Source organism: Thalassotalea marina (assembly GCF_014656435.1).
GTDB lineage: Bacteria > Pseudomonadota > Gammaproteobacteria > Enterobacterales > Alteromonadaceae > Thalassotalea_C > Thalassotalea_C marina.
The window spans coordinates 1-230686 of sequence record NZ_BNCK01000003.1; the positions used below are offsets into that span (position 1 = coordinate 1).

Below are 230686 nucleotides of genomic sequence, written 5' to 3' on the forward strand. Positions count from 1 at the left end.
GTATTGAATTCTATATACGGCATGTGCCGAAAAGTTAACTTCCATCCCTATAGAATACAGGCAAAGGAGTCATTCATCCACGGGCATGCCCGTGGTGTTCTGGTTGCTACGCAACCCCTAAGATAAAGTTGGCAAACACTGTTTGCCAATTAACACCTGTCTGAAATATTAGAATTTGTAAGAGAAGCTAACACCTAGTGCATTTGTTTCGTCAAATCTTTGATATGATGCTTCCACCGCAGTAGCCTCATTAAATTGGTAACCTAAGCCAAGGCCACCACCCAGTTCCCAGTCACTTTCAGACTCGCTAAAATACTGAAATTTTGCAGTATATTTAGCATTGGTATAAGAAGGTGTTAAGAAAAAATAAGCTTGCTCGTTGATGGCAAATTGAGCACGTAAATCAATCGAGACAAAGCGATCTAATTCAACATCAATTTCTGCGCCATAAGCAAAATCGAATTCATCATCTTGTATGCCAAAGCCATAACGCGCTCCAACTAACCATTCCACTTTATCTGTCTTGTGAAAACTGTATTTGGCTTCAGCCACCAACGCGGTTAACTTAATTGTTTGATCATCTTCACTATTTGATAACTGAACCAAACCTGCACCCGCTTGCCACTGCGCTGCAGAGGTAAAAGATGCAAGTGATAATAATGAAGCTAATACTACCTTTTTCATATTTATGTCCTTTTTATCATTATGTTTGAGTAAATTACTCATTTTTTATTTTGTATGCTTTATCCGTGGTGCTTAAAATATTTAAGCGCGCGGATTATGAACTTGGCGACATAGCCAATCAAATACTTTTGTTATATTTTTGTTAAATATCGTAACAATGATATCTAAAAAGCCTGAACTGTTGCTGAGCAAGTCGATAACTATGGGTACTAATAAGCCTTAATACGTTTTAAATAGATGTATAATTTTAAGATCTACAACACATGAAAAATGCAATTAAAGCAGAGCTATTAGAACAGCTTAAGTCTTCCCTAATAGACGCTGAGCTAGCGGCTAAAAATGCCAGATTAGCGTCTATCGATGAACAGTCTGTCGCTGAAACTCAATACGATACATTAGCAATCGAAGCTTCATATTTAGCCGAAGGACAATCACGACGAGTTGATGAACTAAAGTTAAGTATTGAATTGATCAACAAGCTAATAATCGATGGTGGCAATGATATCGTAGGTATAGCAAGCCTAGTCACATTGAGTAAAAATGAAAATTTGTTATATTTCTTAGCCCCGACTGCTGCAGGTTATCGGTTGAATGTCGAAGAAAAACAGGTAGTCGTTATTACAGATAAATCTCCAATCGGAAGAGCGCTATTAGGCAAGGGGTTGGGCGATGAGATTCATTTAGTCTTAGGTAAAAATGTTATTGATGATGAAATATCAGCTATTATCTAAGGCAAAAAATAAGGTAAGCATAATACCTACCTTATTCATATGTAGAGCTCTTTGGGTTAATTAGAAGAAAACTCTAAACTGCCTTCTCCCGCAACAAACTCAAATTTGTTACTTAAAAAGCCATCAGTACCAGGACAATTATTTACATCTGCTTTTAAAAATAATGTACCTGAACTAATATTGGCAAACTCTCCGGTACCAGCAACAATATTCATTTGCTCAACACCTTGTAATGGCTCACCTGCGCTGCAAAAAGGGTCGCCTTGAGAGGGAATTAGAAAGTCTCCTTCCGAATACAAGGTACCTGACTTATCTTTGTTTACCATAGTATGAGCTAATGTTTGATTACTCATATTCATTACGCCAGTGTATTCACCCTTGATCACCAAACGTTTACGAATTCGGTTTTTGTCTTCCTCAGACAGCGCCGCCCAACCTTCACGTTTGAATACAACTTTGAACTTACCAACTTGTTTAGGTGCTTCACCAAGTGATACTCGGCTAACTTCTCGCGAATGACTAAACCCGCTAACAGGTACATATTTACCTTCTAATACACCTTCATTCGCATCTGCATACGCCATGGAAGAGAGACTAGAAAATAAGAGAGCTGAAGCAGTTATCAGTAGTGTTTTCATTTCCTTAAATCCTTGCAAATTTCATTAAAATCCATTGTCTACAAAATCCGTTGTTTGTAGACGGACGTCCAATGTAATTCATCAATAAATTCAAGACAAGAAGATATTGACCTTTAGCTTGTAAGTGAAATGACGATGAAAGTTAAGACTTTAGCCACGCCACTTGCGTGATTGTCAGATAAATATGAAGTAAAGGGCCAAAACACAGTACAGTGAACAATCGCCGTACTGTGCCTTAAAAGCGGGAACTACTATTTAAGAAAGGGATTAACTCAAGTTGGGTTTAAGCAATGATTTTACTTTTTTAAAATCAACTGTTTTTTCATCAACTTTTAAGTAAGCAACAGATTCCGCGTGAACTAACGTAGCTTCAATAACGCCCGGCATATTGATCAATTGTTCGGCGACATCATCTGCTTGTTGCTCACATGTAATTGTGGTTTTAAAGCTAAAGCTTTTTGATTTTTTCAGCTGCTTCATGCCTGTAGCGGCAATAAACCATAATAATCCACAACAGGCCATCACTAAAAAGATCATCGACTCGCCAAAATTACTCGCAATAAGGCCACCTAATACGCCACCGGCAAAAGCGCCCATAAATTGGCTACTTGAATAAATGCCCATCACAGTGCCTTTTTTTCCAGCAGGCGCTAAGCGCGATAAAATAGAAGGCATAGTCGCTTCTAAGTAATTAAAAGCAGTAAAAAACAAAATAACCAACACTACTAAATTAAATAGTCCAAGAGGTAAGTACCATAGGAAAATAAGCGTCAGTGAAAACAGTAATACAGCTAAAGAGAACATCTGTTTTTCTTTTTGTTTTCGAATGGCAAAAATCATAAACGGCACCATCAAGAAAAATGAGCCTAAAAGACTCGGTAAATATAGCTGCCAATGATCTTCTAAGGCTAAGCCAGCTTCAACAAACTGTTTTGGTAAAGTGACAAAACAAGCCGTCAATGCCATATGTAAAATGAATACGCCAATATTTAAACGAAAAAGTTGAGGATCGCGAATCAACTTAGTGATTTGCTCTGGTAAGGCAACATTATCGCCTCTGGGCGCTTTATTGACTGAATAAGGCACCATAAATTGAATCATTAACATGGCGCCAATAGTAAGTGCGCCAGTAAACCAAAATAGGCCAGCTAAACCAAATGATTCTGCAACTATTGGTCCCAATACCATAGCAAAAGTAAAAGATAACCCAATAAACATGCCTATAGTTGCCATAACTTTAGGACGTTGCTCTTCACGCGTTAAATCGGCTGCTAATGCCAATATTGCACTAGCAATAGCTCCCATACCTTGTAGCGCTCGGCCAATGACCACACCATAGATAGTTTCAGACATTGCCGCGACTACGCTACCAATTAGAAATACAACCAACCCTGCAAGAATAACCGGTTTTCGGCCGAATTTATCGGAAAGAATGCCCATAGGGATTTGTAATAATGCTTGTGTTAACCCATAAGCACCAATAGCTAGACCGATCCAAATTGGACTAAAACCGATCAGTTGCTCACCGTAGATAGCAAAAACCGGCAAGATCATAAACAGACCAAGCATCCGTAAGCCAAATACCGCAGCAAGTGAAAATGCGGCTCTTTTTTCGATATGATTTAACCCAGAGTGACTCATAAAACGTGGATTGACCTAAACTAAACAACTGATAAAAACCGCGCTAGTTTATCACGCCATTACGCTGAACAAAAACGGATATTCTTAATGCAGATAGTTGATTAAATATGCCATAATGGTCGGCTGCTATTCACCGTGGGATCATTATGAAAAAAATAGAAGTTCGTGGTGCGCGTACCCATAATCTGAAAAATATTAGTTTAGATATTCCGCGCGATAAATTAATCGTGATCACTGGCTTGTCAGGCTCAGGTAAATCATCTCTCGCCTTCGATACACTTTACGCTGAAGGACAACGTCGATACGTTGAATCGCTTTCTGCTTATGCCCGTCAGTTTTTGTCCCTAATGGAAAAGCCAGATGTAGATCACATTGAAGGTTTATCGCCAGCGATTTCCATTGAGCAGAAGTCTACTTCTCATAATCCACGTTCAACGGTGGGTACTATCACCGAAATTTACGACTATTTACGTTTGCTTTATGCACGTGTCGGTGAACCTCGTTGTCCAACGCACAACCAACCATTGGCTGCACAAACGGTTTCACAAATGGTCGACAAGGTGCTAGAGCTTGAAGAAGGCACCAAAGTGATGGTGTTAGCACCGGTATTGCAAAACCGAAAAGGTGAACACGTTAAACTTTTGGATAACTTAGCGGCTCAAGGTTATATTCGCGCAAGAATTGACGGTGAAGTTTGTGACTTATCGGATCCTCCAACACTAGAGTTGCACAAAAAGCACACTATCGAAGTAGTGGTTGATCGGTTGAAAGTTAGAGATGATATTCAATTGCGATTATCAGAGTCTTTTGAAACAGCGCTTTCATTAACTGCTGGGACTGCTCGAGTCGCATTCATGGATGAACCACAACGAGAGGAGCTACTGTTTTCAGCCAATTTTGCTTGTCCACATTGTGGTTATAGCATGCAGGAACTTGAACCTCGTTTATTTTCATTCAACAACCCAGCAGGCGCATGCCAAACCTGTGATGGTTTAGGTACACAACAGTTTTTTGATCCAAGCCGCGTGATTGGTAATCCAGAATTAAGTTTATCGGGCGGGGCAATTCGTGGTTGGGACAAACGCAACTTCTACTACTTTCAAATGTTGCAAGCATTGTCAGAACACTTCGGATTTGCCATTGATAAACCGTTTGAATCATTAGATAAAAAACACCAAGACATTGTTCTTCGCGGAAGTGGCAAGGAAGAAATTGAATTTAAATATATGAATGACCGTGGTGACATTGTTATTCGAAAACATCCGTTTGAGGGCATCCTCAATAATATGGATCGTCGCTATCGCGAGACAGAATCAAACGCAGTACGCGAAGAATTAGCAAAATACCTCAATAGCCAACATTGCCCTGACTGTAGCGGCTCACGTTTACGTTTAGAAGCGCGTAATGTCTTTATTGCTGACACCCCTTTGCATGCAATTACAGAGAAGTCGATTGCTGACGCATTGGCATTTTTTGAAGGCTTACATTTAACCGGTCAAAAAGGGCAAATTGCCGATAAAATTTTAAAAGAAATTAACGATCGTTTGGGCTTCTTAGTTAATGTTGGTTTAAATTATCTAAGTATGTCACGTAGTGCTGATACACTCTCAGGTGGTGAGGCACAGCGTATTCGACTAGCCAGCCAAATTGGTGCTGGGCTTGTTGGTGTAATGTATGTACTTGACGAACCATCAATTGGTTTGCATCAGCGCGATAACGAACGTTTACTTAAAACGCTTATTCACCTTCGCGATCTTGGTAATACCGTGATTGTAGTTGAACATGATGAAGACGCCATTCGTGCCGCGGATCACGTGATCGACATTGGTCCTGGCGCTGGTGTACATGGTGGTGAGATTATCGCTAGTGGCAGTGTAGAACAAGTTTTAGCTTGTGAACAATCGCTTACAGGTAAGTATTTATCGGGCAGAGAAGGCATTGAAGTGCCCAAAAAACGTACGCCATACGATAAAAAACAAGTGGTAGAGCTTAAAGGTGCTCGTGGCAACAATTTACAAGATGTTGATTTAACGATTCCTATTGGTTTAATGACTTGTGTGACTGGTGTTTCAGGCTCAGGTAAGTCGACATTAATTAACGATACCTTATACAAGCTTGCACACACGGCGTTAAACGGTGCAACAACGTCTGAGCCAGCTGCGCACGATAGTATTAAAGGTTTAGATCAACTCGATAAAGTTATTGATATTGATCAAAGCCCTATCGGCAGAACACCACGTTCGAACCCGGCAACCTATACCGGAATATTTACCAATATCAGGGATATTTTTGCCGGCACTCAAGAAGCGCGTTCTCGCGGATACAAACCAGGTCGTTTTAGTTTCAACGTTAAAGGTGGCCGTTGTGAAGCCTGTCAAGGTGATGGCGTTATTAAGGTTGAAATGCACTTTTTACCGGACGTTTACGTGCCCTGTGATGTATGTAAAGGCAAGCGCTATAACCGTGAAACCTTAGAAGTTAAATACAAAGGCAAAAGTATTCACGAAGTACTGGATATGACCATTGAAGATGCTACAGAATTTTTCTCAGCGATACCAGCAGTAAAACGTAAACTACAAACATTGATGGATGTAGGCTTGAGCTACATTAAGCTTGGCCAATCGGCGACGACATTGTCTGGTGGTGAAGCTCAGCGAGTTAAGTTATCTAAAGAGCTTTCTAAACGTGATACAGGAAAAACTTTATACATCTTGGATGAACCGACAACAGGTTTACATTTCCACGATATTAAGCAGTTATTACAAGTAATTCACCGATTGAGAGATCATGGCAACACTATAGTAGTGATTGAGCACAATCTAGACGTGATAAAAACGGCAGATTGGATCGTTGATTTAGGTCCAGAAGGTGGCTCCGGTGGAGGACAAATTTTAGTGACCGGAACACCGGAACAGGTTGCTGACCATACAGTTTCTCATACCGCTAGATTTTTAAAACCACTACTTTAATTACTCTTTTCATGGCATGACGCTAAATAATGCGGCATGCCATGACTAATCCCCCTTACAACGTATACATTACTGTTTAGAACGCGTATCATCGCCTCCAAATTTAACAAAGTGTTAACAACATAAATAACGCGCTTTTGCCAGGTGTGATCACACTGTTGCACTGAGCAATATTAGTCGATGGAATCGATATAACCATGGACTTTCACTATGTCGTGTAAAATATATCGTCTGTCGAAATACGCTTAACCTTTAGGTTAAAAAATCGTTAAATACAATTATTCGTAAACTATAAGAGTAGGTATTACCATGATCTCTAAATTTTCAAAAATTGCACTTGGCTTATCAGTATTAGGTGCTTCTGCTGTCGCTACTGCAGAAAACTTTACTTTTGAGTCGTCGGTGAAAACATCAACCGATACTTTAGTGCTATTCCACGCTAAAGATAAAGCATCATCACCATTTCAAGATTTTGACGGCAAAACAAATGGTCAACTAACAAAAGCGATCAAAGCCGCTGACTTTTCAGGTGCTTATGGTGCAATGGTAGAAGTACTAGCTCCAATTAACATCGATTATCAACGCGTAATCATCGTTGGTACTGGTAAAGAAGCGCTGACAAAAAACAAAGCGACAAAACTAGGTGGAAACCTTTCTGGCAAGTTAGAAAAAGACTACATCAAGTCAATTACTGTCGCTGCTGACGGTTTAGGTGAAAATGCTGAAACAGCTGCCTTAATTGCACACGGTATTAACCTTCGTGCATACCGCTTTGATGAATACCGTAAAGAAAAGCGTCAAGAGAAGTCTTTCTACTTTGACGTAGACAACGGTAATGACACTAAAAATGCATACAAGCCACTTAGCAACATTGAAGCCGGTGTATTTTTGGCGCGTGATTTAACCAGCGAAACAGCAACGGAATTAACACCGGTAGATTTTGCTAAAGAAGCGAAGAAGCTTAAAAAGTTAGGCGTAAAAGTTACAGTTCTTGATCCAAAAGACATCAAGAAATTAGGCATGGGCGCTTTAGAAGCCGTTGGCCGTGGTAGCAAAGATGGCTCACGTTTAGTCATTGCACATTACAAAAACAGTGACGATGCACCAATTGCCATCGCAGGTAAAGGTATCACCTTTGATTCAGGTGGTTACAACATTAAAACCCATAGCTCTATTGCTCACATGAAAGTTGACATGGCAGGTGCCGCTGCAGCTTTAGGTGCAGTAAAAGCGTTAGCGTTAAACGAAGAAAAAGTTAACGTAGTTGCTATTATGGCAATGGCTGCCAACATGGTGTCAGAAAATTCAGTTGCACCAGGTGACGTATTACGCACAGCTGAAGGTTTAACGGTAGAAATCACAAATACAGACGCAGAAGGCCGTTTAGTGCTTTCAGATGCACTTTGGTATGCTCGTGAAAAATACAGTCCTAGAGTATTAGTTGATTTGGCAACTTTAACCGGCTCTAAAGTAGGTGCAGTAGGTAATGAATACGCAGCGGTATTTTCTGAAGACGACGAGTTGGTTAAACAACTTACCTTCGCTGGTAAACAAGTAAATGAAAATTTGTGGCGCTTACCATTAGGCTACGGCGATATGTTAAAAAGTAATATTGCAGATTTAAGAAATACTGGTTCAGGTGGTCCTGGTGCGACTACAGCAGCGGCTTTCCTACAGCATTTTACCGGCGATGTTAAATGGGCTCACATTGACATTGCAGGTAATGCATTATCACATTCAAACAAAGGCGAAGTGCCAAAAGGCGGCACTGGCTACGGCGTTCGTTTGTTGACAGAGTGGATCCAAAACAACAAATAACTTATGTTGTTTTCACAAGAAAAAGAGCGCTTAGGTGCTCTTTTTTTTATCTGTAAAAAAAAATATAGTAAGGCTGTCGGGGATCAGTTTAGTTAATCGTCTTATTATTGAGTACAACCAATGTACTCAATACTAAACAACACTTATGGAGAAGAAAAATGCAATATTTATGTTTAATTTTTGAATCGGAAGCATTAGCTGCTCAACGCGATGAACAAGCTAACATGGCATTAATTCAAGAATACGGAAAATTTACTGAAGAAATTGAAGCCACGGGAAATCATATTGGCGGTGAAGCCTTAATGCCGACGGAAACAGCAACAACAGTAAGAGTTCGTAACGGCGAAACATTAATAACTGACGGTCCATTTGCGGAAACAAAAGAACAGCTAGGCGGTTATTACCTGATTGAAGCTGCGACTTTAGATGACGCTATCAGCATAGCTGCTAAGATCCCCTCTGCAAAAGATGGTTGCGTAGAAGTTAGGCCGGTAATGAAATTTGAATAATGGCATCATTCGATACGGATGTTAATGCCGCATACGGGACCGCATTTGCGGTCCTAACTAAGCGTTTTCAAGATATCCAACAGGTTGAAGACGCTCTACAGCATGCCTGTATTAAAGCGATGGAAAAACAGCAATTTGAAACTATCGCCAACGTTAAAGCTTGGTTAATTAAAGTCGCCACACATTACATTCTTGATGAACTCAAAAAGCACAAACCCGATTATGTAGAACATCTTGATACCATTAGCCCTGTTGATACAGCCTATGAATATGACGATGCTACGCTAGGATTAATATTTACCTGCTGTCACCCTAGCCTATCCCAAGATAATCAATTAGCGCTTTGTTTAAAATGGGTGATGGGCTTTGACAACGCAAGTATTGCTAGAGCGTTACTAATTAGTGATAAAACATTAGAACAGCGCATTACTCGAACTAAGCGAAAGATTAAAGCAAATAATATAGAGTTTAGCTTACCAACTCAGTCACACTTAAATACCCGTATAGATGCGGTGATGAAAGTGCTGTATTTAATTTTTAACGAAGGATATTTTGGCAATTCTGGACAGGTGTTAGTTTCAAATACACTGTGCAAGCAAGCAATATATCTAATGAAGCTAATATGCCGCACATATCGAGATAACGCTGCTTCTCATGCGCTACTAGCCCTGATGTTATTTATTCAAGCGAGAACTCCTGCTAGAGCAACTGATAAAGTCACTTTGTTAGAGCATCAAGATCGTACTAAATGGGATAGAGCAATGATCAGCGAAGCTGACATGCTATTGCAAAAATCTCTCAAACAAGATCGACCTACCAGTTACCATATTCAGGCAGCGATTGCAGGACTTCACAGCTTAGCGACAACTTATGAAAATACAGATTGGCAACAAATTGTGCTACTTTACGACAAGTTACTCACTTATGATTACTCGACAGCGATCATTGTTAATCAAGCAGTAGCCTTGATTCAAATTGACAGGTTAGAGCAAGCTCAAACAAAGCTTGATAATGTAGCGCCACTACTTTTGCACTACCCTCCTTATTTTATTGCATATGCGCATCTACTTGAACACCAAGGGTGTTATGGTGAAGCCATTGATAAACTCAATCAGGCAGTTTTATTAAGTAAAAGCGAAGCTGAAATAGCCTTTATCAAGGATAAAATTCAGTATCTTAAACATTAACACCAGTTGTTGTTTTCGATAACTTTAATTACTTCTGCTGCCAAAGGTAAAAAGGCCGCTTGCGCGACCTTTTTCTAGGATACATGGGTATTTAAATTATCGATTATTATTCGGGCTATCCCTGCCCTCACCGCTTCGCGGCCGCACAAAGTACGTTCAAAATTATTCCAGATAATTTTGTCGATGCTTTTCTTGAGGCAAGTGCTGATACAACACCTGCACCTACTTCTAATACGCCTAAACGTAAAAAAGGCCGCTTTCGCGACCTTTTTCTAAGATAGGTGCTTATCTAACTTATCGATTAGGCGATACTTTTCTTGAGGCAAGAGCTGATACAACACCTGCACCTACTTCTAATACGCCTAAACGTAAAAAAGGCCGCTTTCGCGACCTTTTTCCTAGGATAGATGTTTATCTAAATTATCGATTACTCGATGCTTTTCTTGAGGCAAGAGCTGATACAACACCTGTTTCTACTTTTAATAAGTCCTAACGTAAAAAAGGCCGCTTACGCGACCTTTTTCTAAGATAGGTGCTTATCTAACTTATCGATTACTCGATGCTTTTCTTGAGGCAAGAGCTGATACAACACCTGCACCTACTTCTAATACGCCTAAACGTAAAAAAGGTCGCTTTCGCGACCTTTTTCCTAGGATAGATGTTTATCTAAATTATCGATTACTCGATGATTTTTGATACAACACCAGCACCTACTGTACGACCACCTTCACGGATAGCGAAACGTAAACCTTCGTCCATCGCGATTGGGTTGATTAGCTCTACAACAAACTTTAAGTTGTCGCCTGGCATTACCATTTCTACACCTTCAGGAAGCTCTACAGCACCTGTGATGTCAGTTGTACGGAAGTAGAACTGTGGACGGTAGCCTTTGAAGAATGGCGTGTGACGACCACCTTCATCTTTTGTTAATACATAAACTTCTGATTCGAACTTAGTGTGTGGCTTGATTGAACCAGGCTTACATAGTACTTGACCACGTTGTACTTCATCACGCTTAGTACCACGTAATAATACACCACAGTTCTCACCTGCACGACCTTCGTCTAGAAGCTTACGGAACATCTCTACACCAGTACATGTTGTAGTCGTTGTATCTTTGATACCTACGATTTCTACATCATCACCTACTTTGATGATACCACGCTCTACACGACCTGTTACTACTGTACCACGACCTTGGATTGAGAATACGTCTTCAATTGGAAGAATGAAGTCACCATCAATCGCACGCTCTGGCTCTGGAATGTAAGTATCTAATTGCTCTGCAAGTTCTAATACTTTTGCTTCCCACTGAGCTTCGCCGTTTAACGCGCCTAAAGCTGAACCTTGGATAATTGGTAAGTCATCACCTGGGAAATCGTATTCAGAAAGAAGTTCACGTACTTCCATCTCTACTAATTCTAATAACTCTTCGTCATCTACCATGTCGCATTTGTTTAAGAATACGATGATGTAAGGTACACCTACCTGACGAGAAAGAAGGATGTGCTCACGTGTTTGTGGCATTGGGCCGTCTGTCGCCGCTACTACTAAGATAGCGCCGTCCATTTGGGCTGCACCTGTGATCATGTTTTTAACATAATCCGCGTGACCTGGACAGTCTACGTGCGCGTAGTGACGGTCTGCTGTGTCATACTCAATGTGAGAAGTATTGATCGTGATACCACGCTCACGCTCTTCTGGTGCATTATCGATTTGTGCGAAATCGCGTACTTCACCACCGTGAGTTTTAGTTAATACTGCTGAGATAGCAGCAGTTAGAGTTGTTTTACCGTGGTCAACGTGACCGATAGTACCAACGTTAACGTGCGGTTTCGAACGTTCAAATTTTTCTTTAGCCATTTTAAAATTACCTTAAAAGAAAGTACTTAAATTTAAATTTAATTTTTTATCTCTCAGCGAGAGTAAAAGACACAAAGTTGAGGTGCTAGATTGTAGGCAAGACACGCGGTCTTGTCAAAAAATGTACACACTTTATGCCCTAACACAAACTCACTGGGAGCTTGTTGTATTGTGAGTCGCCAAAATTTCAGCGACTCAAACCTTTTTAACTCGATTAAACGATGCCTCCACGGCCTTCGATAATTGAGTTTGCAACGACTTTAGGTGCTTCAGCATATTGCTTAAACTCCATAGAGTATGAAGCTCTGCCCTGTGTTGCGCTACGTAAATCTGTCGCATAGCCGAACATTTCGGCTAACGGTACCATTGCGTTAACAATTTTTAAACCAGCAGGACCTTCATCCATACCGTCAATCATACCACGACGACGATTTAAATCGCCAACAACGTCACCCATATTTTCTTCTGGCGTAGTTACTTCAACTTTCATCATTGGCTCAAGTAATACAGGAGAAGCTTCTAATGCACCTTTTTTAAAGCCCATTGAAGCGGCTACTTTAAACGCCATTTCATTAGAGTCAACATCATGATATGAACCATCATACAATGTTACTTTTACATCAAGCATAGGGAAACCAGCTAAAACACCAGAATCCATTTGCTCCCTACAACCCTTTTCAATTGCAGGAATATATTCTTTGGGTACCACACCGCCAACAATTTCGTTAACGAACTCGAAACCAGCGCCTTCTTCAAGTGGCTCCATTTTAAGCCATACATGACCGAATTGGCCTCGACCACCAGATTGACGAACAAATTTACCTTCAACCTCAACCGTTGAACGAATAGTTTCACGATAAGAAACTTGTGGTTTACCAACGTTACAATCAACGCTAAATTCGCGCTTCATACGGTCAACAATGATATCTAAGTGAAGTTCACCCATACCCGAAATAATGGTCTGACCAGTTTCATCGTCAGTTTCTACTCGGAAAGACGGGTCTTCTGCCGCAAGTTTAGATAAAGCTACGCCCATTTTCTCTTGGTCAGCTTTGGTTTTTGGTTCCACAGCAACAGAAATAACTGGCTCAGGAAACTCCATGCGTTCCAGCGTAATAACTTTAGAAGGATCACATAATGTGTCACCAGTTGTTACATCTTTTAAACCAATCGCGGCAGCAATATCACCAGCACGAACTTCTTTAATTTCTTGGCGATCATTAGCGTGCATTTGCACGATACGTCCAAAGCGCTCTTTTTTACCTTTGACCGGGTTATAAACACTGTCACCCGTTTGAACGACACCTGAATATACACGGAAGAAGGTAAGTGTACCCACATAAGGGTCTGTTGCAATCTTAAACGCTAATGCGGCAAATGGCGCTTTATCATCAGCTTCACGTGTACCTTCAGATTCTTCTTTATCGTCGTTAATACCTTTAATTGCAGTAACTTCTGTCGGAGAAGGTAAGTATTCAACAACTGAATCAAGTACAGCTTGAACACCTTTGTTCTTAAAAGCACTACCACAGGCTGTTAATACAATTTCATTAGCCAATGTACGTTTACGAAGGGCCGCTTTAATTTCCGCCTCAGTTAAGTCACCTTCTTCAAGGTACTTTTCCATTAACTCTTCGTCAGCTTCAGCCGCTTCTGAGACAAGGTTCTCACGCCACTCATCAGCTAAATCTTGTAGGTCGGCTGGAATATCTTCATAAGTGAAGGTCATACCTTGATCAGCTTCGTTCCAGTTGATGACCTTCATTTTGATCAGGTCGATAACACCAGAAAATTCTTCTTCAGCGCCAACAGCCAATTGGATAGGTACCGCATTAGCACCTAAGCGATCTTTCATCTGTTTGACAACATTAAGGAAATTCGCACCCGCTCGGTCCATTTTATTAACAAAGACCATGCGAGGAACAGCGTACTTTTCCATTTGACGCCAAACAGTTTCAGTTTGAGGTTGTACACCAGAAGAGCCACACAATACTAGTACAGCACCATCAAGTACACGCAGTGAGCGCTCTACTTCGATAGTAAAATCAACGTGTCCAGGAGTATCGATGATATTAATGCGGTGTTCTTCAAATTGCGCATCCATACCACGCCAAAAACAAGTTGTTGCAGCCGAGGTAATAGTGATACCACGCTCTTGCTCTTGTTCCATCCAATCCATGGTTGCGGCACCATCGTGCACTTCACCGATTTTATGTGATAGGCCCGTGTAAAATAATACACGTTCTGTTGTTGTCGTTTTACCGGCGTCTACGTGAGCACAAATACCAATGTTACGGTAACGCTCTATAGGGGTTGTACGAGCCACTTATTATTCCTCAAATCTTTAAAGATATAGTCAAATAATCTCAAGCTTAGCGTAGGAAATGCCCATAATAAGACTATTTGACTAGTTCCTAGTGTAGAAAAGCGTAGTTACCGTTTTATGAACTTCGGTAACTACGCTATCCATTAGTTTACTATCGTGATTACCAGCGATAGTGTGCGAACGCTTTGTTCGCTTCGGCCATACGGTGAACGTCTTCACGTTTCTTAACCGCTGAACCTTTGCTTTCAGATGCATCTAACATCTCGTTAGCAAGGCGTTGAGCCATTGATTTTTCACCACGTTTACGAGCTGCTTCAACTAACCAACGCATGGCTAGCGCGTTACGACGAACTGGACGAACTTCAACTGGAACTTGGTAAGTAGAACCACCAACACGACGAGACTTAACTTCCACTTGTGGGCGGATGTTTTCTAAAGCTTCTTCAAAAAGCTCTAAGTGTTCTTTCTCGTTGTTTTTTTCCGCTAAGATGTCTAATGCACCGTATACGATTTTTTCTGCAACAGCTTTTTTACCATCAACCATAAGGATGTTGATGAATTTTGCTAATAGTTCATTTCCGAACTTCGGATCAGGTAAGATTTTACGCTGACCGACGACGCGTCTTCTTGGCATTTTAAATTCTCCGAATTAGCTTCAGGATATACCCAAAACAATTAATAAATAAAAGTTAGTTTGGCCTTACTTGACGGAGAACCGTTAAGATTTAGGGCGCTTAGCACCGTACTTAGAACGGCCTTGTCTACGATCGTTAACACCTGAACAGTCAAGTGCGCCACGAACAGTGTGATAACGTACACCAGGTAAGTCTTTAACACGACCACCACGGATCAAGATAACGCTATGCTCTTGTAAACCACGACGTTGCGGACATGCATCTAACGCTGGAACGTTAGACTTCGCAACTTTTCTGACACGCGGTTTGCGTACCAATTGGTTAATAGTTGCCATTATAGCTCCTGATTAATTAAAACTTGTGCTCAGCAAATCATGCTTTGCACTCTCTTAAACGTGAAAAATCAAACCTTTTAAACTGACGTTATAGCTAACACAGAATAAAAGGTCGCAGAATTCTAATGGTCAAGCTATGAACTGTCAAGAAAAACAGCAAAAGGATCCTTATCAGTTTATTTATGATCATTAGTAAATATTTGGAGGGGTAAAAATAAAAAAGCCGTAGCATGATGACTACGGCTTTATTTTAAAGATTTCTACAAGAAGTCTTATTCGTCTGCGCTACCAGCTTCTAAATCAGCATTTAACGCATCAGTCAAGGCTTGTGCAGCTTCATCAGCTGAAACAGTTACTTCTGGCTCAACCTCTGCAGCACGCTTACGTGCACGATCTTGGTGGTACGCATAACCTGTACCAGCTGGGATCAAGCGACCAACAATAACGTTTTCTTTCAAACCACGAAGTGAATCTTTCTTACCACTTACTGCCGCTTCAGTTAGAACACGTGTTGTTTCTTGGAACGACGCAGCTGAGATAAACGATTCAGTTGCAAGTGATGCTTTAGTGATACCCATCATTTGAATTTCGAATTCAGCTGGCTGTTTGCCTGCTGCTTCTAATTCACGGTTTGCGATGCGTACACGTGCTACTTCAACTTGCTCACCTTTCAAGAATTCAGAGTCACCAGCATCCATGATTTCACACTTACGGATCATCTGACGAACGATAACTTCAATGTGCTTATCGTTGATCTTAACACCTTGTAGGCGGTAAACGTCTTGTACTTCGTTTACGATGTAATTAGCAACAGGTGCTACACCACGTAATCGTAAGATGTCATGTGGAGACTCTGGACCGTCGGCAATAACTTCACCTTTTTGTACAGATTCACCTTCGAACACGTTAAGTTGACGCCATTTAGGAATCATCTCTTCGTATACTTCACCACTTTGTTGTGTGATTAGTAGACGACGCTTACCTTTTGTTTCTTTACCGAAACCGATAATACCCGTTTTCTCTGCAAGAATAGCAGGCTCTTTAGGCTTACGAGCTTCAAATAAGTCAGCAACACGTGGAAGACCACCGGTAATATCACGAGTTTTCGAAGACTCTTGTGGAATACGTGCTAACGCGTCACCGATGCTTACTTCCGCACCATCTTCTAGGTTAACAATCGCGTTACCTGGTAAGAAGTATTGTGCTGGGATATCAGTACCCGCAATCATCACATCGTTGCCTGCAGCGTCAATTAGTTTAACCATAGGGCGCATTTCTTTACCCGCAGAGCTACGTTGACCCGCGTCAGTGATTACGATGCTAGAAAGACCTGTTAACTCATCCGTTTGACGAGTCATTGTTAAACCTTCTACTAGGTCTACAAACTTGATCTTACCTTGTACTTCCGTAATGATTGGATGCGTATGAGGATCCCAGTTTGCAACGGTATCACCCGCTTCAATCGACTCACCATCAGCTTTGCTAAGTACAGTACCGTAAGGAACTTTATAACGCTCTTTCTCACGACCCAGTTCGTCAATTACTGTAAGCTCAGTTGAACGAGAGGTAATAACTACTTTGCCATCAGAGTTCGTTACGAACTTAGCATTTTGTAATTTCAATGTACCTTTGTTCTTAACTTGTACACTGTTTTCAGCAGACGCTCGAGATGCCGCACCACCGATATGGAACGTACGCATCGTTAACTGTGTACCCGGCTCACCAATTGATTGAGCAGCTACAACACCAATTGCTTCACCTTGGTTGATCAGGTGACCACGTGCTAAGTCACGACCGTAACATAATGCACAGATACCGTAATCAGTAGAACAAGTGATGATTGAACGTACTTTAACTTGGTCTACAGAATGCTCTTCTAACGTGTCACATAATTGCTCATCAATTAATGTGTTACGAGGAAGTAATACTTCTTCTGTACCAGGGATCATTACGTCTTCAGCTACTACACGACCTAAAACACGCTCACGTAACGGCTCAACAACATCGCCACCTTCGATTAGTGGTGTCATTAATAGACCGTCTTCAGTGCCACAGTCTTTTTCAGTAACAACCAAATCTTGTGCAACGTCTACAAGACGACGTGTTAAGTAACCCGAGTTAGCTGTCTTAAGTGCCGTATCGGCAAGACCCTTACGAGCACCGTGAGTAGAGATAAAGTACTGAAGTACGTTTAGACCTTCACGGAAGTTCGCCGTAATTGGTGTTTCAATGATTGAGCCATCTGGCTTAGCCATTAGACCACGCATACCCGCTAACTGACGGATCTGAGCGGCACTACCACGAGCCCCCGAGTCAGCCATCATGTAGATTGAGTTGAATGAGTCTTGCTCTTCCATCTCACCATCACGGTTTAATACTTGATCTTTCGATAAGTTATCCATCATCGCTTTAGAAACTTTTTCGTTAGCTGATGACCAAATATCGATAACTTTGTTGTATTTTTCACCTGCAGTTACAAGACCTTGCTCAAACTGAGCTTGAATTTCTTCTACTTCTTCTTCCGCAGATTCGATGATAGTGTACTTCTCATCAGGAATTACCATGTCATCGATACCAACTGACGCACCAGCTACCATCGCGTAATGGAAACCTGTGTACATAATGTGGTCAGCAAAGATAACTGTGTCTTTAAGACCCAAGTTACGGTATGCATGGTTAATTAAGCGAGAAATTGGCTTTTTACCCAACGGCTGATCAATTAAGTCGTAAGGTAAACCTTTTGGACAAACTTGCCATAAGATTGCACGGCCAACCGTTGTATCACGCAATGACGTATTTGCAATTAGCTCACCGTCACTGTTTGCAACATATTCAGTGATACGAATTTTAACGCGAGCATGAAGGTCAGCAACACCTGTGCGGTATGCTTTTTCAGCTTCTTTCGTATCAGTGAACACCATACCTTCACCCAACGCATTTACGCGGAAACGTGTTAGGTAATAAAGACCTAATACAACGTCTTGTGAAGGAACGATAATTGGATCACCGTTTGCAGGAGATAACACGTTGTTCGTCGACATCATCAACGCACGCGCTTCTAATTGCGCTTCAAGCGTTAATGGTACGTGAACAGCCATTTGGTCACCATCGAAGTCAGCGTTATATGCCGCACACACTAATGGGTGTAGGTGAATCGCTTTACCTTCGATTAATACTGGTTCAAATGCTTGAATACCTAATCTGTGAAGTGTTGGTGCACGGTTAAGTAATACTGGATGTTCACGAATTACTTCGTCTAATACATCCCATACTTCTGCGCCTTCACGCTCAACTAATTTCTTAGCTGCTTTAATAGTAGTTGCTAAGCCACGTGCTTCTAACTTGCCATAGATAAATGGTTTGAATAATTCAAGTGCCATTTTCTTAGGAAGACCACATTGGTGAAGACGAAGCGTTGGACCAACGGTAATTACAGAACGGCCAGAATAGTCAACACGCTTACCTAGAAGGTTTTGACGGAAACGACCTTGCTTACCTTTGATCATATCAGCAAGTGATTTTAATGGACGCTTGTTAGAGCCAGTGATTGCACGACCACGACGACCATTATCTAATAACGCATCAACAGACTCTTGTAACATACGCTTTTCGTTACGTACGATAATGTCTGGTGCTACTAGGTCTAAAAGACGCTTCAAACGGTTGTTACGGTTGATAACACGACGGTAAAGGTCATTCAAATCAGACGTAGCAAAACGGCCACCGTCTAGTGGAACTAGTGGACGTAAATCTGGCGGAAGAATAGGAAGAACAGACATGATCATCCATTCTGGTTTGTTACCAGATTGAGCGAATGCTTCCATTAACTTCAAGCGCTTAGTGATTTTCTTACGCTTAGTTTCTGAACCGATTTCAGGTAACTCTTCACGCATTTGTGAAATTTCACCTTCTAAATCGATTTGTTGAAGAAGTGCTAATACCGCTTCTGCACCCATTAATGCGTCGAACTCGTCACCGTGTTCTTCTAATGCATCTAAGTACTCTTCTTCAGTTAAGATTTGGCTCTTTTCAAGAGACGTCATACCTGGCTCTGTCACCACGTATGATTCAAAATAAAGTACACGTTCAATATCACGTAGCGTCATGTCTAATAAAAGACCGATACGTGATGGAAGTGATTTTAAGAACCAGATGTGAGCAACTGGGCTTGCTAGTTCAATATGACCCATACGGTCACGACGAACTTTAGTTAATGTAACTTCTACACCACACTTTTCACAAATAACACCACGGTGCTTCAAACGCTTGTATTTACCACAAAGACATTCGTAGTCTTTTACCGGGCCGAAAATACGCGCACAGAATAAACCGTCACGCTCTGGTTTAAACGTACGGTAGTTAATCGTTTCTGGCTTTTTAACTTCACCAAATGACCAAGAGCGGATCATGTCTGGTGATGCTAATCCGATGCGAATACCATCGAATTCGTCTGTTTGATTTTGTTGCTTAAGAAACTTAAGTAAATCTTTCACACTCTATCTCCTGTCGGAGTTAATCTTGAGAAGTAGGTAGCACAGCTACCTACTCCGTTTACTGACTATTACGCTAAGTAATGTTCAGTTAATCCCGTTCCAATTACTCTTCGTCTAATTCAATGTTGATACCTAAAGAGCGGATCTCTTTAAGTAATACATTGAATGACTCAGGAATACCTGGTTCCATACGGTGATCGCCGTCAACAAGGTTTTTGTACATTTTAGTACGACCGTTTACGTCATCCGACTTAACCGTCAACATTTCTTGTAGGGTATAAGCAGCACCATATGCTTCTAATGCCCATACCTCCATCTCACCGAAACGCTGACCACCGAATTGCGCCTTACCACCCAACGGTTGTTGAGTAACAAGACTGTACGAACCAGTAGAACGAGCATGCATCTTGTCATCAACTAAGTGGTTTAGTTTCAACATGTACATGTAACCAACAGTTACTGGACGCTCAAACTGACGACCAGTACGACCATCAGTTAACGTGAACTGACCGCTTTCTGGCATATCTGCTAGTTTGAATAATTCTTTGATCTCTTTCTCACTTGCACCATCAAATACTGGTGTAGCAATTGGAAGACCTGCACGTAAGTTATCAGCCAAGCGCATAACTTCATCATCTGAGAAGCTATCAATGTCTACGTCTTGACGTGACTCACCTAAGTTGTAAACCTCTTTCAAGAATTCACGTAACTTAGCGATTTCACGTTGCTCTTCAAGCATACGGTTAATCTTTTCACCGATACCACGAGCAGCCATACCTAAATGCGTTTCAAGGATCTGACCGATGTTCATACGAGACGGTACACCCAATGGGTTAAGTACGATATCTACCGGAACACCATTTTCGTCATATGGCATATCTTCCACAGGTACAACGTTAGAGATAACACCCTTGTTACCGTGGCGACCAGCCATTTTATCACCTGGCTGAATACGACGTTTAACCGCAAGGTAAACCTTAACAATCTTAAGAACACCTGGTGCTAAATCATCACCTTGAGTGATCTTACGACGCTTAACTTCATATTTCTTATCGAAGTCAGCTTTGATGTTGTCGTATTGCTCAGCAATTTGCTCAAGCTCAGATTGTTGGTCTTCGTTTGCTAGGTTTTGTAGTAACCAACGATCACGAGACATACCATTTAATTCAGACTCGTTAAGACCTGCAGAAAGAAGCAATTTCTTCGCACGTGCATAAATACCGTCTTCTAAAATAGAGAACTCATCACCTAAATCTTTCTTAACTTCTTTAAGCTGCATTTCTTCAATTTCTAATGCACGCTTGTCTTTCTCTACACCGTCACGGGTAAAGATTTGTACGTCGATGATAGTACCTGATACTGAGTTAGGTACACGTAAAGAGCTGTCCTTAACATCAGCTGCTTTTTCACCAAAAATCGCACGTAGAAGTTTTTCTTCTGGCGTTAATTGTGTTTCACCTTTAGGTGTTACTTTACCTACTAAGATGTCGCCACCTTTAACTTCAGCACCGATGTACACAACACCAGATTCATCAAGCTTGCTTAGTGCTGACTCACCAACGTTTGGAATATCTGAAGTAATTTCTTCAGCACCTAACTTAGTGTCACGCGCAATACAGCTTAACTCTTGAATATGGATAGTAGTAAAGCGGTCTTCTTGTACAACACGCTCAGATAACAACATTGAATCCTCAAAGTTGTAACCGTTCCAAGGCATGAATGCCAAGCGCATGTTTTGACCAAGTGCTAATTCACCTAAGTCAGTAGAAGGACCATCAGCAAGTACGTCACCACGAATCACTGGCTCACCCATACGTACTGTTGGACGCTGGTTGATACATGTGTTTTGGTTTGAACGTGTGTATTTTGTTAAGTTGTAAATGTCGATACCTGCTTCACCTGGTACCATTTCATCTTCATTTACTTTAACAACGATACGTGACGCATCTACGTAATCAATAACACCACCACGTTTTGCTACTGCCGTTACACCTGAATCAACAGCAACAATTTTTTCCATACCTGTACCGACAAGTGGCTTGTCTACTTTTAACGTAGGAACCGCTTGACGTTGCATGTTTGAACCCATCAATGCACGGTTAGCATCGTCGTGCTCTAGGAATGGAATTAGTGATGCAGCAACCGATACGATTTGTTGTGGCGATACGTCCATATATTGAACTTGGTCAGCCGACATTAACGTAAATTCGTTTTTGTGGCGACATGGTACTAGACCATCAACAAGCTTACCGTTTTCGTCAACTTCAGCGTTAGTTTGAGCGATAACAAAGTTACCTTCTTCAATTGCTGATAAGTAATCTACTTCGTCAGTTACCACACCATCAACGATTCTACGATAAGGAGTTTCTAAGAAACCGTAGTCATTAGTACGTGCATAACAAGAAAGCGAGTTGATCAAACCGATGTTTGGACCTTCAGGCGTTTCGATTGGACATACACGACCGTAGTGAGTTGGATGAACGTCACGTACTTCGAAGCCAGCACGTTCACGTGTTAAACCACCTGGGCCTAATGCAGAAATACGACGCTTATGAGTTACTTCTGATAACGGGTTGTTTTGATCCATGAACTGAGATAGTTGTGAAGAACCAAAGAATTCTTTAACAGCAGCAGAAATAGGCTTAGCGTTGATTAAGTCTTGTGGCATTACAGCATCAAGATCACCTAAGCTTAAACGTTCACGCACGGCACGTTCAACACGAACAAGACCAACACGGAATTGGTTTTCAGCCATTTCACCTACAGAACGAATACGGCGGTTACCTAAGTGGTCAATATCATCCACTTCACCTTTACCGTCACGAATATCAATCAATGTTTTCATTACTTTGATGATATCGTCGTTCGAAAGTGTACCTTCGCCTGTTTCTTCGTTGATGCCAACACGACGGTTGAACTTCATACGACCTACCGTTGATAAGTCATAACGCTCTAACGAGAAGAACAGGTTAGCAAATAACGCTTCAGCAGCATCTTTTGTTGGTGGCTCGCCTGGGCGCATCATACGATAAATTTCAACTAATGCTTCTAGGCGGTTAGTTGTAGTATCGATACGCACTGTATCTGACATATATGAACCAACATCAAATTCGTTCATATAAAGTGTAGAGATTTTCTTGTAACCAGCTTGGCTTAATGCTGCTAACAATTCTAAAGTAATTTCTGCGTTAGCGTCTGCAATCAATTCACCTGTTGACTCATCAACATAAGGCTTAGAAAGTACTTTACCTACGATGTAATCTGCAGGTACTTCTAACTCGCTAACATTTTCTTTTGATAAAGAACGAATATGACGAGCTGTAATACGACGGCCTTGTTCTACTAAAACGTCGCCATTTGGCATTTTAATGTCAAATGTTGCAGTTTCACCGCGTAAACGTTCTGGCACAAGCTCCATAATTAGCTTGTCACCTTTAATTTCGTAGTCCGTAGTGTCGTAGAACATGTCTAAGATTTCTTCCGTGCCATAATCTAATGCACGTAAGATAATAGACGCTGGTAACTTACGACGACGGTCTATACGAACGAATAAGTTATCTTTAGGATCAAATTCGAAATCTAACCAAGAACCGCGGTAAGGAATAACGCGAGCGTTATACAATACTTTACCAGAAGAGTGTGTTTTGCCTTTATCGTGATCGAAAAATACACCCGGTGAACGGTGTAATTGAGAAACAATAACACGCTCAGTACCATTAATGACAAATGTACCATTGTCAGTCATTAATGGGATTTCACCCATATATACTTCTTGTTCTTTGATATCTTTGACAGTACCTGCTGGTGCTTCTTTATCATAAATTACTAAACGTAATTTAACGCGAAGAGGCGCAGAGTATGTTACACCACGAATTTGACATTCTTTCACGTCAAATAGTGGCTCGCCTAGACGATAGCTTACATATTGTAATTCTGAGCTACCAGAGTAGGCTTTAATTGGAAAAATAGAACGAAACGCTGCTTCTAAACCGGTTTCGCCTGCCGGATCAACATCAATAAACTTACGGAAAGATTCGAGTTGGATAGATAACAAGAATGGATAATCCATTACTTGCGCGCTTTTACCAAAGTCCTTTCGAATTCGTTTCTTCTCAGAGTAAGAGTAAACCATGGGGTTCCTCAGCTTGCTGGTTATGGCCGAATCTGCCTAAAAATACCAATTGGACTAAATAATTGATCAAACTGACTTTTTGACCACTTATCTAATCCAATTGGTATCAGACAGGGTATTGCTGTAATGTTTTCACATCAAATAATGCACTGTTTTCGTTTAAAAAAAAACCTTTATGCTGTTGCTTTTTAAAAAACGATATTCTTTAGCGCAAAAAGGCCGGTGACGTTTAAATCACCAGCCAGTGCCTTTTCAGGCAAATAATCTGTAGCTAAACAGATTATTTAAGTTCAACAGTAGCGCCTGCTTCTTCAAGTTCTGCTTTAAGAGCTTCAGCTTCTGCTTTGTCGATACCTTCTTTAAGCGCTTTAGGTGCACCTTCAACAAGCTCTTTAGCTTCTTTAAGGCCAAGACCAGTAGCACCACGTACCGCTTTGATTACTGCAACTTTCTTATCGCCGAAACCAGTTAAGATTACGTCGAATTCAGTTTGCTCAGCAGCAGCAGCGCCAGCATCGCCAGCAGCAGCTACAACAGCAGCAGCAGCAGTTACGCCGAACTTCTCTTCCATTGCTTCGATTAGTTCAACAACTTCCATTACTGACATTTCAGCAATTGCGTTTAGGATATCGTCTTTAGAAATAGACATTTTCAATTTCCTGTTTAAATGACAGCCTTATTGGCTGTGTAATAACTATTAATACAAAAAGCTTGTGTTGTATAACAACGATTAAGCAGCTTCTTGCTCTTTCTGATCGCGGACTGCAGCAATAGTGCGAACAAGCTTGCCTGCAGATGCTTCTTTCATAGCGCTCATTAAGCGTGCAATAGCTTCGTCGTAAGTAGGTAGCGTAGCTAGTACTTCAACGTCTACTGTTTCACCTTCGTATGCAGCTGCTTTAAGTTCAAATGCTTCGTTTTCTTTAGCGAAGTCTTTGAAGATACGTGCAGCAGCACCTGGGTGCTCGCTTGAAAATGCAATTAGTGAAGGACCAACGAAAGTCTCAGTAAGACATTCGAAAGGAGTACCTTCAACAGCACGGCGTGCTAAAGTGTTGCGAACAACCTTCATCCATACACCGTTTTCACGTGCAGTAGCACGTAAAGTTGTAATTGCGTCAACTGTAACACCGCGTGAGTCGGCAACTACAGCTGATAGAGCGCCTTCGGCAGCTTCTTGAACTTCAGCAACAATTGCTTTTTTGTCATCAAGATTGATAGCCATTGGCTTTAACTCCTGGTTCAACCGGATAAACCGGTATTAACTTCTCCCCAAGTTTCCTTGAGGGCTTTACGGCGAAGCCAGAAATTTATAGGAAATATCTGGGTAATCACCATCTACGCAGGAAAAATATTAAGTGTTTACCACTCCTGCGGTCTTTGACGGGGCTGTATAAACAGCACCTACCAAAATTTAAGGGGCGAAAGTATAGTTTATAATTTCGCCCAAGTAAAGTTCCAATTACTTGGCTTTACTGAAAATTAAAGTACTAAGCTACTTTGGTCTACAGATACACCTGCACCCATAGTAGTAGAAACTGAAACTTTCTTAATGAATTGACCTTTAGCATTAGCAGGCTTAGCTTTCTTAAGCGCTTCTAATAATGCTTCTAAGTTTTCTTTTAACTTAGCGTCGTCAAAATCAACCTTACCGATTGTAGTATGGATGATACCGTTCTTGTCGTTACGGTAGCGAACTTGGCCCGCTTTTGCGTTGTTAACAGCAGTTACAACGTCAGGAGTTACCGTACCAACTTTCGGGTTAGGCATAAGACCACGTGGGCCTAAGATTTGACCTAATTGGCCCACAACGCGCATTGCATCTGGAGTTGCAATTACTACGTCGAAGTCCATTTGACCTGCTTTAACTTGCTCAGCAAGATCGTCCATACCAACGATGTCAGCACCAGCTTCTTTTGCTTTGTCAGCGTTTGCACCTTGAGTAAATACTGCAACACGTACGTCACGACCAGTACCGTGTGGTAATACAGTAGCACCACGAACGTTTTGGTCTGATTTACGAGCATCAATACCTAGGTTTACAGCAACGTCAACACTTTCACGGAAGTTAGCAGTTGCTAATTCTTTTAAAAGAGCTAAAGCTTCGTTGATTTCATAATCTTTTAATACGTCTACTTTTTCACGGATAAGACGAGCGCGCTTTGATAATTTAGCCATTGATTAGTCCTCTACCACTAAACCCATTGCACGAGCAGAACCCGCGATTGTACGTACTGCAGCGTCCATAGAACCTGCTGTTAAGTCTGGTTCTTTCATCTTAACGATTTCTTCAAGTTGAGCACGTGTAACAGTACCAACTTTTTCAGTGTTAGGACGACCTGAACCTGACTTGATACCAGCCGCTTTCTTAAGTAAGTAAGAAGCAGGTGGAGTTTTTGTTTCGAACGTAAAAGAACGGTCACTGTATACAGTAATAACTACTGGAACTGGAGCGCCTTTTTCAAGAGAATCTGTTTTTGCGTTGAACGCTTTACAGAATTCCATGATGTTTACACCGTGTTGACCTAGTGCAGGACCAACTGGTGGTGAAGGGTTTGCTGCACCAGCAGCAACTTGTAGCTTGATTAAAGCTTCGACTTTTTTAGCCATCTTTAATTACCTTACATTATGGGTAGTATCGCTAGTTCTTACGAACACGACGCCTTAACTATATTTAGATAAGGGTTAGCTCCCCGTGGATTAAAATTTCGCGTTTTTATCGCCAATAAATATCAGCACAAATAAAAACGGCAGCGGATTATAAATTAATCAACACTGCCGTTTCAAGATCTTTTTTAAATTGGGTAAATTTAATTAGTTACCCTTTTCTACTTGACCAAATTCAAGGTCTACTGGTGTAGAACGACCAAAGATAAGTACCGAAACTTTAATGCGGTTCTTCTCGTAATCTAATTCTTCAACTACACCGTTAAAGTCAGCAAATGGACCTTCGATAACACGAACCACTTCACCCACTTCAAATAACGTTTTCGGTTTAGGTGCATCACTATCTTCTAGACGCTGTAGAATACGATCAGCTTCTTTTTTAGTGATAGGCATTGGGCGGTCAGATGTACCACCAATAAAACCAAGTACACGAGGAACACTTTTCACTAAATGCCACGCTTCTTCATCCATCGCCATTTCTACTAATACATAGCCTGGGAAGAATTTACGTGCCGATTTGCGTTTTTGTCCTGCACGCATTTCAACAACTTCTTCTGTTGGTACAAGAATTTGTCCAAATTTGTCTTGTAAGCCATGAATTTCAATATGTTCAAGTAACGTTTTTTGAACACGACCTTCGTAACCAGAAAACGCCTGTACAACGTACCAACGAAGCTTTGGCTTGTTTTCAGTTAAAGTATCTTCAGACATAATTACACCTGTAAGCCGGTAATGAAGCCAACTACTTCAAATAAGATTGAATCAAGACCCCAAAGTAAAAGTGACATAATTAATGTAGCCACTAATACAATACCAGTTGTTTGCACGGCTTCTTGACGTGTTGGCCAAACAACTTTACGAGTTTCGGTACGTGCTTCTTTAGCAAAAGTAATAAACGTTTTACCTTTTTCTGTTTGTGCAGCAATTAAGCCAGCTACAGCAACTGCTACAACCACGGCAACAGCACGAACTAAAACAGATTGGTCACCAAAATAATAGTTGCCAAATACTGCACCAGCCAATAAAACGAAGACTAGGACCCATTTTAATGAATCTAGAGAACCACCTTGTGGGGCTTCTGTACTTGCATTCATAATTCTACCTGTTAAATATTTAATCCATGCTCTTATGACAACATAAGACTGAACAGAATCTTTTCAAGACTCAATTCTAAAATTTGGCAGGGGTAGAGAGATTCGAACTCCCAACCGTCGGTTTTGGAGACCGCTGTTCTACCAATTGGAACTATACCCCTTTAATTTTCAACCAAAATTAGGTTGCACTTGTCGGGTGATTCTTAGTTTGTTTGGGAAAATTAAGACTAACACGAGAAGTGAGGGGCTATTATACTGAGTCAATTCATATACTCAAGGTAATTTTTCATCCATTGGGCATTAAACTAATGTTCTCGTTAATTTAGTCAAAAATCGTACAATTTAAAAACACCCTACGTTCAGCATCAATTAAGCCTGATTTGATAGATTTTGTTTCAACAGCTACACATTTTTATAGACAAACATTAAGATGAAGCTGCTTTTAATCGCATTTGGTGATTTTGCAGTACATAAAAATGCCGTACCAATGCCATTACAAATAAAAGGTAACTATTATTATGCTCGCTAAAAAATTTATTATTCCTGTTATTTCACTTTCATTAATTACAACAGGTTGTGCATCAACCAACGCTGAAAAAGGCGCTGCTATCGGTGCGGTCGCAGGCGCAGTGCTAGGAAAATCAACAGGTAATCACAAAGATAAGCGACTAGTTTGGGGCGCAGCCATTGGCGCTCTAGCAGGTGCTGCCATTGGTGATTATATGGATAAACAAGAAGCTGAGTTTAGGGATGAACTTTCAGGATCAGGTATCGATGTTGTCCGCGAAGGCGACAATATCCGCCTCGTCATGCCTTCGAACATCACTTTTGCAACAAATCAGTCATATATTTCAACAGGGTTTCATGCAACTTTAAACGATATTGCTAAAGTGTTAACCAAATACGATAAAACGCTATTGAGTATTGAAGGACACACAGACAACACAGGTTCTGATAATTACAACCAAGAGTTATCACTTAAACGCGCTAACAGTGTAAAAAGCTATTTAGTACAACAAAGCATTATTGAGTCTCGCTTGAAAGTAACAGGTTACGGTGAAAGTATGCCAATCGTTGCTAACGATACAGCGCAAAATCGCGCATTAAATCGCCGCGTAGAAATTCAAATTATTCCTAATCGCGCTTAAAAAAAGCCAAGGTTGTTATTAAGCAAGCAGCCAATAGGCTGCTTTTTCAATAAGAGTTGATACAACACCTGCACCTATTTTTTACTACCACCAAACGTAAAAAGCCGCACAAGCAAAAAGAGCAGCCAATGGCTGCTCTTTTTAGGTTTTAGTGTAAAAAATTATCGATTACTCGATGCTTTTCTTGAGGCAAAAACTGATACAACACCTGCTCCTACTTTTAATAAGTCCAAACGAAAAAAAGGCCGCTTACGCGACCTTTTTCTAAGATAGGTGCTTATCTAACTTATCGATTACCCTATGCTTTTCTTGAGGTAAGAGCTGATACAACACCTGCGACTACTTTTAATAAGTCCAAACGTAAAAAAGGCCGCTTGCGCGACCTTTTTCTTGGATACATGGGTATCTAAATTATCGATTACTCGATGCTTTTCTTGAGGCAAGAGCTGATACAACACCAGCACCTACTGTACCACTCTAACTGCGTGCCAGAGGCACTTGTGAAAATTACTAAAAATAGTCCATTGGGACTATTTTCTTAACGTATTTGATATTTCAGGCTTCCTGCCTTACACCCTATGGGCCAAACTAACGTTTGTTCAACATTGTTCCTGACAATGTTGTCATCACGGAACACCGTGAAGCTGGTCGCACATACAAAAAGAGCAGCCATTGGCTGCTCTTTTTAGGTTTTAGTGTTAAAAACTATCGATTACTTGATGCTTTTCTTGAGGCAAGAGCTGATACACACCTGTACCTACTTTTAATAAGTCCAAACGTAAAAAAGGCCGCTTGCGCGACCTTTTTCTAGGTTAGATATTTATCTAAATTATCGATTACTCGATGATTTTTGATACAACACCAGCACCTACTGTACGACCACCTTCACGGATAGCGAAACGTAAACCTTCGTCCATCGCGATTGGGTTGATTAGCTCTACAACAAACTTTAAGTTGTCGCCTGGCATTACCATTTCTACACCTTCAGGAAGCTCTACAGCACCTGTGATGTCAGTTGTACGGAAGTAGAACTGTGGACGGTAGCCTTTGAAGAATGGCGTGTGACGACCACCTTCATCTTTTGTTAATACATAAACTTCTGATTCGAACTTAGTGTGTGGCTTGATTGAACCAGGCTTACATAGTACTTGACCACGTTGTACTTCATCACGCTTAGTACCACGTAATAATACACCACAGTTCTCACCTGCACGACCTTCGTCTAGAAGCTTACGGAACATCTCTACACCAGTACATGTTGTAGTCGTTGTATCTTTGATACCTACGATTTCTACATCATCACCTACTTTGATGATACCACGCTCTACACGACCTGTTACTACTGTACCACGACCTTGGATTGAGAATACGTCTTCAATTGGAAGAATGAAGTCACCATCAATCGCACGCTCTGGCTCTGGAATGTAAGTATCTAATTGCTCTGCAAGTTCTAATACTTTTGCTTCCCACTGAGCTTCGCCGTTTAACGCGCCTAAAGCTGAACCTTGGATGATTGGTAAGTCATCACCTGGGAAATCGTATTCAGAAAGAAGTTCACGTACTTCCATCTCTACTAATTCTAATAACTCTTCGTCATCTACCATGTCGCATTTGTTTAAGAATACGATGATGTAAGGTACACCTACCTGACGAGAAAGAAGGATGTGCTCACGTGTTTGTGGCATTGGGCCGTCTGTCGCCGCTACTACTAAGATAGCGCCGTCCATTTGGGCTGCACCTGTGATCATGTTTTTAACATAATCCGCGTGACCTGGACAGTCTACGTGCGCGTAGTGACGGTCTGCTGTGTCATACTCAATGTGAGAAGTATTGATCGTGATACCACGCTCACGCTCTTCTGGTGCGTTATCGATTTGTGCGAAATCGCGTACTTCACCACCGTGAGTTTTAGTTAATACTGCTGAGATAGCAGCAGTTAGAGTTGTTTTACCGTGGTCAACGTGACCGATAGTACCAACGTTAACGTGCGGTTTCGAACGTTCAAATTTTTCTTTAGCCACTTTTAAATACCTCTAGGCAGTTTATAAGCTATAAATTTAAGTAAATAGGATAAGTGAGAGAAGTCGATGTAGAAGTGGTGCTGATAGGCAGATTTGAACTGCCGACCTCACCCTTACCAAGGGTGCGCTCTACCAACTGAGCTATATCAGCACACGAGTTTACAAAGATTGGAGCGGGTGGCGGGAATCGAACCCGCATCATCAGCTTGGAAGGCTGAGGTAATAGCCATTATACGACACCCGCAGGTATTCAATCAGAATATCCCTGCAAAATATGGTGGAGGGAGGTGGATTCGAACCACCGAAGGCGGAGCCGTCAGATTTACAGTCTGATCCCTTTGGCCACTCGGGAACCCCTCCAAATTCTTTTCTCTTGAAAAGAGCGTTAATGGTGCCGACTGCCGGAATCGAACTGGCGACCTACTGATTACAAGTCAGTTGCTCTACCAACTGAGCTAAGTCGGCACTACATTAAGTGGTGCGAATTCTAGAGTAATGTTTTGCCCCTTGCAACAGAAAAAATGAAAAAAATGCATGTTTTTTTCCGTTTGCTGTTTTTTTATCCGACAATCGTGAACAAACTCAGCAATATTGCTGCATTCCGATGAAAATAAGCGCATTTATTAGACGAGATTTAACCGAAAGTAGCGATTGAATTTGTTGTGCATCTCCACCTGTTAGCACAATGACTAATTCGCCTCCTTGCTCAGCTGCAAATCCAGTGGCTAGGTTAATGGCTTGTTTAATGCCACCGATAGTTGCAGCATGCACACCTTGATTAACCGCTAACGTTGTGTTGTTAGCAAACATAAGCGATTGAATAGCTTGTTCATCACCTTTTACTTTTTCTGTTTTTCCATAAAGTGCGTTACGCATGAGTTGCAAGCCAGGTAAGATCCATCCCCCCTGGTGCACACCTTCTGCATTAATAAAGTCAACTGTTGTCGCAGTACCCGCGTCTATTACAAGTAGATGTTTATTGGTAAAACTGTGTTTTGCACCTAACATGGCAAGCCAGCGATCAACCCCTAGTTTTTCTGGCTCAGCATAGCTATTAACTAAACCATTAAAACTTGGTTGGCTTTTTAACATTTGCACAGGCACTTTGACGTCATTGAACAATGAAACAAGTTGCTCGACCATAATAGATTGGCCAACTGCAGCTATTATTACCTTTTTTATTTGGCACAACACTTCTTGAGTTAACAAATAGTGCAAATCATCTTTTTCAAGGTATTTGACCTCTGACAACTGACCTTTATTATCAAAAGCATATTTAATTCGTGTATTACCTACGTCTATCAATAGCTTCATTGCACACCTCTAAGCGATACTTCACCACCATAGATTGGCTTTATTTGGCCGTCTTGTTCCAATAAAAGTGCACCTTGACTGTTGATACCACGACAAGTGCCTAGAGTCTGTTTTTCGCCAGTAATTAATTTTACGGGTTTGTTCATGAAGACATCACGCTGATGCCAATCGTTTAGCATGGCATTCATGCCTTCTGTTGCATGTTGTCTAAGTCGATTGCGCAAACAATTTATAATAACTGCCACTAATTCATTTCTGTCTATTGGCTCTTTTACATGACTTTGTAAGTCTGTCCATGGCTGTGTAATATCTTCAGCGACATCCATCGGCATTTTAACGTTTAATCCAATGCCAATAATACAGTGGCACGGTTCCATGGCTTGCCCTTCAAGCTCAATTAAAATGCCCGCAAGTTTTACACCATTGATATAAATGTCATTTGGCCATTTAAGTTCTACATCAATATTATATAAGCAGTGGATAGCATCACTTACCGCTAACGCAGTTACCATGCTTAATCCCATAGCAGCGGACATGCCTTGCTCCAAATGCCAATACATCGACATATAGATATGTGAGCCAAAAGGAGAGACCCATTGGCGACCTCTTCGACCACGACCAGCCTGTTGTGATTCCGCAATACAAACTTGACCAACCTTCACTTGGTTTGGAATTCGCCTTAGCAAATAACTATTTGTTGAATCAATGGTGAAATGTACGTCAACCTTTGTATCTAACCAGTCGGCATCAAGGTGTTTAACAATATCTACTTTATTTAACAATGATATAGCTGCCGACAACTTGTATCCCTTGCCAGTAACACTAAAAATATCTAGCCCTAATTCGGTTAAATGCTTCACGTGTTTTGATACCGCGGCTCGGCTTATCCCCAGTGCTTCGCCTAAAGCTTGACCAGAAATAAACTGCCCATCAGCTAATGCTTTAATAATTTCTGATCTTATTGATTTAGACACGTTTGACTCGCTTTATCTATATCCGTTAACCCATGCTGATCAACAAAACGTACTTCTGGCTCAAGTAGTACATTAAATTTTTTGTGTACTTCAGTTCTAATTTTATTAGCCAAGGCAATAATATCTTTACCATTAGCTTGACCTAAATTCACAAGCACCAAAGCTTGTTGTTGATGAACGCCGGCTTCACCAAATCGAATTCCTTTAAAACCGGCTTGGTCGATAAGCCAACCTGCGGCTAATTTTTTAAAGCCTGACGCTGCAGGGTAACTCGGCATATTCGGGTTCAGTTGGATCAGTTGTTCAAAAACGCTATGCGATACTATCGGGTTTTTAAAGAAGCTCCCTGCATTTGGGATGTCATCGGGGTTGGGTAGTTTACTTTGTCTAATAGCGATAACCTGCTGATACACCTGTTCTGCACTAACATCAGCTGGCAATTGATTTAATCCAGCGTAACCTAGCTTAGCAACAAATTGTGTTGATAGTTTTAAGGTAACAGCAGTAATAGCTCCCTTACCTTTTAATTGGCGTTTGAAAATACTGTCGCGATACGCCAGCTGACACTCAGCTGCGGCCATTTCTTTCACATCGAACGTAGTAAAATCAAACCATTGAACACTATATAATACGTCAGACAGTTCAACGCCATAAGCACCAATGTTTTGCACCGGAGCAGCGCCTACAGATCCGGGAATTAATGCCAAGTTTTCCAGCCCGTGATAGCCTTGATCTTTACAAAAAGTGACTAACTCATGCCAATTTTCACCGCAGCCAACCGTTATAAAAACATTGTCGCCATCGTGTCTAATAGATTTTCCCATTAACTTTGGCTTAATCAACACTGGCGTTTGATCTTCTGTAAACAAGGTATTGCTGCCTTCACCTAAAAGATAAAATGGCGCATCTAAATCGCGGATAATCTCTTTAAGATCTGCAATAGATTCAGGCAAATATAAGGCTGGGCATTTTGCATTAATTGCCAAAGTATTTAATTGGCGCGTTTCGCTAGATTGTGCAGGTATCATGGATAAACGGTAGAGAAATTTTGACTAGTGTAATCAAAAAAGCCATTGCACGCACTATCCGTGTTTTCGTATAGGTAATTTAATAATGTTTGCTTTGTCAGCGTAATATTTATTGTGGTATTTATCAGTATCGATATTTTCGCTTTGATTTATCACTACTCCCTGTACTGGAGCGCCAGCTTGGCGTAGCAATCGTAAACCTGAGGAGATTTGATCCCGTTTGGTTTTACCGCCATGTACGATATAAAGCACACTATCAACGTTGCGCGAAATGATGACCGCATCGCTCACGGCGTTGACAGGGGGCGTTTCAATGATAATTCTATCGTAAAAATTGCCAAATACATTGAGCAACATGCTAAATCGTTTCATTGATAAAAATGCCAATGGGTTTGCCGGTGTTATTCCTGAGGTTAATACATCCAATTTGAGCTGCGTGTCTCTAAAAATACACTCATTGATTTGATGGGTCTTAGCTAATAAGTTTGAAAGTCCCGGTCGATACATATCTAACTTTAAACTTTTATACAGCGTTGGGTGACGCATGTCCGCTTCAATAAGTAGTACTTTTTCCATTTCACTAAACGAACGAGCTAACTGTAATGCAACGGTCGACTTACCTTCATTGGGCACAGATGAAGTAATTGCGATAACTTTAGGCGGCTTAGTTTCGTTATCAAATAGAATAGAGGTCCTTAATGTGCGTACCGCCTCTAAAAATCGGTTGTCTTGATAATAAGTTTTCTCTTGGCTTTTTGCCGGATTTGCTTTGAATTTGGGTAAAACAGCTAAAATTGGAGCTTCATGAAAGTTATCCAATTTGCGTCGAGAGTTTAGCGTATCCATTAATAGCTCTCGCATAATGACAACCACAGAACAAGCTGCTAACGCCATGATAAAACTAACCATCACGATCAATGTTCGGTTTGGTGCAAAGCGCGTTTTAGGCTGTTCGGCCTTATCAATAAAACGTACATAAAAGTTCGCTTTATAATTTCCCATTGCATCCGCTTCTTTTAATCTTACTAAATAATTGCTGTATAACTCTTGGTTAGTTTTAACTTCACGCTCTAGTTGTGAGAATTTATTTTGTAATCGTGTCAGGCGTAGATAATCTTGTTTTGCATCGGCCAAGCGAACACGCGTCGCTTTTTCCTTTTTGACAACATTAAGATAGTCCTTTTCTACGGATGTCACTATTGTCGCGATAGTATCGTCGACATTATCGCGGATTGAGTCTAATTCTGCTTGAGCGGCTATTCTTTTGGGGTGTTTTGGGCCGTAGCGTTTTGATAATTCATATAGTTTACGCTCCGCTTTTTCTTCATTTAACTTCAGCTGCCGATATGCAGGTTTTTCACTTATTTCTTGTAGTTCTTTAAGACGTGCTAAATTGTTTTTATGTTGCTGGATGTATTGATAAGTAACTTTTAAATCATCTTGTTGTTTTTTTGCTTTGATAGCTTCAGAGGTTAGCTCGGTAAGCTCTGAAGAAACTAAGCCTGCCACCCCTTGGATATCAACAAGACCTTGCTCTTCTCGATATTGCTGTAATGCTAATTCCGAGGCTTCTAGCTTTTTCCCTAACTCTGCTAATTGGTCGACTAGCCATTGCGAAGTTGATTCTTTGGATGCGCTGTGTATTTCATCCTGATATTGCAGATAAGTAAAACCTATTTGGTTAGCCACTTCTTTTGCTAATTCAGGTGAGTAGGAAATAAAAGAGATTTTCACCAACTCTGTGCCTGCTATAGGCGTTATGATTAACCGCCGTTGAAACGCGGTGATCACTTGCCCAATACTAGGTGACGAATCTGACTTGCCCCAATTGCCTAATAACGGGATTTTGTTATTGAACTTCCCACTGTTGAACTCGTCATGCTCTATTAAGTTCAAACGTGTGATAACCCGCTCGGCAAACTTTCTAGATTTTAATAACTCGTATTGAGTTTGTATCTGTTCATGACTTGCACTTGCTTCATTAAATGCATCATTAATTGATAGCGTCTTTTTAGGTTTATTACTGCCAATTTGCAAAATTGCCGTTGCCTGATATGACGGTTTGAGCAAGGTAATATAAAAAGCGACAATAAAAGTGATCAACAAAGTGAAAAACAAAATTTTCCAACGACGAGTCCAAAGCGGCCTTAGTATTTCTTTTAATGCTACCTCTTCTTGGTTTATGGTCATTGGATTTACGTCACGTGTTGTCAAAAGAAACTTTGCTCTATTTTAATCATGTCATCGGGTAGCACTAACGTTGAGACATTCCCCTGAATAGTCGTCGTTTTACCATCAATAATTCTTATAATTTTCCAATCATTATTTGACGCTCTTGCGGCAAGTCCTCCTGCTAAGGCTATTGCCTTGTCTAAGGTTAAGTCCTCTTGATAAGGGTAGCCACCGGGCCTTTTGACTTGGCCATGTATAAAAAACGGACGATACTCAACAACAGACACCGCCACCTGAGGGTCAACCAAATAGTCTCCAAGCAACCCCTTGGTGATCACACCTTCAAGCTGTTTTGGTGTTAAACCTATTACTTGAAGGTCTTCCAAAAATGGGTAAGTGATCAGCCCAGTTTTATCTATTTTCACCCGTGTCGTTAAATCTGGCTCGCCATAAACCGTTATTTCAATTTTATCACCAGGTCCTAGATTATATTGGTCAGCCATAACAATATGAGGACAAGCAACTAACATAAATAAAACAACAATTCGAATCACGTTAAATTAACCTCACAAACTGACCTTTACACCAAAAGATATATTTTCTCGTTGATGCTCTAAATACTCTTGAGAGGCAGACAAGTCTCGATATTGATAACCTAAGTAAAAGCGCGTACGACTGTTTAATTGATACGCCAGTTTTGCATCAACATTGAGATAATCTTCCGAGGTTTGCTGTTGTTCAAAAAACACTTCTTGTTGCACAACACCTGCACTGGCTTCAACACTAAACCTATCATTAAATTGCTTTGATAAAGTAAATTGATGAGTGTCAACCAATCGGTAACTGTTTACTAAACGATTAGCTTCGGCGAAATCACGGCTAGAATTAAAGGAGAAGGATGCTGAAGATAACGGCTGCCAGCGCCAACTAATTCGCCATTTGGCACTGCTATCGTCGGCAAACAATGACTCTTGAAAAGAAACTTTTTGATACCCTACCAAAACATCAAACTGATTGATTGAAGATAATGCCCACTTCACCCCCAGTAACGCTGTACTTTTATCTTTGTCGTAAAAAGGTTGATGTTTAAATCGCACTTGCTCTAACGATAAATCTGTCGCTATGTAAGTAGTTGTCCCATATAAATAATCAAATGTTAGGCGAGCAGTGTTGCTTTTTTGATCTAATATTCTCGATTGAGAACGTCTCGTTTCATATTGTTGAGATTGATGACCCAGTTCAAATGACAGTTTAGCGATAGAGTCATCACTGCCATATCTATAACCAATAACACCACTATGAGTTTGTCTTTCGTCCAACTCATTTATAGCAAGCGAATTGCCAATGGACAGCCCGGTTCCTCGTTGCTCAAATTGTGTTTTCCAGTGTAAGTTAACATAAACACCCTGATTAACTGACCATTTGTATTGATATCTAGGTGATAGATCAATGTCAGTATGATCGTCTTGTGAATAGTCTTTAAAACTTACATGGCGAGCATTGGCAGTAAAAACAAGCTGTTGTTGCCGAGTTTGCATTTGGAAATGCATTGCTGGAGAAATTTGCCAAAACTGGTTGGTCTGCTCATTTGTTGGCGTAAGTAAATAGTTGTCGGTAACACCATAACTGGTATCAAGCGAAAAATTCAGCTCATTAGCTGCTCTTTCAACATCGCCTTGTTGTGCATGCACATTGAGCGATAGCACCAATATACTCATGGCGACCGCTTGCGTAAATTTGTTCATTATCTAGCTGCTTTTAAATTATTATTTTTTAGCTTAAATCGAATCGATTAATAACCATCGGGCGGTTATATCCTAAATCAAAAGGTAGAAATTTTAGTCCGACGGTATATGTAACGCACAAATGTTACACAAATTTTACACATTCGCCAACCAGCATAGCGATAAAAAAACCGCCAGATGGCGGTTTTTTACGTTAAATTAACTTGACAAAAACTTGGGATTTTCGCTGATAGTTATACATTTGCTTCTTACCTTCGGGCAGATTTTCCAAACCTTGCTCAGTAAATCCTTGCTCCCGAAACCAGTGGCCGCTTACGGTTGTTAGTACAAACAATGCATTAAGGCCAATGCTTTTAGCCTTCTCTGTCAGCTCATCCATTAGACGTTCACCACGATTTCCTTTTCGGTAATCCGGGTGAATCGCTACGCAGGCGATTTCTCCCATTTTGGCTTCTTCATATGGATATAAAGCTGCACAAGCAATAATTGCGTCTTCTTTTTTAAGTACGACAAAACGGTCAATTTCTACTTCCAACAGCTCTCTAGATCGTTTAACTAATATACCTTCTTGTTCAAGGGGCGCTATCAACTCCAAAATGCCACCAACATCATCTATGGTCGCAGTAGACAGTTGTTCTTTGTGATCTTTAGCGATTAGTGTCCCTGCACCATCACGGGTAAACAATTCTTGCAATAATGCGGTATCGCTTTGATAACTGATACAGTGACAACGCTCAACACCGTTTTCACCACATTGAATGATCGCTTTTAATAACTGCTGTCGAATATAGCAGTTGTTCTCATTGACCAACTCTTTTACTCGTCTAACACTGCAGCTTTTGATCAATTGCCCTTGTTGATCCGTTAACCCCTGCTCTTCCGTAAAAGTAATTAACTTATCTGCTTGCAATGCTATCGCTGTTTGCGTTGCAACGTCTTCTAACGCCAAATTAAATACTTCACCAGTAGGTGAATAACCGATAGGTGACAATAGTACGATAGAGCCATAATCAAGCTGACGTTTTATACTTTCGGCATCTATTCTTCGCACAGAGCCCGTATATTTAAAATCAACACCATCTCTAACACCTATTGGTTTAGCAATAACAAAATTGCCACTACTGACTCGAATTTGTGAACCATGCATAGGTGAATTCACTAATCCCATGGTGAGTAACGCTTCAATTTGCAAACGCATTGACCCTGTGGCGTCTTTAACTGCCACTAAGGTATCTGCGTCAGTAATCCTGACATGATTTTCGATTGCTTGCTCAATACCGCGCCTTGCCATACGGTCTTCAATTTGTGGTCTTGCGCCATGCACGACCACCAATTTCATGCCTAAGCTTCGCATTAAAGCAATATCGTGAATAATATTAGCAAAGTTAGGGTGAGCAACAGCTTCACCACCAAACATCAATACGATGGTTTTACCTCGATGAGCATTGATATAAGGTGCTGCATTTCTAAACCACTTTACGTAGTTTTGATCGTCAGTTGATTGCATCATCTGTTTATCTCTGCCCTACAATATATTCCATTGCCACTTCATCATCAGGGTTTTTGTGCGGACTTGGTTCACTGTCTTCAATAATGTTGTCCGCTAAAGAAGATTTATCAATGACCTTAAAACCTAACTTGTCAAAATACTTTGGAATATAAGTTAAAACAATGATGTGTTCTAATTCCATTTGGTGAGCAAATTCTAACAAATATTGTACAAGCGCTTTACCTTGTCCTTCACCATGTACTGACTGTTCAACCACAACCGACCTAATTTCAGCCAAACCTGTTTGGTAGATATACAAACAAGCAGTACCTACTAGCTGACCATCAATTTCAGCCACTACAAAGCTTTGAATATCATGAATAATATTGTCACGTGAACGAGGTAGAATCTCGCCTTTATCTGCCCAAAAGTTTACCAAGCGATCAATACCATCAACATCAGACATTTTAGCTCTACGTACCGACATTGCTGCAGCACGCTGAGCATTTAAGCGCTGTTTAACCTGCTTTAAAGCGACATTAATTTGCTGTTTACCTGGCGCACCAACCACTTGTTCATTGAGAATATCTGCTTTACCTAACTCTAAAGAAGCTAATGCTTTTTCGACTTGAGAGCGTGATGTACCACCCAATGCTTCACGCTTATCTAAGGTCGACTCTATCGATAAATGTTGATAAACATCTTGCTCAATCTGGTCACTAAAAGTTTGCAACTGCGCTAAGGTTAGATCTTCTAAAGGTACACCTTTATCTATGGCAGCGAGTACCACTTCACCAACAATGTGATGCGCCTCACGAAACGGGATATTTTTACCGACAAGATAATCGGCAAGCTCTGTTGCATTGGCGTAACCTTGCTGTGCTGCAGCTAAGGTTCGGGTGCGATTCACTTTCAGGCCGTCAGCAACTAAAGTTGCCATTTCCATGCACTCAAGCCAAGTATCCATAGCATCAAACAAGCCTTCTTTGTCTTCTTGCATATCTTTATTATAAGCAAGTGCCAAGGCTTTCATTGTAGTCAACATACCGGTTAATGAACCAAAAACACGGCCAGCTTTTCCACGGATCAATTCACATGCATCAGGGTTTTTCTTTTGTGGCATTAATGACGAACCAGAACTGACAAGGTCACTCATTTCAACAAAGCCGGCTTCACCCGAGTTATAGAAAATCAGATCTTCTGCAAAACGAGATAAATGCATCATAGAAATACTTGCTGCGGCCAACAGTTCTATTACATGGTCACGATCTGACACCGCATCTAAACTATTCATGGTTGCAGTACGAAAGCCTAAACGGTGGGCTAATGCATTGCGATCAATAGGATAAGCGGTACCGGCAAGCGCACCTGACCCTAACGGCGACACATCCAACCGATATAAAGCGTCTTTCAATCGTCCAATATCACGATTAAACATTTCAACGTAAGCTAAACACCAGTGACCAAAGGTCACTGGCTGTGCACGTTGCAGATGGGTATAGCCTGGCAACACGGTATTTTTTTCACGTTCCGCCAAGTTCATCATTGCCTGTTGCAAGTTGACCAAGGCAAACAATAAATCACCGCCCATTTCTTTACACCAAAGCTTAAGATCAGTGGCAACTTGATCATTACGAGAACGGCCTGTGTGTAATTTTTTACCTAGATCACCTGTTTTCTCAATTAATTGCAGCTCTACCCAACTATGAATATCTTCTGCGTCAGACGCTAGAATTTGTTTTGGGTTTTGTTCAACCGATTGTTTTAAATCATTCAACGCCGCTGTTAACTGTGTTACTTCTTGCTCAGTCAATACACCGACTTCGTGAATTGCCTGTGCCCAAGCAATTGAGCCAACGATATCTTGCACCGCCATACGATAATCAACCGGTAAAGAGTCGTTAAACTTTTTAAACTGTACACTTGCCTTTTCTTTAAAGCGGCCGCCCCATAATGCCATGTGAAATACCCTTATGACTTGTCTTGTTGTGAAAGTGCTGTGATTCTGCTTGATAAACTAAACAAGCGGATAAAGCCTTCTGCATGTTTTTGATCATAAACATCATCAGCACCAAAGGTAGCAAACGCTTCTGAGTATAAGCTATTAGGTGAACGACGTTGGGTAACTGTTGCTGTACCTTTATATAACTTAACTACAACATCTCCTGTCATCTTTTCAGCAAACGATGCAGCTGCAGCTAACTGCGCTTTGGCAAGTGGTGTAAACCAGCGGCCATCGTAGATAACATGAGAAAATTCTAGACCAACAGATTCACGGAATTTAAGTGACTCTTTATCTAAAATTAAACTTTCCAAGCCTTTATATGCAGCCATTAATACAGTGCCGCCTGGAGTTTCATAACAGCCTCTTGACTTCATACCTACTAGACGATTTTCCACGATATCAATACGACCAACACCATGTGCTGCTGCTTTATCATTGAGATACATTAACGATTGGTATGGTGAAAGCGCTTTACCATCTACGGCAACCAATTCACCATTTGCAAAGCTAAGCTCAACTGTTTGTGGTGTATCCGGCGCATCCATTGGGTCAACAGTCATCGTCCATACTTCTTTTGACGGCTCACACCAAGGATCTTCAAGTTCACCACCTTCATGTGAAATGTGCCACGCATTAGCATCACGTGAATAAATTTTTGTTAGTGATGCCGCACATGGAATATTGCGCTCTGCTAAGTAATCAAGTAGGTCTTCACGCGATACCATATCCCATTCACGCCACGGCGCAATAACCGTTAGTTGTGGAGCTAAAGCAGCAAAACAAGACTCAAAACGTACTTGATCGTTACCTTTGCCGGTACAGCCATGACATACGGCATCTGCCCCTACTTTTAATGCCACTTCAACATGCGCTTTGGCAATCACTGGACGTGCCATTGAGGTACCTAATAGGTATTGCCCCTCATAAACAGCACCAGTTTTTAAAATAGGGAAGATATACTCTTTAACAAATTCTTCCTTTAAATCGACGACATGGCATTCAGAAGCGCCAGAAGCAATGGCTTTTTCTTTTATGCCATTAAGTTCTTCTTCGCCTTGTCCAACGTCAGCGCAAAAAGCGACAACTTCACAGCCGTCATAATTTTCTTTTAACCATGGAATAATCGCTGATGTATCTAGACCACCTGAATATGCTAATACTACTTTTTTAATCTGTTTTTTTGCTGCTAAAGCCATTGTTTGTTACCTATAAATAATCTGTTTTAAAAGGGTTACGATGCTAATGCGTCAACTAAAACGGCACATTGCGCCCACATTCTGTTTTCTGCCTGTTTGAAGACTATTGACTTGCTTTCGTCATCAAACAAAGCGGTTGTAATTTCTTCCTCAAGATGAGCTGGTTGACAATGCATGACATAACTAGCCTGCGTTTTTTCCATCAATGAGTGGTTCACTTGAAATGGTGCAAATTTGGCAAGTAACTGAGCTTTATCTTGTTCACCTTCATTGCCCATTGACACCCAAGTATCAGTGTAAATAACGTCTTGTTGGCCAATTGCAGTAACATCTGAAGTTAAACTAAAGTTTGTACCTGTTTGCAGGGCAATTGTTTGCACTTTATCTATCATCTGTTGTGACGGGCCATGCCCCTCTGGACAAACTAACGTAAAATTAACACCTAGCGTTGCTGCGGTGATCATCAATGAATTCGACACATTATTGCCATCACCCACATAAGCTAGATTTAATCCATTAAGCACATCAAAATGCTCTGCTAATGTGACAAAATCAGCTAAGGATTGACATGGGTGATACAAATCACATAAGGCATTTACTACCGGTACTGAAGCATGTTCTGCCAATTGATCTATTGATTGGTGAGAAAAAACTCTAGCAACAATCGCATCGGCATAGCACGATAAGTTTTTTGCGTAATCTGACACGCGTTCACGCTCACCAAGTTTTCCGTTTTGTTGCCCTAAATATAGTGCATGTCCACCGAGTTTATTGATGCCCATATCAAAACTGACATGTGTTCTTAATGATGGTTTTTCAAAAATCATGGCTATCGACTTTCCAGATAAAGCGTTTGCATAATTTTCAGTATTTTTTTTAATATCGATTGCTTGAGCAATCAAATGTTCTATCTCTGATTTCGTTAATAAATCATCAGCAACAAAGTGTTTAGCTGTCATCATTCAATTCCTATCGTAAAGTATCTAAAGAGGTTTAATTCGCTTCAATGCGGGTACCGATTGCTTGGCCAGCCAGTAAATGCATTATTTGTTCTGGCTGTTGCCAACTGGCAACCGCGATACTTCGTCGTAATTGATTGGCAGCATGCAGAGCAGCTTTAACTTTAGCGGTCATTCCACCAGCAATAACCCCTTGTTCTATCAGTTGGTCGGCTTCATTTGCGTCAAGTGTTGATAAATAATCACCATTAGCACCTTTGACGCCATTAACGTCGGTTAAAAGTAAAAGTTCAGCATTTAACAACTGACAAATTGAAACTGCTGCGTCATCTGCATTTACGTTGACTAACTGCCCCGACTTAAGCGCTCCAATTGAAGAAATAATGGGTAAAAAGCCACCATTTAATAAGCCATCTAATAATTTGCTACAGTGCGGATAGGGTTCGCCAACACAACCGAGATCCAATTCAGATAAGCGACAGGCAACCATATCACCATCAGTTAATGACAAACCAACAGCAGGAATGTTAAGTGCGTTAGCACTAGCGACTATCGATTTGTTTACTTGACCCGCTAACACACCTGCAATGATCGGCATTTGTTCTTTCGGCGTGACACGTAATCCATGTTTTTTTTCTGTACTAAAACCCGCATTCGCCAACATATCGTCAACGACACAGCCTCCGCCATGAATCAACACCATATGGCGGTGTTTCACTTGCGCCATAACCGTCAGTAACTTTTGTAGTGCGCCGTGTGTTTCTAAAATAGCACCGCCAATTTTTATGACTAAGGGTTTTAATTTTGCTTTATCCATTACCTAACTCCGAAGCTGTGGTAGGTAATAAGGCATAATGACTCGGTAAACCTAAGCTGATGTTAGCGCATTGTATTGCCTGAGACGCCGCGCCTTTCAGTAGATTATCGATGGCACAACTGACTACAAGCACCTGTTTTTCTTCGTCAAACTGCCAATGAATATCAGCAAAAGGTGTATAGGCAACATTATCAATTTTTGGCCAATCCGCACTTATTCTAACTAGTGGCGTATCTTGATACGCAGTATTAAAAGCGTTATCTATATCTGCGACAGTTACGCCTGATTTTAACGTCAGAGTTACAGTACTTAGTAGCCCACGTTTATACGGTGCCAAATGTGGATTGAAAATCACTTGAGCTTGAGCTTCTTGACTAATTTCCGGTTGATGTCTGTGTTGCAAAATGTTGTAGGGTGTCAGGCTTACCTCATTAAAACTCGTGGCCATGCTCAGCTTTTTACCTGCACCACTAACACCACTAATACCATTAACAACGATCAAACTGTTTTCGGCATGTAGCTGATTATTAGTGATAGGTTTTAACGCTAGTAAACTCGCCGTTGGGTAACAACCTGGGACTGCAACTAGCTTAGCTGTTGCGATTTGCTGACGTTGCCATTCAGCTAACCCATAAACCGCTTGATTGATTAAGTCGTTGTTTGGATGTTCAAATCCATAATATTGTGGATAGTCTTGTGGCTGATTTAGACGAAAACCACCAGAGAGATCAAAAACCTTAATGCCATGCTGTAAAAAATGAGATGCCCACTGAGCACTATATTCATGTGGGGTCGCAAAAAAAACCGCATCTAGGCTATCTTTCACTTGCTCTAGCCAATGAGAAGAAAAAGCGATAAGCGGAAGGTCACAGATGCCTTGATATCTAGGATGAAGTTGCGAGAAGGATTTGCCAGCTGACGTTGAGCCTTCCGAAACAACAAGGTACTCGAGTGACAATTTATCATGGCGACTAAGTAAAAAAACTAACTCAGCCCCTACATAACCACTTGCACCAATAACCGCCACTTTCATAAACACCCACCATAAAATGCATTTTTATTCACAGCTAAATATTAAAACACTCATTTAATTCATTTAGCTTGCAAGAAATAATCAACAATAAAAATCTAGCACCAACAAACACAAGCAGCCATATAAAACAAAAGTTTTAAACAAAGTTTAAAAAAACCATAATTTTTATATAGCCAAGTGATTGACGCTTATTTAAACTAGAAGCGCATTCTATTTTAATATGGGTAGATATGCAACCATTATGAATTTCTACCCGCAAAAACACAATGAGATTAAATATATGGTAAACATTCCTAACTTTTCTCAAGTATTACAGGAACTTATTTCAACCCCCTCTATCAGTTCAACACTTGAAAGTTGGGATCAAGGTAATCTACCTATTATCGAAAAACTCGCTGCATGGTTTGAATCTTTAGGTTTTCATATAGAAATTCAATCCGTTCCACATGCCAGAAATAAATATAACCTATTGGCAACTTTGGGCTCTGGTACTGGTGGGTTACTACTTGCAGGACACAGTGATACCGTACCTTATGATGAAAATAAGTGGCAAACTGATCCCTTTAAAATACAAGAAAAAGACAACAAGTTTTTTGGACTTGGTACTTGTGATATGAAAGGATTTTTTGCTTTTGTTTTACATGCGTGCAAACAAATAGAGCGCGACAAAATAAAAAAACCGCTTTACGTATTAGCCACGGCGGATGAAGAAACCACTATGGCTGGTGCTCGTTTTTTTGCCGATGAAAACAAAATAACACCTGATGTTGCTATTATTGGCGAACCGACAAATTTAGTACCTGTGGTAATGCACAAAGGACATATGTCACATCGAATCACGGTTGAGGGGCAATCTGGCCATTCAAGTAAACCTGATTATGGGGTTAATGCCATAGAAATTATGCATGGTGTTATCGGCGCATTATTGGAACTAAAACAAAAGTTGTTTAGTCATTATCAAAATAATGCATTTGATGTAGCAGGACCAACGTTAAACTTAGGTGCGATTCAAGGTGGTGACAATGCAAATAGAATTTGTGGACACTGCCACTTAGATATAGATATGAGAGCACTGCCAGGTATGACTGATGCAGAGCTTATTTTATTACTTTCTGAAGCACTAAAACCTGTCGCAACCAAATACCCTGGCCGAGTCACTTTTGATGAACTTCACCCAAGCTCACCAAGTTTTGAGCAAGATGCTAAAGATGATTTTGTAGTGCTTGCAGAAAAAGTAAGTGGTCATGCATGTTGTGCGGTCAACTACGCAACAGAAGCCCCATTTATTCAACATTTAGGCTGTAAAACCATTGTCATGGGGCCGGGCTCCATTGCACAAGCACACCAACCTAATGAATATTTGGCACTTTCTGAAATAGATAAAACGAATAAGCTACTGCAAACCATGATCCAACATTATTGCTTTTAAGGTTTAGCTAATTCCAATAACCGATAAAAGCAAAAAGCCGCAGCAAAAGTAATTTGCAATGCGGCTTCCCACACAAAAACCATCAATAGGTTAAATGGCCACTAATCACTCATTTAGATATGCAGTTAGTATCATTTAAACAACCAATGGTTTTTGGGATTATTGTCACATTAGACAAATAAGTCTGGTAAAAATCGCAGCCAAAGTGTCGTAGAAACAAAGCCCCCACCTTGCTATAACACACCTGAAAAGCGATGTTTAGTACCCATTAAAACTTCCTAATGACACTTCAATCCGAAACACAATATAGGCAGGAGTTTGATTATTAAGGCTGGAAAAACATTAAATATATGTTGTATCTGAGTGTCTAGATAGGAAGATAGATCAGGTTAAGAAGTTTTATTCCAAAGCTTTTGGTGATTACGCATGCCAAAATAGTCATTAGCGTGCCAGCACCGAGGCAACAAATCTAACTTTTTACGCTCTTGGTAATTTGAGGCAAGTTTTTCTAAAATTTCGTTTAATCGATCTTTACTGATCGTAGCAAACTCCTTTGCGGTATCGGTATTATAAAGGTTTATACCATCTTTAATAACAATGTCCTGCCCATGAGCAATAAAGGTTAAACCGCGTGTCGCCATCCGGCAAACTGGGTGTTTAGGATTTTCAGGATACAACTGTGTAACAATGGCATACTCATAGTGCTCACCTTTTTTTCCGTCTGAATCTGTCGGAATGTAAGTAACACCATAGCCCTGTGGGAAATCTCCGGTAATTTGTCGAAGTGTATCTACAGCAACTTGGCAAATAGTACCTCGCTCAGCATTCTGATTCAGTGCCTGATACACCTTAGGTAATAATTTATAGTTGTAGCTTGATTTGGTTGATAGAATTATCGACGCATATATCTGCGGCACTTTTAAAACGTTACCTATCCCTTGCTTAGGCGAGATTGCATTTTTAAGCAGATGTTTGATAAACACTAATTTTCGATGTTCCGAAACATTAAACTTATCGCGATCCGCTTTGGAGTTGCCAATGTATAAGGGGACTCCAATACCATCAACTAAAAACTTAATAGTTTCTCGGTAATTAACTTGTAGTAGCGCTTTACGCTCCTCAACTTTCAGCGTTCTAAAAGGGTCTAATGTACCGTCAGGGCCACAGACAATTTTTTGCGCTTCGGGATGAAAATGCCCAATGTCTTGAATAAGCGATGCCATTAAAAAAGGAATTTTTATGTCTTCTATAAGAGACTTATATTTTTCTTTGTCTAACGATTTAAGATCTTGAAACTGTTCGCTATCAACACCTTCAAGCACCTGTTGTACGTATTGATCTTGAACACAAACCTCATTAGCTATGAAAAGCTGATCAAGTAATCTTAAGCTTAATACCGCTTTGTACAATGGTTTTGAACGTTCATTGGCTTCTGCTACTCGCTTACCCTCAGTTGGACTCAGTAGCTGAATAGTGCCTAATAGCTGCGCAGATTTGCGAACACTGTCTTTAAAAGTACTTCCTTCACATAAATCAATAATGTCTTTACACAATGTGTATAAAAACTTATGCCGCTCGTTACTTTCAAGTTTTAACTCTTGTTTAAAATCTCGATAATCGCGCTCAATCTTTTCTATGTGACGTTTTACGTTATCATCGTCTTTTTGTGTTTCAAGCTCAACGATACGCTGTTGTAATTTATCTAGTTTATTTTGATTAAAAGGCTGATTTTCATAAAAAGAAATTGCCCGTTCAAGCAATGAATCTTTTAAAACACTTCTTCCATAAACTTTATTTAGTATGGTTTTAACTTGGGAGGTGAAGTGCGAATCTATTTTTGCAGCCATATTTTGTTAATAAAAAGGTATGTAAAGGAGCTTCAATAGCCCGAGCCAATAATTGACATCGGGCCATCAGGTTAATTTAGTATTTAACGGTAAAATAGTTGCGAATTTTTCTAATAAATATTTAACGGTTAAACTACTCTAGTCCCTTTATTTTAACTACCGCTTGCTTATTTGCCAAATTTTGGCACACAGTAACGAGATCTGAGTGCAAGCCACCGGCTGTTACATCGCGTCCAGCACCTGGTCCTCTGATAATAAGTGGATTTTCTTGATACCAAAGACTTCGAATTTGGAAAATGTTGTCGCAAGGGGTAATCGTTGCAAATGCGTCATTTTTCGATAAACATTCCAACGATACTTTTGCTTTAATCTTACCGTCTTTTACGTTAAAACGGGCGATATAACGAATACAGGCTTGAGACGTTTTTGCCTCGTTCAACTGAGTTGCAAAAAAGTCATCTATTTGGCTAGCATTTGCTAAAAACTCTTCCGTCGTCATCGCTTGTAATTCGTTCGGTACTAAATCTTGCCTTTCAACATCTTCAAGTGATAATTCAAAACCAGCCGCTCTAGCTAAAATAAGCAACTTACGTTGAACATCACGCCCAGATAGATCTTCTCTTGGATCTGGCTCAGTAATGCCCTGTTCAAGCGCATCTAACAATAAGGTGGAAAACGGTACTGAACCATCGTAGGTTTCAAAAAGCCAAGACAATGTACCCGAGAATATGCCTGAGATCTCACAAATTTGGTCACCGCTTTTCAATAAGTCTTGAATTGCATAATTAATTGGTAAGCCAGCACCAACAGTAGTACTGCCTAACCACTGGCTGTTATTTGCTTTAGCTTCAGCTAATAATTCATTGTATTTTGGCGTCGGCGCTGATGCTGCCCACTTATTTGCACAAATTACGTGGATCCCTTCTTTAAAGAATTCCAGATACAACTGACTAAACTTCTCACTAGGCGTGATATCGACAACGATTAATTCATCATACGGATGGCTTTTTAGCCATGATGATAAAAGAGCTTTATCAAAAGATACTGCATGTTGCTCAAAGAGGGAAAGTGCGTGAGATGCATCAATGCCATCGGTGTTAATCAAGGCTTTTTTTGATGTCATCAACCCTACTAAGTGTAAGTTTTCAAGTGCCGGAATTCTTGCCAATTGTTTCGGTAACATTTCCAAGAACTTCACTCCAATGTTACCAAGACCAGCAACAACAAGACCTATATGTTTTGCGTCCTTAGTCATGTCATGATGCACGTTATTAAGCAATTCTACCGAACACGGCTCACTTAAAATGGCTATCACACTGTGACCGCTCCAAGCATCTACTACAGCCAACACCTTTTGATGTCTAAGAGTACGTTTAAACTTAGCTTTCACATTTCCTTGACGGGTCACTTTATGCCCTACGGTGGCCAAAATAGACACTGGGGTAAATGCGACTTCTGTATCATGAGCTGCAAGCCATTGGCTTACTGCTTTTTGCTGCTCTTGACGAATAACAATCAGGCCTTGTGTTTCATCAGCGCATAATGCAGCAAAAGTTTCTCCGGCTTCTCTACCTAAATCACCAATAAAACTTTGAGACTGAGCAAGGATTAAGTCATTCAAATAAGTAACTGAGAGTTCTTGTTTAGCCAATTGACCAAACCGCCCAATTTCGGTACCTGGTACAGAAGGATCAAAACTGCTTGCAACATGTAAATGAGTTTTGCCATCAGCCAATGGCTTTAAGGTATTTGCATGAAGTACAGGGTTGCCCAAACGGCCGAGTTCTTTAGCTACACCATTTGGTAGTCGGTGAAGTTTCCTTGATTGAGGGACAAACCTTGGATCGGCACTGTAAATGCCATCTACATCAGTCCATAAAGTGACTTGGTTGGCGTGACTTATTGCGGCCATAATAGTGGCAGAATAATCACTGCCATTTCGGCCCAGAGTGCGTGTTACACTTTGGCTGTCTCGACAAATATAGCCTGTTACAACAGTTAGATGGTTAGCATGAAGCTTGGCTTCAAAACCAGGACGACTAACAGAATAATCAACATTGTATTCTTGTTCATTGTCGATCACTAAAAAATCACGGGCGTCCATAAAGATTGCCGGACAAACTCGCTCATTAAGCACGGATGACAACAATCTAGCAGACCACAACTCACCAAAAGCTAAAATATCAGCATGATGCGTTTCAGGTTGGTCTGATAACCATGCCTTCATCTGCTTAATATCTTCCGTTAAATAGCTTTGTAAACGTGCAGCACTCGCCGCATTTAACAAACTATTAATTAACTCTGACTGCATGTTTTCTAACTGCGTAATTTTTTCTTCCAACTCAGGAGATTGCTCAATGGCACACTGGAAAATAGCAAACAAAGCGTCTGTTGTTTTACCATTTGCAGATACCACAATAATGTCATTGAGCTGGCAATGTTGGCGAATAATATCAACTACACGTTCAATACATTGAGTAGATGCAAGCGAGCTTCCACCAAATTTATGCACATTGGTAGCGTGTTTAGCTAGTTGGTTATGAGCAACCGTCAGCTGCTCAACTAAGTTATCTTGGGTCATATATTTCTCAATTACTGGCTTTCTACTGCTGACTTGCATTTAGTCCTGTATTTAAATCGGCGATGATATCGTCAATATCTTCAATACCAACGGAAACTCGAACAAGCGATTGGCTTATACCTGCTTCAATTTGGGCTTCAATTTCCATACCTGCATGTGTCATTGTTGATGGGTGGCTTATTAAGCTTTCAACACCACCTAATGACTGCGCCAAAGTAAACAATTGTAGATTATCAAACAATTTAATCACGGCAGCTTCACCGCCTTTTAATTCAAAGCTCATCATCGAACCAAAGTTTGCTTGTTGTTTTTTAGCTATGTCATGTCCTGGGTGATTTTCAAAACCAGGGTAATACACCTTTTCAATTGCTGGATGGGATTGTAAAAATTTCGCTAACTCATCTGCATTTTCTTGATGTTGCTTCATCCGAACAGGTAGGGTTTTAAGCCCCCGTAATGCTAAGTAGCTGTCAAACGCCGAGCCAGTAATGCCAATACAGTTGGCCCACCAAGCTAACTCTTCACCTAGTGCTTGCTCTTTTGTTACCAGAACACCACCAACAACATCACTGTGACCGTTGATAAACTTAGTCGTTGAATGAAAAACAATATCAGCACCAAGTGCTAATGGTTGCTGAAGTATTGGCGAAAGGAAAGTGTTATCGACCGCAACTAATGCACCGACTTGATGGCTGGCTTTAACCACTTTTTCAATATCAACTAAACGCATTAACGGATTGCTAGGCGTTTCAACAAGCACTAGTTTAGGATTTTGTTCTAAAGCTTTGGCAAGTGCTTGCTCGTCGTTTTGATCGACAACTGCCAACTTAAATTGGCCACGCTTTGCTAAATGTGTAAATAAACGATAGCTGCCACCATAACAATCGTGTGGAATAACCACCAAATCATCAGTTGATAACAATTGGCAAATTAAGTGTACCGCTGACATGCCCGTGCTAGTCACTATACCTAAAGCACCGCCTTCTAAGTCGGCAATAGCTTGGGCAAACGTAGCACGAGTTGGGTTACCCGTTCTGGAATAATCAAACTGACGTTTATTGTTAAAACCCTTTAATGCATAGGTACTCGATAAATGAATTGCGGGTATAACAGCACCATGATGTTCATCAGAATTAATCCCAGCTCTAACCGCTGTGGTGGCGAATTTGTTTTTTGTCATGGTACTCAATTTCCTCATCAGTAGGACGAAATCATCAAATAGATGTTTGGACGTCCAAAAGTCTATACGTTTTAAAAAAACGGATCAAGCGCTTTAGACATCTAAACTTCTACACATTCATTGTTGACTCATAGCAGACAAACAGTAAAATCTGACATATCAAGATTATAGGTAATTAGAGGTCTCTATGGCACAGTGGAATGGCGAGTATATTAACCCATATGCCGAACACGGTAAAAAGAGTGAACAGGTTAAAAAAATCACTGTATCTATTCCTTTGCGTGTGTTGAAGGTATTGACGGATGAACGCACTCGACGCCAAATAAACAACTTAAGGCATGCAACCAATAGTGAATTGCTGTGTGAAGCCTTTTTGCACGCATTTACTGGTCAACCATTACCTTGTGATGACGATCTTGCAAAAGATAATGAACATAAGCTACCCAAAAGTGTAAGGGATGCATTAGAAGCTAGAGGCATTACCGATTTTAGTCAGTTTGAAGATGATGAAGACTAAGGTGCATTACCGCCTTAGTATCACTTTTTGTTTTTTACTGTCATACCGTCAATTATAGCGACCAACCACACCGATAAAATAATTATCATTAATTGCTGCCCAAGCACTAAATCAAAATAAATTGGGTTTTTCGACATTTCATCGGCAATTGCTTGCTGAGTTAGCATCAGTTGTCCTGCCATTACTTTATCAACTAAAGGCTGAATTTTACTGACAATAGTTGAGAAGAAATAAACAACTGTGATTAAAAATATGGTGATAAAAAGTATTGCCCGTTTAAAACGCTTTAAAACGAGTTGTCCTGCTCCTGGACAAAGAAGCAAATTCAAAATTAGCGCTTTCTTTCTATTGTTCAACACTTAATCCGATCATCAATCTTGTTAAAATTGTAGATTTCCTCTACTAATGTTCACGGTTCTAATGAAAAAAGATCAGCGGCTTATTCAGAGCCGCTGAGCTATTTTATTTAACTAACTAGGTTAGTCTTGATATTTTTCTGGCAATTCTAACCCAGCAACTCCAGAATCAACCGCTGCTCTTGCTACTGCTTTGGCTACTCGATGACATAAACGAGGATCCATCGGCTTTGGAATGATATAGTTTTTACCAAAGTTTAACTCTACATCACCACTTGCAGCCAATACTTCTGCTGGAACTTCTTCTTTAGCAATTTCTCGGATGGCATGCACACATGCAACCTTCATTGCATCATTTATCGTTCGAGCGCGAACATCAAGAGCGCCTCTAAAAATAAAAGGAAAACATAGCACATTGTTAACTTGATTTGGATAATCAGAACGACCTGTTGCTATGATTAGGTCATTTCTAGCGGCCAAAGCAACCTCAGGTTTAATCTCAGGATCAGGGTTAGAACAAGCAAAAATAACAGGGTTTTCAGCCATCAGTTTTACGTGCTCAGCCGTTAATAAATCTGGTCCTGAAACACCAACAAAAACATCCGCGCCATCAATCACATCTTCCAATGTACGCTTGTCCGTATTATTGGCAAAAAGCTTCTTATATTCATTAAGGTCATCACGACGAGTATGAATAACACCCTTAGTATCTAACATATAGATTTTTTCACGTTGTGCGCCACAACTGATTAATAACTCCATACAAGCAATTGCAGCGGCACCAGCGCCCATACAAACGATATTAGCTTGTTTTATGTCCTTGCCTTGTATCTCTAGCGCATTAATCATACCTGCCGCTGTAACTATCGCTGTACCATGTTGATCGTCATGAAATACTGGGATTTTGCAACGTTCAATTAGGGCTTTTTCTATTTCAAAACATTCTGGTGCTTTAATATCTTCTAGGTTAATGCCACCAAAACTATCGGCAATGTTTGCAACCGTATTAACAAACTCTTCAACCGTTTTGTGTTTTACTTCAATATCAAAAGAATTAATATCAGCAAATCGCTTGAATAATAAGGCTTTACCTTCCATTACCGGCTTAGCTGCCATACCGCCCAAGTTACCTAAGCCAAGTATTGCTGTACCGTTTGTGATCACCGCAACTGTATTTCCTTTACCGGTATACTGATATACCGCATCAGGGTTCTCGGCGATTTCTCTTACAGGCTCTGCAACACCTGGGCTATAGGCCAGAGATAAATCTTGGCTTGTCTCTGCAGGTGTTGTTAATTCAATACCAATTTTTCCTGGACTAGGAAATTGGTGATAATCCAAAGCTTGTTGTCGAAAATCTTTCATGGGTGTGATCCTAATGCGTTAATCAAATTAATGTGGTGTTGTTATTTTTGCCCTATGTTATGGGAATGTTATAGCAAAATTCAACCCTGACCAGTTAAGCTAGAACACCCGTTTTATCTGGAAAATTTAGCTAATTTTGCAATAGAATTCACATAACAAATAATGATATTCGTTATTCATTCAACATTTTCCCTTAACAAACTTTAGTTATATCGACACCAATTGTTATAACATTTGGGAAATTAGCCGCAGATCGATGAGGTTTAACCATCTAAAAGATGATGCGAAATGTTTAGATTATTTGAATAGATATTCGTCAATTTTTCTTTGAAAATATTTGAGACCAATTGAATTGACGGTTAAATAAAATTGCAGACATAAAAAAACCACCTTCGCATGAGGTGGTTTTTATAACTCACTAGTTTAGTTATTCACTAAATGGATTAACTAAAATAATGGTTTCTACACGATCTGGACCAGTCGAAATAATATCAACAGGTACACCTGTCACTTCTTCAATACGCTTAATATAAGCGCGAGCGTTTTCAGGTAATTGTTCAACTGAAGTAACACCAACAGTAGACTCAGTCCAACCAGGTAATTCTTCATACACTGGTGTAACTTGTTCATAACCTTCAGCGGCAGTTGGTGGAACGGTAATCACGTCACCATTAGCTGTTTTATAGCCGGTACAGATTTTCAACGTTTCTAGTCCATCTAAAACATCTAGTTTAGTTAAACAGAAACCACTAATTGAATTAATTTGCACTGCACGATGCATAGCAACAGCATCAAACCAACCACAACGACGCTCACGTCCAGTTGTTGCACCAAATTCATGACCAACTGTACCTAAGTGGTTACCAATTTCGTCATTTAATTCAGTTGGGAACGGACCTGAACCTACGCGCGTTGTGTATGCTTTGGTAATACCTAACACGTAATCTAAGTAGCGAGGGCCAAAACCACAACCGGTTGCCACACCACCAACTGTCGTGTTTGATGACGTCACATAAGGGTAAGTTCCATGGTCAATATCAAGTAAAGTACCTTGAGCACCTTCAAACATGATAGAGTCACCACCCTTGCGAGCTTGGTCTAATAGCTCAGGAATATCAGCAATCATGCCTTTGATAATTTCGCCAACTTCTAGTGCATCAGCTAATACTTGATCATAGTCAACAGCTTCTGCTTTGTAATAATTTACTAAAGCAAAATTGTGATACTCAACGATTTCTTTAAGTTTAGCGGCAAAGGCTTCAGCATTTAATAAATCACCTACACGCAAACCACGACGAGCAACTTTGTCTTCGTATGCAGGACCAATACCGCGGCCTGTTGTACCGATTGCTTTGCTACCACGAGCTTTTTCACGCGCAGCGTCTAATGCATTGTGATAAGGAAGAATTAATGGACAAGCATCACTGATCAACAAACGCTCACGAACCGGAACACCGCGTTCTTCAAGCATTTTGATTTCAGTCATCAATGCTTTAGGGCAAAGTACTACACCATTACCGATTAAACATTTTACGTTTTCACGTAACACACCAGAAGGAATAAGGTGTAATACAGTTTTTTCACCATTAATCACCAAGGTATGACCAGCATTGTGACCACCTTGGTAGCGAACTACATATTTGGCTTTATCAGTAAGTAAGTCTACAACCTTACCTTTACCTTCGTCACCCCATTGGGTGCCGAGAACAACGACGTTTTTACCCATATTTACATATTGGAAAGAAAATTAGGCGGGGATTCTACCAAAATCCAGTATTGAGTCCAAGCAAATATTTGGTCGATTTTAAGACGATTTAAAAAATGAAAGAGGATGAAAGACTTAGCAAGTCAGAATATTCATTAAATTAACCACAAAATAAGCGCACCAAAACATACACCAGTTAAACCAATAGTACGAATGTTGTTGGGGCTTTCTTGGGCTATTTTTAATACGTAGCTTCGCCACTTATTTGGAAACAAAGCTGGGATTAGTCCTTCGATGATAAAGGCGATTGCAACAGCAGTTAATAACAACTCCATAGTCATATTTTATTTCTCATATAAAAAAGCCACGATTAATATAAATTAACCGTGGCTTTAACAAAATAGTATTTCGCCGTTATTTAGGCTTTGTACTTTCTTTCATATAATGAAAGAAGTCGTTATCAGGTTTAACTACCATGATATCATTCTTGCTATTAAAACTGTTCTCATAAGCCATTAGACTTCTATAGAAAGTAAAGAACTCAGCATCCTTCTTATAGGCATCTGCATAAACTTTTGCAGCTAGAGCATCTCCTTCACCACGAATTTCATGCGCTTGTTTTTGCGCATTAGCTAACATAACAGTCACCTTAGCATCAATTGTTGCTTTGATAATTTCAGACTGCTCTTGCCCCTTTGAACGGTGCTCTTTAGCTACTGCGGTGCGTTCTGCGCGCATGCGGTCGTAAATTGAATTACTGACTTCGGTAGGTAGATTAATTGCTTTTACGCGAACATCAATTACCTCTATTCCCAAATCTTCTTTACTGCTTTCAGCACTTTCTAATGCTTTAGCCATAATGGTATCACGATCGCCAGAAACAATTTCTTTTATGGTACGAGAACCAAATTCTGTTCTTAAACCATTATTGATTTTTTGTTTCAATAACGCTCTAGCATTTTCAATTGAGCCTGATGTTCTCAAGTAGTATGTTGAGAAATCAACGATACGCCATTTAGCATAAGAGTCGACCATCAAATCCTTTTTCTCAGACGTTACAAAGCGGTCAGGTGCTTCATCAAGTGTTTGAATACGAGCATCGATTTTACGAACGGTTTCAATAAAAGGTAACTTAAATTGTAATCCCGGCTCATATACGATCATTTCACCTGCGTCATCACGTTTAATTTTCGAGAACTGGAATACAATTCCTCTTTGTCCTTCAAAAACCACGAACACACTCGAAACAGTCAACACAAATAGTGCGGCAACAATAGCAATAATTAGGTTTTTCATCGCTTAGTCTCTCCCACTATTAAATCTATCTGAACGACCACTAATCGCCGGAGAAGAAGGCGGGTTAGTGTTTGTATTATTCAACGTCGAGTTTGGTATGGTTACCGAACGCTGTTGCGTTGAATGCTGCTGGATGATTTTATCAAGTGGTAAATACATCATGTTATTACCGCCATCAACATCAACCATCACTTTGCTGGTATTGCTATACACTTTTTCCATGGTGCCTATATATAAACGCTGACGAGTAACTTCTGGTGCAGCTTGATATTCTGGTAATATTTTTTCAAATCTAGCAACAGCACCTTGTGCGTCTAATACCGTTTGCTCTTTGTAAGCTAGAGCTTCTTGCTCCATACGTTTAACACGACCACGAGCTCTTGGCTCAATGCCTTTTGCATAAGCTTCTGCTTCACGAATAAAGCGAATTTCATCTTCTTGTGCAGCAATTGCATCATCAAATGAGTCTTTGACCTCTTCTGGAGGACGTGCATCTTTAAAGTTAACATCAACAATGATGATGCCTAAGCTGTAACGCTCAATAATACTTTCTAGCTCACTCCAAACCGCTTGTCTTACTTGTTCACGACCACTAGTTAACACATCATCCATTCTTGAATGACCAACAACGTAACGTAGTGCGCTGTCTAAAGATTGACTTAAACTGTCATCAGCATTTGTAACGCTAAATACATAGTCACGAGGTTCAACAACACGATACTGGATTTGCATTTCAACACGAACTACATTTTCGTCTTGGGTCAACATAAAACCCGAAGCAGGAAGATCACGTGTTGTTTGCACATCGACGGGAATAATACGGTCGATAAATGTCCACTTCCAACGAAGCCCCGGCTCCACAGTACCTGCAAATTGACCAAATCTTAATACGATGCCTTTTTCAGCCTCTTTAATGGTATAAAAACCACTAAAAGCATAAACAAGTACGGCAACAACTAAAGCTAAGCCAATACCAACAGATGAAAAACTCTTACCGCCACCGCCTGATGACTTTCCACCAAATACACCACCAAACTTATTACCTAAATCCTTTAGTAAATCGTCTAAATCTGGCGGCCCTTGATTATTTCCACCTTTATTTTTCCAGGGATCTTTATCGTCTTTCCCCGGTTCATTCCAAGCCATAACGCTCTCCGTTACTAATACTGAATGTCAATCATGACATATTAAGTCAATAATCGGCTTAATATATCAGTCTGTTAACTTTCGATAAAGCGCTCAATTGCATCTTCATCTTGTTTTATGAATTTATTCCATTGCTCAATAGGCATTTTTATCTTTAATAAGCAGTTACCTTGCTCGTCATACTGCTCATCAGAAATACAATTTAGTTGATACAACTTACCACGCAACCTACCGAATGCTGGTGGTATCTTCAAGTTATGCTTGACTATTTGCTTTGCCAAACGCTCTGTTAATGCAGCAAATAACAAATCCGCACCTGTACCTTGCTGTGCCGACAACCAAACTCGTGAAGGCAATTGGTTATCATCTCTGTCTATACGAGGTGAGAAGTCTTCTAGTTTATCTATTTTATTACAAACTAGGAGTTGCGGTACGTCACCGGCTTCAATTTCATTCAATACCGCTTGTACTTGCTCAATATTTTCAGCGCGCCTTTCATCTGCGATATCAATGACGTGAATAAGTAGGTCTGCTTCTCTAGTTTCGGTTAATGTCGCCTTAAACGCGGCAACTAAGTCGTGAGGTAAGTGACGAATAAACCCAACAGTGTCCGCTAGAATAACAGGCCCAACATTTTCAACCTCTATTCGACGCAATGTTGGATCTAAGGTAGCAAATAGTTGGTCGGCCGCATAAACGCCAGCCTCAGTTATCTGATTAAATAAGGTCGATTTGCCAGCATTGGTATAGCCAACAAGTGACACAGTAGGTATTTCTGCGCGATTACGTGCTCGTCTGCCTTGTTGACGCTGTTTTTCAACTTTCTCTAAACGTTTGCGAATATTAACCATCCGCTCTCGTAATAAACGTCTATCGGTTTCAAGCTGAGTTTCACCAGGACCACGAAGGCCAATACCACCTTTTTGGCGTTCAAGGTGAGTCCAACCTCTGATGAGGCGAGTGCTAATATGTTTGAGTTGCGCTAACTCTACTTGTAATTTACCTTCATGAGTGCGCGCTCGTTGCGCAAAAATATCAAGAATAAGTGTAGTCCTGTCGACGACTCGACATTGACACAAAGCTTCAATATTTTTTTCTTGAGAAGGCGATAGGCTATGATTAAACAGGATAACGTTAGCATCATATAGCTTTACCGCCTCGGCAATTTCCTCTGCTTTACCGCTACCAACAAAATACTTTGGGTGGGGGCTATTTCGTTTACCGGTAATCACACACAGGGAATCAATACCCGCAGAACCAACAAGCATTTCAAATTCTTGAAGGTCTTCGCGAGCATTTTCATCTGGAAAATCTACATGAACAAGTATCGCCTGCTCACCTGCTTGAAAACGATCAAACAAATGAGCAACTCCAAACAATACTTTGTTTAGTCATTAATCTTGACTTTCCATTGGTTGGTTAAAACCACCTTGTGGTGTTTGAGGTGCAGTATTCACTGCGCGAGCAGGAACAACTGTAGAAATGGCATGTTTGTAGACCATTTGACTAACGGTATTTTTAAGTAAAATAACGAATTGATCAAACGACTCTACTTGTCCTTGTAATTTAATACCATTTACTAAGTAAATTGCTACAGGTATGCGATCGCGACGTAACGCATTTAAAAATGGGTCTTGTAAAGATTGCCCCTTTGCCATTATTAGGCCCCTTTTGTTATTGTTGTCAAAATAAAATGTATGTCATTCTGGATAGTACAGCGAGCTTGAAGTAACTAACCATTAAACCTAATTATACATTAATGTTTATAGTTTGCTTAACGCTTGAACAATTTGTTGAAGATTGTCTTCACTTTCCATGTCAAGCCATTGCAAATTTGGCCAATTACGCAACCAGGTTAACTGACGTTTCGCTAGTTGGCGTGTAGCACAAATCCCTTTAAACACCATGTCTTCGTGACTATATTCACCATTTAAATATTGCCACATTTGTCGATAACCTACACAACGAATTGACGGTAAATTTTCATGTAAATCATTTCGTTGTTTAAGTTTAACAACCTCTTGTTCGAACCCCTGAGCGATCATTTGTTCATATCGCAATGCAATTCGAGCATGCAAATCCGCCCTTTCTTTTGGCGCAATTGCAAATTGTAGTACGTCCCCCTTTAAGGTTTCTCCTTTTATATCAGTTAACTGTGTTAGTGTTTTTCCAGTAAGTCGAAAAACTTCTAAAGCACGTGTTAACCGCTGAGGGTCGTTCGGGTGAATTCGCTTTGCCGATACAGGATCAACTAAACCCAATTCATCATGTAAAGCTTGCCATCCTCTATCTTGCGCTTGCTTCTCTATTTCAGCACGCACATTGGCATCTGCTTCAGGTAGTGGTGATATTCCCTCTACCAAACTTTTAAAGTACATCATTGTACCGCCAACAAGCAGCGGAATTCTGCCTTTTGCACGAATCTCAGCTATTTCAGCCAAAGCATCTTTACAAAATTCGGCAGCCGAGTAGCTCTCGCTAGGGTCTTTGATATCAATTAATCGGTGCGGGTAAGATGCCAACTCTTCCTGAGTGGGTTTTGCCGTACCAATATCCATATCTCGGTAAACCAAAGCAGAATCAACACTGACAATATCGCATGGCAGTTGATCATGCAACTGAAATGCTAAAGCCGTCTTGCCTGACGCTGTTGGCCCCATAAGGCAAATCACTGGCGGTAGTTTTTGTTCAGACGACGTTTTTGCCACTTTTATTTAACTATCTAACTGCTGTATTGACGATGTAAGGTCAATTATAGTTGAATTCAAGGTCAATTCTTCGTTTATTTGTTTTTTATCCAGCAATCTGCTCTCCTGATAAAGCATGAGCATATTTTGCTGAGTAAACTCTGATGTCGCTAATTGACTTGCCAGTGCTTGTTGTAAATAACTGTCGTTAAGCCCATCTATTTGTGTAAGTTGATACAAACACTCAACTACTGCAATAAAACTAGAGGTTACGTCTTTTTGTCTTAATATGGCAGGATATTGCCTGATGATTAGTTGGTTTTTTGCAACAACTTGTAAATGAATGCCAATCTTCTGCATTTCTAACTCATGTGTTTTAACAAAGTTAACTAGCTCAGCACTAAGGTTAAGTTTTACTGGCAGCAATAATGGTTGACTGGTAATGCCTGTTGGCCACATCTGTTCAATGCGTTTTATAGCTATAAATTGGCTCAACTTTTTTAGTGATAAAAGACGACAGTTCTCTTCATCTGAATATATGGCATAACAAGGTGGAAAAAGCACCCATGGGCAGCTTTGTGAATTGTCATTGTGATCACTTTCCCGCCCAAGTGTAAAATAAGGCGTGCTCATTAACGCACTATATGCTGTTTTCTCTTGCGAGGACGGCTTACTTGCATCAAAGTTGCCTCGATGCGAGCTCGCTGATGAATAGCCACTGGCAAAAGCAGCGTTACTTCTAAGCGGTTGAATATAATCTTGAACTTGTTCAGTTGCTTGTGCAACAGCTTGATATTCAGCAGAGGTTGACTCTTGCGCTAAATAATCACTAGTCGAGTGTTCAACCACTTCTGCAAAAGCAGGCATTGCTTGCTCAACTAAGGTTTTGTGACAAATAGAATAAATAAAGTCGTGAATATAGCGGCCATGATGAAACCTGACCTCATGTTTTGCCGGATGCACATTGACATCAACATCTTTAACATTTAGCTCCAAAAACAAGACAAAAGCAGGGTAATGGTCAGCCGGCAACATGTCTTGATAAGCTTGCCGTATAGCATGATTAATCAGCTTATCTCGCATCATTCGGCCATTTACGTAGCTATAACATAGATCATTTTGGCTGCGACTAAATTGTGGTGAAGCGATCCACCCAGACAAGGTTAACCCATCATGTTGACAATACACTTCATGTGCATGTTCGATAAAACCATTACCACATACTTGAGCCACTCTTTTTGCCTGCTTTTGAGGTGTATCAGCCAAGCGGAACTGTTTAACAACTTTACTGTTATGAACTAAGGTAAATGCGACATTGAACTTAGCAAGCGCGATGCGCTTAATCACTTCTTCAATATGAGAAAACTCGGTTTTTTCCGTCCGTAGAAACTTTCTTCTAGCAGGTGTATTAAAGAACAAATCGACCACATCAATTGTTGTTCCATTACCATGAGCTGCTGGCTGCACAGTTACTTCCATATCTCTGCCAAATGCTTGAGCCTGCCAAGCTTCCTCTTGCGCTTCAGGTTTTGATGTTAAAGTCAGTCGAGAAACCGAGCTAATACTGGCTAGTGCCTCACCACGAAACCCTAGCGATGAAATTCCCTCTAAGTCGTCTAAATCTTTTATTTTACTTGTAGCATGGCGACTTAGAGCAAGTGTTAATTCATCTTTAGCAATGCCTGAACCATTGTCTGAAATTCTTATTCGTTTTGCGCCGCCTTTTTCTATTTCTATTTTGATAATAGTTGCGCCAGCATCTAAGCTGTTTTCAACAAGCTCTTTTACTACAGATGCAGGACGCTCTACTACCTCGCCAGCGGCTATTTGGTTGGCGAGACGAGCAGGAAGAATTTGAATGGTCATAACTTAATCCGCGCGGGGAATTTTTAATGTTTGTCCGATGTGAACAACGTCAGATGATAAATTGTTTAGCGATTTAATTTTACCGACGGAAACATTATACCGATGAGCAACGACAGAAAGAGACTCACCACGACTAATTTTGTGCTGACGGTACCCTTGCGAAGCATAATAAGTACCACTTGGAGCGTTGGAGCTAAAGTAACTGTCGATTGAGTTAAAAATAGCTCTGGCAAGCTTTTGTTGATGAGCGCTTGAGTTTAATCGCTTTTCCTCGCCAGGATTTGAAATAAAACCTGTTTCGATCAACACGCTAGGAATATCAGAAGACTTCAAAACAGCTAAACTTAAACCTTCTGGCCTTTTTTTATGCAGTTTAGTCACTTTTTTCAGTTCTCGTAAAACATGCTCGGCAAAGGTGTAGCTACTTTCCATAGTGTATTCTTTTTTCATGTCTGCTAGTGTTAGCGCAAGGTTATGATCTTCTGTCATTTTGATAGTCTCACCTGCTCCACCTAACAATTCAGACTCTTCTTGTCTATTAGCGATCCAACGGGTAAATTCTGAGTGAGCTCTGCGACTCGACTGTACTAGCACAGAAGCACCACTAGGTTGAGGAGACGTAAAAGCATCGGCGTGTATTGAAACCAATAAATCAGCTTTATGCTTTCTTGCAATCACCGTTTTACGATTGTGGTTAACATAGTAGTCGCCCGTTCTCACCATTACAGCTTTTAAACCCGGTTGTTTATTAATAAGCGCAGTTAACTTTTTAGCGATCTTCAAGGTTACATGTTTTTCATATGTTCCACGAGGTCCAATGGAACCTGGATCTTCACCACCGTGCCCCGCAACAACTGCAATAACAATATCTCTTTTGTTGTTTATTGTTGGAGTATCTTTTTGAGCTACTCGATCTTTATCGTATAAATCGACTACTAATCGGTCACCGTACTGCCCTGCTGGCGCCAATGCAAACACGTTTAGTTGATATGCTTCTGTTAAGTCGAGCACCAAACGTGTTGAATTTTTCTCTTTAGGTGAAGACAAGCGAATATTTTTAATGCGTTTATCTTTTGCAAGTAAATTTCTTAGCGATGCAACATTTTGTGTATCTTTAAAATCAATCACCAACCGCTGAGGGTTGGTCAGCGAAAAATATGTAAACTCGGGGGTTGATTTTAGGTCAAATACCACACGGGTGTTTTCGGGTGAAGGCCAAACCCTCACACCATCAATTGAGTTCTTTGCAAACGCATACTGACTAATCGCTAACGCAATTACTGCGATAAAAATACGTAGATGCGCAACACACAACTGCATCGGTAACTAATCCTCGTTTTAATCTTGCTCTAATAGTGCCAAAAGACTTTGTCCTTTGGAAGTGTGGGCTAACATTTCAACAGCCCGGGCTTGTCCTTGGTAACTCAAGTTCAATGTAATATCAGCATTTGGCAATACGCCAGCACCTTTTTCAGGCCATTCAACAAAACACGAAGCTTGTGCTGAAAAATAATCGCGAATTCCCATGAATTCTAGTTCCTCAGGATCAGCTAGCCTGTACAAATCAAAATGATAAGCCTGCCATTGCCCTAGGTCGTATGGCTCTACTAATGTATAAGTTGGACTTTTAACCTTACCTGAATGCCCTAAGCCCTGTATAAAGCCGCGTGTCAGCGTGGTTTTTCCGGCCCCCAAATCACCATTTAAATAGACGACAATCCCCTGTTTTAGTTCATTTTTAATAGCATTAGCGATGCGATTACCCAAATTCACAGTAGCGTTTTCATCCGCCAATGATTGGTTAAATTCGGCTAGAATATCACTCATAGATTACATTTCATTTTCGTTTAAAAGTTGTTGAATATAAGGGTATAAATCACTGGCTAACATACCAATTTTCCCTTTTTCCTTTGCCACTTTGTCAGCAGCTTTACCATGCAAAAATACCGCGAGTCGAGTAGCATCAATAGCATGATCTAGCTGCATCATAAGCGCGGCAATTATACCTGACAATACATCGCCCATGCCACCTGTCGCCATGCCTGAATTACCAGATGTATTAATCCATAAGTTGTTAGCATCAGCTATCAAAGAGCCTGCTCCTTTAAGAACGCAGATACCACCGTACTGCTCAACAATACGATTTATCGCTGCAAATCGGTCAGATTCAATTTCTTGAACAGTACAGCCTAATAATCTTGCGGCTTCTCCTGGATGTGGTGTTAACACCCAGTCATCACGTTTATGAGGGTGTTGTGCTAAAAGTTGAAGTGCATCGGCATCAAGCACTAGTTGCTTGTTGCTGTTGATAACTAGATCAAATAAAGCTTTTGACCACGGAGATTGCCCTAAGCCCGGCCCAATTAGTAGTACTTTAGCCTTTTCAAAAAACGGACTGTCTAATAACTTATCTGCACTATCAGGTGCTAACATCAACTCAGGACGCCCGTTTAACACCAATTGTTGATTGTCTTGATGACAACTCACGGCAACCAAAGCCGCTCCTGAACGCAATGCAGATTCACTCGCCAAGCGAATTGCACCTGGCAAACCTTGGTTGCTACCAATGGCAAGTAATAAACCGATATGCCCCTTGTGACTTGCTTCATTGCGCTGAGGCTTTTTAGGAATAAATTCGCCACCTTGAATGGCGGCACTTTCAAGTATACTGTACTGAAAATCATCGTTGAGTGACAATGATGATAGGAATAGTTCACCAACATGTTTAGCGGCTTGTCCAGACAACAAACCTTGTTTAGCAACAATAAAAGTGACGGTTTGATCAGCTATTACAGCAGTTGTTGGTACGTGCCCGGTACTGGCTTCTAATCCTGATGGTACATCCACACTAAACACTGGAATATCAACGTGATTTAGTACATTAACCGCTGTCGCTAGCGGTTCAGCCATATCTCCTTGATAGCCAATACCAAACAGTGCGTCGACGACAAGATCAAAGTTGTTGTCGGATAAAAAGTGTGGCGTTAGCTGCATTTCACTTTGATAAAGCACGCTAATATTGGTTTTTTGCAATTTTTCAAAGGCCTTGAGCGCATCACCTTTTAATTCATCGGCTTCACTGCAGAAATAAACAGTCACTTTTATTCCAGCTTCATATGCTAAACGAGCAATCACAAAACCGTCGCCACCATTATTTCCTTTGCCACAAACAACTAATAAGTTAGTTAAACCTGGCATCATTTTTCGCACATGGTTAAAAAATGATGAGCCGGCTTTTTCCATAAGTCGGTAAAGCGAAATCCCTACTTTTTCGGCTATTTCACCTTCGTGTTCTAGCACTTGTGTCGCGCTGTAAGCGCTTTGTGGTAAACTGTCTAATAATTTACAAACTGGCATAATATTTTAACTTTTAGATGGCAGTATCAACTATCAACTATCAAGAATTAGCGGAAAAAATCAAGTGTTGGGGTCAAGAACTTGGCTTTGCCGATATTGGGATAAGCGATATCGATCTGTCTGAACATAAAGACGATTTTACCAGCTGGCTGAAAAATAACTACCATGGTGACATGGAATATATGTCTCGCCATGAAGAAATGCGTTTTCACCCAGAGCAACTTGTTCCGGGAACACTTCGCGTGATCAGTGTCAGAATGGATTATCTACCCACTGATGCTAAATTTGCAGCTACGTTAAAAAACAAAAATAAAGCCTATGTTAGTCGTTATGCTCTTGGACGCGACTACCATAAGTTAATGCGTAAACGACTAAAACAATTGGGCGAGAAAATAAAGCTACACTGCGATACTTTAGAGTACCGTCCGTTTGTTGACTCAGCACCAATCCTTGAACGCCCTTTGGCTGAAAAGGCAGGTTTAGGCTGGACAGGCAAACATTCGTTGATACTGAGTAAAGAGGCTGGCTCTTGGTTTTTTTTAGGTGAACTGTTAGTTAACATTCCTTTACCCGTTGACGCACCTGTTGCTCATCAATGTGGCTCATGTGTCGCGTGCATAAAAATTTGCCCAACCCAAGCCATTGTTGAACCTTATGTAGTTGATGCACGAAAGTGTATCTCTTACCTTACTATTGAAAATAGAGCATCAATTCCAGAGCAATATAGAGCACTCATAGGCAATCGAGTATATGGCTGTGATGATTGCCAACTGATCTGTCCATGGAATAAATTTGCCAAACTATCAGTAGAAAGTGACTTTCAAGCTCGACAACAACTCGACGATACCAGCTTGTTAACCCTGTTTCATTGGAGCGAAAAAGAGTTTTTATCAAAAACCGAAGGATCTCCGATCAGAAGAATTGGCTTTGAATGTTGGCAACGTAATATTGCTGTGGCGATTGGCAATGGTGATTACTCTGAGCAGGCCTTAACTAGCTTAACATCAGCACTAAATAAAGTAAGCCCTATGGTTGATGAACATATCCAATGGGCAATTGAGCAACTAAAAGCGAAGCAGCAACTGATTGATGTTTCATTAAATGAACGGCTCACCGCAAGACTTGTGCGCTCAATTGAAAAAGGATTGCCAAGAGACGCTTAGTTGCCCCCGAGTTATTTTTCATTTTGGTTATCTTGTGGGTTTCTAAAAAAAGCCAACCAAGCTTCTTTCAATGGCTTTATCACTTCCTCAGTTTTGCCATCAATCTTGGATTTATCAAACAGAGCAAGCGCCTTATCAGCATATTGGTAATCTTGCTCTGATAATACATCTTCTTCTTTAAGTGCGATCATAATTTTTAATAAACTGATCGAGAATCTGACACTGTTTGGCGCCAGCTGAATTGCTTGTAAAACCGTATCGAGTGCTGGTTTTGCACGTCCTTTTTGAAAATGCTCAAGCGCCATTTCGTGCAGCTGTTTTGGCGTGAAATGGATTTGACTGCGCTCGTCAATTTCCTGTTCAACATACCGACTAACCACCAAACTTGTCAACGAGTCACCCGAGATTTGATTCTTAATTGCCTCGAGCAAAAACATCGCCTCTTCACGCATACCCAACTCATGAAAAACCTTTACTTTATCTAAGTTATCTTCCAAATCAGGTGTCGGCCTGAGTGATACTTGATTTTCAACCAAGCGCAGTGCAAGCTTGGTTTGATTCCGAGCTTTAAGTAATCGCGCCTTTACTACCGTAATTTGTTCTTTAAATTCGCTGGCTTCTTTATAATCTTCACACAACTGTTGAATATAATGATCAGTTTGCTGAAGCAATTTGTCGGCACTTCCATCGGTAATAGTCAAAGCCAAATCAATACCAGCTCTTATCACATTAAGCACTAACATTGGCGATTCATGAATCGAGTTCTTAGCATTGCTCACAATGCTTTTTGTCGCCTGATATTGACCTATATGATCATGGTTTAGCCTAGCAAGATCCCAAGACTTTTTATTTCGGTCAATATTACGAGGAGAAAGTGCCGCCGCCTTTTTAATTTCTTCGTACGCTTGCTCAAATTCTTCATGTTCAATATGGTATTGAGCAAGCAGATCGTGCATAGCAAATCGAGTATCCGGTTTATCAGATAACGTCTTTATTAGGTCGTTTATTTCATCGATTCTGCCCTGTTTTAAAAGTGCACGAACATAACCCAAATAGACCCAACCAAACTTGAATTTTTTTAACAAACTTTGGTAAAACTTCTGCGCCTCTTCAAATTCTAAAAGGCTTTGTAAAGCTTCACCCCGCATTCTCAAAATATTTGGATGTAAACTTTTTATCGCTTTATTTTGCAAATGCCTGTCAGCAAAATAAATAACTTTCGAATACTCTTTACGGTCAATAGCTTGGTACATGTTGTACAGATGACTTTTAACTTTTAAGGTTTGTGCTAACCGCTCTTTAACGTACTTAGGTGTTAAAGGTTTCACCCAAAAGTCATCAGGTTGTAACTCAATAATTGAGTTAACGATTGCTTCACTCGTTTCCGTACTTAAGAAAATAACTACTGTTCGTTTAGTAACATGTCCTTTAAATTTAAGTTCTTCCAGCAGGTGAAAACCATCTTTGTCACTGTTGACATTAAACGCACAAATCACCACTTGAAACTGCATGTCATTGCAAAGCCTCAAACCATAATATGCATTTTGTGCACAACGAACTTCTCTTATTCCCACGTCATAAAAAGCTTTTTTCATGGTGTCATGAATCAATGTATTGTCATCAATCACCAATACCTGCAGATCTTCGTAGCTATCAAAAAAGTGTTTAACAGATGGTTCCATACTTTTTGCTTATATTATTAGACACATTAAGTGTAGTGTTATTTTTCTTTTTGCTCACGCAGATTACAATTTTCGATAATCTTACGTTTTTCTATTTCTGTCATTTTGCTCCAGCCGACAATTTCATCAATGTGGCGAAAGCATCCTAAACATATGTCGTTTTCATTTAAGCAACATTTACGCACACAAGGGCTGGGAGTTTCATTCTCTAAATTCATAACTTCTATATAGCCAAACTATAAGCTTGTATTAATCCTAACTCTGCACGCAGCTGCAGCGTGGCATGTTCAAATGCTGATTGATTTGCATCATTTAATGTTTGCTGACATTCATTTACTGCAAGTTTAAAATCTTCAGCGGTCAAAATGCGCGCAATGATGCGCAGTTCGTCAATATGTAATTGAGCTTGCTCTACCTGCTCAACACTAGTTTCTTCTAGCTGCGACAATGTCTGTTCTAACTGCAATAAATATTCATCTAACATAAAGGCCGCTAGTTCAGCTGAGCCTTGATTCTTAGCAAAGCCTGCTAAATTAAATGCTTTGTCGTTAGTTTCCTCATTATGCGCTGGATCTAGTTCTAACGCTGCTAATTGCTTTTCCGCAGGCTCATTTGTTGAAATGCTAGGCTGATGAACTTTGACTTTATTGTCAGTCAATACCGCTACTTGAGATAATTTAGTTAACCAAGGTTGTAATACATCGACTAGGCTGTCCACTTGATTAATACTTGGTAAGTGCTCAATCTTCCAGTGCGCTAGGTGCTTCGGTCGTTCTTTAATACTCAGTTCTTCATTGAGTAAAAACACACCTCGATAAAGCGGTTTACCCACATTCATATCAACAAACGGATCAAATTCAAGGTCGGTCACTAGTAGTTGATAACGGCCACTTTTCCACAATTGTTGCGCCATGTCAGTATCAACTTCAACATTAACTTGCAGTCCCAACCAATGTAACTGCGCAATAAGTTCACTATGTTTTGTAACGTTTTTGATGACCAATAACAGCTGAATGTTGGATTTTCTAAAATGATAATTTTGGTAACTTTGTTCAAAAATTACTTTGTTATTTATAACATCGCTTTGAATCAAATTATCGAGCGCTAACGCAAATTCGTGCAGATAAAAACATGAATCTGGAAAGCTAAAAACCCCCTGTCTCGAAATATGCTTTCCAAAGAGTGACTGAAGAACAAATAGTTTTGGTCTTATAGCGCTTGGCAGCCCTTCTAAATGCTGAACAATGCCATCTTGATCTGTTTTATAAATCTCGGGAGCAACAACAACGGCAGCTACCGGTTGAGCTTGCAGCGCTTTAATATGCAATGCCTTGAGCAAATGTTCAGCACTAAAAAACTTTTCAACTCGACCATTATTAGCGTTGATCTCATCACTAAGTGATTCTGCCAATTGCTCGTTGGGCGCAGCTAAGAATATTTGTCTATTGGAATAATCGACAGAGGGTAGCTGTTTATTATCTTTTTGCTCTGAAATTGCTATCGGTAATTGGCAAACGACTTCATAGCCATAGTCTTTAGTTTCTGTTGACTCTACTTCGCCATGGATAAGTTGCAGCCCAGTAAACAGAGATTTAATTAGCATTGGACTTTGAGCATATTGAGGCTTCAATAATAATTGAACTAATTCAGGAAGAGCGCCTTTGTTATATTTTTGCATTACTTGCAAAGACAACTTAACACGTTGTTGGCCTGGGTTGACATCAAGCAACTCTGCTTTAACCACTAGGGTTGCCGCCAGCTGCTCTTTCAACACAATATTCATCAAAGTGGCAATACAATAACTAAAATAAGGCTGAGCAACTTTTACATTTGTTTTTAAATCCTGCTCAATCTCAAATAAAATTCTTAACCGTTGAGATTTAAGTGCAGCTACCGTGTTGTATGAGCACACCTGTAACAAGTCCATCAGATTAGCATTTAATAAATTTGCCGCTGTTGGTTGTTTTGCTTTTGCCAATAAAAGTGCCTGTTCACTCCATTCAAGTAATTTTGCTTGCTGGCGATAAGATTGCTGACAAATATCTTCAAAACTCTTATTTGGATTTTGAGCTTGCACCATAGCTCTCGATATTGCTTGATTTATCTCTTCGAGTTGCATCAAGTTATCTTGGTATAAAGAAACTTGGTTTTCTCGTGCAACTTGCAGTTCTTGTCGTATTGGCTGAAATTCTTCAATCATTGATCTTTGATCAATAATCACACCATGGACCTGGTTGGCCTTTAATGTTAGCGATATTTGTAGGGGAGACGACCACACATTTTCAACAAAACAATGTACCTGTTTCTCGTTATTTAACGCACGACGCAAACATTGAAAAATTACATTTCGTGCATTTTTATCAAATGCTTTTCCCCAATTATCTTTAACTTGAGGGGCACCAGAAAAAAGTAATTTCTTTGCATTATCATTCAAAACTATCGGTAGGGAGGACGATGTAAATAAAGCTATATGAGCCAGTTCATACAAGTCTTGTGCTGATTGCTCAAATTTATCGGATAACGATTGATATTCAACTTCAGTATGTTCGGGTTGTTCGACAGTCTTTATGTTTTCTGCCAACTCATTTAAATCTCGATTCCACAATACACTGTCATCTAAAGCCTCTTTAGTCAAAAAGCTCCCTGTTACTTGTCTCATCGATTCACCATGACGTTTAATAGACAAGTAAATTCTATAAGCTAACAAACAACCTAAAAGGAAAAAGACACTCGCCAAGGCCAAAGTAGACATATAATACATTTCCCTTGAATGTCGGCCTGAGGTGTAAGGAATGTCGTTCAATATGCCTGGCAAGTTTTGCAGCTCAAAATCAGCTGCCTTCATCTTACCAATCACTTGGTTTATATCATGATAAATGCTTTGCATTTCTCCAAAATACTCGCTTGCGACGCGAATGTGTCCTCGCCATTTGGCTATAGTATGTTGTTCTTCAAACAATAAGCCTTGCAGTGTTGAAAATACCAATAACAATTTATTATCAGCGTCAGTTAACTGCTGATCATTTTGCCAATGTGCCATCCAATTTAAGAGCACTTGCTCAATTTGCTGGCTTTGATAGTTAAATTCATCGAGGTTAGTTTGTAGATTGAGGTTATCAAAAGTGACCAGCAAGTTATTTAAAGCTTCACGCGTGGATATTAGGTCGGTTAACTCTTTAGATAACACTAAATGTGCTTTTGCACGTGAAACTGTCACGCGGTCTGACACCTTATCAGTGATAATTTGTTGATATAACTTTTCGGCCTGAGGTTGTTTTTGTTTAATTGACAAGTCAATTTCGTTTAGTGACAAACGTAATTGCAACAAAACGCTTCTTTTAAGCAAAGCGTTGCGTTCAGAGTTTTCAGCTAATCCATTTACCGATAAATAAAGTTGTTCAAGACGATCATCGATTTGAAGGAGTTCAGACTTACCTATAGTAGATAAGTTTTTAATATCTAAGCTGTTCGCTTGTATTTTTTGGTGCAGCACTAAAACATCTGGAGCGCTAGTACTTGTAACAAGCTGCGAGTAATCTGCATTTATTTGCCATGCTCGTCGATTCAATTCACTATACGATCTAAGCTCAGGCTGGATCTGCATAATAAACTTGTCGACATCTAACTCTCGGGAATATAGCAGATAACATAAAAACGCGATAACTGAAGAAAACAGCACCAAAATAACGCCTATTTTGCTTGATAGCTGTTTATGTAAAGGAATAGAGGGATCCATATTTCTATTTATTGACCCATTATAAGTGGGCAATTTAGTGAGTGTTATTTTTAGCTTACAGTGTATGGAATTCTATTCGATTATCAAAGCCTTTTATCTGTTCACCTATATTTAACGGCGTTTTTCTATCCAAGCCCATTCCATGTGGCACTCTAACGGTTGCTCACCTGACTCATCATGAATTTCAACTTTAATGAGCATTTCCCCCTTAAGAGATGACGATAGCTGTTGTTGCTGTTCGCCTGTGATATGAGCTATTGCGGTTAGATCTCCTTGCATGCGACGCTTGTAATTGATAGTCATTGTTTTTAACAGCGGTAAACAATCATCTCGGACATTCATGCCAAAAACAACACCTGTCGCGGATTCAGCAAGTACAGCGGCAGCAATAGCGTGAACACCACCAATGTGGTTTTGTACTTTTTTTCTGTTCTTTAATAAAAGTATTGCCTCATTTACTGTCAATTTTTCAATGACGATACCCGTTGTTCCAGCATATTTAACTTTTGAACAAAAAGCTTTAGTTACTAGAAAGCGTCTTAGAGAAAACGGCAGTTTGTTGAGTCGATTAATTAACCTTGCAAGTTTATTAGTCATGATATTTTTTCTTTTTACTGGTCTGACCTCTAAACCCTATCAAATAAAAAAGCACTTGTCGTGCTTTTATTATCAAGTGCTATTAAAGCTACAGCTTAAAAAAGTGTTCTCTATATACTTTGAGCTCTTCGATAGATTCTCGAATATCATCTAGTGCTAAGTGCACACCTGATTTAGACACCCGATTCAAAACTTCGGGCTTCCAGCGTCTTGCTAACTCTTTAACAGTACTCACATCTAGATTTCTATAATGAAAAAACTTTTCAAAATCAGGCATGTATTTATTAATAAATCGCCTATCTTGGCCAATGCTATTACCGCACATCGGTGAAGCACCTGCAGGTACATGTTGCAATAAAAAAGCTAACGTTGCTTTTTCTGCCGCAGCTAAACTGACATCGCTTTCACGGCACCTTTGAGTTAAACCTGACTTACCATGAGTTTCAATACACCATGGGTTCATATTATCTAACACATCGTTGGACTGATGAATGGCAAACACTGGTCCTTCAGCAATGATATTTAAATGACTATCTGTCACTATGGTGGCAATTTCTAAAATAACATCGTCTTCGGGATCTAACCCTGTCATTTCCAGATCCAACCAGACCAAATTTGTCTCATTTGAAGACATACACTTCCCTTAACTTCTACACTGGTCAATTTATCAGTTGTCGACAAGTGATAGCTGAAATATAAAATTCTACGTATAATACGTGACAAACTGTTTTGATTGAAACACTTTGTTCTCTAATCAACTATATATTAACTGCAACCATAATGAAAAATTCTAGTGGCAAAAGCTAAAAAACTCACAAAAGGCCAACAGCGTCGAATTAAAGCCAATCAGGCCAAAAAAATCAGACAAAGAACAGAATCAGTACACTGGCAAGATGATGAGCTTGGCAGTGCACAGCCTGGCGTAGTGATCAGTCGGTTTGGCCAACACGCAGACGTAGAAGACGAAAGCGGGACTATTTTTCGTTGTAATATTCGACGCTCTGTCGATTCCCTTGTTTGTGGTGATCGTGTGATATGGCGCCAAGGCAAAGAAACACAACACACAGTTTCAGGCGTTATTGAGGCCGTGGAAGAGAGACATTCAATGCTGTCTCGCCCAGATGTTTATGATGGCTTAAAACCTATCGCAGCTAATATCGATCAAATCATTATTGTTAGTTCTGTATTACCGGCATTTAATGCCGATATTATTGACCGCTACTTAGTTGCTGCCGAACAAACAGGCATAAAGCCATTAATATTATTAAATAAAATAGACTTACTTTCTGATGAGTTAGAAGAGCTAATTGAAGAACAGTTACAAATTTATCGCGATATAGGCTATCAAATACTGTATCTTTCAAATCAAACAAAGCAAGGTATTGAGCAACTAAAAGAAATTTTATCAAACAGTACCAGTATTTTTGTTGGTCAATCGGGCGTTGGTAAGTCAACACTTACAAACTCTTTACTACCAGAAGCACAAGTTATTACGCAAGAAGTATCTGAGAATTCAGGGTTAGGGCAGCATACAACAACGGTAGCTCGCTTGTATCATTTTGAAAATGGTGGAGATCTAATTGATTCTCCTGGTATTCGGGAGTTTGGTTTATGGCATTTAACCCCAGAACAAGTGTATCGAGGTTTTATCGAATTTGCCGATTATTTGGGCGGCTGTAAATTTCGCGATTGTAAACATCAAACAGATCCCGGTTGTGCACTTGTTGCAGCCGCAGAACAAGGGCAAATACACCCCGAGCGATTGGCAAGTTTTCAACGAATTCTCGACAGTCTCAACAGTAATACATTAACTTCACGATTTAATTAACCTAAGGAAAAAATGCGTGTCATTAGATAAAGTAAAAATTGCCTTGCAATACGCCATGCCAAAACATGCCTTATCTCGTTTAGTCGGCAAATTTGCCGCGGCAGAAGCTGGTTGGTTAACCACTAGAGCTATAGAGTGGTTTATTAAGGCTTACAATATTAATATGGCAGAAGCCAAGCTAAAAGAAGCAAAAGATTTTAAAACGTTTAATGACTTTTTCACTCGAGAGCTGGAAGAAGGCGCTCGAAGCATAAATCCAGATCCTAAAGAAGTGTGTTATCCAGTTGATGGTGCTATTAGCCAGCAAGGAGATATCGTTGACGGTCAGTTGATTCAAGCAAAGGGGTTTAATTATAGTCTAGCTGGCTTACTAGGCGGTGATGAACAAACAGCGAAACCTTACCAAAACGGTAAGTTTTCCTGTATTTATCTTGCTCCCAAAGATTATCACAGAATTCATATGCCTATTGACGCGACCTTACGTGAAATGATTTACGTACCAGGCGAGCTGTTTTCAGTAAATCCATTAACGGCGAAAAATGTACCTAATTTGTTTTCTCGCAATGAACGAGTTGTTGCTATATTTGACACAGCACATGGTGAAATGGCAATGGTGTTAGTTGGTGCTACTATTGTTGCTAGTATTGAAACAACTTGGGCTGGAACCATCACGCCACCAGCAGGTAAAGACATCTTTAAATGGCAATACCCTGCTGATGGGCCAACGGCTATTCACTTCAAAAAGGGAGATGAAATGGGTCGATTTAAACTGGGTTCAACTGTGATCACAACTTTTGCACCTGGAATGATTGATTTTGAGCCCAATGCTGGTCCTGAAACAGTAACTCGTCTAGGCGAAACTTATGGATACATTAAAGAGTAACGCTCTTTCTGTAAAAATAATTGCTCATCGTGGAGCAAGCGGTGAATTTCCTGAAAATTCATTGCTTGCTTTTGAGAACGCGATCTTACAACAAGCCGATGCCATAGAGCTGGACGTGCATTTTCATGAATCCAGTGGTCAATACGTTGTCATGCATGACCACTATCTACCTAATGAATCTAATAATAAGAGACCTATTCAATCTTGTACCATAGATGAAATATTAAACTACTCTTTAGGTCAAGAACAGTTCATTACAAACCTTCAACAGGTATTACAATGCATTGCAGGCAGAGTACCGGTAAACATTGAACTAAAATCATACAACGCTGATAGTCACGTTATTGATAGTGAACTGACCGCATTAAAATCGATTTTAGAAAAATATAGTAAGAATTTTAATTTACCGAGTCGTGACGTTATTATTTCTTCTTTTAATCATAAGCTGCTTGTCCATTGTAAACAGCTAATGCCTACCTATGAATACGGCGCCCTCATTGCTCACCTGCCAATCAATGTTATTGGCTTGCTAACCGCCTTACCCGTAAACTACTTGAATGTTGACATTAGTGCAGTAAATAGCGAGTTGGTGCAGTCGGCTCAAAACATAGGTATCAAGGTAAACGTGTATACTGTAGATGAAAACTACGATATTCAACGTTGTATTGAGTACGGCGTAGATGGGATTTTTACTAATTGGCCAGCCTCAATCCGACAGAAATTACAAACATTCAAATAAAAGTAGGTCATTGTAAATTATTAATTTTTTTACTTTGATTAACTGAACATGAAAAATTTATGAATATTTTTGCACATTTTAGGTTGCTCATTTATTCCACAAGAGATACGATTATATTCGTAATAAAATAAGATTTAATATATAAGTTTTCGTAAAAATAATACGTGTTAAGGACTATCAATGGCTCATGAAACTAATGGTGTTAAACCAACCGAAGCCGAATTAACGTTATTAAATATTTTGTGGAAAATAGGACCTGCGACAGTAAGGCAAGTGCATGCTGCCGTTAGTGAAACCCAAAAAACGGGTTATACTACTGTACTAAAAATTCTACAAATCATGCACGACAAATCTTTAGTTATTCGTGATGAAACAAACCGCGCACATGTTTATGCTGCGGCAAATAGTGAGACACATACACAGTCTTCCTTAATAAAAGATTTGATTACTCGCGCTTTTGGCGGTTCAACGTCAAAACTAGTTATGCGAGCATTGAATGAGAACACCAGTAAGCAAGAAATCGAAGATATTCGCAACTTACTAAATCGATTAGAAAAGCAGGACTAGTACCGCAAACTAAATTTGCCCAATGAGTACAGAGTTAATAGAAAACAGCGCAACGCTATACCATTTAGCCCTAACTTTGATCCATTTCATATGGCAAGGTGGCTTGATCGCGTTTGCTCTAAAGCTGACCTTGCTCTTTACATCTTTTAAACAAGTACAGTTTAGATATTTTGCCTCATGTACAGCAATGTTGGCTTGCCTTCTTGCCCCTATCGCTACTTTTACTTACATCTACCAGCCAGAGATTAATTCGTCTGCGTTGTTTTTAAGTAATAATCTTTTTGTCGATCTAGAAAATGCAGCATTACATTCAACCCAATCAGCTTGGTACGATGAATTTGTGATCACATTGCCTTATGTGTCGATAATTTGGCTAACCGTTGTTTTGTTACTGAGCAGCAAGTTGCTGACTGAGCTACATCAAATAAAACGTTTATCTCAAGTTGGTACAGTTCAACCTTCAGATCAATTACAACAGCGATTTGAACAACTCATTGAAAAAGTAGGCGCCAGCAAAAATACCCGTCTGTTCATCACACTAAAAACTAGTGTACCTATGGCTTTAGGTTGGTTAAGACCAGTTGTACTTATTCCAGCGAGTATGGTGACAGGCTTAACACCACAACAGCTCGACATGCTGCTGTTGCATGAACTTGCCCATGTTAGACGCCATGATTATCTAGTTAATTTTATTCAAACTTTGGTAGAAACCTTATTGTTTTTTCATCCAGCGGTACGCTGGATATCCAAACAAATAAGAAATGAACGTGAATATTGTAGTGATGATATTGCCGTTGAACATGCAGGGTGCGCAGTTGCTTATGCACATACCTTAGCTGATACCGCAAGCTTATGCCGTCAACATAGGCATAACGCAATACCATCAATGGCCATGGCAGCTTCTGGTGGCGACCTAAAACAACGAGTTGTTCGACTGGTTGACCAACATCACTGTTCTACAACAGACGATTCAGGCAAGTTTTTAGCTTCAAGTTTAATTATTATTTCAATGTTAGCTCTTGCAGCCAAACCATACATAAACTTACCATTTATCGACTTGTCATCAGGTTATATTTTCTTTTCAGATCAGTCTAAAGATCAGGTACTAGCGCCTAATTTTGACAAAGTATCTGTATCTGACAGTTCTTTAGCTAGCTTGCTGTTAAATCAGGAAAACCCCTTACAGCAAGAACAACATAAGCCTGAAAAAATAGAAGTTTCTGTGCTTAATCGACCGGAAAAAAATCCTTTTGAACTTCAAACAACGGCCCGTGCACAGCAAACAATATCCGAGAAAAAAGCGACCTTGTTGAAATCAAGCAACGTCGTAGAAAAACAATTGGAAGTTAAGGTTACAAGTAGAAAAAGCAATAGCGTTAATAAATTAGCTGCAACAAATAACACCGTTGTAGCAAATAACAAAGCACCACATATCGTATTGGACAAACCGATGTTGGAAAGAAGCAGTTCTGATATTGCTTTTGAAAAAACTGACTCAGCAAATTCAAATTCAGGTTTGAAAAACCCATATGCAAATGATATTGCTGCACTTATAGAAGAGCCACAAGCTCGTATAGTTGACGAATATAATACAGATTGGGGTCAACCTGCTAAGACTGCGGAACCAATAGCTATTAAATCTAAGGCCAATAACCAAGATCATGCGCTGATAAATGCTAAAGCTATTGTGTCGCCAGATCCTCGCTATCCATCAACTGCAAAACGCAGAGGATTAGAGCTAGATATCAAGGTACACTTCACTATTGATGAAAATGGCCGTGTTAAGAACTTAGAGTTCGAGAAAAAAAGTAAAGTAAACTATTTTAGAAGTGCAATTAGAGATGCCATGTCAAAATGGCGCTTCCTACCGGCTAAATTAAACGGCCAGCCGGTAGAGAGCCATATGTCGAAGATATTTTCATTTAACCTAATGCAATAAAGCTCTGCGCTTCCCTTTAGCGCTCTTCAGTTTTTCTCTTTGCTCTTCAGTTAACGTATGATATATCGCATGTTTTGTTTTTGCTCTGGATAGAGCAGCCTCACTAAATGTTACCGCATAAGTTTGACGCAATGATGCAAACGCTTCTTCATCAAAATCTTTTGCAGCCATGATTTGCTCCAATTGTGTTTTATAAGCTTGACGACTTTCTTTATAAACAACATTATCTTCACGTGCTTGCTGATAGATATCCTTAATCTTGGTTTTTTGTTCGTCACTCAACTCTAAATAGCGTGCCATCTTATGCATACTGCGATGTTTCTTATGTGACTTTTTCACCTCGCTTTTTCCAGCTTCATTTAGCAATGGATTGGCATTTACATTCATTACCTGCAAGGGTAATGATAAACCTAAAAGTATCACAAACGTTTTGGTAATTTCTCTCATGTCATTTCTCCATTTCTGATTGACAGCTTAATCTTAACCAACCCTACGCAAAGAAACGCAAAGCAATGTAAATGTTGTGTAAATAGTAAATTTTGCGCATTAGGCTAAGTTATGATAAATACCATGGGTACAGAAAAAACGACCAGTAACTTATGACAAATGCTCCTTCACCACACATTCTTATCATCGACGACGATAGAGAACTTACAAGTTTGCTAAAGGACTACCTTTCACTTGAAGGTTTTATCATTACTACGTGCCATGACGGCATGACAGGTCTTGAACAAGCAAAAGATAGTCGTTACAACCTTATCCTGCTTGACGTTATGATGCCCGGCTTAACTGGATTTGAGCTGTTAAAGTCACTAGGTGGAAAACATACAACTCCTATTTTAATGTTAACGGCTAAAGGTGATGCCGCTGACAAGATACTTGGCTTAGAACTAGGTGCAGATGACTATTTAGCCAAACCTTTCCAACACCGAGAGTTACTCGCTCGTATTAACGCTATTTTAAGGCGAATTGAAATCATCAAAGGAACTCAGCATCAAGGTCACCAAGACGAGATAAACCACATTCTCATTAATCACGCCATACGTGAAGTTCAGTGCCATGGTCAGCATGTTGAACTAACAGGCACAGAATTCCAAGTGTTAACACTATTAACGGCCAATGTAGGCAATATCGTCAGCAAAGAAGAAATCTCTGAACAAGTGCTTCAACGCAAACTCAGCCCTTTTGACCGCAGCATTGACATGCATGTCAGTAATATACGACGCAAATTTTCAGCGATTAATGACAGCGATAAAATTAAAACTGTTCGCGGCGCTGGTTACATTTTCTTATCGGGCGAGTAGCATGAAGTTGCAAGTTGCAAAACGTTTTTTTTCATCGGTTGGCGTAAAGCTATTTTTATCTTTTTGGCTGATCACTATCACCTCGATTGCGATCACTAGTGCAGTGACCTACCAACTTGCCCAAGAGAGCATTATCGTACCTCTAGATCACAAAGATATTAAACGATTAGAGTTTATTAAGAACAAGCTCATGTCTGATAATCCACAATCAATCAAACGCGTACTAAAACGCAGTGCAGAAAGAATGAACGCGGTGTTATTTATTAAGCACGTGGAGTCTGGTGAGGTTTTGTATCACCACAAACAGTTTTTTAATCCGTTTGGCACATTTTTGAAAAAAAATGACTTTTCGAATCAAACAACCATTCAATTTCCATACTTTAGAATTACAGGCCCTGCACATGCTGAAGTTGCAGGCCAAAATTATCAATTATTTATTGGCAATAAAACACACCATGTAAACTTCAGCTCGATCATTTTACAACTACCAAGGTGGGCACGGTTTATTATACCGATTATCGTCAGTATGCTGCTTTGTTGGTTATTGGCAAAATACTTAACAAAACCAGTGATGGCGATAAAGTTAGCCGCGCAAAAAATTGGTGATGGTGACTATAAAACCCGAGTAGATAAAGACGCTAATCGCGAAGATGAATTAGGTCAGTTAGCGCGAAGCTTTAACTTAATGGCCGAAAAACTTGAGAACAATATTCATGCCCACCAAAGGCTAATGGCAGATGTATCACACGAATTAAGATCTCCTCTAACGCGACTGCACATCACGCTTGGTTTAATGGAAAAAACATTACCAAGCGATGAAAAATCACAAGCCCTGTTAGAGCGATGTGAACGGGAAATTTCTCGCTTAGACGACATGATAAATAACGTGTTAACACTTTCAAAGCAAGAAAACAGTATTCAAACTTTATCGCTTCAACAGTGCAATTTATCAAAATTATTGGTAGATATCTGTGATGATGCCAAACTCATCGCTAATGACAAACGAGTCTCTATCAGCATAGAGATTGAAGAAGATGTGATAATCGACGCTGATGAAGCCCTATTAGCTGGCGCAGTAAACAACGTGTTAACCAATGCCATTAAATACAGTGAACAGGATAAAAACGTACTGTTAACTTTGACTAAGCAAAACCACAACCTGTTAGTTCAAGTCATTGATCAAGGCATAGGTGTTGAACCTGCACATTTAAGCAAACTTTTTGAACCCTTTTATCGTGTATCAGATGCAAGAGACAGAGAAAGCGGTGGAACGGGCCTAGGCTTAGCCATAGCCAAACAAGCTATCGATGCACATAAAGGTGAAATCAGTGCAATGAATAACAATTTAGGTGGCTTAACGGTTGAAATTAGGCTGCCTCTATAAAAGGTATGAACAAGACTGAATTTAAAAATGCAAGGTTTGTTCATGTGGCATAAAATAAAGCCGATGCTAGCAACTCGTAATTTACTTGATGACACAAAAAGGTAAAACAACTTTAGTAACTGCCCAAGCGATAAGTGAAATATGGCAGCATGGCGAATTCTCTACCCTAACCACACCTGATGGTGTGCATATAGCCTATTGCAGTTTTGTTCATGAAAAACCAAAGGCTGATATCGTTATTTCTTCTGGTCGATGTGAGAGTTATTTAAAATATCAAGAGCTCATTGTTGAGCTCTATCAGCGGGGATGTAATGTATTTGCGCTTGATCACAGAGGGCAAGGCTTATCTGAACGCCTATTGAACAATCCACACAAAGGCTATGTTAACCATTTCGATGACTATGCCAACGATCTAGGAATGTTTGTCTCACAGATAGTTAAACCTCGTTGTTATAACCAATCAAAGCTAATTGCACTAGGACACTCAATGGGCAGTGCTATTGCTATTAGGTTAATGCAGAAAAAGCCTTCGCTCTTTAAAGCCGCGTTATTGTCTTCACCAATGATAGCGATAAACACCGGAAAATTACCTTTTAAGATGGCCTTACCCATTGCAAAATCCATACGCTTTATCAATAACCTGTTAAGCAACACTCCGTGGTATTTTTTAGGCCAGAATAACTACCAAGCAAAACCCTTCGATAACAATCCATTGATGGCAGATCTGCACAGGTATGAGAATTTTATTCAGTTATATCAAGTTAAACCAGAGTTGCAACTAGGTGGAGTGACGGTTCACTGGCTTGTAGAGGCGCTCGAAAATACAGAACGCTTAATGAGAGATCTAACGAAATTAAAAACAAACATCGTGCTACTACAAGCAGAATTAGACACCATAGTAGAAAATAAGGCGCAAGACATTTTTTGCCAACAGCTGCACCGATTAAGCCCTCACCTAATCAACAAAAAACCTGTCGTTATGGCTAGAGCAAAACACGAGATATTGTTTGAAACTGACGATATTAGAAGCACTGCACTTTCGGCGTTAGATCAACTAATAAAGCAAACCACAGACGACAACATTTAATGTTTATGTACAACTCTACACCAAGGGTCAAGGTGCACCAGTACTTCACACGGCGATAAAGCCTCTTCAATTTGGTGCTTTATCTGCTCTCCTATGTCGTGAGCTTCAACCAAATTTAAATTATCATCGAGCTCTAGATGAAACTGAACAAACTTGACAGGCCCTGACTGACGAGTTCTTAAATCATGTAACCCTTTAACATCATTATGTGCATTAACAATATTTTCAACCAATCGTGTTTCAGCATCATCAAGCTCGTGATCCATCAACTGATCTACACTTTGTTTTAAAATTTTTACCGCGCCAGAAATTAAAATTACAGCCACTATGACAGTAAATACACCATCGGCTTGAGGAAACAAGTAAGTCGTTGCAGGTAAAGAAACTAATACGCCCAAATTAAGCAAGATGTCTGACTGATAGTGAAGTGAATCTGCCTCTATTGCGACAGACTTGGTTTTATGGACGACAATTCGTTGCAGTATCACCAATACAATAGTCAAGACTAACGAAATGATAGTGACATAAACCCCTAACTCCATTTGTTTAATTTCTTTGGGATTGATCATTTGCTCAACGCCTTGCATGACCAACAACATAGCTGCACCAAAAATAAAGGCAGATTGAAAAAGTGCAGCTAAACTTTCAGCTTTGCCATGACCAAATTTATGGTTGTCATCGGCGGGTAGCAGGGCAATAGATAACAAAATTAGATTGACGGATGAAGTTGCTAAATCAAGTAATGAGTCAGTAGCTGAGGCTAAGAGCGCACTTGCTCCGGTTTCACTCCAAGCAAAAAACTTTAAAACGATTTGTACTAAAGCAAAAGCAACAGCGCTATATGCTGCCGCTTTAACCAAAAAGCGATATTGATGTTCCGCCATAGTGGGAAAATTTAGAAAATAGTGACCAATTGCTGGCTATCATATCGATTTCAACGCTCGATTTCATCAATGTAGTTAGTATAAAATTACCTTCTTGTTAATAAAAAGGTGTTTCATCATGTTAGATGTTGTTTTATTCCAGCCGCAAATTCCCCCTAATACGGGTAACATTATCCGTTTATGTGCCAATACAGGCTTTCGATTGCATCTAATAGAGCCACTTGGCTTTGATCTTGATGATAAAAAGCTCAAACGAGCAGGCTTAGACTACCATGAGTTTGCTGCGATCAAACGTCACGCTAGTTACGAAGATTTTGTCGCGACAGAAAAGCCAAAGCGCGTTTTAGCCATTACAACTAAAGCAACAAACTATTATGGCGATGTGAGTTTTCAAAAAGGTGATTATATTTTGATGGGGTCAGAAACTGCGGGTTTAACTGAAGAAGTTAGGCAACAAATTCCAGACGAAGACAAAATAAGGATCCCTATGTTACCAGACAGCCGCAGCATGAATTTATCAAATGCTACGGCAGTAATTGTATTTGAAGCATGGCGTCAATTGGGTTTTCAGCACGCGATCTAAGTAAAACTCTTACTCGCCTTTTCGCTCGCGAGATAAGAGATCTGATGCAGCTAATTTAGCATCTTTACCGCAATAAAGTACTTGATATACTTGCTCGACGATAGGCATTTCTACACCAGTTCTTTGGGCAAGCATATACACTTCTTTGGTGTTGCGATAACCTTCAACAACTTGACCTATATCTTTCATCGCCTGCTCAACAGAGATACCTTGGCCCAATGCAAGGCCAAATCGACGATTTCTCGATTGATTATCGGTACAAGTCAGCACCAAATCGCCTAAACCAGCCATGCCCATAAACGTGGTTGGCTCTGCATTTAAGGCTGTTCCTAACCTAGTTAACTCAACTAACCCACGAGTGATCAAAGCCGTTCTAGCGTTGGCACCAAAGCCAATGCCGTCAGCCATTCCAGCACCTATTGCGATGACGTTTTTTACCGCACCACCGAGCTGAACCCCGATAAAATCGGAATTAGAGTAGACTCGAAAAGACCTTTCGCAGTGTAATAATGCTGATAAATCATTAACAAAATCATCATCAGTTGAGGATAACGAAATAGCCGTTGGCATACCCGCCGCCATTTCTTTAGCAAACGTTGGACCCGATAAAACCGCTAAAGAAAAACTATCGCCTAATATTTTTTTAGCAACGTCTTGCAGTAAACAGCCGGTATCAGGATCTAAACCTTTGGTTGCCCAAGCAATACGTTGCGAGCTGTTTAAATCAGACTTAATCGACTTTAGTAGGTCGCCAAATGCGTGACTTGGCACTACCACCAAGACATCTTTTGCGTTTTTAACTACCCAAGATAAATCGTCAGCTATTTCTAGAGTATCTGGAAACTTGGCACCAGGAAGATATTTTTCATTGGCACCTTGCTGCTTGAGTTGTGCCACATGCTCTTTATCGCGGCCCCAAAGAAGTACACGATGGCCATTACGTGCCAAACAAATAGCAAGGGCGGTGCCATAAGACCCCGCCCCTAATACTGCAATAGCTGCTTGCGCCGCACTAGTCATTAGTGAGTTTCTTGGCTCGCAGCCGCTTGTTGAGCTTCTGCAGCACGTTGTTGCATGTAAGAAGCAAATAACGCATCAAAATTAACTGGCGCTAAGTTTACTTGTGGGAATGAGCCTCGATTAACTAAACTTGCCACGGCTTCACGCGCATATGGGAACAATTGAGTCGGACAAAATGCTCCAACAGTGTGAGCAAGTTGTGCTTCTGGCAGGTTACCAATAGTAAAAATACCTGCTTGTTGAACTTCTGCTAAAAACGCAGTTTGGCCTTCAACTGTTGCTGTAACAGTTAGCGCAAGTACTACTTCATAAGTGTCTTCACCTAACTTAGAAGAACGAGTATCTAAGTCTAACTTTAACTCTGGTTGCCATTCTTTTTGAAAAATTGCTGGTGAATTTGGTGTTTCAAAAGATACGTCTTTTACATATACACGTTGAATTGCAAATTGTGGTGCCGCTTGTTGTTCACCGGCTTCTGTGCTGCTTTGATTTTCATCAGCCATAATATTTTTCCTTAGTTTTATGCGTTAAGCATGTATAGTAATCAATAAAATTAATTATTATTCAATAGATTGTCTAGTTTACCCTGCGCATGTAATGCAAACAAATCGTCACAACCGCCCACATGGTGATCATGAATGAATATTTGCGGCACAGTGTAACCACCGTTGGCGCGTTTTATCATTTCCTCACGCTTATCAGCATCACCATCAATTTTAATTTCATGGTAATCAACCTGCTTTTGATCTAACAACATTTTTGCACGCATGCAAAAACCACAGGTCATTTTGGTATAGATTTCAACTGCCATTACAATACCTTGATTGAGTTACAAGATTATTTCTTTGCTACTGGCAAACCTGCACCAGTCCATGAGTTCATGCCACCTTTAAGTATGCTAACTTTTTCAAAGCCTGCTTTTGATAACTTAGTAGCAACCCCAGATGCAGAAACGCCAGCAGCGCATACAACGATAATGGGTTTGTTTTTAAATTTTTCAAGGGTAGAAAACTCTCCCTTGTTGGCTTTATCGCTTGGTAAGTGTTTTGCGTCAAGAATTCGCGCCGTGCGATACTCTTTTTCTGTGCGAATATCTACCACAATCGCATCTTCTTTATTCATAGAAAATGTCACATCTTGTGGCGATAACTGTTTGATTGGAGATAGCTTAATGCGAACACTGATCACAATAATAGCGAAAAATATACCAAACCAAGCAGCCGTCAATAATGGGTTGTTGGCAAGAAACGCAGTAAATTGGTCCATAACTGTTTATATATCTAAATAAAAATTTTGCCGACAGTATACATATTACCAGTATTTTTTACAGAGTTTATTGGAGTGAATACACAAATCTATATGCAAAAATGGCAAGATTTTTTGTACAACTACTTATGAAATACAACTCAAATTATGTAGAAGGTAATAACCAAACCAAATCACAAGCAAACTTGCTATTTTGATAGAACGATTTTGTCTAGTTTGTTTGCAGCTTTTCTTATTCGCTATTGATATACTTGCGGTTATTATGAGCGCCACTAATGGCTGTTGTTAGATTAAGTTAGGACGTGATATGTCGAGCAAAAAACCTACTGTATTGATCATTTTGGATGGCTGGGGCTATCGAGAAAATGAAGAGTCTAATGCAATATTTCATGCTAATACCCCGGTGTTAGATAACTTAAAACAACAATACCCAAATATGTTAATTAATACTTCTGGTATGGCAGTTGGCCTACCAGATGGGCAAATGGGTAATTCAGAAGTAGGACATGTCAATATTGGTGCAGGACGTATTGTTTACCAAGACTTTACTCGCATTACTAAATCAATAGAAGATAAAGAGTTTTATAACATTTCGGCTTTTACTAAAGCAATCGATGCATCTGTTGCTGAAAATAAAGCGGTTCATATCTGCGGCCTTTTATCGCCTGGTGGTGTTCATAGCCATGAGGATCATATTTTCGCCATGATTGACTTAGCTCATCAACGTGGTGCTAAACATATTTATTTACATGCCTTTTTAGATGGCCGCGACACTCCACCTAGAAGTGCAGAAGCATCTTTAAAAAGGGCACAAGAAAAATTTGCTCAAATAGGTGTTGGTCAAATAGCGTCAGTTATTGGTCGTTATTATGCGATGGATAGAGACCAGCGCTGGGATCGTGTTGAACAAGCGTACAATTTGATGGTTGACGGAATAGCAAATTATCAAGCAAATGACGCCGTTAGTGCACTGCATGCAGCGTATGAACGTGATGAAAACGATGAGTTTGTAAAAGCCACAGCGATCGTCAATTCCGATGGTAATGCTATTACAATCAACGACGGCGACACTATGTTGTTCATGAACTTCAGGGCTGATAGAGCAAGACAATTTACCCGTGCTTTTGTTGATTCTGATTTCAAAGGATTTGCCAGGAAGCGTACGCCTGCATTAACAGATTTTGTCATGTTAACGGAATATGCTGCCGACATTAAAACAACCTGCGCTTATCCGCCAGTTGAGTTGCGCAATGTTTTAGGTGAATGGTTAGAAAAGCAAAACAAAACTCAATTGCGAATTTCTGAAACCGAAAAGTATGCCCATGTAACCTTCTTTTTTAGTGGTGGTCGTGAAGATACCTTTAAAGGTGAAGAGCGTGTTTTAATTCCTTCACCTCAAGTGGCAACTTACGATTTGCAGCCTGAAATGAACTCAACGCTATTAACCGACAAACTGGTTGATGCCATTGAAAAACAAGCATTTGATTTTATCGTTTGTAACTACCCTAATGGTGATATGGTCGGCCACACTGGTAAATATGATGCTGCTGTTAAAGCTTGTGAAGCTGTTGACAACTGTATAGGTAGAGTTATTGCTGCACTAGATAAAGTAGGCGGCGAATGTTTAATCACAGCAGATCATGGCAACGCGGAACAAATGGTCGATAACTCGACAGGCCAAGCGCATACCGCACATACCTGTGAACCCGTACCACTAATTTATTACGGCCGTTCAGCAACACCTGCTACGTCAGGATCTTTGCAAGATTTAGCTCCTACCATTCTTAATTTAATGGGGCTTGAACAACCTGCAGAAATGACCGGTTCAAATTTAATGGAGCTTACTTCATAATAGTCTCGATTGATTTATCAACGAGTTATAAAAATGAGTGGTCAAATAACAAGAACATTAACCCAAGGCATGGATGTTTTCTCCATGCCTATTGTTGGCATTGTTTTTCTGATCGCTTTTCTCTCTTTTGACTTACATGCACAAGAGCAAGCAACTGATAAAAAGTTAGATGATGTTAAAAAGGCGATTGTCTCGGAACAATCATCAATAAAACAAACTAATCAAAAGCGACAACAACTACTTGACCAGCTTAAACAAGACGAACTGGCGATAGCTTCAAATGCTAAAAAACTAAATCAATTGTCGGGCGATTTAACAGCAAGTGAACAAAAGCTCAATCAGTTAGCAAAAGAGAAAGTATTGCTTAATAAACAAAAAAAGCGTCAGGAAACCATCCTCGCTGATCAACTACGTGCAGCCTATAGTTCAGGCCATAATGATTACTTAAAACTTATACTCAACCAACAAAAGCCAAGTACAGTTCAGCGCACAATCAGTTATTATCAATATTTAAATACTGCACGAATTAAAGAGATAGAAAACTTTAAAGAAACTATCGCACAACTCACAGAAAATGAGCGTTTACAAGCTGTTGAAAATGAAAAGCTAACCGTTTTAAAGCAACAGCAACAACAACAATTAACCTCACTTGAGCAAAACAAAAATCAACGAGAAAAAACCGTTGCGGTATTGAGTAAAGAACTATTATCTTCGCAGCAATTGCTAGAAAAACTCCAGCAAGAAGAAGCAAATTTAAAAGAAGCCCTTGAACGCTTAGCGAGATTGCGTAAACAAGAATTTGATTTAACGGGTTTAAAAAACTATCGTAATAAACTGAATTGGCCAGTTAAAGGTAGAGTTTTACGTAATTTTGGCTCGGCAAAACAGGGCTACCTCAAATGGAAAGGCATGCTAATTGATGCGCCTATTGGTAAGACGGTTACTACGGTACACAATGGTGTTGTTTTATTTTCAGATTGGTTAAAAGGCTACGGCTTAGTTACCGTCATTGACCATGGAGAAGGTTATATGAGTTTATACGGACATAATCAGGCATTACTTAAATCAGTGGGGGAGCGAGTGGAAACCGGTGAGCCTATTGCTTTAGTTGGACAAAGTGGTGGGCAATCTAGACCTGCTTTATATTTTGAAATCCGCCATAATGGAAAAGCGGCTAACCCTAAACTATGGCTCAGATAGCCACATAATGTGTTAACTAACTTGTACTTTTCTATCAAACGCCGCTACGCTAAAACATTATCAATGCATGTTGTAACTAAAATTGCGACTGCGTTACTGACTTTATTGATTGCAACCACTTGTTTGGCCAATTCAGCCCAAGTTGCCATTATTATTGACGACATTGGTTATCGCAAAACAGACAGTGACGTATTAAACCTGCCAGGCGATATCACATTTGCCGTATTACCTCACACGCCATTTGGACAAACCATCGCGAATCAAGCACACCTCGCCAACAAAGATGTCATCATTCATATGCCGATGGAAGCGAGTTCAGGTAAAGCGCTTGGTCCTGGCGGGCTCACTAGTTCAATGGATGAAGGAGAAGTAAGACACGCCCTATTGCAGGCCTATCAAGAGTTACCTTTTGCCATAGGTTTAAATAACCATATGGGCAGTAAATTAACGGCACAATATTCCCCCATGGTTTGGACGATGCGTTTTTTAAAAGAAAAACAGTTAATGTTTATCGACAGCGTGACCACGGAACGTTCAAAAGCGAGACAATTAGCAGAGCGATTTGATGTACCAAGTTTAAGCAGACATTTGTTTCTTGATAATGAACTGAGTTCTGAATACATTGGTCAGCAATTTTCATTGTTAATTGCACAGGCCAAAAAAAACAGGCGTGTAGTAGCCATTGCACACCCTCACCCCGAAACCGTGAAGGCTTTGTTAGAGTTAATCCCGCTGCTAAAAGAACACGATATTGAATTAGTCAGCGTGTCTGATATGTTAGACGCTAAGAAGTCAGCATCAAACCTCCAACAACACGCCGTAGAGTAGTTCCATCAAGGGGTAAAGCTATTTGACTTTATTTTTTTTCAGCAATGCCAGTACATGTTTAACCGGAATTGCGTAAGTGATACCACTTGGTTTACTTATCACCCCTTCTTTAGTTTCTTGAACAAACACTTTATTAATAACGCCTATTACAACACCTGTGTCAGCTTCATATAGGGCGCTACCACTGTTACCAGGATAGGCAGTGGCGTCTAGTTGGTAAACTAAATAGGGATCTCGTAATCTTTTTAACATGGCTATGTTAATTTGTTTAGCAGCATCTACTGGCGTAATTGTTGGAGTTATTGCGGCGACAATACCCCTGTGTGTCGCGGGATAAAGACCAAGGGCAGCACCAATTGGAAAGCCAGTAAATGCGATTTCACTCCCTTCATCAATAAACTTTTCACTACCTAACTTCATTGCCGGTAAAGCTTTACCCTCAATTTTTAAGAGCGCTAGATCATATTTAGCTGACCAGTCAATCAAAGTAGCTTTGCGCACTATAGTCTCTTTACCAGCAACAACAAATACCGCAAGTTCCTGTAACAAATCACGCTTTAGCTCTTTAGGCACAACATGATGATTGGTAACAATAAACTGACCATTTCCTACAACAAATCCTGTGCCATGAAGGGTATTTTTAGGGCGCCCCGTTGGAGTATAAACACCTATGCCGACCACGGAAGGTTTTATTTTTTTTATTGTTTGAATCAATTCATTAGCAGAAAGATTACCAACAAAGAAAAAGCAGCAAAGTATGAGCAATTTTTTCATTATTTTTTCCAAAGACTATTGTTTGAGCAAAATCAAACTATAATTTGATAAAGGTATTATAGTGGGTATTATCCATAATTATACGGATAACAATAAGTTAGTTTTTGATTTAGCACTATGACAGCAAATAAAATAGTTCCAATATTAGCAGGCGGTGGCACTCGCTTACCTGCACACGTAGGCATATTACAAGCGCTAGACGAATACAACATTCCCTTCGACACTATAGTTGGTGTATCGGGAGGTAGTATTATAAGCAGCTTATTTGCTTCAGGCTTGTCATTAGCCGAAGTTAAACACATTGCCTTAAACACAGACTACTCTCAGTTTAGAGGGTTTTCTCTGGTCAAATTGATACGAAATGGCGGTTTAAGCTCTGGAGATGTGTTTGAACGATGGATAGATCGTTTATTAAATGGCAAAACCTTTAAAGAAATGAAATACGATTTACACGTCGTGGCAACTGACGTAGCACGAGGTAAACCTGTTATTTTTAACAAAGAAAAAACGCCAGACGTGAAAGTATCGCTTGCCGTTAGGTTTTCTATGTCTATTCCTTTAGTATTTAGCTTCAAAAAATTTGATGAACACCTGATGGTTGATGGCAGTATTTTGTCAGAAGATGCTTTACATCGAGACTGGGCAAATGATGGCACTCCTGTTATTTGTTTTCGCCTAAAAGGTGACTATGAATATGACGATATTAAAATTAAAGGCTTATTCCCTATAGTGCAATATGTGAGCCTATTGATCAGAACTTTTATGACAACGATTTCACGGGAATATATCAACGAAGCGTTTTGGCACAATACCGTGGTAGTTAACACTGGAACATCTTCAGCAGTAGACTTCAATATGACTACAGAACAAAAAGAAGCTCTGTACTTTAAAGGCTATCATACGGCATTAAAAATACTGCCCATTAAAGTTAAAGCGCTTAATATTGATAATTTAGCCGCTAAAACGATGTGAGCTTCCTTGCAAAGGTTTGCAAAAATAAACATTTATTAAACATTCTTGTTCTGGCAAACGATTGTTGTTTCATATTAACATGTGCAAATAAAACGTTACGCTACTTTCAGGATGAATAATGATCAACCTCGTGCATCAGCTTATCGAAGATAGTGTTAAACACTACCCGGATAAATTGGCGCTTATAACTAATAAAAAGTCCACTACCTACCAAGAACTCAACACAAATGTTGAGCAAATAAGCAGAGGTTTGCAGCGCTACACTACCGGCCGTCACGCTCGCATTGGTATTTATCTACACAAAACCGAAGAAGCTGTTATTTCTATGCTGGGAACAAGTCGCTGTCAGCGAATATTTGTGCCTATTAATCCGATATTAAAGTCAGCTCAGGTATCACACATTATTAATGACTGTGATATTGAATTATTAATCACTAATAAAGCACGGTTAATGGCGCTAGAGACAATGTTGACTCAACTACCATCATTAAAGTTTATTATTTTAATCGATGATTTTGATAGCAAAATAGCATTACCAGCAAGTATTCAAATAGTAACTTGGTCTTCGCTGCTAGTTGAACAAGGAAATAGTCCGTCAATCACATCAACAGGAAGTGATGTTGCTGCTATTTTTTATACCTCCGGTAGTACAGGAAAGCCTAAAGGTGTGGTGTTATCTCATCAAAACATCGTATTAGGTGCAAATTCTGTCGCAACCTACTTAAAAAATACAAGTGATGATACTATCCTCGCCGCACTGCCCTTTAGTTTTGATTATGGTTTTAGCCAACTGACTACCAGCTTACTTGTTGGCGCTACCTGTGTGTTATTAGATTACTTATTACCTCGAGATGTGCTTAAAGCTATTGATAGCTACAAAATTACGGGGTTAGCCGCTGTTCCGCCATTGTGGGCGCAGCTTTGCAGTATTGACTGGAACAAATACGATGTCAGTAGCGTAAGGTATTTTACAAACAGTGGGGGTGTGTTAGCTCAAGCCAATCTCAATACCTTAAGACAGCACTTACCAAATGCCAAGCCCTATTTGATGTATGGCTTAACTGAAGCATTTCGCTCTACTTACCTTTGCCCTGAGCAGATTGATCATCGCCCAACCTCCATAGGTAAAGCCATCCCCAATGCGGAAATTCTTGTACTCGATTCAAATGGCAACGAGTGCCCTGCAAATCAGCCTGGCGAATTAGTGCATTTGGGGCCATTGGTTTCTCTTGGTTATTGGAACGACATTAAACGCACAGAAATAAGATTCAAACCAAGTCCGCTGCAACCCAGCGGTATACCAATTAATCAAAAGGCGGTTTGGTCAGGTGACTCTGTGTACAGAGACGAAGAAGGCTATTTGTATTTTGTCGCTAGGCAAGATGAAATGATTAAAACGTCAGGTTACCGTGTCAGCCCTGCTGAAATCGAAGAGTGCATATATCAACATCCAAACATCGTCGAAGTAGCGGTAGTCGGCGCATACGATGCTGATTTAGGGCAGGCGATTTTGGTGTTAGTTTCAACAAATAATGAACAAAGCGTAGAATCGATTAGCAATAACATCACGCAGCTTTGTTTAAAAGAATTACCCAACTACATGAAGCCTAAACAAGTGCTTGTAGTTGATCAGCTTCCTAAAAATGCTAATGGGAAGATTGATCGTAGTTTGTTAAACAGCAAATATAAAAACCATTTTTTGGATAAAGAAACGCATGATTAATCATCACGAAAAACAAAATCACTTTGGCAGTCTCAACAACCAATTAATGGTGCAAGATAAAAACTTAACAGACATTGACGCGATCGTCGGGCAGACACCTTTTTACGTTTATGATTCCAGTATTGTTCAACAGCGCATAACAACACTGGTTGAGCAGTTGCCAAAACGCATCAATCTACATTATGCAATTAAAGCAAATCCTTATTTACCTTTGGTGCACTTTATAAAGCCTTTAGTTAAAGGGTTTGATGTTGCATCTAAAAAAGAAATGTTACTGGCATTAGAGTCAGGAATGCCAGCAAACCACATTAGCTTTGCGGGCCCTGGTAAATCTGATGGAGATTTAACAGCGGCAATATTAACAGGCGTTATTTTGCATGCAGAGTCGCTCAACGAAATAAAACGCGCTATCGCTATTGGCAAATCTGTCAACCGCAAGCCTAATATCGCTATTAGAGTCAATCCAGCATTTGAGTTAAAAGCTTCCGGCATGAAAATGGCGGGCGGTGCCAAGCCTTTTGGTGTTGATGAAGAGGTCGTGTTATCCGCTCTGCCTTCGCTCGACTATGAAAATATGACCTTCAAAGGTTTTCATATTTACGCAGGTTCACAAAATCTAGACGCAAACGCTATCATCGACATGCATAATCAAACTTTTGAACTTGCCCTGAAGCTTGTTGATGCAACACCTGTCCCAATTTCACACATTAATTTAGGTGGTGGCTTTGGTGTTCCTTATTTTGCCAAAGAAAAAGCACTAAACATTGATCCAATCGCAAATAACTTACATAAATTATGTAACAATAGCGATAAATTGGCAGGCATAGATTTAATTGTTGAATTAGGTAGATATTTGGTGGCAGAAGCTGGGCTTTATGTCTGCAAGGTCGTTGATAAGAAAGTCTCTCGTGACAAAACTTATTTAGTATGTGACGGAGGCCTACATCATCATTTGGCTAATTCAGGTAATTTTGGGCAGGTGATCAGAAAAAACTACCCTCTTGCCATAGGTAATAAGCTAGTAGATACAGCTGAATCTCCTATGGAAAAAGTAGATATTGTGGGCCCACTTTGCACACCTTTAGATATCATAGGGCAAGCGGTTGAGCTACCCAAAGCTGATGTTGGCGACTATATAGTAGTATTCCAATCAGGAGCTTATGGAGCTTCAGCTAGCCCAAAAGATTTTCTTAGCCAGCCACATTTAAGTGAAATATTATTTTAACGAAAAATTAACATTGAAATAAGTAATGAAATTTCACCATATGCTGTTATATTTAATGATAGGTTTTACAAGGCGCAAATAAAAAAAATGAGTGGATATTCAATAGCTAAGAATTTTGATCAATATTTTAGGATCAAATTCGCCAGTACCAAGGAGCTACAGCAGGAAGCTTACAAAATAAGGTACAGTGTTTATGCCGACGAACTCGGCTGGGAACCTAGCAACGACGATAAGATAGAAACCGACGAATGTGATGATTATGCGTATCACTGCTTGTTGGAGCATAGACGAACTGGTACCTATGCTGGCTGTATTCGTTTGATTATTCCACCTGGTGAAAACCCACAATATTTATTGCCATTTGAACAACACTGCATGGACAGCTTAAAGCGCGAAGTGTTAGATACCAATACCTTACCGCGAGGTGGCTTTGGTGAAATCTCGCGACTTGCCGTACTTTCTTCGTTTAGACGACGTGAACAAGAAAAAAACAAACCTTATATCTTGGCTAATGTAAATCCAGATACCATGTATTCAGAGGAAGAGCGCCGAAACTTTCCTAATATTGCCATCGGCTTGTATTTAGGCGGCTTAGCGCTAGCAGCCATGTGCAATCACGTGGGTATAATGGTGATGATGGAGACTCGCCTAAACCGGAGACTACAACGATTCGGTCTTCCCTTTGACCAAATTGGTGAAGAAACTGATTATCATGGGCGTCGTGCTATGTTTTATTTGCGCAAAGAAAATTTCTACCGAGAACTCAATGAACAAATGCGCGAACTTTATGACATCATAGAAAAAGAGCTACTCACGCAAATTTCACTGCATGATTATAGTGCAGATAACACATTTAAAATTCCTGAAATTTATCGAAACCCTAAATAATAAGGCTTATACATGTCACATCAATTTGATTACGACCTGGCGTTTTCTCGTAATATTGGGTGGTTTACAGAAGAAGAACAACATCAACTTAAAAACAAATGTATTGCTATTGCTGGAATGGGCGGAGTTGGCGGAGATCATTTTTTAACGCTAGTAAGAATTGGCATTGGCAAATTTCACGTATCAGATTTTGACGAATTTGGCTGTGAAAACACAAATCGCCAAGTTGGTGCCAATATCAATACTTACGGTGCACCTAAGTTAGATACTATGGTGAAAATGGCATTGGACATTAATCCAGAGCTAGAAATTAAAACGTTTGAACAAGGTATTAACGAAGATAACATTCACGACTTTTTAGACGGCGTTGATTGTTATGTTGATTCGTTAGACTTTTTCGCTGTAGATGCTAGAAGACTGGTTTTTGATCAGTGTGCTAAAAAACAAATTCCTGCCACTACAGCTGCACCTATTGGTATGGGCACGGCTTATCTAAACTTTCTCCCCGGACAAATGACCTTTGAAGAATACTTTAGGTTAGAAGGTCACACAGAAAATGAACAATACTTAAAGTTTTTCCTTGGCTTAACTCCTGCTGCTTTACAAAGTAGCTATTTAGTTGACCCAACAAGGTTAGATCTTGCCAATAAAAAAGGCCCATCAACGTTTGTTGGCTGCCAATTAGCTGCAGGTGTTGCCGCAGCTCAAGTGGTGAAAATTTTTCTCAATCGTGGTGATGTATTAAACGTGCCTTGGGGTTTACATTTTGACGCCTATCGTAATAAATTCAAAAAAACTTGGCGTCCGGGTGGCAATAACAACCCTATTCAAAAGTTGGCTTATCATATTGCTAAGCGCAAAATGGGAATTTGATTTAAATCTTTTAGTTAGGATGTTTAGCTATGCTAAGTCAACAAGACGTAAATGCCATTATTGAAGCGGCGATTTTTGCTCCATCAGCCGACAATAGTTTACCTTTTTTATTTGATTACGATGGTCAAAACACAATAAAGTTTTTTACCGATGAAACACGTTCGGGAAAAGCGACAGATCAAGGTTTTGCATTATCTGATATAGCACTCGGTGCAGTGCTTGAAAATGCGATTATTAAAGGTAGCTCGTTAGGTTATGACTGTGATATTCAATATTTTCCTGATATCGAACATCAACCTAGACATATAGCAAACGTCACTTTTACCAAAGCCGCAACACCCATTCAGCCAAACCCGCTTGTTCAAGCAATTACTGAGCGCTGTACCGATCGTAGGTTTCCTTTTAAAGGCCCAGTTCAACAAGAGGTAATAACTCGCTTACAACAAGCTGCCGAGTTTCATCAATGTGAGCTTGCCATTTATGACAACAAGGCAAGTAAACAAAAGGTGTTGCCTGTCATTCAAAAAGCGGAAACCATCCGCTTTGAGAGCCAGTTACTTCATCAAGAGCTATTTTCAACAGTCGACTTTGAAAATCCAACACCCGCCGAAGGTATGCCAGTATCAACCTTAGCCATTGAAGCGCCAGCCAGACCATTTTTTAAGTTAATGTCTAAATGGAAATATATGAACTTCTTTAATAAATTAGGCGGTTCAAAAATGTTAGGCTTGCGCTCGGTTAAAGTACCAATTGCATTCTCACCGTTACTTGTATTATTAAAAATTCCAAGTAATAGCCGTCGTGATGTAATTCGTGGTGGGCAAGCGCTTCAGCGTATTTGGTTACAAGCAGCTGCAGATAAGCTAGCGGTGCAACCTTATGCTGCTCCGGGCGTATTTTCATTAGGGCATTTACAAATTGAAGAGCCCTTGATGCCAAGATTAGCAGCGGTTCAACAGGAGATGGCAAACATTGTAGAAAACAAAGGTTATGGCTTAATGTTTTTGCGCATGGGCTATAATTCACCAGTGACTAATCGTACCTTACGCAGACCACTCGAAAGTTATCGAATGACGCAAAGTAACAGCTAACAATTGAATTACAACTTTATACTTCCAAAGAAAAAGGTAGCTTATGAGCTACCTTTTTTAATGCATCTGTCTTAGATTGTTATCTTATTAAGGTTTGCCCACAAAGCCTATTGCATCGTATACCGCTTTAAGAACTCCTGAAGCACGTTCTGAAGCTTTATCAGCGCCGTTACGCATCACTTCATTTAAATACGCCTGGTCATTACGGTATTGATTAAATCGCTCTTGGATAGGTTCTAACATTGAAACTACCGCGTCGGCAACATCACCTTTTAAGTGGCCATACATTTTATCTTCATATTGTGGTACTAATTCAGCGACAGATTGATTTGTCGTGCACGACAATAGCGATAATAGGTTTGACACACCTGGTTTTTCTGCGACGTCAAAGAAGATTCGCGCTTGCTCATCTGAATCAGTCACTGCACGTTTTATTTTCTTAGCGATCTTTTTCGGATCTTCTAACAAGCCAATAAAATTGCCAGGATTATCGTCTGATTTAGACATTTTCTTCAGCGGATCTTGTAGGCTCATAATACGAGCGCCAAATTCTGGAATATGTGGCTCAGGCACTACAAAAATGTCACCGTAAAGGTTATTAAAGCGAGTCGCCACATCTCGCGCTAATTCTAAGTGTTGCTTTTGATCATCGCCAACAGGCACATGGTTTGCTGCGTATAACAGTATATCTGCCGCCATCAAAACAGGATAAGTAAATAAACCAGCATTCATATTTGCTTCTGATTTTTGTGACTTATCCTTGTACTGCGTCATGCGGTTTAATTCACCCATTTGCGTATAGCAATTTAGTACCCAGCTCAATTGTGAGTGCTCAGGCACATGAGATTGAATGAAAATAGTACTTTTTTCAGGGTCCACACCACAAGCAAGGTACAAGGCTAAACCATCGAGTGTTGCTTTATGTAGTGCTGCAGGATCAGGGCGAACTGTAATTGCATGCTGATCAACCAGCATGTAATAACAATGATGGCTTTCTTGCATATTGACCCACTGTTTCAGAGCGCCTAAATAATTTCCTATCGTTAGTTCACCTGAAGGCTGACAGCCACTTAATACAACGGGTTTATTCATTATTAATCTACCTATAACTCTCTTTTTAAATGCTAGCTAACGCTTGACGCATTTCGTCAATCGCTACTTTGTAATCTGGTTTTGAGAAAATCGCAGAGCCGGCAACAAACATATCGGCGCCCGCCTTGGCAATTTCAGCAATGTTGTCTGCTTTGACACCACCATCAACTTCTAAACGAATATCGCGGCCACTCTCTACAATGCGCTGTTTTACTAATTTTATTTTATCGATAGTCCCCGGAATAAATGACTGGCCACCAAAACCTGGGTTTACCGACATTAATAAGATGACATCGACTTTATCCATGACAAAATCTAAGACAGACAACGGCGTTGCAGGGTTTAATACTAGCCCGGCTTTACAGCCACTATCTTTAATCAGCTGTATGCTGCGATCAACATGTTCACTTGCTTCCGGATGAAAGGTGATAATGTCAGCCCCTGCTTCGGCAAATGCAGGAATCAGTGTATCAACTGGCTTAATCATTAAATGAACGTCTATTGGAGCCGTAATACCGTAGTCACGCAACGACTTACATACCATAGGACCAAAGGTTAAGTTTGGTACATAGTGATTATCCATTACATCAAAATGAATAACATCTGCTCCTGCGGCAAGAACGTTATCAACGTCTTCCCCAAGTCGAGCGAAATCTGCGGATAAAATAGATGGTGCAATTAAAAATGATGACATGCTGATTTTCTCTTAAAAAAACAGCGCTACTTTATACTAAATGTTCAAAATAATCGACCACTACTAGCTGCACTTTTTTTGAACAACACAGTTTATTTTTGCACCAAACTTGTTCGTGTATTTAACTGCCGCCGCTTACCAATTAATCCACAACACCCTATCTAACTGTTTTATATAGCTTTAACAAGAAACACAGTGAATTGTCTATAACAGGCATTGGTTTTGCAACTGCCAATTGTACCCTCTGTAACTACACAACCAAGAAGAGTAATTATATGAAATACAATAAAAATACTTTAACTGTTTCCACGCTTATATGTTGTTCTGCTTTACATATGAACTCAGCCCTTGCCGGTGAGCTAAGTGCCAATGTAGCTGCGACCAGCAATTACCTATGGCGAGGCTTAGAGCAAACCCAAGGTAAAGCTGCTATTTCAGGAGGCTTAGACTTGTCCTATGATAGTGGTTTTTACATGGGCACATGGGCGTCGAATGCTGACTGGGCCGAAGGAATGACCTATGAGCTGGATTTATATGCCGGCTTTAGTGGTAGTTTAAACGATAGTATTGGGTATGATTTTGGATTTATTTATTTTGCATACCCAGATGAAGCTTCCGGCGATGCCGATTTTTCTGAAATTTATGCTAACTTTTCTATTCAAAGGCTCAGCGTCGGCGTCGCTGTATTAGCAGATGGCGAAGGTGGTGATTTTGGTGATTCATTGTATGTTTCAGCAGACTACAGTGTTCCTGTCGCTCATGATGCTGAATTGGGTTTCCATGTAGGATCGTACACTGGTGACTGGCTGGCCGAAGAAACAATGGATTTTGGCATAAATCTAAACAAAAATGGATTTACGTTTGGTTTATCAAAAACTGATGCCGATGGCTCAGCAGGTGATCTAAAAGTATATTTAACCTACGCAATTGATATTTCGCTATAGAATCCCTAGCAGGAGTTGGTTATTTTTTTACCAATTTCTACATTCTCATGTTAGGGTATAGGGAGTGTCATTGAAGGATTGATAACTATGTTTCTTGCGCTCCCTATTAAGGATACCATTAAAAGTGTTGCTTCGGCTTTACTTGGCGTTCAGAGCAACAAAAATAGGCAAAGAGATTTTTCGTCTGGAAAGTTTTCCCATTTTGTTATTATTGGGTTAATTTTTGTTGTGCTTTTTGTACTAACATTAATGGCAATTGTTTCGCTGGTTGTCAGCTAACTCAATTAGTAGTAGTTGTTTAACCTCAGGTTTATTTCAGAAATAGTACTACATCAAACAAAATAATAACTTAGCAAACTCTTATATTTCTAACTCGATATTGTTGTCTGAATTCGAGGCATTTTGGAGCTGGATTAATTAACTATTTCGCTGGCTTATACAAGGCTAATAGTTCACCAACTTTTTTTCGATTACTGCCTTTTTGGCTAATCGTGCGGGCAACTTGTATTGCTTTACGTTTGTTTGCGCCTTGATAAATCTTACGCGTCCATATGGTATTGTGGTTACTGATCAGCACGGTCGCTTTTTTATCGGCTACCGTTTCTTCCGCCGCATTTGCCAAGTCGGCTTGTTCATCTAAGCCAAAACCATTACCTGCATAGCTAGTAAAACTTGCCGTTTTGCTTAATGGTACATACGGTGGGTCACAATAAATAACATCATTATTTTGCACACGAGCAAAGGTCTGGCGATAGCCTTCACAAATGAAGATAGCTTTTTGTGCTTTTTCAGCGAAGAATTCAATTTCTGCTTCAGGGAAATATGGTTTTTTGTATTTACCAAAAGGTACATTATAACCACCTGACTTGTTATAGCGGCATAAGCCGTTATAACCGTGACGGTTCATATAAAGAAATAATAACGAGCGGTAGTAACTATCAACACTTGCATTAAATTCACTTCTTAAATGGTAGTATGCTTCTGCTTGATTACATTGCTCAGTAAAAAACGCTTTTGCGTCTTCGATAAAAGACTGTGGTTTCTTTTGTATAGCTTGATAAAGGTTAATTAAATCTTTATTGATGTCATTCAATAAATACTCATCATAATCGGTATTCAAAAACACTGAGCCAGCACCAACAAACGGTTCAATTAAACGATCGCCATCGGGCAATAGTTTATTGATTTCTTCAATTAGGCTGTACTTTCCTCCAGCCCATTTTAAAAATGCTCGTTGCTTTTTTACCATTTAGAAAAATAACCCTAACATGGCAATAAAGCCACCTGTGTTTAAGAGGTGGGGATTGTAACTTGATTTGCGTCAGATTGGGAGCGCTCAAAGGCACTGATTTCAGCTTTTATTGCGCTTAATGACTTAATAAAACCACCACCCGATGCAAATTCCTCAGGTAATGTTTGACGAAAGCTTTCCGCCTGTTGACGAGTCTCAAATACTGGAGAGGTGAATACCGTCATCGTTTTATTACCAACTAGCTTGTCATAAGTTAAAACACCATAAACCTTTAACCTAGAACGCAGTTGCTCAATTACTTTACTATCGCTCACTACGCTTAACTGTATAACAAGTCCTTCTTGATTAGCAAAAGCAGAAGGCTCTTTTACTTCTTTTTGTTCAGCTATTACTTCTTGTGAATTTTGACTAGGTGAAATTTGAACTTCACTTTCAGTGTCTAATGTCGTTTCAATTGGAGTAACAGCAGGTTCTGGTTGCGCAAAAGACACAGATAAGCTTTGAATTATGTCAATCGGAGCCGCTGGAAGCTCAACCTTTTCCGTAATAGTGTTATCCACACTTTTTTGCAATTCTTGGCCATTTACACCTGATAACGCTTGATAAATATCTATTGGGTTTGCTTTACTGCCTACAACATCGATTTGCTCTTCCTTTTTAGTAATAGCTTTATCGTCAGTGATAGTTAAAGCAGCTAAGTCGCTTATTTCTACAGATTTTGATTGCACTGTCGTTTCGGCAGCTACTGGAAGCTGACTAAATTTAAAGGTTTCCATTTGATAAAGCTGATAAATTACTACCGCTGAAATAACCACTAGTAACATAAACGCCGCAAGCCATTTCAACAGCACGGCGTAGCGCTCGCTAGACTTTTTATACTGGAAAGACTTGTCAGATAAAGGAATTAGTTGTCCAGATACTGCAGAAATAATAGACAACTTCTTATGAAACAGCAGTGTATGCTGGTTCATTTTGATTGCCACTTCAGGTTGAGCCAACATAACAACCTGAATATCCAAACTTGCCTTTTTACCTATTTCAGCAAGCTGACACAACTCATGAAGTAGCTGGAAAGATAAATGATGTGCGTGTTCTACAACAATGGTTAACGGTTGTTGATGTTGTTTGAGTAAATTTACTACACTAACCGCTAACGACTGTTCAGGGTCAAACAAAACTTGTCCAAACAATTGCTCAACTAAGCGACAACGAATTTGAACGTCGTCTAATTTAGTTGATACCGTCAAATAAGCGGCGTTTCGTTCAACTGATAAATTCGCTAGAAATTGGCTACCAACCGCAGAATACTCTGAATAATTTTCATCAACAACGACCACGGCATGTTTAGAAAACCTGAGAATGTAATCTACACGTGCTACAGAACTAATTGCTGTAACTTGTGAGTTGTCGGATTGTTTAGTTTGAAGAGATTGTGCCAATGCTGACATGTTTCACCTACTCTGCGATTTACAGAATTTGCTGAAGCATGTCCTCACTGATGTCATCATGCATAACCGCTTGGCCAATTGCATGAGGGACAATTAAACGTAATTTACCTGCTACGTTTTTCTTATCGCGACGCATATGTTTGATAAAACTATCAAAACCCATACTTTCCGGCGCTGATAATGGTAAATTGAACGAAGATAATAAATCTTCAATTCGTCGTAGTTCTGACACTTCCAGCAAATTCAACTGAACTGCAAGTTTAGCAGCAAGTACCATGCCAGTTGCTACTGCCTCACCATGGAGCCAGTTGCCATACCCCATTTCAGCTTCAATTGCATGGCCAAAGGTATGCCCCAAGTTGAGTAATGCTCGTATGCCAGCTTCGGTTTCATCGGCAGAAACAATGTCTGCTTTACATTGACAGCATCGCTCGATCATCGCAATTAATGTGTCTTTGTCAGCAGATTTTATTTGTTCTTGATTTTGCTCTAACCAATCAAAAAATGCAGCATCACCTAAAATGCCATATTTAATAACTTCTGCCATGCCTGCTGCAAATTCGCGAGCTGGTAAGGAAGACAGGCTATTAATATCTATGATAACCGCTTTAGGCTGATAAAAAGCGCCAATCATGTTTTTGCCCAACGGATGATTAACAGCAGTTTTTCCACCCACTGAAGAATCTACTTGTGAAAGCAAAGTTGTTGGTATTTGAATAAAATCAATACCACGTTGATAACATGCTGCTGCAAACCCTGTGATATCGCCAATAACACCACCACCTAGGGCAATAAGTGTTGAGTCTCTGCCATGAGTATTTGCAAGCAAGTGTGACATAATGCGCTCAAAATTAGCTAAGCTTTTTTGTGCTTCGCCATCGGGCAATATGATTACGTCAACGTCAAAATCAGTGAGTTGCAATTGCAACTGTTCAAGATACAGCGCTGCAACAACATCATTCGTGACAATACACACCCTTTTACCACGAATATGTTGAGACAATAAGTCACCTGAAGTTAGTAGGTGACTATCTATGTAGATGGGGTAGCTACGCTCTGCGAGGTCGAGCTGCAATGTAGCCATTTTAGAACTCTAAACGCTCAACGATTTTGTTAGCAACGATTTTAGCACTCTGATCATCTGTTTGAACGATCACGTCAGCAACCTCTTCATAAAGAGGGTTGCGCTCAACGGCTAATTTTTCCAATACGCTGCGTGGCTCTTCCGATGTTTGAAGTAATGGACGACGACGATCTCTCTGTGTGCGGGCGACTTGTTTGTCGATAGTTGTTTCTAGATAAACAACGATTCCGCGAGCAGATAAACGATTGCGTACATGGTTACTAATCACTGAACCACCACCTGTTGCTAATACAATACCTTGCAACTCGGTTAAATCATCAATAACTTGCTCTTCTCTTTTGCGGAAGCCTTCTTCACCTTCCAGATCGAAAACCCAAGAAATATCAGCACCTGTGCGACGCTCGATTTCCTGATCTGAATCATAAAAATCTAAATGAAGTTTATCAGCTAACTCTCTACCTATGGTGCTTTTACCGGCGCCCATAGGGCCAACCAAGAAAATGTTACGTTTTTCTGCCATGAGACTAACTTAATACTCGTTAATAAATAGGTTTACGGGTAAGAGGGAACCTCCCTCGAAAATTTTAAGGGCGTAATTATCGCAATTGTTAGCAGCAGATTGCAAGTAAGCAATGTACAAAAACATAGCTTACTCGCAAAAATCTTTTAAAATCTTTCAGTTACGATCCTAGGTGTAACGAAAATAAGCAGCTCTTTTTTCTCATTAAAGTTATTACTGTTACGGAACATCCAACCAAAATATGGAATATCACCTAAAACAGGCACTTTAGACACGCTGTTTATTACCGATTGTTGATAAATTCCACCTAGCACAATGGTCTCACCATTATTAACTAAAACTTGTGTACCGATGCGTTGCGTATCAATTGCGGGTGCAGAACCATTAGTAACTTCTGAAACTGTATCCTGCGTAACCACTAAATCTAAGATTATGCGATTATCTGGCGTAATTTGAGGCGTTACCTTTAAACTTAATACCGCCTTTTTAAACTGGGTTGACGTTGCACCACTTGATGCAGCCTCTTGGTATGGAATTTCCACACCCTGTTCAATATATGCTTCTTTTTGATTGGCTGTGGTAATACGCGGACTAGCAATAATTTCGCCTTTGTTTTCCTTTTCTAAAGCACTTAACTCTAGATCTAAGATAGTGCCATCAGCAAGTCTAGCTACTTGAAACGCTAAGCTACCTGCAGGACTAGCGACTGGTAAGTTTACATTCAATCTATCATTTAAATTAGGAACAACACCTGTTCTTGCCGTGTTACTCCCCGTTAAGTTTCCTGAGGTTGAATATTCGCCATCAGTATCGGTAACACCCCAACGTATACCTAACTCTTCGTTTAGGTTGTCCTTCACAGTGACCATTCTAGATTCTATGACCACTTGTCTGACTGGAATATCTAACACCGTTACCATGCGTTTAATGTCTTCAATACTCTGTGCGGTATCTCTCACTAAAAGCGTATTTGTGCGTTCATCAACACTGACACTGCCACGCGGCGACAAAATACTGTTGTCTTCATTTTTAACTAAATCAGCAAATTCAGACGCTTTGGCGTAGTTAACTTGAATATACTCTGAATATAAAGGCGCAAGTTCTGCAACTTGCTGCAAAGCTTGTAATTCCTTAGCTTCTCTGGCGGCCAATTCATCGCCAGGAGCAACCATCAAAATGTTACCTTCCATGCGTTTATCTAACCCTTTAACTTTCAGGATAATATCCAAAGCCTGATCCCATGGCACACCATCTAATCTAAGAGTTATATTACCGGTTACGGTATCACTGGTTACTAAGTTAAAACCATTAAGATCGGCGATAATTTGTAAAACCGTGCGCACCGAAATATCTTGGAAGTTTAAAGAGATAGCTCGACCAGAAAAATCTTCAGCGTCACCTAAATATCCCGGTGTCTTAACATCTTCGGTCACAGTCAAAACAAACACATTATTTCGTTGTTCATGATCAAAGGTAAAGTTACCTTCAATATCTATCACCAATCGCGCGTTATTGCCTTCTCGAAATGTTTCTATCGACTCCACTTTTGTTCCGAAGTCAGTAACATCAAGAGTGTACAGCATATCTTCATCAATCTTAGTATTATGAAATTCGATAAAAACTTTACCTAGCCTATCGCTAACATCAACGGCTACCATACTATCGTTCAAATCGACCAAAATCTGAGCTTCATCTTTGTTGTTACGACGAAAATCAATTTTCTCGATACTATTGATAAACTCACTATTGACTGGCATGAGGTTGCCAAGTGCCTTAGGTGTGTTGTTTTTATTTAGGATTAAAGAAAATGCATTATCTTTAGAGCGGACGTCAAATACAGCTAAACGATCTAAATGAACCGTAGCGACAACTTTTCCTGCAAGCTTCGTCACAGTAACTTTTTCAACACCAGCATGCGCTATGCTAGTTTCGGCGAGGCTTTGAGCAAACACCTCAGCGTCAAAGGTGATATCTATTTTTGCAGGGTTCATTGAAGTTTTCACTTCAGGTTGAGACGAAATTTGATCTTTCATCAGAAAAACCAGTTCTATTTCATCATTTTGAATAGTGTTGTACCGAATCGTCGTAAGTTCTTGAGCAAAAGAAACTAAAGATATTAATGATAAAACAATCCCAATGGTTGCCTTTGTCAAAACGTTCATACACTTCTTATTAATATATATAAATTGCAGCATTGTTTCCCTTACCCCTCACTATTTGCTTCGACCATAGTAACGGTGGTTTCTCGTTCAACCCAGCAGCCTGCGCCATCAGGAATTAGCTCGATTACTTTTACTTGGTTTTGATTCACTTCAGCCACTCGCCCGTTGTACAGCCCAACATAGTTGCCAACACCAACTCTATGTAGTGTAGCATCTGACGCCTCAACGAGCGCCCAGATAATGTCTAGTTCTCCGAGTGTTCCACGCATCGTTAGGTCACTCAGTGCATATTTCTCAAGTGGTTGTTTTCTACGCCTTGGGTCTGGGCTTAAGCACCCTGACATCTGTTGAATCTTTTCTTGGATCGCTTCCGGTTTAGGTGCGTCAAATGGGCTTCTTAACGAAGCTGCCTCATAATTTATGTGATTGAACACCGGAACCGCTGGCATTGGTTCAATGGTATTTGGTGTGTTTGCCTTTACTTTGTCAATATAGGCATTGAGATCACTTGTATCATCGAAGCAACCTGCTAAACAACACGCCAACGATACCGAAATGACTAACTTTTTCATTGTTCACTTGTCTCCCGGTATCGATAAGTTTTTGCTTGCAACTTCAAGTTTAACTCACCATTTAGCCCCTGGGCCATGTTGATATCAAAGTCATGTAGCGTCACAATTCTCGGTAGCCCCGCAATTTTACTGACAAAATTACCAAAATCGTGGTAGGTACCTATAACTTCAATATCGATAGGAAGTTCAATATAGATTTCTTGAACAATTTCTGGTTGCCAATTGAGTTTAACAAAGTTCAGCCCACTGGTGGTGCCAACAAAAGTAATATCATCAAGCAAGCCTGGTGTTTCGTGGCTTTCAGGTAAGCTCTTTAATTGTTTGGCAAATAATGATTCCGCTTCAATCATTTGTTGTTGAAACAGCTCCAAATTTGCTGCGACGTAATATTTACTTTGATATTGGGTTTTGAGCTCTGATTCCTGAGCAACAACTCGGTTTAATTTATCTATTTTATTGCTTACGATTAGCACGTAACCTAAACCTAACACAACAATAGACAGAAATATCGCAAAGACGGCTTTTGGTAGAAATGGCCAATTGCCAATGTCGTCAAGCTCAAGGTTATCAAATTGGGAAACGTCTATTTTCATTTATTTTCCCCTGACTCATTCGTTGGTTGCGCTACTAAACTTTTAATCGTGACACGCATTTTGAAATCACTTAATAGTTTACTTTGTGCATCGGTTGCAGTGATCGATTCCAGTATTGCATTAGAAAAAAAGTCAGAGTTTTCGATTTGTCTGATCATGTTTGCTAAATGGTTATTAGATTCACTTTTACCAATCAATTGAATAATGCCACCTTGCTTTTCCATTTTCACTAAGTAAACGCCTGAAGGGACAATTTTAGCAATTTCATCAAGAACTTGAGTTCCAACGTTACGTTGCAACTGTAGCTGTTCAATTACTGCGATTCTGGTTTTTAGCTCTTCTTTCTTTTCATTAAGTGTTTTAATTTCACTTATTCTAGCGTCAAGAATAGTGATCTCATTCTGCAAATATTGGTTTCGTGCAACTTGTCCATCAATACGTAATTGATAAAATTGCCCAACCAAAAAAACAACGGCAAATGTGGCTAATGCAACAAAAGCAAGCAAGGTAAAATATGCACGCTGTTTTGTTTTTTCGGCCTCTTCACGCCATGGAAGCAGGTTTATATGTGCCATGGTGTAAAACTCCTTAGTGCCAAGCCCGCGGCAACAACAAACTGAGGTGCAGTTTTAGCAAGTTTTTCACTATCCACACTTGGCGCGATTTGCATGTGCTTAAACGGATTAGCAATAACCGTATGAATACCGAGTTCTTCATTCAGCAGCTGTTCAATACCTTCAACTTGCGCACAACCGCCAGAAATCAATAAATAATCAATTCTTTCTTTGCCACTTGAAGTTAAAAACATTTGAATTGCTCGTCGTATTTGTTGAACAAATATCGTATGAAACGGCGCTAAAACTTCAAAGGTGTAATTAGGAGGGAGCTCATTAGCAACTTTTGCAATTTCTGCTTCTTCAAAGGATTGATTGTAATACGAGACAATCGAGCGAGTGTACTGTTCGCCACCAAACAATTGGTCACGACTATACAAGTGTGTACCTTTCTCTGTCACAGAAAAAAGCGTCATTGATGCTCCGACATCAACCATGGCAACCACTTTTTCACTTGCATCATCGGGTAATTGGGCAAGCAAAAGGTCATATGAGCGACTAATTGCGTAAGATTCAACGTCGATTACTTTTGTCGTAAAACCACCGGCTTCAAGAGCGGAGACTCTAGCTTCAACCGATTCAGTCCTCGCCGCACTGAGTAATACATTTATCTTAGAGGGATCAGATTCGTTCACTTCTAAGGGTTCAAAATCAAGACTAACTTCATCAAGAGGGTACGGAATCAAACTATCCGCTTCAATTTCAATCTGGCTAGCGAGTTCTTGCTCAGTGAGCGCTACGTCCATATAAATAACTTTAGTGATAACTGTTTGTCCTGAAACAGCTGCTGCAGCCAGAGAGGCAGAAGACGAAATATTGGTGCGAAGTTTCGCGATCACTTTACCCACCGCTTCAATATCTTGAATTTCTCGGTCAATAATAGCGCCACGAGGCATTGCTTCACTAGCAACTGCTTCTAGCAGATAACCATCAGCACCTTGACTGATTAATACAGCTTTCGCTGCATGTGAACCAATATCAATTCCGACGATCAGTGATGTTTTCTTTTTCCATAAGTTACTGAGCATAACTTCTCACTAAATCATTTTGTTATAATAATATAGATATAATTTCCACATAAATACATTTATTACATGCTTTTAAAGGATATACTAGTAGTATTATCTATTTTTGCTAATTTTTATTGGGTCTTGATCATTGTTGTCATTAAAGAAAACGTTTAAGTTCGTTACCGTTGCTTTTGTTGCAGGTGTTTTGCTATTGATTGGCCTATACCTTGCTCTACGCAGCGATTTACCAAGCGTTCAGTCGTTAAAAAATGTCCGTTGGCAAACGCCAATGATGATTTATAGCGCTGATGGAAGATTAATGAACCAATTTGGTGAAAAAAAACGTTTACCTCTTCCATTAAACGAAATGCCACAACAATTGATAGATGCAATTCTAGCCACGGAAGATGATCGCTTTTACCTTCATTTTGGTGTTGACCCTATCGGTATGAGTCGTGCTGTACTTGGCCAAATTATCGGTCAAAACAAAGGCGGCGCTAGTACAATCACCATGCAGGTTGCACGTAACTTTTTCCTTACCCGCGAGCAAACCTATATCCGTAAGCTTCGAGAAATTTTTACAGCCTTTCATATTGAATATCTGTTAACAAAAGACGAAATTTTAGAGCTGTATCTTAATAAAATTCCTTTAGGACATCGGTCCTTTGGTTTTGGTGCTGCCGCACAAGTGTATTACAACAAAGATCTCAAAGATTTGACCTTAGCACAAATTGCAGTTTTAGCAGGTTTACCTAAGGCACCTTCTACTCTTAATCCAATCAGTAATCCTGAGCGGGCTAAAGCAAGAAGAGCTGTTGTATTAGGTCGTATGTTAGCCACAGGTTACATAACACAAGAAGAATATCTAACAGCAAAAAATGCCCCTATTACTGCGCAAAAACATGGCGCAGAAATTGAGTTAGACGCGCCTTACGCTGCAGAAATTGCCCATCAAAAGCTAATTGAAAAGTACGGTTCAGAAGAAGCGTATACAGGTGGCTATAAAGTATTTACTACGGTTACTTCCACGCTACAAAATGCTGCCAAAGCCGCAGTTATTGATAATTTATTAGCATACGATCAGCGCCACGGTTATCGAGGGCCAATCCAGCAGTTACGTAAAATTACGGAAGACGAATCTGCAGAAGAGGTTGATCCACTCACCAGTGAAGAGATTAGTAACACACTTAAAACAGTCGAGCATTATGACCCTCTTATTCCGGCCGTGATCACAAAAGTAGATATGCAATCTGCAGAAGTCACTTTTGAAAATTTAGAAAAACAAACAATTGATTGGACTGGAATGTCTTGGGCCAGAGAATATTTTACCGACGATAAACAAGGTGCAGCTCCTGAAACCGCAGCAGATGTGGTTTCATATGGCGATGTGGTCTATGTGACGCTATCAGGTGAAGGCTATCGACTTGCACAACTTCCATCAGCTAGCTCTGCTCTTGTATCTCTGTCGCCAGATGACGGCGCTATGCTTGCAGTTGTTGGTGGCTTTAGCTATAAACAGTCGCAATTTAACCGTGTAACTCAAGCTAAACGCCAAGTCGGTTCAAATATAAAACCTTTTGTTTATTCTGCAGCGTTAGAAAATAATTTTACCTTGGCTTCTTTAGTTAATGACGTACCTATCAATCAGTGGGATAGAAGCACAGGCGTGGTTTGGCGCCCTAAAAACTCGCCCGAAGAATATAGCGGAGAAATTCGTGTAAAAAGAGCTTTAGCCCAATCGAAAAACGTAGTTGCTGTGCGTTTATTGCGCTCTGTTGGCTTAGACAAAGTAGTCAATCACTTGGCTAGTTTTGGTTTTGCGCCAAGCGACTTACCTAAAGATGAATCATTGGCGCTAGGTTCAGCCTCTTTAACCCCACTTGAAGTAGCGACTGGGTTCGCCGCTTTTGCAAATGGTGGTTTTCTTGTAGAGCCTTATATCGTAGAACGAATTGAAGATAGTTTTGGCAATATTGTTTACCAAGCTAATCCTAAGATGGCGTGCGACCCGTGTAACCAGTTTGAAAATGATCCAACACTTACTGCTGATACTCAACCGACAAACCAACTTATCAAACAATCCGATTTTAAAGAGGAAATTCCGCGCATAAAAGCAGAGCGAGTCATTAGCCCACAGAATGCTTTTTTAATAACACAGGCATTGAACGAAGCAATTTGGGGAGCAGACTGGTCGATTAAACCTGGTTGGCAAGGCACTGGCTTTAGAGGCCGAGTACTAGAACGTCGTGATATTGCAGGTAAAACAGGTACTACAAACGAAGCTAAAGATGCTTGGTTTTCAGGATACAGTAGGCGCTTAGTTACTACCTCATGGATAGGTTTTGATGACCCGTCTCGAAACCTAGGAAAAACAGCATGGAACAAAAATTTAGGCAAAGACCAGGTCATTGGTAAAGAGTTTGGTGCAAAATCAGCTCAGCCAGCTTGGATCTCGTTTATGGATGTTGCCCTAAAACAGTATCCTTATGAGCCGTTTATGCAACCAGAAGATGTTGTCTCAGTTCGTATAGACAAGGCAACCGGTAAGCTGACAACACGCACAGACAAAAGCAGTACTTTTGAGTTTTTTAAACTAGGTACAGCGCCAACAGAATATGTGACCAAAGACAATAGTCATGAAATTTTCGACAGTAAAACCTCTGAGTTAAGCGAAATTTTCTAATTTACCGTTTCAGTTATTCAAAATGTTTTTTGTCTGGTAAAAGTTTCTTTCGTTTCGACACTTTGATTAAAAGAAAAGCGATACATTAAACATAATGTATCGCTTTTTTTGTATGAATTCCTACATTTCCAATTACTTTTCTATATTGGCTGCCCTAATAAAATCAAGCTCTGCCAAGAATAAGCTATATTTTTCTCTTAAATCTTTAGCGCTTGGCACTTAAAAAATGAAAGTTATTATGAAAACTTTCAGATCGAAAGAAATAATCCTTTAGTTTTGTTTCAGAATCGCCTAAAATTGCGCCCGAATTCTACTTTTGAACACTTTTTGATTATAACGTCATACTTTCAGGAGCTAACTTGCTATGACTGCTTTGAACAAAACCATTGATTTAACTCAATATGGCATTACAGATACAACTGAAGTGGTTTATAACCCTTCATATGATGTGCTATTTGAAGAAGAAACTAAAGCAAGTCTAGAAGGCTATGACAAAGGTGTTGTAACGGAATTAGGTGCCGTTTCAGTAGATACTGGTATTTTTACAGGCCGCTCTCCAAAAGATAAATACATCGTTCGTGATAACACGACACGTGATACGGTGTGGTGGTCTGATCAAGGTAAAAATGATAACAAACCAATGTCCGAAGAAACTTGGGCACACCTTAAAGGTTTAGTTACTACACGTCTTTCAGGTCAACGTCTTTTTGTAGTTGATACTTTCTGTGGTGCCAATGAAGATACTCGTTTAAAAGTTCGCTTCATTACAGAGGTTGCTTGGCAGGCTCACTTTGTTAAAAACATGTTTATCCGCCCAACGGATGAAGAACTTGAAAGCTACGAGCCAGATTTTGTTGTAATGAACGGCGCTAAAACGACTAACGACAAGTGGCAAGAACAAGGTCTTAACTCTGAAAACTTTGTTGCATTTAACTTAACTGAAAAAATGCAGCTGATTGGCGGTACTTGGTACGGCGGTGAAATGAAAAAAGGTATGTTCTCAATGATGAACTACCTTTTACCATTGAAAGGCATAGCGTCAATGCATTGTAGCGCTAACGTTGGTAAAGAAGGCGATGTTGCTATTTTCTTTGGTCTTTCTGGTACAGGTAAAACCACTCTTTCAACAGATCCAAAACGTGAACTTATTGGTGATGATGAGCACGGCTGGGATGACAATGGTATTTTTAACTTCGAAGGTGGTTGTTATGCAAAAACCATCAATTTGAGCAAAGAGAACGAGCCTGATATTTACAATGCAATCCGTCGTGATGCCTTATTGGAAAACGTAACGGTTGACGAAAACGGCAAAATTGATTTTGACGACAACTCAAAAACTGAAAACACACGTGTTTCTTACCCAATTCATCATATTGACAACATTGTTAAGCCAATTTCACGTGCAGGTCATGCTAAAAAAGTGATTTTCTTAACAGCTGATGCATTTGGTGTTTTACCTCCTGTTGCCAAGTTAACACCTGAACAGACAGAGTATTATTTCCTATCTGGTTTTACAGCAAAACTAGCTGGTACAGAACGTGGAATTACTGAACCAACACCAACTTTCTCTAGCTGTTTTGGCGCAGCGTTTTTAAGTTTACATCCAACTCAGTATGCTGAAGTATTGCGCAAACGCATGCAAGCTGTTGGTGCAGAAGCTTACTTAGTCAATACAGGTTGGAATGGTAGCGGTAAGCGTATTTCAATTAAAGCGACACGAGCCATTATTGATGCAATATTGGATGGCTCTATTGATGATGCAGAAACTCACGTTTTACCTATGTTTAACTTAGATATTCCTAAGCACATCGAAGGCGTTGAAGACGGTATATTAGATCCTCGTGATACTTACCAAGAAGCTGCTGAGTGGCACACTAAAGCGGTAGATTTAGCCAATCGCTTTGTAAACAACTTTGATAAGTTTACAGATACTGATAACGGCAAAGCTTTAGTAAAAGCTGGCCCAATACTTTAACAAACAGTATTACTAAAAAACCGGACATTAGTCCGGTTTTTTTGTTTTTAACAATTAAATTCGAGTCACAGGAAGCCGAACCTTCGCCGACAAGCCCCCTTGCTCTCGGTTACTTAACAGAACTTGCCCACCATGTGTATCAACGATACGTTTGATAATTGCTAAGCCTAAACCGCTTCCTTCTGCCCCCCTCGCTTTATCACCTTGAACAAAGGGTTGAAACAACCTATCTATATCAGCTTCAGGAATACCGGGCCCAGAGTCGTCAACGGTTATTTCTACAAACTGCTTACTAGCATCTAATCCAGTACTAATAAGTATGTCTCCTTCAGAATAACGTACCGCATTTTCGATTAAATTAGCCATTACGCGTTTTATTGCTACATAGCGAATGGGAATTTCAGGTAACGTCCCTGCAGTAAAAGTAATAATGCGTTCATTAATTGACTCTGCATTGACCACTTCACTTACTAAAACATTTACATCTGCTGGTTCAGCTTTGTCTTTACCATCTTGTCGAATATAGTCGATGAATTGATCGATAATAGTATTCATATCGTCAATATCACCTTCTATGCCTTCTTTTAAAAATTCATCTTCATGAGACATCATTTCTGTCGCTAAACGAATTCTGGTTAATGGTGTTCGAAGGTCATGCGATATGCCAGCCATGAGCAGGTTTCTGTCTTCCTCAAGCTGCTTAATACCTTTAGACATATGATTAAACGCTTGGGTTACTGCTACTATTTCAGTGGTTCCACGTTCCCTAAGTGGCTCAGGAAACTCACCTCTTCCGACTTGATGTGCAGCAGATTGCAAAGCTCGTAATGGCCGATTTAACTGTCTGACGAATAGCCATCCACCAATTACACTTAATCCCCCAAGAATCATCAATACAATAATCAAAGGTGTATAATTGGCTTCTTCTAGGCTATTGAGTGGAATTTTTACCCAAAGATCTGGTGCTTGTGGAGGGCGAATCCAAAATAGAAACTCGTCACTTTGCGTAAAACGCACTTCGGCAGGTCCACCTAGCAACGCTGACATATTACGTGAACTCATTTCACGGTAAATAGCACCATCTAAGCCTTCTTGCATGGCATCTTTTTCTAGATAGACGCCAATTCCAGTTTCTTTCTGGAAAGCCTTGACCATTTTAGTGCTGACAGCAGGCTCCTCAACTTCAATGAACATGACGCGGATCTGCTTGGCGAGTAATTGTTCAACCTGATCTGAATTAGGTTGAACAATATAAATCATGATAGATATCAGTGATACAGCCTGATTGATCAGTAACAAGACACCAATCAATAAAATGGTTTGCCCAAATGCACTTCGTGGCAAAATTCTCATATAGATTTAAGCAACAGCCTTACCTTCAGGAACAAATACATAACCAAGCCCCCAAACAGTTTGAATATACCTTGGCTTAGCGGGATCTTCCTCAAGCATTCTACGTAAGCGAGATACTTGTACATCGATACTGCGTTCAAGCGCTGAATAATCCCTTCCTCTAGCTAAGTTCATTAGCTTATCACGTGAAAGAGGCTCTCTTGGATGAGTGATCAAAGCTTTTAATACAGCAAACTCACCACTCGTTAATGGCATATTAAGATCGCCCTTAGTCATTTCACGAGTTGCTAGGTTTAAGCGGTACTCGCCAAATTCAACAATATTTTCTTCTTGTGATGGAGCACCTGGCGCTTCTGTTACTCTTCTACGTAATACTGCTTTTATACGCGCTAATAACTCTCTTGGGTTAAACGGCTTAGGCATATAATCATCGGCACCTAACTCAAGGCCGATGATTCGGTCTACTTCATCACCTTTTGCCGTTAACATAACAATTGGAATATCGTTGTTTGTTTGACGTAACCGTCGGCAAATAGATAATCCATCTTCACCGGGCAACATGAGATCTAAGACCAACAAATGAAAATTTTCACGCTCAAGTAAACGATCCATTTGCTCTGAATTTGCAGCACTACGAACAACAAAACCTTGTTCAACAAGGTAACGCTCTAATAAAGCTCGTAAACGCATATCGTCGTCAACCACGAGCACTTTAGGTGTTTCTTGTCCCATACATCACCTTTAATTTATTTTTTGACTGATGACTACTATAAGCCAATATTGGCAAATTTCACAAAGGAAGTATGTGACATTTTTCCTCGTTTTGTTACAAATTATGATATTTCATCATTAGGACGCTTATTATTTAAACCATTGTTTTTAGTAAGTTACCCTCAGCTTATCTTCGATAGAATTAAATGACGATGAAGTAATTCAACATGTTATCGTTACTAGTGACTATTAAAATATGAATTTCAGCACGTCACATATACAAAGGTTTCATCTGTATAGCACCAATATTTTAATTTATGACAAAAGAGTAATATTTAACTGATAGTAAAACATACGAAAAACAGGGTAGAATGGCGACATGAAAATTTGGACCCATTTTTTTAAAGCCCCTATCAGGGTGCTTTCAATCTCTCGTCGCCAGCATCTCAGTAAGCTCAAGCGACAGTTAGTGCTGATTAAAAATGCGCTTGCCCAAGAAAAAAATGGCACGAAAGAAATGCTCGCCATTTATCGTAGATATACTTTACGCCAAGCAACGATTGAAGAGATGAAACAGGCGAACAAACAATTTGTTGATCTGTTAAAGGGATTAGGGCTAGGGGTATTTGTGGTGCTGCCTTTTGCACCAATTACCATACCTTTGGCGATAAAATTAGGAAAATGGGTTGGTGTAGATATTTTGCCTAAGTCTTTTAGTCAGCTGGGTAACAAAGCAGTAAAAGTTACTTTAGATAAGAAACTGCCTGATCAGTCACGCAATGAGTAAAGGATTTTTGTCTATCTTGTTTTGAAAGCTTAGCTATCGCTTGTACTACCAGCTTCTTTTTGACTTTTAACTCTTCAGCAGGTAACCCTTTTAACTGCTCATGGAAGCAACCTATTAATCCAAAGTTTAATGCCGTATCTGAGTTAGGTGGCTCGCCTTTTAAACATTCTCTAAGTTTGTCGGCTAATGCTTGTCGATCCATCACAGTTATCATCTGCTTAACCGACGGATTACTTGCATCAATTTTTCGCTCCAAATTACAACCATAAAACATATCAGCGACGGCGACTACGGGTAGAAGTTGTTCATGTTGCTTTTTGAACTTATCTTTTAGCCACTGATCGTAATCCACCCCTTGTTCTTGAGCAAAACTCGATAAAGATATGAAACCAATGAGTAGAGCAACAGCGCTTTTCATGTTTTAAAAATCTCTGTTTGAAAAATAAGCATTGAATAATTGTAATATTCTACACATTGTTGTCAGGCCAGTAACTATGTTTTGTTGTAAAACATCGTAATCAACTGTTTAGAATATTGTAAGAATACGTAAATTATATTTACTAGAGTTTAACTGAATATAGATAAAAGCCCCCGCTAAGGGGCTAGTGTTTATCAAAACTAAATTGACATTGGCTTAAATGGTAAGTCTCTGTAACGTTTTCCAGAAGCAGCATAAACAGCATTACCTAACGCGGGAGCAAAAGGTGCTACGCCAGGTTCTCCAAGTCCAGTAGGTTTATGGCCAGAGTTATGTATATGAACATTAACTTTAGGCATTTCGTTGATGCGAAGTACTGGGTAATCATGAAAGTTAGAGTTTACCACTGCACCATCTCTGAAGGTTATTTCTGTGCGTAGTGCTAAACCCATGCCCATCACAACAGCACCTTCCATCTGTGCCGTGGCACCATTGATATTAAGTACTTGACCACAATCAATCGCACAATCAACTTCCAGCACCTTGATGTCTTCACCATTCACTTCAACCTTTACAGCCATCGCCACATAAGTTGAAAAACTAAAATGAACCGCTAAACCTATACCTTGATTTTTAGGCAGCTTGTCACGATTGTGCCAATTGGCTTTTTCTGCGACTAGATTTAACACAGCCTTCGAACGTTTAGCTTGTTCCTGCTGATCCGGATTATTATTTGCGTCATAAAGCTGATTTAAATAGCTCAATGGATCTTTATTGGCAGCATAAGCCAATTCGTCAGAAAATGAACTAAAGCTAAAGCCATAAAAAATGGCATAAACCGCACGGTACCAACCGATACGGGTATGGGCTGGCGCCTCACCACTTTCGCTACGAAAATTTTCAATGCCGTACGGATAATTATCTACCGCACTGAGCTCTCCCTTGCCAGCGCGTTGCTGCGCTGGGTTAAACAAAGTACCAATCGCTGGAAACGCTACTCGATGTAACCACCCTTGAATAGCACCGTGTTCATCAATCCCCGCTTCAATGTGCTGAGCGCTAATCGAGTGGTAATAACCCGTGCGCATGTCTTCCTCACGCGTCCAAGTTAATTGAACAGGAGCATTGATGTGCTGTGATATAACGGCAGCTTCATGTACATAGTCACATTTAAACTTACGTCCAAAAGCACCACCGGCCATTGTGACATGAACAAGAATATCTTTTGCATCTCGTTTTAGATATGCAGCCAGCGTATCTTGAATTGCTTTTGGTGCTTGTGTAGCAGCCCAAACCTCACAGCTGTCTTTTTGCACCCATACAACACTGGCATTTGGCTCCATAGGGGAATGAGCGATGTGCCCTCCGGTATACGTGGCTTTAACCACCTTACTGGCATTTTTTAGGCCAGTAGTAACATCACCTCTCTCAGAAACAAGCTCTGCTGGCGATTCAACGTTCTTCACTAGCTGAGCTTTATATGACTTAGTGTCATAACTGCCATGAGGCCCTCTTTCCCACTCTATTTTTAGTAATTTAGCTGCCTTTTGTGCCGTCCATGAGTTGTCTGCGACGACTGCAACGCCACCAAGTGAGCCGAAAGGCATTTCCAAACGCTCAATCACGATAACATCAAGTACACCTTTAATAGCCAGTGCTTCACTTTTGTCTAATGATTTAAGTTTACCGCCATAAACAGGGCAATGGACAACACTCGCATATTTGAGCCCTGGCAATTTGGTATCAACACCGTATGTCAATTCGCCTTTGATTATTTGGTGAATATTTTGGTTAGGAATAAATTTACCGACATATTTAAAATCGTCTACTGACTTTAACGTTGGTTTAGTTGGAACTTCTAATGTAGCTGCTATATTCGCTAACTGTCCAAAGGACAATTTTTTGCCTGATGGTTGATGATAAACAAAGTGATTTTCAGCCTGGCACTCCTCAGGCGGTACCTTCCATACTTTAGCTGCTGCAGCAATCAACATTAATTTTGCCGAAGCTCCTGCCTTTCGCATCGGTTCAAACATAATGTTGATACTTCGGGAACCACCAGTGCCCTGTGGACCGTATTTCTCTTCATCGCCATCAGCTTGCCTAACAGTAACTCTTTGCCAATCAGCTTCCATCTCATCAGCAACCGCTGCTGGCAAAGCGGTATTGATCCCTTGTCCCATCTCACAGCGCCCACAATAGATCAGTAAATCACCGTTATCTTGTAAATGAACAAAGGCATTAGGATTAAATGTAGCATTGTCGACATGAGCGTCTGATGCGCTAGCCATTGGTGGTAAAGTGACACCAATGATTAAGCCACCTGTGGCGAGGCCGGAAGTTTTAATAAAATCTCTGCGCGATACATTGGCAATAGTCATTATGACACCTCCTTGGCAAGCTCATCTGCCGCCTCAGCAACCGCTTTTTTGATACGTTGATATGTCCCGCATCGGCAGATATTTCCTTGCATGGCGTTATCAATATCGTCAGCAGAAGGATTTGGATTTTGCTTTAAAAAGCTAGCCGCATTCATAATTTGGCCAGCTTGACAGTAACCACATTGTGGCACGTTGTTAGCGACCCACGCTTTTTGTAATGGGTGATCACCGTTTTCAGATAAGCCCTCTATTGTCGTAATAGCTCTGCCCGCTAAAGTGCCAACAGGTGTTATGCACGCTCTGGTAGCAACACCGTCTATGTGCACAGTGCAAGCTCCACACAGACCAGCACCACAGCCAAATTTAGTACCAGTCTTTTCTAAATGATCGCGTAAGAACCACAATAACGGCATGTCGCTCTCAACATCAATCGGATATTTTTCACCATTTATAATTATTGATTTATCCATAATAGCCACTTGATTGTTGTTTGAAATTTCAGCATATGTAATATAGCAAATGTAAGTGTTTTCGTTACGACTAACTGCTTAATTAATGCGATGAATACCAATATTTTTATATCTTGTTACACAGGGAAACAAGATATACGAATTTCATCGTATCAAATCCATAGTACATCAAAGATGTCTAACATCAAAATGCGCACACTTTTGTTAAACTATTTGATAAGCTATTCCAGTGTGCACAAACCTATATTGAGATTATGGAATATGTTAAAAAAGTTAATGGTAGGTACTTTATTGGTTTTTAGTCTCGTTACTAACGCGAATGAGACATTAACTGAGTTTGATGCACTGATTCAATCGAACAAAGGGAAAGTGATATACGTCGATTTTTGGGCCTCTTGGTGTATACCATGTAAAAAGTCATTTCCTTGGATGAACGAAATGCAGGCGAAGTATAAAAATACCGATTTTACCGTATTGAGCGTCAATCTTGATGCCAATAAAAGCCACGCGTTGACGTTTCTTGAAGAAATACCTGCGACATTCCCAGTATTTTATGATCCCAAAGGAAGAGTCGCAAAAGCGTTTAAATTAAAAGGCATGCCTAGTAGTTTTATCGTTGATAAAGCAGGAAACATTGTGAGCTCACATGTTGGTTTTAATGAGACAAAAAAAGTTAGCTATCAAACTGAAATAGAAGCGCTTATTAAACAATAATCAAAAGTTGATCAAAACAGATAAGCTTTAAAGTAACATCACAAAACCAAAAATGACAACCACCAACTGAAGTAAGTGATGTAGAACCAAAAACAAAAAGGCCCTGCTATTGCTAGCAGAGCCTTTTCTACGTATTTATTGTGACGTTAAATCAGCTATTAAGCTTTTTCAACTACGTCTACTAATGTCCAAGACTTAGTCTTAGAAATTGGAGCGCATTCACGAATAGTTACGATATCACCCAAGTTACATACGTTTTCTTCATCGTGTGCTTTCAACTTAGTTGAACGCGAAATGAATTTACCGTAGATAGGGTGCTTAACACGACGCTCGATCAGGACAGTGATAGACTTATCCATTTTGTCACTGACAACGCGACCTTGTAGAGTACGAATTTTATCGCTCATTACTTACCAGCCTTCTCAGTTATGATAGTCTTCACACGTGCAATATTGCGACGTACCGTTCTTAGCAAGTGAGTTTGTGCTAACTGACCTGTGCTTGCTTGCATGCGATAGTTAAACTGTTCGCGAAGAAGCTCAAGTAATTCAGCATTTAACTCTTCAATGCTCTTTTCTCTTAAATCGCTAGCTTTCATTACATCACCGTTCTAGTTACGAAGGTTGTTTTGAACGGAAGTTTAGCAGCAGCTAAAGCAAATGCTTCGCGAGCTAAATCTTCAGAAACACCTTCCATTTCATAAAGAACACGACCTGGTAGAATTTGACATACCCAATATTCTACAGAACCTTTACCTTTACCCATACGAACCTCAAGAGGTTTCTTAGTAATTGGCTTGTCTGGGAATACACGGATCCAAATTTTACCTTGACGCTTAACGTGACGTGTCATTGCACGACGAGCAGCTTCAATTTGACGCGCAGTCATACGACCACGTTCAACTGATTTTAAGCCGTAAGTACCGAAGCTTACAGTGCTACCAGTGTTCGCAAGACCACGGTTACGCAATTTAAATTGCTTACGGAATTTAGTACGTTTTGGTTGTAACATTACTTATCCCCTACTTGCTCTTACGGTTTGATCTTTTCTTAGGCTTAGCTGGTGCTTCAACCTGTGCAGGCATACCACCGATAACTTCACCTTTGAAGATCCACACTTTAATACCGATAACACCATAAGTAGTGTCAGCACGTGCAATTGCGTAATCGATATCAGCGCGCAATGTGTGAAGAGGTACACGACCTTCACGATACCACTCAGAACGAGCGATGTCTGCGCCGCCTAAACGACCGCTAACTTCTACTTTGATACCTTTAGCACCTAAACGCATAGCATTTTGTACTGCACGCTTCATTGCACGACGGAACATAACACGACGCTCTAATTGGCTCGCGATGCTGTCAGCAACTAATTGTGCATCCATTTCTGGCTTACGTACTTCTGCAATGTTAATTTGAGCAGGAACACCAGCAATTTTAGATACTTTTACACGTAATTTTTCTACGTCTTCGCCTTTCTTACCGATAACAACACCTGGACGAGCAGTGTGAATAGTTACACGGATAGATTTAGCAGGACGCTCAATCACGATTTTTGATAATGATGCACGCTTAAGCTTTTCAGATAAAAATGCACGAACTAAGTGATCGCCGTGTAAGTTATCTGCAAATTCTTTGCTACTTGCATACCAAGTAGACGCGAAAGGTTTAGTGATACCTAAGCGAATACCATTTGGATGGACTTTTTGACCCATTCTAATATCTCCTAGCTATCAGCTACAATCACAGTGATGTGACTTGTACGCTTAAGGATACGATCCGCGCGACCTTTCGCACGAGGCTTAATACGCTTCATTGTCGGACCATCGTCAACAAAAATTGTTTTAACGAATAATTCATCAATGTCTGCACCTTCGTTGTGCTCTGCGTTAGCAATAGCTGAGTTAAGTACTTTCTTAACTAAAACAGCAGCTGATTTGTTGCTGAATTCTAAGATTTCAAGTGCTTTCTCAACGTGTAAGCCGCGGATTTGATCCACAACTAAACGTGCTTTTTGAGCAGAACCACGGGCAAATTTATGTTTAGCAATAGCTTCCATTTAACTTCCCCTTACTTCTTCTTCGCTTTCTTATCAGCAGCGTGGCCGCGATAAGTACGAGTTGGTGCAAATTCACCTAATTTGTGACCGATCATTTCTTCAGTAACAAATACAGGAACGTGTTGACGACCATTATGGACAGCGATAGTCAATCCGATCATGTTAGGGATGATCATTGAACGACGGGACCAAGTTTTAATTGGCTTTTTCTCCCCGCTTTCTACCGCTTTCTCTACCTTCGTCAACAAGTGTAGGTCGATAAAAGGACCTTTCTTGAGAGAACGTGGCATGGTAATTCCTCTTAATTAATTAAGTACTAATTACTTAGTACGACGACGTACGATGAACTTGTCAGTACGCTTGTTCTTACGAGTCTTATAACCCTTAGTAGGTACACCCCAAGGTGTAACTGGGTGACGACCACCTGAAGTTCTACCTTCACCACCACCGTGCGGGTGATCAACTGGGTTCATGGCAACACCACGAACAGTTGGGCGAACACCTCTCCAACGCTGTGCACCAGCTTTACCCAATGAGCGAAGCATGTGTTCTGCGTTGCCAATTTCACCTAAAGTTGCACGACAGTCAGCTTCGATTTTACGCATTTCGCCTGAACGAAGACGTAAAGTTACATAAGCGCCATCTTTAGCAACTAGCTGAGCGTAAGTACCCGCTGCACGAGCGATTTGAGCACCTTTGCCTGGCTTAAGTTCGATTGCGTGAATAACACTACCTAATGGTGTGTTACGTAATGGTAACGTGTTACCTACTTTAATCGGTGCATCTACACCTGACTGGATTGAATCACCAGCGTTTAGGCCTTTCGGCGCTAAGATGTAGCGACGCTCGCCGTCTGCATATAATACTAACGCGATGTTAGCAGAACGGTTTGGATCATATTCCAAACGCTCAACTTTTGCAGGGATACCGTCTTTAGTACGCTTAAAGTCAATTACGCGATAGTGATGCTTGTGACCACCACCAACGTGACGAACAGTAATACGACCCGTGTTGTTACGACCACCTGACTTAGAGTTTTTCTCTAAAAGAGGTGCGTAAGGCTTACCTTTGTAAAGGTCCGGGTTAACCACTTTAACTACGTGGCGACGACCCGGAGAAGTTGGTTTACATTTAACAACTGCCATTTTGCTTCTCCTATGCTTCTGCGCCAACGAAGTCGATGTCGCTACCTTCCGCTAGAGTAACGTAAGCTTTTTTCCAGTCGCTACGACGACCCATACGCATACCAGTGCGCTTTTGCTTACCTTTAACGTTAAGAGTACGAACACCGTCAACTTTTACGTCGAAAAGTTTTTCAACTGCCGCTTTGATTTCAGCTTTCTTAGCGTTTGTTGCTACTTTGAAAACGATCGTGTTGTTCGCTTCAGCAGTCAACGTTGCTTTTTCAGAAATGTTTGGTGCTAAAAGCACCTTTAACAAACGTTCTTCGTTTATCATGCGAACATCTCCTCAATTTGCTTAACCGCGTCAGCAGTCATTAATACTTTTTCGAAACCAACTAAAGAAACTGGGTCGATACCTTGTACGTCACGCACGTCAACTTTGTATAAGTTGCGAGAAGACAAGAATAAGTTCTCATCAACTTCAGGTGTAACGATAAGTACATCTTTAAGTTCTAAACCTTTAAGCTTAGCAACTAATTCTTTAGTTTTTGGCGTTTCTACCGCAAATTCGTTAACAACCACTAGGCGGTCTTGACGAATTAATTCAGAAAGGATGCTTTTGATCGCACCACGATACATTTTACGGTTAACTTTTTGGCTGTGATCTTGAGGACGAGCAGCGAAAGTTACACCACCAGTTCTCCAAATTGGACCACGAGTTGTACCAGCACGTGCACGGCCAGTACCTTTTTGACGCCATGGCTTCTTGCCACCACCGCTAACTTCAGAGCGAGTCTTTTGCTTAACAGTACCTTGACGAGCACCTGCTGCATAAGCAACAACTACTTGGTGTACTAAAGCTTCGTTGAACTCACGTCCAAAAGTTGCTTCTGAAACTTCAAGAGCGCCTGACGCGTCTTTTAATGCTAATTCCATCAAAATTCTCCTCAGACGTTAGGCTTTTACAGCTGGCTTGATGATTACGTCAGCGTTAACGTGACCAGGAACTGCACCTTTAATAAGAAGCAAGTTACGCTCAGCATCAACACGAACTAACTCAAGGTTTTGCGTAGTAACTTTCGCAGCACCCATGTGACCAGACATTTTTTTGCCTTTGAAAACGCGACCTGGTGTTTGACATTGACCGATTGAACCGTTTGAACGGTGAGACAATGAGTTACCATGAGTCATATCTTGAGTACGGAAATTCCAGCGCTTGATACCGCCTTGGAAACCTTTACCCTTTGATGTGCCTGTCACGTCAACTAATTTAGTTTCGTTGAAAATTTCAACAGTAATTTCACTACCTGTAGCTAATTCAGCACCTTCACCGTCGTTAAGGCGGAATTCCCACAAACCGCGACCTGCTTCAACACCTGCTTTAGCAAAGTGGCCAGCTGCCGGCTTGTTTAAACGGTTAGCTTTTTTAGTACCAGTAGTAACTTGAATCGCTGAATAGCCGTCGTTGTCTACAGTTTTAACCTGAGCAACGCGGTTGGCTTCAACTTCTAGGACTGTAACTGGAGTAGAAACGCCGTCTTCAGAGAAGATACGAGTCATACCAACTTTACGTCCGACTAGACCGATAGTCATGTCTAAAACCCCCTATTAACCCAAGCTAATTTGAACGTCAACACCAGCTGCTAAGTCAAGACGCATAAGTGCATCAACAGTCTTATCAGTAGGTTCTACGATATCAATTAAACGCTTGTGTGTACGAATTTCGTACTGGTCACGCGCATCTTTGTTAACGTGTGGAGAAATCAAAACTGTGAAACGCTCTTTACGTGTAGGAAGTGGAATTGGACCACGAACCTGAGCACCAGTACGCTTTGCAGTGTCAACGATTTCTGCTGTAGATTGATCAATCAAACGATGATCAAACGCTTTCAAACGAATGCGAATTCTTTGATTTGACATTTATCAAATCCCCTAATAAAAGAACGAACAAAGTACAGCCCATCTCCTTTCTTTTTGGGAAAGGGGGGAGTACCGATTAATCATTCGACCCCCAATCGGGGCCGCTGTAATACTGCGCTTTAAACCATGTTAAAACGCCCTTTTAAGTAGGCTAGCTACAAAAAGGTTGGCGTATTATACATAAGCACAAAAAAAGAGCAACGATTAATTTACGTTACCCTTTTTTGTATTGGTCCAGTTTATTTACGATGCTTTTTCTTAATGACTTTCCTTAGTTTACTTTCCTATTGATATCTCGTTCTAGGTCTTTCTCTTGTTTGATGAAGCTATAATCGTTTTTTGTATATCGTCTTTGCATTTTACGGTAAGGGATATCAATAACCGTTTGCCCGTAGTTAATTCTTTGTAATGTTTTTTGCTCTGCTTTTTGTTGTGCCAAATAGATTTCTTGCTGCTGATTGTTTATAACAAGCTTTACTTCAGGTAGCTGTTTAATAGTAACAATATTAGCTAACCTCATCACCTTGCCTTGGCGATAAATACTTGCCTCTAGGTTTTGTTTACCCTGTTCAAAATGAAGATCTGTGTCAGCGCTATTTAAGGGTGTTCCATTTATTGACACCAATAAATCATTTGGCCTAAGCCCTAATTGTTCGCCAATACTTCCAACCCCAACAAAAGTCACTCGGATACCATTGGACTCTCTTACCCCTCCAATACCTATGTTATCGTCAGATTTCGTAGGGATATGTATCAACAAATTGCCGAATTCTTGTCTTTGAGTTTTATAATTGCTCAAAATGGACATCACCTTACGATCTAGTTGATAAAGTGCAGAACTAGATATATGTGTATATTTATATATGTTTTGACTATTCACCCTAGGGTTAATCACAAAGCTAAATCTTGGTACAAATATTGGTTCAATTGCAGTTTCTATTGTAAGCGGCTGCCCATGTCGAATTAACTTTAGAGTGGCATATTTAGCTTTTTCACTCGAGATGTTTACATTAAATAATTCTATTTGTTCGTCAAAAGTGCCAATTAACTGTTGATTGTTAATTGCCACAATGCGGTCTCCAGATAATACTCCCATTTTATGAGCATCAGAATTAGGTGTTACACTTAATACGGCAAGACTTTTGGTTTCCTTACTTAATGTTTTATCAAACCTAATCCCGATATCTGTCCTTAACCCCGCTGGCATCACTCCTCGAATTTCAGGATTTGGATGTCCACTTTCATGGGCGATTTGTGCAAAAACATGTTGAATGTCCGCTTGTTCTTTTTCTGAAATACTGATTGAAGTTATGCTAGGGTCTGTTGTTAAGTATTCAGCTACGTCTAACCCAGAAACATCTCTACAGCTTGAAATTGGTTGCTCTTCAATAAGAATATCGACAGGTTTGCCTTCATGTTCTTTAACCTTTAACTCAACACGTTGCAGATTTTTTAAATCCAAAGAAAAATATACAAGGTCACTCTTACTTTTATTATTTTCTGAATAGATAGAGCCTAAAATTTCGTAGCTGCCAGGGGGGAGCTTAAATGTTGAAGTTTCGCGCCAACGAGCAAGACTTTTCGCCCCCGAAAAAAGTAGATCACCATTTATTTTTTCTAATCTAACTTGGTAGTCCTTTGATTTATCGACGCTCAGTAATGCACACTTTTCAAATTGTTCTGCATATACATGACTAACCGTTAATAAAGAAAACCCAATTAACCCCAATAGCTCTCTATAAAAAGATAACTTCATTTTCTTTCTCCATTTGCTCAATTTCAAGGATTGCTTTCATTGCCACTTGCCTGTGTTTTAATAACTTCAATAACTCTTTTTTGTCGCTGGCATATTGCATCTGCTGCTCAGTAAATAGAATTTGCCTCAACATTTCTGACGTTACTTCTCTGTCTTGTTGTATGTTATTGAGTTCATATTCAAGTAACTGATTTGATAACCGCAAGTCTTCCAGCTCACGCTGGATACTGACGTTCTGGTAAGTGATAAAAGTTAAGAAGCACAGAAACAAACTTGCAGCCATCCCACCAAACCAAAGGAACAAAGGTGAACGGCGATTTTGACGATTAGCTATTGAAGTTTCGAGTTGTCGCCACACCTCAACAGGAGGAGACATTAATTCCACATGTTGTATCGATTGTGAAAGAATCTCTAACTTTTGTTGTTCCAGCGCAGTTGGAATTTCCTCTATCGCTACATCTTTTTTGTGATTTTCATTTTTTCGTCTATTAATAGGCATGTTTTTTTACTTCCGAAAATAATCGAATTCGCTTGAGGGTTCTCGACACTATTGATTTAGAAAAACTTGGAGATTTAGACGCCAACACAGCAATTTCCTCATGACTATATTGCTCGACAATAAATAGCCACAATATTAACCTTTCGACCTCAGTACACTTATCCAAGACACTGTCTAACAACCTGCAATCATGAACTGCGTCGCCATGATTAAAATCAATGTATTGCTCTTCAACGTTAGCATCCTCAATAAAAACAAATTTTTTATTTCGTTTAAGAAAATTAAACGTGTTGTTAAAGGCAATTCTTTTCACCCACCCCTGGAAACTACCCTGCTTTTTATAGCTATGTATGCTTTCATATACATCTATAAAAGTATCGTGTAGTAGCTCTCTAGCAGTATCTGAATTTTGACAAATTTTATAAATCGCTGTGTAAATTTGAGGAGATAGCTGCCGATAACATTGCTCAAAAGCATACTTATCACCACTTCTCATATTATCGATCAACTTATCTTCCCAGCTGTCCAAAAATTCCTTTCCTTATTTTGCTGTTATTTTTTTAGTTCAAATCACTTTGTTGTTAATCAAGTAAACAATTGGCACTTAGATTTCGTCGCAACAATTAATATTTATTTTAAAAACACACTGTACTCCCAGGTCAGCTAATCATGTTCTTTACCAAAATTGAAGGGCCAATTAAATTAACAATAGTTATTTTTGTTTGTTCTAACATCTGGTATACTCGCGCGGTTTTTATTCACTAACCCTTTAGAGCAAAGCAATGTCAGATTTAAGCAAATACAGAAATATTGGTATTTTCGCTCACGTTGATGCTGGTAAAACAACAACAACTGAACGAATTTTGAAACTTACAGGTAAAATCCATAAGTTGGGTGAGGTTCACGATGGTGAGTCTACTACTGACTTCATGGAACAAGAAGCTGAGCGCGGTATTACAATCCAGTCAGCTGCTGTTACTTGTGAGTGGAAAAAACACCGTTTTAACGTAATTGACACTCCGGGACACGTTGACTTCACAGTTGAAGTATACCGTTCATTAAAAGTTCTTGATGGTGGTATTGGTGTATTCTGTGGTTCTGGTGGTGTTGAGCCTCAGTCAGAAACTAACTGGCGTTACGCTAACGAATCAAAAGTAGCTCGTTTGATTTTCGTTAACAAGTTAGACCGTTTAGGTGCAAACTTCTTCCGTGTTAAAGATCAAGTTAAAAAAGTACTAGGTGCAAACCCACTTGTTATGACTTTACCAATTGGTGAAGAAGATGATTTCGTAGGTGTTATCGACGTACTAGATCAAAAAGCATACATCTGGGATGACTCAGGCCTTCCAGAAAACTACGAAGTACAAGATATTCCTGCTGATTTAGCAGATCAAGCTGCTGAGTACCGTGAGCAATTAATCGAAACTGCGTTAGAAGCAGACGAAGATATGCTAATGGAATATTTAGAAGGCGAATTAGACCCTACAATCGAGCAAATTAAAGCGTGTATCCGTAAAGGTACTAACGAGTTATTATTCTTCCCAACATTCTGTGGTTCTGCATTCAAAAACAAAGGTATGCAGTTACTTCTAGATGCTGTTGTTGATTACTTACCGTCTCCGACTGAAGTACCACCTCAGCCATTAACAGATGAAGAAGGTAACCCAACAGGTAAATTCGCTATTGTTGACGCTGATGAGCCATTCCGTGCATTAGCATTCAAAATTATGGATGACCGTTTCGGTGCGCTTACCTTTATCCGTATCTACTCTGGTCGTCTTAAGAAAGGTGACACAGTACTTAACTCATTCACAGGTAAAACTGAACGTATCGGCCGTATGGTTGAGATGCAAGCCGATGAACGTACTGAATTAACCGAAGCGCAAGCGGGTGACATCTTAGCTATCGTTGGTATGAAAAACGTTCAAACTGGTCACACATTATGTGATGTTAAGAACGAATGTACACTTGAAGCGATGGTATTCCCTGAGCCAGTAATCTCAATTGCTGTTGCACCAAAAGATAAAGGTTCAACAGAGAAAATGGGTATTGCTATCGGTAAAATGGTTGCAGAAGATCCAACGTTCCAAGTTGAGACTGATGAAGAATCAGGTGAAACTATCCTTAGAGGTATGGGTGAACTTCACTTAGACATCAAAGTAGATATCCTGAAGCGTACTTACGGTGTTGAACTTGAAGTTGGTAAGCCACAAGTGGCATACCGTGAAACAATCACTAAAGAAGTTGAAGATTCATACACGCATAAGAAACAATCTGGTGGTTCTGGTCAATTTGGTAAGATTGATTACCGTATCCGTCCAGGTGAAGTTAACACTGGCTTCAAGTTCAAATCAACTGTTGTTGGTGGTAACGTACCTAAGGAATTCTTCCCTGCTATCGAAAAAGGTTTTGCTAGCATGATGCAAGAAGGTCCAATTGCTGGCTTCCCGGTATTAGACGTTGAAGTTGAATTATTCGACGGTGGCTACCACGCAGTTGACTCGTCAGCTATTGCTTTCGAAATTGCTGCTAAAGGTGCATTCCGTCAATCAATGCCAAAAGCTGGTGCACAACTTCTTGAGCCAATCATGAAAGTTGACGTATTCACTCCAGAAGATCACGTTGGTGACGTAATCGGTGACCTTAACCGTCGTCGTGGTATGATCAAAGACCAAGAAGCTGGTACAACTGGCGTACGTATTAAAGCCGACGTACCATTATCAGAAATGTTTGGTTACATTGGTCACTTACGTACAATCACTTCTGGTCGTGGTCAATTCTCTATGGAATTCAGCCACTACTCTGCAGCACCACAAAACGTTGCTGAAGAAGTTATTGCAGAAGTTAAAGCACGTAAAGACGCTAAGTAATTTAGTTTTCTAAACACGCTTAAAAAGCCTTGGTTTTTCTGTTAAGAATGCCAAGGCTTTTTTGTATCTGCTAGTTTTTAAAGCTACTGATATGTTGCTAGCGCAATGGAATTCAGCCAGCACATATAACCCAAGCAGCACCACAAAACGTTGCTGAAGAAGTTATTGCAGAAGTTAAAGCACGTAAAGACGCTAAGTAAATTAGTTTTCTAAACACGCTTAAAAAGCCTTGGTTTTTCTGTTAAGAAAGCCAAGGCTTTTTTGTATCTACTAGTTTTTAAAAATACTGATATGTTGCTAGCGCAATGGAATTCAGCCAGCACCTATAACCCAAGCAGCACCACAAAACGTTGCTGAAGAAGTTATAGCGACGTAAAAGCACGTAAAGACGCTAAGTAAATTAGTTTTCTAAACACGCTTAAAAAGCCTTGGTTTTTCTGTTAAGAAAGCCAAGGCTTTTTTGTATCTACTAGTTTTTAAAGCTACTGATATGTTGCTAGCGCAATGGAATTCAGCCAGCACCTATAACCCAAGCAGCACCACAAAACGTTGCTGAAGAAGTTATAGCGACGTAAAAGCACGTAAAGACGCTAAGTAATTTAGTTTTCTAAACACGCTTAAAAAGCCTTGGTTTTTCTGTTAAGAATGCCAAGGCTTTTTTGTATCTGCTAGTTTTTAAAGCTACTGATATGTTGCTAGCGCAATGGAAATCGGTCAGCACACTAGATTTGCTACCAATCCACCAGAGTTATAAAACACTAAAATTAGAAAAATTAAAAACGCTGCTGTAAATAACGTAGTGAAAAAATCGACAATAAAATCGCAACATTAATACAACCGATAAAGTTTAAAAATAAAATCAACCCCTTAACACTAAAAATAGCGATTAACAGTTTAGCCTTACTTGTGTCTTACAGTTGCGCTGCTAGCTTTATTCAATCAATTTAATAGATTAGATAAAGGAAAGAAAACATATGGAGTTTGCATCATCAAAGCAAAGGTTAACAAATTCTTGTGCAAAATATTCACCCTACCGGCTTATATTGTGTTGTCAAAGCGCAGTCTTGTCTTGCTGCTTATTAATCTCTGCCAATAGTGTATTTCCAGTCTTTGTGGTCACTCTATCTTTATTAGTTTTTACGTTATTTTTTCACTCTCATATAACTCAGTCGAGGTTCACTTTTAACATCGGTGAAGTGTTGCTTTATTGCCTGTTATTTTTGCTTTATCCCGGCCTTAAGGCCTTGCACACTCTCCCTTTTTATATCGTTTACGGATTAATTTTCATCGGGTTTGTCACGTTATGCCATAAAGTTGTGACGATTGAGCACTTTAAGGAACAGTCATGAATATTAGTGTCACCTTTAGAATTAATCATTTAGTAAACAGCGTGCTCTTACTTTGTCTCGTTACTTTGTTGTCGCCAAACAACCCATTCTATTTCTTGGGTTTAGGTGCTTGGCTATCTATTACCATGCTCGATGTGCTACTTGTGTTATATAAACCAACGAGATTAATTTGCACTAGATTGGCACATAAAAAATACATAATTCACCTTAATTTTGGCAAAGTATCTTTGTTGGAGAATGCCCTAATAGAAGTGTCACAATTTCTTTGTATTTATCGACTAACGTTTAAAAGTGACGACAAAAGCTACCAATTTTATTTTTTAACAAAGCCCAAATTTACTTTTGATTATTCTCCTTGCAAGAGCGACTCCTTTTTACAGTTATTCAACAGTTAAAGTGTTGCACTGAACTTTGTACTTTGAAAAATATTGTGAACGCCATACAACATTTTAAAAGCTTAAAAACAATAATAGATTAATCCCTTATATTCATAATCTTAGAGAAAATACCACGTAAAAATAGAAACTCAGCATGGTTTCAAAAAATAGCTTTTGCTAAGTTTACTATTCATTCTTTACGACATGTTACAAGGAGGAACAAATGTCGATTGTAAATGTATTATGTGTACTGTTAGTCATTGCGCTATCTCAGTTGATGTTTGGGCAGAACAAGCTCATATTATCAACAACAAAATTGTCTGCTACCGATATTGCCTTAAATACATCAATAGACAATTTATCGCTAACTGATAGCTGCTTTTTAAAAGCACAGCCGCCGAAAATATCGTTGTCTCCGGCGGCATTACTTGAGCATCAATTAAGCGCTATCATGCCAAATAGATTAAACGACGTCGAACAACTCATGGCATTTTATTTGGATCATAAAAACACGCCGTTAGTGATAATCCCACAACAAGTTTTTAATTTTCCATTGACCGTTAAGTTTAACTAAGTGCAAATATTCAACCCAGTTGTCAGAAACCATTTTAACGGTAGCCATGTTACGGTGTTTATCTAACACTGTTACATCAATATTCATGGTCGGCGGAAAGCGAACGCCATTTAGGTTCCAACTTTTAGCGAATTCTAACATCTGCTCATAAGTCGTTGCCCGAACCTCATGTTCGCCATTAGGGCCAGGAAAAGGTGGTATCGTGTGTTTGGCTAAATTGGGATGTAAAACTTCTATCATCAATGCAGGGTTCCTATCTCGCAACGCTTGGATATACCCTTTGGACACTCTGGTAATTTCATTGTCATCTTCGGCAGTTGCCTTGATCATGTTAGGCGCCATAGAAGGAAGCTTTTTAGCTTGAGCATCAAAGATATCTCTACCTTTATAATAACCTTGCTCATCGTATTGTTTTACTCCATAGGCAAATTGCCATTGATTAAGCGTTAACTTTTCCTCGCTGTCATAATATGCATACTTTACATGTTGTCCTATACCGTCATAGGTGTCTTGATAAAATGCAATACCATGTTCATTTTCTACAACCTCAAATTCACTGTTAAGATTATAGTGACGATACGGTTCATTATTAGCGTTGTATTCAATGGCAGTATCATTAAAAGGAAAATAAGGAGATAGCGGTTGTTTCTCGCCCTTTAAATTAAAGCGTTGCTCTATCACCCAATCACCTTTTATATGCCAGCGATATTCATTGATATTCCAACGAGATTCTACTGGTTGATTTTCCTTATCATAAAAATTTAACTGGTAGACAAAACCACTTTCGTCGCGGTGGTATACCTCTTTCTGTACACCGCGTATATTGATCATCGGTTCACGATTGACATCATAGAACTCTCGAATTTGACGTCCATTTTCGTCGCTAAATTTGACATATTTAACGCCAAAATTTGTCAGCGGATGAAGCCGTTGGTTGTTATAAAAGTTGTTTTCTATTTCAACAAGCCTACCGTTTTCACCGTAAGTAAAAACATAATGGGGTTGTTTTGCAGCTTGTTGCTTGTCAATCGGGTGAATACCTTTTATCTCGCCATGTAAAGATACATGATTGTATCGTAAAGAAGAAAAGTACTTAGTACTCTCCTGTGCTGTTACTAGTGAGTTCATCATCATAGATAATCCCAATACGAACCAAGTTAATGTCCCAATTACTGTTAAATGCTTTTTCATTATTATTTTTCCGCCAAAGTAGTTTTGATTTTCCATAGAATCTAAAGTGCACTAAACACCTTAGTAAGTCGTGAAATACTGGGGAAAAAACATGAAAAAAAGGTGAATTCTCCACTAAATACCCCCTTTTTTTGCCTGTAATTAAGTGATTAGGTTTTAAACTACGAAGGTTTTCTGTCAAAATCTCAAACATTAATAATAAAAAAGAAAAACAATCGTATGTTACGTTTTGGTCCATTTCAGCTTGATACATCACAAAAAAGACTTTTTGAAAAAGGGATCGAGCTGCCTATCGAACCAAAACTGTTTGATTTACTGATGTTGTTAATCACCCACACTCATCAACTGGTTTCGCGAGAATTTATTGTTGAATCCCTTTGGTCAGGACGTTATGTCACTGACAATGCAATCAACAAACAAATAGCTAACCTACGTAAACTACTTAATGATGACCCTAAGCAATCTAAATACATTCAAACTGTTCCTAAGCTCGGATATCGCTTTATTTGCGACGTTAGTGAGGTTAATAACAAATCACGTAATAACGACAAAGCCGCAAGCTTTTCTTACAAATACGTGGGTTTAGTATTCCTCGGAATATTTAGTGTATGGCTTACAACTAACCTTGTTATCGGTCACAAAACTCAAGTTGCAGAACTTCGACAAACCACGGAAGTTACACGACTCAACGGTATTGAATGGTCCCCCGTCATCTCTTTGGACAACACCACCATGTTTTTTCTGCACCAACAAGCGGTTGATAGCAGCAACGAGCTTTGGCACAAAGATTTGATAACCAATCAACTTAACAAAGTAAAAACGACCAAAACTATAGGGCAGTTGCTTCAACTCATTGAAGATAAAGACGCCCCTGAAACATTTCATATTTATTACCGACAATTTGGCGGTGAAAGCTGCGGTATTTACCAAGGTAAAACTGACAAACAACAACTGCATAGTACAGAAACCGCACTTGTCAGTTGTAACGAACAAGAGATCATTGACGCTGTGGTCGATCCTAACCGAAAATTTATAATTTACAGCGCAAGGTCAATTTTCAATCAAGCTGGGCAACTATATTATTTAGATTTGACCACAAACAGCACCAGTGTATTAAAGCAGCCAGTTCCAGCGGGTAATGGTATTGTGTCGCTTGATCTGGCTAGTGATGGCAAATCACTGCTAATGATGCAGTCAAACAATAATCGACATTCAGATTTATATACATTAGCGTTAGATACCAACACCTTAACTCTACAAATGAGTTTCGATTATTATATGGCCAAGGCCAGTTTTGATCATGATGCAACAGGGGTTTACTTTTTTGCGCCGCTACCTTCCAATCATATTAAACACCAACCATTTGGCTCAAAACAAATATCTACTGTGGTAAGTGCCTCAGATTATTTGACAAGAGATATCAAGTTGGGCCCAGACAACACCTTATATTTTGCAACTCGAAATAGAAATTTTGACAACGTTTTGCTCGACAACAACCAAAAATTAAAACTTAATAACTCGTCTGTTTATGACATTGTGCCAACACTTTTACATCAGCAAAATAAGTACTTGTACGTTTCAAAGCGTACTGGACAATGCCAGATCTACCTAGCAGATTTAGACACGGGTGATAGCAAGATATTGTCTAATTTCAGTAATTATTTAGTCATTCGTCATTTACAAATATCTCCTGACGATAAGTCTCTGTTGTTCGCCGATCATAACAATGTTTGGCGCATAAATTTATCAACACAAGCAAGTGCTTCAATACCATTTTCCCTTAACAACGCCGAACTAGTACATAAGAGCAACGACATCGTCATCAATTTAGAGTGGCTCAATGAAAGTCATTATGTCATTTCAACTTTAAATAAAGAGAAGCGTAACGTTTTACATAGTGTATTGGATGCCCAAACTACCGTACTGCCCTCAACATGGCGTCACTATATTACTGACGACCAAGATAACCGGCAGCTGCTTGTTATTGATGCTGAAACTGGCAATGCTTATTTCACACAAACTCAACTGATTACGTCTGGCGCTTCCCTAGAGCCAGAACATTTACAGAAAGTAGCAATAAATTTACCCAATAAGCTGCTTCACCCTAAGTTAATAGGTAATAAGTTAAATTTTGTTACCCACGAATCGGGACAAACCATTTTTAACCAGCGTTCTTTAGACGACAACAACGATAAAATGAACAAGTCACTAAACGGCTACTATACCTATGATGCTAACCATAAAATGGTTGTGATAAGCGATTTGCATAGTATTAGCGGAGATATTCATAAAGCGAGTTTATCACTTGATTAATGTTGAAAATAACCAAGCGAGTAGGGAATTAAATGAGCTTGAGATAGGTGATAACGTTTTATATGAAGTGTTCAACAATTTAGCAAATAAACTTCAATAAATAGAAACTCGGCTAACTATACATATGATGTATAAGAATAGCCGAGTTTAATTAAGCGTTAGTTACAACTACTACAACTACAGTAGTTTTAGCGCTTTTACGCAGCGTTGAACACCTTGGTGTCTTGCTTTTACGGTTTTAAGTACTTGTGGCTTCATATCTTTATATTCTTCCACTAGTTTAGCTAATTCAGCTTCACTTTCTGCAGTACACTGTGATGGCAGCATGCTACCCGTAAATGAATCAAGTAAGCTCAGATCGTCACCTGCATTTAATTTTGGAATTTGAGCCAAAATACGATCTTTATAAGGCGCTTCTAAAGCCGATTGCTCTGCCGGGAACAGACCCCACATGATATAACGCAATGTAGAAAGCTTAAGCTTATCTGGGTTATTGATAACCACGTCAAACCACTTGGCTTTAACTTCAGCTTCCGGTCTTACAACTTCAGCATAAATGGCATTTTTAACACCAGTATCAGAGTTATCTTTTGCTTTTTCTGCCGTCAGTAATGCCGCGTAATTACCGTATTGATAACGATTTAATTGGCCGACAATACCCCAACGCTTGTCTTGATCAATAGTTAAACCTTCAAAGCTTTTTTCACCTTGTAAAATAGCTAAAAGATTTTTTAAGTGGACATCTGACTTGCTGAATGATGCATAACGACCGTACCACATTTTTTGTAAATCTGAACCCGCTGGCGCGTTTTCTAGTAGTCGTAAATAAAGATTTTCAACGTCTTGATATAGCGCAGAATAGTCTTTTTTACCTAAACGCGTCGCCGTTGATAAATACCCCATAGCTGAAGACAAGCTAGATGAAATCTTACGGATCACGTTATAGTCTTGCTCGCCCTCAAGGTTAGCAATAGCAAAATGCACAAATTTGTCCGCGGCTAAATTAGCATCACGCACACTATCTGCTAGGCTTTGCCACAGCATTAATCGCATAGTGACACTTTCAACTGCATTAATGTGTTTCTCTACTGACTGCAAAGATTTTTCATCTAGGTCAACTTTAACAAAGCCCCAATCTCCCTCATTTGGATACACAAGATCTGGACATTGTTGGCCAACAGCATCAGTTACTTGTGTAGACTCACCGTTATACATAACAGGAATTGCAGAAGATAAGGTCATTGCCTCGTCATTAAAGTTATATAAACCTACTTGGACACGCTGTTCACGTAAAGTTGGGTAATCAGCTGGAGCACTCTGCAAAATTTTCATTTCGCTGATTTTACCCGCTTCACATTGGTAGCTGACTTTAATGGTATTTAAACCAGCATGATACAACCAATCTTGTGTCCATTGGCTCATATCTTTACCCGCTGCTTTACCAAGCTCACCGATAAAGTCATTTAACTCAGTATTTTTATATGAAAACTTCTTCAAATAATTGCTAACACCAACTCTGAAGTTTTCCTCTCCTAAATAATACGGTAATTGTTTTAGTACTGAGGCGCCTTTACCATAGGTAATCCCATCAAAGTTTGTTAACGCATCACCGGTCGTTTCAACAGGAAGTTCAATCGCATGGGTATTTACCGAGTCATCACTACGATACGCCCATTGCTTTGTCCCTGAATAAAAAACATCCCAAGTATTTTCAAAATCACTGGCTTCAGCAACTTCCAAATTGGCCATGTAAGTTGCAAAGCTTTCATTTAGCCACAAGCCATTCCACCAACGCATAGTAACTAAGTTACCAAACCACATATGTGCCATTTCATGCGCAATTACATTGGCAAGGCTCATCTTAGATAACGTCGATTTTTCACCGCGTGAAATATAGTTTTCATTGAAAGTTACAGCCGCAACATTTTCCATCGCCCCCGCGTTGAAATCTGGCGCAACAACTTGGTCATACTTACCAAACGGATAGCGAACATCAAAGTATTCATTAAAGAACTTAAAACTTTGTTTTGTTGGTACAAACCACTCTTCTGTGTTGACATATTGCGCAAGGCTTTGACGGACAAATAGTCGTAGCGGAATATCTTCAAACTTGTCTTCCCACACAGCATATGGGCCAGCGTGAAGCGCAAAAATATACGACGAAAATTTAGCAGATTCAGGGAAGTGCCAAACTAAAAAGTCACCTTTTTGTTCTTTTTTGCTTTCAAGCGTTGAAGAAATAATTTGCCAATGTTTAGGGGCTGTTACCGTTGAAGCATACGTTGCTTTTAAGTCAGGCTGATCGAAATGCGGGAATAATCTATTGGCATCATATGGCTGGAAATCTGTGTATAAGTATACTTCGCCATTTTCTGGATCGACAAAACGGTGAAAACCAGAACCATCTGTTGAATACGGGCGCTCATAAGCGATGGTGACTGTTTGTCGACCTTGAGCTAATTGGTTTTTAGGGATAGTAATAAACCATTTTTGGTAATCAAATTCTACGTTTTGTCCATTAACCTGCACACTAATAATTGTGCCTTCATCAAAATCAATGGTCAGATCATTTTGATTATCTTTGCTTAAGTCAAAATGAATTTGAGTCACACCAGAAAATGACTCTGATTTATTATCTAAGTTAAAAGCTAAGTCATAATTAACATTACTGACCTGCTCCGCTCTCAATTTTGCATAATCTTCATGCAGTGATTCACTTTGCTGGCGAATCATTGACGATGCTTGTGGCGCTTCTTTTACCGTTTTTGTGGTGCTATTATCTACACTTTTTTCGCATGCACTAAGCAATACCAGCGATGCAGCTAGCGCCGCTGTCATCGCTTGATTTAAGCGAGTTTTCTTTAACTTCATGGGAATTTGACCTTTGTCGTTATTGTTATATTCCAACCAACATAGCACTGCCATGTTAATGATTTGTTATACCACAGGAGACAAACAAAAATCTTAACGATTTCGACAATAAATCAAAATATTGAGACAAAAGGAAAGTATTAAAAGGTGAGCTTCAGCAACTAGCACTTAAACTAGTTGCTGAAACGATAATCTTAAGGGTTTATCGACGATACGGTTGTTGCGCTATGATTTGCAGCTTTTGGCTGAACATCTTCACCGTAACCGAAGGTTACCGCGAGTACCAGCACGATCGATGCTGCTAACATAAGCTTTGCAATTAACGGTAAACAGAATCTAAACCATAAATGATAAGGCACACCAGCCATACCAATAATACCCATTAATACAGCATTGGTTGGTATGATCATATTCGAGAAGCCATCACCAAATTGGTAGGCTAATACCGCCACTTGACGATATACCCCGATAATATCTCCCACAGGCGCCATTAATGGCATAGTAACGTAGGCTTGACCACTACCAGAAGGGATGAACAAGTTCAGTAAGGTTTGCATCAAGAACATACCCACCGCAGCCATTTCCGCACCTAAATATGACAATGGTGTAGACATACCATAAACAAGCGTATGTAAGATTTGGCCATCTTCCATAATCAGGGCAATACCACGTGCAATACCAATTAATACACAAGTACTGGCAAGGTCTTTAACGCCCTCTATAAATTCATTTGCGGCACGGTCTGCACCAATTTGGCCAACGATAGTTGTGAAAATACCCCATGAGATGAAAACAGCTCCCAGCTCATACAAATACCAGCCATTTTGTGAAATACCCCATACCGCAGTGGCAATCGCAGCAACCAATCCAAATAAGATCATCTTATGACGAGCATTAAGTTTTGGATAATCTGCCTGCTCAGCACCAGCTAAAGGACAAGGCAAACCTTTAGTCATTGATTGCTCAGGATCTGCATGTACTTTTTTAGCGTAACTCCACACATGATGAAATCCGATTAAAACGAAAGGTACAAATATAGCTAACCTAAGTTCAATACCTGAATAAACAGGAATTTCAGCTACCTTCTGTGCCACCATAACAGTAAAAGGGTTAAACGCCGACACACCATAACCAATACCGTAACCGGCTACAACCATACCAACGGCAGTCATCGCATCTAATCTCATCGCCTTACAAAGGCCAACGAGAATGAGTACAAAAGGAATATATTCACCTGCTGTACCTATTGCGCCAGATGCCATAGCAAAACAAAAAACCACCATAAATATTAATAGGTTAGGTTTATGGCCAAAACGTTCTAATAAATTGCCAATTAAAGCGTCAATCGTGCCTGTGGCTCGAGCAATCGCTAAAACACCACCAACAATAAAAACAAAAAAGATAACATCTTGAGCGGCAGCAAAAGCACGAGGAATTGCGACAAGAAAATCCATTGGAGATAATCTGGTTTGTTCTTCAGCAAGAGCATATGTACCTGGAACAACAGCTTGTCTACCGTTATCGAGTGTAGTGGTTTCGAAAAAACCTTGTGGTACTAACCAAGTAGCAATGTAGGCGACTAACATCATACCTAACAGCAGTATGAGCGTATGTGGTACTTTGAATCCTTCTTTCATGGACCTTTACCTTGATAAAAATTTGGCGCAGTTTACTAAAAACTGGCTATGCAGGGCAATTGTTAAGCGATAGTTAGTTAAAGTTTTCAGATTAGTTAAAAGTTTCACCATCGCTAACCTTACAGATCAAATACATTCAACATTTGAATGTATTTAAAAAAATTTTTCCGTTACTTATTTTCTTCACTATTTTCTATAGTAAAGAAAAACAGTTAATTAACCGTTATGTACCGAAATTTTGATTTAGCAACGCTTGAAAAAGAATATTCACCTAGTAGCTGCGTGGAGGATATCAATGTTTACATTGAACAATACATTGAACAAAGCAAAAAACAAAAACAACAGGCTAAATTAACTAATAGTTTGCGTGAAAATCTATCGTATGGTGCAAGCCCTGAACAAACATTAGATTTGTTTATTCCAAATGCGAACGTCCAATCTCAACACAAATTAATGGTGTATATTCACGGCGGTTATTGGCAAGAACTAAGTAAAGAAGAGTCATGTTTTGCAGCAGGTAACTTTCAGCAACATGGCATACATTTCGCCGTAATTAACTACACCCTCGCTCCTAAGGCAACGCTTAGCGAAATTGTTGCAGAAAATCGTCGAGCGCTTGCTTGGTTATTTCATCATGCACACGAGTTTGGTTATCAAGCAGATGAAATTTACCTAGCGGGAAGTTCTGCAGGTGCACATCTTGTGACTTTAATGGCGCTCACCGACTGGCATCAACACTTTGGTATTGAGTCGCAATTTATCAAAGGCATTTGTGCCGTCAGCGGTATTTATGACTTAACTCCAATTCAGCAAACATACATCAATGAACCATTGCAGCTTTCTCAGCAAGACGTATCTGTTTTTAGCCCGCTGTTAACAAAGGAGTTTTTGACAAAGTTTACGCAATGTAAAACCATCATTGCTTTGGGTGAAAATGAAACTCAAGAGTTCAAACGACAATCTTTAGAGTTCTATCAAATGGTATGTACGCAGCAGAAAAACTGTGAATTTAAACAAATCGCTAGCCGAAATCATTTTGACGTTATTTTAGATTTGGCTGACAGTAAATCTTGGCTATTTCAACAAGTGCTAAAACAAATGCAATAACAAAAAGGCGCTTTTAACAGCGCCTTTTTACCAATTATATGCAACTAGTTTTAATTAAGCTTTTCTGCGTCTTAACGCTAAGCCAAGTACACCTAAACCTAATATTGCAATTGACGTAGGCTCTGGAACACTCACTGAATCTGCGCGAGTAAAAATAAAGTTGTCATACTTAGTTGAAGTATTAGCACCGCCATTGCCAGCATCATCATTAAACGTTACTGAACTAATTGGCCCAGTTGCAGTAAAACCAAAGAAGCCTGCGCTACCAGAAGTGCCAACATTGTATGAGTTACCATCAATTGTGATCACAGTAAAATCACTTGTTGGATCTTCATTTGAGAAGTCAAAACCAAATGCTGAAATACCAAAATCAAAGTTGATTTTCATCGTATCTGGAACGTTACAACATTCAGTGTAGAAGTCTAAATGATTTGAATTGAAATAAGATGACGAGTTGCTAATTGACGTTTCAATATCAAAGCCATCCGCTGTGATTGAAAAGTCACCAAAATCCATATCAGTAAAGTTGCTTGTTGCGTCACCATCAAAGTTGTAGCTGTTTGAGATAGATGTTGCTGCTAAAAAGTCAGCTTCATTGTCATAAACAGTGATGATACCTGCGTTTGCAGTTGCAGAAAGGCCTAATGCTAATAGTGGTAAAATAAGTTTTTTCATTGTGCTACTCCTCAAAAACACTTAAATCAGTTAATGCTAGATATATGCCAACATTAATTAAGCTCATGAATTCATAAACTTACAAAAGGAGGAGTTTATTGCTCAATATCTAGTGTAAAAAATATAGACAAAGCGCTGGTTAAATTAACACAGCGCTTTAATGCAACAATCTTTTGCTTAGCGACTCTGCTTCATACAGGTATCTAACAGTCGTTCAGTAAACAAATTAGTTGCGATAATAATTTCACTGACCTGATTATGCCACCCTCTAAGTTTAGTCTTGATGCGCCTTGCTTCAGCGCGAGACATCTTAACGTTTGCTTGACAAGCCTGTGCAATCGTCAATGCAATGGTGTTAATTTGACGGGCTTGACGTGCAACCGGTAAAACTTGCTGTAATTTTGGTGCCCCTTTGATCAGCTTTATCACCGGCTTGTAATTGAAGTGCCATGCTCTAAGGGTATTAATGATAGCCTGCATGCTCGCTTTATCACCCTGTTTAAATTTTGTTAGCAAATAATCTAGCTGTGTTATGGTCAAGCTTTCCGCAGGTAAAAAATCAACAAAATAATTCAACTTTGCTCTTTGATGATACAGATCTTGCTGATACTTGATGTGATGTCGTGTGTAATAATTTGCCGGTTCTAACTGCTCAACTAACGACAACAAAGGTTTAATATCTGAATTAGCAAACGCTAAGCTTTGTAAACCATCTCTTAATTGCGCTTTATGTTTCAGCCCTAATTGATCTGCGAATTTATCCATAATGACAAGGCGTCGAAACATTTCGGCTTCATTAGTCATCGCCTTTTTTGACCAGAAGCGCTCAGCAATAACAAATAACCTTGGCCACGCTCTTAAATCCGTATTTTGCTCAGTGAGCAACTCAGCCCAGAGTGTTGCTTCACCACCTAAAATATTTTTTTGTTCCGTTGGAGCTATATTTCGCAGTAATTCAACTTGCTGAAAATCAAACTCTGGCAATACATTAATCGTTAATGGGTAAAACGTATTACCAATCAGCACACGCCCTTCTACTATTTTGTTTTTATTGGTGTTTAACTCAAAACGAGTAGGGCCCATCCAGCTATCAATACTAAGATTAATATCTTCTTTATTAAGCGCCATACGTTTATCTAATGTCGCTTTTTTAAACTTATTGTTATTTAATTTAACATAAGCATGTAATACATAATCATTGCGCTTCACCATAACAAGTTGCCCCGTTACAGCGCTGCCTTTTAAGCGAGGAATTTTGACACTATATGCCGTGACTGTATCCGCTGAAGTTAGTGCAACTGGTGCATCTGCTAGATTGCTGATTAATTCGTTACGATAATGATAGCTACTGCTTTGAGGTTGGTCGATGTAAAAGCCTGTCGATAATAATCCTTGATAACCTGCACTGGCAATAGTATTTAAGCTTTCCATGCCTCGCCAAGACTGTACCATAATATCTTTGGGTAAATCAGGGTGGAAAATTTCATCCCAGCCCATCATTTTTCTATCGTATTTGTTTAAGATATTTTGTACTTTTTTATTGAAATACACATGTAAATCATGCTCATCTTTAAGCTGGTGCTCTTGCATATAAGCTTGAATTTTTTCACTTTCTTGCCAGTGTTTGGGGTTAACTTCATCACCACCAATATGCAAATACACATCTGGAAATAAGCTCGTTAATTCTTTAACAACTTCTTCTACAAATATATAGACATCAGGGTTACTTGGATCCAATAAAGGTTCAAATACTCCCCAGCCATCTTCCATTTCATAGTTAGTATTTTTGCTCATCAATTCAGGATACGCCACAGCAATAGCTGACGCATGGCCTGGCACATCAAATTCAGGTACCACACGAATGCCTAGTTTACTGGCGTAAGATACCACATCTTTAATTTCTGCTTGTGTATAGTACTGACCGTCTGAGGCTTTTTGATGTAGCTTAGGATAGCTATTCAGTTCAATTCGCCAACCTTGATCGTCTGTTAGGTGCCAATGAAAGACATTAAGTTTTGCTGCCGCCATACCATCTAATTGACGCTTTACCGTATTAATCGATAAAAAGTGACGCACACTGTCCAACATAAATCCACGCCAAGGAAAGCGCGGAAAATCATTGATATTTAGTTCAGGCAAACGCTTTGAAATATAAAAGCTGTATAGCAACTGATGTAAACTCGCAATCCCCTGCAGCGCACCAAAATCGGTTTGCGCATAAATTGTAATGCCTTGTTGCTCTACTTTTAACTGGTAACTTTCATCCTGATGTAATTTGGGTAATTGATAACGAGTACTATTGCCTTGATTAACATTTATTTTAATCAAGGTTGCATTATCTGTGTTGTCGCTGGAAGGCCAGCCCAACGATGAGAGTTGCTTTGAAAATCGCTGGTGCAACGCAAGTGCTCTTTGTTCACTCATCCCCTCAATTTGCAAATTAAAGTGGCTTTTAAGCACTACTTCATTAGCCGATGTTAAAACCGACTTGGGGTATGGCATCAAAGGCAACAAGTTATTTGATGAAGCTTTGACAAAAAAAGACAAAACACCAGACAACAATAAAATACAGGTTAATAAATGCTTATTCATATGTCTTCTCAGTTAAAATTGGGCATCAAATCTGACATCGACTGACGGTCAATGATGGCGCCGGGGAATTGTATCACTCTTGCAGCCAATTGATGACCTTGTTGTGCAGAAACCTCTATCGACTCGCCAAATAAGCGTTTACTCAAATATCCAGCAGCAAACGCATCACCTGCGGCACAAGTATCAACGATTTGTTCAGCTTTTAATAAAACCGTGGGGACTTCAAAACAATTATCGCCATCAAAAACAACACAAGCCTGTGCCCCCTGTTTGATAATAGTTTCCCTTGTACCATATTGAAGAGCACGCTCAATTATCCCTTGAAAACTGCTATCGTTATAAATGGAAAATTCATCTTCATCAGTTAAAAATGCAATGTCTGCTAACGACATCGCTTGTTTATATGCGGTTAGATAATCTTTGCCCTTCCAGAGTAAAGGTCTAAAGTTATTATCAAATATCACCTTACCACCATGCGATTTAAACTGCTCTAAAGCCGAAAACAACGAGGCTCTATCCTGCTCATTAGTAATGGCTAAACTAATACCGCTAAAATAAAAATAACTATCAACGGGATACTTTAGAAACTGCTCAAAAGCTCCTGGATATGCACCTAAATAATAGCGAGCGGCACTGTCATCTCGTTGATAAACAAAACTGCGTTCACCAAACCTGTCGGTTTTTATACGATATCGTCCTGGCATGCGATCGACAATTTGAGTGACATAACGGGTATCTATACCTTCTTTTTTCCATTGAGCAATTAACAAACTGCTGTCGTGATCGGAACCCAGTGCCGTGGCATATCCTACCGCTAATTGGTTCGACATAGTTAGGCGGGTTAAATAAAGTGCAGTATTTAGCGTATCACCGCCAAAGCGGAACAAGCCATCTGCATGATCCTCCATCATGCATTCACCAAAACATACTAAAGTTTTCATACTACTCCATTAACTCTCGCTCACGAGACAATTTTTCTAGCGCTTGTTGTTCAGACAATTCGTCGGCTGGTGTTAATAATGTGGCCATTACACCTGCAATAAATCCTGCCAGTAACGCCGGTAATACGGGGTTACCCCAAAAAGCTAACCAGCCACTATGTAAACTAATCGCCAATGCGGTCACAGCAGCACTGAATAAACTCGCTAAAGCGCCTTGCCAGTTATACCTTGGCCAAAAGCGACCCAGCAAACCACAAACACACATACCTGCCATTAAAATAGAAATCATTTTAGTGATGTATGAAATAATATCGTCTGACAACAGAGCAAAAACCAAGGCAATCGCGATAGTTAAAACCAATGATAATCGTGACAGCCAAATCACTTTATTTGGAGGTGGCATTTTTCCGGTAATCATGCGGTATAAATCTCGTAATGCGACACTAACGCCAGCGATAGCATCAGAGCTAGCACTAGAAAGTGTTGCAGATATTCCCGCAATAATAATGAGCACTCCTAGCGCCAAAGGCATAACATGCAAGGCAATATGCGGAAAGGCAAATGAAGCGTTATCAAGTTCAGGCGCAATCGCAAAAGCTGCCATACCAATGATCGCAGGAATTATCGAAAAGCCTAAATATAAGAGTCCCGAATATACAAACGAACGGCGAATTGAACTTACATCTTTGCCAGAATAAATACGTTGGCGAAATGAAGGCGTTGCCAAAATACCCACTAAAATTGCCATCGCTAGCGATACACCGTGTAACAATCCAATTTTATCAATGGCAAACCATGAAAGGTTAGCGCTTGGCTGCGCGGCCATCAGTGCTTGCCAACCACCGACGTATTCAACAGAAAAATACGCCATTAATATAAAACCGGTAAACAATATCAGCGCTTGAATTGAATCTGTCCAAACAACCGCAGTATAACCACCTATCACCACATAAATAGTAAAACTTATCGCAATAAGCATTTTGGCGTAGGTAATATCAATACCAGTAAGCCAAGACAAATACATACCACCACCAATAACATGGGCACCAAGCCAGCCAATACAGGCAATATAAATAATGATGGCAAGTAAGTTTTTAATTAGGGGATTTGCGCCAACGTAGAAGGAGATTTCTTCACTCATGGTCATAAATTGGTATCGTCTTACTGGTGCAAATATCCAGGCCAACAATAAAATACCAATTGAACCACCAATACCATACAGGGTACCAGCCCAGCCATTTAGATAAGCAAAACCAACCGCTCCCATCGAGGAGCCAGTGCCAACCATAGTCGCTACCGTAGTTCCTAATGTCAGCAATAAAGGTAAGCTTCGACCTCCTAGTAGAAAATCTTCACCAGACTTTTGTCGTCTTGAAACCCACCAACTGAGTGTGATCATGGCCAGCACATATAGTGCAAAAGCTAGAAAAAAAATGCCTTCCACTGCAAATCCCCCCAGCGTTTGTTACGGCGCTTTGTAACAGGTAACGTCAACTTCCACTTTTACATCAACCACTAAGTCAGCAACCGCACAAATACGTGCTGGTGGATGTTCACCAAAGTACTCTTTGAACACTTTGTTAAATGATTGGAAATATCTGGCATCGGTTAAAATAACCTTAACGTGTACAACATCTTCTAAGCCGTAACCCGCGTCTGTCATAATTTTAACGCAGTTATCGATGGCTAAACGAGACTGTTCAACAATGCCACCTTCAACGACTTCACCATCTGTCATCGGTGTTTGACCAGAAACATATAACCAACCGCCAGCTTCAACAGCGCTTGAAAAAGGTAAATGCTGACCGCCTGTGCCAACGCCACCGTCGGCGCCATAACGTGTAATAGACATAATAAAAATCCTCTAATTAGAATAAGAATGTGTTAAAAATTTTCCGGGTCTTTTTTCATTTGAAGTGAGTACCCCCAAACTTTCCAGGTAGGTCATTTTGCCATTCACCCAAACGGAGTTAATGCCATCGGCTGCTGCAATTGGGTTGATAAAATTCGCTTTATCAATGATACGATTTGCATCAAAAAGCACTAAATCAGCAAAATAACCAGGGGCTATTAGCCCACGATTTTCCAGCTTAAAGTTATGCGCAGAAAGGCCGGTCATTTTATGCACCGCTTGCTCAAGACTAAATAATTTTTGCTCTCTGGCGTAACGCCCTAACACGCGAGGGAAAGCTCCCCATAGTCTTGGGTGTGGGTGTGGATCACAAGGCAAACCATCAGAGCCAATCATGCTTTTATCAAAGGCTAAAAACTGTTTTACGTCGTCTTCATTCATACCGTGATAAACAGCACCGGCAGGCATTAAACGCTTGGCGGCATCCATTAAACTGACTTGCCACACCTTAGCAATTTGCGCTAATGTTTGCCCCGCCATATCAGGCTCAGGGTCAGACCAAGTAATAAAGATCTCAAAATCCTCAGTCACTTGCCCTAGATCTAAGGTGCTAGAACTGGCGTGATAGGGGTAACAGTCACAGGCAATGTTTTGTTTTTCGCTAGCGTGTTTCACATGTTCAATGACTTCTCTTGCACGGCCCCAGTTTTGTTTGCCTGCACATTTTAAGTGTGAAATCACTACAGGCGAGTTGACCTTTCGGCCAAGGGTAAACGCTTCATCAAGCGCACCAATAATGCCATCAAATTCTGTGCGTAAATGGGTTGTGTAGATTGCATCAAATTCAGATAACAATGCTGCTAAGGCTTCGGGTTCTTCACTTAGTGATGCATTGGCATTTTTATAAGCAAGGCCTGTACTTAATCCTTTTGCACCTTGTTGCAATGCTTTATGCAGCAAGGCTTTCATTTGTTCTATTTGTTCAGGCGTGGCAGGCAACGACAAATCATCCATGACTTGGGCACGCAATGCGGTGTGACCAACTAACGCAACAACATTGACGTTAGCAGGATACTCTCTTAAATAAGCAATATATTCGGCCAGCTCGGCAAACTTAAATTCATCCACTTTACCCAGTAAGTTTATCGGGTCAACCGGTGGTGCCTGATGCGTGTATGGACTTGCACTAATACCGCAGTTACCAACTACCACAGTCGTTACACCTTGCGATAATTTGGCCAACATATTTGGGTTACGAACAACTTCTAAATCGTCATGGGTATGAACGTCGATAAAGCCAGGTGCTAAAACCAAGCCTTTAGCATCAATCACTTGTGTTGCTGGCATCTGAGCTAAGCAACCCATTGCTGTGATATATTGCCCTTCAACACCAACATCACATTGTTGAGCAGGTTTGCCTGAACCATCAATCACTAAGGCATTTTTAATTATTAAATCAAACATCTAATTAATCACCCAATGGCATACGGCCATTACTCTGGCGATGTTCATCTAAATGCAATTTTAATCGGCGTAACTTTTCACGAGACTTACGTTGATTTAACACCGCAAGTTCACTGGCTAAAATATCGATAGCTGCTAACATGGCATAACGCGAGGCACTGGGTTTAAAAATATAGTCACTTTCATCGGTGCAAATCGGTAAATGAATATCAGCGCTCCTTGCTAAATCACCGTCTGGGCAGATAGCGATGACTTTAGCACCATATTCTTGAGCGATATTTGCTGAGGTCAGCACATCTGGACTAATACCTGACAGTGATAAACATAAAATCACATCTTGTTCATCAACATTGGCTGCGGTCATACGCATCAGCATAGGATCAGAATAAGCATTTGATCTGACAGACAAACGGAAAAAGCGATGTTGGCACTCTTGTGCAAATACTGTGCTACCGCCGCCAACACCAAATACTAAACAATGCGCAGCACCGCTAATTAATTGGGCTGCAGCTTGTGCCACTTCAGTGGAAATCAAGCCGGCATTAAGTTGCAAAATCTGATGAATGGACTGGTAAACTTCTGGAATATGCTGGGTCTCTGTTTGAGCATCTTGATTAAAGCGCTCCCCTACTGCCGCCGACTGCGCCAACTGCAGTTTTAAATCCCTTACATTTTGACAATCGAGTGTTTTAGCTAAACGGGTAATAGTGGCATTACTCACCATGGCCTGCTGTGCTAAATCTTGAATGGAAAGACGACTGGCTAAGTCAACATCCTGTTGGATGAACTGCGCCACTTGCTGCTCTGCGGGGCGCATATGTGGCAAGCGTTGTTCAATTCGAGCAAGTATATCCATTAGAAAAATGTCTCGATTTGTTGATGAATAACATAATTCTCATCGGCAATATTAATAAAACGCCACTTGTCCATGGTTAAACAAGGGTGAGAAGTGGAAAAGACAATGATATCACCCACTTTCACATCATCATCAGCATGGGTTTTCACCATTAAATGTTGATCCATAATTTTTACTGACTGCCAATGTGAAGGTACTGTTTTAGGCGCACTATCACCGGACCTGAAATGTAATTCAGGGGTAGGTAAACCGGCATCAAAAGCCGCATCTCGTTTACCAAAACCAATGATCATTAACCCCGGCTCTGGCACTGAATGCACATAGGCCCAAATGGTTAAACTTGACACTAAATCACCACCGATATCACAAGCCAGTTGACTGCGCGACATCACACTCTGCTGTGCATCTTGATAAATGCCAGTATCGTGAATTAAGTAACAGCCCGGACGGATAACAGGCACAAAATCTATCGACGTATCCGTTGTTAGCTCTTTAGCAACTACATCATACCAAGCCGAACCAGCGCCAGTGATCAGCACCTGCTCAGCATCAAACACCTTTTGACTAACAAGCTCCTGACAAAGCTGTTTTATCTCAGAAACAAATTCAACAATTTTTTGCTCAGCGTTATCGCCATGAATAACACCTTCATAAAAGCTAAGGCCAGCCAAGGAGATACTTGAATACTTTGTTATCACATCAACAAGCGCACTGACATCTTTGAGGTCTCGCCAGCCACAACGACCACCAGGCACACCTATTTCTAACAGTACATTTATCGTCACTTGGTGTTGCTGGAAAAATTCGCCAAGCCAACGCAGATTATCAACAGAATCAACAAAGCAATAAAACTCAAAACTAGGATCTCTTAGAAGCTCGACTAGTTGTTCACAGTGATATTTACCAACCAACTGATTGGCCATAATCACGCGTCTAACACCATGCTGATAAGCAGAAATCACTTGAGGAATAGTCGCCAAACTGATCGCCCAAGCGCCGGTATCTAATTGTTGTTTAAACAGCGATGGCGACATAGTCGTTTTACCATGTGGCGCAAGCTTAACACCCGCTTGTTGACTAAAACGCTGCATCCATTGTGCATTTTGTTCTAATGCCGACTCACGTAGTACTGCTGCAGGTAACCCGACATCTTCCGCCAATAAATTCCAACCTTTATCGGCCAGCAATGTTTTATTACCAGTACCTTTATGGCTGTTAAACGCTCTATTTGAAGACACTGTCACTATCCTTTCTAAAAAATGTTACTTTTTATCATTAGATATGATTTATATTTGGTAATTTATAACATTCTTTATTTAGCGCTGTCTAGTTAGTTAACTTAAGGTTAGCAATAGAAACAGAGACAAACCATATAAAACAATAACTTAGATTTTTCTACGCCAATAGAATTTGCGTTAACTGGTGAGTTGTGAGGTAAGTAATTTGGCAAACAAGTTTGCTGGCTGTTCGATATTAATATGATTGCTATAAACTAAGTGCCAATAAACTTTTAACCCTTGTTTACCCAACGGAATTTGCACCACATCATCAGCCTTTGATTGACTCAAAAAGCTAGATAATTGTCGTTTTGAAAAAATAGATAAACCCAAGTTTTCTTTTACCAAGGTTAAAATGGCGTCATTAAACCCCACTTGTAATACCTTTTTGGGCAATATAGCCGCTGGTTGAAAAAACAGCTCAAACTCTCGATCTTTTTCGGGCACCGTTGAATTAGTCACATATGTTTGATCAGCAAAGTCCTCTGCGACTAAAAACGCTTTGTTAGCATCCTTATGATGTTTAGAAACACAAGCAACCAACTCATCTTCAACAATTGCAACTGTGGTGAATTGCTGTCTGTCGACATCAAACTGTGGTTTTCCCGTTGATAGTATCGCCATATCAACTTCGTGTTCTGCCAATGCGGCCAATGGCCTAATTGAAGACTGAGAAGTAATTTCCACTTCAATATTCGGTAAGGTTTGATTGAAACCTTTTAGCACCCCAGGCAACCAAGAAAACGACGCATAATGAGGTACACTAACACGCAATACTTGCTCCACACCGTCGGTTAACCTAGAAATATCATGTTCAGCAATGGCGAGCTCTTTTAATATTTTTTTCGCCGACACTAACAAACGCTGCCCAGCATTAGTCATAAAAATACGACGACCACGTCGATAAAATAACTGGGTATTTAAGCGGCGCTCTGCCTCCCGAATACGATTAGTTAATGCGGGTTGGGTAATAAAAAGCGCTTGAGCGGCTTCCTTGACCGTTTCGTGTTTTTCTAGCTGACAAATCATCTTTAAATGACTAATTGAAAGCTGACTTCTTGATATATCCATGGCGCTCAAATTCATTCAAACATTGAATGAGTCTACCTTAAAAAAATAGTTTTTTATTATCTTTTTTTACGTAGATTATAAATGAGTACGCAGCTCAAATAACTCAGGAAAAAAGCTTATATCTAGCGCTTTTTTCAAGAAACTCACCCCACTTGAGCCACCGGTCCCCATTTTATTGCCAATGATCCGCTGCACTGTGTACATATGTTTAAAGCGCCACTGTTGAAAGGCATCTTCAATATCTATGAGCTTTTCAGCCAGTTCGTAGAGTTCAAAATGTGTATCGGCTTGACGATAAACCGTTAACCACGCTTGCAGCACTGATTCATTTTTTTGATAAGGCTTGGAAAAGTCACGCTTTAATACGCAGTCATCTATTTTCATACCTTGTTGTGCCAGCACGTTAATGACTTCTTCATATAAACTCGGCGCTTCTAGTACCGCTTTCAGTTCTTGATACACTGGCTCGTTTGACTGGTGTACTTTGAGTAGATCAGCATTTTTATTGCCCAGCAAAAACTCAAGTTTGCGATAACCATAAGATTGAAAACCCGATGAGTGACCCAAGTCATCACGAAATTGCAAATAATCAACCGGGGTTAATGTCGATAATATTTGCCAAGATTGTGTTAACTGGTTAAGGATCTGTTTTACCCGTGAAATCACCTTAAACGCATGACCAAAATCGGCTTGTTTGATGTTTTCAAGCGCCGCGGTTAATTCGTGCCCTGCGAGTTTTAACCAAAGTTCGCTAGTTTGATGAATAGTGATAAACAACATTTCATCATGTTGATTTGATAACGGTTTTTGTGCCGACAATATTTGGTCTAAATGTAAATAGTCGCCGTAAGACATGTCATTGTTAAAGTCAGTATGAATTGATTCTTCTAACTCGCGATAATTTTTATTGTGATGCGGACAAGACATGATGTTCTCCTAGTAGCTTAACTTAAGCGCTGATTGGCAAGGGCAAATAAATGTCGATATACACCGTCGTCTTGCCAACATTCATGGATGTTAGGCATCGCCATGATTTGATCCATAATGTCATTTTGTATATCACCAACAGAAAGTGCGGTTTTATAGGGTATATCAGGTGAGAAAGTCACCATAGAGTATAAAGGTACCCATAATTCGGGATGGCGACGTTGAAATTCCGCTTCAATTTTTTTACGTAATAAAAAGTTAGCATCACCCGCTTTATCACTCATCTCGGTAAAGTTACGTTTGGCTAATTCAATAATGGCATCACCATTTTCTTTGCGCTCAAGTTGATACGCCGCCAAAATCTCTGGCCAGTTATCTTCATATTGATCAACTAACTCAGCCAGTACACGGCAATCCTCAAAACCGCAATTCATGCCCTGACCATAAAAAGGCACCATGGCATGGGCTGCATCACCGATTAATGCTACGGCATCATTCACCACCCAAGGATAAATATGAACCAAACACAGTGGCGCTGCCGCTTTTGCCATAAACTGCTCAACAGGGTTTTCTAACAAACCCATAGCATCAGCAAAATACTGATGAAAAAAGTCACTCACTTGTGACTTGTCTTGTAATGAACTAAATGACAGCGGACCTTCTAAATCCATAAACAACGTACAAGTAAATGAACCATCAGGGTTAGACAGGGCTATTAACATAAAGTCTTTTCGCGGCCAGATATGCAGGGCATTTTTATCCAACTGATGCTCGCCATTCTCACCTGCGGGAATAGACAACTCGATGTAACTGGTTGGCATATATTGCAAACTATAACTGATACGTTGTTTTGGCAGCTCCTGCATCAACCGCCTAACTTTTGAAAATGCACCATCAGCACCAAACATAATATCGGTTTGATGATTGATCTGTTGATTTGCATCATTCAAATAAAGTGCAGTGTTGTTATCAAAATTGTACTGTGTCAAACGGTGTGAAAAATGCACACGCACCTTATCTTGTTGCTCTGCTAAGGTAATAAGTTGTTCATTGATACCAGAGCGAGATACCGACCAAATCGCTTGGCCTTCTTGGCCATATGGTTGTGTGGTTAAGTTACCTGCCAAGTCATGCATGACTCGGCGATACATAGGAATAGCGTTATCACGAATTTCTTGGTCAATACCAACCGCATTTAACGCTTTCCAGCCACGGTCAGACAAAGCCAAGTTGATCGACTTCCCCTGATAGATATTGGTTTGTCTAGAATCAGGACGAGATTCAAATAAGTCGATCGCATAACCTCGCTTAGCTAACATTAATGCTAACAGCGCACCAACAGGGCCTGCGCCATTGATAGCAATATTCGGTTTAGCGCTCATGTTGATACTCCCTCAGCAAGGTGTTTAAACGACAGCCAAATTGATAGACATCTTCAAACGAGTTATACAGAGGTACAGGCGCTAAACGCACCACATCTGGCTCACGAAAATCGGCAATAACGCCGGCATTGGTTAACGCTTGGAAAAATGACTTATCAGTGCCAATAAGTTTTACCGATAATTGACAGCCTCTTTGCATAGGCTCAATAGGTGTAATAATTTGCAGCTTAATATGCTCAAACTTTGCCACGACATCATTAAAAACAAATTCTAAAAAGGCAGTGAGTTTTAAACTTTTTGCCCGTAAGTTTTCAATGCCTGCTTGGGCAAAAATATCGAGTGAACTTTTTAACACCGCCATGCCCATAATCGGTACATTACTCAGTTGCCACCCCTCTGCCCCCGACATAGGTTCAAAGGTATTTTCCATTAAAAAGCGACGCTCTTTGTTGTGTCCCCACCAGCCGCCAAATCGAGGAATGCTTGTATCTTGTCCGTGCTTATCATGAACGAAAATACCGCCGACATTACCTGCGCTACCATTTAAATATTTGTAGGTACACCATGCAGCAAAATCTACCTGCCAATCATGTAAATGAAGTGGCACATTACCAACGGCGTGAGCTAAATCAAAACCAGCCAGCGCACCAACATCATGGGCTGCTTGTGTCAGTTTCTTCATATCAAACAGCTGACCGGTAAAATAATTCACCCCACCAAAAAACACTAAAGCCAACTCATCTTGGTGCTCAGCAATTGCATCTAAAATATCTTGTTCGTCAATTAGGTGCTGACCTTCACGTGGCGCGATTTCAATAATGGCATCATCAGGGTCAAAACCGTGGTGTCGTACTTGCGTTTCTAACAAATAACGATCTGATGGAAACATCTTTGCTTCGCTGATGATCTTGTATTTTTGTTTGGTCGGGCGATAAAAACTCACAAACAGCAAATGCAAATTGGTGGTCAGTGAATTCATACACACCACTTCGCTGTCATTAGCACCAACAAGCTGAGCGCTGGCTGGAGTTAATAATTCATGATAACTCACCCATGGGTTTGTACCATAAAAATGTCCTTCAACACCCCACTTTGCCCAATCATTTAATTCTATGTCGAGATAATCTCTAGCCGCTTTGGGCTGTAAACCTAACGAATTACCGGTGAAATACAACACTTGTTGATCATTGATGATCGGGTGCAAAAATTGTTCACGATAATCGGCTAAAGTATCTTCACGGTCGAGTTGTTGCGCAAAAGCCAAAGTATTTTCAAAGGTCATGATAAGTCTCGTATCAATTAGCTTGGGGAAGTGAAAAAAACTGCCTAGCATTGTCAGCCAGTAATTGCTGTTTTTGTTGCTTGGATAAATCTGGTGCGGTTTTAATTAACTGCCCCATTTGTTGTTCACCCAGTGGGAAAGGGTAATCTGTGCCAAACAATAACTTGTCTGTGGTCATTTTCTTAACCAATAGGGTTAATGCATCATGGTCGAACACAGCAGTATCTAGGTAAAAACGGTCAAGGTAATAACTGGGTGGATGCGCTGATTTACCCCGTGCAATATCACGATGTAACCAAGCATTTTCTAATCGCCCTAACAAAAAGGCAAACGCACCTCCGCCGTGGGCAAAACATATTTTCAAATCTCGGCTGACTCGGTCAAACCCGCCACCCAAGATCATAGACACAATAGACAATTGTGTTTCAGCTGGCATGCCAACCGTCCAGCCCATCATATAATCTTTGGTGCGCTCTGCTGCCATCATGTCCCAAGGGTGGACAAATACAGGAATATGCTCAGCGGCACAATGCTGCAAAAAAGTGAGCACTGCTTCATCATCCATGTTTTTATTACCGACATGGTTGCCAATTTGAATACCAACATGGCCAGATGCCATCGCTCTGCTCGCTTCTTTACATGCGGTATCGGCACATTGCAAGGGCACTTGTGCCATAGCGAATAGCCGCCCTTGCCCTTGTTGACATATTTCAAGCGCCGCGTCGTTAAATAACTGAGCGCAATAAAGTGCTTGTTCAACCGGTTTTTGGTAAGCAAATAAAATGGGCGTGGCAGAAATAATTTGTTGGCTGACACCTTGAGCATCCATTTCAGCTAATCGAACTTGTGGATCCCAGCAAGCAGCATAAATAGGACGAAAAGCTTTATCCCCTTTCATCAACATGGCTTTGCTGTAACCGCTTTCATTCTTATCATTGTCGCTGTGTTTTAGCCATGGCCAGTCGTCACCACCAAACTTGTCTTGCAGACTTGGCCAAGTTTTTGGAAAAAAATGAGAGTGAATATCTACCACTTGCATTATGCATTATCCTCAAGTGTTACCCAGCCCGCAGGCGGCTCTTTGCCAGGATGTAATCTGCCACAATCCGGGCAAGTTCTTGCAGCTTCATTTTGGTAAAACGCTTGATAGACTGGCGGTAAATCATCAACAATTGATTTTAATGTCACCTCAGTTCTATGTACTAACGCACCGCAATCAAAACAATACCATTCAAAAGCATCTTTAGCGCCATCTGGCCTTTTGGGTTCAATCACCAACCCAATACTGCCGGGCATTGGGCGCTGTGGTGAATGCCTGACATGTTTGGGTAAAAAGAAAATATCACCTTCGCGAATAAACACATCTTTGCACTGTCCGTCTTCAATCACTTTCAGCACCATGTCGCCTTTAAGTTGATAGAAGAACTCTTCAACGGGATCATCATGAAAATCCGTTCGTTGGTTTGGCCCACCAACGACAGTGACCATCATGTCGGTGTCTTGCCAAATTTGTACATTACCTACAGGTGGCTTAAGCAGGTGTTTATGCTCGTCAATCCACGCTTGAAAATTAAACGCTGCAAGATTCGCTTTCATTGGTGACTCCTGTTACTTTTCACTATTTAACGGCTTATAAGCCACCGCTTTGCACTCAATAAGTAAGTGTGGATGTGGTAATTGATGCACGGCAACGGTGGTTCGAGTCGGCCCATCAAAGTCAAAAAATTCAGCATAGACTTCGTTATAACCTTTAAAATCGTTCATGTTGACCAAGAAGGTACTGATTTCCACCAAGTCTGATAGCTTTGCATCAACTGATTGTAAAATGTCGCGAATGTTTTCGATCACCGCTTTGGTTTGTGCACGAATATCTAAATTAGTCGCGCCAAATTCATCCACTTCGACACCAGCAAAACTATTATCTGGCCTGCGCGAACTGGTACCAGAAATATAGATAAAATCACCCGCTCGTTTGACGTGAGGAAACTTGCCTCGTGGCACAGCTTTTTCTGTTAATACTTTACTTTCAATTGTCATAGATTATTCCTCATCAACCTTGATGCAGATATTGACTGGTTCGCTGTAAAAGCGCATCGAATGCATGCCACCTTCTCGACCAATGCCAGATAGTTTCACGCCACCAAAGGGCGTTCTTAAATCACGTAAAAACCAGGTGTTGACCCAAACAAGGCCAACGTCTATTTGTGGCGCAACTCGATGAGCGCGAGATAGGTTTTCTGTCCAAATGGCACACGCTAAGCCATAACGTGAGTTATTGGCACGTGTTATCACTTCTTGTTCGTCATCAAAAGGCGAAACGTGGCAAATCGGGCCAAAAATCTCCTCTTGGTTTATCGGGTCATCATCCGATAAACCACAGATAACGGTAGGTTCAATAAAACAACCGTTATCTCGTTCATCATCAAAGCGCGGCACACCTCCCCCGGTAATGACCTCTGCCCCTTTTTCTTTTGCTTGTTGGTAATAAGACAGAACCTTTTGTTGATGATGTTTAGAAACTAATGGCCCGATAAGCACGTTTGGCTCTTTGGGATAACCTATTTTTATATTTTCTGCGTGTTGTTTAAGTTGCTCAATAAAGCTTGTGTAAATAGAGCGATGAACAAACACTCGCTCAGTACACAAACATACTTGCCCACAGTTGGTAAACGTAGAACGGGCAACCCCAGCAACAGCTTTGTTTAAATCGGCGTCTTCAAAAACGATAGCGGCATTTTTGCCACCAAGTTCAAAAGAAATAGGCTTAACACTAGGCGCTACCGCTCGCATAATATGCTGCCCAGTGGCAGATGCGCCGGTAAAGGTAACGGCATCAACCCCTGCGTGTTGGGTTAACATATCGCCAATATTTTTGCCTCTGCCTAAAATTAAGTTAAATACCCCCGTTGGTATACCAACGTCATGCATGACTTGAGCAAGTAAAAAAGCAGTTGATGAGGTTTCTTCAGACGGTTTTAAAATGACACAATTGCCACAAGCTAATGCGGGAGCGACCTTCCATGTCGCTAATAACAAAGGTAAATTCCAAGGTGAGATCACAGCGATAACACCTAAAGGTTTATTCACTGAATAGTTGATCGCTTTCTCGCCTGTCGCCGTTTCTGTGACAAAGGTTTCACCGTGATCAAATTTCACCATGTCAGCAAAGGTTCTAAAATTTGCTGCTCCCCTTGGAATATCAATGGTTTGTACTTGGTGCATCGACTTACCGGTGTCGCTAATCTCTGCTTCAATAAATTCGTCAATTCGCGCTTCAATGCCATCGGCGACCTTATGCAATAACGCACTGCGTTGATTAACCGACATTTTTCCCCACTCGCCAGTTAGCGCTTGACGAGCGGCCGCAACCGCTTGGTCAATTTGATCTTGATCTGCTTCGGCAATATCAGCAATTTTTTCACCATTAACTGGGTTAATATTGTCAAAATAACAACGACTTGAGACAAATTGTCCAGCGATATAGCAATCAAGTTTATCCATATTAGGATCCCAAGCTCCCAGCAAGTGGCAGAATTAAGTGTAGTAGCTCAATGTAACCGCAACAAACAATCAATAAAAATAGGTAAAAATAAACATTTACATTCAATTAATGAATGCAAATGATACCCAAACACACCACTTTGATACCTTTACATACCTTTATGATACCTTAAGGTAACAAAAAGGTTTGACTTGATGATACCTTAGGGTTACATTGATACCCAGAGGTATCAAAAATCCATTTAAAGGAGTATTTATTATGTGGAATGCCAATTTACAGGAAAAACATATTGCGATGATTGCAAAATCAAATGTGTGTTTAGGAGTAGCCATACTGTACTACCCCTTTCGCCATTATGTTGAAGCAATGATTGTCCCTGCTATTTCATCACTGCTGCTATGTGCTTTGATCATCTTAGGGCTATTTTGGGCATGCAAGTCATCATCAAATCAGCCTTCAATGTGCGCACAATACACAGATGAGTATGTCAAAGGTGTACTGTTGCGATCATACTACTGGACACTAAATGCAATTATTCCCTACTTAGCCTTGTTATGGTTTTCCGAAGGCTGGACGTATTGGTTAGGTGAGCCTGATATTTCGTTGGCAGGACAAATTGGTTTTGGCTTAGTGTTATTGGTTCAAGGCAGCACTGCTTGTTGGTGGTTATTTAGAGATCAGCTGTCTACCAAAGAAGAATAAGGAGCGATTAAAATGTCATTTATTTCAAAACAAGAGAGAAACTTATTAATTACAGCAAAAACTTTTTTGGCCGTCGGATTATTTAATGCTGTAGATGCAATTTACACCAGTTTTGATCTGCCTGTTAATGCTTTTATGGGGCTTTTAGGCGCCGCTTTACTGTTACTGGCAATATACTGGACGTTTAAAAACCTACAAAACGTTACCGATAAATACAGTGATGAATACCTCAAACATATTTATCAACAATCATATAGTTATGCCGCTATTGGTGCTGCTATACCTTTATTTACTTTTATACTGTTTGACGATTGGTTGGCACACTACTTTACCATCAAATACTCCGCAAAATTATGTATCGGTACTATGTTATCTATGCAAGGCGGCTATATTTTATGGCGTAACTTTATCGATAATCGATCGCTAAACAAAGATGAGCTACAAGACGGGGCGTAACTATGAGTGAAGTCAATAATCGCATTGCCGTGCTTCGCGCTGAGTTAAAAATATCTCAACAAGAATTAGCCGATGCCATTGATGTATCAAGAAAAACCATCAGTACCATAGAAACTGGGCGCTTCACTCCCTCGGTTACCATTGCATTAAAACTCGCCGGTTACTTTAATGTTGCCGTTGAGGAGATTTTTAGCCTGAATTAACGATGTAGTTTAATAACAAAAGAGAAAGATTAAATAGCTTTCTCTATTTGTTATGCATAATTTCAACTTTTTGCCATACTTTGTTGAATTAGCATTAAAGGATTGTAGACAGCGGGATGCTTATGGATTCATCAAAGTTTAACTGGTTAAACGTACTTTTGATTGATGATAGTTCAACCATTTTGAATTATGTCACCACCGTATTAGAAAACGAATATCAAATTGAGCACATTTATCAAGCTTCCTCAGCTTCTGAAGCGCTTCAAGTACTGAAAAATAACAACTGTTTTAATTTGCTTTTTGTCGATCTCAATATGCCTAATGTTGACGGCATTCAGTTGTTAAAGCAGGTCAGTGATTTACATTTTAATGGCTACGTTGTGTTAATGACTGGGGTTTCCAGCCGCATCGTCGCTTCCGTTGAATCGCTAATTAGCAAATACCACTTAAACTTTGTTGGCTCCCTAGTAAAGCCCATTCACCTTGATGATTTTATTCCCATCTTTGAAAAAATCGGTAATTTCACGCCGCCGAAACCTAGGCCTGAACCTTTAAAAACCTATGAAATTATTCGGGCGATAAAAAACAATGATCTTAAAGTACATTACCAGCCTCAAGTTGAAATAAGTGAACGAAAGCTTGTTGGTGTCGAAGCATTATGCCGCCTAGAACACCCAAGGCTAGGCATGGTTTCTCCCGATCGTTTTATCGATAAAGCAGAAGGCAGCGAGTTAATATTACACATTACGATGGCCGTTATTAAACAGGCAATGAAAGATTGGGCCAAGTGGCACCAGCTTGGATTAACCATTAACCTATCGGTCAATGCTTCGCCTTCTAGCTTACAAAGTGATGACTTTGCTGACAGTATTTTAGCGCTTTTAATTGCCTACAATATGCCCGCTGAGAATCTTTGTATTGAAGTGACTGAAAATATCCTCGCACGCGATGATGCTCAAGAGCTAGCGACAATTAATCGATTGAATATGCGTGGAGTTAAAATTGCCTTAGATGATTTTGGTAAAGAGCACGCCACCATAGACAGAGTACAAAAACTGCCGCTAAATACGGTGAAATTTGATAAAAGTTACTTTTTGTCATTCGAAAAAGACAGACAATATCGCAGTGCTCTTAATACCAGTGTTGCCATTGCTCAACAATTAAATTTGCGCACTTGTGCTGAAGGTATCGAGTCAAGAGCATCACTTGAACTAGCGTCAGAATTGCGAATAGATATTGCCCAAGGTTTTTTTATTGCCCGGCCCATGCTGGCCAAAGAAATCATACCTTGGGCAAATAAATGGAAAAATAACAGCTAACTGGCCGCTTGCTCTAAGTCTATAACATTCGACTGTTTGGCTGACTCAACATATAAATAGGCAGCGCCCAATAAAGCGGCGTTGTCTAACTGACCTTGCATTATCGTTAAGCCATTGCGTACTTTTTTATACGGAAAATTGTCTAACGCTTTTTCTAATGGCGCTATAAAAACATCAAATGACTTGGCGACAGAGCCACCAATCACGATCACTTTAGGGTTGATAACAAACATTAAATAACTAATAGCTTTTGCTAAGTGTTGGGCAAAGTCATTAAAAATCGCCAAGGCTTTTTCATCACCTTGCCTAGCAAGTTCAGCCAACTGGCCTCCATCAACACCATGATGTTTTTTGAAAAACGACCCAGAACAATAGTCATCTAAGGTACCGTTTAAATAAGGAATCCCCCCTAGTTCACCTGCGCAACAGTCTTGGCCAGTGTAAAGGGTATTATTGAGCATCAAGCCAGTTCCAAAACCTGTACCTAGACAGATACCCGCAACATGTTGCCCAAGGTTTGCCGCGCCACCATAAGCGTATTCACCAGCCACAAAACAGTTAACATCATTGTTTAAATACACATCAATATTAAAAATTTGTTCTAGTTCAGCTTTTAAAGGGTAATCGCGCCAAACTGGGATATTAACAGCGTCACACACATGGCCCGTGTGTAAATCGACAATGGTTGGCACGCCAATCGCTATTGCCACGGTATCGTCTTGCAATTGCTCACGAATACCTTCAACAAGAAACGCTAAAATACTTGAAGCATCGGCATGGGCGTCAAACAACTTAACGCAGTTTTGTTCAATTTGACCTTGGCGAAAACGGCCAAAGTTAACTTTAGTGCCGCCAACATCTAGCGTCACGATAGAATTTGATTTCATTGAAAAACCTAAAACACCAACCGAGCAAAAACGCTCGGTTGGTTATTGCTATTTACTTAACCAGTAAACTTCGACCAGCACGGTCACCTGCGGCATTTCTAGCACGCACTTCAACTTCACCAGTCACTTCAACAGGTTCGTTGTAACGTTGCCAGTTACCGCCATCTACACGATATTCAAGAGGTAAACCCGGTAATGAATTATTGATATGTAATTTACCTTCAATAATTTTGGCGCCAACCGTAGGTACACGATAAAACACACCAAGTTTATCTAACTTGATTAATTCTTTATGACCGAGGGTATTAGCAAAAACTTGCCAAGCTTGATCACGTTGTGCTTTTAACTCGTCAGTAAATACACCAGTATCCTTGTTGTATTTTGCACCGTCATAGTTGTACGGTACTGCCCAATTAGCTTGATGCCAAGCGCGTTCGGCAAGTGCAATCATACGTGGGTAAAGCATGTATTCAGCTTGGTCTTCACTGCGAATGGTTTCACTCCAAATTTGCCCTTGAACACCAGCAACCTGGTAACCTTTTGGCAGTGGTTGATGCAGGATTTTACCGTCTTCATCTTTGTGTAACGTGTCATCTATTTCAAAGTGATGGCCTTTGGTATCTACCCTAAATTCTGCATGAATTGGTAAGTTACCCGGCATAAAGTTAAATACGTTGCGGCTGTCGATACGACGAGATGCCCAGTTGTAACCACGTTCTTTAGGGTCAACTTCATAGGGGAAGTCAAAGTAGAATACATCAGGAGTCGATAATACGACGTTCCAACCACGATGCGCTTGCTCACTTGCCATCGCTTGTGCACCAGAAGCAAAGTGACCACCTGCTGGTAACGGCCCCCAAATATACGAATAAACGTCTTTTGGCATATTCTCTTTGTGTGTTTGACCTAAACCATCATTCCAACCACCAACAGCTATGCCTTTAGCTGCGATCATGTTAGACACTCGCTCGATAAAGTGTGCGCCTAAATGTTTGTAGTCAGTTACATCGTTATCTGGATTTTCAACCAAGGCTTTACATTCTGGCGAGTCAACCCAAGCACCTGCCGTTTCATCAGCACCGATATGGTAAGTGGTTAATGGATGATTTGCCTCTTTGTGTAGCGTGATCAAATCTTCTAATACACGGTCAACAAAGGCGTAAGACGACTCTAAACAGACGTTAATGGTATTGTCATTGTAGTTTTGAATTGAGCGATATTCTGTTTTGTCATCTAAGTCTGATAACAAATAACGCTTGGCTTCCACTTCGTTTTCTTGCGCCATAAAACGACGGTATCTTGCTTCCATCGCTTTTACTGCAACACGTGAGTGACCCGGCATATCAAGTGATGGGATCACTTGGATATGATGTTTAGACGCATACGCTAAAATATCTTTGTAGTCTTGTTCACTGTAAAAGCCATCGCGATCTGATGAATCAGCGCCACCTAATTGTGGTTGCATACAGGCTGTGTCAGTTAAATCCATACAACGTACTGCACCTATTTCCGTCAGCTCAGGAAAGCTTGGCAATGCAATACGCCACCCTTCATCTTCCGCTAAATGCATATGAAGTTTATTTAATTTGTATGCGCCCATTTGTTCAATAAGACGGAAGATCATTTGCTTGTCATGAAAGTTACGTGCAACATCCATGTGCTGACCACGGTAGCCGTACAAAGGCGCATCTTCAATGGCAGCAAATGGCACGGTCAATGAATTCACCGATAGTAAACCCGCTAACGTTTGCACACCATAAAACGCACCAGCTGAATCAGCCGCTTTAATTACCACACCATTTTGATCAATATTAAGCGTGTAACTTTCTGCATCTTTTAGCGTTTCATCAAGACTGATTGCAAGATTTACGCCTTGCTCAGACTGCACCACACCCAATTTAGTTAAACGCTCAAATGCTGCACTGACATCGTCACTTACAACATTAGATAACGATACCTTGATACCATTTGAAAGATCTAACGTTTCACCGCCAGATGCTACTTTAATCGTGTTAGGTGTTGGGATAACCGTATTAGCCACTTGGCTGTTATCAACGGCTATATCTTGATTGTGCTCATACAACCAAGTAGTGCCTGCGTATTGGTTGATATCTTTTGGTGTCGCCTTAATTTGTTTTTCGATGTTAGTGTAAGGCGCAATCCAAGGGGTTAGCTCTAGCTTAGACTCAGCATCAATTTGTGTTCGTGTGCTGTCAATCACTGCTGGCTTTAAGTTATCCGCTGCGATCCAATAATTTGGCATCAGCTGAGAGTGAGTGAGCACCGTTGCCGCCATAAACACTTGAACCGTTTGTGTCTCACCCGCTTTAAAGCCTTTAAAGCCGTCAGTTGGTGATATTTGATGAATATCACCGTTATAAAAGTCTACCGACAAAGTGTCAGATTTGCTGGCATAAATAGGATATACCTGAGAGTAGTAGATGCTCCAATCATTAACGGCCATATCTTCTGGCATAGTGAAATCAATGTATGCACTAAAACAGTGTTTAACTTCTTTGCCGTCTTTATCTGGACAATCGGTTTCAATATTACTCAATACTCGATATTTAACATCTAAGTTTGAAGCAATGTTGTCTAAACCAGCTTGATCAAGTGCAACCAAAGGCGAAGCCAAATTTGCTGGCTTGCTAGGTTGTGGATCACTACAGCCTGACAGCGCTGTCATTGCGACGCCGCAAGCAAGGAACAATCTAGATAATTTCATGTAAGATACACCCTGTTATTATTATTGCCAGCATGACCATCATGCTAACGAGATTTTTTACGCCGGATTATTCGCCGACGCTTTATTGAAAAGCTTCACTGTTTTGTTTGTGACTAAAGGTTTAGCCCAGTAACCAATGGCGAAAATATAACCTAACGTTATATAAACTACGACCATACCAATTCTTAGGTCGCCTGTCATGTCTGCAATTAAGCCAATAATGGGAGATGCTAAACCACCACCCACAATTCCTGTACATAAAATACCGGCAAATGAACCATGATGTTGTGCCACAGAGTTGAGTGCAAGTGAAAATATCACCGACCACATAACAGACAAAAAGAAGCCTACCATAGGAAAGGCCATAACTGAAATATCTGCACTACCAAATAACGCAGCGGTGAGTGAAATCATCGCACCGGCTGAAAATAATTTAAGTACTAACCTTGAATCTAAAAGCTTGACCAATAACAGACCCAAGACACAACCTATGGTTAACATTAGCCAAAACTCACTGACGGTATTGGCGCCAACAGTAACGGGATCTAAACCGTGATATCTTTCTAAAAACAAAGAAATAGCATTGGCAACGCCTTGTTCAGTACCAACATACGCTGCTATGCCGATAAAGAATAAAATCACCGATTTATTTTGTAGTAACTGGCCATAAATACTCAACGCACCTGAAGTCTCATCTTCTTTTCGCTCAACTTTAGGCAGTTTGATCAACGCGATTAAAATAATCATCACGACTGACACTGCGGCAAAAATCCAATACATAGACAACCAAGTCATCTGCTCAGGCACATTTGCACTAAAGAAATTAATTAACGCCGACTGCTCACCTGCCGCCATCGATTGCACGACATGACTGTAGACAATTGGGCTGAGTGTTGCGGCACCGCCAAACAATAATTGTGCTAACACAGAATAAAACGCAAAATGCTCTTGCCCGCCCGAAACACGCAATAGTGGGTTTATTGCCACTTGCAACATCGCCATGCCTGAGCCAATTAAAAACAGTGAGCCCATCGCCATAAAAAAGCTCGGCTGCATGGCAAACAAAAATGAACCGCTAGCCGCCATAACAAACGCAACTAACATGACAAATTTTTCGCCGTATTTATCCACTAACATGCCTGATGGGATCGACATCACCCCATAAGCGGCAAAAAATGAAAAAGGTAAAAAGCCAGCAACAGCTAAGCTGATGTTAAAGTCTTCAACCAACGAGGGAAATAGCGGCCCCAAAATATTGGTTATAAATGAGATGGCGAAAAATGTGACTAGCACAAGTAATACCGCCGTGTAGTTTGTTTTCATTAAATTGTCCTTAGTGTTGTTGTTTTTTACTTCCGTTAAATAGCGCACAAAATTTACACAAATTTAAAGCGCACTCCTTTTTACTTGATCAATTACTTGTTCACCAGCAAAAAAGTTTTCACTGCATATTTCATAAATTCATTGGTGGTAAGTTAAGGCTTAAGTACAAAATGAGCGCAGTATGTATCGTTTAAACAACATCAATCTGCGCTCACTGAACTTTAATTGGCTAAATTTTGATGAAAATCTTTCTTTCGTATAGCCATTTTGAACACCACCAAAAGAAAGCGACATGAGCAAAGGCAAAGACAAAAGAGGCGAATTTTTCTGGCATCACACTAGCAAGGGAGGTAAACATGAAACTGTGTAGTCCTTGATCACCAACAGTGAAAAAGCCATAACTTGCCCCCCATACCCATGACAACACATAGATAAATAGTGGATTAGTTCCATAAACCAACAACGGCGTCACTTGCTTTTCTACTTTCTTGATATCAATCAGAAAAACAAAAAACGCTAAGGTTAAACAGGCATAACCCGCCGTATAAATAACATAAGAACTGGTCCACAACGCTTTGTTAATTGGAATGATAAAATCAAGAAGCAAACCAGCTACTAATCCTAAAACACCCAATTGGATTAATTTAACCATAGACTCTTTTTTATCAGCAATTTGACTGATAAAACGTGTTACTTCAAAGCCAAATAAAACACTGACAATCGACGGAATAGTACTTAGAAGGCCTTCAGGATCAAAAGGTACACCAAAACCACCATAAACATGATTAGCACCTAAAACGATTAAATCGACCTGGCGCACTAGGTTAGTTTCCAATGCATAAGCACCATCACCTACACTTATCATCATCAAGTGATAGCCAATTAAAATCGCAGCTGAAACCAACAAAACTCCCATTCGACTTAACGTCAATACAATAAAGGCAGCAAAAATATACGCTAAGCCAATGCGCTGTAATACCCCCATAATCCGCCAAGTATCAGGATCACCAGTAAATGGGTAAATATTCAGTAGAAAGCCTATTAAAAATATCAAAAAACCACGTTTGATCACTTTAAACGCTAAGGCGGCATCAAGTTGAAAGTTTTGCTTTTTAAAAGCAAAAAACATCGCTGAGCCAACAATAAACATAAAGAATGGAAACACTAAATCCGTAGGTGTTAGGCCATGCCAACTGGCATGCAGTAATGGTGGATATACATATGACCAAGAGCCCGGGGTATTCACTAAAATCATCAAGGCAATGGTTAATCCCCTCAACGCATCTAAAGCAATATAACGTTGCACTATTATTCTCCGTTGTTGTCATTATCTTGGATGATACCTATGCCAAAGGCATAACAGGAAATTCCTTAGTAACATTGCCAACAAGCAAACGTAAATATTTGCTCCATAAACTCACTTAATGGTAGCTGTTAACAACAGCTCAATAAGCAGCGTTCAGCCCGTCCTTAGAAAGATTAAAATATCGTTAGTAGAGGTTAGTAACTTTGTGTATCGTCATTATTTTTTATCACTAACCCAAGTGATTGCGCATTAGCCCATTTAGTGTGAAGTTAAGCGCAGCACCATTGATATACTTTTCTATCAACTTATAATACTTTTCTATCACTCCTTAACCGGTGACTGTCTGTTGAAGCTACTGTTTGAAAAAATTCTGCCCTCTGAAAACGCCTCTTGGCGGTACTGGCTTTATCAGTCAAAAAACATTGGGTTTAGCTGGCACTACCATCCAGAATATGAAATTGCTCTTACCTTAGACAGTGAAGGACAGCGCTACGTGGGAGATAGCATAGAAAACTATGATCAATTGGATTTAGCCTTACTCGGGCCACGCTTACCGCATACCTGGTGTTCAGCACCGAGTGTTGAAGGCAAACCACAGCAGGTTTATGTCGCGCAAATTCCCGCACCTTGGTTAGAGTCTTTAATTTTAGGTATGCCCGATTTAGCATCACTTAAATCACTTTTAACCATGGCCAAAAGAGGCATAACGTTTAGCCATACAACAAAAACTCAGGTAGCCACGCTATTTGCCGAGATGGAACAAGCGAATGCAACCGAGCGTTTTATCGGCTTATTGCAAATATTAACGATAATGGCTCAGGACAAAGACAAAAAAGCGCTTGCCACCAGTGATTATCAAGCGGTCATTCCTGCTGATCATATATCTAAAAAGCTTGATACTGCCATTCGTTACATTCACCAACATTACACTCAGCAATTAAAAGCACAAGATGTCGCCGAGTTGTTACATATGAGCACCAACCACTTTCACCGCTTTTTTAAAAGCGGTACCGAACAAACTTTTACTCAAGTGGTGAACCAAGTACGTATTAGTAAAGCCTGCTCATTGTTGGTTAACACTCGGATGCCAATCAATACCGTCAGCGATACCTGTGGTTTTAATAATATTGCTAATTTTAACCGCCGCTTTTTGCAGTTCAAAAACATAACGCCGAGTGACTTTCGTAAAATTTACGCCAGCTATGTGAGCTAATAAAATTTATTCTATTAGCGATTTAACAACGTTTGGTAAAAGGTCAGATATTGCTCAACACTAGATAGTTGCTGATGATATTGCACAGTTTCTAAGTGCAGCGCATCATCAATTTTTTGTAGAAAATCATTGCCATCTAAATAGCGATAAGTCATTACCCCATCAGCGCGCTCAACAACATCAGATGCTACAACAGGCACATTGAACATAGCTGCCTCACGTATCGCAACAGAGTCACCGTCTTTACTGGTGGGCCTTAAATACACATCAACTTCCGTTAACAGTTGCTTAAAATCAACAGCCGACGTTATATGGATTACCTCTGTGCTAGCAAACTGCGAAAATTCAGGGTAGGCATGACTCAAATCAACCACCACTAATTGATAACACTCTACTAACTGAGGTAACACGCTTAATACAAAGGGCACACCATAAATTGGTTGCCCTGAAAAGCTATTCCCATGTTGTGCGTACAGCAACAGCCTAGGTTTTTCTTTGACCTTGGGCAGCAAACAAGTATTACTGGTATTGTGATTAAGCCCTTCTTGAAGCAAGGAGCTTACTTTTAGCAACGGCAGTGTTTTTAAACTGGGAGCTTGAATTAAAATATTATCGTTTAATATCACAGCGCCATCAGATAGTTTTAACGTTTGACGATTAAACCAATTATTTTCATCAAAATGCATTCCGTGTATGGTAAAAACCACGCGTTTAGCAAATATTTTTGCCAACACTGCCAAAAGAAAACGTTTCTTGGCGTCGTAGGCATGAATGTGTGCAATATCGTAGCGCCGAGTTAAGCCAGAAAATAAAAAGCCCACCTCAACTTTTCTAGACACTAGGGCAAGAAAAAGATTTTCTACACTGATAGTCACCCCACCGATAGGTGGTGGTAAACGACCTAACATCAATAGCGCTAATTTACCTTGCTTCATCACCGCCCCTATGCAGCAATAATTGCAAATAACTGTCGGCCGCTTGGCTGATATCAAATAACTGCTCGCGCGCTTGTTTTGCACCTTGCTGCCACGCTACTTTTTGCTCGGTAGAAGCCTCAACAAAGCTTTTAATCGCGTTAGCTATTGAGACAGGCTCGTTGACATCAAATAACACGCCGGGCTTAAATTGTTCCATCACCCAAGGTTGGTCACCAATATTGCCAAGTAGCAATGGTAGCTGATATTCACAAGCTTCAATAACCACGTTAGAAAACCCTTCAATTTTTGACGGATGGATCAACGCATCAGCGTGTTGATAAAACGGTTCTACCGATTGGCTTTCACCGTGAAACACCAAGTGTTGTTGTAAATTGTGCTGTGTCAGTAATTGTTGCACCCGCTTAAACACCACATCATTGTTGCCATGTCGAAAAATTTTACCGACCCAATCAACACGTGGTGGTATTCCCCAAGTATTTTTATAATGCACTAAGGCTTTAGCTAAATTTTCATAGTTTTTATAATCCACCACCCGAGCTACCGTTAATAGGCGTGGAGGTGTTTCACTTTGCGACTTAGCCTGTTTAGCTTGTTTAACCCCCAAACCATTGTAGATAGTTTTCAGTTTAGGCTGCATCCAAGGAAAATATTGCAGCATTTCTTGGTGCTGGAAGTGATTATTGGTGACGATAAAATCACATATACGGTGATTTTGTTGGACTAACTTAAACACCAGCGATTGCTTTTCATGTTCAAAATAATTTAATCGTTCTGAAAATACTACTGTCGATTTTGGCGCACCTTTTAAACGAGCCAATAAGTAACCCCATTCCATATACACAGCAGGGTTACGTAAAAATGCTAATATTCCTGTATACCTGTGTTTACTTATTAAGGATGCCAACTGAAACACTGGTTTGATTGAAAAGCGATGCGTCTTTTTTGAATAGAACACGTTAACGCCAGCAGCTTTAACATCTTGCTCAAAATGATTCAGTTCAGGAAAATAGCTGAACAAATCCACTTGATGACCACGCTGCACCATCTGCTTGGCAATCGACACCAACTGACGTTGCGCACCACCGGATCCTAAACAATCAATTACGAGTAAAATTCTGGCCATTATTTTTTCCAATATTTCTCAACACACCAGTTCAGCAGCTGCAAATACACCCAAAGTTGGCCACTCCAGTCAAACTGTTGGTTTTGATGCTGATGCCAATAACGCAAATATTTTGCATGATCAACAAAGGGCAAAACCTGCTGGAGTTGTTTATTGGCAATAAGTTGCTGAGCCCATGGCTTGAGCTCTTGGGTTAGCCAATATTTCAGAGGTACCGCGAACCCCCGTTTTGGACGCTCAACAATTGCAGGGTCGATAAACTGATAAAGCAACTCACGCAAAGGCCATTTACCTAAGCCCTGTTGCACTAACTCGCCAGTTGATAACGATTGACTATAATGCACAATATCATTGGCTAAAAATGGCACCCTAATTTCCAAAGCATGTGCCATCGAAGCACGGTCGACCTTAGTTAATATTGCGTCGGGCAGATAACACAAGGCATCTGTTGTCATTAATTGCCTTAGCTCATCTGGTTGTTCAACATTATTTGCTAATAAATTTGCCTGCGTAATATCTTGCTGCCAATCGTAACTGGTGCTGTATCGATAAAGAGACGCTAGCGTTGAGCAAGAGTAATAACCCAGTGCCCGGCGAGCCTTTTCACACTGACTTACCGCCAAATTACTTGACCGTAAAACAGGCTCAAAAGCGCGATAAAGCCCAGCAGTTAATCCCTTGCTCATCTTTGGCCATTGCTTTATTTTGTGCCAACGTTTAAGTGTTGTGTGATAACGACTGTAACCGGCAAACAACTCGTCACCTGCATCCCCTGATAACGCCACCGTGACATGTTCACGTGTTTTTTGACACAACAAGTAAGTTGCCAACTGTGACGCATCAGCAAAAGGTTCGTCGTAGGTGTGCACCATATTGGGCAATACATCAAGCATGTCACGCTGGGTAAAGGTATGCACATGATGGTCAATCCCCAACACACTAGCGACTTCACAGGCATAAACTGATTCGTCGAACTCTTTTTCTTCAAAGCCAATGGTATGGGCTGACACGTTTTTGCCTAAGGCTTTTTTCGTGATGGCACAAATTAAACTTGAATCTATGCCGCCCGATAAAAATGCCCCTACCGGCACATCTGCATCTAAACGCTGCTCGACACTAGCCACTAACAAATCATGTATTGACCTGTCTGGCTGTTGTTCAGGCGGTAAATTTTGTTGGAAATTATAATACTCTGTGGTGCTCAGCTGGTAAGCATCTTCACCTAACGAAAGGGTTAAGTAATGGCCTGGTAGTAACTTAAATACTTGCTGATAAATGCAATATGGCGCGGGAATATAACTAAAGTTTAGATATAAATTTACTGCTAGCGGGTCAATATTCAGCGGCGCAGTGACGCCTTGTTCAACTCCTTTTAGTTCAGAGGCAAACACACATTCAACGCCATCATTAAAATAATATAACGGCTTTTCACCTAAACGATCACGAGCAATGATCAGTTGTTTATTTGATTTTTGCCAAAGAGCAAAGGCGAACATTCCATCAATACGCGTTAAGGTTTTATCAACACCCCAATTAACTAAACACGCCAATAATACTTCGGTATCACTGTGCCCAGTAAATTGTTGTCCTTGCTGCTCTAAACTGCTTCTTAGCGCTCGGTAATTGTAAATTTCACCATTAAAAACTAACACATATTGCCCACATGCAGATTGCATCGGCTGATGGCCATCTGCTGACAGATCATGAATGGCCAGACGATTATGCCCTAAGGTAATACCATGATCTTGCCATACACCTTGGCTGTCAGGACCACGCGATTTAGTTGCGGCTAACATCTGCTTTACTCGAGGTAAAACATGATCAAGTTGGCGATATGAAACAATGCCGGCTAAACCACACATATCAGACTAATCCTAATCGTTGTTTTCTTTGTGCCATACACAAAAAGCCTAAAGAAAGACCGAGTAAAAAGTTATGAAACCGCAATAACTCAACGTTATGGGTCACCATACAATCGAGGGAAAAAATAAAGAAATAGAAAAAACTAAATCTGGCATGAAGGTCTTTTTTTGCTAGTGCAAACGACTGGTAAAACACATAACAAACAAAGGCTAAAAACAACACAAAGGCAACAATACCCGCATCACCAAATTTCAACAAATAGCTATTATGCACACCTTGTGCATGACCGCCATTGACCGCCGCTGTCGCGCCTTGCATCGAATGTAATGCACCTAATCCGTTACCAATAACTGGACTATTGGCAATTTCATTTAACCCAAGCAACCATAAATCGCCACGTGACGATTTAACCGATTCTGTTTCCGGTACAAACGCCAAAATATTTAAAAATTGTTCAATCCTCTGTGCTTGTGTGCCATCAAACAAGGCAATAATGTCAGCTCTAAATATCACCAAGAGTAAAGAAACCGTCAGAAACAGTATTAACAGACGGACAAAACTGGTCGACAAACGCCCTTTAAATAGCTGATTTAACATAAAAATGACAAAAACCATAAACAGCACAGCTTTAGAAAATGTCAAAATCGCCATGACGATAAAAAATGTCGACAAAAGCAGTGCGGTGCTTTTTTGTCTTACGTACACTAATGTCACTGCTAACCCAATAGCGGCGATAATACCTGCTTCATTTGGGTTACCAAACAAACCAGCACCACGCTGATTATCGACAACTATTTGACCACTTACGTTAAGTACATGACCAAAGGGAATAAAAAAGCTCGCAACAAAAGCAAAAATTAACAGCCACTTTAGTGGCTCAATTTTTACGCTATAACAACAAGATACGGCATAATAACCGGCCAAGGTGATCAGCAGTCCCGTTGAATATCGAAACAACAAGCCAGGTACAGAGCTGGTAAGCGTGTTGTCAGTAAATAACACCGCAATACCACCGATAACTAAATAGGCGACAAGTGACATAAGGTAAAAAAGTAGCGCCCTAGACAGTGTAACGTTTTGCTGGAACCCAATGATTGCCAGTGCAAAGGCAGACAAAAGTAATAAGGGAGAAAACAGCTGATTGATGCCCAACAGCATCACACCAACACCATTTAGATTTAATAGACAAATGGCCATTAAAAGTAGCACTAAACCGCTAATAGCAAGGCGATCAATTGCCGACATCATGAAATACGACCCGCCTTTGATGACGACACTAAAATACCTTGTCGTTTGGCGATGAGATAAAACAGCACATTTTCTAATACCACAGCCACGGCGGTGGATATGGCCGCGCCTTCAATCCCCCAAATGGGCACTAACACATAGTTGCCTAGGGTATTTATCGCCAAAGTAACGGCTGACCAATACAGTACTTGTTTTTCTTTACCCACAATGGTGAGCATCACACCTATGGGCCCAAAGGCGACATTAATTAATTGAGCTGTTGCTAAAATTAAGGTTGCTTGATTTGCCGCGATAAACTCTTGCCCCCAAACCGCCATGATGTAGCCACCTGCCAAATACAACACCAACACCACAGGCACAGCCAAACTCAGCGCCAATAAACGAGTTTTAATAATTAACGTATTTAACTGCTCGACCTTACCTTGGCGATACAAAGTGGCAAATTGCGCCATAACCAAAGAGGTAGCAATCACTAAACCAAATTGCACTAACGAAGAAAGTTTCAGCGCAACGTTATAGTAAGCCAGTTGTTCAATAGGTAAAAATTGGTTCACCATAATACTGTCGATACTGGTATTTAGCGTGGTTGTACCAAAGATCAAAATAAAAGGGAGCCCGTGTTTAAATCGCTCAACTAACGACTTGATACTACATTGGGCATGATACAAAAAGTGTTGCCTTAATGTACTCACAGACAATAGGGTAACCAGTGTTGAAACCAATAAATACCACCATAAAACTTGTTCGGTGGTTTGCGTCAGTTGGCTTAATGCAATACCTAACAACACCAGTAAAAAAAGTAAGTTAAAAGGCACACTTTCCAAGAAATTGGCCAAGGTCACCCTTTCTTTTGCTCTAAGAGCTGTCACTACAATAGTTTGTACCGCACGGGTCAATAACACTGCCGTTAAACAGGCTAAAAACAGAGTACTAGAAACCGTTGATGGGATATTAATCAGGCCAAAATCGTAAAACAAAAGTAAAAATAGCCCGGCGATTATGCTTAAAACGGCACTTAATATTACTGCGTCAAATAAAGCTAAACCTTGGGCTTTAGCGGTAGATGACTCTTCACTTAATTCTTTGAGTAACACGCGATCTTGGCCACCACGCGTAAACAACAACAATAAGTTAAGCCAAGTAATAAAGAGGGTATAAATGCCCAGTGTTGCTGCACCATAAAAATTAGACAGCACAACGCTTATCACAAAACCAAAGATAAGTGATGATGATTTAACACTTGTATTGATGAAAAACAGCAGCTTCATAACACTGTTCTAATTGTTGTTATTCTTCATTGTAACGCAGCGAAAAAGCACTTAAATGAAAGTATTAGACATTGCCTGACCATGATTTGTATTCTTATTGTTAGTCATTTTGCATTAACCTCGGTACTATAGTTTTATATAACAACACCTAAACACCTATAATGCAAAGGTTATTCGCGCGGATCAAAACATACTACCAATTAGGGTTTTTCAACATACTTAACGTGGCGCTTTATCGGATAAAGCTTAAACGTAAGTTTTTTGTAAGCTCAATGCCGATTCAGTCTCCGCCATCACATGAGGTTCAATATTTTAATGCGCCTGAACATCAACAAATAAGCGATGTTCAAGTCCCTGAGCTAAAGGCATTTGGCTGGCTTCCAGTAAATACAGATACTCCACCCAACTGGCTTGCTTCAATTACCAATAAACAAGTCATTAAAAACAACCAACACCATTGGTCAACCCTCAGCGATTTTGACTTAGACATTGGCGATGTAAAAACGGTTTGGGAACATTCTCGATTTAATTGGTTATTCCCGTTTGTTCTCAAGTTTTTAAAAGATGGTGATAAATGCCAGCTTGATAAACTAAATCAATGGCTTAACAACTGGGCCAAGGTTAACCCTACTCATCAAGGTGTAAACTGGAAATGTGGCCAAGAAGCATCTATTCGTGTCATTCATTTAGTGGCGACACATCGTTTATTGTGGCGAGATTCCCCCGCCAGTGAAGCACTGGCAATACTTATTTATCAACATTTGCTGCGCATCGCGCCAACCATGAGTTATGCCATCGCCCAAGACAATAATCACGGCACGAGTGAAGCGGCAGCACTGTTTGTTGGCACCTTGTTGTTACAACAATCAGCCAACAAAAATAAATATCCAGCATTAGCTAATTGGTTAACATTAGCACGAGATACCATTGAAAACCGATGTACCAAGCTCATCGCATCAGATGGCTGTTTTAGTCAAAATTCAACTAATTATCATAGGTTGATGTTAGACACGCTAAGTTTTTGTGAATATATCCGGCAAGTTTATCAAAACCCGGCATTTAGTGATCATTGCTATAAAAAACTGCAACTTGCTACAACTTGGCTTGCCAAGGTCGCCAATCAAGCTGACGGACAAAGTGCCATGTTAGGGCTAAATGATGGCGCTCAGTTGTTACCGGTAACATGCTGTGACTACCTTGATGTTAGACCGAGTGTGCAGTGGGCCTGTCAGCTGTTTTTAGGTAAATTATTGTATCCCGCCGATGCTACTGTGGATCAACTAAGCACCTTGTTCCCTGCGCAAAATCATGCTCGGGCCGTTAAAGCAACTTTACCTTTAACGATGAACTCAGATTATCATAGTATTGAAGCACCCCCATGGCGTGTATATTTGCGCACTCCAACCAATAAATTTAGACCGTCACAATGTGATGCACTCCACCTCGATGTTTGGCACAACAATAACAATTTGCTGCTAAGTTCTGGCAGTTATAGCTATAACGATAAAAAGTGGCAGCACTATTTTCCTAGCACATTGGCACATAACACCGTTTGTTTTGACGACGATGAACAAATGAGCAAACTGTCGCGTTTTTTATATCGTGACTGGCTCAAAGTTCAAGTGCATCAACACACAGATCAGCGGTTATCTGCCAGCTACCTTGATAGCAAAAAGCGACAACACCTGAGAAAAATTGAAGTAAAAGACCAGTCATTGCTCATTCAAGATACCGTGAAAGGCTTTAAAAACAATGCTGTACTGCGTTTTCATTTACCAAAAGATGATTGGCAACTTACCGATAACAAACTGGTGTCTGCGCAGTATATGATTAACGTTAACGCTGATATTGCGCTCAAAAAAATAGCACTTGTTGAGGGCTGGCAGTCACGTTACTATCAAAATAAAACACCTATTTGGGTATTAGAGGTTACGGTAATTAAGCAGGGAACTATTTCTACTGAATTGACGGCAAGACTATGAAGTTTCTCTATTTTCATCAACACTTTTCAACACCTGAGGGCGCAACAGGCATTCGCTCATATGAAATGGCCAAAGCCATGGTGGCAAAAGGCCATAAGGTCACTATGGTTTGTGGCAGCTATCAAGGTGGAAATACCGGATTAAAACAGCCCTTTATTAACGGCCAGCGACGAGGTCATGTTGATGGTATTGAGGTGATAGAATTTGAACTCAATTACGCCAATGCTCAATCGTTTTCACAGCGCAGTTTAACATTTTTAAAATTTGCCTATCGCAGTGTAAAAATCAGTTTAACCCATGACTATGATGCAATTTTTGCCACCACAACCCCACTGACCGCAGCTATACCTGGCATTATCGCCCGTTGGTTTAAAGGCAAAACCTTTATTTTTGAAGTCCGTGACTTATGGCCCGAATTGCCCAAAGCAATGGGCGTAATTAAAAACCCGGTAGTGCTTTTAATGATGTCAGTATTGGAATGGTTAGCTTATAAATCTGCTCACGGACATATTGGCTTAGCACCTGGCATAGTCACGGGCATCACAAAACACCTAAGCCAGCAAAACAAGGTGGCGTTAATTCCCAATGGTTGCGATTTATCAATTTTTGCAAACACCAATGAAGCCATTAACATCAAAGGAATTAACGATGATGACTTTGTCGCCGTGTTTTCCGGTACTCACGGTAAAGCCAATGGTTTGCATGCACTGTTACCAGTTGCCCAATACTTGCAAAAGCACCAGTATCAGCAGATTAAAATATTATTGATTGGTCAAGGGCAATTAAAAGCAGAGTTAATTGAGCAAGCTAAGCAACTGTCGTTAAACAATATTATTTTCCATGATGCTGTTGATAAACATACCTTAGCCAAGATCTTGCAACGTGCCGACGTTGGCTTACAAATATTAGCGAACATTCCCGCATTTTATTACGGCACTTCACCCAATAAATTTTTTGATTATTTATCTGCCGGACTTCCTGTCGTCAACAATTACCCCGGTTGGGTCGCCGAGCTTATCGAACAGTATCAATGTGGTATTGCCGTTGCCCCCGAACACAGTGAAGCCCTGGCGTCAGCTTTAATTGAGTTAGCACAAAACCCGACACAAAAGCAGAAGTTCGGGCAAAATGCACAGCGTCTAGCGCAGCGTAAATTTAACCGTGAAGATCTCGCCAAACAGTGGGTTGAATACGTGGAACAGGTAGTGGCAACTCATGATTAAACGCCTTTTTGACTTTGTGGTCGCATTAGCCTTGTTGATTATGTTATCTCCCATTATCGCTTTTGTCGCATGGAAAGTGGCAAAAAACTTGGGAAAACCTGTGTTGTTTACTCAGCCCAGACCAGGGTTAAACGGCCAGGTGTTTAATATGTATAAGTTTCGCTCTATGCGTGATGCAATAGATGATTTAGGTAATCCTTTACCCGATAGCGAACGCTTAACACCATTTGGTAAAAAACTTAGAGCGTCCAGTTTGGATGAATTACCAGGTTTATGGAATGTATTAAAAGGAGATATGAGCTTGGTTGGCCCTAGGCCACTGTTAGTAGAATATTTGCCCTTATATTCCGACGAACAAGCCAAACGGCACAATGTCAGACCGGGCATCACAGGCTGGGCACAAATTAATGGCAGAAATGCTATCGACTGGCAAAGTAAATTCCGTTTAGATGTATGGTATGTCGAGCATCAATCATTTTACTTGGATTTAAAAATACTTTTTCTTACTGTCAAAAAAGTGTTTACTAAAGCTGATATAAACGCTAAAGATGAAGTAACAACAAGCAAATTTACAGGAAATCATCATGAGTAAATTATTAATTATCGGCGCAGGTGGTCACGGGAAAGTGATCGCTGATTGTGCAGAAGCAAGTTGCCAGTTTTCGGAAATAGCCTTTCTAGATGATAGCCACCCTGAACGCGACACAAATCTCGCTTGGCCAATTATTGATAAGTCATCTGCCTGGAAAATTTACAAAGAAGAATATGATTTTGCCTTGGCACTTGGCCACAACAAAAGTCGCTTAGCTATGTACAAAGCATTACAAGACTCGAATGCAAGAATGCCTAATATTGTGCATCCACGCGCGGTGGTCAGTAAACATGTATCACTTGGTGCTGCTAACGTTATATTTGCTGGCGCAGTAGTAAACCCAGGTGTTTCCATCGGTAATGCTTGCATCATTAATACCGGAGCAACGGTTGATCACGATTGTACTTTAGGTGACGCTATTCACATCTCACCTGGAGCGAACCTAGCAGGCACAGTATCTGTAGGCGATTTAACTTGGTTTGGTGTTGGCAGCTGCTCAGTACAAAGCATCGACATTGCATTTAACACACAAGTTGGCGCTGGCGCTGCTGTTACTAATTCTACGCAAGCAAGTGGCTTGTATGTTGGTGTTCCAGCGAAACGCATTAAAGATATCGATTAAACATTAAGGGTGGTGTGTGCTAAATACTGAATTTGCTCCTTGGCCAAGCTTTACTCAAGAAGAAGCTGATGCCGTATCACGAGTACTCCTGTCTAATAAAGTTAACTATTGGACAGGTCAAGAGGGCCGACAATTTGAACAGGAATTTGCCCAATTCAGTGACTGTAAGTATGCCATAGCGGTTGCTAATGGCACACTGGCGCTCGATTTAGCACTACATAGCTTGGGTATTTCGGCGGGGGACGAAGTGATCGTTACCTCTCGTACCTTTATCGCCTCAGCAAGCTGCATTATTAATGCTGGTGCAACCCCGGTTTTTGCCGATGTAGACTTAGACAGCCAAAATATTAGTGCGCAAACCATTGCGCCAAAAATCACAGCCAAAACAAAAGCGATTATTTGTGTACACCTCGCTGGATGGCCCTGTGATATGGACGATATTATGGCGTTAGCTAATAAACACAATTTGTTTGTTATTGAAGATTGCGCTCAAGCTCATGGCGCAACATACAAAGGCCGATCAGTTGGCAGCATAGGGCATGTTGGTGCATGGTCATTCTGCCAAGATAAAATCATGAGTACTGGTGGTGAAGGTGGCATGTTAACCACCAATGACGAAACCATTTGGCGTGATGCTTGGGCTTTTAAAGATCATGGTAAGTCATACGCTGCCGTTTATGAAAAGCAACACCCACCCGGCTACCGTTGGCTGCATGAATCGTTTGGTACTAACTGGCGTTTAACAGAAATGCAATCTTGCATTGGTCGCATCCAACTTAAACGTATGGCTGATTGGCAGGCAAAACGTAAACAACATGCACACGCTATTTTAAACGCTTGCAAGCCTTATCACTTTGTCTATGTGCCAGATACACCTGACGATATAGAACACGCTTATTACAAATGTTACGTTTTTATTAGGCCAGCGTTACTGCCTAAACAATGGCAAAGAGACGATATTATTAACTCTTTTAATGAAATGGGCGTACCTTGTTATTCCGGCAGTTGTTCAGAAGTTTATTTGGAAAAGGCCTTTGAAAATACGCCTTATAAGCCAAAAGCTGCGTTACCCAATGCCAAGTTGCTCGGCGACACTAGTTTGATGTTCCTTGTTCACCCAACATTAACTTCTCAAGATATATCAAAAACTTGTGACGTAATTACACAAATTTTTAACAAAATAGCAGACAGTGTCGAATAAACTGGTATGATAAATTCAATGTAACAAATTGTGTCAAATAATTCGGCGAGTTATCTGCACCCCATCGTGTGGTGGGTTGTTTTTATAGGGGGCTAGATGATCAGAAAAATAGACTTGATCCCAAGTTCAGCAAAATTGTTTTTTGCCCTTTGTTATGATTTTAGCGCTATTGGACTCGCCTTTTTCCTCGCTTATTTTTTGCGTCTTGGTGCAAGCCATCTAGACATTACGACAGCAGAATTGTCGGTATTTACTTTTGTGCTATTAGGCACCATGTTGATGTTTTATTGTCTTGGCACCTATCGCACCGTTGTCAGGTATTTTAGTGCCAAAGAAACGTTAAAGGTTGTTGGCATATTACTCGTCTCTTGCGTACTTTTTTATATCGCAGGCCATTTTTTCAACGCCTTTGTGCCCCGCTCTGTCCCTATCGTATTTTTTGCCATAGCTGCACTGTTAGTCGGTGGTGCTAGAGCGGCATTTGCACTCATCACCAATGATAAGTGGTTTGATGAACGAGAACCTGTTGTAATTTACGGAGCAGGTAATACCGGACGCCAGCTGGCACTTACCCTAATCAACGGTAATAAATATCAACCCATTGGCTTTGTTGATGAAAAAAGCCGTTATCATGGCCGTGAATTGATAGGCTTAAAAATCTATCCATTAACTCATGTCGAAAAGCTAGTCACACGTTATGGCCAGTTTAAAGTATTACTGGCTATCGAAAATGTCAGTAAAAAGCGCCTGCAAGAAATTTTAGCCACCATTGAACCACACGCTTTAGAACTGCTTGCCGTGCCAGATATGGCCGATATTGTTTCTGGCAAACGAAAAATTGACCAACTGAGGGAAGTGTCAGTTGATGAGTTATTAGGGCGTGAACCTGTTGCCCCTATACCCGAGTTACTCAGCAGCAATATTAAAGATAAAGTGGTTATGGTTTCAGGTGCGGGGGGCTCAATCGGCAAAGAACTTTGCCGACAAATTATCCTACAGCACCCTAGTAAACTGGTATTACTTGACGTTAGTGAAGCGTTTTTATACGAAATTCATCAAGAGCTGAGCCATTTTCTCAACGAACTTAACAGCGATATTCCACTCATTCCCTTAATTGGTAACGTGCAAAATGGCATATTGATGACCACAATTTTCCATACTCACCAAGTACAAACGATATACCATGCAGCGGCATACAAACACGTGCCCTTAGTGGAAAACAATGTGATTGCGGGTATTTCAAACAATGTACTTGGCACCTATGAAATAGCACAAGCAGCCATTTATTGTGATGTCGAAACGTTTGTGTTGATTTCGACCGACAAAGCCGTTAGACCAACCAATGTCATGGGCGCGACAAAACGATTGGCAGAGTTGGTATTACAATCACTGGCGCCGCGCGATCACAATACACGTTTTGTTATGGTGCGCTTTGGTAATGTACTTGGCTCCTCTGGCTCTGTTGTCCCCCTGTTTAAGCGCCAAATCAAAGCAGGTGGACCGATCACCATTACGCACCCAGATATTATTCGTTACTTTATGACCATCCCAGAAGCTGCACAATTGGTTATTCAAGCGGGGGCGATGGGCAAAGGTGGCGACGTATTTGTGCTGGATATGGGCAAACCAGTTAAAATCGTTGATTTGGCTTACAATATGACACATCTGATGGGGTTAACCATTAAAGATGATAATAACCCAGATGGCGACATTGAAATTCACTATACGGGTCTTAGGCCAGGTGAAAAATTATATGAAGAATTGCTGATTGACGATCACGCACAAGCTACCAAACATCAACGTATTATGACGGCCAATGAACGTGCATTAAGCTGGCCTGATGTCAGTAAAATCCTCAATGCGATTAATGACGCAATGCGCGCTGAAGATACCGTTACCCTGCGTAAAATACTAATGGAAGCGCCACTAGAATACCGCCCAGAGAATGAAACAACTAATCAAGCAACCAATCAAGCAAATAAGGTTGAACCGTCTACCAGTGACAACGAACAAGCCGCTTTAGTCAGTAGCTGTTAGCTTTATTTACTGTCGGCTTTTTTTAGTAACAGCCAAGCCTTTGCATAATCAGGGAAATGTTTATTGGCTTGAAAATAGTCTTTCCAGCCAAAGTAACTGCTTTTTAACCAATCAAGCTGGAACAAATTATTATCAAATGCACCACCTTGATCGGCTAATACACCCAAATGCACACTAGGTGTTTTACTTGTTTCAAACTGGATCAAAAATAGCTTACCCAAACCAAGCTGTTTAACATTGCCAGCAAACGCGACATCTGCAGCAATAGGAATTTTATTTTCAATATCAGTGCCATAACCTAAAACGCCTTCAACTTCAGCAAAATACCAATATCTGGCCTGCTCAGTTTTACCTAACGTATAGTCATAATTGATACCGTTATTGCGATGTACATTAAAGTATCGTCGTTTGCCGTTAACGTCTAATACTCCCGTACCTTGCAATAGTACGTCATGTAACGCCTGCTCACTGATCCACACCAGTGGTTTTGCTAGTTTTTGTTTATTTAATACGCCGCCAATTATTTGCTGGCGTGTATATTTAAATCGTGTCAGGTGATCTTTTTGTTGCAGCGCTTGTTCAATTGTTAAACCTTGCTCGTCAAACGGCAGTGCATACAAGGCTTGATTAAACTCTTTTGTTTGCACTTCACTGCCTTTTAACAGCTTTGAGTAGTACTTAGTTAAAAAGATTTGCTGTTCAGGGATTTGCGTTAACAAGCGTTTCTTTACTTGATTATCGCTAGCCTTAGCCAACTTATTGGCCTGTGTTTTGTCAGGTAGCCAATGATAAAAATCAAAATGTTGTTTTAAGCCATCAAGGGTCAATGACTGCAGAGGCATTTGGCAAACATAGCTTAAGGTTTTTTTCACTCGTGCCAGTGTCGCTTGTTCGATCACTTGATTGCCAGCATGCACGGCAAATGAATCTTCAGGGTATTGTTGCATATAGGCAACCGTATTTTTTGCGACTTGGCAAAGTGCTTGGCTATCTACTGAAAAACTACCGTGTAAATTAGGGGACTTATCAAGAACAAACTGTGCTTGAGTACTAAAGCTCAAGCACAGTAAAAGGTATAAATATTTCATTAAGTATTGTTGTTCATCAGTGCTTCAATAGCCTGAATAAACTCTTCAGAATCTGGGTCAACTTTTGGACTGAATACTTGCACATTTTGTCCGTCGCCGTCGACTAAATATTTATAAAAATTCCACTTTGGCGAAGAAGATTTTTCTGCCAAGTGTTTAAACACACTGTTGGCGTCACTGCCCCTTACCGCACTTGTTGATAACATGGTAAAGGTTACGCCGTAGTTAACGTAACACACCTTGGCTGTCTCTTTTTCATCATCCTCTTCTTGGAAAAAGTCATCTGATGGGAATCCAATAACCACCAAACCTTTGTCGCGATATTTCTTATGAATCGCTTCAAGTTGTTTAAAATGTGGGGTGAAGCCACAGTTACTGGCAGTGTTAACAATTAACACAGGTTTACCTTGAGTTAATTCACATAAATCTACTTGTTTTGACGAATGCAGCTTTTGTTTAGTGACTTGCAAATAACTAGGGCAAGCGCCTTGCTCTGTGGCATTGGCATTCGCCATAGATGATAGAGTAATGGTGGCACATAACGCCAGCCAAGATAAAAATTTCATCGTGTTAAATCCTCTTGAAATACTTAGTTAAAATTTACGCTGCTCAGCACGAAAAAGATCAAGTACAATGGGCTAAAATAACATCAATAAAGAGCGCTATTCATGAAGAAAAAACTTGCACTTGCTTTACTATCTGCCCTGAGCATAAATTACTCTGCTTATGCTGGCAACAATGAACCATCAGAGGTTTATCAATATCTACAACAGCTTGCGGTACCTGAAAAAGGCATTGGCGCTCGAGAAGCAGGCACAAAAGAGGAACAGCGCACCGCTGATTTTATTGCTAAGGAATTAGAAAAATTTGGCTTAGCTGTCACTTATCAACCTTTTGTTTTTGGTAAAAATTCACTTAAATCCACCAACATTATTGCCGATTCAAATCCAAAAGCGAGCAAGACAATTATATTGGGCGCTCACTACGACTCTACGGGGGCTGAAAAAGGGTCTTTAGGTGCCATAGATAACGGCGCAGGTGTAGCTGCAATGTTGGCGATTGCCAAGAAAATGGGCAGCACATCAAACCAAGATATCAACTTTCGCTACATTGCTTTTGGCGCAGAAGAAACCGGGTTAGAAGGCTCTCGTTATTATGTTAAACAACTAAAAGCGTCACCTGATGAGCTTGCCAATATTAAAGCGATGATCAATTTTGATACTATTGCTGGTGGCGATATTGTTTATGTTCATAGTGCACATACGAAACCTTATCGTTGTGCGAGCAAAGAGTTCCCGTACAACAGCGATACTAGCATCAGAAATGCGCTATTGAGTGCTTCAACTAAAGTGTTAGGTGAAAAAGACCAATACACAGTGCACCCTGCCTACCCAGGCTACCCTGAGGGAGTTACAGGTTCTTGGTCTGATCACGCACCGTTCGCTTGTGCTGGAATTCCAATTGCTTACGTTGAAGCAACTAACTTTACCATTAACGGTGAAGAAGGCTACGATGGCTATTCACAAACCACGAACCCGACCACATGGAGTTGTTTTGATAGTAAAAATCTTTCTGCCTGTGACCGCAAAGACGAAAAACACTGGGGCAAAATTTGGCACACTAAATTTGATAACCTAGAGACGTTAAACCAAATGTTTCCTGGCCGCATTGAACAGCAACTTGATCAAACCGTTGCGGTGTTTGATGAGCTGTTTAGCAACATTAATAAATACATGAAATAATTGACCATAAAAAATGGGATTCATATGCAAATTAGCCTGCAAGCAAGTTGTTAGTAATCCCGTTAACATTTTGTAAAATCAGTAATTTAACGTGCTTTCTAAGCGAGCTGACGAAAGCACGTTGCAACATCTCACACGCTAGTGCACTCTTTATTCTGGATAAAACTAACTCAGCAGTTTTATTGCATTGTTAAACCTTATCGTGTTTAAGTAATAAAACTCATTGTATGCAGGTCTACTCCAGCAAGAATAAACAGGAATTTTTGTTAAGTTAGCATACACTTTTGTTAACGGAATATAGAGTATCTCAATCATCATGAAAAATTTTCACCAGCAGTTCATTGCTACCGTCGCCGTTTGTTTATCGTTTGCTTTTTTTGTTCCGCACAGTGATGCAAGGCAAGGCTTTCCAGCCAATGTCAATGTGACTGAGGTGAAAGAAACTCAATTATCTCCTGTTGCTTGGGTAACGGGTACCGTGGTCAGCCGAAACAATTCGCAAATTGCCGCTGAAGTGTCAGGGCGACTGATCATGCTTGCCGATTTAGGCGCTCATGTTGAAAAGGGACAAGTCATTGCAAAACTAGACCCTCAACCGTTAACGCTGCAATTACATGAAGCTCAAGCCAATACAGAAAGCGCAAAAGCGACCGCAGCATTCCAAGAATCAGAAGTAAAAAGAAAAAAAGCACTCGTCGATAAAAAATTAATTGCCGAACAATCACTAGAAGAAACGATATCTTCTTACCAAAGAGCAAAAGCCAACTTAGCCGCTGAACAAGCAAAATTGGCACAAATTAAACAAGACCTTGCTTACACAGAATTAAAAGCCCCTTTTGAAGGTATTGTTGCTCAGCGCTTGCGTAACCAAGGGGAGTTTGTCAATAACGGCAATGCCATCATTCGTTTGGTAGAAACGGCCAATGTTGAAGCCTCTTTATTTGCACCATTAACCGCATACCGCTTTTTACAACAAAGCGACGACTTATTAATTAAATCACCACTTGGTGAAAACAGAGCTCCCATTAAAACCATTATTCCAGTTGCTGATACACGTTCACATTTAATGGAAGTCAGGCTGGACATGTCAGCAATTGACTGGCCAATTGGTTTAGATATTAAAGCCGCTGTAGCTAACGGCGCTAGCAAACAAGTAACCGCAGTGCCACGAGACGCCTTAGTGCTAAGACGCAATGCGACCAGTATTTTTATAATCGACGCAGAGAATAAAGCTAAACAGATCCCAGTGACGATTGGCATTAGCGAAGGACAATTAGTCGAAGTGCAAGGCGATGTTCGCCCTGGTCAATTAGTTGTTATTAGAGGCGCTGAGCGATTACAGCCTGGTCAGGCGGTCAACATCAAACAGAATAACCAAGCCTTGGTTTCTGGCAGCGACTCAGCAGGTAATCGATAATGACGCTAACTACCGCATCACTGAGAAATCCCACAGCCGTTGTCGTCGCGGTATTACTTATTGCCCTATTTGGTGCAATCAGTTTATTTAAGCTTCCCATACAATTAACACCTGACATCAGCCAGCCACAAATTGTTATCTCTACCAGCTGGCGTGCCGCCGCTCCTGAAGAAATAGAAGCAGAAATTATCGAACGTCAAGAAGATGTACTAAAGGGCTTACAAGGCTTAGAGCTACTTGAGTCTGCATCAAATCAAGGACGTGGTAGCATTACTTTACGTTACAAAACCGGCGTTAACCTTGAACGTGCATTAATTGATGTCATGAATGCACTGAACCAAGTCCCCAATTACCCACCTGATGCCACTGAGCCAGTGATTGCTGTTGGTGGTGCCAGCACTTTTGAAGCGATTGCATGGTTTGCGTTAAAGCCGACTGAGGGCAATACCCGTGACATAGTGTCATACCAAGATTACGTGGAAGAAGTTATTCAAACCCGTTTAGAACGTGTTGAAGGCATTTCTCAAACCAATGCATTTGGTGGCCTACCAACAGAATTACGCATTACCTTTGATCCCTATAAAGCGGCAACACTGGGGTTAAACATTCCTTTTATCGCCAGTACCTTAGCGCAAAATAATGATACTTCCGGTGGCTTTAATGATATTGGTCGACGTAAATATACGCTTCGCTTTTCCGGTAAATACGGGGTTGAACAATTACAAAACATGGTATTGGATTGGCGAGATGGACAGCCAATTTTACTTAAAGATGTTGCCAATGTAGAACTAACCTTAGCCGATCGTGTTGGCATTCTCACCTTAGACGGCGAGCCAGCAATCGCAATGAACGCGCAAGTTGAGCAAGGTGTTAATGTGATGCAGGTGATGGAAGGTTTGCAAGCCGCCATGACCGAATTAAATGAAGGACCACTTAAACGCGCCAATTTAAAGCTTATTCAAATGTACGATGAAACCATCTACATTGGCCGCTCAATGAGTTTGGTACAAAACAACCTGATGTTGGGTATCTTCTTAGCGGTCATCGTACTTTGGTGGTTTTTAAGAAAATTCCGCGCAACTTTAATTGTTGGTTTATCAATTCCCATTTCATTGATTGTCACTTTAGTGGTGATGTACAGTACCGGTCGCACGTTAAATATTATTTCCATGGCAGGTTTAGCCTTTGCCGTAGGTATGGTGTTAGATGCCGCAATTGTGGTGCTTGAAAACATTGTTCGGCTGCGAGAAAAAGGCGAAAATTCACACGATGCATCACTAAAAGGTACAACCCAAGTTTGGGGTGCACTGATGTCATCAACTGCAACCACGGTTGCCATCTTTTTACCTATCGTTTTTCTGGAAGAAGTATCAGGACAATTGTTTGCGGATCTCGCCATCACCATAGCTGTTGCTATTGTGGCTTCGCTATTAATCGCAGTCACAGTATTACCAACAGCAGCGCGAAGATTATTAAAAGAAATCAACTCAGACGATCCACATGAACACTGGTGGAACAATATCACCAATGGTGTAATGCGTATTACCTCTACGCCGACCAAACGTTATGCATGGGTATTTGGATTAATGTTGTTTTCATTTGTTGGCAGTTATTTATTGTTTCCCAAAGTAGATTATTTACCTAAGGGCAATCAAAACTCTTTTAACGCCTTTTTACTGCCACCGCCTGGGCAAAGCTATCAAGCGGCACGCGTAGAAATGAGCGACGAAATCAACCGTCGATTAATGCCGTATTTGCAAGGTGAAAAACAGCCGAAAATAGAACATTCATGGTTGGGCTTTTTTGGCAATTTTGGTTTTATGGGTGGCCGTGCAGAAGACGCCGACCACATCAAAGATATTGTCAACGTCATTAATGGTGAAGTATTAGCTGGCTTCCCAGATACCATAGCTTTTGCTTCTCAAGAAGAGCTGTTTGGTAATTTAGGTGGTGGCCGACGCATCGATATTGACATCCAAGGTAATGAAGTTGACCAATTATTAATGGCCGCCAGAGTTGGCTTTGGTGCTGTTTCTCAGGCGCTGCCCGGTGCACAAGTTCAACCAACCCCAGGTTTATCTTTAGCAGAGCCTGAGCTTAGAATGATCCCAGATGAACGCAGTGTGGCAGAAGCGGGGTGGACTCGCCAGCAAATGTCCTCTATCTCTCGCGCTTTAGGACAAGGCCTATATGTGGGTGACTATTTTAATGGTCAAAAACGTTTAGATGTATTTTTACGCTCAACCGATTGGGACTCTCCCGAGGAGTTAGCATCAATTCCATTGTTTACACCACAAGCAGGTGTGCAACCTGTAGGTGAATTAGTTGATGTAGTCAGAACCGCAGGACCTAGTTCAATCCGACGTGTTGATCGCAAACGTACAATTACTTTGCAGGTGACTCCACCTGATGAAGTGAGTTTAGAAGAAGCTATCAATAGAATTAAAGAACAAGCAGAGCCCGCTATTATGGCGCAATTATCAGAAGATGGCTCGGTGAGTTATCGAGGCTCAGCTAAGGCGTTAACAACCGCACTGGCCAATATGAGTCAAAGTTTTATTCTCGCTTTGATCATCTTGTACTTGTTAATGTCAGCGTTATTCCGCTCATTCAAAGACAGCTTATTAGTTGTGTTAACCATTCCACTGGCAACCGTTGGTGGCTTTGCGTTATTACAAATGACTAACTTCGTTATATTCCAACCGCTAGATTTATTAACCATGATAGGTTTTGTTATCTTGCTAGGTTTAGTGGTTAACAATGCAATTTTATTGGTGTACCAAACGCGAATTGGTGAAAGTGAAGGCCTTTCTCGACATGATGCTGTTCAACAAGCCGTAAGATTAAGGTTACGTCCTATTTTAATGAGTACCTTAACCAGTATTTGTGGCATGTTGCCTCTGTTAGTGATCCCAGGTGCGGGTGCAGAGCTATACCGCGGTATTGCGGCTGTAATTGTTGGTGGTATGAGTGTTAGTACAGTATTTACCTTGATATTTTTACCGAGTTTATTGCAAATGGGTAAAACAAGATCTGTGCATAACAATGAATTTGCACCCGCGAAATAAGTGCATGTATAGAATAGGATAAAGAAAGCCTGCTGCTATCAGGCTTCTTTTACTGAGGTTTATTTATCTAGCAAAAGTTCGATCAAACGTTTAGCCACTGGCAAAGCCGATTTAGGGTTTTGCCCAGTTAAAATACCTTGATCAAAAACGACATATGGCTCATCGGGCGCAGCAAATGAAAAGTAAGCGCCTTGAGCTTTAAATTTATCTTCCAATAAAAACGGGTAGTTTTCTCTCGGCCAACTACCTTCCTCGGCATTTGATTTTGCCGTCATCTTAAGACCTTCAACCAAGTATTTACCTTGCTCATTTTTAATATCAACAAACGCGGCAGGACCGTGACAAACAGCGGAAATAATTTTGTTTTGTGCTAAAAAACTTAACGATAAACGTTTTAGCTCAGCATGTTGAGCTAAGTCGAACATTGGGCCTGATCCACCTGGCACGTAAAAGGCAACATAATCGTCAGCCCGCACGTCGACTAGCGGCTTTGGTGTTTTAATATTAGTTGTTGATAACATGCCTTGATAAATCGCTTTTTCTTGTTCGGAAAGTCGGTTTAGAGCAGCAGGAAATCCTTCACTCCCTCCTGGGCTAGCAAACTCAATATCAAAACCGTGCTTTTTAATATGCTCAAAGGGGGCGACGACTTCTGGTAAATAATAACCATGTTTATCGGCAGACAAAATGAATAACACTTTATCATTAGCCCAACTGGCATGAATAAAGCCAGTTGTGAATAAGAGTACGATAATAAAAAGTTTAATGGTGTGCATCTATAGCTCCTGTAATGTAACTGTCAGCAGCACTATCAGATGTTTTCACACCTTATTCATTACTCAATCATGAACATTTATGACTTTTTATGATTTCTCGTTAAAAATTGGTGCGGATCAAGTCACTCACATTGGAAGAAACATACCATGTCGCCCAATTACCGTTGGATACGCTAAAATGATAAGGCATTCCTTCAGTGTGTTGGTAAGTTGTGACGCTACCGTTTTGATCGATGCGTAAAATGGCACTTTCTTTTCGGCTGCGGCAATACACAACGCCATCAGACAATTGATAACTTAACCTATATCTCACTAACACATGTCCGCAGTGAGTATTTGTTAAAGGCTTTTCTCGCCAACTTGCTGATAATGTCTGATCAAACCAAACATAATCTAATTTTCCTTGATGATAATCAGCGGTTAAGAAGGCTTTTTGACGATCTAATCTTTGCGTTACTTTTCCATCAAGATCAACAACCACAACTTGCCATTGCTCATCTTCTTTTACACTGTAATGTATGTGATTAAAGTCATACCATCCCGCCCCAACAACGGTTGAAGGCATATCAAAAACTTGCTCGACTTTCTGTTGCTTTAAGTCATAAACAATAATGCCTTGATTAGTGTTAGCCAGTAACTTGTTATCATCAAATGACCATACCAGGTCATAAAACAGCCGCCCTTTATCTGGCAGCTCAATTGAAGTGAGTGACTGTTCACCAACTTGCATGATAAACACCTTACTGTAACCATCTCGCTTTGAAACAATAGCCAGTTTTGAACCATCGCGTGACAGTGACGGTAAATAGTCCATGACCGACGAGTTCGTTAACGGGTCGATATCGCCATTTAAACGAATATCCCGGTTATAGATGTAGGAGGTAAACAAATAATCCTTTTGATTTGCCATTCGATTAATATCAGCCACTCGCCTAGAATCCGTGACCAGCAATTTAGCTCTGCCAGTCGTTAAATCGGTTTCCATTAAGTGGTAAGAAGGGTGCTCACTAGGGTGCACAACCCCAGTTGCATTATGGTTCCATAACGCCGATGTAACGTTATAAGGTAAGGTGAGAATTTTTGTTGCTAAGCTTTTATCTAAATCAAGTTCAAATAGCGCAGTTTTACTGGGTATAGGGTCATGTAATAGCAACAATTTATTCGATTGACGGTCACGATCAATGTAATGGTTACCTATTCCAACTGCCTCGGGCTGAATTAGTTTTCGCTTTTGTTTGTCGTCTAACGACAAGCCAAACACTTGAAACGGTGTATACATTTTGTTGCGTTCAACAAGGATTAACTCGTTTGTTGGTGGATGATACAGCACATTTTTAATGTCATGCCAACCACAGTCATATATCACTTTAGGCAGATTAAAACTTGCTTGCTCCACCTCAACTAGATGAATTTCACAGCCTCGTTCAGAATAATAAAGATAATACAGTCCACTATTATCGTCGGTCCAATAGGGACTTGTGGCATCACCTTCACCAGGACTAACCGAATGAGTCACACCAGAAATAGTGTCTTTAACATGCAGTTGATAAGCGCCATGACTGCTCGGTGCAACAAAAGCTAAAAACCGTCCGTTAGTTGATACAGCACCTTCAGATTGTGTCATCGATAAACGTAACAATGGCGAAACTTTGGCTTGCTGCTCAGGTTGTTCAAGTTGCTGTTCGCCAAACGGGAAGAGAAAAAAAGCCAACAACACTAACATAGCAATTAGCAAAATAACGGGAAATATAACCAGTGGTGATTTTTTCTTATGTTCAGTCAAAACCGCCGCGTCTGTTAACGGCGTTTGTTCAATCACTGAGACACTGGCAGCAAAGCGATAACCTACTTTAGGCACGGTAACAATAAAATGTTTTATCTTGTCATTATCACCTAATGCTTTTCTTAGCTTAACGATAATTCGATTTATCGCACTGTCGCTGACAATATGGCCTTGCCAAACTTGTTCCATTAACTCATCACGACTGATATCTCGTTGTGGATTGAGGCAAAAAAAACGTAACAGATCCGCCACTTTAGGTTCAAGTATCGTTACCTGATCGTTAAGTGTTAATACATTGGTATTTGCATTGAAGCTGTATTCACCTATCTTCCAGTGCATAGGTCATTTATTCCGTGAACATAAGTTATTGATAAAAAAGGAAATCATAAAAAGTCACTTTTGGTCATGTCATGTTAACGACCTAGTATAGTTTCGCCATTAACATAAAAACCTGCATCACAATCTTTTTTCATTAGTAACACCGAACAAAGAGAAAATACAAGTTAAATTAGGAGAAAACATGAAGCGACTAACATTATTGATCACCCTACTTTTGTGCCAATTCAGTGTCATTGCCTCTGATGGCAAAAACGATGATGTTGCACAAATTAAACAAGTGATTCAGTGGTATTTTGATGGCACCTCGCAAGGTCAGCCTGAGTTAATTAAAAAGGCATTTATTCCGACGTTAGAACTGCAGTTTGTTAACGATCAAGGTGAATTTAAACGCTGGTTAGGGGTGAACTACATCAGCGGCTTCGAACCGGGTAAAACCAACGACCGCGTAGGAAAAATTCTCAGTATTGATATCACAGGAGATGCCGCTATCGCTAAAGCGACCATCACCACTAAAAACAGAGTATTTACTGACTACTTTTTGTTATTAAAACTCAACTCAGGCTGGAAAATAACCAATAAAATATTTACCAAAAAACAAAGCCCCCAGCAGAGCTTTTCGCAATAAATTCAACGTAATAGCATTTTCCTAAAGCAACAAAGGCTAACCATTTAATCACAATACTAGGCTGTTTATTTTTGCAGCCTAACAATTAAACGTGTGAACAAAAGAACGAATAAATATTTACAGTAGGTGTTACTTCCCAGTAGAACGAGCATGAATTGCACTGATAACAACTGCTGACTTTGCGTTTTTACAGCTGACTATTTTAGCTTTATTACAACGCCAACAAATAACCAACATTTCTTACCGTTTTTATAATATTAGGCTCTTTTGGATCGTCGCCTAACTTCTTGCGAATTCGGGATATTCGAAGATCAATGGAGCGGTCTAAACCATCATAAGGTAATCGGAATATTTGCTCATGTAACTCTTCGCGCTTAATGATTTCACCTACCTTTAACGCCAGTTGCCACAATAGATCAAACTCTGCACTAGATAAGTTAACCTGTTGTTCGTTTACCGTTACAACACGTTTGCTATTATCAATGACTATTTGCTCACCATAAAATTTAATGGACGGAGATTTATTGGTTGGCATCAACTTGGATTGTCTTCTAAGTTGAGCTCTTAAATGGGCCAAAAGTACTCGAGGTTTAACCGGCTTTGCTAAATAATCGTCGGCACCTACTTCTAGCCCTGTGACTTCATCAATTTCATCACCAAGAGCCGTCAACATGATGATGACACCAGCAAAACTATCTCGAATAGATTTACAAATAGTTAAGCCATCAACATCCGGCAACATCAAGTCTAATAAAATAACATCTGGATTAAACTCTTGAATTATAAGCTCTATATCACCGCCATGATGGAAGCAATGCACCTCAAAGCCATTAGTTGTCAGATACTGGCTAATAAGCTCCGTTAATTCAACATCATCATCGATGATGACTACTGTATTTGGCATTGGATAATTCCTAGTCGTTATAATTCGTAGCCTACAATTGGGTTTTGTAACACAAAAGGGAAAGTTGCATCTTTTAACTCAAATGTCAGCCAAACTAAGTGTGGCATGCGCCTGCAATTATCGGGCTTTTCTCTGACAATAATTAACTGCTGCGCTGACCACAGTAAGTTAAATTTGTCATTAGTAGAACAGCCATTAGATTTCACTTTAATAGCAACCTTATTATCGAGCAGTTTTACTCCATACAGAGATTCAATAACAGGTTGTTGCTCAGCCAATGCAGGCAGCGTAAATAAAACTAAGCACAATAAATACTTCATATTTCTCATTACCTTCATCTCCGATTAAAATCGATAATCAAAACTTGCTTCAATACGCTGCCAGTTATCTTCACCCATCATATTTTCAATGCGGTTATCACCAATATTGCCCGATAAAGAAAAAGACACTTTGCTGTTGTATTGATATTTAATACCTAAACTTAAACTGCGTTTTGTTTCATTTGACCAATTAACAATTTCAGGATCGTCGATTTCATAATGAAGCTTATAGTGATTATAGGAACTATAAAAAACCAGATCGGGGGATGGAAAATAATACAAGGCCAAATAGGCTTGTTTGTTTTGGTATGAAAGAAAGTTGTCTTGGGCATTTAGGCGATGAAATTTGCTGCCAATTTGCAAGCGAATTTCTGGAGAAAATATATAGGTATATTCTATCCAAGGAGCATGAATCGTTGCGTTGTAATCACTGAGAGTATTGCGATAGTATTTTTGCGTGACGTCGTAAGCGAATTTCAACTTAGAAGATGAAAATGGCAAGCTAAACGCAAGGCGGTAACGCATTTTATTAACCAGCTTTTCGTTGTTGGCATAATCCAACCGCGCCATGGTATTAAATTCCAACAGCCATCGATCTATTTGCAATAGGTAGATGGAACTATCTAAGTTGTAACTCAAATATCGATCATTATCTTTTCGGTCAAATTGTTTATATTTGAGCTCTGCATCCACATCAAAAACCAACTGTGTTGGTTGCTCAAACAAGGTAAGAAATTGCGCAGGACGATATCGATAATTCGCTTCTAGTGCTTGGCTAAAATAGCTAACTTCTGTACGTTCTGTGTCTTGATCACGCACATCAAATTGCTCATCTAAGCCATCATCCACATAGACAAATTCACTACTAAACCACACATCGTCTAATTCTTCATCTAAAGACCAAAACTCAGCTTCTTGGGCAGTATCATCAAAAATATAAACAGGATATTTATTTTGCATAATATCCAAACCAACAGCCGAAACTGCGTTTACCGTGAAGGAGTGGGTCGTTAGACTGCGCTTTAACTGAGCAGATAAAACCTGTTTTAACTTTGCAACCACGCTCTGCTCCGTTGTACTTAACGGTAAAGATTCAAGGTGCAATACTAGCTGTTCTGCTCGGTCAAATTGTCTTAATTTGATGTAATTTAACGTTAACTCTATGTTGATCCTTTTATGGTTTACATAGATTGCTCTAAGCGGTGTTAACAAACCAATCGCGTGGCTAAAATTGCCTGACTTTCGATTAACAATAGCCTGTTGTAGCTGCTCTTTTGCACTAGCGTGTGTGTTGGTTTGAGTATTGGCGTACAAAGCAGTACTAAACCCAAATGGCCAAGTGATAATAAGTGTTAACAAGTAACTTGCGGCTTTATTCTTCATCAATACGCGGCCCTTTTACTTTGGTTTTTAACTGTAATTTTTTCTCAAGCTTTTCTAGTTCCTTATCAACGTTGAGTAAATTGCTGCCATCAAGAGTGTTAATGATCGATTCTTCTTTGTTCTGGATGTTCCCTGGCTTTGTTTTAATATTCTTTTTGAGCAATGTTTGCCCTGATTGATTTGAAATATCATCAATATCATCTTCGGTAGCAAAGTTTTCCAATAACTTAAGCTCTGACGATAACGTTGTTTCTAAATCAAGTGCCTCTAGATTGTCCTCAAGCAGTAGCTCTTGATAACCCTTTTCTATAGGCTTTTTAGTATTTTTGAGTGTTTTGTCAAATTCAGTACGTTTTACTGGTTCAATTGGCAAGTCATCTAACTGTTTATCGAGCTGATCAATTAGCTGTAGTATTTCTGCATCACGCTTCTTATCCGTCAGCGATGTTACTGATTTTTCTTTTTGTTGTCGGTCAAATTCATCAGCACTTGCTGAGTAGCCAAACAACAACATAGCCATGAAAATGCAAACGTTATGAAATTTGGTCATTTTCACTCCACGGTATTGGCCAACTAAATAACATCAAGCTACCACCAAGAGCACTTTCTTGAATTTCGACTTCTCCTTGATGCCATACCGCCACTTGTTGAACAATAGAAAGGCCTAAGCCGTATCCCCCAGATTGACGAGCTCTACTTGCATCTAATCTCTTAAAAGGAGTAAACACTTCACTTCTTTGTTCAACAGGGATACCTGGGCCATCATCTGCTACCCATATTTGAAAGCGCTGACCTTGAATTCGGTAACCGACTTCTACATTCGCGTCGGCATATTTCAGTGCGTTGATCAATAAATTAGCGATTGCTCTATAAAGATATCGCCGATCAGCAACTAAAGGCTCTGCAGCCTTACATTTCATGGTGATATTGATATCGGGATTAATATTGGCATGCTGTTTTACTAAATAGGTAAGAAAAGTTTTGCCATCTGTGGCCTCTGCTTTTAGCTTTGGCTGACAACTCTTTAGTTTTAAAAAAGTTAAAACCTCGTCAATTAAATGCTCTAACTCGTCTAAGTTTTTTTCGATGCCATTGGCGTGTGATTCAGTATTTACTTCATCCTGCATCACCGCTAATTGAAACCTGATGCGAGTAATTGGCGCACGAAGTTCATGTGAAATAGCTCTAACCATATCGGTTTGAGCAATCAACAAACGTTGGATCCGATTTGCCATACTATCAACAGTATTGGACAGTTTAGTAATCGCATCAGGGGAGTTGCCAATGTTAGCAACAATTTCTTGGTCTTGTGCTATAGCGACAATTTTATCATCAACTTCGGCCAGTCGATTCTCCAATGGTTTTACAAGATAAAAAATAGCCGCAGCCATCATGGTTAAGGTAAATAAAATCACAGCGATAAGGTGTGAAAGCGGCAACCATTCAAACAGGGGGATTTCCCCTAACTGCAAGACATAACGGCTGTTACCAATAGGTGCATAAGCCATCATATTTGATTCAGTGGCACCAGAAATATTTAAAACAACCGTGACCTCACCTTTTTTGATACTGCGTAAATTGGCGGCACTAGTCTTTATTTCAGACTGTTCCATTAAGGCAATGGGGTAGCGATACAAAGATCTTAAATGACTCAGCGCACTCAGTTTAGCTTCGTTGCGGTGTCGCCCAAGTTCATTGAGCATTAAAAAAGCACTTATCCTGACCAAAGAAGTACCATAATCATCAACAAGAATAGATAAATATTGTTGCTCTTCTGGTAATAAAATATAGGCGCGACTCGTCACTAGCTGGTTATCAACTAGAAATAAGAATTTATCATTGATTAATTTACCTAGGTGTCCTTTGGATAATAACTGTTCGTCAAATCGATGGATCTCAATATCTAAACCACTTAAGCGCTCAATAGCCGATAGCCACTGTTCACGCTCTTGATTTTTATGACGAGCAACACCTTCACCAATTAACTTAAAGGTACCACTGTAATATTGATAAATGTGATCATTGATCCTGTATTTACTAACGGCATACCCAGAGACTGCAACCACCAAAGCGATACTGACAATGGCAAGTAACATTCCCATATAAATTCTAAAAAAAATGTTATGCATTAATCTAAACTTCGCTGAACTTCACTGAAAATAGTACGCCAAGGCTCAGCATGCCTTAGCTTTGTGGCGCAAACTAGCTGCGTTTTTTGTCGATTTGTATCTAATTGTAGCTGCTTGTAGAGAGCTTAGCGTCCTTAATAACAACCAATAAAACAGTTTTGCCTTTTACCTTAATCACCAGCACCAGTTTTTCATCGGTATTCGCCCAATTTACTCATTACACCTTGATACACGCTGAAGTAATTCACTACTACCAAGGCGCTAAGTTTGCTGTCGATAATGTCCTCGCTAGAAGGCAAATACCCAACACTCTCTATTGAGGAATAAATATGTTAAAACAATCAATAACTGCAATTGCCATTATGGTTAGCTGTTCTGTATTAGCTAATCCAGCGGGTACCAAGCTAAAGTCACAACAGTTTTCAGATACTATTCGTATTGTAGGTGGTTCTGAAACAAAACCCCATTCAAGACCTTATCAAGTGTCACTGCAAACATTAAGTGGCGGTCACTTTTGTGGCGGCTCTATCATCGCTGAAGACTTAATATTAACAGCAGCTCATTGTCTTGAAGACGTAGACGGAGAAAATCCAGGCTTTCAAGTCAGGGTTGGTGCACATAGCCTGTCTGATGGTTCAGGACAAGCGATTGAAGTAGATAAAACCTACACCAATCAAGAATACCCTGATCTATCAAAAGATATTGCGGTATTAAAACTAAAATCAAAAATTACAGACGAAAACTCAGCTGTCATAAAACTTGCTGATCAAAGCTTTTTCGACGCAACAATCGCACCTGGTACTCCGTTATATGTATCAGGTTGGGGAACATTAAGCTCGGATGGCGATAGCCCAGACAAACTGATGGAAGTTAAAGTTCCTTTTGTTTCAAATGAAGTATGTAACCAAGCAGAAGCCTACAATGGCATAATTCAAGACACCGAAATTTGTGCGGGTTTACAAAAGGGTGGTAAAGACTCTTGCCAAGGCGATAGTGGCGGACCACTTGTTTTTCAACGAGGCAATGAATTTGTTCAAGTGGGCGTAGTTAGCTGGGGCGACGGATGTGCATTGGAAGATAAATACGGTGTTTATGCTGATGTAGCGGCATTACGAGGTTGGATTGACAATGCGGTTGCCGGTAACGAACCAGCGTCTGGCATGGTCAGTAAACCAGATGATGGTGACCAAGATAACAGTGATGAAAACAACTCGGACAAAAGCTTTTTGGCGATTCAAGAAACTATTAGCTTCAACGAAAATGATCAACCTCTAGTGTTAGTGTTGGAAGTACCAGAAGGGGTTAATGTTTTATATATTGCAACGAGTGGTGGTACGGGTGAAGTTGATATTACAGCTGAACATGCTGATGCCGCCAATGAACCAGAAACAGATAACGGCAATTATTGGTCTTTTGACGATGACTATTGGACAGAGGAACCAGTTAATCTGTTTTTATCAGAAAACATAGGCACTAAAGAAATGATCATTATCAATACGCCAAAAGCAGGTGAATGGACAATTAAGCTTAGTGATTACAGCGCCTTTAACAACGTAGAGTTCACTGTTTTCTCCCATTAAAAAACATGAGCTTTATCTAGTTGAGCCTGCATTTGCAGGCTTTTTTTCGTTAGGGGCAAGTTAAACTTTCTATTTCGCTGTAAAGCTTTTCACTTTTAACGGGTTTAGGAATATAAGCATTCATCCCTGAATCGAAACATTTTTGTATGTCATCATCAAGTACACTTGCGGTTAGAGCGATTATGGGAGTTTGTTTTAAACCTAATTGTTGTTCAATTTCTCGAATCTCGTGACTAGCGGCAAAACCGTCTTTAACTGGCATCATTAAGTCCATTAATATCACGTCAAAATTTTGCGAGGTACGAAATAGATCCACTGCTTCTTGGCCATTATTCGCCTTTTGATATTGGTAACCCGCCCGCTCTAACAATAACAATGCAACTTTTTGATTAATCGGATTATCTTCTACTAATAATACGTTTAATCTGTCCACTTTTTCGTTGTTATAATCTGGCGAGGTTGTCTCTATCGTCGTTGCTTGAGCAAAATCGACAGTTAAGCGTTCCTGACATATCTCTAATGCTTTTAGTAACCGATTACCTAACAAAGGAAAAGTCACTAAACCGGCAATATCAATATTAAAACCTAGTTCAGAGGACAGATGTCGGACTAAACACACTGAATGATTGTCACGCCCTAAACGGATGAGGTCACGCTGTACAGATTTACTGTCTTGCTGTTCGTCAACGACATAAATCACTATCATTTTTTGATTAACTAAAGCCTTGTCGTCAACCAATTGCAAAAACTCATCAACACGTTCAACTAAATCGGTCACTTGCATACCAAAGTAATTGATTGTTTCAGTTAAACAGGTTGTTACATGCTCGTGTGGTGATATCACATAAAGAGCTGAAAAATCGGGCTTATTGATATAATGATAATCTTGTTCTATCGGCGAGAGCGGTAATGTAAAAGAAAAATAACTGCCTTGACCTTTTACCGAGCTAACAATTAATTCTCCGCCCATCAAACTTACTAATTGATGGCTAATTGCAAGCCCTAGACCTGTACCTTCAAATTTACGTGTAATTGAATCATCTTCTTGTTCAAACGGGAGAAAGATCTGTTTAAGCTGACTATTGTCTATGCCAATGCCTGTATCTGCGACTGAAAATGCAACTTTTGCATGTCCTTGATGTATGCCCTGATAATCAAGTGAAATAGTAATGCAACCTTGGTGAGTAAACTTAACGGCATTTGACATTAGATTCATCAACACTTGACGAATACGATGATCATCGGCCAACACTCTGGCAGGCAACCTTTGATCTATGTCTACACGCAAATTTAAACGCTTTTCTTTTATCTTTGGAGCAATAATCGCAGCGATATCATAAACCGTTTCTCTCAACGCTGTAGAGTGCACGTTGACCGTTAATTTACCTGATTCAATTTTAGAAAAGTCCAAAATATCATTGATCAAAGAAAGTAAAAGCTGAGATGAGGTTTCAATCGTATCTAGATAGTCTTTTTGCATCGCATTTAGTTGTGTATTGGCTAATACTTCAGACATCCCAATCACTCCATTAAGTGGGGTGCGAATTTCATGAGACATATTGGCCAAAAAGCTACTTTTAGCTCTGCTTGCACGGATGGCAGTTTCTTTGGCTTTTAACGCCTCATTTTTTGCCTCCAGTAAACGTTTTTTGCTCTGAGCTTGTTCGTCGGTTAGCCTTTCTACTTCATATGCAAATCGACTTAATTCATCATGACCGTCAATTTGCTCAGTTAACGATTGCTCATCATGTTCATCTTTGGACAGATAATCTAACACCAAGCGTAAATTCAAATTAATACGTTGTGCTAGGCTTACACCAGCAAACACAAGTAACAAAAAGGTTAATGTGATCATCAGATACATGGACAGTCTTTGCTGACTATAGCTTGCAGCTTCCATTTGAACTTGATTAATTAGTTGCTCAGCGATGACATTGGCAACCTGCTCAAACAATTGAGCCCGAGTAGCCATGGCCTTTAAGCCAGCGTCAATTTGGTCGGAAGAAATGGAGGCACGCGGTGAATTGTGTATAAGTTCTCGAAAATTTTGGCTTTGTTCAAAGGCTGGATTTGAAAACACATTTATCATTAATTGAACTTGCTTCGGCTCAGCATTCATCACAATAAAACGTTCAAAAATAAGTTGTTGTTTTTGATTTAACGCTCGCGCAAGTTCACCATGTAAATTCGAACTTTCGTCACTTGCTTCGAGATCTGTTAAATACAACTGTGTTTGCCACCTCTCTTCACTCGACCAGAACTGCACCCAATTTAACTGCAGTAGCGCATTTAAATGGCTGGTTACACTGGTTGAACTGCCATTGACCACCAGTTTTTCCACGACATACAACATTTCTTGATAGGTTTCGACTAACCAATCGACATACTCAACTCGGCTTTCATTATCAGTCTCTGCAATCAGTGATTCATGTGCATCCCGATATTGCTCAACCAAAGGGCCTATTGATGCATACATTTTTTGTTGATCAGCTAATGTTTTGGCGTTTTCTAATAACTTGATGAACTCAGCCTGAGCTTCTATGGAGTTTGCGTGACGAATATCAAAAGCATGTTGGTGCAATAAGGCTAATTGGCTCAACATATCGACATGCCAAGTTGCCAATTCCAGATCGGCAACTTGCTTATTTATAGAAACAATTTTTTGACTAGTAAAAAAAACAATGACAATTAAAGGCACGGTAACCAAAGCCCAAATTTTGTGTTTAATACTAAGGTTTTTCCATCGTTTCAATCTTAGCGTCCTTTCTACGGAAGAGCTTGCTGTTACTGACGTTCAGCATTCACATTTGAATAACCCAAATACTCTATTCGTCGTTACTCTATAAAAGTGATAGAGGATATCATGTTGGTATTTACGGTTTTCACTCGTTCAACAGCAATACAAATATGAATTGTTACTAACTAAGTATAGATAAAGATAGCATATTGCTAGTAACAGAATACAAATTCGTTAAAAATTGTTCAACTTGCCAATTTTGTAATTTCAGCTAGGCTACTTTGTAGTGCAATTTTATAAGCTCGAAAAGGATGCAACCAGCTTTGCCTTATCCATACACGGCAGTTAACAAAAACAATCTGTTTAAAACTTTTAGCCTACTCTTAATGCTAACAGTTGCTTTTGCCTTTTCTTCAATTACTTATGCCTTTGAAGGATACGCTATCATCTCCCTTAATCCTGATTTTAAAACCTTGTCAAAAGGCAAAGCTCGTATGTTGTACAGAGGAAAAATAAAAACATTGCAAGGACAAATCATCGAGCTCTCAGATTGGCCAAGTGAAAATGAGGTGAGAACAACTTTTTATCAAGAATTGCTAGGTAAAGATTTAGCACAGATGAATGCTCACTGGGCTGGCTTGTCTTTTTCAGGCAAAGCAAGAGTACCAAAAGAAATTGATAATGCTAATTTAGAAAGCTTATTACAATGGCTATCAGAAAAAGATTCTCGTATTGGTTACGCACCATTGGCTAATTTGCCAAAACACGTTAACGTATTGTATGTCGTTGAAAAGGAGAAACAACAATGAGCAGGAAGCTGATTTTTGTTTTGGCACTTGTCACTAGCCAATACGCATACGCATCGGTTGAATTGTCAGACAAGTTATCATTAAGTGGATTTGGCTCAAGTTCTGTGACTAAATCAGATAATGAAACACCGTTAATTATTAACAGAAGAATTGTTGATCAATGGTGTTGGGATTGTGACACCACCTTTGGCTTACAATTAGATTACTACAACGATGCATTTAAAGCCTCAGCTCAAGTTGTTAAAAGACCTCAAGACAAATGGTCCAACCCTGAACTAGAGTGGGCCTATTTGGGTTATACTCATGAAAACTTTGAATTTCGAGCCGGTAGACTAAGACTGCCCGCCTTTTTAGCCTCTGAATATTATTTTGTTGGTCACGCATATAAAACTGCACGTCCGCCAGAAGAACTTTACAACTCAATACTGGGTATTACGGCATACAATGGGATTAATTTAGTTTGGAACTTTGAACTTTTTGATACCTATCAAGTAAATGTTACGCCATTTATCGGGTTTGAAGATGAAAATACCTTAGAAATAAGTAAATCGTTCCATGTAGACGTTGATGTCAAAGATATACTGGGCTTTTCAACCGAGTTACACGGAGACTTTTTCAAGTGGAAATTTACCTATTTCGACGCCGAATATGACCAAGTGTTTATCTTCAACAATCCAGCCCCCGGCGTTGCTAAACGAGAAATCGATTTACCCGATAGACGTTTTGAACTCTATTCTTTAGGCGCTGAATATGAATTAAATAACTGGACATTAACCGCTGAACGCCAAATAGGTAATGTTCGCTCCACTTGGTATGCGAGCCTTGCTTATCGAATGCATAAATTTACCCCTTACATTCTATATGGCGAAACTAAAACGAAAAAAACAGATGTAACCCCTTTTGATGGTAAATCTGGCAGCAGTTCAGTAATAGGCATTCGCTACGATATTTTAAATAACTTGTCGGTCAATATGGAACTGCAAAGCTTTAAAAGCTTTGCAGGTGAACGAGGCTCATTTACCACAACCCCACAAGACAGGGATGCCGATTTAGCTACTGTCATGTTTAACTTTGTTTTTTAGACTGACTTAGCAAAACGATTAAGCTCCAAAGTTGGAGCTTTTTTATTTTTACAGCCTTCGTTGAATCAATCAGTTGTTCCATGAAGGTTAGTTATTCTATATCAGTATTAAAAAAGCTAAACATGCTAAAAAGTCAGCTAAAAAGTAGAGAAATGTTCACAAAACCATGCAATGTGAATGAAAAAACTATGCAAGGCAAGAAAAATAGCTATACTTGCCCGCTCAAATCTTAGGGGTGGATAAATGAGCAAACTTTACGTACCCTAAGTACATGCTTAACAACAAGCAAATTTTTGATTTCAGGCGCCAATGTCGCCTTGTTTTTGAAGGTTTTTACCACTATGACGCAAACTCAATTAACACCCAATACTGTCTACGTTATCGGCACAGGTGAAGTCGCTAAAGCTGCCCTGTATAAACTGGTAAAACTCTATCCAGAACAAGCCATTACGGTTGTTGCTTCAAACCGTTCAGGTGGATTGGATTTACTTAAAGAAAATGTCAACAGCGACCTTCATGCTGGTCACATTAATTTCCGTCAACTTGACGTATTTAATAAAACCGATGAATTAGCTGAGCTGATTCAATCAACGGCGACTGATACACCACAAGTATTATTTAATTTAGGTTCTCCTTACCTAGACATGAAACTAATGCAAGTGGCATTAGATACTCATAGCCATTATGTTGATACGGCATGTTATGAAGAATTAGATACAAAAGGCTTTAGCTACAAGCAACAATTAGCCTTAGCACCAGAATTTGAAAAGCGTGGCTTAAAAGCGCTTCTTGGTGGCGGTGGTTCTCCAGGCATCACTAACTTATTAACGCGTTTTCACGATGCTAAACGTGCATGTGAAAGTGTGAAAATTTTTGACTACAACGGTGGTTTACAAAATAAGTACCCTTGGGCAACTAACTTTGCTGCTGAAGATAACTTAAAAGAATTAGACAACCCGGCGAAGTTTTTACGCGATGGTGAATGGACTGAAGCGCCAGCATTTTCTGAGCGTTTTCATATCGTTGATCCATTAAACATTGGTGACGATGTTGAAGTGGGCTTTAATACCATTTATCACGAAGAGCAAGAAACCATTAATATGGTGTTTCCACACATTAGAAACATCTATAACTACATGAGTTTTGGTGAAGATTACATCAAATATTTCAAGTTATTCCGTGATTTAGGTTTACTAGGTGTTGAACCTGTGTCTGATGGTCAAGGTGGTGAAATCATTCCAATTCGTTTCTTGTCTTCACTGATGCCACACCCACGTGACGTTGCACCTTTAGTAACAGGTCCAGCGGGTATGCGTGTAGAATCTGCTGGTGAAAACTCAGCAGAGATGGATTTGATCAGTGTATGGCGCATGCGTCATGAAGATTGCTGGGCAGATACTCACACAGGTGCTGTTGCATGGAGTACAGGTGTTCCAGCGTGTTTGTTCCTTGACGCACTATTGCGTTTTGACGGCAACGGTATTTTTGTGCCAGAGAACTTACCGAACTTAAACAATACCTTGTTTACTGAGTTATCTGACACTTACGGTTTAGAGGTAGATTCATTCGACATTGCCGGTCAGAAGGTTGAGCTTTAATGGAGTTATCTGCACCACGCCGCCCAACCCATATTTTTGATGAAGGCAAGTTTGAAACAAACCTTGCTGAGTTAAAGCAGTTTAAAGAAAGCTGCGGACTAAAAATATTGTTAGCGTTGAAGGGGTATAACCCCCTTCATTCCGCTGACTTAGTTGGGCAATACCTCGATGGTGTTGCCGCTTCTTCGTTAAATGAAGCACGTTCATGTGCCGAGCATTACCAAGGTGAAATTCACACTTATTGTCCTGCTTATGACGAAGATACCTTTGACGAATTAATGAGCTACAGCAGCCATGTGGTGTTTAATTCACATCAAGATTTAGCGCGTTTTGCTGATCGTGTGCCTGCTAACGTGAAAATAGATATTCGATTAAACCTACAACACCAAGACATGGAAACAGAGGTTTTTGCCGGCTACAACCCAAATAAACCTCATTCTCGTTTTGGCATTACCATCGCTGAGTTTAAGCCAGAAGATATTAAGCGCTACAACGTCAGTGGCATTCATTTTCACGCTTTATGCTCTCAAGGTGCGGCCGATTTAAAAAGCTGTGTTGCCACACTAGAAAACAAGTTTCCTGAACTGTTAAACCAAGTTGATCGCATCAACATGGGCGGTGGACACATGGTGTGCCGTGAAGGTTATGACTATCAAACGTTGGCTGAGGTAGTAGGCCATTTACAAGCCAACTATTCACTTGATGTTTATATCGAGCCAAGTGAACATGTTTATGCCGATGTAGGCGTATTAAAAGCCAGAGTATTGTCGTTAATCAATAATGAAGTGCCAATTGCTATTTTAAATGTCAGTGCTAAAAACCATATGCCTGATATTTTAGAAAGCCCAGACTATAACGTGGATATCGCTGAAGGTCAGTTAGGCCGCAATGAAGAGAAACACAGTTATATTTTTGGTGGTAACACCTGTCTAACGGGTGACGTTATTGGTGAATATCACCTTGAACAACCACTACAACTTGACGATTGCATCACCTTTTTAGATCAATCGCCATATACCTTAGTGCAGTGTCATCATTTTAATGGTGTTAGCCAACCCGACTTTATCGTGGTTGATAAACACGGCGAAATTAAACGCCATCGTTTAGACGATTATGACCGCTACTTAACAACGGTTATTCGATAAATCTTGTTGGATTTAACCAAATTGATAAAAAAGGCGAATGGTAACATTCGCCTTTTTTAATGGTGTTACCACATGTAAGTTGCACTTAACGTGACACGTCTTCCGGAGGTGTAATAACACTTTTTACTGTTACATGTACTCAGCTCATTTTGATCAAATAAGTTTCTAACATTGAGTGCTAAACTCCACTGCGCAAGATCATATTTTAAGCTACTGTCAACCATAGTGTAACTCGGTACTTCTTTAGGTGACTTTTCACCCGTTCCGTTATTTTCACCAATAAAACGTGCACCGAATCCCACCTGTATACCGTTATCAAAATAATAATCGCCCCATACCGACAAGGTATGTTCAGAGACTGCGTTACTTTGTTTGCCAATTTCAGCCTCGTTAACGCTATTGACGACTTCTGCTTTAGGGATCCATGAATAGCTCGCCATTAAGTTGCTATTTTCAGTAGGTTGCAGCAATACCTCTAATTCAGCACCTTTTACATTTACTTCACCCTTTTGCTCAGGATGAGGTTGCTCATCCCACACCCACTGTGTGTAGTCTTTTCGGGTAATATCAAATACCGCAAAACTGTATCGACCGCTATCATCCTTTGGTGTGTATCGAATACCAGCTTCTACCTGTTGACCTCTCTCTGGTGAAAATGGTTTTAACTGTGCAGGGTCGATAGTACCTGATGGTGCAAAGGATTCTGAATAACTGATGTAAGGTGCTAAGCCATTATCAGCTTTATACACCACACCAACACGCGACGATTGGCCATAACTTTTTTGACGTTCAACAAAATCACCATTTAATTGATACGAATTGGTTTCAGTTTCGTCATATCGTGTTGCTAGGTTAACAATCCAGTGCTCACCAATAGTTATTTGATCCTGAACATACACACCAGTTTGTTTAACATCTGACAATCCAGTAATGTTGCTCGGCACATTGTTAAATGCCAGTTTGTTTTTTGGGTTTAATACATCAAGTGGTGCAAAGGTCGCGCCCCAAGCAGCATCAACTTCAAACTCGGTTTTTTGGTAATCCACACCAACTAAAATTTGGTGTTTAACATTGGAGAAATCAAACGTTTTACTGATATAGGTATCAATGTTTTTAGAGGTGACATCTTCTTTACTGGCTAACCCCGTTAATTTTACAAAACGGAAGTTATCTTTATGTTGCGGATCATCTTCATTTTTTGTGATCCAGCCTGATTTATAAACCGTTCGAAAGTCCATATCAAATTTGGCATAGCGCCCTTTTTGAGAGACCGTCCAACCATTATCAAATTGATGTTTAGCATCATAACCAATCAACCACTGCTCTTGTTCAATACCGTTAAAGTCGGTTGAGCCGCCAAACAGTGGTAGTTTTGTTTTACCATTGGGGTTAGGTAAAATTGAACCTTGGAGTAAAACTTCGTTGGTATCAGTACCTGAGTCAATATCAAACCATTGGCCGTAAACCGTTACATGTGTTTGTTTTGTTGGGCTCCAAGTAATAGAAGGGGCAAAATAATGCCTTTTATCATCCAGTGGTGTATTTTCTAATTCGCTGTCTTTGGTCATTGCTGTTAAGCGATATAACCATTCACCACGTTCATCGAGCGGACCAGAGAAGTCGACGGCAAGCTGTTTATGACTATTATTACCAACTTCTGCAACAATCTCTTTTTGGCTAAAGGTGGTTGGGCGTTTACTGACTAAGTTAATCACGCCGCCTGGACCGTTAACACCATACATCACCGATGATGGACCTTTTAATACTTCTAGACGTTCTAGACTATAGGCGTCTACCTGCCACATCCCCCAGTTGCCGTTATTACGCATTTGCAATCCGTCTAAATAAACGCCAGGTTTGTAAGCGTCAAAACCGCGAATATAGATCCAGTCCCACTGTGGTTGATCACCCCATGGCGCAGCGTTAACACCTGGTGAATAGGCTAATGCTTCAGTTATACGACTAGCGCCTTGAATCTCCATTTTGTCGGCGGTGATCACATTAATAGACTGAGGAATATCTTCAATGGCAGCGCCAAGTTTGGTTGCTGTACTAGAACGTTTCGCAATGTAACCTTCAACCGGCCCTTCGGCTAATTCAAGCCCAGATGCCAGCACATTAACTGACGGTAGTGCAATTGTGTTTGTTGGCACTAAAATATAGCCATTATTGGTATAGTCTGCGCGATATTGGGTATTTGCTAATAACTGTTTAAAACCTTGCTCAACCGTGTATTGGCCAGTTAAACCAGCAGAGGTCAAACCTTGTAAAGTGGCGCTTTTAAAAGACAATTTTACACCTGATATTGCTGCAAATTCGGTTAATACCTCAGTTAAACTACCCGCCGATATTTTGTAAGTTAACGGCTGGCGCTGTTTCGCGGCATAACTTGAGCTCAGTTTATCGGCGTGTATAGGCATACTCATGGTTGCCATAACAATGCCAAATGCAATCGGGGTTAAAATCAATTTTGTTTGAGATTTTAAATACATGTAATCATACTCATTTCGTCATTATTAACTTAATTACCGAGCCAAATGAAATTAAGTATCATTATTATTTGAATAATTTATTGCACCGCAGACACTGACGAAGATTTTTCCTGTTCAGTCACAAACCCTAGTTTAATGACACCTTGCTGCTGAGCCAGCGCCATAACTTTCACTACCGATTTATAGGCAAGGTCGCCATCAGCATATAGTTCAATGGTTGGCTGCGGCTCTGTTTGCGCGATGGTTTTAAACTTTTCCGTCAATTCTTGATAACTAAGTTGCTGTTTATTCCACCACAGTGAACCATCTAATTTTAAATCTAACGCAATAGCGTCTTGGGGTGTATTCTCGGTTACGGTTTGCACCTTAGGTAAATTGACCTCAATTGACTGAGTGATCACAGGTACTGCTATCATAAAAATAATTAACAGCACCAACATCACATCCACCAAGGGCGTCATATTGATTTCTGCCATCGCATCTTGTGAGTCGCGACCGCTATTAAACGCCATGTGACTTTCCTTTGATGTTAACCACCTCCGGCACGGAGCCTAATAACAAATAACCATTTAATTGCTGAGCAAAGCCATTCAGTCTGCTCGCCAATTTACGATTGCTTCTGGTTAAAGCGTTGTAAGCAAGCACAGCAGGAATCGCCACTAACAAACCAAACGCTGTCATGACTAACGCTTCGCCGACGGGGCCTGCCAATTGGTCGATACCTGCCTTACCGGTTGCACCAATTTTGATCAACGCATGATAAATCCCCCAAACGGTACCAAATAAACCGACAAAGGGCGCTGTCGCTCCGATTGATGCCAAGGTTGTTAAGCCTTTTTGCGCTTGTTCACTACTTTGCTCTAAAGACAATTGCAAACTTGCAGCTATCCAATCAGCAAGTGGCAAGCTATGTGTTAATGTTGCGCCATTGTCTTGATGTTGTGACTTAGCCATAACGCCGGCGTGCACTAAGCTAAAAAATGGGTCGTGTATTAGTTTGTTATCGAGTTTAGCTAAGCCTTGCTCAATATCTGACGCCGCCCAAAATGCCGGCAACTTAGTGGATAGTTTCAGTAGTTTTACTTGTGTTAACCATTTACTGATCAAGATTGACCAAGTGAGCACCGACATGATCAGCAGCACGCCTGCAACCGATTTGATCACAAAGTCACTTTGCTGCCACAGCGAGGCAATACCGTAAGGATTTTCCATAAAAGCGTTCCGTTTAAGTTTATGAGTTATTTTAGTTTTTTAGTTAAATGAGTTATTTAAGTGTCAGTTAAAGAGAAGTAAATTGGCTGCACATACCAAAAGCCGATTGATTGACCATTTTTAGTCGCCGGTTGATAACGCCATTTTGCCACCGCCGCACGAGCAGCTTGGTCAAGCCGATTGAAACCACTACTTTGTTTAATACGCATTTCACCTACTTGACCATTAGCCAGAATGTAGATTTCTAATAACACTGTGCCCTCTTCTTTTAACCGCCTTGAAATTCTGGGATAAGGTGGTGCAGGGTTTTGCCCAAGTGTCGCATCAACTCGTGGCGGTACAATATCCTGTTCGGCTTCAACCACCGCCTTGGCTGGTTGCGGCGTTGGTGTTGGTGTTTCAGTTGGTTTGGTGCTTTGTTTTGGCGCAATTGGCGCTATCGTTTTTTCGATAGGCTTGTCAGCTGGCTTTATCTTTTCTAGCAGCTTTTGCTCGGGGTTTGGCTGTGATAATTTAGCATCCGGCTTTATCGGCGTATCGTTTTTGTTAACCGGCGTTGGCACTGCTCTTTGAGCTTCCACTTGCACATTATCTACCTGACTCGATTCAAGCGGTTGCGTTATCGGCTTGACAGGTGCTTGCTCTTTAACCGGCGGCATTTCATTTTCAATTGCAGGCGGCGGCTCATTTACTGAGTGTGCTTGTTCAAAAACCACGGGCTGAGATCGCGTCACCAGCATGCCTTGCAATACTTTTTTCGGCGGCACTGGTTCTGGTGTTAACTCAACAAACATCAAACCAATAAACATTAAGTGAACGGCAAATACCATCGCAGGGATCTTTATCCCTGAGAAAACACTTTTCAATTGATTACCTTATTACTGCCGCGCAGCGTTGTTTCAAATAGCTTCTATACCTGTTTACCGCACCAAACCATAAAAAGTATCAGCTGTAGTGAATAGCAAATAAAAATATGCCCGTTTGAGCTCTATGAATGCGGCGCCTTTGGTACAATCGCCAGCCACCACTTGGTACGATAAACAACATCAATCGCCAATGATTCACATAAAAGTGCTAACGTACCGGTGAAATCATGTATATCAAAGGTACCTGACACTTGAATATTCCTTATCGAATTATCGATATTGACCAACCGATGATGATAACGCCCCAACTCTTCAATAAGTTGAAACAATGGCAAAGAAGCTGCGACAAAAAGCCCTTTGCGCCACATGGCAGATAACTGCAATTTGTTCACTTTAGGCTGTAACATATGTCGGCTAAATTTAAGTGACTCTCCCGCTTTTACCATTAACTCAGCATGCTCAGTGGTGACCAAAACCGCATGTTCACTCACTTCAACTTCTATCCCTTGTTCCGTTGCTTTGACATTAAAGGCAGTACCGAGTGCTTCGATGACACCATGATCCGTTATCACCCGAAAAGGCGGTAATAGCTCACCATGTTTTTTGCCTGTGGTGATAAATATTTCACCGGCGAGCAAATTCAAGCTGCGCTGTACTTGATTAAAGGTAGTGGTGATTTTAGTCTGGGTGTTTAATTCAATGACACTGCCATCGTTTAAAGTGACGGTCTTTGACTCACCGATAGCAGTTTGATGATCGGCGATCACGCTATGATGTAGCCCTGATTGCACCGTTAAGTAACCTGTTGTGGGAATGGCAAACAAAGCACTGAGCAGTTTTACTACACGGCGCCGACCTTGCTGATTAAGCGTTAACATCGTCTGGCTATTAACCGAGCAGGGTAAATGCTCGATGTTGGTTAAAAAATGATTTGCCTGCTGCCAAGCATCTCGATGTGCCTTATTTTGCGCTAACCACAAATTTAAACGCTTAATATCAAGCTCTGTCACGTCGTCAGATTGCAGCAATACCAGCCAATCAGCCACTTGTTCGATAACGGCGCTATCTTTGTGTGTGTTTAATTGCATTATTTAGTCCAACATCAGGCAGGCAATAAATGCCTTTTTCATGTGACGTTTTACCGTGATTTCGGCAATATCAAACTGCTGGGCAATATCCTTGTATTTGTATCCGTCTAGCTGCGCGAGTAGAAATATTTTTCGCGTTAATGTCGGTAGCTGAGATAACGCTTTGTCCAGTCGCATTAAAGTTTCAATCACAATATATTTGTGTTCTGGCCCAACAACTTCGTGCTCTGATGCATGAGAGATAGCCGATAAATAGGCTTGTTCAACATCTTTACGGCGCCAGTGATCAATAACTAAACCTTTAGCAATATGCGTTAATAATGCTCTAGGCTTGTTTTCAATTGCGCGGGCATTATTTTTATTGGTTAACAGCCGGATAAAAGTGTCTTGTGAAATATCGGCAGCCAGCTCAGCACAGCCGACTTTTTTACACAACCAAGAGGCAAGCCAAGACCGATTATCCAGATATATACCATCAAAATTTTGTTGAACTATCGACATCGCAACAACCGTAATGCAAATCATTTTCAATATCAGTTCGCATTATTGATCAAAGCTGTCGTTGTCATCAAGCTAAGTTGTGGCTTTTTCAACAAACAATTAGTGTCAGCGGTGCGCTAAAAACTTGTGTACACTTGTTGGTAAAGCCTACACAATGAAACTTGATGTAAAAACTGAAAGCCAAGTTTGCCAAGTTACAAATCCTATATCCCAATATTTTGGGTTTGTTGTAAGGTATGAAAGTTAAACTTTATCTACACATTACGCCTGTTGCGTAACGGAGCTGCTGTTATATGTTAGATTGGATTATTGCTCAGTTTACTATCCCGAGTGACAGTATTCTGATTTATGGCAACTACAACCCTTGGTTGGTTGCTCTTTCTATCTTTATTGCTATTTTTGCTTCTTTTATGGGGCTGCAAGTTGCCAGTCAAGCAACTGATAAAGTGTCTAGACTTCGACGTCATAGCATGCACGCCATTGGCAGTATCGCACTTGGTGGTGGCATTTGGAGCATGCACTTTATAGGTATGTTGGCATTTAACTTGTGCACCGTAGTTGAATACAACGCAACTATTACCCTAGTCTCCATGTTACCAGGCATTTTTGCTTCTTGGGTCGCACTGAACTACATCAACAGCCACCACAAGGGTTTCCTTTCTTTGTTAATTGGTGGTGTTTTAGTTGGAGCTGGCATTGGCACCATGCATTATACCGGCATGGCAGCCATGGAAATGGCGCCATTATTGCGCTACGAATTATGGGTATTTGCCTTATCAATCGTTGTTGCCGTCACTCTTGCCATGCTCTCGCTGTGGATCCATTTTGGCTTAGCAGTTTTTCGTAAAAAAGGCATGAAATGGTGGTATCCCCAGCTGTTGGCTAGCGTTGTTATGGGCTGCGCAATAACTGGCATGCATTACACAGGAATGGCAGCAGCTCGCTTTGTGCGTCCGCCTGGGCTTGAGTTAAGCAACCAAGATTCACAAATTTCAATTTATCTTGCCTTAGGTATTTCTATCACCACTGTCGTTATCATCTGCTTAGTTTTAGGTTTAAACATGATTTATCGCTACAAAGATATTTCACGTAAATCTATAGAAAATGAACGCCGGTTGCGCGCCATGATGGACACAGCCGTTGATGGTATTGTCAGTATCGACAGTAAAGGTAAGGTGCTTAATATCAACCAAGCAACAGAAAAACTGTTAGGTTGGTCATCGGCAGAATTATTAGGCAAAAACGTCAATGTTTTAGTACCAAACCCATACCATGACGGACATGATGACTACATAAAACGCTACCTTGACACAGGTGAGGCCAATATCATCGGCAAAGGTAGAGAAGTGGAAGCGGTTCACAAAGATGGTAACAGAGTCGCCATTCGGCTTGCCATTGGTCATGTAAAACTCAGTGACAGTGACTTTTTTGTCGCCTTTATCACCGACATTCGACCACGCATAAAAATGGAACAAGCACTGCGCGATAACGAAGAGAAGTTCCGCTCACTTATTACCAATATTCCAGGCATTGCTTACCGATGTAAAGAAAGTATTGATTGGCCTATGATCTATATCAGTGATGCGGTTGAATCAATAACTGGATATCCAGCTAAAGACTTTTTACTACCAAACCCTAAACGCAGTTTTGCTGATCTTATTCATCCAGACGATCAACAACGAGTGATCGATGGTGTCACCTTAGACGGCCCATTTAAAATTGAATATCGCCTAATTAGACACGATGGTGAGATACGCTGGATGATGGAACAAGGCATACATATTAAAGCTCATGGCCAAAAAGACGCTTGGCTTGACGGTTTTATTATGGACATTACCGAACGAAGGGAAATGGAGTTAGCGCTCAGAGAAGCAAAAGAAACCGCAGAACAAGCGGCCTTAGCCCGCGCCAGTTTTATGGCCAACATGAGTCATGAAATTCGCACACCGATGAACGCTATAATTGGTTTTAGTGATATTTTATTAGAAAGCCCTCTGCAGGAAGAGCAACAAAAGCAGCTGAAAACTATCAACAATTCAGCAAAATCATTACTGCATCTACTCAATGACGTATTAGATAGTGCCAAGCTTGATAAAGGCAAGCTAGAGTTAGAAATACGTGACTTTTCACTAATACAAGAAGTTGATGAAGTGGTTTCAACACTTTGGTTACAAGCGCGCAATAAAGGATTATTACTAACCGTTGATGTATCACCTAAATTAAAACAAAACTACAGTGGTTCACCAGAACGTATTCGTCAGGTGTTAACCAACTTACTGAATAACGCGATTAAATTTACGCAAGAAGGTTTTGTTAAAGTTAGCGTTACGCCAACTCAAAATAACCAGGTTGAATTTGTGATCCGTGATAGCGGTATTGGCATGAGCGAACCACAATTAGCCACTGTGTTTGACCCATTTACTCAGGCTGATGCCTCGATGAGTCGTCGTTTTGGCGGAACAGGACTTGGCACAACCATCAGTAAACAACTGGTAGAATTGATGGGCGGCACTATCACGGTAGAAAGTGAATTAAATAAGGGCACAACATTTACCGTGTCTTTGCCGCTGCAGTCAGGACAGCGTCCGGTTGTTGAACAAACACAACAACGCATAAGCTTGCCACCAATGAAAATATTAGTTGTTGATGATATTCAGCAAAATATTGACTTATTAACGGTATTGTTAGAGCGTGAAGGCCATACCGTGGTAACTGCTCGTGATGGTCAACAAGCATTAATTCGCATGGCCTCTGAAGAGGATCTCGACTTAGCTATAATGGATGTTCAAATGCCGATTATGGACGGATTAACCGCGGCTAAAGAACGTAGAAAAGTTGAACAAGAAATGGCGTTGCCGCACTTGCCAATTATCGCTTTTACTGCCAGTGTACTTGATGATGACCGTGTTGCCGCACAAAGTGCAGGCATGGATGGTTTTGCCAATAAACCTGTTGACCTTATTGCACTTTTTAATGAAGTGGCACGTGTACTTGAACTGGAGTCTTATGCAGCAGATGTATCAAGTAACGATCAGTCTTTAGGCAAACTGATCGATGAGAAAAAGGGCATTGCGCTTTGGGGTTCACACCAAGCGTACTATCAGGAATTAGCGCAATTTATCACTCAGCAGGCCGATGATTTTGACTGCATGCCAGCGCTAGCACAACAGCATAACTGGACAGATTTAAAAGCAGTTGCACATAAACTAAAAGGTACATGTGGTAACTTGTCTTTGATTAGTTTGATGCGCCATTTTGAAAAACTTGAAGCGGTGTTAAACAGCCATCCTGAACAAAGTGGTACTATCATTGAACATATACAGGCAATGTACAAAGAGGTGGAAAAAGAAGTTAATGCACAACATAATGATCAACAGTCAGCCGATTCACGTATTGAAAATGTTGACGTAATTATTGACGCATTAACCCAGCTAAAACTTGCTGCTGAACAAAACGAAATTGACGAAACAGCTTTAATGTTGATTGAGCAACAAGTGGCAAGCGCATACCGAGTGGAACTCGACGCAATATGCCAAGCAATAAATGATTTTGAATTCCCCCAAGGAGTGGCCTTAATAGATACTTTACTGAACGAAATAAACTAAGGTTGTAACATGCTAGACACTAGACCACTGATTTTAATTGTTGATGATGAGCCCGCTAACTTGCGAGTGCTTAAACAAATTTTACATCAGGATTATCGTTTAGCTTTTGCTAAAAGTGGCGAAGAAGCCATTCGCTTAGCAACAGATAATCAACCTCAGCTTATTTTGCTCGATATTATGATGCCCGATATGACAGGATTTGAAGCATGCAAGCAGTTAAAAGCTAAGGCTAGCACCAGAAAAATTCCGGTTATATTTGTCACTGCACTGAACCATGAAACCGACGAAGCACAAGGCTTTGAAATAGGCGCAGTCGACTACATCACCAAACCAGTGTCTTCACCTGTCGTGCGCGCGAGAGTTAAAACCCATTTATCTCTAGTTGATGCAGAAGAATTAAAAGCTACTCGTTTACAAATAATTCAGCGCCTTGGTCGCGCTTCTGAATTTAAAGACAATGAAACAGGGATGCATGTAGTACGCATGAGCCATTTTGCTCAAATACTCGCGCTTGCTTACGGCCTTGATCATGCACGAGCTGACATGTTGTTGCATACTGCACCTATGCATGACGTGGGTAAAATAGGCATTCCAGATCACATCATGCTAAAACCCGGCAAATTAACCGATGAAGAATTTGCCATTATGAAAACACATCCACAAATTGGCGTTGAAATTCTGGGTGATGATGATTCAGAGTTGATCACACTAGCTAAAGTGGTTGCCCTCACACACCACGAAAAATGGGATGGCAGCGGTTACCCTCAGGGTTTAAAAGGTGAAGAAATTCCCATTGAAGGCCGCATTGTAGCCGTTGCCGATGTTTTTGATGCATTAACCAGTGTTCGCCCTTACAAAGAAGCTTGGAGCATAGATAAAACTATGGCTTTTTTCCAAGAACAAAGTGGCAAACACTTTGAACCTAAGTTGGTTGATTTATTAGTTCAAGAACTTGATAAAATTTTAGCGATCAAACATCAATACCAAGATGAATAAGGCTTAGACTTTTGCGAAATAGTGCTGGCAAAACTAAACCAGCACCTGTTATTTTTAATTAAATTCTGAGACGGTGATCCCTTCACCAAAATGATGCAATATGTGCTGCTCAAAATAGTCTTGTTGTGCTTCTTTAAAAGCACCAGTCGCATCAGTTACCACATAAGTATTGTAGCCCTTATCATGAGCTTCCCTTAATGTTGATTCAACACACACATGCGTTGCAAAACCGGCTAAATACAACGTATCTATTTTATTGTTACGCAAATAGCTATCTAAACTACTACCCGCAAAGGCTGAGGCACCTGTTCGCTGGGTGATAACATACTCATTTGCTTGTGGCACAAAGTCAGGATGAATATCTTGCATCTTTCCTTGCCAGGTTTTTACTTTTGGAATGGCGGCTCGAAGGCCAAACTGCGCTTGTCCAAACACCTTGTAATTAACGTCTGGTGCTAAGGTAACATGGATAACTTGCATGCCCTGTTTTCTCGCTGCCGTAAGTAACTTTTTTGATTGCACAATAGCATGAGCAAACGCTTTGTCATCTTCAACTAAAAAGTTTCTAAGCTTACCTTGGGAAGACACCCATTCATTTTGATACTCAATCAACACAACAGCGCTGTGTTTTAAATTTTCGCCTTTCGCATAGGTTGGCGGTGATAGCGATATATTAACAATCAATAGTAAGGTTAAAAGCTGAATTAACTTCATAATTTCTCCGTTTATTACATTAAACCGAAGCTATTATTTAAGGCTTTTTAGCAACGCGCCTTAACATTTTATAAGGCGCTTTATGAATGACGAATTCGAGATAAGGTGACATCTGTCATCCCCAAATAAGAAGCAATATGACGAAGAGGAATTTGCTGACACAATTCAGGGTAATTTTGTTGAAATACTTGATAACGTTTACGAGCATCGAGCTGGAGGAACATTAGCTCACGATTGATTTTATCTTCTAACAGTTGCTCAGTGAGTTGCTGAAAAAACATCTGGCTTTGAGCAAAGGGCTGCAAGGCCGTTGTTAAAGCACAATATTTACATTGATAGGCGTTAACATCCGTTAACGCTTCGATGTAAAACTTCACTGGTTGCTCTATAGCAGAGCGCGCCATGGGTGCTAATATTTGCCCAGCACTAAAAAACCCCTTGTTAGATTCTTTACCATTTGAGTCCAAATAATAAAGCCGAAAAATGCCTTGTTTGATCGCCAATAAATTGTACCAACGTTCACCGGCAGACAATATAGTGCTACCCGCAGTAAAACTAACGGATTTAAACAAAGGCAGCACATTGGGCATGGCTAAGGCTTCCACCCCCTGTGTTTGTAAAATATCAGTTAAATTTAACGTCATATTAATATCAATCATCCTAACTTAAGAAAACCTCAATAAAACAAATCATTTCAATACCATTGGTGCAACATTTCGGCATCGAAGCGCAGCCTTAGTAGTAAAAGAATTGTAAATATACGTAAATTTTCTTCAATATTCGCCTATGCACCACTATTGTTTACACAAGGTTAACAAACTGTTTTGCTGCAGAATGCAACAGGGATTGAAGATAACAACATGAGTCATCTAAAACCAATTGCACTATTTTATCTTTTGGCATGTTTAATATCATGGCCATTTATGATCTGCATGCAGTTTTATCCAAGTATTTGGCAAACTATTCCACTGCCACCACCATTAAAAACTTCACTTTTCATGTGGGGACCAGGCTTAGCGGCACTTATTATTTGGCGTCTTACCAAAACTAAAAACGCAAAATCCTTTAGTAAACGTTATCAACTGTTTCGAGGGGGCAAACCACTAAATATTTTGGTGTATGTATTACCTAGTTTATTGTTTGTCGGTATGTTTTCTCCGTTATTAACCACACAACAAATTCTATTCTTTTTAGTTATCTTTAACGCTGTTGCATTTTTTAATTCTCTAGGCGAAGAACTTGGTTGGCGTGGTTATCTACAACCCAATTTGGATTGCTTACCGCCTGTGGGGCAATTTATTTTGATTGGATTAATGTGGGAGTTGTGGCATTTACCCATGCGTATTGGCGCCATAAAATACGGCGCACCGATTGAGAACATGTTGTTGCTGTCATTTGGCACTATCGTGCTCAGTTTTATTATCGGATTTGCAGTAAAACATACCCGCTCTGTCACCATTGCCGTTTGTTTACACGCCTATATGAATTCAATTATGTCGTTGTCTGAGGTATCGAACATTTCTCAGCAGGCATTAATTCCCTACTTTGTTATTGTCGCTTTATTTTTCATTGTTGTCATAAGCCTTTGGAACAACCCGAAACTAAAGTTTCTTACATCAAGAAAACGCCAAAAAGCGGCCTAGTTATTCAAACCAAAAGTTCCTGATATAAAGTGTTTTCCAGTAATTGTAATGTTCAACTATTGGGAATCACTTCAAAGTGGGGCTTAAAAGATTTGATAATAAGGCCTATTCAATATTTTGGATCTCAACGAAGAACAATATCCAGAGCGGGTCTGTAGCCCAATAAAATCAAGCCTTCCAGCAATGCCGTCTTGGCAAGATTAACACTGAACTACCACTCGCGCTACCATTTTAGTTAATAAAATCAAACCCTTCATTATATGCTCGACTTCTAATATTTAGAGCTTCTTTACTTTGCTTGTCTGACGGTAAGTCTCCACCTAAATACATATTTGCACATTTAGTCGGAAGAGAAATGTTCTTATGGTAATGAGGATAGCCTTGATCTTTATAGAAATTGCTTATTGCTAGCCATTCTTCTTTTTTGACATCCATTATTCCTGTTTGAGCATCAATTTGAGCTCCTGCTTCATTAAGGTTCTTATCGTCCTCTTTTTTCTCTTTCAATTCATTGGCATTTAGTAAATCTGAGTCGGTAAGAAGCTCTAGATCAAAGTTTACAGTTTTAAATATATCCCAGCCTTTTTGTGATTTGCAAAACTCTGACGGGTTTCCTTGTCCTTGCCTAAAAGAAGGATCTAAAATTTTTCCTCTCACAAATTTACCTAATACATCTATTTGAGCTGATAATGATTTAGAGATTGATTGGTTTTGAAATATTCGTAGTAAATTTAGATCTTTTCCTTGTGAAAGAAGCAAATGTCTTAGAAAAGACAATGTATATGTTACAGCTTCTGCTTTAAATCCCTTCTCCTCTTTATACCAATCCGATTTTGCAATTATTGAGTCTGCACTCTTGAATAGAATAGCTTTGGCAATAAGTTCTCTGTAAAAAGCATGTTTAAATTTAGATTCATCCTTCTCATATTCTTCTGCGATTACAGGACCCAATAATTTTAGATTTTCTTGTGCTCCTTTTTTGACTTCATGAGGCTTCATTCTCCATGTATTTTCATACTTCGCCATATCAGTCTTAACAAATTTCTGGCTTTTAGGGTATTCAAGCATAAAGCGATCTTTTTGAGCTTTACTAAGCCCCCTAACCCTAGTCGAGTATTGACCTCTTGCCCTTTCATAAAACCATTTAGTTGATAGACCAGAGTCTCCTGCTGGCATCGGAATAGAAAGTGCCAATTTCTCTATGTTTCGATGATAAGGATGATTTGATACTAAATCTGCTTTTTGGATGGAGTTTTGGGTGTTTGCATATTGGCTGATACGAGATTTAAGGTTCTCAATCTTATCTTCATCACGAATAACCGTAAGTTTCATCTGTACAAACACTTTTTCTAGATCTATGTCTTTGTAGAGCCTATTTCCAATACCACCTTTTTCTTTTGGCGAAAAATAAATTGATGCTGTTGTTTGCCCTCCGTTAACTATCTGTAAATTATCCATTTTTGAAATTACTTTTTGACCATTTATTTCTCTAAACTCTACATTAGTAGCTGTGCATGTAAGTCCATTATTGTATGCAAAAAAGTTTTCTGGTTCTGTTAACAAGGCTTTTCTTATACCTTTGTTAACTCCTGATCTAAAGTCTAGAAAGGTCCTCACATTTGCTTCGAGTAATCGTTGTCCAAACTCATCATAAATATCGCTTAATACCTTTCCTGGCATTACACAAAGGTACGTATGAGTATCTTCATCTTCAGTATTTGCAGGTAGATTATGAAGCCCATTACAAATATTCAGAAAATCTATGCTAAATGGTTCGTTTTCAGTGCCTGATTCAGATAAAGTTTTTAGCCTATCCAAATCCCAAATTTCTATAGATGTTGGTTTATTTCTTATTTCATCAATCGTAATTTTTTTTACTCGTTCACTTAGCTTCCTAGTACTAAGTACAACAACTCTAAATTTCAAAACTTCTGGAAGATAAAAGTTCATTGAATTAGCTATGACTCGGTCTGTAGATTCCTCTAATGAGTCTAGAAAGACTTCATCATCGATTTTTTCCAAGAACCTTGATACATTCTTTCCAAGCTTAACTAAGTCGGATTTGGTTATGGTTAAAATGTCTTCTATATCTTCATAGTCTGTAATAATACCGCTAAGTGTTTTTTCTAATGGATTCCAACTATATCCATCAATCTTCATGTACTTATTCGTATTTCTGTATGGGTGGTACTCTATATTGTCCAATATCCCTGCTTCTGAAATGGACTCGGAAACAAGTTCAAAGAATTTTTCTTCTTCAAAACAAAGGTCTTTTTCTGCAGAAAGTTTTACGCCATTTATAAGTTCATTTTTAAACTGAAGTAGCTGTTCCATTTTCGATAATCTCCCTTATTGTTTTTGAAGTTATATGTTTCTCAAGCGAATTTCCATCTATTGTGTATTTCACTTTTAGTATTTTTTCATGCGGCAAGTTGTCTGGGACTATTCGAGGAAAGTCTTCTGATATTTCATAAGTTACCATATTTATATCAATGAATTTTCGTACAATTTCAACATCATTGGCTTTACCATATTTTTCTGAGATCTTATGTTGAAACTCACTTTTCAATGCTTCGTTATTACCGATTAATGATAAGCATTTATCTACCAAATCTGTGACACTTAAACCTGAATATTCGAAACTCTCATTAATTCTAAAAGCTATTAGGTATAGATTGGTTGTAACCTTTTGAAGCTGTTCAATTGAAGAAATCTTAAGGTTATTATCATCACCTACAATGCTGGTTTTGATCTCGAAAGAAACATCATCAAAAGTAAAGTCCTGCTTTTTGTTTTCTGGTCCTATCCATGCCTTCAAAGCATTTTGAAATCCGCAATATTTAGCGAAGTATTCGTGAAATATAAATAATTCGCCCCAAAATCCAATTAGCTCACGAAACCCCAGACCTGACCTTGATGGTTTCAAAAATTCACTCCATGAATAAATTCTCAATATAACACTACGGAACATATTCAAACCGCCATACTCTGTCGAATATGCAGCAACATCCTTAGCAATTGTACGAAACTTATCAAACATTTCGGCGTCTGTAAGAATACATACAAATCGAGTTTTATCGTTAACTTGATCTAGCCTAATGTCTAGACAGTCCAATTTATTGGCTATATCAAATTCAAAACAACCTTCTTCTTCTGCAAAAAATAGAAAGTTTCCTTCTGCATTAACTGAAACCCAAAACCTAGAATCCTCTTTATACAACCTTCTAGCTGAAGACGGATAAGAACCCGATTCTATACCTTCCCAAGGGTTATCTTTAAAAAATTCTCGATAGTTATTCGTCATCATCTTCATACTCAAGTACAAGATCTTCATTGAGAGCTTTCCATATCTGATTGACTACATAGGAGACTTTTGTTTCTCTGCTCAGACGATCAATCTCTCTTTTTGACTTACCTTTTAAGTTTTCTAGTAAAGGAAAAGAGACTGAGTAGCTAATCGTTGGATCTTTGTGAGGAACTCCTAAAATTTCATCGCCACCCTTCTTAGCATTTTTAGGTAATGTGCCGATAGATAGCGTGTATATTATTAGCCCAGGCTGGTTGCGCTCTGGATTTGTAATATAATAAAAGGGGTTCGATTCTTCTGGTGCATTATCGGGGTCTTGCAAGAAATACCTTTCGTCATGCTTATCACCAATCTCTTGTCTCTCCCAGCAAACAGTATTTCCGCTGACAGATGCCAATAACTTCCGCTTGGACGGTTTTATTTGAGGTAATCTATGATCTAATGAAATAATACTTGGTAACTCAGGATCTCCATCCTGAACTTGCTTTTGAGACCACCATAAATTTTTCTCGTTTTTTATATTTTTGATACATACGGTAAATTTAGGTAAACCCGACTTTTCAAGTTTAGAAATATACTGTAGTAACAAATCATCGGTGACTTCTCCCTCCACATACTTCGTATCTGAAATAAAGTCTTTAATGACAGAGTGATCTACATCATAAAAGATAGTTGAGCCATCAGCGGCACTGTATTGATTTACACCTTCATCAAATAGACGATTTATCAGGTTTCTAGTAACATTTAGATTGTTTAAGTTATTTTCATCCGAAACGTAAAACTCATACTTTCTTAATCTCCTCCCAGCTAAGTCTAGCGAGCGTGTATGGCTGTGTGCCGCATTCATCTTCTGTTTCGCAGTAATCAACAACGCTCCTGGGTGCTCTCTAACCTTTAATCCAAATTCGCCAGGGGTTTTCTTTTGTTCTGACATCCTTTCAAGCTCAAGATAAAGTTCATCAATTGCATTGGAAATAAACTCGTACCATTCAAATGACTCCTCTGTTATGAATAGTTTGCACAAGTCTTTATATCCAGGTCTATATCCAAACCAGCGACACATTTGCATCAACGTATCATAGGTTTTAGAGTTTCTAGTGAAATAGGATATGGTGAGTCCTTCTAAAGTAAGTCCTCTAGACAGCTTATGCCCTCCAATAACAATTGCTGATAAACCGTTAGCTTTGTATGCTGAGTAGTCTAAACTTTCTCCTGACTTGCCGTGTACAGCGAATACCTTCGTTTTACCAATTGCTCTCTTTAAATGATTAAAAATTTCCTCAAAAGATTCATTTATTTCATAAAACTTATAGAAGCTGTCTTTTATATCTGAGATCACACGACTTTTTTTAACCGCTAATTCCATCGAGTAACCCATTGCAAAATCAGCGGCGCTGCGTATTTCATCCATGTATTCATCAACTACTTCTGCAATTTTATTTTGTAGAAGAGTTAAGTGAGTCATGTTAATTAGCATTGTGCTATGTGCCTTAGGCGTGCCCCTAAGTGACCTCACAGCAACAGTAATTAAATAACATCTGATTGCTTCCTTTAGCGATTCTGGCAATACACCTACCGGAGTCTCTTTGTTACTTTTTGCAGGCAAAAGAACCTCATTGTCGTCAATTATGACAACTGGATCGGCCTTACTGTCATCATTAGATTGAAAAAAGTGTTTTTGTCCAACGTAACTATCAGGAGTGGGAATTCGTATCATGAAGTCTTCGGGGAAAAGATCATCACCAATATCTACATGTTCCTCGTCAGGATCGATAAAAATGTTGGCAAATGGTGTTGCTGTATAACCAATATACGTGGAGCGATTAAATAGAGCTAAAAGCTTCCTTATATTGTTGTTTATAGCAGTAATATCACCTTTTTCATGTTTGGTATTAATTGAAGCATAGTCAGCTTCGTCATCGATTAATAGCAATTGGTGATCTAATTTCTGTCCTGCTTCAACATCTAAATCATGTTTTTCTGCTATCCACTCAGATAAGTTATTGAGGACAGATGCCCATTTTTTTATGACGAATATTATGGCGCCGTCAACGATTGAAAAATGAATGCCAAAACTATTTGCTACAGACTTTTTAAAATCTCCTTCTGTAGTTGTTAAAAAGGAAGCTCTTAGGTGCTCAGCTCTATATTTACCAACCCCGATTGGCTGTCCGCTTTCATATCTCTTTTTAGACTCTTTTCCTATAACTCCCTCATCTAAACGTTCTTGAGTCTGAGTTCTTAGTTCATTTAAGTGACCGCCTAAAACGATAATTACCTTGTATCCTGCATCTATAGCTTTGTTAAGCAAACCCAGGTAGTTTTGAGTTTTACCTGACTGGACATTTCCCATTACCAGCCCTCGACGATTCCACTTTCCTTCCTTCTGAGGATCTCCAGAGCAGTCTAAAATCTCATCAATAGTTTTCTCTGTTTCTTTGATAACTTCTAGGGAACGACCTTGATCAAGCAGAAACTCTTTGTAAGCCTTCCAATAATTCCAATCTATTTCTCCACGCTTATGATCTAACCATCTTTCAACCCTTGGGTTAGCTAAAATTATTGGGCCTTCATCAATTTCAACATTTATACTAGTTTCAATTTTAAACTTTATAGTTTTCCAGTCTTCATCACTGAAATCTTTATACTGAGGAAGCAATAGTTTAAGCTGCTCAATAGTAGTGTTTATGAACTCTGCATCAACTTTCTTTCCGGATGCTTTTGCTTCATTAAAAATTCTAAGGAGCGTATTAGTGCAATCTTCAATAGCTACTTGTTCCATAATTTCTTCAATCCTTCCAATAAGTCGGTATAGCTAATATCATTCTGATTAATCTGATTAGGCTCAGAGGACATTTTTTCGTATATATGATGAATAGGTATTTCTGCGGATAAATTTTTTAAATACTCAATTAGAGTGGAGGCTTGTTCATTATTTAGCGTCGATAAAAGGTGTTTTAGCAAGGTATTATCCTTTGCTATTTCGTAGCTAATACTCTTATCCCTTTCATTCTCATTAACTTTCCAGAATGCGTTAGCTTCTTCTAAACGGCCTCTATAACGATAAGTTTTTTGTGATCTTTTTATTGGTTCTCTGATCAATTGTTTAAGCTTAGCTTTAACTTTATGTGGTATTTCTAGTGATGATTTCTTTACGTCTGTTGACCATTCTTCATCGAGGCTTGTTGGCACATTAACTTCGACTCTAGCTAGTTTACCCAGTTGAGATAATCTAGTTAAACCAAACCATCCACCTGAGATAATGAGCCGATTTGCTCTATAAACGTATAGCCCTTGGTTAGCTGTTATCTGATCTGTGCCACCTAACTTCGCTAAGTCAGATTTTGTTAACTTTGATTCATGAGGAAGTATATGCACTCTGAGCTCAATGCTGCCACCTTTCTTAACCCTAAACTTTTGAGATGGTCCTTCTTGATAGCCGCTACGACTTCTTAAAAAGGGATCGAAATGTTCTAGCTTTTGATAGTTAAAATAGAAGTTTATTGCTCTTTTACCTTC

196 protein-coding genes and 5 tRNA genes (1 of these 201 cut by a window edge) are annotated in these 230686 nt (G+C 40.1%); 60 read left to right on the plus strand and 141 right to left on the minus strand.

All coding sequences use genetic code 11. The features are described from left to right. Positions 1–168: 168 nt before the first annotated feature. The gene (locus IE199_RS06475; protein WP_189768411.1) at positions 169–684 is read right to left on the minus strand and encodes an outer membrane beta-barrel protein; all 516 of its coding nucleotides are present in this window, start codon (positions 682–684) and stop codon (positions 169–171) included. 263 nt (positions 685–947) lie between these two features. On the opposite strand from IE199_RS06475, the gene IE199_RS06480 reads away from it, so the two are divergent. Beyond that, positions 948–1415 carry a hypothetical protein gene (locus IE199_RS06480; RefSeq protein ID WP_189768413.1) on the plus strand — a complete coding sequence of 156 codons (468 nt, stop codon included), beginning with the start codon at positions 948–950 and terminating at the stop codon, positions 1413–1415. Positions 1416–1471: 56 nt separating this feature from the next. On the opposite strand, the gene IE199_RS06485 is transcribed toward IE199_RS06480, so the two are convergent. Then, positions 1472–2053: a hypothetical protein gene (locus IE199_RS06485; protein ID WP_189768414.1), complete on the minus strand. Its 582-nt coding sequence runs from the start codon at positions 2051–2053 to the stop codon at positions 1472–1474. 267 nt (positions 2054–2320) lie between these two features. After that, positions 2321–3694 carry an MFS transporter gene (locus IE199_RS06490; RefSeq protein WP_189768416.1) on the minus strand — a complete coding sequence of 458 codons (1374 nt, stop codon included), beginning with the start codon at positions 3692–3694 and terminating at the stop codon, positions 2321–2323. Positions 3695–3840: 146 nt separating this feature from the next. On the opposite strand from IE199_RS06490, the gene uvrA reads away from it, so the two are divergent. The 4 genes from uvrA (at position 3841) to IE199_RS06510 (ending at position 10177) form a co-directional block, all read left to right on the plus strand. Beyond that, complete coding sequence (uvrA, locus tag IE199_RS06495) at positions 3841–6663, plus strand: excinuclease ABC subunit UvrA (RefSeq protein ID WP_189768418.1); 2823 nt, start codon at positions 3841–3843, stop codon at positions 6661–6663. A 303-nt stretch (positions 6664–6966) separates the two neighbouring features. Continuing rightward, entirely contained in the window at positions 6967–8481 is a 1515-nt protein-coding gene (locus IE199_RS06500; protein ID WP_373304783.1) for a leucyl aminopeptidase, read from the plus strand. Positions 8482–8639: 158 nt separating this feature from the next. Then, a complete protein-coding gene (locus IE199_RS06505; RefSeq protein WP_189768422.1) occupies positions 8640–8990 on the plus strand; it encodes a YciI family protein in 351 nt (116 codons plus the stop codon). Next, positions 8990–10177, plus strand: coding sequence for an RNA polymerase sigma factor (locus IE199_RS06510; protein ID WP_189768424.1), 1188 nt, complete (start codon positions 8990–8992; stop codon positions 10175–10177). The genes IE199_RS06505 and IE199_RS06510 overlap by 1 nt, the downstream gene beginning before the upstream one ends. Before the next feature lie 678 nt (positions 10178–10855). On the opposite strand, the gene tuf (IE199_RS06515) is transcribed toward IE199_RS06510, so the two are convergent. From tuf (IE199_RS06515) to IE199_RS06575, 13 genes are all read right to left on the minus strand, one after another. After that, positions 10856–12040 carry an elongation factor Tu gene (gene tuf, locus IE199_RS06515; RefSeq protein ID WP_189768426.1) on the minus strand — a complete coding sequence of 395 codons (1185 nt, stop codon included), beginning with the start codon at positions 12038–12040 and terminating at the stop codon, positions 10856–10858. A 214-nt stretch (positions 12041–12254) separates the two neighbouring features. Beyond that, on the minus strand, positions 12255–14366 hold the full coding sequence (gene fusA, locus IE199_RS06520; protein WP_189768428.1) for an elongation factor G: 2112 nt from the start codon (positions 14364–14366) through the stop codon (positions 12255–12257). Between the two features lie 160 nt (positions 14367–14526). Continuing rightward, on the minus strand, positions 14527–15000 hold the full coding sequence (rpsG, locus tag IE199_RS06525; RefSeq protein WP_189768430.1) for a 30S ribosomal protein S7: 474 nt from the start codon (positions 14998–15000) through the stop codon (positions 14527–14529). Positions 15001–15084: 84 nt separating this feature from the next. Next, positions 15085–15336 (minus strand): uS12 family ribosomal protein, encoded by a 252-nt coding sequence (locus tag IE199_RS06530; RefSeq protein ID WP_189768432.1) that lies wholly within the window; start codon positions 15334–15336, stop codon positions 15085–15087. Positions 15337–15608: 272 nt separating this feature from the next. Then, a complete protein-coding gene (gene rpoC, locus IE199_RS06535; protein ID WP_189768434.1) occupies positions 15609–19829 on the minus strand; it encodes a DNA-directed RNA polymerase subunit beta' in 4221 nt (1406 codons plus the stop codon). Positions 19830–19932: 103 nt separating this feature from the next. Then, positions 19933–23961, minus strand: a complete 4029-nt coding sequence (rpoB, locus tag IE199_RS06540) for a DNA-directed RNA polymerase subunit beta (protein WP_189768436.1) — start codon at positions 23959–23961, stop codon at positions 19933–19935. 280 nt (positions 23962–24241) lie between these two features. Continuing rightward, on the minus strand, positions 24242–24610 hold the full coding sequence (rplL, locus tag IE199_RS06545; protein ID WP_189768438.1) for a 50S ribosomal protein L7/L12: 369 nt from the start codon (positions 24608–24610) through the stop codon (positions 24242–24244). A gap of 81 nt (positions 24611–24691) precedes the next feature. Beyond that, the gene (rplJ, locus tag IE199_RS06550; protein WP_189768440.1) at positions 24692–25186 is read right to left on the minus strand and encodes a 50S ribosomal protein L10; all 495 of its coding nucleotides are present in this window, start codon (positions 25184–25186) and stop codon (positions 24692–24694) included. A 257-nt stretch (positions 25187–25443) separates the two neighbouring features. Beyond that, positions 25444–26139: a 50S ribosomal protein L1 gene (rplA, locus tag IE199_RS06555; protein ID WP_189768442.1), complete on the minus strand. Its 696-nt coding sequence runs from the start codon at positions 26137–26139 to the stop codon at positions 25444–25446. A 3-nt stretch (positions 26140–26142) separates the two neighbouring features. Then, on the minus strand, positions 26143–26571 hold the full coding sequence (rplK, locus tag IE199_RS06560; RefSeq protein ID WP_189768443.1) for a 50S ribosomal protein L11: 429 nt from the start codon (positions 26569–26571) through the stop codon (positions 26143–26145). Positions 26572–26775: 204 nt separating this feature from the next. Continuing rightward, the gene (gene nusG / locus IE199_RS06565) at positions 26776–27339 is read right to left on the minus strand and encodes a transcription termination/antitermination protein NusG (protein ID WP_189768445.1); all 564 of its coding nucleotides are present in this window, start codon (positions 27337–27339) and stop codon (positions 26776–26778) included. Between the two features lie 2 nt (positions 27340–27341). Next, complete coding sequence (gene secE, locus IE199_RS06570; RefSeq protein ID WP_189768447.1) at positions 27342–27722, minus strand: preprotein translocase subunit SecE; 381 nt, start codon at positions 27720–27722, stop codon at positions 27342–27344. Between the two features lie 84 nt (positions 27723–27806). Continuing rightward, positions 27807–27883, minus strand: a tRNA-Trp gene (locus IE199_RS06575). Positions 27884–28240: 357 nt separating this feature from the next. Between IE199_RS06575 and IE199_RS06580 the strand changes: the two genes are divergently transcribed. Continuing rightward, positions 28241–28870, plus strand: coding sequence for a YiaD family glycine zipper/OmpA-like lipoprotein (locus IE199_RS06580; RefSeq protein WP_189768449.1), 630 nt, complete (start codon positions 28241–28243; stop codon positions 28868–28870). A gap of 836 nt (positions 28871–29706) precedes the next feature. Here IE199_RS06580 and tuf (IE199_RS06585) read toward each other — a convergent pair. The 17 genes from tuf (IE199_RS06585) to argC form a co-directional block, all read right to left on the minus strand. Continuing rightward, complete coding sequence (gene tuf / locus IE199_RS06585; RefSeq protein ID WP_189768426.1) at positions 29707–30891, minus strand: elongation factor Tu; 1185 nt, start codon at positions 30889–30891, stop codon at positions 29707–29709. A gap of 75 nt (positions 30892–30966) precedes the next feature. Beyond that, positions 30967–31042 (minus strand) — tRNA-Thr (locus tag IE199_RS06590). A gap of 18 nt (positions 31043–31060) precedes the next feature. Continuing rightward, positions 31061–31135, minus strand: a tRNA-Gly gene (locus IE199_RS06595). Between the two features lie 31 nt (positions 31136–31166). After that, positions 31167–31251: transfer RNA gene (locus IE199_RS06600), tRNA-Tyr, on the minus strand. Positions 31252–31280: 29 nt separating this feature from the next. Beyond that, a tRNA-Thr gene (locus tag IE199_RS06605) sits at positions 31281–31356 on the minus strand. A gap of 117 nt (positions 31357–31473) precedes the next feature. Beyond that, positions 31474–32205 carry a type III pantothenate kinase gene (locus IE199_RS06610; RefSeq protein ID WP_189768450.1) on the minus strand — a complete coding sequence of 244 codons (732 nt, stop codon included), beginning with the start codon at positions 32203–32205 and terminating at the stop codon, positions 31474–31476. Further along, entirely contained in the window at positions 32202–33179 is a 978-nt protein-coding gene (gene birA, locus IE199_RS06615; protein ID WP_189768453.1) for a bifunctional biotin--[acetyl-CoA-carboxylase] ligase/biotin operon repressor BirA, read from the minus strand. The genes IE199_RS06610 and birA overlap by 4 nt, the downstream gene beginning before the upstream one ends. Continuing rightward, on the minus strand, positions 33164–34207 hold the full coding sequence (gene murB, locus IE199_RS06620) for a UDP-N-acetylmuramate dehydrogenase (protein ID WP_189768455.1): 1044 nt from the start codon (positions 34205–34207) through the stop codon (positions 33164–33166). The genes birA and murB overlap by 16 nt, the downstream gene beginning before the upstream one ends. A gap of 54 nt (positions 34208–34261) precedes the next feature. Next, positions 34262–36397 (minus strand): GumC family protein, encoded by a 2136-nt coding sequence (locus tag IE199_RS06625; protein ID WP_189768457.1) that lies wholly within the window; start codon positions 36395–36397, stop codon positions 34262–34264. Positions 36398–36417: 20 nt separating this feature from the next. Continuing rightward, complete coding sequence (locus tag IE199_RS06630; protein WP_229854576.1) at positions 36418–36933, minus strand: polysaccharide biosynthesis/export family protein; 516 nt, start codon at positions 36931–36933, stop codon at positions 36418–36420. A gap of 12 nt (positions 36934–36945) precedes the next feature. After that, entirely contained in the window at positions 36946–38124 is a 1179-nt protein-coding gene (locus IE199_RS06635) for a DUF5777 family beta-barrel protein (protein ID WP_189768459.1), read from the minus strand. A gap of 193 nt (positions 38125–38317) precedes the next feature. Beyond that, on the minus strand, positions 38318–39634 hold the full coding sequence (gene argA / locus IE199_RS06640; RefSeq protein WP_189768461.1) for an amino-acid N-acetyltransferase: 1317 nt from the start codon (positions 39632–39634) through the stop codon (positions 38318–38320). A gap of 4 nt (positions 39635–39638) precedes the next feature. Further along, positions 39639–41573 (minus strand): argininosuccinate lyase, encoded by a 1935-nt coding sequence (argH, locus tag IE199_RS06645; protein ID WP_189768463.1) that lies wholly within the window; start codon positions 41571–41573, stop codon positions 39639–39641. An 11-nt stretch (positions 41574–41584) separates the two neighbouring features. After that, the gene (locus IE199_RS06650; RefSeq protein ID WP_189768464.1) at positions 41585–42814 is read right to left on the minus strand and encodes an argininosuccinate synthase; all 1230 of its coding nucleotides are present in this window, start codon (positions 42812–42814) and stop codon (positions 41585–41587) included. 35 nt (positions 42815–42849) lie between these two features. Continuing rightward, positions 42850–43776 carry an ornithine carbamoyltransferase gene (locus IE199_RS06655; protein ID WP_229854578.1) on the minus strand — a complete coding sequence of 309 codons (927 nt, stop codon included), beginning with the start codon at positions 43774–43776 and terminating at the stop codon, positions 42850–42852. A gap of 31 nt (positions 43777–43807) precedes the next feature. Further along, a complete protein-coding gene (gene argB, locus IE199_RS06660; protein ID WP_189768466.1) occupies positions 43808–44590 on the minus strand; it encodes an acetylglutamate kinase in 783 nt (260 codons plus the stop codon). Further along, on the minus strand, positions 44583–45623 hold the full coding sequence (gene argC / locus IE199_RS06665) for an N-acetyl-gamma-glutamyl-phosphate reductase (RefSeq protein WP_189768468.1): 1041 nt from the start codon (positions 45621–45623) through the stop codon (positions 44583–44585). Before argC ends, argB begins: the two co-directional genes overlap by 8 nt. Positions 45624–45864: 241 nt before the next feature. Between argC and argE the strand changes: the two genes are divergently transcribed. Further along, positions 45865–47052 carry an acetylornithine deacetylase gene (argE, locus tag IE199_RS06670; RefSeq protein WP_373304773.1) on the plus strand — a complete coding sequence of 396 codons (1188 nt, stop codon included), beginning with the start codon at positions 45865–45867 and terminating at the stop codon, positions 47050–47052. A gap of 389 nt (positions 47053–47441) precedes the next feature. Here argE and IE199_RS06675 read toward each other — a convergent pair whose 3' ends face one another. The 3 genes from IE199_RS06675 to metB all read right to left on the minus strand — a co-directional run bounded on the left by IE199_RS06675 (position 47442) and on the right by metB (position 52660). Then, the gene (locus IE199_RS06675) at positions 47442–48899 is read right to left on the minus strand and encodes a KOW domain-containing RNA-binding protein (protein WP_189768470.1); all 1458 of its coding nucleotides are present in this window, start codon (positions 48897–48899) and stop codon (positions 47442–47444) included. 133 nt (positions 48900–49032) lie between these two features. Then, complete coding sequence (gene metL / locus IE199_RS06680) at positions 49033–51519, minus strand: bifunctional aspartate kinase/homoserine dehydrogenase II (protein ID WP_229854579.1); 2487 nt, start codon at positions 51517–51519, stop codon at positions 49033–49035. Continuing rightward, positions 51503–52660 (minus strand): cystathionine gamma-synthase, encoded by a 1158-nt coding sequence (metB, locus tag IE199_RS06685; RefSeq protein WP_189768472.1) that lies wholly within the window; start codon positions 52658–52660, stop codon positions 51503–51505. The genes metL and metB overlap by 17 nt, the downstream gene beginning before the upstream one ends. 187 nt (positions 52661–52847) lie before the next feature. On the opposite strand from metB, the gene metJ reads away from it, so the two are divergent. Further along, the gene (gene metJ / locus IE199_RS06690) at positions 52848–53177 is read left to right on the plus strand and encodes a met regulon transcriptional regulator MetJ (protein ID WP_189768473.1); all 330 of its coding nucleotides are present in this window, start codon (positions 52848–52850) and stop codon (positions 53175–53177) included. A gap of 20 nt (positions 53178–53197) precedes the next feature. On the opposite strand, the gene IE199_RS06695 is transcribed toward metJ, so the two are convergent. The 13 genes from IE199_RS06695 to IE199_RS06755 form a co-directional block, all read right to left on the minus strand. Next, entirely contained in the window at positions 53198–53533 is a 336-nt protein-coding gene (locus IE199_RS06695; RefSeq protein WP_229854581.1) for a hypothetical protein, read from the minus strand. A 123-nt stretch (positions 53534–53656) separates the two neighbouring features. Then, entirely contained in the window at positions 53657–54898 is a 1242-nt protein-coding gene (locus tag IE199_RS06700; protein ID WP_189768477.1) for a malic enzyme-like NAD(P)-binding protein, read from the minus strand. Between the two features lie 427 nt (positions 54899–55325). Continuing rightward, a complete protein-coding gene (locus IE199_RS06705; protein WP_189768479.1) occupies positions 55326–56624 on the minus strand; it encodes an adenylosuccinate synthase in 1299 nt (432 codons plus the stop codon). A gap of 134 nt (positions 56625–56758) precedes the next feature. Beyond that, entirely contained in the window at positions 56759–56944 is a 186-nt protein-coding gene (locus IE199_RS06710) for a DUF2065 domain-containing protein (protein WP_229854583.1), read from the minus strand. Between the two features lie 73 nt (positions 56945–57017). Then, entirely contained in the window at positions 57018–57899 is an 882-nt protein-coding gene (gene hflC, locus IE199_RS06715) for a protease modulator HflC (protein WP_189768481.1), read from the minus strand. A 3-nt stretch (positions 57900–57902) separates the two neighbouring features. Beyond that, positions 57903–59045, minus strand: a complete 1143-nt coding sequence (gene hflK, locus IE199_RS06720; RefSeq protein ID WP_189768483.1) for an FtsH protease activity modulator HflK — start codon at positions 59043–59045, stop codon at positions 57903–57905. Positions 59046–59119: 74 nt separating this feature from the next. Further along, positions 59120–60406: a ribosome rescue GTPase HflX gene (gene hflX, locus IE199_RS06725; protein WP_189768490.1), complete on the minus strand. Its 1287-nt coding sequence runs from the start codon at positions 60404–60406 to the stop codon at positions 59120–59122. A 33-nt stretch (positions 60407–60439) separates the two neighbouring features. Further along, a complete protein-coding gene (gene hfq, locus IE199_RS06730; RefSeq protein ID WP_189768497.1) occupies positions 60440–60703 on the minus strand; it encodes an RNA chaperone Hfq in 264 nt (87 codons plus the stop codon). A gap of 105 nt (positions 60704–60808) precedes the next feature. Next, positions 60809–61753, minus strand: a complete 945-nt coding sequence (miaA, locus tag IE199_RS06735) for a tRNA (adenosine(37)-N6)-dimethylallyltransferase MiaA (RefSeq protein ID WP_189768499.1) — start codon at positions 61751–61753, stop codon at positions 60809–60811. A gap of 6 nt (positions 61754–61759) precedes the next feature. Continuing rightward, the gene (mutL, locus tag IE199_RS06740) at positions 61760–63598 is read right to left on the minus strand and encodes a DNA mismatch repair endonuclease MutL (protein WP_189768501.1); all 1839 of its coding nucleotides are present in this window, start codon (positions 63596–63598) and stop codon (positions 61760–61762) included. Positions 63599–63601: 3 nt separating this feature from the next. Continuing rightward, a complete protein-coding gene (locus IE199_RS06745; RefSeq protein WP_189768503.1) occupies positions 63602–64918 on the minus strand; it encodes an N-acetylmuramoyl-L-alanine amidase in 1317 nt (438 codons plus the stop codon). An 18-nt stretch (positions 64919–64936) separates the two neighbouring features. Then, the gene (gene tsaE, locus IE199_RS06750; protein WP_189768511.1) at positions 64937–65425 is read right to left on the minus strand and encodes a tRNA (adenosine(37)-N6)-threonylcarbamoyltransferase complex ATPase subunit type 1 TsaE; all 489 of its coding nucleotides are present in this window, start codon (positions 65423–65425) and stop codon (positions 64937–64939) included. Between the two features lie 3 nt (positions 65426–65428). Next, a complete protein-coding gene (locus IE199_RS06755) occupies positions 65429–66955 on the minus strand; it encodes an NAD(P)H-hydrate dehydratase (RefSeq protein WP_189768513.1) in 1527 nt (508 codons plus the stop codon). A 17-nt stretch (positions 66956–66972) separates the two neighbouring features. Here IE199_RS06755 and queG point away from each other — a divergent pair, with 17 nt between their 5' ends. Further along, a complete protein-coding gene (queG, locus tag IE199_RS06760; RefSeq protein WP_189768515.1) occupies positions 66973–68118 on the plus strand; it encodes a tRNA epoxyqueuosine(34) reductase QueG in 1146 nt (381 codons plus the stop codon). Positions 68119–68129: 11 nt separating this feature from the next. On the opposite strand, the gene IE199_RS06765 is transcribed toward queG, so the two are convergent. The 5 genes from IE199_RS06765 to orn form a co-directional block, all read right to left on the minus strand. Beyond that, positions 68130–69800, minus strand: a complete 1671-nt coding sequence (locus IE199_RS06765) for a response regulator (RefSeq protein ID WP_189768516.1) — start codon at positions 69798–69800, stop codon at positions 68130–68132. A 38-nt stretch (positions 69801–69838) separates the two neighbouring features. Further along, positions 69839–70018 carry a DUF1289 domain-containing protein gene (locus tag IE199_RS06770; RefSeq protein ID WP_189768518.1) on the minus strand — a complete coding sequence of 60 codons (180 nt, stop codon included), beginning with the start codon at positions 70016–70018 and terminating at the stop codon, positions 69839–69841. A 5-nt stretch (positions 70019–70023) separates the two neighbouring features. Beyond that, on the minus strand, positions 70024–73536 hold the full coding sequence (locus IE199_RS06775) for a hypothetical protein (RefSeq protein WP_189768520.1): 3513 nt from the start codon (positions 73534–73536) through the stop codon (positions 70024–70026). Positions 73537–73647: 111 nt separating this feature from the next. Further along, on the minus strand, positions 73648–74133 hold the full coding sequence (locus IE199_RS06780) for a DUF4442 domain-containing protein (protein WP_189768522.1): 486 nt from the start codon (positions 74131–74133) through the stop codon (positions 73648–73650). Positions 74134–74221: 88 nt separating this feature from the next. Then, a complete protein-coding gene (gene orn / locus IE199_RS06785) occupies positions 74222–74767 on the minus strand; it encodes an oligoribonuclease (RefSeq protein ID WP_189768524.1) in 546 nt (181 codons plus the stop codon). A gap of 159 nt (positions 74768–74926) precedes the next feature. Here orn and rsgA point away from each other — a divergent pair, with 159 nt between their 5' ends. The 5 genes from rsgA (at position 74927) to IE199_RS06810 (ending at position 80089) form a co-directional block, all read left to right on the plus strand. Further along, positions 74927–75961 (plus strand): small ribosomal subunit biogenesis GTPase RsgA, encoded by a 1035-nt coding sequence (gene rsgA / locus IE199_RS06790; RefSeq protein ID WP_189768526.1) that lies wholly within the window; start codon positions 74927–74929, stop codon positions 75959–75961. Positions 75962–75977: 16 nt separating this feature from the next. Then, positions 75978–76844: an archaetidylserine decarboxylase gene (gene asd / locus IE199_RS06795; RefSeq protein ID WP_229854585.1), complete on the plus strand. Its 867-nt coding sequence runs from the start codon at positions 75978–75980 to the stop codon at positions 76842–76844. Beyond that, positions 76825–77583: a glycerophosphodiester phosphodiesterase gene (locus tag IE199_RS06800; protein ID WP_189768528.1), complete on the plus strand. Its 759-nt coding sequence runs from the start codon at positions 76825–76827 to the stop codon at positions 77581–77583. The genes asd and IE199_RS06800 overlap by 20 nt, the downstream gene beginning before the upstream one ends. A gap of 180 nt (positions 77584–77763) precedes the next feature. Beyond that, positions 77764–78150 (plus strand): BlaI/MecI/CopY family transcriptional regulator, encoded by a 387-nt coding sequence (locus IE199_RS06805; RefSeq protein ID WP_189768530.1) that lies wholly within the window; start codon positions 77764–77766, stop codon positions 78148–78150. Between the two features lie 22 nt (positions 78151–78172). After that, positions 78173–80089, plus strand: coding sequence for a TonB family protein (locus tag IE199_RS06810; RefSeq protein WP_189768532.1), 1917 nt, complete (start codon positions 78173–78175; stop codon positions 80087–80089). Here the strand turns inward: IE199_RS06810 and IE199_RS06815 are convergent. Then, a complete protein-coding gene (locus IE199_RS06815; RefSeq protein WP_189768534.1) occupies positions 80078–80536 on the minus strand; it encodes a Spy/CpxP family protein refolding chaperone in 459 nt (152 codons plus the stop codon). The genes IE199_RS06810 and IE199_RS06815 overlap by 12 nt on opposite strands. A gap of 152 nt (positions 80537–80688) precedes the next feature. On the opposite strand from IE199_RS06815, the gene IE199_RS06820 reads away from it, so the two are divergent. From IE199_RS06820 to IE199_RS06830, 3 genes are all read left to right on the plus strand, one after another. Further along, positions 80689–81393, plus strand: coding sequence for a response regulator (locus tag IE199_RS06820; protein ID WP_189768536.1), 705 nt, complete (start codon positions 80689–80691; stop codon positions 81391–81393). A gap of 1 nt (position 81394) precedes the next feature. Beyond that, positions 81395–82777, plus strand: coding sequence for an ATP-binding protein (locus IE199_RS06825; protein WP_189768537.1), 1383 nt, complete (start codon positions 81395–81397; stop codon positions 82775–82777). An 88-nt stretch (positions 82778–82865) separates the two neighbouring features. Beyond that, positions 82866–83864, plus strand: coding sequence for an alpha/beta fold hydrolase (locus IE199_RS06830; RefSeq protein ID WP_229854625.1), 999 nt, complete (start codon positions 82866–82868; stop codon positions 83862–83864). Here the strand turns inward: IE199_RS06830 and IE199_RS06835 are convergent. Next, entirely contained in the window at positions 83861–84748 is an 888-nt protein-coding gene (locus tag IE199_RS06835) for a cation diffusion facilitator family transporter (RefSeq protein ID WP_189768541.1), read from the minus strand. The two genes, IE199_RS06830 and IE199_RS06835, sit on opposite strands and share 4 nt — an antisense overlap. A 118-nt stretch (positions 84749–84866) precedes the next feature. Here IE199_RS06835 and trmL point away from each other — a divergent pair, with 118 nt between their 5' ends. Continuing rightward, the gene (trmL, locus tag IE199_RS06840) at positions 84867–85331 is read left to right on the plus strand and encodes a tRNA (uridine(34)/cytosine(34)/5-carboxymethylaminomethyluridine(34)-2'-O)-methyltransferase TrmL (RefSeq protein WP_189768543.1); all 465 of its coding nucleotides are present in this window, start codon (positions 84867–84869) and stop codon (positions 85329–85331) included. A gap of 9 nt (positions 85332–85340) precedes the next feature. On the opposite strand, the gene gpsA is transcribed toward trmL, so the two are convergent. The 4 genes from gpsA to IE199_RS06860 are packed head-to-tail and all read right to left on the minus strand — an operon-like array spanning position 85341 to position 87617. Beyond that, complete coding sequence (gene gpsA, locus IE199_RS06845) at positions 85341–86351, minus strand: NAD(P)H-dependent glycerol-3-phosphate dehydrogenase (protein WP_189768544.1); 1011 nt, start codon at positions 86349–86351, stop codon at positions 85341–85343. Continuing rightward, a complete protein-coding gene (gene secB / locus IE199_RS06850; protein WP_189768546.1) occupies positions 86351–86854 on the minus strand; it encodes a protein-export chaperone SecB in 504 nt (167 codons plus the stop codon). The genes gpsA and secB overlap by 1 nt, the downstream gene beginning before the upstream one ends. Before the next feature lie 50 nt (positions 86855–86904). Beyond that, a complete protein-coding gene (gene grxC, locus IE199_RS06855) occupies positions 86905–87162 on the minus strand; it encodes a glutaredoxin 3 (protein WP_189768548.1) in 258 nt (85 codons plus the stop codon). Between the two features lie 26 nt (positions 87163–87188). Continuing rightward, on the minus strand, positions 87189–87617 hold the full coding sequence (locus tag IE199_RS06860) for a rhodanese-like domain-containing protein (RefSeq protein ID WP_189768550.1): 429 nt from the start codon (positions 87615–87617) through the stop codon (positions 87189–87191). 307 nt (positions 87618–87924) lie between these two features. Here IE199_RS06860 and gpmM point away from each other — a divergent pair, with 307 nt between their 5' ends. From gpmM to IE199_RS06875, 3 genes are read left to right on the plus strand one after another with little or no spacing between them, the layout of a single operon-like run. Next, positions 87925–89469: a 2,3-bisphosphoglycerate-independent phosphoglycerate mutase gene (gene gpmM, locus IE199_RS06865; protein WP_189768552.1), complete on the plus strand. Its 1545-nt coding sequence runs from the start codon at positions 87925–87927 to the stop codon at positions 89467–89469. Positions 89470–89502: 33 nt separating this feature from the next. Further along, positions 89503–90669 carry a murein hydrolase activator EnvC family protein gene (locus tag IE199_RS06870; protein WP_189768554.1) on the plus strand — a complete coding sequence of 389 codons (1167 nt, stop codon included), beginning with the start codon at positions 89503–89505 and terminating at the stop codon, positions 90667–90669. A gap of 9 nt (positions 90670–90678) precedes the next feature. Further along, on the plus strand, positions 90679–91497 hold the full coding sequence (locus IE199_RS06875) for a divergent polysaccharide deacetylase family protein (RefSeq protein WP_229854586.1): 819 nt from the start codon (positions 90679–90681) through the stop codon (positions 91495–91497). A gap of 18 nt (positions 91498–91515) precedes the next feature. On the opposite strand, the gene IE199_RS06880 is transcribed toward IE199_RS06875, so the two are convergent. Beyond that, entirely contained in the window at positions 91516–92271 is a 756-nt protein-coding gene (locus tag IE199_RS06880; protein ID WP_189768555.1) for a S1 family peptidase, read from the minus strand. Between the two features lie 117 nt (positions 92272–92388). Between IE199_RS06880 and IE199_RS06885 the strand changes: the two genes are divergently transcribed. From IE199_RS06885 to IE199_RS06910, 6 genes are all read left to right on the plus strand, one after another. After that, the gene (locus tag IE199_RS06885) at positions 92389–93243 is read left to right on the plus strand and encodes a patatin-like phospholipase family protein (RefSeq protein ID WP_189768557.1); all 855 of its coding nucleotides are present in this window, start codon (positions 92389–92391) and stop codon (positions 93241–93243) included. Positions 93244–93361: 118 nt separating this feature from the next. Continuing rightward, complete coding sequence (locus tag IE199_RS06890) at positions 93362–94966, plus strand: acyl-CoA ligase (AMP-forming), exosortase A system-associated (protein ID WP_189768559.1); 1605 nt, start codon at positions 93362–93364, stop codon at positions 94964–94966. Then, positions 94959–96191: a pyridoxal-dependent decarboxylase, exosortase A system-associated gene (locus IE199_RS06895; RefSeq protein WP_189768561.1), complete on the plus strand. Its 1233-nt coding sequence runs from the start codon at positions 94959–94961 to the stop codon at positions 96189–96191. The genes IE199_RS06890 and IE199_RS06895 overlap by 8 nt, the downstream gene beginning before the upstream one ends. A gap of 87 nt (positions 96192–96278) precedes the next feature. Then, positions 96279–97079 carry a PEP-CTERM/exosortase system-associated acyltransferase gene (locus tag IE199_RS06900; RefSeq protein ID WP_189768563.1) on the plus strand — a complete coding sequence of 267 codons (801 nt, stop codon included), beginning with the start codon at positions 96279–96281 and terminating at the stop codon, positions 97077–97079. A gap of 12 nt (positions 97080–97091) precedes the next feature. Next, positions 97092–97952, plus strand: coding sequence for a ThiF family adenylyltransferase (locus tag IE199_RS06905; RefSeq protein WP_189768565.1), 861 nt, complete (start codon positions 97092–97094; stop codon positions 97950–97952). 29 nt (positions 97953–97981) lie between these two features. Then, positions 97982–99043 carry a nitroreductase family protein gene (locus tag IE199_RS06910; RefSeq protein WP_189768567.1) on the plus strand — a complete coding sequence of 354 codons (1062 nt, stop codon included), beginning with the start codon at positions 97982–97984 and terminating at the stop codon, positions 99041–99043. Between the two features lie 87 nt (positions 99044–99130). Here IE199_RS06910 and trpS read toward each other — a convergent pair whose 3' ends face one another. Both trpS and rpe read right to left on the minus strand, forming a co-directional pair. Then, complete coding sequence (gene trpS / locus IE199_RS06915; protein WP_189768569.1) at positions 99131–100135, minus strand: tryptophan--tRNA ligase; 1005 nt, start codon at positions 100133–100135, stop codon at positions 99131–99133. A gap of 25 nt (positions 100136–100160) precedes the next feature. After that, the gene (rpe, locus tag IE199_RS06920; RefSeq protein WP_189768571.1) at positions 100161–100829 is read right to left on the minus strand and encodes a ribulose-phosphate 3-epimerase; all 669 of its coding nucleotides are present in this window, start codon (positions 100827–100829) and stop codon (positions 100161–100163) included. Positions 100830–101104: 275 nt separating this feature from the next. Here rpe and IE199_RS06925 point away from each other — a divergent pair, with 275 nt between their 5' ends. Both IE199_RS06925 and IE199_RS06930 read left to right on the plus strand, forming a co-directional pair. Next, positions 101105–101773 carry a TorF family putative porin gene (locus IE199_RS06925; RefSeq protein WP_189768573.1) on the plus strand — a complete coding sequence of 223 codons (669 nt, stop codon included), beginning with the start codon at positions 101105–101107 and terminating at the stop codon, positions 101771–101773. 87 nt (positions 101774–101860) lie between these two features. Further along, on the plus strand, positions 101861–102052 hold the full coding sequence (locus IE199_RS06930) for a DUF2970 domain-containing protein (RefSeq protein WP_189768575.1): 192 nt from the start codon (positions 101861–101863) through the stop codon (positions 102050–102052). A 142-nt stretch (positions 102053–102194) separates the two neighbouring features. On the opposite strand, the gene IE199_RS06935 is transcribed toward IE199_RS06930, so the two are convergent. The 9 genes from IE199_RS06935 to IE199_RS06975 all read right to left on the minus strand — a co-directional run bounded on the left by IE199_RS06935 (position 102195) and on the right by IE199_RS06975 (position 111046). Continuing rightward, on the minus strand, positions 102195–103022 hold the full coding sequence (locus tag IE199_RS06935; protein ID WP_189768577.1) for a Dam family site-specific DNA-(adenine-N6)-methyltransferase: 828 nt from the start codon (positions 103020–103022) through the stop codon (positions 102195–102197). 41 nt (positions 103023–103063) lie between these two features. Continuing rightward, positions 103064–104473 (minus strand): hypothetical protein, encoded by a 1410-nt coding sequence (locus IE199_RS06940; protein WP_189768579.1) that lies wholly within the window; start codon positions 104471–104473, stop codon positions 103064–103066. A gap of 19 nt (positions 104474–104492) precedes the next feature. Further along, positions 104493–105557 (minus strand): 3-dehydroquinate synthase, encoded by a 1065-nt coding sequence (gene aroB, locus IE199_RS06945; protein WP_189768581.1) that lies wholly within the window; start codon positions 105555–105557, stop codon positions 104493–104495. Position 105558: 1 nt separating this feature from the next. Beyond that, the gene (gene aroK, locus IE199_RS06950) at positions 105559–106077 is read right to left on the minus strand and encodes a shikimate kinase AroK (RefSeq protein ID WP_189768583.1); all 519 of its coding nucleotides are present in this window, start codon (positions 106075–106077) and stop codon (positions 105559–105561) included. A 146-nt stretch (positions 106078–106223) separates the two neighbouring features. Beyond that, on the minus strand, positions 106224–108239 hold the full coding sequence (locus IE199_RS06955) for a type IV pilus secretin PilQ (protein ID WP_229854587.1): 2016 nt from the start codon (positions 108237–108239) through the stop codon (positions 106224–106226). A 41-nt stretch (positions 108240–108280) separates the two neighbouring features. Next, positions 108281–108811, minus strand: a complete 531-nt coding sequence (locus IE199_RS06960) for a pilus assembly protein PilP (RefSeq protein ID WP_189768587.1) — start codon at positions 108809–108811, stop codon at positions 108281–108283. Next, positions 108808–109404, minus strand: coding sequence for a type IV pilus inner membrane component PilO (locus IE199_RS06965; protein ID WP_189768589.1), 597 nt, complete (start codon positions 109402–109404; stop codon positions 108808–108810). Before IE199_RS06965 ends, IE199_RS06960 begins: the two co-directional genes overlap by 4 nt. Continuing rightward, positions 109401–109979, minus strand: coding sequence for a PilN domain-containing protein (locus tag IE199_RS06970; RefSeq protein ID WP_189768591.1), 579 nt, complete (start codon positions 109977–109979; stop codon positions 109401–109403). Before IE199_RS06970 ends, IE199_RS06965 begins: the two co-directional genes overlap by 4 nt. After that, on the minus strand, positions 109967–111046 hold the full coding sequence (locus IE199_RS06975; RefSeq protein ID WP_189768593.1) for a pilus assembly protein PilM: 1080 nt from the start codon (positions 111044–111046) through the stop codon (positions 109967–109969). Before IE199_RS06975 ends, IE199_RS06970 begins: the two co-directional genes overlap by 13 nt. Positions 111047–111176: 130 nt before the next feature. On the opposite strand from IE199_RS06975, the gene IE199_RS06980 reads away from it, so the two are divergent. Together IE199_RS06980 and pckA are read left to right on the plus strand one after the other, a co-directional pair. After that, positions 111177–113711, plus strand: coding sequence for a penicillin-binding protein 1A (locus IE199_RS06980; RefSeq protein WP_189768594.1), 2535 nt, complete (start codon positions 111177–111179; stop codon positions 113709–113711). A 364-nt stretch (positions 113712–114075) separates the two neighbouring features. Further along, positions 114076–115686, plus strand: coding sequence for a phosphoenolpyruvate carboxykinase (ATP) (gene pckA / locus IE199_RS06985; RefSeq protein ID WP_189768596.1), 1611 nt, complete (start codon positions 114076–114078; stop codon positions 115684–115686). Positions 115687–115740: 54 nt separating this feature from the next. Here the strand turns inward: pckA and envZ are convergent, their stop codons facing one another. Both envZ and ompR read right to left on the minus strand, forming a co-directional pair. Beyond that, positions 115741–117039: a two-component system sensor histidine kinase EnvZ gene (envZ, locus tag IE199_RS06990; RefSeq protein ID WP_189768604.1), complete on the minus strand. Its 1299-nt coding sequence runs from the start codon at positions 117037–117039 to the stop codon at positions 115741–115743. Between the two features lie 6 nt (positions 117040–117045). Next, on the minus strand, positions 117046–117771 hold the full coding sequence (gene ompR / locus IE199_RS06995; RefSeq protein WP_189768609.1) for an osmolarity response regulator transcription factor OmpR: 726 nt from the start codon (positions 117769–117771) through the stop codon (positions 117046–117048). Positions 117772–118129: 358 nt separating this feature from the next. Here ompR and IE199_RS07000 point away from each other — a divergent pair, with 358 nt between their 5' ends. Continuing rightward, positions 118130–118537 carry a hypothetical protein gene (locus IE199_RS07000; RefSeq protein WP_189768611.1) on the plus strand — a complete coding sequence of 136 codons (408 nt, stop codon included), beginning with the start codon at positions 118130–118132 and terminating at the stop codon, positions 118535–118537. On the opposite strand, the gene IE199_RS07005 is transcribed toward IE199_RS07000, so the two are convergent. The 3 genes from IE199_RS07005 to IE199_RS07015 all read right to left on the minus strand — a co-directional run bounded on the left by IE199_RS07005 (position 118494) and on the right by IE199_RS07015 (position 121806). Beyond that, positions 118494–118955 (minus strand): hypothetical protein, encoded by a 462-nt coding sequence (locus IE199_RS07005; RefSeq protein WP_189768612.1) that lies wholly within the window; start codon positions 118953–118955, stop codon positions 118494–118496. The genes IE199_RS07000 and IE199_RS07005 overlap by 44 nt on opposite strands. Positions 118956–119155: 200 nt before the next feature. After that, complete coding sequence (locus tag IE199_RS07010; protein WP_189768614.1) at positions 119156–121336, minus strand: xanthine dehydrogenase family protein molybdopterin-binding subunit; 2181 nt, start codon at positions 121334–121336, stop codon at positions 119156–119158. Beyond that, entirely contained in the window at positions 121336–121806 is a 471-nt protein-coding gene (locus tag IE199_RS07015; protein WP_189768616.1) for a (2Fe-2S)-binding protein, read from the minus strand. Before IE199_RS07015 ends, IE199_RS07010 begins: the two co-directional genes overlap by 1 nt. A gap of 261 nt (positions 121807–122067) precedes the next feature. Here IE199_RS07015 and IE199_RS07020 point away from each other — a divergent pair, with 261 nt between their 5' ends. After that, positions 122068–122520 carry a TlpA disulfide reductase family protein gene (locus tag IE199_RS07020; RefSeq protein WP_189768618.1) on the plus strand — a complete coding sequence of 151 codons (453 nt, stop codon included), beginning with the start codon at positions 122068–122070 and terminating at the stop codon, positions 122518–122520. A gap of 158 nt (positions 122521–122678) precedes the next feature. Here IE199_RS07020 and rpsQ read toward each other — a convergent pair whose 3' ends face one another. From rpsQ to IE199_RS07090, 14 genes are all read right to left on the minus strand, one after another. Beyond that, positions 122679–122927: a 30S ribosomal protein S17 gene (gene rpsQ / locus IE199_RS07025; protein WP_189768620.1), complete on the minus strand. Its 249-nt coding sequence runs from the start codon at positions 122925–122927 to the stop codon at positions 122679–122681. Continuing rightward, positions 122927–123118, minus strand: a complete 192-nt coding sequence (gene rpmC, locus IE199_RS07030; RefSeq protein WP_189768622.1) for a 50S ribosomal protein L29 — start codon at positions 123116–123118, stop codon at positions 122927–122929. Before rpmC ends, rpsQ begins: the two co-directional genes overlap by 1 nt. Then, positions 123118–123531, minus strand: a complete 414-nt coding sequence (rplP, locus tag IE199_RS07035) for a 50S ribosomal protein L16 (RefSeq protein ID WP_189768624.1) — start codon at positions 123529–123531, stop codon at positions 123118–123120. The genes rpmC and rplP overlap by 1 nt, the downstream gene beginning before the upstream one ends. 10 nt (positions 123532–123541) lie before the next feature. Then, a complete protein-coding gene (gene rpsC / locus IE199_RS07040) occupies positions 123542–124234 on the minus strand; it encodes a 30S ribosomal protein S3 (RefSeq protein ID WP_189768626.1) in 693 nt (230 codons plus the stop codon). Positions 124235–124245: 11 nt separating this feature from the next. After that, a complete protein-coding gene (gene rplV / locus IE199_RS07045) occupies positions 124246–124578 on the minus strand; it encodes a 50S ribosomal protein L22 (protein ID WP_189768627.1) in 333 nt (110 codons plus the stop codon). Positions 124579–124589: 11 nt separating this feature from the next. Further along, positions 124590–124868, minus strand: a complete 279-nt coding sequence (rpsS, locus tag IE199_RS07050; protein ID WP_189768629.1) for a 30S ribosomal protein S19 — start codon at positions 124866–124868, stop codon at positions 124590–124592. Between the two features lie 30 nt (positions 124869–124898). Next, on the minus strand, positions 124899–125723 hold the full coding sequence (gene rplB, locus IE199_RS07055) for a 50S ribosomal protein L2 (protein WP_189768631.1): 825 nt from the start codon (positions 125721–125723) through the stop codon (positions 124899–124901). Between the two features lie 10 nt (positions 125724–125733). Continuing rightward, positions 125734–126036, minus strand: coding sequence for a 50S ribosomal protein L23 (gene rplW, locus IE199_RS07060; RefSeq protein ID WP_189768632.1), 303 nt, complete (start codon positions 126034–126036; stop codon positions 125734–125736). Then, entirely contained in the window at positions 126033–126638 is a 606-nt protein-coding gene (rplD, locus tag IE199_RS07065) for a 50S ribosomal protein L4 (protein WP_189768634.1), read from the minus strand. Before rplD ends, rplW begins: the two co-directional genes overlap by 4 nt. 18 nt (positions 126639–126656) lie before the next feature. Further along, positions 126657–127295, minus strand: coding sequence for a 50S ribosomal protein L3 (gene rplC, locus IE199_RS07070; protein ID WP_189768636.1), 639 nt, complete (start codon positions 127293–127295; stop codon positions 126657–126659). A 15-nt stretch (positions 127296–127310) separates the two neighbouring features. Next, on the minus strand, positions 127311–127622 hold the full coding sequence (gene rpsJ, locus IE199_RS07075) for a 30S ribosomal protein S10 (protein WP_093332363.1): 312 nt from the start codon (positions 127620–127622) through the stop codon (positions 127311–127313). Between the two features lie 271 nt (positions 127623–127893). Beyond that, positions 127894–129378 (minus strand): PDZ domain-containing protein, encoded by a 1485-nt coding sequence (locus tag IE199_RS07080; RefSeq protein ID WP_189768638.1) that lies wholly within the window; start codon positions 129376–129378, stop codon positions 127894–127896. Beyond that, positions 129359–129877, minus strand: coding sequence for a hypothetical protein (locus IE199_RS07085; protein WP_189768640.1), 519 nt, complete (start codon positions 129875–129877; stop codon positions 129359–129361). Before IE199_RS07085 ends, IE199_RS07080 begins: the two co-directional genes overlap by 20 nt. After that, positions 129867–130406, minus strand: a complete 540-nt coding sequence (locus IE199_RS07090) for an RNA polymerase sigma factor (protein ID WP_189768642.1) — start codon at positions 130404–130406, stop codon at positions 129867–129869. Before IE199_RS07090 ends, IE199_RS07085 begins: the two co-directional genes overlap by 11 nt. A gap of 253 nt (positions 130407–130659) precedes the next feature. Between IE199_RS07090 and fusA (IE199_RS07095) the strand changes: the two genes are divergently transcribed. Beyond that, on the plus strand, positions 130660–132747 hold the full coding sequence (gene fusA / locus IE199_RS07095; RefSeq protein WP_189768644.1) for an elongation factor G: 2088 nt from the start codon (positions 130660–130662) through the stop codon (positions 132745–132747). Between the two features lie 1949 nt (positions 132748–134696). Beyond that, complete coding sequence (locus IE199_RS07100; protein WP_189768646.1) at positions 134697–135047, plus strand: hypothetical protein; 351 nt, start codon at positions 134697–134699, stop codon at positions 135045–135047. Here IE199_RS07100 and IE199_RS07105 read toward each other — a convergent pair. Further along, positions 134991–136238 carry a nuclear transport factor 2 family protein gene (locus IE199_RS07105; RefSeq protein ID WP_189768648.1) on the minus strand — a complete coding sequence of 416 codons (1248 nt, stop codon included), beginning with the start codon at positions 136236–136238 and terminating at the stop codon, positions 134991–134993. The two genes, IE199_RS07100 and IE199_RS07105, sit on opposite strands and share 57 nt — an antisense overlap. Before the next feature lie 219 nt (positions 136239–136457). Here IE199_RS07105 and IE199_RS07110 point away from each other — a divergent pair, with 219 nt between their 5' ends. Further along, entirely contained in the window at positions 136458–138551 is a 2094-nt protein-coding gene (locus tag IE199_RS07110; protein ID WP_189768651.1) for a winged helix-turn-helix domain-containing protein, read from the plus strand. 177 nt (positions 138552–138728) lie between these two features. Here IE199_RS07110 and pepN read toward each other — a convergent pair whose 3' ends face one another. Together pepN and IE199_RS07120 are read right to left on the minus strand one after the other, a co-directional pair. Next, complete coding sequence (pepN, locus tag IE199_RS07115; RefSeq protein WP_189768652.1) at positions 138729–141422, minus strand: aminopeptidase N; 2694 nt, start codon at positions 141420–141422, stop codon at positions 138729–138731. 194 nt (positions 141423–141616) lie between these two features. Beyond that, positions 141617–143059 carry a YfcC family protein gene (locus tag IE199_RS07120; RefSeq protein WP_189768654.1) on the minus strand — a complete coding sequence of 481 codons (1443 nt, stop codon included), beginning with the start codon at positions 143057–143059 and terminating at the stop codon, positions 141617–141619. A gap of 225 nt (positions 143060–143284) precedes the next feature. Between IE199_RS07120 and IE199_RS07125 the strand changes: the two genes are divergently transcribed. Further along, positions 143285–144166, plus strand: a complete 882-nt coding sequence (locus IE199_RS07125) for an alpha/beta hydrolase (protein ID WP_189768656.1) — start codon at positions 143285–143287, stop codon at positions 144164–144166. Between the two features lie 54 nt (positions 144167–144220). Here IE199_RS07125 and IE199_RS07130 read toward each other — a convergent pair whose 3' ends face one another. The 16 genes from IE199_RS07130 to IE199_RS07205 all read right to left on the minus strand — a co-directional run bounded on the left by IE199_RS07130 (position 144221) and on the right by IE199_RS07205 (position 161986). Continuing rightward, positions 144221–144841 carry a PEP-CTERM sorting domain-containing protein gene (locus IE199_RS07130; RefSeq protein ID WP_189768658.1) on the minus strand — a complete coding sequence of 207 codons (621 nt, stop codon included), beginning with the start codon at positions 144839–144841 and terminating at the stop codon, positions 144221–144223. Between the two features lie 177 nt (positions 144842–145018). Then, complete coding sequence (locus tag IE199_RS07135; protein ID WP_189768660.1) at positions 145019–147433, minus strand: family 20 glycosylhydrolase; 2415 nt, start codon at positions 147431–147433, stop codon at positions 145019–145021. A gap of 8 nt (positions 147434–147441) precedes the next feature. Beyond that, the gene (locus tag IE199_RS07140; RefSeq protein ID WP_189768662.1) at positions 147442–148374 is read right to left on the minus strand and encodes a sugar kinase; all 933 of its coding nucleotides are present in this window, start codon (positions 148372–148374) and stop codon (positions 147442–147444) included. A gap of 1 nt (position 148375) precedes the next feature. Continuing rightward, positions 148376–149818, minus strand: a complete 1443-nt coding sequence (locus tag IE199_RS07145) for a sodium:solute symporter family protein (protein ID WP_229854589.1) — start codon at positions 149816–149818, stop codon at positions 148376–148378. A 21-nt stretch (positions 149819–149839) separates the two neighbouring features. Further along, the gene (locus IE199_RS07150) at positions 149840–150226 is read right to left on the minus strand and encodes a RidA family protein (RefSeq protein ID WP_189768664.1); all 387 of its coding nucleotides are present in this window, start codon (positions 150224–150226) and stop codon (positions 149840–149842) included. 12 nt (positions 150227–150238) lie between these two features. Beyond that, a complete protein-coding gene (locus IE199_RS07155; protein ID WP_189768665.1) occupies positions 150239–151690 on the minus strand; it encodes an N-acyl-D-amino-acid deacylase family protein in 1452 nt (483 codons plus the stop codon). A gap of 4 nt (positions 151691–151694) precedes the next feature. Next, on the minus strand, positions 151695–152546 hold the full coding sequence (locus tag IE199_RS07160) for a MurR/RpiR family transcriptional regulator (RefSeq protein ID WP_189768668.1): 852 nt from the start codon (positions 152544–152546) through the stop codon (positions 151695–151697). Then, complete coding sequence (locus IE199_RS07165) at positions 152546–153784, minus strand: amino acid deaminase (RefSeq protein ID WP_189768670.1); 1239 nt, start codon at positions 153782–153784, stop codon at positions 152546–152548. The genes IE199_RS07160 and IE199_RS07165 overlap by 1 nt, the downstream gene beginning before the upstream one ends. A 177-nt stretch (positions 153785–153961) precedes the next feature. Next, positions 153962–154894: a LysR family transcriptional regulator gene (locus IE199_RS07170; RefSeq protein ID WP_189768672.1), complete on the minus strand. Its 933-nt coding sequence runs from the start codon at positions 154892–154894 to the stop codon at positions 153962–153964. A gap of 75 nt (positions 154895–154969) precedes the next feature. After that, complete coding sequence (gene kynA / locus IE199_RS07175) at positions 154970–155821, minus strand: tryptophan 2,3-dioxygenase (protein WP_189768674.1); 852 nt, start codon at positions 155819–155821, stop codon at positions 154970–154972. A gap of 17 nt (positions 155822–155838) precedes the next feature. Continuing rightward, positions 155839–157203, minus strand: coding sequence for an FAD-dependent oxidoreductase (locus IE199_RS07180; protein WP_189768676.1), 1365 nt, complete (start codon positions 157201–157203; stop codon positions 155839–155841). After that, positions 157193–158485 (minus strand): kynureninase, encoded by a 1293-nt coding sequence (gene kynU / locus IE199_RS07185; RefSeq protein ID WP_189768678.1) that lies wholly within the window; start codon positions 158483–158485, stop codon positions 157193–157195. Before kynU ends, IE199_RS07180 begins: the two co-directional genes overlap by 11 nt. Before the next feature lie 13 nt (positions 158486–158498). Beyond that, on the minus strand, positions 158499–159524 hold the full coding sequence (locus tag IE199_RS07190) for an amidohydrolase family protein (protein WP_189768680.1): 1026 nt from the start codon (positions 159522–159524) through the stop codon (positions 158499–158501). Then, complete coding sequence (locus IE199_RS07195) at positions 159524–160081, minus strand: 3-hydroxyanthranilate 3,4-dioxygenase (protein ID WP_189768682.1); 558 nt, start codon at positions 160079–160081, stop codon at positions 159524–159526. The genes IE199_RS07190 and IE199_RS07195 overlap by 1 nt, the downstream gene beginning before the upstream one ends. Before the next feature lie 12 nt (positions 160082–160093). Further along, on the minus strand, positions 160094–160522 hold the full coding sequence (locus IE199_RS07200; protein ID WP_189768683.1) for a RidA family protein: 429 nt from the start codon (positions 160520–160522) through the stop codon (positions 160094–160096). A 3-nt stretch (positions 160523–160525) separates the two neighbouring features. After that, positions 160526–161986 (minus strand): 2-hydroxymuconic semialdehyde dehydrogenase, encoded by a 1461-nt coding sequence (locus IE199_RS07205; RefSeq protein ID WP_189768684.1) that lies wholly within the window; start codon positions 161984–161986, stop codon positions 160526–160528. Between the two features lie 259 nt (positions 161987–162245). Here IE199_RS07205 and IE199_RS07210 point away from each other — a divergent pair, with 259 nt between their 5' ends. From IE199_RS07210 to IE199_RS07225, 4 genes are all read left to right on the plus strand, one after another. Continuing rightward, positions 162246–162689 (plus strand): hypothetical protein, encoded by a 444-nt coding sequence (locus IE199_RS07210; RefSeq protein WP_189768685.1) that lies wholly within the window; start codon positions 162246–162248, stop codon positions 162687–162689. Positions 162690–162701: 12 nt separating this feature from the next. Then, the gene (locus tag IE199_RS07215) at positions 162702–163145 is read left to right on the plus strand and encodes a hypothetical protein (protein ID WP_189768686.1); all 444 of its coding nucleotides are present in this window, start codon (positions 162702–162704) and stop codon (positions 163143–163145) included. Between the two features lie 2 nt (positions 163146–163147). Then, positions 163148–163348, plus strand: coding sequence for a helix-turn-helix transcriptional regulator (locus IE199_RS07220; RefSeq protein WP_189768687.1), 201 nt, complete (start codon positions 163148–163150; stop codon positions 163346–163348). 122 nt (positions 163349–163470) lie between these two features. Continuing rightward, positions 163471–164667, plus strand: coding sequence for an EAL domain-containing response regulator (locus IE199_RS07225; protein ID WP_189768688.1), 1197 nt, complete (start codon positions 163471–163473; stop codon positions 164665–164667). On the opposite strand, the gene IE199_RS07230 is transcribed toward IE199_RS07225, so the two are convergent. From IE199_RS07230 to IE199_RS07245, 4 genes are all read right to left on the minus strand, one after another. Beyond that, complete coding sequence (locus IE199_RS07230) at positions 164664–165554, minus strand: ROK family protein (protein ID WP_189768689.1); 891 nt, start codon at positions 165552–165554, stop codon at positions 164664–164666. The two genes, IE199_RS07225 and IE199_RS07230, sit on opposite strands and share 4 nt — an antisense overlap. Before the next feature lie 52 nt (positions 165555–165606). Next, positions 165607–168279, minus strand: a complete 2673-nt coding sequence (locus IE199_RS07235) for a beta-N-acetylhexosaminidase (protein ID WP_189768690.1) — start codon at positions 168277–168279, stop codon at positions 165607–165609. Positions 168280–168336: 57 nt separating this feature from the next. Next, positions 168337–169602 (minus strand): MFS transporter, encoded by a 1266-nt coding sequence (locus tag IE199_RS07240; RefSeq protein WP_189768691.1) that lies wholly within the window; start codon positions 169600–169602, stop codon positions 168337–168339. A 229-nt stretch (positions 169603–169831) separates the two neighbouring features. After that, positions 169832–170908 carry an acyltransferase family protein gene (locus tag IE199_RS07245; RefSeq protein WP_189768692.1) on the minus strand — a complete coding sequence of 359 codons (1077 nt, stop codon included), beginning with the start codon at positions 170906–170908 and terminating at the stop codon, positions 169832–169834. 346 nt (positions 170909–171254) lie between these two features. On the opposite strand from IE199_RS07245, the gene IE199_RS07250 reads away from it, so the two are divergent. After that, entirely contained in the window at positions 171255–172121 is an 867-nt protein-coding gene (locus IE199_RS07250; RefSeq protein WP_189768693.1) for an AraC family transcriptional regulator, read from the plus strand. 14 nt (positions 172122–172135) lie between these two features. On the opposite strand, the gene IE199_RS07255 is transcribed toward IE199_RS07250, so the two are convergent. Genes IE199_RS07255 through IE199_RS07275 form a run of 5 tightly spaced genes read right to left on the minus strand, consistent with a single transcriptional unit; the run spans position 172136 to position 178561 of the window. Then, positions 172136–173056 (minus strand): glycosyltransferase, encoded by a 921-nt coding sequence (locus IE199_RS07255; RefSeq protein WP_189768694.1) that lies wholly within the window; start codon positions 173054–173056, stop codon positions 172136–172138. After that, a complete protein-coding gene (locus IE199_RS07260; RefSeq protein ID WP_189768696.1) occupies positions 173043–174182 on the minus strand; it encodes a glycosyltransferase in 1140 nt (379 codons plus the stop codon). The genes IE199_RS07255 and IE199_RS07260 overlap by 14 nt, the downstream gene beginning before the upstream one ends. Continuing rightward, complete coding sequence (gene asnB / locus IE199_RS07265; RefSeq protein WP_189768698.1) at positions 174182–176044, minus strand: asparagine synthase (glutamine-hydrolyzing); 1863 nt, start codon at positions 176042–176044, stop codon at positions 174182–174184. Before asnB ends, IE199_RS07260 begins: the two co-directional genes overlap by 1 nt. A gap of 1 nt (position 176045) precedes the next feature. Beyond that, the gene (locus IE199_RS07270; RefSeq protein ID WP_189768700.1) at positions 176046–177293 is read right to left on the minus strand and encodes an O-antigen ligase family protein; all 1248 of its coding nucleotides are present in this window, start codon (positions 177291–177293) and stop codon (positions 176046–176048) included. Beyond that, complete coding sequence (locus IE199_RS07275) at positions 177290–178561, minus strand: oligosaccharide flippase family protein (RefSeq protein ID WP_189768702.1); 1272 nt, start codon at positions 178559–178561, stop codon at positions 177290–177292. Before IE199_RS07275 ends, IE199_RS07270 begins: the two co-directional genes overlap by 4 nt. A 272-nt stretch (positions 178562–178833) precedes the next feature. On the opposite strand from IE199_RS07275, the gene IE199_RS07280 reads away from it, so the two are divergent. From IE199_RS07280 to IE199_RS07305, 6 genes are all read left to right on the plus strand, one after another. Then, complete coding sequence (locus IE199_RS07280) at positions 178834–180543, plus strand: heparinase II/III family protein (protein ID WP_189768704.1); 1710 nt, start codon at positions 178834–178836, stop codon at positions 180541–180543. Further along, the gene (locus tag IE199_RS07285) at positions 180540–181766 is read left to right on the plus strand and encodes a glycosyltransferase family 4 protein (protein ID WP_189768706.1); all 1227 of its coding nucleotides are present in this window, start codon (positions 180540–180542) and stop codon (positions 181764–181766) included. Before IE199_RS07280 ends, IE199_RS07285 begins: the two co-directional genes overlap by 4 nt. Next, positions 181759–182358, plus strand: a complete 600-nt coding sequence (locus IE199_RS07290; protein ID WP_189768708.1) for a sugar transferase — start codon at positions 181759–181761, stop codon at positions 182356–182358. Before IE199_RS07285 ends, IE199_RS07290 begins: the two co-directional genes overlap by 8 nt. Further along, positions 182351–182980 carry an acetyltransferase gene (locus IE199_RS07295; RefSeq protein ID WP_189768710.1) on the plus strand — a complete coding sequence of 210 codons (630 nt, stop codon included), beginning with the start codon at positions 182351–182353 and terminating at the stop codon, positions 182978–182980. Before IE199_RS07290 ends, IE199_RS07295 begins: the two co-directional genes overlap by 8 nt. A 16-nt stretch (positions 182981–182996) precedes the next feature. After that, entirely contained in the window at positions 182997–184181 is a 1185-nt protein-coding gene (locus tag IE199_RS07300) for a DegT/DnrJ/EryC1/StrS family aminotransferase (protein ID WP_189768712.1), read from the plus strand. A gap of 96 nt (positions 184182–184277) precedes the next feature. Continuing rightward, entirely contained in the window at positions 184278–186218 is a 1941-nt protein-coding gene (locus tag IE199_RS07305) for a polysaccharide biosynthesis protein (protein WP_189768714.1), read from the plus strand. Positions 186219–186220: 2 nt separating this feature from the next. Here IE199_RS07305 and IE199_RS07310 read toward each other — a convergent pair whose 3' ends face one another. Then, positions 186221–187306: an MltA domain-containing protein gene (locus IE199_RS07310; RefSeq protein ID WP_189768716.1), complete on the minus strand. Its 1086-nt coding sequence runs from the start codon at positions 187304–187306 to the stop codon at positions 186221–186223. After that, complete coding sequence (locus IE199_RS07315; protein ID WP_229854628.1) at positions 187306–187821, minus strand: glutathione peroxidase; 516 nt, start codon at positions 187819–187821, stop codon at positions 187306–187308. The genes IE199_RS07310 and IE199_RS07315 overlap by 1 nt, the downstream gene beginning before the upstream one ends. A 153-nt stretch (positions 187822–187974) precedes the next feature. On the opposite strand from IE199_RS07315, the gene IE199_RS07320 reads away from it, so the two are divergent. From IE199_RS07320 to IE199_RS07330, 3 genes are all read left to right on the plus strand, one after another. Further along, a complete protein-coding gene (locus tag IE199_RS07320) occupies positions 187975–189048 on the plus strand; it encodes a M28 family metallopeptidase (RefSeq protein ID WP_189768736.1) in 1074 nt (357 codons plus the stop codon). 316 nt (positions 189049–189364) lie between these two features. After that, positions 189365–190465: an efflux RND transporter periplasmic adaptor subunit gene (locus tag IE199_RS07325; protein ID WP_189768738.1), complete on the plus strand. Its 1101-nt coding sequence runs from the start codon at positions 189365–189367 to the stop codon at positions 190463–190465. Continuing rightward, positions 190465–193533, plus strand: coding sequence for an efflux RND transporter permease subunit (locus IE199_RS07330; protein ID WP_189768740.1), 3069 nt, complete (start codon positions 190465–190467; stop codon positions 193531–193533). Before IE199_RS07325 ends, IE199_RS07330 begins: the two co-directional genes overlap by 1 nt. A 59-nt stretch (positions 193534–193592) precedes the next feature. Here the strand turns inward: IE199_RS07330 and IE199_RS07335 are convergent, their stop codons facing one another. Both IE199_RS07335 and IE199_RS07340 read right to left on the minus strand, forming a co-directional pair. Beyond that, complete coding sequence (locus IE199_RS07335) at positions 193593–194309, minus strand: type 1 glutamine amidotransferase domain-containing protein (protein WP_189768743.1); 717 nt, start codon at positions 194307–194309, stop codon at positions 193593–193595. Positions 194310–194409: 100 nt separating this feature from the next. Then, positions 194410–196431 carry a winged helix-turn-helix domain-containing protein gene (locus IE199_RS07340; protein ID WP_189768745.1) on the minus strand — a complete coding sequence of 674 codons (2022 nt, stop codon included), beginning with the start codon at positions 196429–196431 and terminating at the stop codon, positions 194410–194412. A gap of 181 nt (positions 196432–196612) precedes the next feature. On the opposite strand from IE199_RS07340, the gene IE199_RS07345 reads away from it, so the two are divergent. Continuing rightward, positions 196613–197056, plus strand: a complete 444-nt coding sequence (locus tag IE199_RS07345) for a nuclear transport factor 2 family protein (protein WP_189768747.1) — start codon at positions 196613–196615, stop codon at positions 197054–197056. A gap of 211 nt (positions 197057–197267) precedes the next feature. On the opposite strand, the gene IE199_RS07350 is transcribed toward IE199_RS07345, so the two are convergent. The 5 genes from IE199_RS07350 to IE199_RS07370 are packed head-to-tail and all read right to left on the minus strand — an operon-like array spanning position 197268 to position 201792. After that, complete coding sequence (locus IE199_RS07350; protein WP_189768750.1) at positions 197268–197960, minus strand: response regulator; 693 nt, start codon at positions 197958–197960, stop codon at positions 197268–197270. 17 nt (positions 197961–197977) lie between these two features. Continuing rightward, positions 197978–198280, minus strand: coding sequence for a hypothetical protein (locus IE199_RS07355; RefSeq protein WP_189768752.1), 303 nt, complete (start codon positions 198278–198280; stop codon positions 197978–197980). A 24-nt stretch (positions 198281–198304) separates the two neighbouring features. Further along, positions 198305–199663: a hypothetical protein gene (locus tag IE199_RS07360; protein WP_189768754.1), complete on the minus strand. Its 1359-nt coding sequence runs from the start codon at positions 199661–199663 to the stop codon at positions 198305–198307. Continuing rightward, complete coding sequence (locus IE199_RS07365; RefSeq protein ID WP_189768756.1) at positions 199653–200213, minus strand: hypothetical protein; 561 nt, start codon at positions 200211–200213, stop codon at positions 199653–199655. Before IE199_RS07365 ends, IE199_RS07360 begins: the two co-directional genes overlap by 11 nt. After that, a complete protein-coding gene (locus IE199_RS07370; RefSeq protein ID WP_189768758.1) occupies positions 200197–201792 on the minus strand; it encodes an ATP-binding protein in 1596 nt (531 codons plus the stop codon). Before IE199_RS07370 ends, IE199_RS07365 begins: the two co-directional genes overlap by 17 nt. Before the next feature lie 329 nt (positions 201793–202121). Here IE199_RS07370 and IE199_RS07375 point away from each other — a divergent pair, with 329 nt between their 5' ends. Continuing rightward, the gene (locus IE199_RS07375; protein ID WP_189768760.1) at positions 202122–203372 is read left to right on the plus strand and encodes a serine protease; all 1251 of its coding nucleotides are present in this window, start codon (positions 202122–202124) and stop codon (positions 203370–203372) included. A 49-nt stretch (positions 203373–203421) separates the two neighbouring features. Here IE199_RS07375 and IE199_RS07380 read toward each other — a convergent pair whose 3' ends face one another. Next, positions 203422–206124: a hybrid sensor histidine kinase/response regulator gene (locus tag IE199_RS07380; protein WP_189768762.1), complete on the minus strand. Its 2703-nt coding sequence runs from the start codon at positions 206122–206124 to the stop codon at positions 203422–203424. 371 nt (positions 206125–206495) lie between these two features. Here IE199_RS07380 and IE199_RS07385 point away from each other — a divergent pair, with 371 nt between their 5' ends. The 4 genes from IE199_RS07385 to IE199_RS07400 all read left to right on the plus strand — a co-directional run bounded on the left by IE199_RS07385 (position 206496) and on the right by IE199_RS07400 (position 210743). After that, positions 206496–206918 (plus strand): hypothetical protein, encoded by a 423-nt coding sequence (locus IE199_RS07385; protein WP_229854590.1) that lies wholly within the window; start codon positions 206496–206498, stop codon positions 206916–206918. Beyond that, a complete protein-coding gene (locus IE199_RS07390) occupies positions 206915–208000 on the plus strand; it encodes a sulfate ABC transporter permease (protein WP_189768766.1) in 1086 nt (361 codons plus the stop codon). Before IE199_RS07385 ends, IE199_RS07390 begins: the two co-directional genes overlap by 4 nt. Before the next feature lie 341 nt (positions 208001–208341). Further along, the gene (locus IE199_RS07395) at positions 208342–209598 is read left to right on the plus strand and encodes a saccharopine dehydrogenase family protein (RefSeq protein ID WP_189768774.1); all 1257 of its coding nucleotides are present in this window, start codon (positions 208342–208344) and stop codon (positions 209596–209598) included. After that, entirely contained in the window at positions 209598–210743 is a 1146-nt protein-coding gene (locus tag IE199_RS07400) for a type III PLP-dependent enzyme domain-containing protein (protein ID WP_189768775.1), read from the plus strand. The genes IE199_RS07395 and IE199_RS07400 overlap by 1 nt, the downstream gene beginning before the upstream one ends. 65 nt (positions 210744–210808) lie before the next feature. On the opposite strand, the gene IE199_RS07405 is transcribed toward IE199_RS07400, so the two are convergent. The 6 genes from IE199_RS07405 to IE199_RS07430 all read right to left on the minus strand — a co-directional run bounded on the left by IE199_RS07405 (position 210809) and on the right by IE199_RS07430 (position 216902). Further along, entirely contained in the window at positions 210809–213235 is a 2427-nt protein-coding gene (locus IE199_RS07405; protein WP_189768777.1) for a TonB-dependent siderophore receptor, read from the minus strand. A 77-nt stretch (positions 213236–213312) separates the two neighbouring features. Then, on the minus strand, positions 213313–213747 hold the full coding sequence (locus IE199_RS07410; RefSeq protein WP_189768779.1) for an ExbD/TolR family protein: 435 nt from the start codon (positions 213745–213747) through the stop codon (positions 213313–213315). After that, positions 213737–214447, minus strand: coding sequence for a MotA/TolQ/ExbB proton channel family protein (locus IE199_RS07415; RefSeq protein ID WP_189768781.1), 711 nt, complete (start codon positions 214445–214447; stop codon positions 213737–213739). Before IE199_RS07415 ends, IE199_RS07410 begins: the two co-directional genes overlap by 11 nt. A 56-nt stretch (positions 214448–214503) precedes the next feature. Further along, positions 214504–215313, minus strand: coding sequence for an energy transducer TonB (locus IE199_RS07420; RefSeq protein WP_189768783.1), 810 nt, complete (start codon positions 215311–215313; stop codon positions 214504–214506). Between the two features lie 122 nt (positions 215314–215435). After that, complete coding sequence (locus IE199_RS07425) at positions 215436–216401, minus strand: FecR domain-containing protein (protein ID WP_189768785.1); 966 nt, start codon at positions 216399–216401, stop codon at positions 215436–215438. Between the two features lie 3 nt (positions 216402–216404). Then, the gene (locus IE199_RS07430) at positions 216405–216902 is read right to left on the minus strand and encodes a sigma-70 family RNA polymerase sigma factor (protein WP_189768787.1); all 498 of its coding nucleotides are present in this window, start codon (positions 216900–216902) and stop codon (positions 216405–216407) included. 293 nt (positions 216903–217195) lie between these two features. Between IE199_RS07430 and IE199_RS07435 the strand changes: the two genes are divergently transcribed. After that, on the plus strand, positions 217196–220507 hold the full coding sequence (locus tag IE199_RS07435; protein WP_189768789.1) for an MHYT domain-containing protein: 3312 nt from the start codon (positions 217196–217198) through the stop codon (positions 220505–220507). Between the two features lie 9 nt (positions 220508–220516). Further along, positions 220517–221503 carry a response regulator gene (locus IE199_RS07440; RefSeq protein WP_189768790.1) on the plus strand — a complete coding sequence of 329 codons (987 nt, stop codon included), beginning with the start codon at positions 220517–220519 and terminating at the stop codon, positions 221501–221503. 54 nt (positions 221504–221557) lie between these two features. Here IE199_RS07440 and IE199_RS07445 read toward each other — a convergent pair whose 3' ends face one another. Together IE199_RS07445 and IE199_RS07450 are read right to left on the minus strand one after the other, a co-directional pair. Next, positions 221558–222217, minus strand: a complete 660-nt coding sequence (locus IE199_RS07445; RefSeq protein WP_189768792.1) for a cysteine hydrolase family protein — start codon at positions 222215–222217, stop codon at positions 221558–221560. An 80-nt stretch (positions 222218–222297) separates the two neighbouring features. After that, positions 222298–222861, minus strand: coding sequence for a Crp/Fnr family transcriptional regulator (locus IE199_RS07450; protein WP_189768794.1), 564 nt, complete (start codon positions 222859–222861; stop codon positions 222298–222300). Positions 222862–223077: 216 nt separating this feature from the next. Between IE199_RS07450 and IE199_RS07455 the strand changes: the two genes are divergently transcribed. Continuing rightward, positions 223078–223860: a CPBP family intramembrane glutamic endopeptidase gene (locus tag IE199_RS07455; protein WP_189768796.1), complete on the plus strand. Its 783-nt coding sequence runs from the start codon at positions 223078–223080 to the stop codon at positions 223858–223860. A gap of 231 nt (positions 223861–224091) precedes the next feature. Here IE199_RS07455 and IE199_RS07460 read toward each other — a convergent pair whose 3' ends face one another. The 4 genes in view from IE199_RS07460 to IE199_RS07475 are tightly spaced (each overlapping or abutting the next) and all read right to left on the minus strand, a layout consistent with a single transcriptional unit that may run on beyond the window. After that, on the minus strand, positions 224092–226194 hold the full coding sequence (locus IE199_RS07460) for an AIPR family protein (RefSeq protein ID WP_189768798.1): 2103 nt from the start codon (positions 226192–226194) through the stop codon (positions 224092–224094). Next, positions 226172–227167: a PD-(D/E)XK motif protein gene (locus IE199_RS07465; RefSeq protein WP_189768800.1), complete on the minus strand. Its 996-nt coding sequence runs from the start codon at positions 227165–227167 to the stop codon at positions 226172–226174. The genes IE199_RS07460 and IE199_RS07465 overlap by 23 nt, the downstream gene beginning before the upstream one ends. After that, positions 227154–229949, minus strand: a complete 2796-nt coding sequence (locus tag IE199_RS07470; protein WP_189768802.1) for a Z1 domain-containing protein — start codon at positions 229947–229949, stop codon at positions 227154–227156. The genes IE199_RS07465 and IE199_RS07470 overlap by 14 nt, the downstream gene beginning before the upstream one ends. After that, positions 229937–230686, minus strand: the 3' portion of a protein-coding gene (locus tag IE199_RS07475) for an ATP-binding protein (protein ID WP_189768804.1). Its footprint extends 609 nt past the window's final position; only the last 750 of its 1359 coding nucleotides appear in the window; its start codon lies beyond the right edge, outside the window; the stop codon is at positions 229937–229939. The genes IE199_RS07470 and IE199_RS07475 overlap by 13 nt, the downstream gene beginning before the upstream one ends.

What these genes read in the sequence shown, in the direction of transcription:
- IE199_RS07135 (WP_189768660.1), bottom strand. Translation starts at nt 147,433, where the DNA reads ATGAATAAGCATTTATTAACCTGTATTTTATTGTTGTCTGGTGTTTTG.
- IE199_RS06930 (WP_189768575.1), top strand. Translation starts at nt 101,861, where the DNA reads ATGTTTCTTGCGCTCCCTATTAAGGATACCATTAAAAGTGTTGCTTCG.
- rplV (WP_189768627.1), bottom strand. Translation starts at nt 124,578, where the DNA reads ATGGAAGCTATTGCTAAACATAAATTTGCCCGTGGTTCTGCTCAAAAA.
- IE199_RS07440 (WP_189768790.1), top strand. Translation starts at nt 220,517, where the DNA reads ATGCTAGACACTAGACCACTGATTTTAATTGTTGATGATGAGCCCGCT.
- IE199_RS07455 (WP_189768796.1), top strand. Translation starts at nt 223,078, where the DNA reads ATGAGTCATCTAAAACCAATTGCACTATTTTATCTTTTGGCATGTTTA.
- IE199_RS06710 (WP_229854583.1), bottom strand. Translation starts at nt 56,944, where the DNA reads ATGACTATGGAGTTGTTATTAACTGCTGTTGCAATCGCCTTTATCATC.
- argH (WP_189768463.1), bottom strand. Translation starts at nt 41,573, where the DNA reads ATGGCATTATGGGGCGGCCGCTTTAAAGAAAAGGCAAGTGTACAGTTT.
- IE199_RS07390 (WP_189768766.1), top strand. Translation starts at nt 206,915, where the DNA reads ATGAGCAGGAAGCTGATTTTTGTTTTGGCACTTGTCACTAGCCAATAC.
- IE199_RS06825 (WP_189768537.1), top strand. Translation starts at nt 81,395, where the DNA reads ATGAAGTTGCAAGTTGCAAAACGTTTTTTTTCATCGGTTGGCGTAAAG.
- IE199_RS06975 (WP_189768593.1), bottom strand. Translation starts at nt 111,046, where the DNA reads ATGCTCAGTAACTTATGGAAAAAGAAAACATCACTGATCGTCGGAATT.
- IE199_RS07275 (WP_189768702.1), bottom strand. Translation starts at nt 178,561, where the DNA reads ATGAAGCTGCTGTTTTTCATCAATACAAGTGTTAAATCATCATCACTT.
- asnB (WP_189768698.1), bottom strand. Translation starts at nt 176,044, where the DNA reads ATGTGTGGTTTAGCCGGCATTGTTTCATATCGCCAACTTGATCATGTT.
- uvrA (WP_189768418.1), top strand. Translation starts at nt 3,841, where the DNA reads ATGAAAAAAATAGAAGTTCGTGGTGCGCGTACCCATAATCTGAAAAAT.
- IE199_RS07200 (WP_189768683.1), bottom strand. Translation starts at nt 160,522, where the DNA reads ATGACAATTGAAAGTAAAGTATTAACAGAAAAAGCTGTGCCACGAGGC.
- IE199_RS06960 (WP_189768587.1), bottom strand. Translation starts at nt 108,811, where the DNA reads ATGAAAAAGTTAGTCATTTCGGTATCGTTGGCGTGTTGTTTAGCAGGT.
- IE199_RS07190 (WP_189768680.1), bottom strand. Translation starts at nt 159,524, where the DNA reads ATGCAAGTGGTAGATATTCACTCTCATTTTTTTCCAAAAACTTGGCCA.
- IE199_RS07325 (WP_189768738.1), top strand. Translation starts at nt 189,365, where the DNA reads ATGAAAAATTTTCACCAGCAGTTCATTGCTACCGTCGCCGTTTGTTTA.
- IE199_RS07270 (WP_189768700.1), bottom strand. Translation starts at nt 177,293, where the DNA reads ATGATGTCGGCAATTGATCGCCTTGCTATTAGCGGTTTAGTGCTACTT.
- IE199_RS07435 (WP_189768789.1), top strand. Translation starts at nt 217,196, where the DNA reads ATGTTAGATTGGATTATTGCTCAGTTTACTATCCCGAGTGACAGTATT.
- IE199_RS06485 (WP_189768414.1), bottom strand. Translation starts at nt 2,053, where the DNA reads ATGAAAACACTACTGATAACTGCTTCAGCTCTCTTATTTTCTAGTCTC.
- IE199_RS07395 (WP_189768774.1), top strand. Translation starts at nt 208,342, where the DNA reads ATGACGCAAACTCAATTAACACCCAATACTGTCTACGTTATCGGCACA.
- IE199_RS06480 (WP_189768413.1), top strand. Translation starts at nt 948, where the DNA reads ATGAAAAATGCAATTAAAGCAGAGCTATTAGAACAGCTTAAGTCTTCC.
- IE199_RS07415 (WP_189768781.1), bottom strand. Translation starts at nt 214,447, where the DNA reads ATGGAAAATCCTTACGGTATTGCCTCGCTGTGGCAGCAAAGTGACTTT.
- IE199_RS06940 (WP_189768579.1), bottom strand. Translation starts at nt 104,473, where the DNA reads ATGTCAGCATTGGCACAATCTCTTCAAACTAAACAATCCGACAACTCA.
- IE199_RS07000 (WP_189768611.1), top strand. Translation starts at nt 118,130, where the DNA reads ATGAAAATTTGGACCCATTTTTTTAAAGCCCCTATCAGGGTGCTTTCA.
- IE199_RS06870 (WP_189768554.1), top strand. Translation starts at nt 89,503, where the DNA reads ATGAGTGGTCAAATAACAAGAACATTAACCCAAGGCATGGATGTTTTC.
- rpsS (WP_189768629.1), bottom strand. Translation starts at nt 124,868, where the DNA reads ATGCCACGTTCTCTCAAGAAAGGTCCTTTTATCGACCTACACTTGTTG.
- IE199_RS07255 (WP_189768694.1), bottom strand. Translation starts at nt 173,056, where the DNA reads ATGAAGCAAGGTAAATTAGCGCTATTGATGTTAGGTCGTTTACCACCA.
- IE199_RS07320 (WP_189768736.1), top strand. Translation starts at nt 187,975, where the DNA reads ATGAAGAAAAAACTTGCACTTGCTTTACTATCTGCCCTGAGCATAAAT.
- IE199_RS07365 (WP_189768756.1), bottom strand. Translation starts at nt 200,213, where the DNA reads ATGACCAAATTTCATAACGTTTGCATTTTCATGGCTATGTTGTTGTTT.
- IE199_RS07355 (WP_189768752.1), bottom strand. Translation starts at nt 198,280, where the DNA reads ATGAAGTATTTATTGTGCTTAGTTTTATTTACGCTGCCTGCATTGGCT.
- rplA (WP_189768442.1), bottom strand. Translation starts at nt 26,139, where the DNA reads ATGGCTAAATTATCAAAGCGCGCTCGTCTTATCCGTGAAAAAGTAGAC.
- IE199_RS07020 (WP_189768618.1), top strand. Translation starts at nt 122,068, where the DNA reads ATGTTAAAAAAGTTAATGGTAGGTACTTTATTGGTTTTTAGTCTCGTT.
- IE199_RS07195 (WP_189768682.1), bottom strand. Translation starts at nt 160,081, where the DNA reads ATGAAAGCGAATCTTGCAGCGTTTAATTTTCAAGCGTGGATTGACGAG.
- secE (WP_189768447.1), bottom strand. Translation starts at nt 27,722, where the DNA reads ATGAATGCAAGTACAGAAGCCCCACAAGGTGGTTCTCTAGATTCATTA.
- hfq (WP_189768497.1), bottom strand. Translation starts at nt 60,703, where the DNA reads ATGGCAAAGGGGCAATCTTTACAAGACCCATTTTTAAATGCGTTACGT.
- trpS (WP_189768569.1), bottom strand. Translation starts at nt 100,135, where the DNA reads ATGAATAAACCCGTTGTATTAAGTGGCTGTCAGCCTTCAGGTGAACTA.
- IE199_RS06925 (WP_189768573.1), top strand. Translation starts at nt 101,105, where the DNA reads ATGAAATACAATAAAAATACTTTAACTGTTTCCACGCTTATATGTTGT.
- IE199_RS06965 (WP_189768589.1), bottom strand. Translation starts at nt 109,404, where the DNA reads ATGAAAATAGACGTTTCCCAATTTGATAACCTTGAGCTTGACGACATT.
- secB (WP_189768546.1), bottom strand. Translation starts at nt 86,854, where the DNA reads ATGGCTGATGAAAATCAAAGCAGCACAGAAGCCGGTGAACAACAAGCG.
- IE199_RS07460 (WP_189768798.1), bottom strand. Translation starts at nt 226,194, where the DNA reads ATGGAACAGCTACTTCAGTTTAAAAATGAACTTATAAATGGCGTAAAA.
- IE199_RS07015 (WP_189768616.1), bottom strand. Translation starts at nt 121,806, where the DNA reads ATGGATAAATCAATAATTATAAATGGTGAAAAATATCCGATTGATGTT.
- tsaE (WP_189768511.1), bottom strand. Translation starts at nt 65,425, where the DNA reads ATGAGTGATATTCTAGCCGAATTTAACCAATCATTGGCGGATGAAAAC.
- IE199_RS06935 (WP_189768577.1), bottom strand. Translation starts at nt 103,022, where the DNA reads ATGGTAAAAAAGCAACGAGCATTTTTAAAATGGGCTGGAGGAAAGTAC.
- rpmC (WP_189768622.1), bottom strand. Translation starts at nt 123,118, where the DNA reads ATGAAAGCTAGCGATTTAAGAGAAAAGAGCATTGAAGAGTTAAATGCT.
- IE199_RS07445 (WP_189768792.1), bottom strand. Translation starts at nt 222,217, where the DNA reads ATGAAGTTAATTCAGCTTTTAACCTTACTATTGATTGTTAATATATCG.
- IE199_RS06650 (WP_189768464.1), bottom strand. Translation starts at nt 42,814, where the DNA reads ATGGCTTTAGCAGCAAAAAAACAGATTAAAAAAGTAGTATTAGCATAT.
- IE199_RS06675 (WP_189768470.1), bottom strand. Translation starts at nt 48,899, where the DNA reads ATGGCTGCAAAAATAGATTCGCACTTCACCTCCCAAGTTAAAACCATA.
- IE199_RS07335 (WP_189768743.1), bottom strand. Translation starts at nt 194,309, where the DNA reads ATGCACACCATTAAACTTTTTATTATCGTACTCTTATTCACAACTGGC.
- IE199_RS06900 (WP_189768563.1), top strand. Translation starts at nt 96,279, where the DNA reads ATGAGTGGATATTCAATAGCTAAGAATTTTGATCAATATTTTAGGATC.
- IE199_RS07315 (WP_229854628.1), bottom strand. Translation starts at nt 187,821, where the DNA reads ATGGCGAATGCCAATGCCACAGAGCAAGGCGCTTGCCCTAGTTATTTG.
- IE199_RS06755 (WP_189768513.1), bottom strand. Translation starts at nt 66,955, where the DNA reads ATGCCAGTTTGTAAATTATTAGACAGTTTACCACAAAGCGCTTACAGC.
- fusA (WP_189768644.1), top strand. Translation starts at nt 130,660, where the DNA reads ATGTCAGATTTAAGCAAATACAGAAATATTGGTATTTTCGCTCACGTT.
- IE199_RS06610 (WP_189768450.1), bottom strand. Translation starts at nt 32,205, where the DNA reads ATGAAGCTATTGATAGACGTAGGTAATACACGAATTAAATATGCTTTT.
- metB (WP_189768472.1), bottom strand. Translation starts at nt 52,660, where the DNA reads ATGACAAAAAACAAATTCGCCACCACAGCGGTTAGAGCTGGGATTAAT.
- IE199_RS06895 (WP_189768561.1), top strand. Translation starts at nt 94,959, where the DNA reads ATGATTAATCATCACGAAAAACAAAATCACTTTGGCAGTCTCAACAAC.
- nusG (WP_189768445.1), bottom strand. Translation starts at nt 27,339, where the DNA reads ATGTCTGAAGATACTTTAACTGAAAACAAGCCAAAGCTTCGTTGGTAC.
- IE199_RS06580 (WP_189768449.1), top strand. Translation starts at nt 28,241, where the DNA reads ATGCTCGCTAAAAAATTTATTATTCCTGTTATTTCACTTTCATTAATT.
- IE199_RS07375 (WP_189768760.1), top strand. Translation starts at nt 202,122, where the DNA reads ATGTTAAAACAATCAATAACTGCAATTGCCATTATGGTTAGCTGTTCT.
- IE199_RS07125 (WP_189768656.1), top strand. Translation starts at nt 143,285, where the DNA reads ATGTACCGAAATTTTGATTTAGCAACGCTTGAAAAAGAATATTCACCT.
- IE199_RS06530 (WP_189768432.1), bottom strand. Translation starts at nt 15,336, where the DNA reads ATGGCAACTATTAACCAATTGGTACGCAAACCGCGTGTCAGAAAAGTT.
- IE199_RS06505 (WP_189768422.1), top strand. Translation starts at nt 8,640, where the DNA reads ATGCAATATTTATGTTTAATTTTTGAATCGGAAGCATTAGCTGCTCAA.
- IE199_RS06970 (WP_189768591.1), bottom strand. Translation starts at nt 109,979, where the DNA reads ATGGCACATATAAACCTGCTTCCATGGCGTGAAGAGGCCGAAAAAACA.
- murB (WP_189768455.1), bottom strand. Translation starts at nt 34,207, where the DNA reads ATGATACCTGCACAATCTAGCGAAACGCGCCAATTAAATACTTTGGCA.
- rplD (WP_189768634.1), bottom strand. Translation starts at nt 126,638, where the DNA reads ATGGAATTAGCATTAAAAGACGCGTCAGGCGCTCTTGAAGTTTCAGAA.
- IE199_RS06830 (WP_229854625.1), top strand. Translation starts at nt 82,866, where the DNA reads ATGACACAAAAAGGTAAAACAACTTTAGTAACTGCCCAAGCGATAAGT.
- IE199_RS06475 (WP_189768411.1), bottom strand. Translation starts at nt 684, where the DNA reads ATGAAAAAGGTAGTATTAGCTTCATTATTATCACTTGCATCTTTTACC.
- IE199_RS07120 (WP_189768654.1), bottom strand. Translation starts at nt 143,059, where the DNA reads ATGAAAGAAGGATTCAAAGTACCACATACGCTCATACTGCTGTTAGGT.
- IE199_RS07340 (WP_189768745.1), bottom strand. Translation starts at nt 196,431, where the DNA reads ATGCACTGGAAGATAGGTGAATACAGCTTCAATGCAAATACCAATGTA.
- IE199_RS06815 (WP_189768534.1), bottom strand. Translation starts at nt 80,536, where the DNA reads ATGAGAGAAATTACCAAAACGTTTGTGATACTTTTAGGTTTATCATTA.
- IE199_RS06880 (WP_189768555.1), bottom strand. Translation starts at nt 92,271, where the DNA reads ATGAAAAAATTGCTCATACTTTGCTGCTTTTTCTTTGTTGGTAATCTT.
- orn (WP_189768524.1), bottom strand. Translation starts at nt 74,767, where the DNA reads ATGTCTTCAAATGAGACAAATTTGGTCTGGTTGGATCTGGAAATGACA.
- queG (WP_189768515.1), top strand. Translation starts at nt 66,973, where the DNA reads ATGGCAGTATCAACTATCAACTATCAAGAATTAGCGGAAAAAATCAAG.
- IE199_RS07150 (WP_189768664.1), bottom strand. Translation starts at nt 150,226, where the DNA reads ATGTCTATTACACGTTATGGCGCCGACGGTGGCGTTGGCACAGGCGGT.
- IE199_RS06810 (WP_189768532.1), top strand. Translation starts at nt 78,173, where the DNA reads ATGAGTACAGAGTTAATAGAAAACAGCGCAACGCTATACCATTTAGCC.
- rplJ (WP_189768440.1), bottom strand. Translation starts at nt 25,186, where the DNA reads ATGGCTATCAATCTTGATGACAAAAAAGCAATTGTTGCTGAAGTTCAA.
- ompR (WP_189768609.1), bottom strand. Translation starts at nt 117,771, where the DNA reads ATGGGACAAGAAACACCTAAAGTGCTCGTGGTTGACGACGATATGCGT.
- IE199_RS07240 (WP_189768691.1), bottom strand. Translation starts at nt 169,602, where the DNA reads ATGAAAACAAACTACACGGCGGTATTACTTGTGCTAGTCACATTTTTC.
- IE199_RS06890 (WP_189768559.1), top strand. Translation starts at nt 93,362, where the DNA reads ATGATCAACCTCGTGCATCAGCTTATCGAAGATAGTGTTAAACACTAC.
- grxC (WP_189768548.1), bottom strand. Translation starts at nt 87,162, where the DNA reads ATGGCAGTTGAAATCTATACCAAAATGACCTGTGGTTTTTGCATGCGT.
- IE199_RS06635 (WP_189768459.1), bottom strand. Translation starts at nt 38,124, where the DNA reads ATGAACAAATTTACGCAAGCGGTCGCCATGAGTATATTGGTGCTATCG.
- IE199_RS06765 (WP_189768516.1), bottom strand. Translation starts at nt 69,800, where the DNA reads ATGGAACCATCTGTTAAACACTTTTTTGATAGCTACGAAGATCTGCAG.
- pckA (WP_189768596.1), top strand. Translation starts at nt 114,076, where the DNA reads ATGACTGCTTTGAACAAAACCATTGATTTAACTCAATATGGCATTACA.
- hflK (WP_189768483.1), bottom strand. Translation starts at nt 59,045, where the DNA reads ATGGCTTGGAATGAACCGGGGAAAGACGATAAAGATCCCTGGAAAAAT.
- IE199_RS06820 (WP_189768536.1), top strand. Translation starts at nt 80,689, where the DNA reads ATGACAAATGCTCCTTCACCACACATTCTTATCATCGACGACGATAGA.
- IE199_RS06625 (WP_189768457.1), bottom strand. Translation starts at nt 36,397, where the DNA reads ATGACCATAAACCAAGAAGAGGTAGCATTAAAAGAAATACTAAGGCCG.
- IE199_RS06770 (WP_189768518.1), bottom strand. Translation starts at nt 70,018, where the DNA reads ATGAATTTAGAGAATGAAACTCCCAGCCCTTGTGTGCGTAAATGTTGC.
- aroB (WP_189768581.1), bottom strand. Translation starts at nt 105,557, where the DNA reads ATGGCTACATTGCAGCTCGACCTCGCAGAGCGTAGCTACCCCATCTAC.
- IE199_RS06805 (WP_189768530.1), top strand. Translation starts at nt 77,764, where the DNA reads ATGGCTCATGAAACTAATGGTGTTAAACCAACCGAAGCCGAATTAACG.
- IE199_RS07160 (WP_189768668.1), bottom strand. Translation starts at nt 152,546, where the DNA reads ATGGATATACTTGCTCGAATTGAACAACGCTTGCCACATATGCGCCCC.
- pepN (WP_189768652.1), bottom strand. Translation starts at nt 141,422, where the DNA reads ATGAAGTTAAAGAAAACTCGCTTAAATCAAGCGATGACAGCGGCGCTA.
- IE199_RS07425 (WP_189768785.1), bottom strand. Translation starts at nt 216,401, where the DNA reads ATGCAATTAAACACACACAAAGATAGCGCCGTTATCGAACAAGTGGCT.
- argC (WP_189768468.1), bottom strand. Translation starts at nt 45,623, where the DNA reads ATGAAAGTGGCGGTTATTGGTGCAAGTGGTTATGTAGGGGCTGAGTTA.
- IE199_RS07330 (WP_189768740.1), top strand. Translation starts at nt 190,465, where the DNA reads ATGACGCTAACTACCGCATCACTGAGAAATCCCACAGCCGTTGTCGTC.
- argB (WP_189768466.1), bottom strand. Translation starts at nt 44,590, where the DNA reads ATGGATAAAGCAAAATTAAAACCCTTAGTCATAAAAATTGGCGGTGCT.
- rpe (WP_189768571.1), bottom strand. Translation starts at nt 100,829, where the DNA reads ATGTCATCATTTTTAATTGCACCATCTATTTTATCCGCAGATTTCGCT.
- IE199_RS06655 (WP_229854578.1), bottom strand. Translation starts at nt 43,776, where the DNA reads ATGATGACAGCTAAACACTTTGTTGCTGATGATTTATTAACGAAATCA.
- argA (WP_189768461.1), bottom strand. Translation starts at nt 39,634, where the DNA reads ATGATGCAATCAACTGACGATCAAAACTACGTAAAGTGGTTTAGAAAT.
- IE199_RS06835 (WP_189768541.1), bottom strand. Translation starts at nt 84,748, where the DNA reads ATGGCGGAACATCAATATCGCTTTTTGGTTAAAGCGGCAGCATATAGC.
- IE199_RS07110 (WP_189768651.1), top strand. Translation starts at nt 136,458, where the DNA reads ATGTTACGTTTTGGTCCATTTCAGCTTGATACATCACAAAAAAGACTT.
- IE199_RS06905 (WP_189768565.1), top strand. Translation starts at nt 97,092, where the DNA reads ATGTCACATCAATTTGATTACGACCTGGCGTTTTCTCGTAATATTGGG.
- envZ (WP_189768604.1), bottom strand. Translation starts at nt 117,039, where the DNA reads ATGAGAATTTTGCCACGAAGTGCATTTGGGCAAACCATTTTATTGATT.
- IE199_RS07155 (WP_189768665.1), bottom strand. Translation starts at nt 151,690, where the DNA reads ATGTTTGATTTAATAATTAAAAATGCCTTAGTGATTGATGGTTCAGGC.
- IE199_RS07130 (WP_189768658.1), bottom strand. Translation starts at nt 144,841, where the DNA reads ATGAAAAAACTTATTTTACCACTATTAGCATTAGGCCTTTCTGCAACT.
- IE199_RS07280 (WP_189768704.1), top strand. Translation starts at nt 178,834, where the DNA reads ATGCCGATTCAGTCTCCGCCATCACATGAGGTTCAATATTTTAATGCG.
- IE199_RS07345 (WP_189768747.1), top strand. Translation starts at nt 196,613, where the DNA reads ATGAAGCGACTAACATTATTGATCACCCTACTTTTGTGCCAATTCAGT.
- rplP (WP_189768624.1), bottom strand. Translation starts at nt 123,531, where the DNA reads ATGTTACAACCAAAACGTACTAAATTCCGTAAGCAATTTAAATTGCGT.
- IE199_RS07005 (WP_189768612.1), bottom strand. Translation starts at nt 118,955, where the DNA reads ATGAAAAGCGCTGTTGCTCTACTCATTGGTTTCATATCTTTATCGAGT.
- gpmM (WP_189768552.1), top strand. Translation starts at nt 87,925, where the DNA reads ATGTCGAGCAAAAAACCTACTGTATTGATCATTTTGGATGGCTGGGGC.
- IE199_RS06490 (WP_189768416.1), bottom strand. Translation starts at nt 3,694, where the DNA reads ATGAGTCACTCTGGGTTAAATCATATCGAAAAAAGAGCCGCATTTTCA.
- IE199_RS07305 (WP_189768714.1), top strand. Translation starts at nt 184,278, where the DNA reads ATGATCAGAAAAATAGACTTGATCCCAAGTTCAGCAAAATTGTTTTTT.
- IE199_RS07410 (WP_189768779.1), bottom strand. Translation starts at nt 213,747, where the DNA reads ATGGCGTTTAATAGCGGTCGCGACTCACAAGATGCGATGGCAGAAATC.
- IE199_RS07215 (WP_189768686.1), top strand. Translation starts at nt 162,702, where the DNA reads ATGTCATTTATTTCAAAACAAGAGAGAAACTTATTAATTACAGCAAAA.
- IE199_RS07140 (WP_189768662.1), bottom strand. Translation starts at nt 148,374, where the DNA reads ATGAAAACTTTAGTATGTTTTGGTGAATGCATGATGGAGGATCATGCA.
- IE199_RS06775 (WP_189768520.1), bottom strand. Translation starts at nt 73,536, where the DNA reads ATGGATCCCTCTATTCCTTTACATAAACAGCTATCAAGCAAAATAGGC.
- IE199_RS07430 (WP_189768787.1), bottom strand. Translation starts at nt 216,902, where the DNA reads ATGTCGATAGTTCAACAAAATTTTGATGGTATATATCTGGATAATCGG.
- gpsA (WP_189768544.1), bottom strand. Translation starts at nt 86,351, where the DNA reads ATGACTAGTGCGGCGCAAGCAGCTATTGCAGTATTAGGGGCGGGGTCT.
- rpsJ (WP_093332363.1), bottom strand. Translation starts at nt 127,622, where the DNA reads ATGTCAAATCAAAGAATTCGCATTCGTTTGAAAGCGTTTGATCATCGT.
- IE199_RS07370 (WP_189768758.1), bottom strand. Translation starts at nt 201,792, where the DNA reads ATGCATAACATTTTTTTTAGAATTTATATGGGAATGTTACTTGCCATT.
- rplW (WP_189768632.1), bottom strand. Translation starts at nt 126,036, where the DNA reads ATGATAAACGAAGAACGTTTGTTAAAGGTGCTTTTAGCACCAAACATT.
- IE199_RS06885 (WP_189768557.1), top strand. Translation starts at nt 92,389, where the DNA reads ATGACAGCAAATAAAATAGTTCCAATATTAGCAGGCGGTGGCACTCGC.
- rplB (WP_189768631.1), bottom strand. Translation starts at nt 125,723, where the DNA reads ATGGCAGTTGTTAAATGTAAACCAACTTCTCCGGGTCGTCGCCACGTA.
- IE199_RS07470 (WP_189768802.1), bottom strand. Translation starts at nt 229,949, where the DNA reads ATGGAACAAGTAGCTATTGAAGATTGCACTAATACGCTCCTTAGAATT.
- IE199_RS07290 (WP_189768708.1), top strand. Translation starts at nt 181,759, where the DNA reads ATGATTAAACGCCTTTTTGACTTTGTGGTCGCATTAGCCTTGTTGATT.
- IE199_RS07235 (WP_189768690.1), bottom strand. Translation starts at nt 168,279, where the DNA reads ATGAAATTATCTAGATTGTTCCTTGCTTGCGGCGTCGCAATGACAGCG.
- IE199_RS07080 (WP_189768638.1), bottom strand. Translation starts at nt 129,378, where the DNA reads ATGAAGTTATCTTTTTATAGAGAGCTATTGGGGTTAATTGGGTTTTCT.
- IE199_RS07085 (WP_189768640.1), bottom strand. Translation starts at nt 129,877, where the DNA reads ATGCCTATTAATAGACGAAAAAATGAAAATCACAAAAAAGATGTAGCG.
- IE199_RS07400 (WP_189768775.1), top strand. Translation starts at nt 209,598, where the DNA reads ATGGAGTTATCTGCACCACGCCGCCCAACCCATATTTTTGATGAAGGC.
- rpsG (WP_189768430.1), bottom strand. Translation starts at nt 15,000, where the DNA reads ATGCCAAGAAGACGCGTCGTCGGTCAGCGTAAAATCTTACCTGATCCG.
- IE199_RS06780 (WP_189768522.1), bottom strand. Translation starts at nt 74,133, where the DNA reads ATGACTAATAAACTTGCAAGGTTAATTAATCGACTCAACAAACTGCCG.
- kynU (WP_189768678.1), bottom strand. Translation starts at nt 158,485, where the DNA reads ATGACCTTTGAAAATACTTTGGCTTTTGCGCAACAACTCGACCGTGAA.
- rplC (WP_189768636.1), bottom strand. Translation starts at nt 127,295, where the DNA reads ATGACTATCGGTCTAGTCGGACGTAAAGTTGGTATGACTCGTATCTTC.
- IE199_RS07285 (WP_189768706.1), top strand. Translation starts at nt 180,540, where the DNA reads ATGAAGTTTCTCTATTTTCATCAACACTTTTCAACACCTGAGGGCGCA.
- rplK (WP_189768443.1), bottom strand. Translation starts at nt 26,571, where the DNA reads ATGGCTAAAAAAGTCGAAGCTTTAATCAAGCTACAAGTTGCTGCTGGT.
- IE199_RS06860 (WP_189768550.1), bottom strand. Translation starts at nt 87,617, where the DNA reads ATGGACCAATTTACTGCGTTTCTTGCCAACAACCCATTATTGACGGCT.
- metJ (WP_189768473.1), top strand. Translation starts at nt 52,848, where the DNA reads ATGGCACAGTGGAATGGCGAGTATATTAACCCATATGCCGAACACGGT.
- IE199_RS07170 (WP_189768672.1), bottom strand. Translation starts at nt 154,894, where the DNA reads ATGGATATATCAAGAAGTCAGCTTTCAATTAGTCATTTAAAGATGATT.
- argE (WP_373304773.1), top strand. Translation starts at nt 45,865, where the DNA reads ATGAATTTCTACCCGCAAAAACACAATGAGATTAAATATATGGTAAAC.
- IE199_RS07100 (WP_189768646.1), top strand. Translation starts at nt 134,697, where the DNA reads ATGTCGATTGTAAATGTATTATGTGTACTGTTAGTCATTGCGCTATCT.
- IE199_RS07450 (WP_189768794.1), bottom strand. Translation starts at nt 222,861, where the DNA reads ATGACGTTAAATTTAACTGATATTTTACAAACACAGGGGGTGGAAGCC.
- IE199_RS06705 (WP_189768479.1), bottom strand. Translation starts at nt 56,624, where the DNA reads ATGGGTAAAAACGTCGTTGTTCTCGGCACCCAATGGGGTGACGAAGGT.
- IE199_RS06910 (WP_189768567.1), top strand. Translation starts at nt 97,982, where the DNA reads ATGCTAAGTCAACAAGACGTAAATGCCATTATTGAAGCGGCGATTTTT.
- IE199_RS07180 (WP_189768676.1), bottom strand. Translation starts at nt 157,203, where the DNA reads ATGAGCGCTAAACCGAATATTGCTATCAATGGCGCAGGCCCTGTTGGT.
- IE199_RS07225 (WP_189768688.1), top strand. Translation starts at nt 163,471, where the DNA reads ATGGATTCATCAAAGTTTAACTGGTTAAACGTACTTTTGATTGATGAT.
- IE199_RS07360 (WP_189768754.1), bottom strand. Translation starts at nt 199,663, where the DNA reads ATGAAGAATAAAGCCGCAAGTTACTTGTTAACACTTATTATCACTTGG.
- rpoB (WP_189768436.1), bottom strand. Translation starts at nt 23,961, where the DNA reads ATGGTTTACTCTTACTCTGAGAAGAAACGAATTCGAAAGGACTTTGGT.
- hflC (WP_189768481.1), bottom strand. Translation starts at nt 57,899, where the DNA reads ATGAAAAACCTAATTATTGCTATTGTTGCCGCACTATTTGTGTTGACT.
- IE199_RS07105 (WP_189768648.1), bottom strand. Translation starts at nt 136,238, where the DNA reads ATGAAAAAGCATTTAACAGTAATTGGGACATTAACTTGGTTCGTATTG.
- IE199_RS07205 (WP_189768684.1), bottom strand. Translation starts at nt 161,986, where the DNA reads ATGGATAAACTTGATTGCTATATCGCTGGACAATTTGTCTCAAGTCGT.
- IE199_RS06955 (WP_229854587.1), bottom strand. Translation starts at nt 108,239, where the DNA reads ATGAACGTTTTGACAAAGGCAACCATTGGGATTGTTTTATCATTAATA.
- IE199_RS06800 (WP_189768528.1), top strand. Translation starts at nt 76,825, where the DNA reads ATGGATACATTAAAGAGTAACGCTCTTTCTGTAAAAATAATTGCTCAT.
- IE199_RS07350 (WP_189768750.1), bottom strand. Translation starts at nt 197,960, where the DNA reads ATGCCAAATACAGTAGTCATCATCGATGATGATGTTGAATTAACGGAG.
- aroK (WP_189768583.1), bottom strand. Translation starts at nt 106,077, where the DNA reads ATGGCAGAAAAACGTAACATTTTCTTGGTTGGCCCTATGGGCGCCGGT.
- rpsC (WP_189768626.1), bottom strand. Translation starts at nt 124,234, where the DNA reads ATGGGTCAAAAAGTCCATCCAAATGGTATTCGCTTAGGTATCACTAAA.
- IE199_RS07220 (WP_189768687.1), top strand. Translation starts at nt 163,148, where the DNA reads ATGAGTGAAGTCAATAATCGCATTGCCGTGCTTCGCGCTGAGTTAAAA.
- mutL (WP_189768501.1), bottom strand. Translation starts at nt 63,598, where the DNA reads ATGACCATTCAAATTCTTCCTGCTCGTCTCGCCAACCAAATAGCCGCT.
- IE199_RS07385 (WP_229854590.1), top strand. Translation starts at nt 206,496, where the DNA reads ATGCTAACAGTTGCTTTTGCCTTTTCTTCAATTACTTATGCCTTTGAA.
- IE199_RS07010 (WP_189768614.1), bottom strand. Translation starts at nt 121,336, where the DNA reads ATGACTATTGCCAATGTATCGCGCAGAGATTTTATTAAAACTTCCGGC.
- rplL (WP_189768438.1), bottom strand. Translation starts at nt 24,610, where the DNA reads ATGTCTATTTCTAAAGACGATATCCTAAACGCAATTGCTGAAATGTCA.
- IE199_RS07465 (WP_189768800.1), bottom strand. Translation starts at nt 227,167, where the DNA reads ATGATGACGAATAACTATCGAGAATTTTTTAAAGATAACCCTTGGGAA.
- IE199_RS07295 (WP_189768710.1), top strand. Translation starts at nt 182,351, where the DNA reads ATGAGTAAATTATTAATTATCGGCGCAGGTGGTCACGGGAAAGTGATC.
- IE199_RS07210 (WP_189768685.1), top strand. Translation starts at nt 162,246, where the DNA reads ATGTGGAATGCCAATTTACAGGAAAAACATATTGCGATGATTGCAAAA.
- IE199_RS06510 (WP_189768424.1), top strand. Translation starts at nt 8,990, where the DNA reads ATGGCATCATTCGATACGGATGTTAATGCCGCATACGGGACCGCATTT.
- IE199_RS06745 (WP_189768503.1), bottom strand. Translation starts at nt 64,918, where the DNA reads ATGCAGTTGTGTGTTGCGCATCTACGTATTTTTATCGCAGTAATTGCG.
- rpsQ (WP_189768620.1), bottom strand. Translation starts at nt 122,927, where the DNA reads ATGAGCGATAAAATTCGTACTCTACAAGGTCGCGTTGTCAGTGACAAA.
- IE199_RS07260 (WP_189768696.1), bottom strand. Translation starts at nt 174,182, where the DNA reads ATGGCCAGAATTTTACTCGTAATTGATTGTTTAGGATCCGGTGGTGCG.
- IE199_RS07230 (WP_189768689.1), bottom strand. Translation starts at nt 165,554, where the DNA reads ATGAAATCAAATTCTATCGTGACGCTAGATGTTGGCGGCACTAAAGTT.
- metL (WP_229854579.1), bottom strand. Translation starts at nt 51,519, where the DNA reads ATGCAAGTCAGCAGTAGAAAGCCAGTAATTGAGAAATATATGACCCAA.
- IE199_RS07405 (WP_189768777.1), bottom strand. Translation starts at nt 213,235, where the DNA reads ATGTATTTAAAATCTCAAACAAAATTGATTTTAACCCCGATTGCATTT.
- tuf (WP_189768426.1), bottom strand. Translation starts at nt 12,040, where the DNA reads ATGGCTAAAGAAAAATTTGAACGTTCGAAACCGCACGTTAACGTTGGT.
- IE199_RS07310 (WP_189768716.1), bottom strand. Translation starts at nt 187,306, where the DNA reads ATGAAATATTTATACCTTTTACTGTGCTTGAGCTTTAGTACTCAAGCA.
- trmL (WP_189768543.1), top strand. Translation starts at nt 84,867, where the DNA reads ATGTTAGATGTTGTTTTATTCCAGCCGCAAATTCCCCCTAATACGGGT.
- IE199_RS06700 (WP_189768477.1), bottom strand. Translation starts at nt 54,898, where the DNA reads ATGAAAGATTTTCGACAACAAGCTTTGGATTATCACCAATTTCCTAGT.
- kynA (WP_189768674.1), bottom strand. Translation starts at nt 155,821, where the DNA reads ATGTCTTGTCCGCATCACAATAAAAATTATCGCGAGTTAGAAGAATCA.